Raw genomic sequence first — 230,686 nt, forward strand, 5'->3', positions numbered from 1 at the left:
ATGAGATATCCCGTATCTTAAGATACCTCAAGGCTCGTTGGAGACTACAACGTTGATAGGTCGGGTGTGGAAGTGCAGTAATGCATGGAGCTAACCGATACTAATTAGCCGTGAGGCTTAACCATATCCTTTTTTAAACAAAGTATTTACCCTGCTACTTTAATTGTCACAGTTTTTTGATATATCGGTGACCATAGCGAAGAGGCTCCACCCGTTCCCATTCCGAACACGGAAGTTAAGCTCTTCAGCGCCGATGGTACTGCATGGGTGACTGTGTGGGAGAGTAGGTCGTTGCCGATTCTTTTATAGAAAAAGCTCCAATCATCATTGATGATTGGAGCTTTTTTTTTGGGGTTTTGAATCCGGTCCTTTTCCAGCTGCCGGGCAGACTCCCGGCCAAGGCCAAGCCCCACTGCCTATTTCACCGCAGTCACCGCAGTCACCGCAGGGTCAGCCGGATTCCCTATCCTGCCTATTCTGCCCTGCCCTGCCCGCCAGGCTCGCTACTCAGCTACAAGGTGGTCCACTTTAATGGTCCAACCTTGCCCAGCCTTTACCGTCCCCCTCTTTTTCCCCTTTTATCCCCGTGGCAGCAGCCAGCGGGCCACCCCTTCAGATCCGCCTAAAACAGCTGCTCCTGCCAGATCTCATCCGGAGGAAAGGTGAAGGTCAACTCTTCCTTGCTTGTGGGGTGGAGGCAGGAAAATGAGGCCGCATGGAGGGCAATCCCTCCCGGTGTAAACGACCGGCTGCCGCCATACCTGAAATCACCCAACAGGGGAAAGCCCCGGTCGGCAAACTGGAGACGAATCTGGTGGTGGCGGCCGGTGATCAGGGTAATGCGGACCAGGGAGGTTTGTGCCCCTGCAGCCTCTCTCTGAAAATGTAGCCTGGCCTCTTTGCCGGCCGGGTCCATCACGGCCTGGGGACCTCGACGTGACATCCGGTCCCGCCAGTCGCCCTGCTCCGGAACCACCCCTGCCACCAGGGCCAGATAATTCTTGGTCACCCGCCGTTCACGGATCTGGGCAGAGAGCCTGGCTGCAGCCTTGGAGGTCCTGGCCAACACGATCACCCCGGATACCGGGCGATCCAGCCGGTGGACCAGGCCGAGGAAGACCTTGCCCGGCTTACGGTAGCGCTCCTTGATATACTGTTTGCAGATGGTGAGGAGGTCCCGGTCCCCGGTCCGGTCGCCCTGGACCAGCATGCCCCTGGGTTTATTGACCACAAGAAGATGGTTGTCCTGGTAGAGAACTGGTATAGTGTTTTCGATGGTGTCGGTGATCAAGCAATTCCCTGTTGTCACTGTCTTCTCTCTCCCTCTGCCTCTACGCCTTGTCTCATCTTTGCTACCATGCGCCCACGACTCCTGATCATCAATGCAGCCAGCCCCTACTTCTTTTATATTCCCATGGGAGCCTTTGGGGTCTGCGACTTTCTGGAGCAACACCAGATCGCCAGTCAACTCTTCAACCCGGCCCTCTACCCCCAACCCCAGGTCGCAGAACGCCTCCTGGAGCGACTGTCCGCGTTTCAGCCCAGCCACGTGGCCCTGCTCTTTCACTGGCAGGAGACCGTCCATGGCATGGAGCAGGCCCTGGAGATCGTCCGTGGCTGGAGCCGGGAGACGGTCACCCTGGTGGGAGGTTTCAGCGCCAGCCACTTTGGCCACGAACTCCTCCTGGCCCGACCTGATATCGACTATCTGATCCATGGCGACCCGGAGCAACCGCTGCTCCAACTGCTTCAGGGGGCTGAACCTGCAACCATTGCCAACCTCAGCTATCGCCAAGGACCGGCTATCTGTCGCAGCAGCGGCCAGTGGCTGATCGACCGGGATACCCTGGACTCCATCTCCTTTGCCAGGCTCGATCTGCTCCACGACTGGCCGCTCTATCTGGAAAAGATCAACTCCAAGCTGGGATTTCCTCTCTTTATCGGTCGGGGCTGCGTCTTTAACTGCCGCTACTGCGGCGGCAGCCGCCAGGCCTTCCGTAACCACTCCAGCCGGCACCAGCCGGTTCAGCGTTCCCTGGGGGCCATCATCGCCGACCTGCAGCGCCTCAAGGAGTACACTGACAGTATCTACATCTGCTACGAAAATGACCTGGACTTCATCGTCCGCCTCTTTGAGCGGATCGCCGCAGAGGATGGGCTACGCCACCACTTTTGCCTGAACTACGGTGCCTGGCACCTGCTGGATGAGTCCTTCATGGCAGCCTATGGGGGGGCCTTCAAGTACAGTGCAAGCTCACGACCCGTTATCGAGTTCTCACCGGAGGTGATAGATGACAGCAACCGCAGCCTGATCAAGGGGCATGCCACCTACGGACTCGAGCCCCTGATCGCCAACTGCCGGCAGATCGCCAGGCAGCTCGATCAAGAGGTCAGAATCGAGTTGTTCTTCAGCCGCTATCACCCCACCGAAAAGAGCTATCCAGAGCTCCAGCAAGAGATCAGAGGGATCTACCGGCTCAAACATCGTCTCTTCCGAGAGGGAGAGCAGAGCATCAGAATCTGCTATGATCACCTCTCCACGGATGTGGGTTCTCTCTACTGGCAGGAACAGCTCCCCCATCCTTTTGGCTATGCAACCTTTCTGGAGCAGAAAACAGCCATCGATAACCAGACGCTCTATCCCTTTCCGGTGGATAACCTCTGTTTCTATATCCCGGAAGGGATCAGTGCCCAGCAACGGCTCTGCACCGAGGCCCTGCTCCAAAGCCTGGAGTTGATAGAGAGCCGTCACCACGAACTCTTCCAGCTGCTCTTTTTTAGCACCGACTGCCACTGGCTCACGGTATTGGAGCAGGTCATCAACGATCAGCTTGGAGGGACCAGCAATGAAGCCTTCGAGGCCCACTCCCCGGAACAGGCAGGGAGCCGGCAGGCTGCCTTCTTCAACCCCATCCCCCTCTCCTCCCTCCTGGAGGACGCGGTCCAGCGACTGCTCAAGGATCCTGCCTCCGCAGGGCTGACCTTCCTGCCGGACCTGCTGAGCTTCAGCCTGGCCAAGGAGCGGCTCCAGGCCCAGCCCTCTCCGCCGCCCGGCCGAGAGCCTGCCGGGAGTGCTCGCTACCAGCTTGCCCCCCAACGCTACCGTCTGCATCAGCATGACTACCTGGATATCCAGGGCCTCTTTCAGCGCCTGAACAGAGAGGGCGGCTGCCTCAAAGGCTACCAGAGAACGGTCTTCCTCTTCCTTGACCGGCAGATTATGGCCCTGCCCCATGCCAGCTATCGGGCCACACTCCGTTTTTTTGAGAGGGGCGGATCTGTGCACGACTACCTGGAGAGTCTCGGGCAGGAGGCTCCTCCGGAGGCACTCCGCCGACAACAGCAGCTGGTGGAACGCTTGATCTTTGCCCAGGTCCTGGTGCCCCTGAGCGCAGCCCAGGAAGAGGGCTGAGCTACTCTGCGCTCACACTGCCGGGAAAATCTGCCGCCACCTGGGCAAAGGGGATGGCAAAGCCGATCCCCTCGGTGTTGCTGATGATCATGGTATTGACTCCCAGGACCTGGCCCTGATCATTGATAAGGGGACCGCCCGAGTTTCCCGGGTTGATGGGAGCATCGATCTGGATCAGCGGCTGCTCTTTAAACCTACGAAAGCCGGAGATGATCCCGGAGGTGATGGTGTGGCGCAGCCCCGAGGGGCTACCGATGGTGTAGACGGTCTTGCCCTGCTCCAGGTACTCCCGGCTGGCTGCAGGCTGGAGAAAGGGAGAGTTATAGACGGAGATGGAGACCATGGCCAGATCCGAGCCCGGACTCAGCTGGACCGAGTCCACCTGGTAGGCACTGCCATCGATCAGTTCCACGCTTCCCTGCTGGAGGAAATCACCCTCCTGGATGGTGGCAATCTGCTCCTCCATTCCGGTGTAGCGCTGGAAGTACTCGGCATAGCGTTTTTCCCTCAGGCGCAGGTTGCGTTTGAGCTGGGCCCTGAACTCCTGCTCCCGAATCTGCCCCAACTGCCTCCGGACCAGGTCCAGGGAATGACGTTCGGTGTCCAGTTGCTGCTTCAGCTCCCTGGCCCTTGCTATCAACCGCTCCAGCGAGGCCGGATCATACTCCACCACATGGCGGTTGGTGATGATGGTCCCGTGGGGATCGATGAAAAAACCGGAACCACTGCCCCAGGGGGTGACGATGGAAACCGTTGCATTTCGAGCCGCCTCGATGGCGTTGCTCACCCCGAAGCTCGTGGCCAACTGTCCTGCCAGGCCATCGCCTGGCGCACTCTCCACCGGGCTCAGTTGCTCGCTGCTCCGGGTCGGCTGACCGCCAGGCCCCTGGTCTGCCCTCCCCCCTGCCTGGATCTTCTCCACCACAGCCAGCTCAGGGGCAACCTCCTGGGGCACGGGTGCAGTTCGGAGGCCGAGCAACCACCATCCGGCCGCAGCCACCACAGCAAGCAGACCGACCAGGCTCATGAGTGGAAAAGAACGGCCAACCGGCTGGTCAGCCGCTGCCTGACGCAGCTCTTCTTTCCTGGCCTGGGCCGCCAGATACTTATCGATGAAGATCCCGCACTGGCTGCACTCCGGGGATCTGGGCTGGACAAAACCGCATTTGGGACACTTCATAGCTTCCACCTTCTCGCCTGCGCGACTTCCCTGCGCGACTTCCCTGCCCGCCCCTGACCCTTCCTGCTAATCCAGGGGATCGAAGTCATCCCTGCTGGCATAACAGAGGGGACAGACCCAGGCCCGGGGCAGCTCCTCAAAGGAAATGCCCGGCGGGATCGAGTTCATCCCATCCCCCTGGCTCGGGTCATAGAGATAGCCGCAGTTGATGCAGATATACTGCTCCCTCACTTCACTGGATTTCATCATTATACCGCAAAATATTTGGCCTGGGGGTGGTGGACCACAATGGCCGAGGTGGTCTGCTCCGGCACCATCTGCATATTCTCGGTCAGGCTGACCCCGATCTTTTCCGGTTTAAGAAAGGAAAACAGAGGCTTATGTACCTCCATGTCCGGACAGGCCGGATAGCCGAAGCCATAGCGGGAGCCCTGATAATTCTGGCTGACCAGTGAGCCGCCGGCCGTGGGGTCGGCACCAGCGATCCCCAACTCGCTGCGCATCACCCCGTGCCAGTACTCGGCCAGGGCATCGGTCACCTCCACACTGAAGCCATGGAGCATCAGATAGTCATGGTAGCGGTCCGCCTCGTAGAGTCGGGCGGTTTCCTGGCCCATCCGCTCGCCAATGGTGACGATGAAGAAGCCGGCAATATCCCCCCCCTCCTCCCGGGTCTTGAAGTAATCGGCGATGCAGAGGTGGGGCTGTTCCTGCTGACGGGGGAAGGCAAAGGGATGGAGGCTCCCCTCCACCTCCACCATCACGGTCTCCTCCTGGGCATAGCAGGGAAAGTAGCCATAGGAGACCTTGGGCCGGATCAACCCCTCATCCAGACTGCGCCGGATCAGGCCCTGATAGATCGGCTCCACCTGCTCGCTGATCAGTTGGCGGTATTCCTCAGCCCCCATCTTGGCCCGGCGATAGCCCCAACGGCCCCGGAAGAGGGCCTGGGTGTTGACCAGGGGAAAGAGCAGCTCCGGATCCAGCTCCTCCACATAACGCTGTCCCAGGAAGGGGGGCTCCGGCACCGGGTTCGTCCGGCTGATGGAACGCTCTTTACGCCCGGGCTTAAGCGGTTCCCCCACCACGGCCGGATCAAAGACCGTGGACACGAGGGTGCCCTCCTCATGCTCCCGAACCGCCCTGAGCCCGGCAAAGGCGTCGCTGCAGTAGACCACCGGGCCGCCATAGTTGGGGACACAGGATTCGGCAACAAACTTCGGGGTCAGGGCCGCCCCCCCGAGGAGGATCGGAATATCCAGCCCTGCCTCACGGTACTGGGCCATGGATTCCTGCATGACAATGGCGGACTTGACCAGCAGGCCGCTTAGGCCGATCAGGTCCGGCTTAAGCTCCCTGGCCTTCTCGATGATGGTCTCTGCACCGACCTTGATGCCGATATTATAGACCGTATAGCCGTTGTTGGAAAGGATGATATCCACCAGGTTCTTACCGATATCATGGACATCCCCCTGGACCGTGGCCAAAAGGATCCTGGTGGTGTGCTCGTCCTCGATCCGCTCCATAAAGGGTTCAAGAAAGCTCACCGCCCTCTTCATGACCTCGGCGGACTGGAGGACAAAGGGGAGCAGGATCTCTCCCTTGCCAAAGAGCTCGCCCACGTGGCGCATGGCAGGGACCAGGATCTGATTGATGATATCCAGGGGGGCAAAGCGCTCCATCAGCACCGGCAGGACATCCCCCACCTCATCCTTGTTACCGTTGACCACCTGGAGAAAGAGCTGTTCTTCAGGGGTCCTCTTCACCGCCTCTGCCTCATCCTCTTCCCCGACATTTCGATCGGAGAAGTAGTCGATAAAACGCATCAGGGGCTTGCCCTCTCCCTCTCCATCCCGATCGTAGAGCAGATCCAGACAGACCTCCCGATCCTCCTGGGAGATTCGGGCCAGGGGCAGGATCTTGGCCGCATCCACGATGGCGGCATCCAGGCCCGCCTCCACTGCCTGATGGAGGAAGACCGAGTTCAGGATCCGCCGGGCCTTGGGCGCCAGGCCAAAGGAGATATTGCTCAGCCCCAGGACCGTCAGACAGCCGGGCAACTCCCTCTTGATCAGGCGGATGCCCTCCAGGGTCTGGATGGCGGCGTCTCGGAGCTTCTCGTCACCCGAACCCACGGTAAAGGTCAGGCAGTCGAAGAGCAGGTCTGAGGGACGCAGCTTAAACTCGTCCACGGCAATGGCATAGATGGCCTTGGCGATCCTCAGCTTGTCCTCGGCAGTCATGGCCATACCCTGCTCATCGATGGTCAGGGCAACCACCGCCGCCCCATAGCGCTTGGCCGCCTGACAGATCCGCCTGATGTTGTGGCCACCGTCCTCCAGGTTGATGGAGTTGATCACACAACGACCAGGGTAGAGCCTGAGGCAGGCCTCGATGCACTCGGGCGTGGTGGAGTCGATCATGATGGGCGCCTTGAGCGAACTGACGCACATCTTCACCAGCCTGGTCAGATCGGCCAGTTCATCCCGGCCGGCATAGGCGGTGCAAAGATCGATGATATGGGCCCCCTTGCTCTCCTGCTCCTGGGCGATCTTGAGGCAGGCCTCAAAATCATCGGCCAGAAGCAACTCCCGGAATTTTTTGGAACCGTTGGAGTTGGCCCGCTCGCCGATGAGCAGGGGCGGGATCTCCTGCTGCAGTTCCACGGCCTGATAGAGGCTGGATACCGATGGCTTCATGAGATCACCTCCCTGGCCCCGGGTGTGACCCCGTCAAGGGCCCGGACCAGCTCCCGGGTATGGGCCGGGGTGGTGCCGCAGCAACCCCCCACCACGCTGACCCCGAACTCGGTGACAAAGCGTTTCATATCCTGGCCATACTGCTCAGGCGTAAGGGGATAACAGGTCTTGCCGTCCACCACCTCGGGCAGCCCCTGGTTGGGCACACAGGAGATCCGTCCCGGCCAGTTGCGGCTGAGGTAGCGCAGATGCGACTCCATCTCCGCCGGTCCGGTGGCACAGTTGAGGCCAAAGGAGAAGAGGGGAAAGGGTTCAAAGGTCACGGCCGCAGCAGCAATGTCGGTCCCCACCAGCATGGTGCCGGTACGCTCTATGGTGACCGAGCCCATGACCGGGATATCGCGACCCAGCTCTTCCAGGATGGAGAAGCAGCTGGTCATGGCCACCTTGATCTGCAGCAGGTCCTGGCAGGTCTCGATGATGAGCAGATCCACCCCGGCCTCCACCAGGGAACGAATGTGCTGCTCCTGGGCCCGGGCCAGATCCTCTACCTCGATGTGGCCCAGGGAGGGCAGCTTGGTTCCCGGTCCCACCGAACCGCCGACATAGACATCGGCCTTGCCGTCAATGGCCGCGCGGGCACAGGCCACCCCGGCCTGGTTGAGTTCCTCTACCCGATCCTCCAGACCATACTCCTCCAGGACGATCCTGGAGGCCCCGAAGGTGTTGGTTTCGATCACCATGGCACCGGCCTCGACAAAGCCGCGATGCAACTGGATGATGGACTCGGGAGCGGTGCTGTTGAGCAGCTCGTTGCAGCCCTCGCTGCCCTCCCAGGCCTCCTCGGGGATCTCCATCTCCTGGAGGTTGGTGCCGCAGGCACCATCTAAAATAAGTAGGTCGTGATCCGTGGGTTTCATTACTTCCTTTCTCTACACTATGCTCTATGGTGATCACACCCGGCTGGGTGCGGCTAGTCTCCTCTTCCTGCCGGCTCTCCGGGGCGGGAAAAAACGATCCCTGCCCCAGGCCTGCCGAGCGGAACGCTGCCCAGGACAACAGCTGGCAACGCGAAAGCGCTGTTTATCATTTTTTCACCAAGAACACCAGCTCAACCCCGAAAAAACAGGCTGTTCGCAGCGATAAATCGCGCCCCTGGCCCTGGTGGCCGACAGTGGACCCTGGTCAAGGGAGAGCAAGCGGCCTGTTGGCGGCTTGCTGAGCGGGAGCCGGCGGAGTTCAGGAGCAGATCAACTCAGCCTCGCCCACCGCAGCCGGCGGCTCCATCTCCAGGGTATCGGCACCGAACCAGATGGGCAGGCTGCACCTGCTGCCCGGCAGATGGCCAAAGAATCGGGCAGCCGCGGCCAGACAGGTAAACTGGTCGGCAGAGACCCGGGCCACCGGCACCGAGCCGCTGAGAAAGAAATCCACGCTTCCCTGCTCCTTGACCAGAAGCACCGTGTTCTGCTCCTGCATCATGGTGTCACTGAGGAAGCGCACCGACTGCAACTGGGCCTTGCCATTGACGATACCTCCAAAGATAAACATTGCCCGCCTGATAATCACTTTAAACTGCATACCATACCTCCTGCTGGTCGTTTTTCTTGACTCTACCAGGGGAGGTTTGTCATATAGTGACTAACCCCTACTTTTTTTCAAAGGATCATGAGCCTGCTCGAACGCATTTACTTCTTTCACTCCCGGATACAGGAAGCCAGCTACCCCAATGCCAGCGACCTGGCTGCAGAGTTTGAGGTCTCGACCGCCACGGCCCACCGGGATATCAACTATCTCCGGGACCGGCTGCTCGCCCCCCTGGCCTACAGCCCGCAGCACACCGGCTACTATTATAGCCAGGAGAATTTCCGACTCCCCTTTGAGGAGAGCGCCGAGATCATGGTCTTTTTAGGTATCCTGAGCACCATTGCCGGCGAACTGGGCCTGGAACAGCTGCCGGAGCTTTCCCAGCTCCAGCAGAAACTGGGCGCCCTGGCCTTTCCGGGAAAAAAGAACCTGGAGCAGTATATCCACTGCGAGTGGATCGAGACCGAGCCTGTGGACAACACCGTCTTCCAGTCCGTGCTCACGGGCCTGCTGGACCGGCTGCAGCTGAGCATCAGCTATGCCGACGGCTCACCGGATACGCCCCAACGGACCCTGGACCCCTTGAAACTGCTCCACTATCAGGGCCGCTGGTATCTCTATGCCTGGTGTCATCTCCGGAGAGCAAGGCGGCTGTTTCAGCTCTCCCGGATCAACACGGCCCAGGCCCTCAAGGACCAGACCAGCCACGCCATGGCAGCAGACGACAGCTCCCTGACCGGCGTGTTCGGGATCTTCAAGGGCGCACCCATAGGAACCGTGACCCTGCGCTTCAGCGGCCATGCCGCCCGTACGGTCCGCCGCCAGCACTGGCACCCCGAGCAGGAGCTGATCGAGATCCCAGAAGGGGTGCAGCTCACCCTGCCGGTGGCCGATGAGCGGGAGGTGATGATGAAGGTCCTCCAGTTCGGCAGCCAGGCCGAGGTGATCCGGCCGGCCCGCTTCCGCCGAAAGATCAGTGCCGAGTTGGCCAAAATGAGCGAGCGCTATACCCTGGAGACCACACCCTGAAAAGATGGCCCCCACTGGGCCAAGACGCCCCCCTTACCCTAAAAAAATTTGAAGGAGAGAGTAATGCTCCCTGCGATTAGCGCCGTGGTCCTTGCCGCCGGCAAGGGCACCCGGATGAAATCCGACCGTGCCAAGGTACTCCATGAGGTCTTTTTCCAGCCCATGGTCCACCATGTACTCGATACCATCGACCAGCTGCCGGTCAGAGGCTGTGCCGTGATCATCGGCCATCAGGGGCAGCGGGTGCTCCACTCCCTGGAAGGCTATCAGATCACCCCGGTGATCCAGGAAGAGCAGCTGGGCACCGGCCATGCGGTCCTCTGTGCCGAGCAGGCCTGCCAGGGGGCGGAGCATGTCCTGATCCTCTGCGGAGATACCCCCCTGATCGGCCACCGGACGCTGGAGGCCATGATAGCGACCCATCTGCAGCAGAAGGCTGCCGTCACCCTGATGACCACCCGCCTGGCGGACCCCTTTGGCTACGGCCGAATCATCATGGATGGAGAGCAGCAGGTACTGCGTATCGTCGAACAGAAGGATGCCAGTCCGGCGGAACAGGAGATCCGGGACATCAATGCCGGCATCTACCTGGTGCGCAGGGAGTTTCTCTTCAGCGCCCTGCAACAGGTGGGCACGGAAAACAGCCAGGGCGAGGTCTACCTCACCGACATCATCGCCATTGCCGTCAACCAGGGGGCCCTGGTGCAGAACTTCAGCCACGACCGGGCCATCGATGTCCTGGGGGTGAACTCGCGGGTGGAACTTGCCCAGGCCCAAGAGGAGCTCCAGGCCCGTCATAACCGCAGGCTGATGCTCGATGGGATCACCATGCTCGATCCGGCAAGCACCCTGATTGCTCCCAGCTGCAGCTTTGCAGGCGAGGCCCTACTCCATGCCGGGGTCCAGCTCACGGGCTCCACCACCATCGGCCGCGGCTGCATCCTCTCCAGGGGAGCGGTGCTCCATGACTGTCACCTGGGAGACGACGCCGTTGTGGGGGCCTATGCGGTGCTGGAGAACTGTTCCCTGGGGGCCCGGGAACGGGTTCCTCCACTGATCCATCGGGTGAGCTGAACCAGCCAGCCCGCCAGGGGGGATCCGGGCCCACGCTTTTTCCTTTGTCAAAGGGCCCTGAACGGGTAGAGTCAGGCATCTTTTCAAGGGCCAGCCGCCATGGGCCGCCGCCAGGCCGCCACCGGCCAGGTCCTTTTCTTTTTCGGCAACATAAACGGAGTAGATCAACCATGAGTAACACCAAAAAAATATACTCTTCCATCCTGGGCGATTCGTTTCCCATGGAGATGACCATCAGCTTTGACGGCCAGACCCTGGTCTACCGCAAGAAGACCTGGGACATCCCCACCGCCGACGGCAGCAGTGAGGAGCGGGGCCTGCGCTACGGCGAAAACCCCAACCAGGAGGCAGCCATGTATGAGCTGACCAACGGCAACCTGGTCCTGGGGGAGTGTGCCTTCATCAACCCCGGCAACGGCCTGGTCAGCGGCATCACCGTGGAAGACATGGTCCAGGTGGGCAAGCACCCGGGCAAAATCAACCTCACCGATGTGGACAACGGCCTCAACATCATCAAGTATCTGGTGGATCAGCCGGCAGCGGTGATCCTCAAGCACACCAACCCCTGTGGCGCCGCCATCGGCGGTTCCCTGGCCGAGGCCTACACCAAGGCCAACCGGGCCGATCGCCTGGCTGCCTTTGGCGGGGCCGTGGTCACCAGCCGCCCCCTGGATCGGGAGACCGCCGCCCTGATGGCGGAGAACTACCTGGAGGTGGTCTGTGCCCCTGATTTTGAAGAGGGGGTCCTGGAGATCCTGGCTCGCCGGAAAAACCTGCGGGTCATTCGGATGGCCGGAATCGAGCGGCTGACGGATTTTGAGCAGTACCGCTTTCTGGACTTCAAGTCATTGATCGACGGCGGCATCATCGTCCAGCAGTCGGCCATCAACACCATCCGCAGCCGCGAAGATCTCCTCCCGGCCGAAACTGTACGCAAGGGTGTGAGCTATCGCTGTGAACGCCAGCCCAGCGAGGCGGAGATCGCAGACATGCTCTTTGGCTGGGCCATCGAACATGGGGTCACCTCCAACTCGGTTATCTATGTCAAGGACGGTTGTACGGTCAGCATCGGGACAGGAGAGCAGGACAGGGTAGGAGTGGCGGAGATCGCCGTGCACAAGGCCTACGCCAAGTATGGGGACATCACCTGTTTTGACCGACACGGGATTCCCTATCCCGAGCTGGCCCTGCAGGTGGCCCAGGGAAAACAGGCTCCACAGCTGCTTGAGGAGATTGATGCCAAGGTCGCGGCAGAGCGGGGCAACCTGCCGGGATCGGTGATGATCTCAGATGCCTTCTTCCCCTTCCGGGACGGGGTGGACGTGGGGATCAAGGAGGGGATCGGTGCCATCCTCCAGCCAGGAGGCTCCATGCGGGATTTTGAATCGATCGAGGCCTGCAACCAGGCCGATCCCCAGGTGGCGATGATGTTCACCGGTCAGCGCTCCTTCAAACACTGATGGGGCGGCCGGGGCGGCTTGAGAAGGCAGCCCCGGCCCACTTGCGGCAATAAGGGAGGCTCAGAGGGTGACCCAGGCGCCCTCCCGGGCGGATCTCAGGCAGGCGGTGCAGATCCGAACCGCTGCCAGCCCCTCGGGGCCGGGGACCGGATTGTTGCCGCCATGGCAGAGAAAGGCCTCCCAATCCCGAAGCAGCGGTACAATGGTGCTCACGGCCTGGGGAGGACTCAAGTCCGTGATCTCCTGGCCCTGGATCAGCTCACAGCTGTTGTAGATCTGCTCACCCCTGAGCTGGGCCTGCTCACCCACAAACTCAAACAGGCCGGAACGGGCCGCCCCCACCTTGGAGCAGTCCACGGTACCCACCACTCCGTACTCCATCTCCACCAGCACGGCCAGGAGATTCTCCAGCAGCGCCTCGCCATGGTTACGGCTCAGGGCCGAGACCCTGACCACCTCCAGACCGGTGATGGTACGCAGGGCATCGAAGACATGGACAGCGGTGTGAAAGCTGACCCCGGCCCCGGCCATGGCCGGATCTTCATGCCAGGCCAGGCTGGTGGGTTCCAGCCGCTGGTTGGCGGAAAAGCTGTAGAGACGACCGATCCGCCAGAGCTCTTCCTGGAGGGCCTGGATAACACTGTTGTAGCGCAGGGTCTGGCCCACGGTCAGCACCAGGTTCCGGTTGCTCAGGGCAACGATCTCCTGGGCATCGGCCAGGGAGCCGGCCAGGGGTTTTTCCACAAGCAGCGGTTTCCGCAACCCGGCACAGGCCCGGGCGATGGCAAGATTGAGGGTGGGCGGCACCACCGCAATCACCGCATCTATCCGGGGATCCGCCACCAGCTCCTGCCAGTTGGGGTAATAGCCGCACTGCCATTGCCTGGCCTGCTCGGCTCCGGACGGTGAGCGACGGCTGATGGCTGCCAGCTCCAGGCCGGGACAGTCCGCAAGGAGGTGACGTGCATAACGACTGCCGTGTTTGCCCGAACCGATGAGACCGACTCGTACCCTTTTTCCTGCTCTCCTTGCCATGATCTGCCCTCCCCTGCTGTGGCAGTAACTGCCCTGTTGGGATGATAGAGTTGTCCTGGTTTCAGCGATCCCGGCAGAGACGCCGCCAATCCGGCGGCAAGGCCTGCTCGCCAAGTCCCAGCTCCTCGATAAAGTGAAGCACCGCCTCCGGGTTACAGTTCATTCCCGGGGTGGTCTGGTCTATGCGACGCTCAGCCCACTCCTGCTCCACCAAGCCGACAAAGGCTTTGGCCACGGTGGGGATATGGGCCCTGGCATCTCCCTCCAGCCGCCTGGAAAAGAGCTGGAACCGATCCCAGTTGATGATGGCCCGCTCCACCCCCCGAAAGAGGGAGAGAGAGCGGTTGGCCGGAGTGAGATCACGCAGGATCATCTCCAGGTAGCGTTCCAGCACCGCCCCGTGCAAGGCATCCAGCTCTTCCCCGCTTAAGAGCATCTGCGGCCCTTCCGGATCCTGGCAGAGGTAGTGGAGGCTGGAGTGGAGGGCCACCTCCGGGATCTCCCCGGAGTGGCGAACGATGAGGTACTCCTCCTCCAGGATCAGGGGACGCTCATCGCTGAGCATCAGCGTTTCTCCGCCCTGTTGTCCAGCTCAAAGAGGGAACGCACCGTGGTGATCCGCTCGTTGCGGCTGAGGCAATGGTGGTCGGCCTTGAGGTACTGCATGGGATGGTGGAGAATCTTGTTGGCAATGGCGGCTCCCATCTTCTCGATGGCCTGGCACTCCTGTTCCGAGACCTCGGACAGCCGGCTGAGGGTCTTGTCGCACTCCATCCGCACCACCTGGTCCACCAGCTCGCGCAGCTCCCGGATGGTCGGGGTGGCCACCTGATTTGCCAGCCAGCGGTTAAACTTGAGCAGTTCCTCGTCAACGATCCGCTCGGCCTTGATCGCCTCCCGATCACGCTCGCTCTTGTTCATCTCCACCACATTCTTCAGATCATCGATGTCGTAGAGATAGACGTTGTCCAGCTCGTTGATGGCGCTGTCCAGGTCCCTGGGCACGGCGATATCGATGAAGAACAGGGGGCGGTTGCGTCGTTCCCGCATCACGGTGCGCACCTCCTCCTTATGGAGGATCAGATCGGCTGCTCCGGTGGAGCTGATCACGATATCCACCTGCTCCAGCTGCTCCAGCAGCTCCTCCAGGGCCACGGCATGACCGTTGAAGCAACGGGCCAGGGTGACCGCCCGGGACAGGGTCCGGTTGGCGACAATCACCTCGGCCACCTGGCCGACCAGATGTTCTGCAGCCAGCTCCGCCATCTCACCGGCACCGACCAGGAGCACCTTCTTGTCAGCCAGATCTCCAAAGATCTTCCTGGCCAGCTCCACGGCCGCATAGCTGATGGAGACCGCACTGGCACCGATCCTGGTCTCGGTTCGTACCCGTTTGGCCACGGAAAAGGCCTTGTGGAGCAGTTTGTTGAGGATAAAACCGCTGCAGCGGAGCTCGGCGGCATGACGATAGGCCTCCTTGAGCTGTCCAAGAATCTGGGCCTCGCCGACGATCATGGAGTCCAGGCTGGAGGCCACCAGAAAGAGATGCTCGATGGCGGCGTCATCCTGGTACTGGTAGATATACTGCTCCAGTTCCCGGGAGCCGACCGCACCGGCAAAGAGCAGTTCAAGTACCTGTTGGGCAGCCACTCCGGCATCCCTGCAGGTAAAGAGCACCTCCACCCGATTGCAGGTGGAGAGCAGATAAAACTCCTTCAGCGCCTCCAAACCTCCCAGGGCGGTCAAGGGTTCCTGATAGCCGCCGGAGAGGGCCATTTTTTCCCGTACAGCCAGCGGGGTGGTCTTATGATTGACCCCCAGAAGAACGATGGTATCACGAGGCATAGGTATGAACCCCTTTCATGAGAAAGGATACTCCCCAGAGGGTAAACATGGCAGAGACAAAGGCAATGATGCTGATCATGGCGGCCCGCCGACCACGCCAGCCGATGGTGAATCGTTGATGCATCACCCCGGCATAGAGAAACCAGGTCACCAGGGACCAGGTTTCCTTGGGATCCCAATGCCAGTAGGCCCCCCAGGCCTGCTTGGCCCAGAGGATACCGGTAACCAGCCCCAGAGTAAGCAGAGGAAAACCTGCACTGAGGCAGTGATGATTGAGTTTATCCAGGACCTCCAGCGAGGGCAGCCGCGAGTAGAACAGGCCGAAGCGTTTCTGTTTGATCTCCCGTTCCTGGAGCAGGTACATCAAGCCGCCGATACAGGAGAGGGCCAGGAAGGCGTAGGCCACCAGGGTTATGGAGGCATGCACCGGCAGCCACCAGGATTGGAGGACCGGGGAGAGGGGTATGATCTCCCGGGAGGAGAAGGCCGCGACCAGCATCAACAGCACCACCAGCATGCTGACAAAGGTACCGAGATTTTTTACGGTATAGCGCCAGCGGAAGGAGAGATAACTCCAGGCCGTTGCCCAGGCGAAAAAGGAGATGGTCTCGTGGTGGCTGGTGATGGGCGTGTGGCCGGCTTCCAGGTAGCGGAAGAGGATATTCAGGGTATGGAGGGCAGCAGCAACAAAAAAGACCTGCCTGGCCAGCTGCCGGATCTGTTTTTTCTCGGAAAAGAAATAGACCATGTAGGTGGCAGTGGACAGCAGGTAGACGATACAGCTGATCTGAAATAGTACAAAGCTCATGTTTTATCCTGCCTAAAGGTCGCCCAGTCAATCGCCGTCGTTTCTCCCAGGACCCTGGTAAAGTGGGCTTCCACCAGAGACCACCGGCCCTCTCTGATCCAGCTGATTATATCCCGATGAAGGAGTTTCTTAAATAAAATTCTTTTCTGCTGCTGCCGGGCATCGCCCTTGACCACCCCGGCGCGCACCAGGGCGACGAGTTCCAGGAGGATGCCATACTCCTCACCAACCACGCCTTCCAGTTCTTTTTTCAGCATGGCAGCCACTGCCGGGCTCTTGCCGTTGGTGGAGATGGCCAGGGTGAGATCACCGCGCCTGATGACGGCCGGGACGTGAAAGCCGCAGCCATTGGGGTCATCGGCGATGTTGAGCAGCAGGTTGTGCCGGACAGCGTCCCGCTGAACCGCCTCCTGGACCTCACGGCTTGCCGTGGCGGCAAAGACCAGCAGGGCCCCGGCAAGATCCTGAGCGGCATAGCCCCTCTTCAGCCACTGGATCCTGGCAAGGCCCGCCTGCTCCTGAAGATAGGGTGTGACCTGGGGGCTGACAAGCCGCACCCGGGCAGCGTGTTCAAGCAGACTGCGGACCTTGCGTTCGGCCACCGCACCACCGCCCACCACCACACAGAGCTTATCCTTGATATCGAGACAGAGGGGATACACGTGTCACCTGAGCTGAATATGGGGCCACCATGGAACGAAATCTACCCTGCCGAGGCAGGTCAGGAGAGCAGCCCGCCCCGCTGGCTAGTCTCGCCTCTTCAGGCGGGTCAGGAGGATGACCTTATCTTTGTCCAGACTCTTCAGCTTACGCCGGGTCATGCCGATGGAAAAGGTCTCTTCGGCCAGCCGAAGAAAGGGAGCCACATTCTGCCGCCCTTCATCATGGGCAAGAAAGATAACCCCGCCCGGCTTGAGGGCCTGTTGAAAGATCGCCAGCAGCGGCTCCAAAAAATCCTCCCGATAGAGGATCTCCGAACCGATGATCACATCATACTGCTCCAGGGCCGTGGGCTGCAACCAGTCCAAGAGCTTAAAACGGACCCCGGTGAGGCCGCTGGCGGCCGCATTGATCTGCTGGAACTCGAGGATGCGCTCCTCATAATCGCTCAGAGTCACCTCAAACCCTGCTGCAGCCGCCACCAGGCCGGTGGCCCCCAGGCCTGCGCCCAGTTCGAGCATGGTGGTCCCGGGCTTGGGCTGCTGGTCGGCCAGAAAATCGGCCAAGACGATCGCTGACTCCCAGAGACGAATCCAGACCGGAAACTCCGAAGGATTTTTAAACGGATCTTTACCGTCAAGGATCTCTTCCAGGTCGGTATACTTCAGCAGGTTTAAACGATGCTGTTGAACGGTGAGCGGCTCAAAGGCCACCTTGAACTGACTCTTGATCTTCTCGTATATGGCCAGCTCTTTAGCTGGCAGCGTTTGCGGATCCATAGCTTAGAACACGTTGTCTCTCAAAAAAAGAACAGGAAAAGAGTCCGGCCGATGACCGGACCAAAGGGCAGCTCAGGCGCCCCTGAAAAAATACCAGAGAAAGCCTGCTGCCGATAGGCAAAAACAGTAGTAACCGAACCAGTGCAGTCTGCCCCGGCGAACAACCTGCATTAATACAATAATGGCAAAATATCCAGAAATAACCGAGGCCGCAGTGCCCACCAGCAGCTGCCACGCCTGGCCCTGGCTGAGCGGCGAGGACAGGAGGTCACCCAGTTTCAACACCGCCGCTCCCAGAATGGCGGGGATGGACATGATAAAGGAAAAGCGGGCCGCGGTCTCCCGCTGCACCCCCAGGGCCATGCCGGTAAAGATGGTGGAACCGCTGCGCGACAGACCCGGCAGGATGGCCATGGCCTGGGCCGTGCCGATAAGCACGGCCCGTGAGCCGCTCAGACCACCTTTCCCCCTGGGCAGTTTGGTGGTAATGACCATGATCAGGCCGGTGAAGGCCAGCATGGTGAAGGTGACCAGGATATTATCAAAGATCCGTTCGATATGGTCCTTGAGAAAGAGGCCGACCACCACGGCGGGCAAGGTGGCCAGGATGATATAGCAGTTCCAGAGAAAGGCCCGGTTGAGTTCCGGATCCGCCTGCCGCTGGCGCCTGGAGGAAAAGAGGGCCGCGACCATGGCCTGCAGGTCGCTATGAAAGGCGATGACCACCGCAATCAGGGTACCCAGGTGAAGGAAGACCTCAAAGGAGATGCCCGGGTCATGAAAGTTCAACAACTCGGAGCCGATGACCAGGTGGCCGGAAGAGGAGATCGGCAGGAACTCGGTCAAGCCCTGAACAATACCCAGTACAATCGCTTTTATAAACTCCATGGGACCCTGTCACTCAAACTGGTGGACAAAAAAAGAGCGGGTCGATGAGACATCGGCCCGCTCGGAAAAGCAGCTGAACACGCAGGGGCTGTTAGCAACCTTCGATGGCTTTCTTCTTCTTGGCTTTTACAGATACCTTGTCGCCGGCTTTCAGCTTGTCGGCCTTCTTGCAGGTCATGGTGACCTTGTCGCCGTCTACAGCGTCTACAGTACAGGTAACTTTGGCAGCAAAAACAGCGCCGGCGCTCAGAACAAAGGCGGTAACCATCAGGGCAGATACAATTTTTTTCATCGAAACCTCCGTAGTAAATAAGATATATGTGGACTTCCCTACCTCTTGGCTGAGGAAAATACGGGAAAATGGCCGAACTGTCAACAAGAAAGCCACGGTCCAGGGCAAACAACAACGACTTAAAGGGCTGATTTAATATCTTTTTCCAAGAGAGATCGGGGCGCAAATTCTGAATATCTACGAATGATATGGCCGGCCCTGTTGACCAGAAAAGAGGTGGGAAAACCAACGACGCCGCCGAATGCCCTGGCAGTGGCCCGATCAGCCATCACCACGGGATAGCTCAGCTGTTCCGCTGCGATCAACTTGGCCACCAGCTGAGGCCCCCCTTCATCAAGGGAAAGACCGATCACGCTGAAGCCCTGCTCTTCATACTGTTGATGGAGCCGCTTCAGGATGGGAATCTCCCGCCGACAGGGAGCGCACCAGGTGGCAAAGAAGTTCACCAACAGGACCTTGCCTGCGTAGAGCTCACTGTTGAGCAGACGGCCATCAAGGGCCGAGGGCAGAGAGAAGGGTGGCATCGCATCTGCGGCAAACAGGGGTACGGCCGCGGAAGAACCGGTGGCCAGAAGCAGGATGGTCAGGAGGAGACAACGGAGGCGTTTCATAGCTTCTTCCTTGCAGGCTTGATGGGAGGAGAGGCTCACTTGAGGGGATTGTCAGGAGGGGGCGCATTCGCTCCAACTCGGGAAGGCCCGGTCTCCCAGCCAGCTGCGAGCCGGCCCCCAGACCTGCCAGCGCGGCCGACAGCAGGGCGACTGGGGGCCAACATGGGCCGAGGCTAGCCGATAATCCGCGATTCAGCCGGCTTTGGAGCCGGTTTCTTGCTTGACAGGGAGCAACAGTACCATATCAGGAGAGCAGGGCCAAGGGATTGCGTCGACAGGCGGAGAGCACTCCGGCAGGTCAAGCCCTTTGGGAAAGACCTTTCATGAAACTGCAATTACCAAGAGGTAATCACGACTACAATCACGATTACCATCACGATTACAAAGAGGGACCATCAGGCAAGGGGCTGGATTCAGCCCAGGGTATCGAGGAGATGGCCCGTCATTTCGTCGGCCGCCTGAAGGGTCTTCAGGTTGGCGCTATAGCTGTGGGTGTTGACCATCAGCTTGGGAATCTCCTCCACCAAATCAACGTTGGACTGTTCCACCAGCTCGACCCCGCGGGCCGTCTGCTCGGCCACAGCAGGCCCAGGGGTATCGACCCGCTGGCTGCTTGCCCGGACCCCGCCGGTCGGCTGTTCGCTGAAGAGGGTACGTCCTTTTTTAAAACCCGCGGTGTTGAGGTTGGCTGTATTATGAGCGTTCTGCTCCACTGCGGTGCTCACGGCCCGGAGCCCGGAAAGGGCACTGTGGGTGGCTGAAATCATCCGTTCTTCTCCCCAAAAAAATAGTTGGTTGCGATACCGGTAAACGAAGCAAATTTCATGCCGACATCGTGGCACCTCCCGGCTGAGTCGGCTCAGCCGACCATGATATGCTTTTCGCCAAAAAATATTGCGCCTTTACCCGGGAACGATTAGATAGTTATGGGGAGAATTGAGTCCTTTTACGATCTCAAGCAACCGCAACCACCCCTGTATTCAACTATCTGAACAACAGACAGCCACCCTCTGCCGATCCGCCAAAGGATCCCCCCTGTTCTGCTATGACTTTGCGTACTTTTTTTCTTTCCCTCTGCTGCCTGCTGCTCAGCCTGCCCCTGCTCTGCCGGGCAGAACTCGTTGATCGCAGTGTAGCCATTGTCAATCAAGATATCATCACCCTCTCCGAAGTCAATGAGATCGGTCAACAGCTGTTCCGCAAGGCGGCTGCAGAGGTGCCTCCTGAGCAGTTGGATCAAGTTCTGGCCCAAATCCGCTCATCGCTGATCAACAAGCTCGTCGACCAGAAGCTCCTTCTTCAGGAGGCGGAACGGTTAAAGATCACGGTCAGCGACCAGGAGGTGGACAGGGCCATAGAACGGATTCTTGCCAAGAACCGGATCTCCCGGGAGACCTTCCTGGGAGAGCTTGCGACCATCGGCATGGATGAAAAACAGTATCGCCAGGATCTTCACGGTCAGATTCTCCGCTCCAAACTGGTCAATTACGAGGTCCGTTTCAAGGTCATCATCCCGGAAGAAAAGATCATCGACTTCTACGACCAGAACTATACCCAGCAGGTCGGCAGCGGCGGCTACTATATCCTCCAGATCGGGACCTCCTGGAAACAGACGGCAGGTCCGGGTGCCAGGGAAGAGGCAGAGACCAGGATCCTGAAGGTCCGCAAGCTGGCGCTTGAAGGGGAGAATTTCAAAGAGTTGGCCCGCAACTATTCTGAACTGCCCTCTGCCGCCGACGGCGGTGACCTGGGAATCTTTCAGAAAAACGAGATGGCCCCCTTTATGCGCAACGCGGTGATCGAGCTGCAGCCCGGCGAGGTCAGCCAGGTGGTGGAGACCCCTTCCGGTTTTCAGATCTTCTCGCTCCTCTCCAGGCAGGAGGGGCAGATCATCACCAAGGTTCCCTACGAATCGGTTAAAGAAGAAATCCGGGAGACCCTCTATGAACAGGAGATGCAAAGCCGCTACCAGGAATGGATAAAAGGTATTAAGGACAAGGCCTACATCAAGATACTCTAAATCCAGATCAATCTGCAGAAACCATGCGCATCAACGAGAACAGCCCTCCAGCGGCGGAAGAGGAGAGTGTCGGCAGCCAACTCCGTAACCTTCGCCAGGCAAGGGGGATCTCCCTCCAAGAGGTCTCAGCGGCCACCAAGGTGTCGCTGAGCAACCTGACCGCCCTGGAAGAGCTTGATTACGAACAGCTTCCGGCCGACACCTTTATCCGGGGCCAGCTGAGCTTCTACGCAGAGTTCCTCGGACTTGACGCCCCCCAGGTGGTGGAACGTTTTTTCGCCGAACGCAACCGGCACCACAGGCCCGGCCGCTCCGCCAAAAAGATCTTCAGCGGCTACTCCCAGGCTCCAAAAAAATTTGCAGAACCGGCCCACATCCCCTCGGTGACCGCTGCAGCCCTCCTCTTTGCCGTCATCATCATCTCCCTGACCGGCTTCTGCATCTACACCTCCTGGAACCCCTTTGCCTATTTCACCGACAAGACCATCAGTCTCTCCTCGCAGGTGATGGAGGCCTTCAGCCAGGCCGGCCAGCCACGGATCCACAGGGTGGAGGCCGATCGGCTGCTGCTCCAGGCCCGCTTCAACGGAGATATCGAGGTGGAAATTACCGTCGATGGAGAAGAGAGCCGCCGCCGGGTCTTTCAGCGGGACCAACAGGCCCAGTGGCAGGCCAGCGAGCGGCTGCTGCTCAACCTCTCGCCGCCGGTCAATGCCGCGCTGACCCTCAACGGTCGCCCCCTCAACTACCCGGAGGACCTCAGGGACGGCCTGCTGCTGCAGTTGAACAAGGCTCAGCCCCCGGAATGAACAGCGCCTGGAGCAGCTGCCTGGTACTGACCACCACCGATCACGGCGAATCAGACCGACTGGTCACCCTCTACAGCGAGGAGTTGGGCAAGGTGACCGGGATAGCCAAGGGGGCCAAGCGCAGCCTGAAACGCTTTGTCAACAAGCTGGAACCCTTTTCCCGGATCCGGCTCCACTACAGACCATCACGAACCAGCAGCCTGCTCTTTATCTGCGGAGCTGAACTGGAACAGGCCTTCCTCTCTCTGCGCCACTCCTACCCGCGCTACCTCGGGGCCATCTACCTCTGCGAACTGGTCCTCCGTTTTAGCAAAGAAAAAGACCCTGAACAAAAACTCTATTGCCTGCTCCACTGGGCCCTGGCCGGCCTGGACAGCGGAGAACGACCGCTCAGGGTCTGCGCCCTGTTCCACCTCAGGCTGCTCCAGACCGTAGGCTATCAACCGGAACTGAGCCACTGCAGCCACTGCCTGCTGCCGGTGGGTCCGGGACACCGCTACAGCCTCCTGGCCGGTAACGGCACCCTGCTCTGCAACCGCTGTCACCAGGGGAGGGAGTCGTTCTTTGCCCGGCAGATATCCCTGCAGACCCTCAAGTTTTTGAACAAGGCCCAGCAGGACAGCCTGGAGCACCTCCACCGGCTCCAGTTACCCGACAATGCCGCCCGGGAGTCCCTGGCCGCGCTCTACCACTACAGCCGCTATCTGCTCCAGCAGGAGATCCACTCCTGGAAGCCCCTGCTGAACTCGACTGGCAGAACATCGGGACTCGTCCAGGGTTGAGCTAAATCCAGAGCCTGGCCAGAGCCTTGCCAGGGGAGTCGGGCCGGTTTTTCAAGGCATCCCCCTGCTCCAGCCCTCCGGAGACGGCTTGCCACGCCCCCCCTCCCCTGGCCGCTGGCTCTATTCGAGCCTGCCCTTCCCCCCTTCCCGGACTTGTGGTTGACATCGCTCACCTGCCTGACCTATCGTTAAACGAGAAGAGCAGACAGAGGCAGACCTGCTAGAAAGGCAGGAAGGAAAAGCCTCAGATCTCTCCGGGGATAGCCGTGCTCCCGTACGGGATAGCGGACTCCCGTTTTTTTTAGAGGCGGCTCGATTTTTTTTATGCAGATCCCACCGACTCTTAAGCCAAAAGGAGGCATAATCATGGCCAAGAAAGAAGAATCCACCGACTTGATCCGCAAGGAAGCAACCCACCCTGCCGGCCCCTTTGAGGAGATGGAACGCTATTTCGACCGTTTCTTTCGGCACCCCTTTGCCCTGTCCCCGGCCGTCTCCTGGCCTGGATTTGATCTGGCCGGGATGGACGGGATGTCACCTTCTGTGGATATCTTTGCAGAAAAAGATGAGCTGGTAATCAAGGCAGAGATGCCGGGCATCAAGAAGGAGGAGGTCCAGGTCTCCATCAGCGACAACACGGTGACCATCTCCGGAGAGAAGAAGCAGGAGGAGAAGGTGGAACGAAAGGATTATCACCGGCTGGAACGCCGCTACGGTTCCTTTTGCCGCAGATTTCGACTCCCGGAAGAAGTCAACAGTGAAAAGGCCAAGGCCTCGTTCAAGGACGGGGTCCTGGAAATTCGCCTTCCCAAGTCCAAGACAGGCAAACAGAAAAAGATCACCATCAGCTGAGGAGAAATCCCGGGGCCAGCCGCCCCCCTGACTGCGGCCAGGGGAGCAGCAGGGGAGTCATGCTGTCCCCGGCTCAGGAGGAGACGCTTTAAGCGCAGATCCGCCTGCATGGTCTGCGCTTAAAGAGCATCTCACCCCCCTTGCATCTCCCCCCCCCTAAGAGGTACGGATAAGCTCCAGTAACTCTTCGGCACTGATCCTGGCGCTGACATCAGAACCCTCCAAAAGGGAGTTGGCCAGGTCCCGTTTTTCCTGATGCAGGCGGACGATCTTCTCCTCGATGGTCTCGGCCGTGACCAGGCGATAGACCGTGACCGGTCGCTTCTGGCCGATACGATGGGCCCGGTCCGCGGCCTGATCCTCCACCGCCGGATTCCACCAGGGGTCCATGTGGATCACATAGTCGGCTGCGGTCAGGTTCAAGCCCAGACCGCCGGCCTTGAGACTGATCAGGAAGAGATCCCCATCGCCCTTCTGGAAGCTCTCCACCTGGCGCTGACGCTCCTTGGCAGGGGTGGTGCCGTCCAGATACTTGTAGGCGATCTTCTCCTCATCGAGAAAGGCACGAATCAGGGCCAGGTGGCCGGTGAACTGACTGAAGACCAGGGCCTTATGGCGGCCCCCCAGCAGTTCCTCCACCACCTCCTGGAAGACCTTGAGCTTGGTGGAGGCGATCTTGGTATTGGCATCGATCAGCTTGGGGTTACAGCAGGCCCTGCGCAAGCGCATGATCTCGGCCAGGATCCGGAGGTGACGGCCGTTCTTCTCGGCACTGCCCTCGATGTTCTCAATGGCCTGCTGGCGAAGCGCCTCGTAAAACTGCATCTCCTCGGGCTGCATCTCCACCCGCAGAGTGATCTCGGTACGGGGCGGCAGTTCATCCAGGACCTGGGACTTGATCCTGCGGAGCATGAAGGGACGGATCAACTTCTTCAGCGAACGGCGGGCATCCCGGTCATGGTACTTCTCGATGGGTATGCCGAAACGGCGATTGAACTGCTTATAGCTCCCCAAGAGGCCGGTGTTGATGAAGCTGAACAGGTTCCAGAGCTCACCCAGATGATTCTCGATGGGGGTACCGGTGGTGATCAACTTGAAACGGGCCTTGAGCTTCATCGCCGCCCGGGAGCGCTTGGTGGCCGCGTTCTTGATGGCCTGGGCCTCATCCAGGACCACCGACTGCCAGGGCACCTGCTCCAGGAGCTCGATCTCCTGCTGCAGGAGGGTATAACTGGTGATCAGCATATCAAACTTGCCCAGCCCTTCGATGATATCCTCCCGGTTCTGGCCGGAGAGCAGGTGCATCTTGAGGGTGGGGGCAAAACGGTTCACCTCGGTTTCCCAGTTCATGCAGACCGAGGTGGGCGCGACCACCAGGGTGGGCCCCCGATCGGCCAGGCTGAGGATCACGGCAATGGCCTGGAGGGTCTTGCCCAAGCCCATGTCATCGGCCAGGCAGGCGCCAACCCCCAGGTTGGCCAGGCGACTCATCCAGACAAAGCCGTCCTGCTGATAGTCGCGCAGCTCGGCCTTCAGGGTTGAGGGCACCTGGGGCACAAACTTCTGGGCATCAGCCACAGCCTGGAGCTGGCGCTGCCAGCCCTGATCAGCGGTGGTATTGGCCTGCTGGGTAAACTCGTCCAAGGCAATGGCAGCCAGGGGATGGATGGTCAGCTCCTCGCTTTCGCCGCCCTTGGGATTGCCGAAGAGAATCAACTCTTCCAGCCGATTGCGGAACTCCTGGGTAAGGGCGATGAACTGGCCGTCACCCATGGGGATGAAACGGCTCTTGGCCTCACTGACCTTGTCCAGCAGGGTCTTCAACTCGATGACCTGATCCTGATCCAGCTCCAACTGACCGGAGAGGGCGAACCAATCCTGCTGGCTGGTCCGGATATTCAGGTTGAGTTGATTGACCCCTATCTGGCGACGGACCGAAATCTTCTCCCCTTCCGGCCACTCCAGGACAATCTTCTCCCGAATCTCTTCCAGCTCCAGCAGGGCCTGAAGGCACTCTTCCGGATCAAAGAGGTGCCACTCCCGTTTATCTTCCTGCTCAAGATCGATGGCCAGGTCCAGGATCGGACAGCTCTCCTCCACCTCCCGGGCCCGCTGTTCCTCCAGCATCAGGTTGCGCCGGGTCTGCAGTCGCTTGCCCTGGATCTCGCTCATCAGGTTGGAGACCCCTACCCCGGGTTTGAGGTAGGGTCCGCCCTGGTGGAAGGGGCGGACAAACATCTCCAGCCGAAAGCCGCTGCCATAGGGGATAATATGGATGTGAACGGTGGAGTCACTCTCGACAAATTCCGCCTGTTCCCCCTCGCCCAGGACCTCTATGGAAGAATGCACCGTCATGAAGGAGGCAATGTTGCCGATGGCATCCAGCACCTGACGGCTGGCGGCGATCGGTACATAGAGGCCGTTCTTGCCGGTAATCTCGGCGACCTTACGGTGCTTCTCATTGATCTCAATCACCCGGTAACGGGTCGGGGTCTCGGGCCAGACCGCCAGCTTACCGTCGCCGATATCCTGGGCAAAATGAATAAAGAGATTTTCGTCCTTCTGCTCCACCACCAGTTCGGGCTCTCCGGCCACGATCTCCACCGGGGCATGGGGGGACTTCTCCTGAAAGACATGGGGATGCCCCACCAGAAGCGGCAGGGCGGCCTCATAGTCAAAATCACAGCCTCCGTTTTTGCCGGTGACCTCACCGACCTGCCGGATGGTGCCGCAGATCTGCCGATCCTGGCTGGTGAGGTAGTCAAAGTCCTTGGTCTGGAGCAGACGGTTCAAGGCCACGGATCGCCCCTTGGTCCAGCCGCCGCTGGCGGTTTTCTTCTGCTCCTTGGGCAGGATGCTCAACTGCTGTTCCCCATACGCCACAAACCAGGCCAAGCGGACATTGCTCTCGGCCGCTCCCACCTTGCGGGTCACCCGAATAAGCTCCTGGAGACTCTGCTTCCAGGCATCTTCCGGGGCTATGATATGGGTAAGGAACCGACACTGGAGCTGGTTTGCGAGCTCATCGGCCACGGCCTTCTTGTTGGCCTGATCGTTGCCCAGGGTGGCCAAAAGCTCGGCTGTTTCCATGGCCAGCCAGGAAAAGGAGTGGTTCTGGGCCTGATCATAGAGGGCGGTCAGGGCGGCTTGAAATTCAGGAGGAATCTCCACCCCGATCCAGTGAAGGGCCAGCACCGCCACCAGGGTGGTCAGGCTGCGTTCCTCGGCCTCCAGCCGCTCGGTCAGGGCCATCATATCCGGCAACTTGCCGTCAGGTGCCCGGACCACGGCATCCAGGAAGCGGAAGGGAACCTCTTCAGGACAGCCCTGGCAGCGAAGCAGCACCGTATTGACCGCCTGACGGATCTGCTGCCGGTCCCCCTCCTGATTACGGGCCAGGAGGGCAAAGATGCAGAACAGCCCGGTTATGCCGTAGAAGAAGATGGGATTGTCTCCGGCATACTCCTGCAAGCGTTGCTGGTCTTCTGCAAAGAGTTCCAGGGCCTCGTCGAGATCACCACAGAGAAAGGCGACGCTGCCGGCAAAGCCTGAACCCTGAAAGGAATCAGCGTGACGAGCCAACAGCTCACGCAGATCGCTGAAACGACCTTGGAGCAGATAATAGTTGGCCAGGAGCCGATGAAAGGGCACCAGTTCAATACTCGAAACCGAGAGGGCGACCTCATTTTCCAGGTAGGCCAGGACATCGGGAAAGTGCTGGAGGTTTTCCAGGGAATAGCGAACCACCTGCTCAAGCAGGTAAAACTGGAGCGAGCTGGGCAGGCTGCTCAACCACTCCTGATCAAAGGCCCGGGCCGTGACGGTCACCGCCGGGGGATCACAATCCAGGACCCCACTGCACTCCTCATCGAGAAAGGCCAGAGCCTGATCGATCCGCTCAAAATCCTGCAGATAGACCCCGATCCGAAACTGACGCAGGGCGCGCCAGCAGCGGGTCACCCGCTTGCCGTAAAGATAGGAGACCGGAGCCTCCCGCTCCACCAGGGCGGCATAGACCCCAAAGAGATTTTCCTCAACGCTCTGACGGGTCAGATACTCCGCCAGCACCGGTTCACACTGGTTCTTACCATTCAGGTACCCCTCTGCCCGCAGCCGTTTGATGGCCAGGTCGACCTCATCCTTAACCGGTCGCTTGCCCCCGGGAAACGAGAGCTCAACCCTGGCAACACATTTACAGAGAAAGGCCTTGGAAACCGGCTCATAGATAATGGAAACCAACTGCAGCAGCAGCTGTTCCAGAAATGGGAGATTATCCAGGACGTGAAGGGTGCTCTTTTCCTCTTTAACAGCAGACATGAATTCCGTAGTAGATAAAAGTTCAAGGGATGGTCAGGGCGCTGACCACGTGGAAGACGGGACCAGCGGAAAAGCAAAAAACCCCGGCACAGGATGGCCGGGGTTCAACGCTACAACAGATGGCCGCAGGCTGCGGCCGAAGCAGGCTGCCGCAAGCTACTGCAGCAACTGCTCATTGATCCAGATCTTGGCATCGCTGCGCAGGACCCCTATCCAGGCAGAGAGCAGCCGATTCTGCTGGTTGAGCAGGAGCTGTTTGGCCAGGCCCTGCTGCTGCTCCGCGCTCATCCCTGGACTGTTCTGCCGGCCATCGACCAGGGCAAAGACGTAAAAGCTGTCATTGGCGGCAATCACCTCTTCAGCCACGACCTGACTGTTGCTGAGAGCAAAGAGCGCCTGGACTAGCTCCCTGGGGATATCGGCCTGCACCGCGTCACGTTTGAGATAGTCCGACTCTTTGATCGCTGACCCGGCAGGCAGGCCGCCCTCTTCCCTGGCCTTGGCCAGTAACTGCTCGGCCGCCTCCCGGGCCAGATCAGCGGCCTGTTCGGCGCTATAATCGGACACAACCTGGGCACGGATATCAGCCAGGGGCGGTACCTGCGGCTCCTGGCGATCGGTGACAAAGGCGATGGCATAGCCCTGCCCGGTCTCCACCAGGGAACTCAGCTCCCCTGCCCGCAGACCAAAAACCGCCTCAAGCAGGGCCATGGCCTGCTCAAGATTTTTGGGCGGTTGGTTGCGGGAGAAAAAATCCGTCTCAAGGACATGGCTGCCGCCGGCGGCTACGTACTTATCCAGACTGCCGGCCCGGATGATCTCCTCATAGGCGGCAGAGGCCTTTTGGAAGGTGATCCCCCGGACCCGCTGTTGACGGAGGTCCTGCCTGACCTCTGCCTCCACTTCCGCCAGGGACCTGATCACGGCCGGCTTGACCTCCTCCACCATGATCAGGTGATAACCAAAGGGTGTTTCCACCGGCGCAGAGATCGCCCCCGGCTCCAGGGCAAAGACCGCCTGATCAAAGCTCGGTACCATCTGTCCCCGGCCGAAGAAACCGAGATCCCCGCCCTTGGACCGGGTCGGCCCCTCAGAGTATTGGCCGGCCAGGGTGGCAAAGTCCTTGCCCTGGCGGAGCTCTTCTTCAACCTGCTCGGCCCTCTTTTTGACCGCCTCTTTTTCTGCCGTGGTGGCGTCTTTGCCGACCTTAAAGAGGATATGACGGGCCCGCCGCTGTTCCGGCTGGCTAAAGGCCGCCAGATTATCCTGGTAATAGTGAGCAAGATCTTCCTCGGTCAGGGCAACCTGCTCCAGATCCTCGGCAAAGGGAAAGGAGAGATACTGCATCTTGACCCGGGGAGGGGTGACATACTGGGAGCCATGCTGTTCATACCAGGCTGCCAGGGCCTCATCGGCCACCTCAACCTGATCAAGGAAGTCTGCACCCTGAAAAGCCACATAGGCCAGCTTACGTTCAGCATCGGCAAACTCGACCCAGGCCTGCAGTTCCTGGGGCGGCACCTCGGCAAAGGCATTGATCTGCTCTATCATCCTGGTGGTGACCAGATCACTCTTCAACCCATCTTCAAAAGAGGTCGGGGTCAGACGGTTCTGGCTAAGGATCGCCTTGTACTGGTCCAGATCAAAGCTGCCGTTCTCCTGAAAGACCTGCATCTCCTGGATCATCCGCCGAGTCTCTTCGGCACTGATGACCACCCCGCTGGCCGCTGCCCCCTGGCGAAGCAGCTCAGCCTGGATCAGTTGATTAAGAACCTGGCTCTTCAGGCCCAGCCCCTCCAGGAAGCCGGCCGGCACCTGACCACCGAACTGCTGGCGATAGGTCTCCACCGAGCGATCATAACTCTGCTGGAACTCCTGAAAAGAAATTTCCTCATCATTCACCACTGCTGCCGCGTTTCTGTTATCATTGAGGTTGCTGCCCACTCCCCAAAATATAAAAACCACCGCAATCAACACGACCATGGCCTGAATAACGATAGACTGTGACCGCTTTCGCAAAATATTCAACATGATACAACCGCTCCTTCAACGATACCGACAAAAATAATCCCACCGGGAAAAGCCCCATTATGTTCAATTTTCCTACAACTTACCAGGGAAAAATGCATTCCTTTTCCTTCCCGGACTCTGATTGATCCGTCATTCAAAAAAATAGGGTGTATGCTTGACAAACCCATACCCCTATAGTAAGAATCTGGTGATTTTTTTCTAAACAGGACTGAAGTACGTACTCATATTAATACTAGGCCAAGGAGGAACACATGGCAACAATCGATCACAATGGTACAAGTTACGAGGTAGATGAAGACGGCTTCCTGTTGAAAGGTGCCGACGATTGGGATGAAAACTGGGTTGATTACGTAAAAGGCGTTGAGGGTATTGCGGAAATCACCGACGAACACCAGAAAGTCATCGATGCTCTTCAGGAATACTACAAGAAGAACGGCATCGCTCCCATGGTTCGGATCCTTTCCAAGACCACTGGTTTTCCCCTGAAGCGGATCTACGAACTGTTCCCCTCAGGACCAGGTAAAGGCGCCTGTAAGATGGCAGGTCTGCCCAAGCCCACCGGTTGTGTCTGATATAGCCGACTATATCAGCGTGTAGTTTTAGGGAAGGTTGCCTGCAACCTTCCCTTTTTTTATACCCACTGCCCTCCCCGCCCTCAGCAGCGGCCTAAAAGGACATCTCCAGGAAATGGGCATGATAACGGGTCAGGTCCTCACCGCATTGGCCGCAGATAAATTTCACCTCTCCGTAGACCTCGGTGTCATTCTCCTCTGGAGTGAATGAGCCGTCCACATTCTGCACATAGCGGGTCGTCACCAGAACATTCTCCGCGATCTCAACAAAGTCTGTTTTATTGCCGCAGCTGCTGCAGACCACTCGCCCTGCCGGTTCCCCTGCAGGTATCTGTACTGTATTTTTCATTATAAATGCATGCACTCCTTGGATTGGAGAAGATAATTAAGCTTTAGCGCAGCCCCCTCGGCTGGATTACCACGGCCGCCCCAGCAACCCCAGCGACCGAAAGCGCGCCTTCGCCCCCGCTCCCCAAAAGAGAGGGGAGGGATTCATTTGATAAAAAAGGTTGGCTCTCTGCCAGGCCCTGGGAGCTGACGAGTCACCACCCGGTCCACCCGTGCCAGCGGCGGCCCCCGGTGCAACCAGTTCACCATCCCGGCCAACTGCTGCTCATCCCCCTCAAGCAGGGCCTCCACCCTCCCATCCGGGCAGTTACGGACCCAGCCGCTCACCCCCAGCTGCAGAGCCTCCTGGCGACAGCTTTCCCGAAACCAGACGCCCTGAACCCGGCCCCAAACCTCGACCATCAGCCGTGTACGCCCCATCCCAGCCCTCCTGTTTTCAGCTTTGGAACAGCTCCAGGAACCCCTCCTCCGAGAGGATGGCGATCCCCTGGGCTGCTGCCTTTTCCCTCTTACTGCCGGCCTTGTCTCCGGCAACCAGATCGGTCACCCTCTTGCTTAATCCGGAAACCACCTGCCCCCCCTGGGCCTTGACCAGTTCCTTGGCCTCGTTACGGGAGAGCTGCTCCAACCTGCCGGTAAAGAGAAAGACCCTGCCGCTCAAGGCTTGTTGCTGCTGACGCACGGCCTGGATCGCCACTCCGGCCGCCTCCAGCCGGCTCAGGCTACGGGCAAACTCCGGGGAGTGGAGAAACTGCTCCAGGGAGGCGGCAGCCCGGAACCCGATCCCTTCTATGTCCAACAGCTGCTGCTGATCAGCCGCCAGCAGGGCGGAGAGATCGGCAAAACGTGCAGCCAGCAGGCTGGCGGTCACCTCACCCACATGGCGAATCCCCAGGGCGCGGATAAAAATATCCAGCCTGGGTTGGCGCGCCCGTTCCAGGGCCTCCAGGAGGGCCTGGGCCGATTTTTCTCCCCAACCCTCCAGCCCGGCCAGCTGTTTAGCCTCCAGATAAAAGAAATCAGCGATCTCCTCGACCAGGCCAACACCAACCAGCTGTTCCACGCTCTTCTTCCCCAGGCCATCGATATCCAGGCCGTTTTTGCCGGCAAAGTAGATCAATCGCTGGAGCTTCTGGGCCGGACAGAACACGTTCAGGCAACGGATGGCCACCTCCCCTTCCAGCTGCTCCAGAGGGGTCTCACAGGCCGGACAACGCTCGGGAAAGACGATGGCCTCTTCCCTGCCGTTCCGTTTCTCGACCACCACCTTGACCACCTCCGGGATCACATCACCGGCCCGCTGAATCAGGACCGTATCATGGATTCGGAGATCCTTGCGCCCGATTTCATCCTGATTGTGCAGGGTCGCCCGCCGAACCTGGGCCCCGTCCACCAGCACAGGCTCCAGCCAGGCAACCGGAGTGACCACCCCGGTCCGCCCGACCTGGAACTCGACCTGTTCGATGGTGGTGGTGGCCTGGATGGCCGGAAACTTCCAGGCAACGGCCCAACGCGGAGCCCGGGCGGTTGCCCCGAGCCGTTGCTGCAGTTCGAGCCGGTCCACCTTGATGACCATGCCGTCGATCTCATAGTCCAGACCGTGGCGAAGCTGCTCCAACCGCTCATACTGGGCCACCACCTGCTCCAGCCCGGCACATCCCCGGACCAGCGGATTAACCGGAAAGCCGAGCCTGGCCAGCGACTCCAGCAACTCCAGCTGACCGCCGCAGCCCAGGGGCTCGCTGACGCTCATGCTGTAGACAAAGAAATCCAGGGGCCTGGCCGCAGTGACCCGCGAGTCAAGCTGACGCAGCGAGCCGGCAGCGGCGTTGCGGGGGTTGGCAAAGAGGGGCAAGCCCTCTTCCAGGCGCTGCTCGTTGAGCTCCTTGAATCCCTGTTTGGGTAAAAAGACCTCGCCGCGGACAATCAACTGCTCCGGCCAGGCCGGCTCCGGACCGGACTGCAGCCTGAGCGGAATGGAGGCCACGGTCTTCAGCTGGAGGGTAATATCCTCTCCCACGATGCCGTCCCCTCGGGTTGAGCCCGTCACCAGGCGCCCCTGTTGGTAGACCAGCTCCACGGCCAGGCCATCCAGCTTGGGTTCAGTCACATAGCTGATTTCGCCCTCGAGTCGGAGGTAACGACGAACCTTGTCTTCAAACTCCCCCATGCCTTCAGCGGAAAAGACATTATCCAGGCTGAGCATGGGCACCAGGTGCTCCACGGTCTCAAAACCTGCCAGCGGAGCCCCGCCCACCCTGTGGGTTGGAGAGTCCTCGCTGATCAGCTCCGGATGACCGGCCTCCAGCTCCACCAGTTCCTGGAAGAGGAGGTCATATTCACCATCAGAGAGCAGAGGGGCATCGAGAACATAGTAGCGATGCCCATGATCATGGAGTTGACGACGCAACTCTTGAATACGTTGTTCTACCTGGCGGGACATCTGGCTTACATATCCTCAAGCAGGACACCGGCCTTGGCGATATTTTCCCGACTCTCCTCATCGATGAAGATCAGGATCGCCTCCTTGGGCTTATTGGCGATGTCGGAGATAACCTCGGTAACGCCCTTGGCGATCCCCTGCTTCTGCTCCTTGGTCAGGCTTCCTGCTACTCTGATGTTAACGTATGGCATGGTTGGCTGTACTCCTGTTCAAATTGAATAAAAAAATTCCATAGACTCCTCACCGCCTCTTACATATCAGAAATTTACTTTTTCGTCGATCAGGTTATGGTAAGCAGCGTAGACAAACAAGCACTGCGCAGGGTCGAAGCCGAGAGGAGTCGTCACTGCCTGCTGAACGGGATCAGCACAGGGGCGACTTCTCCCTGGCTGCTCTGTACAGGGAGGACAGCGCGCCCAGATCGTTGTCCCCCCATTTCACCTTGGCTGGGAGGACCCCATGCATATTATCGTTACCGGAGGGGCTGGCTATATCGGCAGCCACACCTGCGTTGAACTCTTGGAAAACGGCCATCAGGTCACCGTGATCGACAACCTCTCCAATGCCAGCCGGGTCTCGCTGAGCCGGGTTGAAGAACTCACCGCCAGGCAGCTGCGCTTTTTCCAGGTCGATCTCCTGGACCAGGCAGGACTGGGCGAGGTCTTTTCCCAGGTCACGCCGGTTGACGCGGTGATCCATTTTGCCGGACTCAAGGCGGTGGCTGAATCCGTTGAACAGCCCCTGCGCTACTACCACAACAACATCAGCGCCACCCTGAACCTCTGCCAGGTCATGGCCGAACACCAGGTCAAAAATATCGTCTTCAGCTCTTCGGCCACGGTCTACGGAGACCCGGCATCGGTGCCCATCAGGGAACACTTCCCGCTCTCCTGCACCAACCCCTACGGCCGGACCAAGTTGATGAGTGAAGAGATCCTCAGGGACCTCCATACGGCCGACAACAGCTGGAATGTCGCCCTGCTGCGGTACTTTAACCCCGTGGGCGCACACGAGTCGGGCCGTATCGGCGAAGACCCCAACGGCATCCCCAACAACCTGATGCCCTACATCGCCCAGGTCGCCGGCGGTAAACTGGAGCAACTCAGTGTCTTTGGCGATGATTATCCCACCGCGGACGGCACCGGGGTCCGGGACTTCATCCATGTGGTTGACCTGGCCCAGGGCCACCTCCTGGCCCTGGAAAAACTCAAACAACACCCTGGGGTGGTCACCTATAACCTGGGAACCGGCCAGGGCTATTCGGTGCTGGAGTTGGTCCGCGCCTTTGAACAGGCCTCCGGACGTGCGGTCAACTACCGGATCGCCCCCCGCCGCTCCGGTGACATTGCCCAGTGCTACGCCGATCCGGGCCTGGCCCTGAGCGAGCTTGGCTGGCAGGCCAAGCGTGATATCCAGCAGATGTGTGCCGATACCTGGCGCTGGCAGAGTGATAATCCCCAAGGCTACCCTGCCTCCGACGAACAGGACTAGATCCCTTAGGCATAGCCGTGACCCACATCACCGATAAGAAACGGATCACCATCCTCATTGGCCTGCTCCTCATCCTTGGCTTCATGACCACCAGCCTGGTCAGTTACACCACCACCACCCACGCGGTCCGGCGCGACCTCAGCGAAGACGTCCTGCCCCTCACCGGCGACAACATCTACTCTGAGATCCAAAAAGATCTCATCCGCCTGGTCTTCATCTCCTCGATGATGGCCACAGACACCTTTCTCAGGGACTGGATCCGGGACGGCGAACAGGACCCTGCAGCCATCACCAGATACCTGGCCGCCATCCAGGCGAAGTATGGTACGGTCACCTGCTTCCTGGTTTCAGAGGCCAGCCATACCTACTATCAATCAAAGGGGGTGCTCAAAACCGTGGACCGGGACGAGCCGCGCGACAACTGGTACTTCAGGGTACGTGAGCTGAACACCCCCTATGAGATCAATCTGGATGTCGACCTGGCCAACAGTGATGCCCTGACCATCTTCATCAACTACAGGGTCGAGGACGAGCAGGGGCGCTATCTGGGGGCCACGGGCTGCGGCCTCACGGTGACCAGTGTCAAGACCCTGCTGGAAGAGTATGCCCACCGCTATAACCGCCAGATCTACTTTGTCGACAGTGCAGGCCAGGTCGCCCTGGCCAGCAGCAGCAAACCTCCGCCCTTCGCCCGTCTGGCGGAGGTGCCCGGCCTGCGCGGCCTGGACCTCAGCCGCCAGGACCCCGCTTCAAGGTCCGTCTCCTACCAGCGAAACCAGCAGACCGTGCTCCTCAACAGCCGGTTCATCCCGGAGTTGGGCTGGCACCTCTTTGTCGAGCAGTCCATTGCCGACAAGATCCACCACAACCGGCTGACTCTTGGCAAAAACCTGCTCATCAGCCTGAGCATCGGCACCCTTATTCTGCTGGCAATCTACTCCACGGTCAGCTCCTACCAGCAGACCCTGGAGACCCTGGCCAGCACCGATACCCTGACCCAACTCAGCAACCGCAACGCCGGAGAGATCCTCTTTGCCCAGTCCATCCGGGAAGCAAGGAGGAGTGCCAAGCCCCTGACCGTGATTCTCCTTGACCTGGACCGGTTCAAACAGATCAATGACCGCTACGGCCATGCCGCCGGTGACGCTGCCCTGGTAAGCGTTGCAGCCACGGTGAAAGAGCGTATCCGCGAGGCAGACAGCTTCAGCCGCTGGGGGGGAGAGGAATTTTTACTGCTCCTCAAAGAGTGTTCTCTTGGTCATGGTCAGGAGATCGGCGAACAGATCAGGAAGGCGGTGGAGGAGACCACCATCTACTTTGAGGGCAAGCCCATCACGGTCCGGGTCAGCCTGGGGGTGGCGGAGCTCGCACCAGGGGAAGAGCAGGAGGCCTTTCTCAAGAGGGCGGATCAGGCCCTGTATCAGGCCAAAGATGAGGGCAGGAATCGGGTGGTGCTGGCTGGCTGAAACGGATCAACCAGCAAGCCGAGGCTGGAGCGGCTGGAATCGATCACGGCAGCACCCTCCCCTTTCGAGGTCGGGGAGGGTGCCGAACCGCACTCAAGCCGGCATCCCCCTGCAAGAGGGGGAGAGAGGGGGGAAATGCGCCTGGCTGCAGGCAGCCGGCGCAGGGACGGGCTGCTAGTAGCCGCTGGCAACGATCAGGTCGGTCTTGGTCTTCTTGGCATAGGTATGCTTTTCCTTGCCCTTCCACTGATAGTTAATCCAGACACCGTCAGCGGTGGCAGCCTGAAGTGCCTCATAGATGGGCATGGCCTTGGTCTTCAGATCCTGGCCGGCCAGAGAAGGATGAACGATGAGCAGCCCACCCTGCTCCATGATAAAGGCATAGGGAGTGTAGGCATCGGCAGCAAAAGCGGCTGCATCCTTACCGCCGTCGATGGCAAGCACAATCTCATCGACATGCTTGCTGATTGCAGCCTTATCTGGGGCATCGGCGGCATCGGTGGCCACAGCCTGACCTGCAAAAAGGGCGAGACTGACAACTGCGAGAACAACCATTACACGTTTCATCTTTTTCTCCATTCTGAATTTCAAGGAAACACCCTGCTCCGACAGGATACCATAGCTACTGACCAGGGGAGCCGAGGGCCTTGGCAAGGTACGGCCTCCCGTGTCACTGCGCCCTCTACAGCAGAGATCGTGCCAAACCTTGAGAAAAACAAACACTCCCCTGACACCCCCCTGTATTCACAGAATATTTACACCTCCACGCCCCCCCTGAAGACGGGGCTCAAGCCTCCACCCTCCCCGGACAGCTCAACCCATGGCCCCAGCTCCGGCCGGAGCCGTCTCTAAAAAGCAACACCAGCACGCCCTGTAAGCGCCTCTATTCAAGGTCTTAGCCCAGAGGAAGGGAAGAGCCAGCCCCCGCACCAGTGTCGCTTAAAAGTGACACTGGACCCTTCCGGCGAGAAGAGACGGCCAGAGTTCCCAGGCCGGCAACTGGAGACGAGCGGCCTGGTCGGCAAAGAGCGGTGCTCCACCGCCTGGCCCCCTAGCCCCCTGGTCATGGAACCGGTGTAGCCCTTGGCTGTGATCATTCCAAAAAGGGCCCCAGGACAGTTCCCCTCTGTTGCAGAGCTGTTGCTCACCCCGGCCATGGCCCCGAGTCGATGAGGCTTGCCAAGGGCAGGAAGCAGCCGGAAAACCAGGTTTGCTTTTTTTAATATCCATCTTACCCTCCGCTGTGGTAAGGAACAGATGCAGCGTCCTTGATTTGTCTCCAGCTCAAGGGTACCTTGAAAAACGTGATGGTTCAAAGTGGCCTCACATTCCAAACCCCTTACTGTAGCCCCCACAGCCCCGGCAGAGCCCCTCGACACACCCCATGGAACAGGACAGACTTTTTTCTTCCGGCACCATCCAGGAAGACTTCACCTTCAACGAACGGGTCGCCGATGTCTTTGACGACATGGTCAACCGCTCCATCCCCTACTATCAGACCGTGATCCAGGGGCTTGCCGCCCTCCTGAGGCAACGGCTGGAGCAGGGTACGACCATCTATGACCTCGGTTGCTCCACCGGTTCTACCCTGCTGGAACTCAGTCGCCAACTCCAGGACAGGGAGCTGCGCTACGTGGGCATAGACAATGCCCAACCCATGATCGACAAGGCCCGCCGCAAGAGCGAACTCTTTTCCAAGGAGGAGCTGCTTACGTTTTACCGGGATGATATCACCAGCTGTCCCCTGGATCATGCCGGTGCCGTGATCTGCAACTACACCCTCCAGTTCCTCCGGCCCATCACCCGTCAGCCCTTCCTCGACCGCATCTACCAGGCCCTTCCCCCGGGCGGGCTGCTCCTGATCAGCGAGAAAACCCTCTCCCATGCCCAGCGTCTGAACCGCGATTTTATCGCCCTCTACCACCAGTTCAAGAAGCGGCAGGGCTATTCGGAGTTGGAAATTGCCGCCAAGCGAGAGGCCCTGGAAAACGTCCTGATCCCCTTTTCAGTGGAAGAAAATCTGCAGCTGCTGCGGCGGGCCGGTTTCGAAGAGATCGAGATTTTTTTCAAATGGTTCAACTTTACCTCCTTCATTGCCCTGAAATAACCCTATGGATTACACCACCCTCTTTCCCCGGGCTGACCTGGCCGGACTCAACGCCCTGCTGGAGGAGAAATGCCAGTGGATCAGCCAGCCCAAAAAAGGATTCCAGCGCTACCGCGCTCCCCTGACCGCCCTTGACCATCTCCGCGCAGAGTGCTGCGACTTCAATCAGGATGTGGTCACCATCGGCCAGCGGGAGCAGCTCAGCAACAGGGAATATCGTCAGCTGAAGGGCTGCCTGGAAAACCTGATGCCCTGGCGCAAGGGTCCCTTTTCCGTGTTCGGCATCGAGATAGACGCAGAGTGGCGCAGCGAACGAAAGTGGAACCGGCTGGCTCCGCACCTGCCCGAGCTCAAGGACAAGGTCATCGCCGACATCGGCTGCAACAACGGCTACTACATGTTTCGGATGGCCGCGGCAGAGCCCCGCTTTGTCCTGGGCTTTGAACCCTATGTCCACCACTACTTCACCTTTCAGACCCTCAACACCTTTGCCGGCCAGGCCAACCTGGGAGTCGAGCTCCTGGGGATCGAACACCTGCCCCTCTTTGCCAACAGCTTTGACATCCTCTTCTGCCTGGGGATCCTCTATCACCGCCACTCTCCCATCATCTCCCTCCAGGATATGCATCAGGCCCTGGTCCCGGGGGGAAGCGTCTTGATCGAGTCCCAGGCGATTCCCGGGGCAGAATCCATGGCCCTGTTTCCGGAACGCACCTATGCCAAGGTTCCCGGGACCTGGTTTGTACCCACCGCCTCCTGCCTGGCCAACTGGCTCAAGCGAGTCGGCTTCCGGGAGATCAGCCTGTTTTGTCAACATCCCATGAGCAGCCTGGAGCAACGCCGGACCGAGTGGATGACTTTTGAATCCTATGAAGATTTTATTGACAAGCACAACCCTGAGTTTACTATAGAGGGGTATCCTGCACCGCACCGGGTATTTTTCAAGGCACAGAAATAATAAGATAATTCCCCTGCCACCAGTTGATGCCCAGGGAATTGTCACATCCCAGAATGACAGACATCAAGGTGATTACATGATCGCAAATGAATGCACATTGTACCATGGCGGCCTCAAAGGAGCTGAGACCGCATTTGGCGAACATGCCGAAAAGTACGGTATCAACGAGACCATCTTTACCTTTGACGGTCACCGCCTTAATCGGGAACGCAACGCGGTCGTCCTCACCGAAGCCGACCTCCAGCGTGGGGACATCAGCATGGAGATTGCCTCCAGGATGATGAACCGGACCTACTATGAGACCGAAAAGATCAGACGGGTCCTGCAGATCATCTTTCACATGGTCAACAAGGGGCACCAGGTCTTTGTTATCGGTACCATTCTTGAAGATGAATCTGTCAAGGGCGGCACCGGCTGGGCCGTTGAACTGGCCAAACTCTTCAACCGCCCCCTCCACGTCTATGACCAGGGCCGAAAGAGCTGGTTCAGCTGGCAGGATGGCGCCTGGCAGGAAGATAGCCCCACCATCTGCTATAACACCTTTGTCGGCTCCGGGACCAGATACCTCAGCGACGACGGCCACGCCGCCATAGCCAAGCTCTTTGCCGACAGTTACGAGAGCTGAGACCGTCAGACCAGGCCGCCAACCATTGCGCTGTGCTTTTCTGCCCGTTAGCCCGGCTGATCCCGGGGTATAATGCCCCGGGCAGAAAGGCCCTGCCGCCTCTCTCCCTCCTCAAAAAAAGCCGTTCCAGGCGCCTTTATCTTGCAAAACCCCTCGGCTCCGGGTATACGAGAGACACCTTAGCCCAGCTGTTGTGCATGGCTCCCTGCCCCCCACAACCTGGACCCAGGCGCCCCCTGTCAGCAGATGCTGCAAGCCAGGCAGGGGCGGAACCGAGTCAAAACAGCCTGTTTCACACCTCCGGCGGCAAGAGAGGCCTCGCCCGCCAGCCGCCCGGGATAACCCGGACAACGATCACCCCATGGCCAACACACAAGTCCACATCCTCATCACCGGAGAAACCGGCTCAGCGCGTTCCTATGTGATCGAACGGCTCACCATCCGCAGAACACTCCTCTGCGGCGGCATCGCCCTCCTGGTCTTTGCGGTGGGAGCAGTGGCCGCTTTCGGCCTGATCTCAGCCAATCAGAACCTGGAGGAGAAGATCTCCGGTTTGAACCATGAACTGCAAACCACCCTGGGGTTGAAATCGGCAGGGATCGTCAGTCAGCAGGAGCTGGCAAGCGTGCTCCAGGAAAAAGAGGCCCTGCTCAGCCGGTACCAGAAGGAGATAGCCGCCCTCAAGGGAGAGCAGCAGGAGAAGATCGAGCAGAGTGTCAGCCGCCTGGATCAACGGACCAAGATCATCGAATCCATGATGAACACCATCGGGGTGAAGATCAAGGTGGAGGAAGATTCCGGCCATAGCGGCGGCCCGTTTATCCCCAGCAGCGAAGGCGATGGGTCCGAAAAGCTGCTGGCCCGGGTTGATCACTACCTCAAGGTCCTGGAAGCCACCCCCTTTGGCAGACCGCTGCCCACCAGAATCAGCTCACGATTCGGCCGCCGCAAGGACCCCTTGAACAAGAAGAAGGCCTTTCACCAGGGCCTGGATTTCCGCGGAAGAACCGGGGACAAGATCATCGCCACCGCCGACGGCACGGTCAAGCGATCGACCTACGCCAAGGGCTGGGGCAACCTGATCGTCATCAGGCATGGCAAGGGCTACGAGACCCTCTTTGCCCACCTCAATAAACGCTTGGTCAAACGGGGCGAGCAGATCCGGCGCGGCCAGGTTATCGGCAGGGTGGGCAACACCGGACGGAGCACCGGCTCCCACCTCCACTACGAGATCCACCTCAACGGCAAACCCATCGACCCCTTCAACTACATCAAGATGGCTGGCTTGAAAAAAACCGTAACCCAATAACAACCTCAACCCTCTGACAACAAAGATCATGGCCCTTTTCAGCAGCAAGGACAGCGCGTCCAGCAAAAACGCCGCCCCCAGCCCTCAAAAAACTGGCAGCCGCAACGGAGCAATCTCGTCCATTATTTCCCAGGAAATGAAGATTAGCGGAGAGCTGGCCTTCAAAGGCAAGGCCAGAATCGACGGCACTCTGGAGGGGAACCTGAAGGGGGAGTATCTTATCCTCAGCGAAAGCGCAAAGATAGAGGGGGATATCCAGACAGATACCCTGATCTGTCATGGTCGGGTCAAGGGGAATATCAACGCTGCCACGGTCACGGTCCACTCCACGGCAGCGATCCAGGGAAAACTGGTGGCAGCCAGTTTGACCGTTGAGCCAGGCGCCCTGATCAGCGGCGAGATCAGCGCCGCCGACAAGCAGACAGCAGCCCCAGGGGACGCCCTGGCGGCAGCCAAGAACGGGACAGCGACCTCGGCGCAGCAGGATCATCCTGCCCAGGCCAAGCCTTCCACCGCTAAAAAGAAGTAATCCGGCCTCCCCTCTTCGCGGCCAGGAATCGGCCTACTTGCCGATGCAGAACTCGGCAAAGATGGCCTCAAGCACATCATCGGGCGTGGTCAGGCCGATGATGTCGCCCAGATAGTCCAGGGCGGCCTGGGCCTCCACGGCCAGCAGATCACAGGAGGCGCCGCTGTCCAGGGCGGCCTCCAGTCCCCTGCAGGCCACGGCCGTCTTCTCCAGGGCGACCAGATGGCGGAGATTGGGGGCACAGCGCCCTACCTCCTGCACCCCCTGCTCCCCACAGACCGCCTGATAGACGGCCTCCTTGAGCTCATCCACGCCCCTGTTCTCCTGGGCGGAGATGGCCAGAACCTGCCTGGGGCCGAAGTGTTGGCGGATCTGTGCCAGTTGCTCCGGATCGGCCCTGTCCTCCTTATTGATCACCACCAGGTGCTCCCTCTCGGCGATGAAGGCATAGAGTTCCTCGTCCCTGTCGGTGAGTTCCACCGAACCATCCACCAGAAAGAGGACCAGATCTGCAGCCTTCATCTTCCTGCGGGCCCGTTCCATGCCCAACTCTTCCACCAGATCACTGTGGGCCCGAATACCTGCGGTATCGACCAGGTGGACCGGGATTCCCCGGATGGAGATCAGCTCTTCGATGGTATCCCTGGTGGTTCCGGCCACCGGGGTCACCAGGGCCCGATCTTCCTGGAGCAGGGTGTTGAGCAGGCTCGATTTGCCCACATTGGGGCGGCCGGCAATCACCACGCTGATGCCTTCACGGATAATCTTCCCGCCTGAGGCCAAACGAATCAGCGCCTCCAGCGGGGCAAGAATATTCTGGGCCAACTGAGTGCTGATCTGATTGACGTCCAGGAGTTCCACCTCGTCATCGGGAAAATCGATGGCCACTTCCAGCACCGCCAGGATAGCGATGAGTTCCCGGCGTACCGCCTCCAGCTCCTGACTCAGCTGTCCCTGGAGTTGATGCACGGCCAGGCTGATCCCCCGATCGGTTTCGGCCTGGAGCAACTCGATCACCGCCTCTGCCTGGGTGAGATCCAAGCGACCGGCCAGAAAGGCCCGTTTGGTAAACTCGCCCGGATCAGCAGGACGGGCCCCTGAGGCAAAGACCAGTTGGAGTACGCGCCGGAGCAGCAAGGGGGAACCGTGACAGTGGAACTCCACCACATCTTCGCGGGTGTAAGTGGCCGGTCCCTTCATGTAGACGGCCAGGATCTCGTCGACGACCTCTCCCTCCTGGTTACAGAGGGTGCCATAGCTGAGTTTATGACTCTCAAAGGCCGCCTGGGGATGATGCGGCCTGAAAAGGCGCTTTAAAATCGCCAGGGAACCGTCACCGGAGATACGGATGATACCGATGCCGCCTGTCCCCGGGGGAGTGGCAATGGCGGCAATGGTATCGGTTTTCTGCAGAGCGGCCATGGCTGCTAGTTTCTCTTCTTCTTGGCGCCTGAACGACGGCCTTTGCCAGGTTTATAGATCAGGACCTTCTTAAAGAGCCCTTCTCCCACGGAGCGGCTCCGCACCCCCTTGTCTTCCTGGAGCACCATGTGGACGATTCTTCGTTCCGAGGGGTTCAGGGCCGGGATGGCCTGGGTTTTACCGTCCTCCTTGACCTGGGCAGCCAGATCCTGGGCCCGCTGCTTCAACTCCTCGGCCCTCCGTTCCCTGAAGTCCCCGGCATTGAGGGAGAGCAGGAAACGATCGGGCAGATTCTGGAGCACCATCTTGCGCAGCAGATACTGGAGGCTGTCCAGGGTACGGCCTTCGGCTCCGATGATCCCCTCTTCGTGCTCACTGCTGATGTCACAGCTCACGGTGTTGCCCTTGGAAGTCACCGTCACCTCTGCCGGAAAGCCCATCAAGGCGAGCAGTTCTTCACTGGTGGACTTGATCATCTCCAGGGCCTCGGCCGAGGGCGGCTCCGCAGGGGCGGGCTCGGCGAGTCTGTCGCCGTTGTCGCGCCCCTCCTTGCTGCCCTCCTCTTTCAGGGTCTCTCTGGGGCTCTCCTCCCTGCCGAGCTCTGCCTCTCCAGGGGCAGCCGGGACGGCAGCGGTTGCAGCCGCTGCAGCCGCTGCAACCTGAGGAGCAGCCGGTTCCTGCTCCTGCTCCTCGGCAGGGGTTACGCTGGCCTCTTCAGGCTGGGCAGCGGCAGCCTCCCTTTCCGGAGGCGCGTCCTGACCCGGCTGCTCTTCAGGCTGGGCCGGAGCAGCCTTACGCTGCACCCGGATATGCGCCTGTTTGCGGCAGAGGCCGAAGATCCCGGCAGAGCCGGTTTCCAGGATGTCGATATCCAACTCGTCCTGGCTTGCACCGAAGGCCTTGCAGGCCTGTTCGATCACATCTGTGATATCTTTACCAAAAAAATCCTTTTCTTTCGTCATGGGACTCATCCTTAGGCCCTTGATCAGGCCTTACTCTGGCGATTAATGAGTTGCTGCTGGAGGATGGAGAGGAGATTATTCACAAACCAGTAGAGCACCAGCCCAGAGGCAAAGTTAATAAACATGAAGGTGAAGACAATGGGCAGAAACTGCATGATCCTGGCCTGGGTGGGATCGGCCGTGGTCGGAGTCATCTTTTGCTGGAGGTACATGGAGGCCCCCATGAACAGGGTCAGGACCGGCAGACCGTGGAGATAGGGGATATCAAAACCCAACCAGAGTCGATCCGGGGCCGAGAGGTCATTGATCCAGAGCATGAACGGGGCATGGCGCAGCTCGATGGCCGCCATCAAGACCCGGTAGAGGGCGAAGAAGAAGGGGATCTGAATCACCATGGGCAGACAACCTCCCAGGGGGTTGACCTTGTACGTCTTGTACATGGCCATCATCTCCTGATTCATCTTGGCCGGATCATCCTTGAACTTCTCCCGCAGCTTGGCCACCTTGGGCTGCAGCTTCTGCATATTCTTCATGGACTTCATCCCCCGCTGGGTGATGGGCCAGAACACGGCCTTGATCAAGACCGTTACCAGGATGATGGCAATCCCGTAGTTTTTGGTAAAGTCGTAGAAGAAGTTCAACAGCCAGAGCATGGGTTTGGCCAGGACATCAAACCAGCCGAAGTTAACGGCCTTATCCAGCGCATTGCCGGTGGCCTGCAGGATCTTCAGCTTCTTGGGGCCGAAGTAGAGGGCATAGGCATAGCTCTTTTCCGCCTGGGGCGCGAGGCTGGTGATCCCTGCGGAGAGCACGCTGCGAACCCGCTCTTCTCCGCCCTGGAGGGTCACCAGGGTGGCCTGATCGCTACGGGGGATGACGGCGGTCATGAAGTAGTTATCCACAAAGCCGGTCCAGCTCACCTGGCCCTGGAGGACGATGGGCCCGTCGCTGAGCTTCTTGGGTTTGGTTTCCACCAACTCCTGATTCAGATAGGCTGCAGGCCCTGAAAAGAGAAAGCGACTGGTGGCACTGGCGTGGGAAAAGGGCTCATTGACCAGGGTCAGTGCCGGCGAGATCTGCACAGGGATGGTGCCGCTGTTGCGCACCTGATAGCTGTCATCGATCAGGTAGGTGTCAGCATGGAAGGTCAGGGTACGGACAATAACAGTCCCATCGGCCAGGGCGGCCTCCATCTCCAGTTGGGCCTGCTGTTCTCCTTGGGCCAGGGAGAGCCGCTCCCGGGAAGCCTTGAACAGGGGAAGGGTCTGAGTTGCACCGTTGTCCAGGCTGAAGAGGACCGGCAGGCTCGAGGCCTGCTGGGAACGGACCAACTCCATGGGTCCGGAGGCCTCGTCCAGGTCCTGGCGATACTTCTTGAGGACAAAACTCTTAAAGCCGCCGCCCTGCTCATTGATCACTGCAGTATAGAGCGGGGTTTCGATGGTGATCTGACGCGCCTCAGGATCAACCGCCACGCTGGGCACCAGGGCGGCCGGGGGAGCGGCCTGAACCTGGGGAAGCGGTCCCTGTTCCGCGCTCGTGACAGGTGCCTGTACCGTAGAGGGAGCGGCCGGCTGCTCGGCAGCGGGCTTCATAAAAAAATACTGATATCCGACAAGGATCAGAAACGAGAGAACAATAGCCAGAAAGGCTCTAAATAAATCCATTTTTTTTTATACCTCGTAAGGAGAGCACCACGTATTCCCGGCAGGCAACACGGGTCATGGTTTTATTTCACGGGATCGTAGCCGCCCCGGGAGAAAGGATGACAGCGTAACAGTCGCCAGAGGGTCATGCCGCCCCCGCGAATAAGGCCATATTTTTGGACGGCATCAATTGCATACTGAGAACAGGTGGGAATAAAGCGGCAGGAGGGGGGGAAGAGTGGAGACACCACCAGCTGGTAGCCTTTAAAGAGCAGGATAAGCGCCTGCCCCGGCAGTCGATGCAGACGGGGCAGCAGCCGCCTGAAGGCTGTCGGCAGTGCCCGCTGGAACAGAGCCACCTTATTCACCACGGACCGGGGCGGATACGCCCTGTGGAGCCGCCGCAGCGGCCATCAGCCGAGAAAATTCAGCAGCGCTGTCCACCGCGAATCCGGGACGAATGGTTATAACGACATCCGTGTTCGACGGGAACAGATCACGATTGTTCCGAAACACCTCACGGACAAGGCGCTTGATGCGGTTTCGTCGGACAGCGTTCCCCACTTTCCGTTGCACACTGATACCTAACCGCTGCTGTTGCAGCCCGTTGCTCAGGTAAATGACAGCAAAAGCGTCACCGCGCAGGCGGCGACCGGATCGGTATACCCGGTTGAACTCCCTGGTTTTTCGCAACCGACAGTTTCTAGGGAGTCCATTGGGCTTCATCTCTGCCTACACTGCCAGCTGCTTACGCCCCCTGGCTCTTCTTCGATTGATAACGGCTCTACCGGCATGGGTTTTCATCCGGGCACGAAAGCCGTGGGTGCGGTGGCGTTTGGTGTTGCTGGGCTGAAAAGTTCTTTTACTCATAACTCGTTTCCTTTCATGGTAGAATATGTTTAATAGGAGCAGACCTGAGTTCGTGAGTCTACTCCAGGTAACAGTTTGTTGACCTGACCTGAGTGGTGGCCTGCATGCCGCTGGCAGCCGAAGAACGCCCCAAAAAAAAGAAAGACGGGGCAGAGCGGCTGCAGTGGCTTCACGAAACTGCGTATTTTAATCACAGCACATACTATCTGTCAAACCATTTCAGAGCGACATGGAAAAAGTATGCCGCAATTAAAATATCCCGCCATCGACTGGAACCAACTTCGCAGGGAGGCCTTCCCCTCCAGCGGCAGCAGGAGAAGAGATCCAAGCAGTTGGGACCAGCGGGCCAGATCCTTTGCCAAACGCAACTCCGGCTCCCTCTATGCCCGAAAATTCATTGCCCTGCTCCGCCCCCAGCCCCACTGGACAATCCTTGATGTGGGCTCAGGCCCGGGCACCCTGGCCCTGCCCCTGGCCCGCCTGGTGAGCAGCATCACCTGCCTTGATTTTTCCGCAGAGATGCTCGCCATCGTCCGGGAGCGCTGCCAGGAGGAAGGGCTCGACAACATCCGGACCTGCAGGATCTCCTGGAGCGAAGACTGGTCCAAAGAGCAGCTGCCCCGCCATCGGGTGGCCCTGGCCTCCCGCTCCCTTGGGGTGGCAGACCTCAAGGGAGCCATCAGCCGGCTCTCTGCCCATGCCAGCGACAGGGTGGTGGTCACCGACACCGTCCGTCACGGCCCCGCCGACCCTGCGGCCTTCCAGGCCATCGGCCGCCCCCTGCAGAGCAAGCCCGACTATATCTACACCCTCAACCTGCTCTACCAGCTGGGCTACCTGGCCCGGGTGGAGTTCATCCGCCTGGATGAACCCCTCTGCTACGGCTCCCTTGCAGAGGCGCTTGCCGGCTACGCCTGGATGTTCCCCCAGCTGGATCACCGGGAAGAGGGCCTCTTGAAAAAATACCTCCGAAGCATTGCCAGCCGGGACCAGGATGGTACAATCACCCTCCACCGTGCCCAGGTCCCGACCTGGGCCTTTATCAGCTGGAATCCGCACGAGCGCTGACCAGGGATCGAGCATCCTCCAGGACACGAGGATTCAAGCCTCGGCCTGCACCCTCAAGCTGAGCCTGCAAGAACACACAGAGACCGTATCATGTTTGGAAAGAAAAAGATTGCCCATGAAAATATCCTGATCCTGGGCCTGGGCGGGATCGGCTCCTACCTGGCCAAGCGACTCCTTCACGAGGGCTACGCCATCACCGTGATCGAGCCCAACGCTGAGCTGATCCGTTACGCCGACGGCACCCTGGATGCCCGCCTGGTCCAGGGCAATGCCATGTCCCTGGACTGCTGGAAAGAGGCCCATGCAAAGAGCATGGACTACCTGATCGCGGTGACCGACAACGATGCCATCAACATGCTCTCCTCCATGATCGCTGACCGCTTCGGGATCCCCACCAAGATCGCCAGGGTACGCTCCCAGGATTTCGGCCATGACGACTCGATGCTCCAGGGCGAAGACCTGAAAATCGACCTCTTCATCCACCCCGAGGAGCTGGCGGCCCAGGAGATCGTCCGAATGATCAAGCGAACCGCCGGCGACGAAATCATCGACATCGCCCTGGGCCAGATGCAGGTCATGGCCACCCGGATCACCGGCAGCTCGCCCTTTGCCCACAAGAACCTCATCGATATCTCCCGCACCTACCATGCCTTCCCCTTTCGGGTGGTGGCCATTTCCCGGGGCATCACCACCATCATCCCCTCCGGAGAGCAGGAGATCCTGCCCCAGGACCAGGTCCTGATCATGGCGGACAAGGCAGACCTGCCCAAGCTGATGGAGCTCACCGGCGTCAAACAGCAGCGGCGGCACCGGGTGATGATCCTGGGCGGCGGCCTGGCCGGGGCCCGGATCGCCGAGTTGCTGGGCAGAAACTTCAAGGTCACTCTCCTGGAAAAGAATGCCCAACGGGCCGAGGAGCTCTCCTTCCTGCTCAAGGACAGCGAGGTCCTCCACGGTGACGGTTCCGACAAGGAAGTCCTGGAGGAATCCGGCCTCAAGGATATCGACACCTTCATCGCCTCCACCGGGGAGAACGAGACCAACATCATGAGCTGCATCCTGGCCAAACACCTGATGGCCGTCCATGACGGTGACGCCCAGGGGGTGCAGCGGAAGACCATCTGCCTGGTGACCAAGGAGGAGTACCTGGTGCTGGCCTCCACCAGCGGCCTGGACATCGTCCTCAACAAGAAGCTTTTGGCCGGCAACGAGATCCTCACCTTTATCCGGGGCAGCGAGTTGCTCTCCATCTCCCACATGCACGGCTTTGACGCCGAGGTGATCGACCTGATCGCCGCCCCGGGCGCCCCCATCACCCGTAAGCCCCTGGCCAAACTGACCAAGGCCCTGGCCGGTCACATCATCGTGGGCAGTGTCTTCAGGGACGGGGAGTGGAAGACCGCAGTGGGCGATACCCACATCCATGGCGGCGACCGGGCCATCGTGATCAGCAACTCCTCCTACCTCAAGGAGGTCCGCAGGCTGTTTTCCGCCTGAACCCCAGATCCTCCGGAGCAGGGCTGGGGAGTCGGGGAGGGGGACGGCCCTTATTTTTTCCAGAACGAGGGGTAGAGGATCACCAGGGCGGAAAACATCTCCAGCCGGCCGACCAGCATGTTCCAGGAGAGAAACCACTTGCCCGGGGCAGAGATAAAGGCAAAGTTCTTACTGGGCCCGATCTCACCAAAGCCGGGGCCGATATTCATCAGGGCCGCGATCACCGAACTCATGGCCGAGACATAGTCGAAGCCCTCCAGGAGGACCATCACACAGCCCCCGGCCAGAATCATCATGATATTGACGATGAAGTAGCAGATGGCCAGATCCACCACCGAAGCCTCCACGGCCCGCTGATTCAGGCGGATGGAGACCACGGCCCGGGGCTGGAAGAAGATCTTGCGGATGGAGGCATACATATACTTGCAGATGATGACGTAATGGACCACCTTGATCCCGCTGGTGGTGGAGCCGGCACAGGCACCGAGGAAGCAGACCAGAAAGAGAAACATCTGGGCAGCCTGGGGCCAGAGCTCATAATCTGCGGTGGTATAGCCGGTGGTGGTCAGGATCGAGACCACCTGAAAGGTGCCGAAGCGGAAGGCATCGGCCAGGCTGTCGTAGCTCTGGTTGCTCCAAAGGATCAGGGAGACGCTGCTGCAGAAGAAGAGCATCAGCACCAGGTACCACTTGAACTCGGTGTTGCGGTAGGCCGCCTGCCAGTTGCCCCGGAGCAGCTGAAAAAACAGCATAAAGGTCACCCCGCCCAGGAACATGAAGACGATGATCACCCAGTCAAAGTAGGCGGAATCATAAGAGCCGATGCTCAGGTTCTTCGGGGAATAGCCCGAGGTGGAGACCGTGCCAAAGGCGGTACAGAGGGCATCGAAGATCGACATCCCCCCAAAACAGAGCAGCAGGGCCTGGATAAAATTCAAAAACAGGTAGATCCACCAGAGGCTGATCATGGTATCCCGGTTGCGGGGCTTGAATTTTTCCTTGGTGATCACCTGGCCCGGACTCGACTCGGCCCGGAACAGGCGCACCCCGCCCATGCCCTGGGGCAGGAGAATAATGGTCAGGGTGAGAAAGCCCATCCCCCCCAGGAGGTGGGTCTCACTGCGCCAGAAGAGCAGGCCATGGGGCAGGGCCTCGATATCGGTGAGGATGGTCGCACCGGTGGTGGTGTAACCGGAGATCATCTCAAAAAAGGCGTCGGTGAAGCCGGGGATGGCCCCATGGATCATGAAGGGCAGTGCGGAGAAGGAGGAAACCACCAGCCAGCCAAAGACCGCCACCACGATGCCGTCCTTGATGTTGAGCTCATACTGTTTGCGAAAAAACCACCAGGTCGGCAGACCGAGGAGGTAGGTCACCCCGGCGGAGAGCAGCAGCGGCAGGAGATCCCCCTCCCCGTAGTAGGCGGCACAGAGGGCCGGAAAGAGCATGGCCGTGCCGGTCACCAGCAGGAGGAGGCCGAACACATGGGTAATAGATGCAAAATGCATAGTTGGACGCCTGATGAAGAGCTAAAGAGCTGCGGTGAGAACAAAGGCAAGGCCGGATGCCGGTCAACTTGGAGCGATGCGGGCTCGGCAGGGACAGACGCTGGAGCCGGCGCCCCGCTTTCCCGGAGATGAGGCCCCTGATCAGCTGATTCCTGTCGCTTCCCGTTGCAAAATTGGACCGTGCTATCTATAATAAATTTTTTATTGCAGAGTCAACAGTTGTTCACCTTTACCCGTGTCCCCTTTGCTCCTCTGTAGTCCACCCCCACCTCCACTATTACCACCTGGATATATGACGGATTTTGATATTGCTGTAATCGGTGCCGGCCATGCCGGCTGTGAAGCGGCCCTGGCCGCAGCCCGAATGGGATGTCGCACCCTGGTCTGCGTGATGAACGCAGATACCATCGGCGCCATGTCGTGCAACCCTGCCATCGGCGGCCTGGCCAAGGGTCACCTGGTCAAGGAGATCGACGCCCTGGGAGGCGAGATGGCCAAGAACATCGATGCCACCGGGATCCAGTTCCGCCGCCTCAACACCAGCAAGGGACCGGCGGTCCGTTCTTCCCGGGCCCAGGCGGATCGGCTCCTCTACCGCTTGCGGATGAAGAAGATCATGGAACATCAGGAGAACCTGGAGATCCGCCAGACCGTGGTGGACGAGATCCTGGTGGAGGATGGGCGGGTCAGCGGCATCCGCACCTCCCTGGACGAGGTGCTCCGGGTCAAGGCGGTGGTGGTGACCACCGGGACCTTTCTCAACGGCCTGATCCACGTGGGGCTGAAAAACTTCCCTGCAGGCCGGATGGGGGATGTCCCCTCGCGCTCCCTGGCAGAGTGGTTCAAGCAGGCCGGCTTCACCGTGGGCCGGATGAAGACCGGCACCGTGCCCAGGATCGACGGCACCACCATCGACTACTCCCAGCTGGAGGCCCAGTATTCCGATGAGCCGCCCAGCCTGTTCTCCTTCTCCTCCGGCGCTACGCCGCCCCAGCCACAGTTTCCCTGCTACATCACCTACACCAACGAGACCACCCACCAGATCATCAGGGATTCCATCGACCAGTCACCCCTCTATGCCGGGGTGATCGAGGGGGTCGGTGCCCGCTACTGTCCCTCCATCGAGGACAAGGTCATGCGCTTTCCGGAAAAGATCCGCCACCAGATCTTTCTGGAACCCGAGGGGGTCGAGACCGTGGAGGTCTACCCCAACGGCATCCCCACCAGCCTGCCCCTGGCCACCCAGATTGCCATGGTCCACTCCATCCCGGGCATGGAAAACGCCCGGATCATCCGCCCGGGTTACGCCATCGAGTATGACTATGTGGACCCACGGGAACTCAGGCCCAACCTGGAGACCAAAAAGATCCAGGGGCTCTTTCTGGCCGGTCAGATCAACGGTACCTCGGGCTACGAGGAGGCTGCAGGCCAGGGACTGATCGCGGCCATCAACGGGGTCAAGTACACCAGGGAAGAGCCGCCCCTGATCCTGGACCGTTCCCAGGCCTACCTGGGGGTACTGATCGATGATCTGGTCACCCTGGGGACCAAGGAACCCTACCGCCTGTTCACCTCCCGGGCCGAGTACCGGTTGCTGCTGCGTGAGGACAACGCGGACATCCGCCTGCGCGCAATCGGCTACGAGCTGGGTCTGGTGGACCAGGCGACCTGGGAGGGGTTTGTCGAAAAACGGGCCGCCATCGAAGAGGCCGAAACACTGCTCCAGCAGATCCGGATCAAGCCAACGGCTGCGGTCAACAAACTGGCCTCGTCGCTGGGCACCACCCCCCTGACCCAGGCCCTGACCATGGCAGACCTGCTCCGCCGCCCGGAAATCCACCTGGCACAACTCATCCAGCTGGCCCAGGCCGCCGAGATCGAGCTAGCGTCGACCTTTCTTGAGTCCAGCTATCAGCAGGAGATCGAACTCAAGGTCAAGTATGCCGGCTACATCAGGCGGCAGGAGGAACAGGTACAGCGCTTTAAGAAGTTGGAGCAGATGGCTATCCCGGAAGAGATGGTCTATGAGGGGCTTCCCGGCCTCTCCAACGAGGTGGTGGAAAAGCTGACCACGGTGCAGCCGCGCTCCCTGGGACAGGCCTCCAGGATCTCAGGGGTCACCCCGGCGGCCCTCTCCGTGCTCCAGATCCAGCTGAGAAGAGAGGGCCTGCTCTAGGGCTGCGGACCATGATCAGCTATCCTCAGATCGACCCGATCATCGTCTCCCTCGGCCCCCTGGCGATCCGCTGGTACGGACTGATGTATGTCATCGGCTTTTCAGCGGCCTACCTGCTGGTCGCCTACCAGGCCGGCCGCTTTCAGTGGCAGCAGCTGCGCAATCAGCTGGACAACCTCAACCTGACCCTGATTGTCGGGGTGATCCTGGGGGGACGCCTGGGCTATGTCCTCTTCTACAACCTGGACTACTACCTGGCTCACCCGGCTGAGATCATGGCCGTCTGGGAGGGCGGGATGTCCTTTCATGGCGGTTGCCTGGGGGCCCTGGGAGCAGGAGTGCTCTTCTGCTCCCTGCAGCGGCTGGACTTCTGGAAGGGTGCAGACCTCTATGTGGCCACCGTACCGGTGGGCTTATTTTTCGGCCGGCTGGGAAATTTCATCAACGGTGAGCTCTTCGGCCGACCCAGCGACCTCCCCTGGGCCATGGTCTTCCCCGGGGGCGGCCCCCTGCCACGCCATCCCTCCCAGCTCTATGAAGCCCTGCTGGAAGGGGTGGTCCTCTTTGTCATCCTCTGGAGCTGTAAAGACAAACCCTGGAAAACACGGCCTGCCCCTGGCTGGCCCCACGGCTCCATCCTGGCCCTGTTTTTGATCCTCTATGGCGGCTTTCGTTTTCTGGTGGAATATCTGCGGGAACCTGATCCTCAGCTGGGACTCATGCTCAACAGCTTTTCCATGGGTCAGGTCTTGAGCGGGGCCATGTTCGGCCTGGGGGGGATACTCTGGCTGTGGCGAGCCAGGTCCGGCGGCTAGCTGGAAGAGACGGCCTGGCTCGCTCTGGAGGGCGGGGTCTGCTTAGAGCAGACTCCTGCAGACAGCGCCCTCCTGGTGGCTACTGCATCTTACGGGAAAGATGTTTCCCTGGACGGAACTTGACCGCCTTACGGGGAGGGATGGGCACCACCTCTCCGGTTTTCGGATTCCGACCGACACGGGGCGCCCGATCCACCACGGAAAAACTGCCAAATCCGGCCAGGGTGACCCGGTCGCCGTCTTCCATGGCCGAAGACATCATGCTCAGCATTTCATTGAGCCCCCGCTCAGCAGCGGCCTTACTGATCATTGCTGAACCGGCAATCGTTTCGATAAGATCATTCTTGTTCATCTTGCCCTCTCCGTTGACATTTCATCATCTGCGACTCAGCCGCTGTTTCTGATTGAACTGGAAGAAGTAAAACGTAGAACAGCGGAAAAGACAATTGAGGGAACTACGGACGCCCCCATAGGTATATTTACCTATGACCAGCAAAAAACTCTTTGAAAGAGAAGGGTTAGCGGGGAGGGTATGACGCAAAAAAAAGAGCCAAACGCTCATTTTTTCAGCCCTCATCCAAAAAGAGGTTATTCCTGACCACGTAGTTGACCAGGTCGATGGTATTCTTCATGTTGAACTTTTTCAAAAGACTGGCCCGATGATGATCCACGGTGCGGGGGCTCAGGCGGAGATGAGCGGCTATCTTTTTACTGGTATTGCCCTGGACCACCAGACGCAGCACCTGCCGTTCCCGCTCCGAGAGGGAGACCACAGGCACACTGGCCTGCTCACGAAAGGCAGCGATCATATCATCGCTGATATCCTGGCTCAGCTGGGGCGAGACATAGGACCTGTTGTTCCTGACGGCCTCGATGGCCTTCAGCAGTTCCGCATCAGATTCCTCCTTGAGCAGGTAACCATCCACGCCGGCGTCAATGGCCTTGTAGAAGTAGTGGTTGTTGCCATACATGGTGACAATCAGGATCTTGACCTCGGGATGCGTCTCTTTCACCTGACCCACCGCCTCGATGCCGTTCATGTTGGGCATGCAGATATCCAGGATCACCAGATGCGGCTCCTGCTCTGCCAGGATATCGAGGAGTTCGAGACCGTTAGCCGCCTCGCCGACAACCCGCATGGCCCCATCTTCGGCGATGATGCTCTTTATACCCTGACGGATGAGGCTATGGTCATCGGCAACGACAATCCGGTACGGTTCCATACTGCAGCCTTCATTTCTTGAGGTTAGATCCATAAAAGCTCTGGGGGTCTCCCAATCCTCTGGTTTTCTTCGCCATGAAGAAGCTCTTGTTCTCGTCTAGACAAAGGAAAAAATCACATCGAGTGCATCTCTGACAGCGATGGGCTTGGCCAAAAAACCATCCATACCAGCCGCCAGACAGACACCCCGGGGGTCTGCCATGCCTCCCCCTGAAAAACCAATAATCGGGGTATGTCTTCTCTGTTCGGCCTGTTCGCGCTGCCGGATGATGCGGGTAGCTGCCAGTCCGTCCATGACCGGCATCTCGATATCCATCAAAATGATTTGGAAATCGGTCTGTTGCCAGCTGGTGACGGCTTCCTGGCCGTTGCACGCAAAGGCCGCCTCAAACTCGTAGCTCTCCAGGAGACTCTTTAAAAAGGAGCGTATCAGTCGGGTGTCATCAACGACCAAGACGGTATGGGGGAGATCGTTTTCCATCGTAAGCAGCCTATTGCAGTTTGCAGTTGCATGTCCAGTTACCCATGCTACCCATTGAAGGATCAGGGACAGTATCTGCAGAGATTCTATGAAAGAATCATGCCGTTACCGCAGCCCAGGCTCCCCCTGTGCAAAAGAGCCGCAGCAGCAGCAAAAAAAGAGGGGGGGACGATTCGGCCCTGCCCCGATGATCCGGATCCAAGGCGGGGGGTGGCGGGAAAAGATACCTCGGCCAACCGCTGCTCTTTCCTCAGGTTTCACCCTCCTCTGCCGCCGGCGGAGCCGCTGGGGATCGACGGTCCCCCTCGGGCAAGCACCGTTGGCCAAACCAGGCTGCGGTCAGCCGCCAGGCCTGACCAGGCCCCGGGGTGAGACGACAACAAATATTGCGGAGAAGCCGTTTTACTCCAGGAGCCAAGGGCCACCCCCCCCAAAGAAGAGGGGATGGCAGACCAGGCAATCTTTGTTGACAAGAAAACTTTTATTGCGGGGTACCCCCGGGGGAGATTCCATGCCTCTGCACAAACTGGCTCAGGGCCTGACGGCTCATGCCGATCATCTTTGCCGCCAGACTGATACTCCCATCAGCCCTGGCCAAGGCCTCAACCACCAGACTTCGCCGCACCTCTCTCATGGTCGGCAGGGCAGCGCCAAAGGAAAGGAGCGGAACAGCAGCCCCAGCCAGGGGCTCACCTCCGCCTGTGGCCCCCTTCTTCCCCTCGACCATGGCTGCAACCGTGTCAACCCCCAGGCAGGGGCCGACCTGCCTCGTCAGGGCCCCCTGCACCACAGCCTGCAGCTCCCTGATATTTCCTTCAAAAGGTACATTTTTCAGATAGAGATAGACCTGGGGAGAGATCCTTGGGACCTGCAGCCCCAGTTCTGCCGCCGCCTGGGCGGCAAAATGGTCCACCAGCAGCGGCAGGTCGTCGAAGCGCTCACGCAGGGGCGGAAGAGCGAGATGATGGGCATAGAGCCTGTAGTAGAGATCCTTCCTAAAGATCCCCTGGGCAACGAGTTGATCAAGATCTCTGTTGGTGGCGGCGACGATCCGGGCATCACTCTGCAGGACCGTATCAGCACCCAGGGGAAGAAAGGTTTTTTCCTGAAGCAGACGCAGCAGTTTCACTTGAGATTTTGGACTGAGATCTCCTATCTCATCGAGGAACAGGGTTCCCCCGGCCGCCATCTTTATCTGACCGGCCCGGTTGGCATGTGCCCCGGAAAAAGCCCCCTTCACATGACCGAACAAGGTATCGGCAAAGACCTCGTCATCCACCCCGGCAACATTTACGGCCACAAACCTGCCTCTTCTCCCGCTGGCCCGATGGATCGCCTGGGCAACCAGCTCTTTGCCCACCCCTGTCTCGCCGTTGACCACCACCACCTGACTGCTGGGAGCAATGACCTCGATATACCTGAACAGGGAGAGCATCGCCGGATTCTGGCTAATGATATCGCTGAACAGTTCTGGATGCTTGGGTCCGCCTTGCTGCTCCTTGTGCCGCAGGGCCTCATTTTCACGGCGGAGTTCCCGCAGTTCAAGGGCTCCATGGATTGCTGCCAGCAACCTGCCGGTCCCCAGGGGCTTGCTGACAAAATCATAGGCCCCCTTTCTCATGCAACGCACCACGATCTCGGTGGCGTCGCAGGCCGTGGCCATCACCACCGGCAGGGCGGGATATCGGCGGGCGATCTCCCCAAGCAGTTCCTCGCCGCCCAGGTGGGGCATGGAGATATCAAGCAGTACCAGGGAGGCACCACGCTGTTCAAGCTCTGTCAGGACATCCCGGCTGTCTCCAATGGAGACCAGGTTATTATAGCCGCCGATCTGCAGGGTTCGGTTGATGGCCTGGGCCACATCGGGATCATCGTCAACGATAAAGAGCGGTTCATCGGGTCGCAAGCTGCTGTTCAAACCAGATCCTCCCTTGCCACCGGCAGAGAGATCCGGAACAGGGAGCCCCCCCCCCTGGCTGCTGCTGATATCAAGGTGAGCGTTCAGCTCCTGAATAATGGTGTAGCTGACGGAAAGTCCCAGGCCGGTACCGTCTCCCACCTCCTTGGTCGTGAAAAAAGGTTCCAGGCAGCGTTGCCGGGTATCCTCATCCATCCCTATACCGTTATCCTCCACCTCAACCCGCACCACCTGGCTGGAGGTGTTCTCGTCCTTCTTAAAGGCCAAGGCCGCCAACTCAGCGGCTGTCAGCTCCTCGTGGGCGAGGAGAACGGTGACCTTTTTCTGAAAGCCCCTCTGCTCGAGCGCACGCGCCTCCACGGCATATCTGGCGTTGGTCAGAAAGTTCACCAGTACCTGCTCAAACTTCTGGGCATCGGCGAGAACCAGAGGAAGTCTCTCCGCGCAACTCACCTCAAGCTCAATACCATGGGTTCGAAACTGCTCCTCAAAGAAGAGAAGCACGTTTGCCAATGGCTCGGAGAGAGCAATCTTCGCCAAGCTGCCTGCAGGAAATCTGGAAAAACGACGCATATTATCAATAAGACGCGTTATCTTCTCAACCTGCTTTGTGATCTCGGTGAGGCTGTCGCTCAGCAGGGTATCGCTTGGAGGGGGCATATCGGCCGCCAGACAAGTCAGGCAGTTCTCTGTGTTCAGGTTAATAACCGAAAGCGGTTGATGAATCTCATGCCCTATCCCGGAGGCCATCTCTCCCAAGGCCGCGAGCCGGCCGGCATGGGCGATCTGCGCACGCTGGTTGTCGAGGGCAGCCTCCATCTTCCTGCGAAGGATGGCCGTGCCGATCATGGTTGCCGAGGTCTTCAAGGCATCGAGCTCCGGCTTGGCCCATCTCCTCTCGGACTGACAATCCTCAAAGCAGAGAAAACCCCAGCAATGCTCCCCGGCGTTGATCGGTATGCAGGCTATGGACTTGAGCTGAAGCTCCTGGAGCAGACGGATTTCGGCCCGGGGAAAATCGACGACATTGCCGTGGATGAGCTCGCTCTTTTCAAAGGCAGTGAACCAGCGCTCAAGCTGGGACCTTGCATAGGAAAATTCCGGAAGGATCGCTGCAGCCAGCGGGGCAGGCAGATGTTCAGCGCTCCAGCCAACCAGCTGCCTGGCCAGGGGCAGCCCATCGCCATCATGATGGTGGCGGAATATCTGGACCCTGCTGACGGCCATAACCACGCCCAGCCGGGCGACAAGCTCCTTGACGTAGGCCTTCCAGTCGCTACTCAGGAGCAGCCGCAGAGCCATCTCAGCCACCTCTGCAAGCACCAGGTCACGCCGCACCAGGGTCGCCTCCAGCTGGTTTCGCTTGCGGATGTCCTGTTCCAGTTTTTGCAGCAGTTGCCTGTTCTCTCGAACGAGCAGGTACTTCTCACCCGCCCTGTCAAGCAGCTGGAGCAGGTCGGCCTCGACCCAGGGCTTGAGGACAAACTGATAGATATTGCCCTTATTGATGGAGTCGATAATGTCTGAGACCTCGGTATAGGCCGTCAGGATAATCCGAACCACCTCCTCATTTCGCTGCTTGACGGCATGGAGGAGCTCGACACCGCTCATCCCGGGCATGCGCTGATCGGCAACGACTATGGCAAGATCATCGTGGTGGTCAAAGATCTCCAAGGCCTCTCTCCCGGAAAGCGCCGTAATCACATCAAAATTACGCCTGAAGGCGATCTGGAAGTTGGTTAGATTTACCACTTCGTCATCAACATACAACAGCTTTAGTTTGGTCAACGCTCTTCTCCCAATCCTTGAGGCCACCTTGAGCCTGGCTTGAATCTTAGCACAACACCCACCTCCTGCTCGGTCTCTTTTCCAAGGGCTCGGCCAGCCCCTCCCCTGCAAACAGCGGACTCCATGGCTGCCTCAATGGCTGACTCAACGGCTGACCAGGCCGACTGACTACGCCTTCTTGAGCTGGCCTCTTGCCCGGGGACCCACCGGGAGGATGATCTCGAAGACCGTTCCTCTTCCCGGTTCACTCTCCACCTTGATATCTCCGCCATGCTGCCGGATGATGGTATAGGAGATGCCGAGCCCCAGGCCGGTTCCCTGGCCGATCTCCTTGGTGGTAAAAAAGGGATCAAAAATCTTCTGCAGGTCCTGCTCTGCTATGCCGCAGCCGCTATCTCTAAAGAAGAGGTGGACCTTTTCCTGGCGGCACTCGGTTCTGATCGACAAGCGCCCCTCCCCGCCCATGGCCTGGATGCCGTTGTTCATGATGTTGAGAAAGACCTGGCTCATTCGCTCCGGCAGACAGGGAACCGGGGGCAGCACCCCATAGTCACGATCAACGGTTACCTTCTCCATGAGCTGCCGGTCAAGGAAGGGGATGGTGGAATCGATCACCGCGTGCAGATCCAGGGGCAGCGAGGCTTCCCTATTACTCCTGGAAAAGGTCCTGAGGTCATGGACGATACGGCTGGTCCTCCTGGCTCCTTCATCTATGTTCGCCAGCAGCTGGTCAACCAGGGGAAAGAGCTCATCAAAAAAGAGTTCTTCTTTTACCGCCCTGAGCTGCGCCCTCTTCTCGGCCAGGGCATCGCTGCAGACGGCCTGTTCCAGTTCAGCGTAGCAGCCCAGGATCCTCTTGATGTCCTCCACCAGCCGATGGAGCGAGGGCAGTGCGGCAGAGATAAAGTTAACCGTATTGTTGACTTCATGGGCAACCCCGGCCACCAGCTGGCCCATGGCGGCCAGCTTCTCCTGCTGGATAAGCTGCTCCTGGGTCTGCTGCAGCTCGCCCAGGGCCTGGCTCAGCTCCCTGTTGGTCTGTTCAAGCTTCTCCTGTTTGCCGGCCAGTTCCTGATTGGCCTGGCTCAGCTGCAGGGTCCGCAGGTGCACCTTCTTTTCCAGGTTTTCATTCAGGAGAGCAATGGTTTGAAAGGAGTGTTCAAGATCAGTGACCATGCCCTCATAGGTCTCTGTCAGGACCCTGATATCGCTGGGCCTGCCCGGATCCGCTCTTCTCTTTCTGATGGTCGACAACAGCTCCTGAAGCGGTCGGCTCACCCTGGCGACAATGAAAAAGATGAGAAAAATGCCGACCCCTAAAAAGAGAACCACCGAAACCCCGGTCTGGATGAGGATATTGCGCACCCCGGCCTGGAGGATATCCTTGGAAAAACGCACAGCCACATAGCCGACGATCTCTCCCTGCCGACTGGTACCATTCTCCTCAAGGTACCACGATTCTCCCTCCAGGGAAGCACTGGCAAAGGAGACCTGGCCTCCGTAGATAAAGCTGTCCCCGGTTTCCCGGCCCAAGCGCGCACGCTTGTCATCTCCCTGCCCGGTCAGTTGCAGTTCTGCCGGGGTCGTGATCCTGCTCTCGGAGGGGGCGGCACCCTTCCTGGTTCTCTGGAGCAGCCGTCTCTGCTCCTTATTCCAGATCACCACCTCCTTGATGTGCTCCTGGAGCATCAGCCCTTCCACCGGGAGGGCCAGCTCCTCTTCACTCTCGGTAAAGACGGCAACGCGAATGGTATGGGCAAACATCCTCACCAGGCCGGCGCTCTGTGCCTGGACCAGGGAACGATAGGTCTTTTCCTGGATGTTGATCAGAATCAGATCAAAGATCGCGGCCATACAGATCATGGAGATAACCAGGGCCACGATAATCTTGGCCTGAAAGCTCTTGCGCAGGGCAACAAGACGACTAATCACGATCCTCTTCCTCGCTGACTATTGAGATGCCAAGCTTCTCGGCCATCCGCTGATTGACCAGTGTCTGCGCCTGCGGGGCGACAACAGCCCTATGGCCGGAGGCTTCTCCCCGGGACAACAGCTCCACGGCCAGGGTTGCTGCCTGCAGGGCGATGCCCTCCAGATCAAAGGTGATGGCAAGGGTGGCCCCCCGCCTGAGCAGCTTTGCAGAGAAGGTCAGGAGGGGAATCTTATTTTTGATGGAGAAGAGAAGATAACTCTCCATGGTTTTTCGGTTGGAGACCGTCAGGTCGGGCAACATCCAGAGCAGATCGACCTTGCCCTGGAGCGATTGGATCAGCTCAGGGACCTCACTGCTCCTGGCGGTGGAACGGGTGATGAAGTGGAGATCAGGGGCTGCAGCCACCAGTTGCTCGACAAGGCCCGAGCTTCGCTCCGGATCGTAGACCAGACCGACCCTCCGGACCCCGGGCAGAGCGCGCCGCAAGGCTGCCAGCTGTACCCGGGGGGGAACCGCCAGGCCAACCCCGCTGACCGCGGCTCTCCCGCCGATCATCCCGGCGGGATCAGCGACCAGCAGATGAACGATGGGCAGCTCCGGGACAGTGAGGGCCGCCTGCAGGGCCCGGCTGCCGATGGCCAGGAGAAGATCGGGACGGCTCTGGGCCAGCTGGTCGGCAAGCCCTGGCCGGTCGGAACCGGAGAGGACGATTTCCCGGACCTGGTGGGGCTGGATGGCCGTTACCCCCTGGTCGGCAGGGACCAGCCTGGTGAGTTCCTGGGCAAAGAGTACCTGCAGCCGCTCGCTCAACCTGCTCCTGCTGCCCTTGACCACCACTATCTCATAGGCCATGACCAAGGGGGCCAGGCTGAAATAGGTGAGCAGGAGCAGCAAGAGGATCTTTTTCATAGACGAGAGGTTCCGAGGTTCCCAGGGTTCTAAAAGATGCTGCCGGCGCAGCAACTCCGCTTGAGCTGCCCGGATCCCAGCCCCCTGATCAGACCGGAACCACCACCGGGAAGCAGCGATGGCCACCAAGACCACACCAGCAGACAGCAAACCCAATGCATAAAACTTGCCCAAAAAAATACAAACCCAGGGGGGTGGAGGAGGGCCGCAACTCCGCCTGAAAAACTGTCAGGGCCACAATCAGTTCACTTTTATCGATAAGCTCTTAAAAATCAAAGTATTTTCCTCGGGACTCCCTCCCTGGCAGAGAGCTTGATTCAGGGCTGGCCTCAAACCGGGAGCTGCTCAGGGGAAAACAGGCCAGCCCCCCTGGCCTGCCGATTTTCTTTGCAGCAGAGGAGCTTCAAGACTTTTGGCTCCATTTCTGCTATCCTGGCGAATCAGCCTGCTCTACTCCCTGCTCTACTCTCTGCTGCAGGCCCAGGAAAGGCAAAGATGTTCATCTCGGGCTCGATCTGCTATCCTGCGGAGAAGCGCCCCAGGGAACCGGGAGAAGGCTCTCTTAAGGATACCTAAGGATACTTAAGGATACCTTCAAACATGGGATTTTTCGTTCGGACTCAAGCCAGGCTCAAGCCAAGGGAAAAAAGGCTCAAGGCCTTTAGCCACCCTCAGCCACCTTCAATCACCTTCAATCACAACCTGCCACTAAAACTATGAACAGACCCTTTCTGGCGATACCCCTGCTCCTGCTGACAAGCCTTCTTGCCTGCCAGCCGCTCCTGGCCGAGACCGCCGCGCCCCCGTCTTCCCAGGAAGAGGAGCTGCTGAGCATGTACTTTGAGGAGGAACAGCTGGTGGAGAGCAGCTCCCGTTCCCTCAAGCCGCTCAGCCAGGTTGCCGAGAACGTCACCGTGGTCACGGCCAAAGAGATCGAGCAAATGCGGGCCCATACCCTGGCAGAGGTGCTGAGCCGCCAGCCCGGGGTGTTTGTCACCTTCTGGGGACAGGATTTCCTGGGCACCGCCAGTGTCTCCCTGCAGGGCTCCCAGCGGCATCATGTGCTCCTCCTCCTGGACGGGGTCCGCCTCAACCATAACTCAAACGGCTTTGCCCTGACCAGCTTCATCCCCCTGGGGATCATCAAGCGCATCGAGATCATCAAGGGCGCCGCCTCCTCCACCTGGGGCTCGGCCCTGGGCGGGGTGATCAACATCATCACCAAGGATACGGGCAAGACCATCCGTCCCAGCGGAACCATCCATGCCAGTTACGGCGAGGCCGACAGTTACGAGCTTGCCGCCGATGCCGCCGGCCGGGTCAAGGCCCTGGGCTACTACCTCTACGCAGGCAGCATGGACTCCGACGGCCTCCGCCTTGACCGCTACGCTAAACGGGACACCCTCTACGGCAAGGTCCAGCTCCAGCTGCCAGGCAGCTCCCAGCTGAGCGTGACCGGCGGCTACAGCGATCCCTCGTACAAGGGGCTCAACTGGAGTGATGCCTGGGATATCGAGGGCCTGGACCTCTATGAAGAGCTGGATCAGCAGGATAGCTGGGCCACCATCTTCCTTGACACCAGGCTCGGCTCCAGGACCAGCCTCCATCTTGCGGCCCAGCACTTTCACAACAGCTTTACCATTAACCGTAAGACCCGGGGCAGCGGGAGCGGCGGAACCCGGGGCAGCCTCCTCTTTGGCGAGGAGTGGGAGGACAGCTCAACCAACCTCTCCGCCCGCCTGACCTGGGCCGGGACAGCGCTGACCGCCAACCTGGGGCTGGAGTCCAACCACAGCAAGCTCCACTACCAGAGCAGGATGGGGCCCTTTTTCGGCGGCCCGTCCACCACCACAGATCCGCCTGTCAGCGAGGACCGCAACGGCGTCTACGCCAACCTCAGCTATGTCCACGGCAAATGGACCCTCAGCCCGGGCCTGCGCTACGACGCCCATTCCAACTCCGAGGAGTCCATCAGCCCCTCCCTGGGAGCCACCTACCAGCTTTCCCCGGAGACCCTGTTCCGGGGCCTGGTCGCCAGGGGCTTTTCCGCCCCCTACCTGGCCGCATCGACCCATTCACCGGAGCTGAACCCGGAAAACATCTGGACCTTCCAGCTGGGCCTGGAGACCGCCCGCATCCCCATGCTCCACCTCAAGGGGACCATCTTCCATCACCAGATCGAGGATGCCTGGGAGCCGAACAGCGTCCCCTGGAGCAACAGCGGCTCCCAACGGCTCAAGGGCTTTGAGCTCGAGGCCCGGACCGAGAGCTTTCACGGCCTCAGCCTGAACGCCAACTTCACCCTGGTCAGCGGTGACGGCGAGGTGGCAACAGACGAGGGCTTTGGTGATGACGAGACCTACAGCGGCAACCTTACTGTCAGCTATGACCATGCCCCCGCAGGCCTCAGGGCCGAACTGGCGGGCCGCTACCTCTGGCTCAACGAGCAAAATCTCATAGAAGAGCCGCGGCACGGCACCTGGCTCTGGGACCTGCTCCTTGCCAAGGAGCTTGAACTCCCCCAGCTCAAGGGCGAGCTCTATCTCAAGGCACACAACCTCTTTAACACCAGCCAGTACTGTGACTATGAGTATCCCAACCCTGATCGCTGGCTGGAAGTTGGACTGAGCGTTCGCTATTAACAGTCCAGTTGCATCTGCCCGGAGCTGCCCCCGGTCAAGCAGTCAAGCACTCAATAACTCTTGACATCAGTCGTCCCCCCTCTATAATGACTGTTGGAATAGTTTCAACGACAAGCAACACTCTGTGGAGGAGAGGATGAAGAAGAAAATGATTATTTTACGCAAGGGCAAAACCGTGAAACAGGTCGCCGCAGACGCCGGCTGCTGCGCCGGTGGACCGACGGCATCGAAATAAGCTTTTTCCCTTACCCTGTTTGCAAGGAGAGCCTCGGCTCTCCTTTTTTTATAGCCGCGGAGCATCCCATGCAGTTGAGCCCCTATCTCACCAGCCACCGTCACCCCTCCATCCCGGGCCAGGTCCTGCTCTTCTCCACCAAGACCGGCGCCCTGGTGCTCCTGCCGGAAGAGGACTTCCAGGCCCTGAACAGGGGCGATCAGACAAACGCCTATGGAGCAGAGCTCACCAAGCTGGAGTTTCTGGTGGCTGATCGCGAGGCCGAATATCGGGCCATGCAGGGCTATATGGAGGCGATCAACCGCGACAACCCCAACCTGACCCTGGCCATCGTCCCGGGGATGGAGTGCAACTTTCGCTGCAGCTACTGCTTTGAGGGGCAACAGAAGGGGGCAAAGGCGATGGATGACCCCACTTCCGAGCAGCTGGTCGCCTTTATCAAGAAACGGTTCCGCCCGGGCAAGAAGAAACTGATCCTCCAGTTCTACGGCGGCGAGCCCCTGCTCTATACCAGGCAGATCCTCGCCCTGGCCAGGCGGCTGAAACCCTTTGTCGAGGAGCAGGGGGCAGCGCTGGTGCTTGACCTGATCTCCAACGGTTCCCTGCTCAGCCCGGAGCTGGTGGCGGAGTTGACCCCCTGGGGCCTGGACGGGGTCAAGGTGACCCTGGACGGACCGCCGGCCAACCATGATCGCCTCCGCCCCTTCAAGTCAGGGGCCGGCAGCTTTGCAGTGATTGTCGATCGCCTGGCCAGGATCTGCACCCAGACCAAGATCCGGTTGGGCGGCAACTACACCAGGGAGAGCTACCAGGACTTTGCCACGGTCCTGGATCTGCTGGCCGAGCGGGGGATCAGCCCGGAGAGGGTGGAAGGGGTGAGCTTTAATATGGTCATGCAGGTGAGCGACCCCATCAGCGCCAGCGACTACCGCGGAGGGTGCAGCTCCATCAACGAGCCCTGGCTGGGCCAGGCCGCGCTCCATGTGCGCAGGGAGGTGCTGAAGCGGGGCTATCCCGTGGCCGAACTCCAACCAGAGCCCTGCGGGGTGGAGATGGACGATGCCTACACCGTCCATTACGACGGCAGCCTCTACAAGTGCATCACCTGGGTGGGCCATGAACAGTACAGGATCGGCGATATCTGGCAGGGTCTCGACAGGGCCTACCAGCGCTCACACCATCTCTTCCACTGGCAGCGGGAAGAAGAGTGCCAACGCTGCCGCTACCTCCCGCTCTGCTTTGGCGGCTGCCGTTACATGGCCTATCAGCGCGACGGCCATATGGGCCGGGTGGATTGCCGCAGGCCCTTTTTCGAGGCCAACCTGGAGACCATGCTCCTCCAGGACCTCTGTTACCGCTACGGCCAGATAGAGGAGCAGGATCTGGAGGCGTGATCACTGCTGCAGCTTTTTTTTCAGGCAGGGACGAGGGGGATTCCGGCAGTTCCGACAGTTCCGACAGTTCCGGAAAGGATGGGGGCTAGCGGTAGTTGATGCTCACCGGGCAGTGGTCGGAGCCGTAGATATCCTCATGGATGGCGGCATGGAGCAGTCGCCCTCTGCTCCTGGCGTCCACCAGGAAGTAATCGATCCGCCAGCCGATATTCTTTTCCCGGGCACGGGAACGGTAACTCCACCAGCTGTAGCGGCCGGGTTGGCGGTCAAACTCCCGGAAGGTGTCCACATAGCCGGCTCCGATCAGCTGGTCCATCCAGCTCCGTTCCGCCCTGGAGTAGCCGGGGTTTTCCTCGTTGGCCTGGGGGCGGGCCAGATCTATGGGCCTGTGGGCCACGTTGAGGTCGCCGCAGAGCACCACCGACTTGTCCGCTGCCAGCCCCTGGATAAAGGTGAGCAGGGCCCGGTTGAACCGCTCCTTAAAGGGTAGTCTGCGCAACTCGGGCTGGGCATTGGGGAAGTAGGTGTTGACCAGAAAGAAGTCTTCATACTCCAGAGTCAGCACCCTGCCCTCACGGTCGATCTCCTCCTCCCCCAGGCCATAGAGGACCCGGAGCGGCTCGATCCTGGTAAAGACCGCTGTACCGGCATAGCCCTTCTTCTCGGCCGGATGCCAGTAGCTGTGGTAGCCGGGAATATCCAGGACCTCCGGGGGGAGCTGCTCGGGCAGGGCCTTGATCTCCTGGAGGGCAAAGATATCTGCGGCCAGCGTGTGGAAGATGGAGAGGAAATCTTTTTTCAGCACCGCCCGCAGGCCGTTGACGTTCCAGGAGACAAAGGTCTGCCCCCCGGCCGCCTGCCGGGGGGCTGGTCCTGAGCTACGGGGGCTGACCCCAAGCTGGGGGCAATCGGCTGCGATCACGCAGCGATCACAGTGGGGCGCCTGGGGCCGGCAGGTCCCCTGGCCAAAGGCAACCAGGATGGAGTTGACTTCGATCCAGAGGTGCGGGGGCAACTTTTCCCTGAGGGCCATCTCCGTCTGCAGGGGGGTCGCGGTCCGGACGTAGCCCCAGATATTCATGATCCGATGGACATGGGTATCCACGCAGATCGCAGGCTGATGAAAGGCCAGGGCCAGCACCAGGTTGGCCGTTTTCCTTCCCACTCCCGGCAGCCTGAGCAGCCCCTCCATGGTCTCGGGGATGAGCCCGGCAAACTCCTCCGCCAGCACTGCCGGCAGCTTATAAAGGTAGCCGGCCTTGTTGCGGTAAAAGCCGACCGGATAGATCAGCTGCTCCAGCTCCGAGCGCGAGAGCCTGGCAAGCGCGGCCGCGGTTTCGGCCCGGGAAAAGAGGCGCTGGGCAGCGGCGGCGGTGACCTCGTCCTTGGTCCGGGCCGAGAGGATCGTGGCCACCAATATCTTGAACGGGTCCCGGGACTGGACGGCAATCAGGTCCACCAGCGGCACCTGGTACCCCTCCACCTCCCGCTTGAGCCGGGAGAGTATCTCTTCGATCTCCATGATCACCAACTGGGTTCCTCTCTGAAATTCCTACCTGCTCTCCCTCTATTAGCGGAGGGATCAGCCTAAAAAAAACAAACCAACGAAAAACGGCCAGCTCCCCCGGCAGGAGCCCCCGGTGGGGGGCTATGAGCGGTAATAGTCGTGCTGATAATCGTAGTAGCCGAAGACCTTGCTGTCCAACGCACTGGTGGTATAGGCATTGAAGACCACCCCCAGGATCTTTTCCCGGCCAATGGTCTCCACCAGCTGCCTGACATGTTCCCGCCGGGAGATGCCGTGGCGGACCACCAGGACCACCCCGTCCACATGCTGGGCCAGGACCGCGGTCTCGGCGGCCGCATGGAGCGGCGGGCTGTCCACCAGGACAAATCGATCCTCATAGCGGGAGCGGAGCTCATCCACCAGGCTGATCATGGAACCGGAGCCGGAGAGCTCGGCCGGATTGACCGGGGGCGGACCGGCCGGCAGGATGGAGAGCTTATCCAGGCCTGACTTGAGGATCAGCTCTCCCACAGGCACCCCCTGCTGGAGATGATCGACGATCCCCTGCCGATTCTGGAGCCCAAAGAGCGCATGTTGGCTAGGGCGGCGCAGGTCGCTATCCACGATCACACAGTAATTATCCACCCCCTGGGCCAGGGAGATGCCCAGGTTGGCACAGATAAAACTCTTGCCCTCTCCGGGCGAGGCACTGGTCACCAGCAGGGTGCGGGGCGGTGTGCCCATGATCGGGTAAAGGATCCGGGTACGCAGGGTGCGGATACTCTCCGCCACCATCCCGGTGGTGGCGGCAGAGAGCAGCAAACGCTCATCCCAGCGACCGCTTCCCTGGCGCTCAACCCGCTCACCACGCTCACCACGCCCGGTACCCTCGGCCCCGGCCTGGACCTTCTCCGGCTCCCGATGTTCTTCCCGGCTTGAATCGAGGGCCCTCTCCTTCACGCCCTCGGTCGCTGTTCCACCCTCTGCTGCGGCCTTGCGCAGTGCATTTGCAACTTTCCCCACAACCCACTCCCTTATTGGTCAAAGATCATTCGAATTTTTTCAAGCCACGGACCCGGAATCATATTCTCTAGCAAATCCCCGACCCGGTCAAGGTCCAAGAGTTCCATGCTTACCAGCAGACCGCAGCCGATTGCCAGCAGCCCCAGGACAAGCAGCACCATCCGGCCCGGCTGCAGCCCGCGCCTGCCGCTCTCAGCGATGGGCAAGGGATTGGCTTCCCCGGGGAAATGGAGGTCCTGCACACACTCTTTGATCAGGGGACCGGTGATCACCGGTTGACTGTCGGCAAAGCCCATCAACAGGGCATGATCACAGACGATGTTGATCAGACGCGGCGTCCCCCTGCTGACCTTATGGATGGCAGCAATGGCCTCGTCGCTGAAGAGATTAAGGTGACGGGCCCCGGCGTGGCGCAGCCGAAAGAGGATATACTGTTTGGTCGCCTGGAGATCAAAGGGCTGGAGATCAAAGCGGATCCCCACCCGTTGGCGCAGGGGCAGGAAACGATCGGCGCTCATCAGCTCGTTGAGCTCAGGTTGACCGACCAGAAAGATGGAGAGCACATCCTGGCCCCTGACATCCAGATTGGAGAGCAGCCGGATCTCCTCCAACAGCTCCACCGGCAGGACATGGGCCTCGTCAATGATGAGCAGGACCCGCTCGCCCCTGGCATAGGCGGACTTGAGCAGGACCTCAAAATCGACCAGAAACCTGGCCTTGTTCCCGTCCCAGGGCAGGCCCAGCTTATCCCCCAGGTAGGAAAAAAATTCATCCCGATAGAGCAGCGGATTATTGAGCAGGCAGAGCCTGACATCCACCCCCAGAGAGTCCACCAGGGCCTGGAGCAGGGTGGTCTTGCCCAAGCCCACATTGGCGGTCAGCACCAGAAAACCTTTCTTGCTGAGGATCCCGTACTTGAGGATGGCCAGGGCCTCCTGATGGCCCTCGCTCCTGAAAACCACCCGGGAGTCCGGGGTCAGCTGAAAGGGCTTGCAGGTGAGGCCGTAATATTTCTCATACATGATCGTTGGCCATGAGAGGCTGCTGCAGCTCTGGAGCGTTCACCCGAACTCCCTTAGAGGATCAGGATGCCACGCTGCCAGAGCAGAAACACGGCCCCGCAGCAGACGCTTATTCCGGAGAGCAGAAAGAGGACAAAACCGATACTCTGCCAGCGGCTGCGCCGTTGTTCCCGGGGCAGCTGCAGGTAGGGTAGGGAACAGGTCACCGACACCCCGAGGTACTCTTCCAGATCCAGGGGGTCCTTGAACGAGGTGTCGACCATATCAAGGCTCAGGGCGATGCCGCCGCCCAGTCCCAGTCCCAGCCCCAGGGCCAGGAGCATGATCCTGGCAAAATCCGGGCGGATCGGTTTTTCCGGCAGACGGGCCGGATCCATGATCTTGAACTGGCTGCCCTTCTGTTTCCTTTCCAGATTCTGGACCGAGACGGCCTGGAGGTTCTGGGCCACCAGAAAATCATAGTGGCTCTTGAACTCATCATAGTCCCGGGTCAGGGCCGTCCACTCCGCCTCCCGCACCGGAGCCGACTCGACCCACTGTTCCAGCTGTTTGATCTGCAGCCGCAGTCGATCCTCGTCCTTGCGCAACTCGACCAGGTGGAGTTCGATCCCCTTGCGCTGGATCGCGCTCTGCAGCAGCATGGGATCCTCTCCCACAGGCCGCGCTTCGGGATCCTGGCCGCTTCCACTGCCCTCCAGCTGGGCTTCCAGGGCCGCGATGGCCTTACGGACCCGCTTGACCTCGGGATGAGTCTCTTTATAACGTGCCAACAGACTCCTCAGGTAATTTTTGGCCTGGATGAGACGCTGGTAGGGATCACCGCCCTGGACGACCCCGCCCTTCCCATCCGGGCCGGTCTGCTCGGAGAAGCTGCTGGCCAGCTGACGTGAGCGGGCACTGGCCTTCTCCTGGAGCAACATCTTGGTCCGCTCCAGTTCCTGGATATTACTCTGCAACCCCTGCAGCGAACTCTGCAGGGTGTTCAACCTGGCCACATTGACATCCACCTGATGGGGCATCTCATTGTAGTACTTCAAGCGGTAATCACGCATGGCCTGCTCTTTCCGGTCCAGCCGCTCCTTGGCCTGGCCGAGCTCATCGGCGATATAGCTGGAGGTCTCGCTGGCCCGCTCCTCCCGGTAGCGCAGGTTTTCCTCAATGAATTTTGAGGAGAGGGCATTGGTGACCCGCAGCACCTTTCTGGGATCATTCCCCTGGTAACTGACCGAGAAGACATCGCCCCGGGTGGTTGCGATCAAGATGTTGGCGCGCATGGCCTCGATCACATCCTCGAGGGGCAGGGTCGCCCGCATCCCGGGATAGAGATCATACTCCTTGATGATTTTTTCCAGGCTGGTCCTGGAGGTGACCTGCTGCTTGAGGGTATTGACCACCTCACGGATCTTGTCTTTCATATCCGGGGCCATCTTCGAGGGGTTGACCTTCTGCTCTTCGTAGATCAGCAGGGCCTCGGCCTTATAGGTCTTGGGAGTCCGGTAATAGTTGGCCAGCCCTCCCAGGACGGCGAGAAAAACACAGCAGGAGATCAACATCTTCCTCAGCAGGAGGACATCCACATATTTTTTCAGCAACTGCTTGGTTTTTTCATTCATAGGAGATATCTAATACTTAAGGTGAACCTTGATTATTGCGGGCCCTGACACATCTGCCCTAAAGGGTAGCTTGAATCATGAGATTTTTCAACCGGCCTCTGGACCTACCGTTGGCATCCCCTTCAGCCTGCACCCCGCTCACGGCACGAGAGGCAGCTCTGCAAACCAACCGAACCACTCTCCCCAACCTTGAGCCTGCCCATGGAACCTAGCATCAATCGCACCATCGTTATCGGCGACATTCACGGCTGCCTGGAGTCGCTCAACACCCTCCTGGAGCAGCTGTCGGACCGAGCCGACACCTTCATCTTTCTTGGCGACTATGTGGACCGCGGCCCCTGCTCAAGGGAGGTGGTGGAGCGGATTCTCCGCCTCCGCCGGGAGCATCCCCGGGTCATCACCCTCCAGGGCAACCATGACCTGATGTTTCTCCACTTCCTGGAAGGCCGTGACCCGTCCATGTTTCTCCGCTTCGGCGGCAGCCAGACCCTGGCCAGCTATCAGCTCCAGGCCAGGACAGCGGGGCCGGCAGAGGCGATCCCGCCGGATCATCTCCATTTTTTCCGTTCCCTGCCCCTCTACTACGAAGATCAGCATGCACTCTATGTCCATGCCGGCCTGCAACCGGGCTGTCATCTCAGCCTGCAGCGGGCGGAGTGGTGTCTCTGGGCCAGAGAGGAGTTCCTGGCTACCAGCTTTGACTTTGGCAAGCCGGTGATCTTCGGTCACACGCCCTTTGACCGGCCCCTGCTGGCAGCAAACAAGATCGGCATCGACACCGGCGCGGTCTACGGCGGTACACTCACGGCCCTGCTCCTTCCGGAGCGGCAGTTTATCTCGGTACCCGGCGAGCGCCGCGCGCCCTATGAGGAGAGGTGAAGGCGGCAATGAACATGGCTTATGATAGCTAACTCAAAGAGAAAAGACAACGAAGGCTTCACGAATAATCGCCAGCAAAGGGAATAACATCCTTCAACTGCTCGCGCCCCAGCAGAAGCATCAGCAAGCGATCCACCCCCAGGGCAATCCCGGCAGTCTCCCCAAGCTCCTCCAGGGACTCAAGAAATCCCTCAGGCATCTTTGCCGTTCTCCCCTGGGCCCGGATCGACTCCAGCTCCTGGAGAAAACGACGCCGCTGGAGCTGCGGCTCTACCAGCTCGGAAAAACCGTTGGCCAGCTCCAGGCCGCCGATGTAGAGTTCAAAACGCTCAGCCACCGCCGGATTCTCCGCCTTGGGCCGGGCCAGGGAGGCCAGCTCCAGGGGATAATCACAGAGAAAGACCGGTGTCTGCCAACCGAGTCGTGGCTCCACCGCCTCCACCAGCAGTTCCTCAAAACAGTCCTCTGCCAGGGCCTGCTCCAGGGAGAGCGGGGCATAACGGCCAAAGGCCTGGGCCACACTGAGCCGCTGCCAGGGGGGGGCCAGCAATATGCTCCTGCCCTGGTAGCTGAGCCGGTCACTGCCGACCACGCCGCTGAAGCCGCTCAGGCCGGCGGCAAGATAACGAAAGAGCTGTTCGCACTCGGCCATCAGGGAAGTGTAGTCCCAGCCCTGGTGGTACCACTCAAGCATGGTGAACTCGGTCTGATGATGCCGACCGCACTCCTCTTTGCGGAAGCAGTGGCAGAGCTGGAACAGCTGCCGGCAACCCTGGGCAAGCAGCATCTTCATGCACAGCTCCGGCGAGGTCTGCAGATACCAGGATTCACTTTCAAAAGGCTGGATATGGGCCTCGGGAATCAACACCGGCAGGCGGATGGGCGTGTCCACCTCCAGGTAGTCACGCCCGAGGAAAAACGAGCGAATGGCCTGCAGCAGGCGGCAACGCTGCCGCAGCCCCTCAGGGGAGAGCATGGTCTATTCTTTCACCCGGGTCATATAACTGCCGGTACGGGTGTCGATCTGGATCTTGTCGCCCTGCTCCACAAAGGGAGGGACCTGAAGTTGAAAGCCGGTCTCCACGGTCACCGGCTTGGTGTCGGTGCCTGAGGTATCCCCCTTGACCCAGGGGTCGGCCACGGTCACCTCCAGGTTGACAAAGGTGGGCAGGCTGATATCGATGGGGCGCTCACCAAAGAAGAGGACCTCGACCTCCATGTTGTCCACCAGATAGTTGAGGTTGTCCCCCAGCTGTTCGCGGCTGAGAAAGATCTGCTCGTAGGAGGAGGTGTCCATGAAATGGTATTCGTCGTCCTGACCATAGAGATACTGCATGGTCCGCTCTTCAAGGTCCGGCTTCTCAAATTTATCATTGGAGCGATAGGTCTGGGTAAACTGGTTTCCCGAGATCATGTTCCGCATTTTCGTCCGATAGAGTGCCTGCCCTTTTCCCGGCTTGGAAAACTCAAAATCAATGATGATATATGGGTCACCATCAATCTGAACCTTCAGTCCTTTACGCAGATCAGAGGCTGAATACATGTTTTTTTCCTTGTAGTTTATTGGTATGTTGGCATGAAAAAAAGAGAGAACAAAGCAGCTATCTTGACGCCGGCGGCGCCAGGCAAAAAGATCTTCCCTGCTTTCTTGGCTTGTCTTCGCCAGCTATCTTTAATACATTTACCCTCTCATCACAAATGAATATCGTAGAACTAAGACCATGACAATCCGTGCAGGTATTCTCTCCGACACCCACCTCAGCCGCCCTGACAGTCGATTTATACGCCAGACCAAGGCCTGTTTTCAAGACTGTGCAATCATTATCCACGCCGGAGACCTCACCGAATCGGCGGTTCTGGAGGTCTTCAGCGACAAGACCGTCTATGCGGTCCATGGCAACATGTGCAGCCCGGCCGTCCGCCAGGGCTTGCCCCGGAGCCGTACCTTTGCCCTGGGTGACTTTACCATCGGCCTTACCCACGGAGCCGGCCTGGGCCATGATATCGAATCCAGCCTCTGGGATCTCTTTCCCGAGGTCGACTGCATGATCTACGGTCACACCCACCGGCCGGTCTGTCACCGGATCGGAGGCAGCCTGATCATCAATCCGGGGAGTTTTCAGGCCACCGGCCGTTACGGGGCCCAGGGGACCTATGCCATCCTCAGCGCGGGCCCCACCCTGGAGGCTGCCATCCATACCCTGCCGGGCTCTCCATGAAGACCCTCTGGACCCCCTGGCGGATGGAGCATGTCCTGGGAAAAGCCGGAACCGTGTCAGGCTGTATCTTTGAGCCGCCCGGAGACGCAGCCCAGGATGGCGAGACGCTGCTGCTCTTTCGAGATCCCAGGGTGGTGGTCCTCTTAAACCGCTTTCCCTATGCCAACGGCCACCTACTGGTGGCCCCCAGCAGACACCTGGCTGAGCTGAGCGACCTCAGCCCCGGTGAACAGGCGGCCCTGATGGAGATGATCAGCCGCTGCTGCACCATCCTCCGCCGGGTACTCCAGCCCCAGGGCTTGAACGTGGGTCTGAACCTGGGCAAGGTTGCCGGGGCCGGGATCAGCGACCATCTCCACTTCCATATCGTCCCCCGCTGGGAGGGAGATCATAATTTCATGACCGTGTGTGCGGATATCCGCACCATCCCCCAGCACATTGTTGCCACCTTTGCGCTGCTCGCCCCCCACTTTTCAACCTGAGCCCTTACCAGTCGATGAGTACACCCTTGAAAATCACCCCCATGCTCCGCCAGTACCTTGAGATCAAAGAACAGCACCAGGACGCCATTCTCTTTTACCGAATGGGTGATTTTTATGAGATGTTCTTTGCAGACGCGGTGGCAGCCTCCAAGATTCTGGGCATCACCCTGACCTCTCGCAGCAGCAAGGAGGCGGAAAACAAGATTCCCATGTGCGGCATCCCCTTCCACGCCGCTGCCAACTACCTGGGCAAGCTGGTCAAGGCCGGCCACCGGGTGGCGATCTGTGAGCAGGTGGAAGATCCCAAACAGACCAAGGGCATCGTCAGGCGTGAGGTGGTCCGAATCGTCTCCCCTGGGGTGACCACCGACGAACAGATCCTGGACGCCAAAACCAACTGCTTTGTCTGCGCCCTGGTCTTCCCCCGGAAGAGCAAGGGGAGCAGCCCGGTGGGGCTCAGCTTTCTTGACGCCTCCACCGGTAACTTCCTGGTCAGCGAGGTCCCGGTCCGGGGCGATGACCACACCGCCCTGCTGGATATGATCAGCCGGATCAATCCGGCCGAGATCCTGCTCAGCGAAGAGCACTACCGGCAGCAACAGCCGCTGGTGGCTGACCTGAAGGGCCTCCAGGAGCAGCTCTGCTTCACCCTGCGCCCTGAGGAGCAGTTTCAGCAGGCCTCCGCCCGGATCACCCTGCTGGAGCATTTCCAAACCGTCAACCTCGACGGCTTCGGCTGTGCTGCCCTTTCCAGCGGGATCCGGGCAGCCGGCGGTCTGCTTGCCTATATCGAGGAGACCCAGAAGGCAGCCCTTGGACATGTCCGCAAACTCACCCCGATCAACCAGGAGGGGCACCTGGTCATCGATGAGTCCTCCCGCCGCAACCTGGAACTCACCGAGACCCTCATCGGCGGCAGGCGGGAGGGTTCCCTGCTCTCGGTCCTGGACCATACCATCACCCCCATGGGAGCGCGTCTGCTTCGTCAGCGGCTGCTCTTCCCGCTCCAGGAACAACAACGCATCGAACAGCGACTCGACGGGGTTGAGGAACTGGTCAACGACCCTGGGGGCCGGGAACAGCTACGCCGCCTCCTGGAAGAGGTCCATGATCTGGAACGCCTCTGCAGCCGGCTGGTCCTTGGCCAGGGGAATGCCCGTGATATGTGGGCCATGAAGGTTTCCCTGGCCCAGTTGCCGGCCATCCGCCAGGCCCTTGAACAGTGGCGTTGCCCGTTGCTCCGGGCCATCCACAGCCAACTCGACGAGCTGACAGACCTCCACCAGCTGATCGGAGAGGCCATTCGCGAAGACGCCCCCATCACCCTGCGGGAAGGCCGGCTGATCCGGGAAGGTTTTCACCAGGAACTCGACCGGCTGATTCACCTGCTGAGAAACGACCGGCAGCTGATCCTCAACCTGGAGGCCAAGGAGCGGGAGCGCACCAAGATTGCCAAGCTTAAGGTGGGCTACAACAAGGTCTTTGGCTACTTCTTTGAGGTCAGCCGCGCCCAGTCGGCCCAGATCCCGGAGGACTTCATCCGGAAGCAGACCCTGGTCAATGCCGAACGTTTTATCACCCCTGAACTCAAGGAGCTGGAACACTCCATCGCCACGGCCCAGGATAAACGACTGGAGCTGGAGTATGCCCTCTTCAGTGAGATCCGGGAGCGTATCGCCGCCCAGAGCAGCCGAATCCTGGATACGGCCCAGCAGATCGCCCGGATCGATGTCCTGGCCTGTCTGGCCGAACTTGCCTGCCAGTACCGCTACTGCAAACCCCGCTTAAACAGCAGGGCCGAGATCAGGATCAGCGAAGGCCGACACCCGGTGATCGAACGGACCATGGAGAGCGGCCGTTTTGTACCCAACGATGTCCGCCTGGACCAGGATTCCTGTCAGCTGATGATCATCACCGGCCCCAACATGGCCGGCAAGTCAACGGTCCTGCGCCAGACGGCCCTGATCGTCCTCCTCACCCATATCGGTTCCTTTGTGCCTGCAACCGAGGCCGACATCTGCACCGTGGACCGGATCTTTACCCGGGTGGGAGCCATGGACGACCTCCGCCGGGGTCAATCCACCTTCATGGTCGAGATGAACGAGACCGCCAATATCCTCAACAACGCCACCAGCCACAGCCTGGTTATCCTGGATGAGATCGGCCGGGGGACCTCCACCTATGACGGCTTGGCCATTGCCTGGGCCGTGGCCGAAGAACTGGTCACCAAGGACCAGACCGGGATCAAGACCATGTTTGCCACCCATTACCATGAACTCACCGAGCTGGCCGCCAGCCAGGAGCGGGTACTGAATGCCTCCATCGCGGTCCGGGAATGGAACGAGACCATTATCTTTCTCCACAAACTGATCCCAGAGGCCACCAATCGCAGCTATGGTATCCAGGTGGCAGCCCTGGCAGGGGTGCCGGAACATGTCACCAGACGTGCCTACGAGATCCTGGCCCAAGTCGAGCAGGGCGACTTCCATCACCACCCCTCCATTGCCCGGGAAAAGAGAGGTGCCAATCCCGGTCCCGAGCAGCCCTGCCAGCTCTCCCTCTTTCCCACCGGCAAACATCCGGTGATCGGCCTGCTTGAGGCCACGGATCCTGACGAGCTCACTCCCCGCCAGGCCCAGGAGATACTCTATGAAGCGCAGCGATTACTCCGGGCCGGGGACAGCTGAGGGGCAGGAGTACAAATTCTTTTACGACCGGGGTGGAATGTTGTATATTTAGTGCAGTATGTTCAGCTCTGCAGCAGAGTGCTGCAGCAAAGCCACCTCAACCCTAACCCCGCAAATCAGCCCAGAGATGCCCCTGTCATGTTGGTACCAAAACCCCTCTTCCCTACCCACACTATACCCAGCTCCGACACCCCCAGGGGGATCTGCTCCAGCCATGGCTGAGCAGTGCAGCCCAGGGAACCAGGGCCGTCGCCTGCTCGCTCTGCTGCTCCTGCTGGTGCTCTGGCTGTCCATTGGTGCCAGGGTCTCGGTGGCTGCTGTTGCTGCCCATGACCAGCAACAGCACGATGCAGCGTCCCTCTACGGTGCGGCCAAAGACTACTACTACCAGCTGGAGAGGGATCCCAGCCTGGGCCGGGAACGAAAAAACTGGCTCAACGGGGTGCGCAGGTTTCGCCGGATCTATCTGGCCCAGACCAAGGGCAGCCTGGCGCCCTCGGCCCTCTACATGATGGGACGGATGCAGTTCAAGATGTATCAGCAGTTCAAGCTGCCCATGGACCTGGATGAATCCATTGGCTATTACCAAGATGTTGCCGCCATCTTCCCCAACAACACCCTGGCAGACGATGCCCTCTTCACCACCGGGGAGATCTTTCTCAACATCAAGAATAATCGTCATCAGGCCGCAGAACTCTACCAGCGTATTGTCCGTCATTACGGCGAGGGTGACCGCTACACCCAGGCCCTCACCAGGCTCAACGAGCTGGAACGCAAACACCATATCCAGATCCCCCGCCCCCTGGCCGCCAAGCGGGATCTGAGCCAAAGGGTCAGCGTTCTGCCGGTGAAGTACTGGTCCTCAACAGACTATACCCGGGTGGTGATCCGAGCCTCGGCCGCGGTCCATTTCTCTTCCGGGCTACTGCCGGCCAGGCCAGGCCAGCCGCAACGGCTCTTTATCGATTTCAAACAGAGTTATATCCCCCCCCAATACCGTTCCCCTGTCCCCATTGAAGACGGGCTGCTCCAACAGATCCGCAGCGGTCAACATACCGACAACACGGTACGGGTGGTCCTGGACATGGCCTCCATCGCCGATTACAAGGTCTTCAGCCTCAACGATCCCTTCAGGGTGGTGGTGGATGTGCATGGCCGGCCGGATCAGAAAAAAATCCCGGCCAACCTCGCCTCAGCCAGCGCCTCCCGCAAGGCACGGTTGGCTGCAGCTGCTCGCAGGCAGGCTGTCCGGCCCCAGGCCGCTGCGGTGAAAAGACCAGCCAGCGCCCACCCCTTTATCAGCCTCCATGATCAGAAAAAGAGACGCCCTCTCCCCGGGAGCGGGCAGGGTAAAAACACCCTCTCCCTGGCCCAACAGCTCGGCCTGGGAGTGCGGAGAATAGTGATCGATCCCGGCCATGGCGGCAAGGACCCAGGGGCCATGGGCCATGGCCTGAAGGAAAAGAACCTGGTCCTGGCGATCTCCCGGAAAATCGGCGAGATCCTCCGCTCCAGCTACGGCTACGAGGTGATCCTTACCAGGGCCAGCGACATCTTTATCCCCCTGGAGGAGCGGACCGCCATCGCCAATACCCGCAATGGAGATCTCTTTATCTCGGTACACGTCAACGCCCACCCGGACAAGACCATCGGCGGGATTGAGACCTACTACCTTAACCTGGCCACCAATGCAGAGGCGATGCGGGTCGCGGCCCTGGAGAATGCCACCTCCACCCACAATATCAGCGAACTCCAGGATATCCTGGCCAGCCTGATGCAGAACTCCAAGATCAACGAGTCCTCCCGCCTGGCCCAGGCCGTACACGGCAAGGTTATTTCAGGGCTGGCGCCCCACTACCCGGTTCGTGATCTGGGGGTCAAACAGGCGCCCTTCTACGTACTCCTGGGAGCGGAGATGCCGGCTATCCTGGCAGAGATTTCCTTTATCAGCAACCCGGCCGAGGCCCGCCTGCTGCAAAGCAGCTCCTACCAGACCAGGGTTGCCCGGCAGATCGCCGCCGGAGTGGTCGCCTATATAGATCAGCACACCACCGCTGGCCTGCTCCCCTAAGAGGGGGCATAAGATTTAGGGGCTGGCTGCGGGCTCTACCAAGCCCGCAGCCAGGGTGCGCAGACCACACCATGCTCCCTTGGGCGGGTTGCCTTCCTCCTCCTGCCTGAACCGCGGAACGCTGCCCCAACCGCCCTTAGGCCCGATTCCCCACAGAGAGCCTCTCCCCAGGGCTACCACCTGAAAAACCCTGTTCTCCGGCACACTGTCAGCTGCAGTCCCATCAAGACCTGGATCGTGGCAGGATGGTGGCAAAAAAAAAGCCGCCTCAAAGAGGCGGCTTCTTCCGTACAGGTATTGAACTAACCTTCCATCAACTTCGTGCCATCTCTGCAGCCCTCAGTCGTGCCATGGCACGTTGGAGGGCCGCTTCGGCCCGGACGCGGTTGATCTTTTCAGTGGCCTGCTGGGCCTGGGCGAGTCGTTTTTCGGCCCGCTCCTTGGCGCGCATGGCCCGGTCGACATTGATGTCTTTGCCGTATTCGGCGCTCTCGACCAGGAAGGTGATCTTGTTGTTGGATACTTCGGAAAAGCCTCCACTGACCATGAGGTACTTGACCTGCTTATCCTTCCTAAAGCTTAGGGTACCGGTCTTAATGGTACTCAGAAAAGGTGCATGATTGGCGAGTACGCCAAACTCACCGCCTACACCCGGAGCCGTGACGATATCGACCTCGTCACTGACCACAGGCCCTGTGGGTGTAACAACTTCCAGATGAATCTGTGCCATCGGTATTACCTCTGTTCAGCTCTGCTACCCTAGGCTTCAGCTTTCTGGGCTGAAGCTTTTTCCACGGCCTCATCGATATCCCCGACCATGTAGAAGGCGGTCTCGGGCAGGTCATCGTGCTTGCCTTCGAGGATCTCTTTAAAGCTGCGTACGGTATCTTCAACCTTGACATACTTTCCAGGGAAGCCGGTGAAGACCTCGGCCACATGGAAGGGCTGGGACAGGAAGCGCTGTACCTTACGGGCCCGGGTGACGGTGAGCTGATCTTCCTCAGAGAGCTCGTCCATACCCAGAATGGCGATGATGTCCTGCAGTTCCTTGTACTTCTGGAGGGCAACCTGGACGCCGCGGGCAGTGGCATAGTGTTCTTCACCAACCACGTTGGGGTCAAGGATGCGGGAGGTGGAGTCCAGGGGATCCACCGCAGGGTAGATACCCAGCTCAGAGATCTGACGGGAGAGAACAACGGTACCGTCAAGGTGAGCAAAGGTGGTGGCCGGTGCAGGGTCGGTCAAGTCATCGGCAGGTACGTAAACGCACTGTACCGCGGTGATGGACCCCTTGGTGGTGGAGGTAATCCGCTCCTGGAGGGCACCGAGGTCGGTGGCCAGGGTGGGCTGATAACCAACCGCCGAGGGAATACGTCCCAAGAGGGCGGAAACCTCGGAACCGGCCTGGGTGAAGCGGAAGATGTTATCCACGAAGAAGAGAACGTCCTGGCCCTCTTCGTCACGGAAGTACTCGGCAGCGGTCAGACCGGTCAGGGCCACCCGTGAACGGGCTCCCGGAGGCTCGGTCATCTGACCGTATACCAGGGCGGCCTTGGGCAGTACGCCGGACTCTTTCATCTCGTGGTAGAGGTCGTTTCCTTCACGGGTACGCTCACCAACGCCGCAGAAGACGGAGATACCACCATGCTGCATGGCGATGTTGTTGACCATCTCCATCATGATAACGGTCTTACCGCAACCGGCACCACCGAACAGTCCCATCTTACCACCGCGGGGGAAGGGAACCAGCAGGTCGATAACCTTGATCCCGGTCTCCAGGACGTTTACCTCGGTATCCTGCTCGGTGAACTGGGGTGCAGGACGGTGAATGGACATGGTCTTTTCAGAGCTGATGTCACCCATCCCGTCCACCGGACGACCGACCACGTTCATGATCCGTCCCAGGGCCGGTGCGCCGACGGGAATGGTGATCGGCTCCCCACTGTCCACCGCGTCCATGCCGCGTACCAGACCATCGGTCTGATCCATGGCAACGGTACGCACCACGTTGTCTCCTAGGTGCTGGGCAACCTCACACACCAGGTTACCCTCCACATCACTGATGGCAGGGTTGCTGATGAACAAAGCGTTCATGATCTCGGGTAAATCACCCGGTTCAAACTCGACATCCACAACAGGTCCGATGACCTGAATAATTTTTCCTACTCGCGACTCACCCATTTGAAATGGCCTCCTCAATCTTAAAAAATACCCTACGGTATAGCGTTAGCCTTTAAGTGCCTCGGCACCACCGACAATATCCATTAACTCGCCGGTAACGGCAGCCTGACGAGCTTTGTTATACAGCTGTGTAAGTTCCTTGATCATGTCCTTACAGGCGTTGGTAGCGTTATCCATGGCGGTCATCCGGGCAGCGTGTTCACTGGCCCCGACCTCAAGCATGCTGTGGTAGACCTGGACATTGAGATACAGGGGCAAGAGTACTTCCATGATCTCATTCGGATCCGGCTCGTAGATGTAGGAACCGGAACCTCCGGCTGCCTCTTCCTGGGCCGCCTCGCTCTCCAGGGGCTTGATGGGCAGCAGTTCCCCACGTTCCGGTTTCTGCATGGCCACCGAGTAGAACTTACCGTAGACGATATCCACCTGATCGCTGTCGCCGTTTAAGAAGTTTTCGGTAATATCCTGGGAGATCTCCCTGGCATTGAACATCTGGAAACTACCCATGATGTCGTTATAGGAGACCCGGATCTTACCGGTCTTCTTAAAGGCCTGGCTGCCCTTCTTACCGACGGTGACAAGACTCACCGCCTTACCCTCACCACTGTACTGGGCAATCAGCTTTTCAACGGTCTTGACGATATGGGAGTTGAAACTTCCACAGAGACCACGATCAGAGGTGACCACCACGATCTCGACCGTCTTGACCTCCCGCACCTCCATCAGAGGCAGGTTGGCATCTTCCATCCCCTGGGAGAGTTCGCGCATGGTGTCGGCGAACTTCTCGGCATAGGGACGGAAGGACTCCATCTTATCCTGAGCACCTCTCAACTTTGCAGACGCGACCATGTTCATGGCCTTGGTGATCTGCGCCGTCTTCTTCACACCAACTATTTTATCTTTGACATCCTTTAATCCAGGCATGAGATAATATCCTTATGCTTAATTCAGGCCCTTTGTTGCCTTGAAGGTCTCGCCAAAGGACGTCAGTGTTTTCTTCATCTTCTCTTCGAGATCGCCGGAGATAGCTTCCTTCTCCTTCAGCTCCTGGAAGATGGAGGGTTCGTTGGCCTCGATGTAGTTGTACATCTCCTGCTCATAGTCAGCCAGGGTATTTACCGGGAACTGATCCAGGTAGCCCTTGGTACCGGCAAAGATGATGGTGACCTGCTTCTCCATGGGCAGCGGCTGATACTGGGGCTGCTTGAGGATCTCAACCAGACGCTCACCACGGGTCAACTGGGCCTGGGTAGCGGCATCCAGATCGGAGCCAAAACCGGCAAAGGCCGCCAGTTCGCGATACTGGGCCAGATCCAGACGCAGGGTACCTGCAACCTGCTTCATGGCCTTGACCTGGGCAGAACCACCAACCCGGGATACCGAGAGACCAACGTTAATGGCAGGACGGACACCGGCAAAGAAGAGGCTCGGCTCCAGGTAGACCTGACCATCGGTGATGGAGATAACGTTGGTGGGGATAAAGGCGGAAACGTCACCGGCCTGGGTCTCGATGATGGGCAGGGCTGTCAGGGAACCGGCACCCAGCTCGTCGCTCACCTTGGCGGCACGCTCCAGCAGACGGGAGTGGTTAAAGAAGATGTCCCCAGGGAAGGCCTCACGTCCAGGAGGACGACGAAGCAGCAGGGAGAGCTCACGATAGGAGACGGCCTGCTTGGAGAGATCATCATAGATGATCAGGGCATGCTGACCGTTATCACGGAAGTACTCGCCCATGGCACAACCGGCAAAGGCGGAGACATACTGCATCGGTGCAGGATCAGAGGCACAGGCGGCAACCACGGTGGTGTACTCCATGGCACCGTGCTTACGCAGGGCCTCCACCACCAGGGCCACGGTGGATTTCTTCTGACCGATGGCCACGTAGATGCAGTGAACGTCGGTCTCTTTCTGGGCGATGATGGCATCGACGCAGAGGGCGGTCTTGCCGATCTGACGGTCACCGATGACCAACTCTCGCTGTCCCTTGCCCACCGGGGTCATGGCGTCAACGGCCTTGGCACCGGTGTAGCAGGGCTCGTGCACACCCTTTCTGGCGATAACGCCAGGGGCCAGGACTTCCATCTTACTGAAGTTCTTGGCCTCGATGGGGCCCTTACCGTCGATGGGCTGGCCGATACCGTCGACCACCCGGCCTTCCATCTCAGGGCCTACCGGTACCTCGGCGATACGACCGGTACGCTTAACGATGTCGCCTTCCTTGATCTCGCGAACGTCACCCAGGACGGCACAACCGACATTATCTTCTTCAAGGTTCAGGGCAAGACCAAAAATGTTCCCCGGAAATTCAAGCAACTCCATGGCCTGGCAGTTTTCCACACCATAGACACGTGCAATACCGTCACCGACTGAAAGTACCGTTCCGGTTTCTTTTAAGTCGACCTCACTCTCATAGCCAGCTATTTGATCCTTGATAATCTGGCTGATTTCTTCGGCTTTGATCTGCATTTGACTAATCTCTCCCCTTGATAGATTCTTTTAATCCATTAAGTTGTGTCTTTATACTTCCGTCCAGTACCAAATCACCAACCTTTGCGATGATGCCGCCGATTATTGTCGGATCGACCTCGGTCTGAAGTATAACCTTATTTCCTGTAATTTTTTCCAATGAGGCCTGAATTTTTTTCTGGAGCCCACCATCCAGCTCCACTGCAGAGATCAGGGAGCCGTGACTGATGTTCTGGTCCAGATCGACCATCACCTGCATCTCCTGGGCGATATCAGGCAGGATGTCGGCCCGCTTCTTCTCCACCAGGAGGTTGAGGAAGCTGGTCATCACCTTATCCGCCTTGGCGGCCTTGGCGATCTGAGCCATCACCTTTTGCCGCGCTTCGAGGGGGTAGAGCGGATTGGTCAGGGCATCCCCTATTCCACCGGTACGCTCATCGTACAGTGCAGCCACCGCACCGAGCAGCTCACTGTAGGTCCCTGTCTTCTTCTGCTCTTTTCCCAGGGAAAAGAGGGCCTTTGCGTAACGACGTGCTAGAATAGTATTTCTCACTGGACTGCACCTACTCGTTCAAGGAACTGTTCTGTAATCGTAACCTGATCTGCCGGTGTGAGATTCTTGACGATTAACTCCTCTGCCATGGCTGCGGCCTGCTCTGCGACCTCATCGCGTAACTGCCGTTTCGCGTCCTCAAGTTCACCCTGGACAGCGGCCTGGGCCTGCAGCTTGATGTCGGCGGCAGCCTGTTCCGCCTCACTGAGGATCCGAGCCTTCTCGGTCTCGGCCTGGGCAATGGCTTTCTCCACCACCTTCTCCATCTCCTGCTCCATGCCGGCCAGCTTGGCCTCAAAGGCCGTGTACTCGCTCTGGGCCTGGTCGCGCTTGAAGGCAAGCTCATCGAGTTCTTCTCTGATCTCCTTCTGACGACCACCCAGTCCGGAGACGATGGGCTTACCTAAAAACTTGACCAGAAGGATGACCAGGGCAATGAAGTTGACGGTCCGCCAGAAGAGGTCCTTCAACTTCTCCGGCGAAAGGGATCCGGAAACCGCCCCATGACCAGCTGCCCCATGGGCATCTGCGGCAGCACCATGGGCCTCCGGGGCCGGGGCGCCGTGCGCGTCTTGGGGCTGAGCAGCCGTCTCGCCATGGCTTTCGGCAGCAGCCTCGACATGGGCAGCGGCTTGCTTGTGCCCTTCACTGCTCGCCGATGAGGCGACAACCGCGGTTGCACCTGCCAACAGCAGAAGCAGCAGAACTGGTCCAATTACTCCGATAATTCGAGACTTCATGCTTCCAGACTCCTCCCAAGTATCTTTCCGGCCATCTCTTTGGCAAAATCACCTGTTTTCGCCTGCAGTTCCTGACGTGCATCAGCGATCTGCGAGCGTATATCCGTCAGCTGCTTCTCTTTCTCTCCGTCGGATTCCTGACGGATGGCAGCAAGTTTCTCTGCTCCGGCAGCCTGAGCCCCGGCACGGGCCTGATCCAAGGCCTTCTTGGCCCGACCACTTGCCTCACGCATCTTTTTGTCCAGGTCTGCCTGTCGGTTTCTCGCCCGTTGCTCCAACTGCACCACCTCGTCGTGGAGGGCGTCGATCTTTTGTTTCCTTTTTTCAAGGATACCAAGTACCGGTTTGTAGAGAATTGCATTGAGGACCAACATCAACACGATCATGTTGACGATATGGATCACCATAGTAATATCAATCGAAATCATACCAACTACTCCTCATCACGAAAAAAAAGGCGAGTGACAACCATTCAAAGTGAATGGCGGTTCATATTACGACAGGATTTTTACTGAAAAATGGCCATACTGTCAAACCTTTTTAAATAAAACTTATATGTTTTTTCAGTTCGACTTCTCAATCGGCAGCCCCCCATAGCCCCTCTCCTCCATAGCCAGGAAGCCAACAGCCTGATCTATGGAGCTGATTCAGGGATTAGCCCTCCTGCTCCGAAAGCCAGGCCGTCAGGCGGCTGAGTCCCTCCTCGCTGGAAACCTGCTGCTCATATCCCAGGATGGCGCGGGCCTTGCCATGGTCAAACCAGTGGGAGTGGGCCAGCTGATGGGCCACAAATCGGGTCATTTTTGGTTCCCGACGCACCCTGCAGAGCCCATAGAGCAGCTCGCTTACGGCGCCGGCCAGGTAGGCCGCCTGAAAGGGCACCCTGGCAGTGACCGGCTCCACCCCGATCCGGGCAAAGAGGGAGTTGATCCACTCCCAGAGGAGCACCGGCTCATCCTGGCCGATAAAGAAGGCCTCTCCGCCTGCGCTGGCCTCGCCATGGAGGTTTTCCCCTGCCAGCAGGTGGGCGTGGACCACGTTATCAATATAGCTGATATCCACCCGATTGGTCCCCTGGCCCACGATCTTCAGCTGCCCCTTGCGGCCCCGTTCCACCAGCCTGGGAATCAGGTTGCGATCCCCCGGCCCCCAGACCAGGTGCGGCCGAATGGCGGTGGTCCGCAGCCGGGTTCCGTCTGCGGCCAGCAGCTCCTGCTCGGCAATAATCTTAGTGGCTGCATATGGGCAGAGGGGACGCCGGCTATAGGGCAGCTGCTCGTCTCCCCCCTCGATATCGGTCCGGTCAAAGACCACCGAGGGCGTGGAGGTGTAGACCAGGGCCCTGACCCCCTGGTCCAGGCAGGCGGCAAGGACGTTGCGGCTGCCCTGGACGTTGGTGGCGACATAGTCGCTGCGTTTTCCCCAGACCCCGGCCTTGGCAGCCACATGGAAGACCGTATCCTTACCGGCACAGACCTCTCTGAGAAAGGCGGCATCAGCGATGTCGCCCCGGCAACACTCCACCCCCAGGCTCTCCAGCTCTGGGTAGGGACGCCTCCCGACCACGGTGACCAGACAGCCCCTGGCCACCAGGGCCCTGACAATTCCCTGACCGATGAACCCGCCGCCGCCGGTTACCACTACCTGTTCCATCTGCTCTCTCCCTTGTCCTTCAACGGCCTGACCAGACCGAGAATGCTCATCAACAGCCGCTGCGCTGCAGCCTCCGCCGGGCCCAGACAGCCAGTTTTTCCCTAAAAATTTTGGCATTATGGCGGATGTCCACCGGAAAACTGCGATGGAGCAGAAAGGTCCGGATCTCGCAGGTCAGGGGATTGGCCCGGGCCAACTGCAAAAGCTCGGCAAAGAGTTGCTCCTGATCCCGGACCTTGCTCCTTGGCTCCACGATCAGCACCGGGGTCTGGCCGCTGTCCTCCCCCACCCCGACCAGGGCGGAACGATAGACCAGGGGATGCTGGTTGAAGATGGCCTCACAGGGGATGGTATACAGGACCCCCTGACGGGTAAAGACCCGGTGGGCCTTTCTGCCGCAGAACCAGAGCCGTCCCTGGGCGTCCAGGTAGCCCATATCACCCATGCGGTGCCAGTGGTCTGCACCGTCCCGGATCTTTGCGGCCCGGGTCTCCTCATCGTTGTGATCATAGGCCCGGGTGACCACCGGTCCCCTGACCACGATCTCACCGATCTCACCCGGATCCAACTCGCTCACCTGGTCCCAGGATGCCAGGGATCCGTCCACCGGGGCGATGATCCGGATGGAGATCCCGGGCAGTTCCCTTCCAACGCAGGTCCCCTTGCCCAGGCAGGTCTGCGCCCAGGTCTCCGCCACCACCTCGCGGCCCTCGATGGCGGCAATGGGCAGACTCTCGGTGGCCCCGTAGGGGGTATAGATCTCTCCCTCCCTGGGGATAACCTGTTGCAGCCGAGCGATCAGTTCGCCTGAGACCGGGGCACCGGCCATCAGGATCTTGCGTACAGGCAGGGTGATGTTCTGCTCCAGACAGTAGCGGCTGACCACGTTCCAGATGGCAGGAGAACCAAAGGAGTAGCTGACCCCAGACTCCAGGATCGAGTCGATAAATTTCCCGGGATCCACCCGGGCGGGCCTGGTCGGGTCCATATCCGGGATCACGGCGCTGGCGCCCAGGGCGATGGAAAAGAGGCCGAACAGGGGAAATCCCGGCTGATCGATGTCGCCCGGAGCAATACCGAAGTAGTCGCGAATCAGGGCCAGTTGGGCGTGGAAGATGCCGTGAGTGTACTGGACCCCCTTGGGCGGCCCGGTGGAACCGGTGGTAAAGATAATGGCAGCCAGGTCCTCCTGGGCAGCCTTATACGGGGGAAGGTCGGCCTGGCCACGGAGGATCTCCGGGGAGACCTCAAGCCAGGGGCCGCGCCAGCTCCAGGAACGGCCCAGGGAGATCCGCAGCCTCAGCGATCCAAAGGGTCTCCGAAACAGCCGGCTGAAGAGGATGGCCTTGGGAATACCGATCAGGATATCGGGACGAACCGAGCCGATACAGCGCAGCAGGTTGGCATAGCCCATGCCCGGATCGATGAGGATCACCACCGCACCCAGCTGAAACAGTCCAAAGCTCAAACAGATGAACTCCATGGAGGGACGGACCATCAGCATCACCCGGTCCCCCCGCCTGACCCCCAACTCGGAGAGGCGGGCGACCAGCCCCTGGGAGATCTGGCTCAACTCGCTGAAGCTCCAGCTCTGCCAGCCCCGATCGGTACGGGCCTTGAGGCCGAGTTTGTCCCCCCGTTCTGCAGCCACCGCAGCGAGGACGTTGCCGATATTATAATCTGTCATGATCCTGATTCCGCTGGCTGAGAAAGGTATCGATCAGGGGCACGATCTCCTCCAGGGCGTCCTCCAGGAGATAGTGACCGGCCCCTTTAAAGGAATGGGCCTCGGCCTGGGGAAAACGCAGCCGCCAGCCTTGAAAAAAATGGTCATTAAAACAAAAATCCTGGCCACCCCAGCAGAGCAGCATGGGCAGCTCCGCCAGCCTGGCCAGCGACTGCTCCACCTCGACCAGGGTAGACCAGGAGCGGTGACTGGCCCGCAGTGGGATATCCTGAACAAAACGCAGGATCGCCAGCCGGTTATGCCAGGAGTCGTAGGGCGCCAGGAACCCTGCAGCCACCTTAGGGGGCATGGGTTTGGCCACGGCCATGAAGACGGCGGCCCGGGCAAAGACATTCAGGCCGCGGACCAGCAGGGGCCCCAACAGCGGCCAACGACAGACACTGATCCGCAGGGGAATCCTGGTGGAACGGAAGGCGGCGGTGTTCATCACCACCATCCCCTGAACCCGCTCAGGGTGCCGTCCGGCCCAGCCCATGCCGATGGCCCCGCCCCAGTCATGGACCACCAGCACACAGCGCTCTATCTCCAGGCTGGCAAGCAGGGCTTCCAGGTTGTTGATATGCTGCTCCAGGGTATAGGGCTGGTCCTGGGGCTTGGCCGAGAAGCCGCAGCCGAGATGATCCGGAACGATGCAGCGATATCCCCCCTTAAGGTGGGACACCAGGTTGCGATAGAGGTAGGACCAGGAGGGGTTGCCATGGACCATGACCACCACCGGCCCCTGTCCCTCGTCCAGGTAGGCCATCTCCTGACCGTTGACCCGACAGCGCCTGGGGCTGAAGGGATACTCTGCCAGTTGGCTAGGTTCCATCACCAATCCACCCCCAACATCAGCGAGTTGATTCCTGAACCGATCCCCAGGAGGGCCGCCCGCTGACCATCCTCCAGGGCCCCCTGTTCAATCCCCATGGCCATGGTGATGGGGGCGGAGACCGAGCCGACGTTGCCCAGGATCGGCAGGGTTTCAAAGTTACGCCCAGGATCCAGTGCCAGTTGGCTGAAGAGCAGCTGGGCATGGGCCCGACCCACCTGGTGACAGAAGAAGCGGTCAACATCCTCTGCCTGCCAGCCCAGGTTCCGGCTAAATCCCTGCCAGCAGGCAGCCGCGGTTTCCACCCCGCGCTGGAGCAGCTCTTCGGAGGCCGTGGACATCAGGGTGCCCTGCTCGGCATTCTGGCCGCCCTGGCAGAGGTTGTTGTAGGCGGTGTTGGCCCGGCAGCTGCCGCCGACCAGGTAGTGGCCGCTGTCATGGAGCTCACGGTGGGACATCACCAGGGCCACGGCCCCGGAGCCGATGGTCAGGGAGGCAAAGAGCGGCTTGACCGTCTTTCTGGTCAGGCCCTGGTCTTCCTGGAGATGGCGGATGGTGGAGCTCACCAGATCCTCGGCAGTCTCACCGGCCACGATCAAGCCCGCCTGCACCTGGCCCAGCTCGATCATGTTGGCCAGGATGATCATCCCGTTGAGAAAGCCCAGGCAGGCGTTGGAGAGATCAAAGATCTGACACTCCGCAGCCAGGCCCAGCTGCTGGTGAACAAAGGAGGCCGTGGCCGGCTCCATCATGTCACGACTCACCGAGGTATGGATCAGGCAGCCCAGGTCGGCGGCGGCCAGACCCGAGCGCTTCAGCGCCTCCCTGCCCGCTGCCGCGGCACCCTGGCTGGGCAGGGTGCCCTCGTCCCAGAAGCGACGGCTGCTGATCCCGCTCATCAGCTCCAGCCGGCCCTTGGGGAGTTTCAGACGGCTGTAGAGCGGTTCGAGCTGATCCTCGATCGCCTCGGAGGTCAGTATATGGGGAGGGAGCACATAGCCGAAATCGTGCAAACAGACATGGGAAAAACGCATGGTATCGTGACCAAAGGTTGACCAGGGCGATCCGATCGCAGCACAACCGGCTGAGCCGTGGAAACAGGCTGAAATAACCCGGGAGGATGGCTCCCGGGCCTCAATCCAATAAGAAGGCAGCGGTCAACGCGGCCGCCACCCGATGTTTCGAACTTCCTGCATAGATCGTTTTTACGCTCCTGGCAAGCACGAACTCTGCCCGGAGAGAACAGAGGGCCGGTTTCCCCGGCCCATGCGGCTACTCCCTGGGCAGGGTAAAGCGGTTGGCCCAGGCGATCAGGAGGGCCACCAGGGCCAGATCATCCATGACCCCGAGCACTGGAATCCATTCCGGGATCAGATCATAGGGTGAGAGGGCGTAGAGGACGCCGGCAGCCAGGACCAACTTGACATAGAGGGGCGTCTCCGGGCTGGTAAAAACCGCAAGCGTATGGCGCAGGACCTCCCCCAGCCTGGCCCAGATGCCCCCCTCCTCTGCCATACCCGCCTCTAGCCCACGGTCCTGGCGACGATCTCGGCGTCAAAATAATTCAGGCCCATGCCCGCGTCCACCACCAGGCTCTGGCCGTTGATCCCGGAGGATCGGGGGGAGAGCAGAAAGGCCGCGGTATTGGCGGCCTCTTCGGTGAGCAGGGCCCGCTTGCGCAGGGTGGCCTTTTCGGCAAAGAGATAGGAGTCGATATAACCGGGAATCCCGGCCGAGGCCGAGGTCTTCAGCAGGCCGGGACAGACGGCGTTGAAGCGTACCTCGGAGAAGGCGGAAAAGCTCTTGGCCAGGAAACAGACCGATGACTCCAGGGCCGCCTTGACCGGGGCCATGTAGCCGTAGTTTTCGGCGGTCATCCGGGTGGTGGAGATGGAGATGGTCACCATGGAGCTCTGGGGGGCCAGCAGTTCCCGGAAGTGATTGGCAATGGAGATAAAGGAAAAGCAGCTGATATCCACGGCCTGGAGAAAGTCCTGTTTCAAGGTCCCGTGAAAGGGCTGGATGCCTTCGGAATAGTTGGCAAAGGCAATGGAGTGGACGATGCCGTGGATGGGCGTCCCCTCAAGCTGGCAGGCGATCTGGTCCCGGACCCGGATGATGTTGGCCTCTTCGGCCACATCGCAGATAAAGACCGGGCAGCGGGGAAAGAGTTTCCTGGCGGTCTCGGCCCGCTGCTCGCTGCGGACCACATGGATCACCTCGGCGCCGGCCTCCACCAGGACCCTGGCCACACTGCAGGCCACTGATTTCTTATTGGCCAGGCCAAAGACCACCACGCTCCGGCCTGCTACTCCCAGAAAATCCATCTACGCCCCCTTGTCTGCGCCGCTTTCTGCTCCCTTCAGGGCACAGGCGAACTCAACCTGCACCGCCACCTTGCCCTGAACCCGAACCGTGCCCTTCAAAAACCAGGCCGCTGCCAACCGCTCCTTGGGGCTGACCCTGATCTCGATCGCGTCACCGGGACGGACCTCACGCTTGAACCTGGCCCCCAGGATCCGGGTCAAGACCGGGACTGCGGTCGGGGCGGCTGGGCTGCCCTGCTCCTCGCCCTCCCGGGCCAGGAGCTCGCTGATATAGACGGCCCCGGCCTGAAAGACCGCCTCACAGAGCAGCACCCCCGGCATCAGGGGATAGTCCGGATAATGCCCCTGGAAGAGCTCCAGGTCTGCGGGAATGGTCTTGGCGGCCAGGATGCCCTGCTCGGACAACTCCAGGATCGTATCGATCCAGAGAAAGGGGGGCCGGTGGGGTATCCTGGAACAGATAAAGGCCTGGTCTGCGCTGCTCATCATAACCCTCCGGTGACCTCGAGCACGGCGCCGTTGATGTAGGCGGCCCGGTCACCGGCCAGAAAGAGGACCGCATCGGCCACCTCCTGGGGGGTGCCGAAGCGCCGCTGGGGCACCATCTTCCTGTAGCTCTTCACCTGGGCCTCGCTGAGGTCATCGATGAAGTCGGTGCTGATAAAGCCGGGAGAGACACAGTTGACCGTGATGTTGCGCTTGGCCACCTCCTGGGCAAGGGATTTCATCAGGCCGACCTGACCGGCCTTGGAGGCGGCATAGTTACTCTGGCCGCTAAAACCCATCCGGCCCATGGGCGAGGTGATAAAGATGATCCGCCCATAGCGCTGCTTGAGCATCAGGCCCACCCCGTGGCGACACATCCCATAGCCGCCGGTGAGATTGACATCGATCACCTGACGCCACTCCTCTTCCTTCATCAGGGCCAGGACCGCGTCGCGGCGGATACCGGCATTGTTGATCAGGATGTCGATGGTATCGTAGCGTTCCTCGACCCGCGCAAAGAACGCGGACACCGCAGCCAGATCGCTGACATCAAGCTGCTCCAGGACCAGCCGCTCTCCATATTCCGAGCAGCTCTCCTGAAAGCTGCGAGCCGCCTCCCGGTTACCGCCATAGACGCCGATCACCGTCGCCCCACCGGCGAGCAGCGCCTCGCTTATGGCCCTGCCGATCCCCCGGGTAGCACCGCTGACCACCGCCTTCTTTCCGCTAAATTCGCCCATCGCCTTATCGTGTTGTCGTATTGTCGAGTTAATGAGAAGAGTATCCCGCTGCCATGGTCATGCACCAGGCCTAGGAACTACTCCGCAGGTAGCCGTCCACATCGTTGGCCACAATCACCCCATAGTTAATCGCCCCCAACCAGCCGCTCATGATGATCCCCACGGAACCGACATGGAAGAGACCGGGCATCTGCCTGTGCAGGGCCCGTGAGACCTCCAGCCCTTCAAACTTGGTGCCGAACGAGCTCCCCCGGGTATGGAGGGTATAGCGGTTGAAGGTCACCGGGGTGGCGGACTCGATGGTGTCGATCTTGGCCCGAATCCCTGGCAGATAACGCTCCAGATCGAGCAGACAGCGTTCGACCATGGCCTCCTTTGCCTGCTGATAGGCGGCCTCGTCCAGGCCGGACCAATCCGCGTAGTTGGCGTTCATGGAGGCGACAATGGTATAGTCCTCGGGCTGGTCGGGCCTGGTCTTGGGATAGTAGACCGAAAAGGTACGACTGCCGGTCTCCATGGCCCGCATCTCTTCCGAGGAGAAGTCGCGGTTGGTGGAGGTAAAGAGCAGGTCACCGATGTCCGGGATGGACTCGCCCCGGCGGATCCCGAAGTAGACCTGACAGCTGGAGTTGTTGACCTCTACCTTATCAAAAGCGGCCAGAAAAGCAGCGGAGAAGTGCTCCCTGCCGGCGAGCTGATCGATGGTGTTGGTGATGCCGCTGTTGGAGACCACGGCTCCGGCAGCGATGAAGGTGCCGTTGACCACCACCCCCCTGGTTGCTCCCTCCTCCAGGAGGATCTGTTCCACCTTGGCCCGGGTACAGATGGTGACCCCGTTATTCTGCAGCTCCTCGGCCATCATGGCGATGAGCTTGTCGGTGCCCCCCTCAAAGGTGTAGACCCCGCGGTTCATGAAGTTGGAGAAGACGATCCCATAGGTGATGGCCGGTTCATCCAGGGTGGAGCCGTTGGCATAGGAGATGGGCTCCATCAAGAGACGATGGACATCGGTTCTGCCGGGGAAGAACTGTTCAAAGAGCTCCCTGGTGGTCATGGACTGATCGTCATAGAAGTTCATGGCGTCCACGCAGGCGAAGAAGCCGTGGACCGCCTCGCTAGCCACTCCGAACTCTTCCTGGAGCAGCCGGATGAAGTCCTCCTTACTGAAGGTGGTGGTCAGGGAGAACTGGGGGTTATCAAAGACGATCTTGGGCAGGGGGACGATACAGTCCCGGATGGCCTTGCCCCAGTACTTCTTGCAGGTTTTGACCATGCCATAGGGAAAACCATGGAGCGAGACATCAAAGATATGTCCCCCCCGCCTGAACCAGGTGGCCAGGCCACCCAGGCGGTGGTGATGCTCCAGGAGCAGGACCGAATGGCCCACCGAGGCCAGGCGATTGGCGCAGGTCAAACCGCCAAGTCCCGAGCCTACGACAACGACATCATACTGTTTCCTGAGACCATCGAGTGAGGAAAACTTCATAGCTGTGAACTGCTGCCCTGTGATAAGTGGTTACTGGAGGAGGTGTTGATTGACAACGGTTACCCCGCTGAGCATGGCGCCGACAATGCCCAGATAACCCTGGTCGGTACCGGCAATGAAAAGGTTGGGCCAGGGGGTGGTTCCGTCTTTGATTTTCAGGGGGCTGCCGTAGATGGCCCCCTCTGCCTTGCGGGTATAGCGCTCGATGGTCAGGGGGGTGAAGCTGTCCTGATAGACCACCTCCTGCCGGTACGCACCGATGACTGTCCCGGCATTGTCCACGGCTGCCCGGGTCCACGCTGCCTTCAACTCGCGATACTCCTCTGGGGCTGCGGCCTTCCAGAGGGCATAGTTGGCGGCATTGGTGTTCCTGATCTGGGCATAGGGCTCTGCCTCCACCCCGACAAAGTTGCTGGGAAAGCAGATCACCCCCCAGGAGAGATCCAGGAAGCTGTCGGTTCGCTGGTAGCAGAGGGTCGGCCTGGTATTATAAAAGAGGATGGTCCGCCTCGGTTCGATGGCAGCCGCCACCTCCCACGGGACCAGAGAGACCGTCTCCATGAAACTCATCTGACCGCCATAGGCCTTGGCCGGCAGGTCCCAGCCGGTGAGGGCGATGGTTCCCGGCATGCCCACGGTGGAGAGCACGGCATCGGCACTGATCAACTCACCACCGGCCAGACGCACCCCCTGGATCCGATCTCCGCTGCGGACGATCTCACTGACCAGGGCCCGGTAGCGCAACTCTCCGCCGAACTCCCGGTACTGGTTGGTGAGCAGGCTCAGAAACTCGCGGATGGTCCCGGCCGGCCGGAAGAAGCCCTCCATGAAGATGGAGCGGAACATGATCACAAACTGGCCCAGGTCCATGTCATGCTCTTCGGCATTGCCATAGACCATCAGGGGCAGGAGCAGCATCTCCTCCAGCAGGGGCTCGCCCAGGGTCTCTGCCAGGAAGTTCCGGGCCGAACGCCAGGGAGCCGGGGTAAAGGGATCGTAGGCCGCGACCAGTTCCTTGAGCCGGCTGAAGCGATCTACAGCAGCGGGAAAGCTGGTCCTGATCTCCTCTTCCAGCAGGAGCGGCTGGTTGGAGAAGCGCAGCGAGGCGTCAGGGAAACGGATCTCGGAGCAATACTGCTCATGGGTGGTAAACTGCTTGCGCGACAGCTTGAGTTGGCGGAAGAGTCGATTGAGCGGAGCCCGCTTATCACCGGGCTGGGCATAGTTGGTCATGGCATGCAAGCCGGTTTCCAACATCTGCCCCTGGCGATAGTAGTAGGAATTCAGGCCGCCGGGAATGGTGTGCTGCTCGAGAAGTAAGGTCTTCAGGCCAAAGCGGGCTGAACGGATACCGGCGGCAATTCCGGATAAACCACCGCCGATGATGATAAGCTGATAATCAGCCATAGAAAAGAATAGCGATGCATGGAGAGGGACAGGACTGGCAGACTACGGATATCGGCATATCGCTGCCCAGCTCGACTCAGGCGTCTTTGAGCTTGGGCTCCAGATAGTTGACGCAACTGGTCAGGCTTGCAAGCTCCGGGTACTCATCTTCGGGGATCTGCAGTTGATAGCGCTTGCGCAGTTCCATGACGATATCAAGAAAGTCCATGGAATCCAGGTCCAGCTGATCGCGCAGGGGTGCATCGGCATCCAGGTTGTCAAACTCAGCGTCCTCGTCGATATCTTCTATGATTTCAAGGATGACATCCTTGATTTCGTCCCTTGTCATACTCCTTCCCCTCTATATACAGACAGAGCCGACAGACTCCCGTCGTAAACGTTCATTATTTTCTTGATGGATCAGCCAAACAGGCGGGGCAAACACCCCTCTGCCACCAGGCCAGACTCCTTCAACGTGGTGGCTGGTGCCTGAGCTGGATGGCAAAAATCACAGACATACCACAGAAGGTCTCAGTTCGCCATAAAACTCTTGACAATGACCACTGAATTTATCCCCAGCATCCCAAAGGAGTTGTTGAGAATCGCCCCGACCCGATCCAACTGCCGCGGCTGACCGCTGACCAGCCCCTCCAGGGCGCAGTCAGGATCAAGTTGATCCAGGTTGATGGTGGGGTGGACCAGATGATCGCTGAACGAGGGCAGGTTAGCGGCCAGCTCCAACACCCCGGCCGCGCCCATGGCATGACCGATATGGGACTTGGTGTTGTTGACCCAGACCGGATGATCGCCAAAGGTCGCCCTGATCGCGGCACACTCTTCCACATCCCCCTGGCGGGTGCCGGTGGCATGGGTATTGATGATGGTGATCTCGGCAGGGGTCATACCCGCCCGCTTCAGGGCCAGCTCCATGCACTGCTGCTGACGGGGACCATGGGGCAGGACAAAGTCCTTGGCATCGGAATTCATGCCATAGCCTGCGATCTCGCCGTAGACCTTCGCCCCCCGAGCCAGGGCCCGATCCAGCCGCTCCAGGGTAAAGACGCAGCCCCCCTCGGAGATGACGATGCCGTTGCGCTCCATATCAAAGGGACGGCTGGCGCGGGTGGGATCCGGATGTTCCGCCAGGGCGCCCTGGGATTTGAAGCTGGCAAAGATGCCAAAGGAGCCGGTACACTCCGAGATCCCTCCACAGAGCGCCAGATCCACTTCTCCCAGACGGAGCATCTGCACCCCCTGAATCAGGGCGGCATTGCCGGCGGCGCAGGCCGCCCCGATGGAGTAGTGGGGTCCGGTGATGCCCAGATTCATGGTAATCTCACCGGCCGGATTGTTGAGCACGGTTCTGGGATTATGGTGATGGGTCCAGTAGTCGACATTATAGTCGAACTGACTGATATTATAGACCTCGTTTTCGGTTTCCACGGTGCCGTGTTCGGTCAGCCCCAGGTAGACCCCGGTGGCGGCACGATCATAGTCGTCTTCGCCGAGCCCTGCATCGGCCAGGGCCTCGTTGGCGCAGTATACGCCGATGCAGCCGGCCCTGGTTCCCCGTTTATTCTCGCGCTTCTTACGGTACTTGGTCTCATTAAAGCTGCAGAGTCCTGCGGGATGAACCCCCATGTAGCGAAGGTCCAGGGTGGAGACCCCGCTCTTCCCGGCTAGGAGGTTGGCCCGGAACTCTTGGAGGGAGGAGGCCCCGGGGGCGGCAAGCCCAACCCCGGTGATGACGATACGTTCTGAATCTGGTCGTTGCATGCTGAATCTATATCAAAGAAAAAGAGGGGAGGACACCAGCCAGGTGCACCCCCAGTTAGAGCTCATGGCAGACGTGAAAAAACGCAGCTACGATGAGGCCGCAACTGCGTCTTTCTGCTCCACAGGCTGCCGGCACCTGCGGCTGCCCTGGCTAGCTCAGGAGTTCCTCGATGATGGCGGGAACCCGGGCGATGGCCTCATCGAGCTTGTCCGGCATGGAGCCGCCGGCCTGGGCCATATCCGGTCGGCCGCCGCCCTTGCCGCCCACCAGGGCCGCCACCCTGTTCACCACCTCACCGGCCCTGATGGTCTTGGTCAGCTCCTTGCTGACCAGGGCCAGGAGAGCGGCCTTGCCGCCGAACTCGCCACCCAGGACCGCAACCCCTGCAGGCATCTTGTCACGGACCTTGTCCCCGATCTCCCGCAGGGTCTTGGCAGAGTCCAGCTGGACCCTGCGGGCCACCACCTGGATACCACGGATCTCCTGGGCATCGGCCAGGAGCTGATCCAGGTTGGCCAGACTCATGGAGGCGTTGAGGGCGCCGATCTCTTTTTCCAGCGCCTTCTGCCGCTTCTGGAGGACAAGCACCTTGTCGACTGCCCCCTCCAGGGGACAACCGATGGCCTGGGAGAGTTCTGCCGCCTGCTGCTCCAGGCTGTGAAGCCAGCTCATGGCCTGAACCCCGGTCACGGCCTCCAGCCGGCGGACCCCGGCGGCAATACCGGTTTCATGGACCACCTTGATCAACCCGATATCACCGGTGGCAGCCACATGGGTGCCGCCGCAGAGTTCCTTGCTGAAGTCGCCCATGGTGACCACCCGGACAGAGTCGCCGTACTTCTCGCCAAACAGGGCCGTGGCTCCGTCCTCTATGGCCTGCTCCCGGTCCAAGAGGGCGGTGGAGACGGCAATGTTCTGGCGCACCTTGGCGTTGACGATCTGTTCGACCCGACGGGTTTCCTCCGGGCTCAGGGGAGAGAAATGGGTAAAGTCAAAGCGCAGCCGCTGCTCATCGACCAGGGAACCTGCCTGTTTGACATGCTCTCCCAGCACCTCTTTCAGGGCCGCATGGAGCAGATGGGTGGCGCTGTGGTTGGCGGCAATATCGGCCCGCCGCGGGGCCACGGTCAGCCGCACCGCCTGACCCTGCTCCAGCACGCCCTCGACCACCTCCCCCTGATGGAGGATGATCCCCTCCACCGGGGCCATGGTCTGCTGCACCTGAAAGCGACCTCCGGGCCAACTCAGTTCACCCTGGTCTCCGACCTGGCCACCGGACTCGGCATAGAAGGGGGTCTGTTCACAGAAGATGCGCAGCTGCTCACCGACGGCTCCGCTGGTGACCAACTCTCCGGCCTGGTTCAGGAGGGCGGCCGCAATGGAGCTTTCCTCGGTTTGAAAGTAGCCACTGAAGGCAGCACTCCTGCCCTGATTGACCAACTCCAGGACGCCACCATCCAGGTGATCGACGTCACTCCCCTTCCACGACTTGCGTGACTGCTCGCGCTGCTCTTCCATGGCGGCATTGAAGCCGGCCTCATCAAAGGCTACCCCGCGCTCAATGGAGACATCGCGGACGATATCCACCGGAAAGCCGTAGGTATCGTAGAGTCTGAAGATAAAGGAGCCGGCAATGGTCGCCCCCTCCCCCTGTTCGGCCTGGAGGCGTTCGATCTCCTGATCCAGCTTGTGCAACCCCTTATCCAGGGTCTCCCCAAAACGACGTTCCTCATTGGTAACCACCTGGGCCAAGAGCTCTCTGGTCTCACAGATATGGGGATAGGCCTCACCCATGGTCTCGATCACCAGGGCACAGACCCCGGGAAAGAAGGACTCCAGGCCAAGGGTCCTGCCGTAACGGATGGCACGCCGCATGATCCGCCGGAGCACATAGCCGCGGCCCTCGTTGGAGGGCAACACCCCGTCGCCCACCAGGAAGGTGGTGGCCCGGGCATGGTCGGCAATGACCCGCAGACAGACATCGTCACCGTCATTGTCATGATACCGTTTGCCCGCCAGCTCGGCGATATGGTCGATCAGGGGGGTAAAGAGATCACAGTCAAAGTTGTTCTGCTTGCCCTGGAGCACGGCCGCCACCCGCTCCAGGCCCATGCCGGTATCGATGGAGGGCTTGGGCAGCGGGGTCATCTCACCGGACTCATCCCGATAGTACTGCATGAAGACCAGGTTCCAGAGCTCAAGGTAGCGGTCGCAGTCGCAGCCGAGCACACAGTCCTGGCCGCAGCCCACCTCAGGGCCCTGGTCGATATGGATCTCGGAGCAGGGACCGCAGGGACCGGTATCACCCATGGCCCAGAAGTTATCGGCCTCGCCCATGCGGATGATCCTGCCCGGCGGCAGATCTTCGATCTGCTCCCACAGCTCCTGGGCCTCATCATCGTCATCATAGATGGAGACCCAGAGCTTGTTGGGATCTATCCCCAGTTCAACGGTAAGGAACTCCCAGGCAAAGGCGATGGCCTCCTTCTTGAAGTAATCGCCAAAGGAGAAGTTGCCCAGCATCTCGAAGAAGGTGTGATGACGGGCGGTATAGCCGACATTTTCCAGGTCGTTATGCTTACCGCCTGCCCGCACACTGGCCTGGGCCGTGGTGGCCCGGACATAGGGTCGTTGGTCTTCCCCCATAAACACCTTTTTAAACTGCACCATCCCGGAGTTGACAAACAACAGGGTCGGATCGTCATGGGGGACCAAGGAGGCGGACTTCACCCGGGTGTGGCCATGACGCTCAAAATATTCCAAAAAACGCTTTCGAATTTCTTTACCGGTCATTGTGAGCATCAAAAGTTAGAGTAGAGGGGACAAAATTACCAACCAGCCTGTGGAACAAAGGCCCGGCTCCGGGTAATCTCTCGATAGTCAGAGCAGCATGATATACCTGAAACACGACAATGCCAATAAAAAAATCAGGCTCTCCCGGGGCTGCGACCTCCCCCTGGAGCCGCCTGAGGCTCTGCCTGCGGGCCGGCTCAGAGGAAGGGATCCTCGGTCGTGGAGCGCACCAGCCGTTCCAGCTCCTGGAGGGTGCGCACCCCCAGGCCCTGGAGTTTCTTGGCCAGAAAGATAAAGAGGTAGGCCGTCTGCAGGGCATCCTCCAGGGCATCATGGGGTTTAAAGCGGGGCAGCCGGAACTCCCTGGTCAGGTCATCGAGCACCAGCGAGCCCGCCTGATCGACAAAGCCGGACCGCTGCCTGCCGGCAAACTCCCGGTAGCCCCGGACCATCTGCATGGTATCAACGCTGGGGCTTGCCAGGGACCCGCCTAAGAGCCCCTTGGCAGCCTGGTTGAGGAAATGGAGATCAAGGCCCACAAAATGGCCCACCAGCACCCCCTGACCGCAAAATTCGATGAATCCGGGCAGCACCTCTGCCATCAGCGGCGCCTGCTTCAGCTGCTCCGGGGTGATCCGATGGACCAGAGTGGCCTGGTTGGCATCGATGTTGACCGGACGCACCAGGGAGTGGAAGGTGCGACTCAACTCGATCTGGAGGCTGCTGATCCGGACCGCGCCGATGGAGATGATTTCATCCCTGCGTTTATGCAGGCCGGTGAGCTCGGTGTCACAGACCACAAAATCGTAGGCAGCCAGGGGCTGACGTCGATCGAAGTTGCTGAAATACTCCCGATTTCTCACCAGGACCTGATCGGGTCTCCGCAACCAGGGAAAGATGCGTTCCAGCTTCATCCTCCCCCCTTTACCCTGCCAGCAGTTGCTGGAGCAGCCCCTTGAGGCGGCCCACCAGGGCAAAGCCGTCACGGAGCATCTTCTTCTCCACCTCGGAGAGTTCGCCCGGGGAAAGGGAGCTGTCGGGCAGGATCCCCTCCTCCATCTGGTGCAGCTGATGGATCAGGCGAAGATGCATCTGAATCTCGCAGGCCTCCTGGGCCTTGACCAGGAGCTCTTCTTCCAGGTACCCCTCTTTGGCCAGCACCGAAAACCGGGCCAGGGTATTGGTCTCTCTGATACCATGGCGCAGGGCCAGAATCCGGGCAAAATTGACAAAGGGGGCCAGGCCCTGATGCTTGATATCCAGGAGAGTGCCCTGCCGGCCATCCTCTTCCACCACCATGTCGCGAAAGACCGCCGGCGGTGTCTTAGCAGCGAGGCAATCCGCGACCAGGGGCGCCAGGTAGGCCTGGTGATTCCGGGTCAGGCGAACCACACTGTCCCGCAACTCCTCTGCCAGGGCGGCGTGGCCATGGCCGCTGCGAAAATCAAACAGGACCAGAGCCTTCACCAGCTCCTGCCGATCCCCGGACTGGATCCAGCCGGCAAAGTAGCCCTGCCACACGGCCAGGGGTTGACACCAGCGGGGATTGGCAGCCATGATCCGGTCCGCACAGGGAGGGTAGCCACAGTTCACCAGGTGATCCACCACCCGGGCTGCAAGGCGGCCGAAGTATTCCGCTGCCTGCTCCCGCTGTTCCGCCCCCTGGGGGTCGGCATAGAGCAGGCCGTTATCCTGATCCGTCTTAAAGGCCTGCTCCCGCCGGCCTTCGCTGCCAAAGAGCAGCCAGCAGTAGGGCAGCGGCGGCGGACCCAGCTCCCGCTCCACCAGTTGGAGTACCCGGGCCAGCATCTGATCGTTGAGCAGGGCGATCATCCGGACGATGTTGCCGGCCTTGGCCCCCTCGTTGATCAGGTTGCGGATGACCGCAGGAATCTTCTGGGCAAGGGCGTAGAGCGGGGGGAAATACTGCTGCCTGCCGATCTCCTTGAACAGGCTGTAGGGGGAGCTCCCCTGGAGGAGCATGATGTCGTGGGAGGTGATCACCCCGACAATCCGGCCATTCTCCTCCACCCCAAGGTGGTGGATCCCGGAGGACATCATGGTGATCAGGGCGTCGAAACAGACGGCCCGGGCATTGAGGGTGACCACCGGTGCGGTCATGATGGTCCCCACCGGGAGGGCGTAGGAGCCGCCGGCGGCAACCACCTTGTTGCGCAGGTCCTTGTCGGTAACAATGCCGACAATCTCCTCCGGGTTCCCTCCATGGAGCAGCAGGGATCCGACGCTGTACCGCATCATCACGGTGGCCGCCTCCTGGACCGAGGCAGTGACCGGCAGCGAACGCAGCCGGCGGCCGATGATATCCCCGACCGTGAGTGAAAAGAGGAAGAGGTCCTCGTCACTGCGCCGGGCTACCCGATGCTTCCGCAGCTCGGTGTAGGCCGTGGAGACGATCTTCTCGGAAAAACTCTTCAGGTAGTACTGGGCAAAGCCGGGCTGGGAGTTGATCAATTCCAGGAAGTAGTCCCTGGGCAGGAGAAAGCAGAAGGTATCTTCCACGGTCTCCACATTCATGTTGGCCACCGTGCCCCGGATGATTCCCAGGGCGCCGACGTATTCACCGTCCCCGCGATAGTCCTTGAGGGTGGTCTTGCCCTCCTCGTCGGTGAGAAAGGATTTCACCCCGCCCTGCTGGATGAGGTAGAGGTAGCGGACCTCGGACTCCCCCATGGTCAACAGCCAGGTTCCCTTGGGAAAAAAATCCACCCGTATCCGGCGGGCCACCTCATGGAGGAGCTCGTCATCCAGCTCCCTGAAGGGCATGATCCTGCTCAAAAACTCTACCACCACTTCCGGAGCCGGAGTGATCGCTCCCTGTTCGCGTGCCATGGGTTCCCTGGAAACAAAAACAGGCAGAACACCGGAGCGTCCTGCCTGGAAAGGTGCCGCCCGGGGCAAGACCACGGGCGGCTTAAAAAACGACTCGTATCTGGATATTTAGCCCAGTTTCTTCTTACCGTCAACGAGATGATCGACCACCGAAGGATCGGCCAGGGTGGAAGTATCGCCGAAGTCTTTAAAATCATTGGCAGCGATTTTCCTCAGGATCCGACGCATAATTTTACCGGAGCGGGTCTTGGGCAGGCCCGGCGCCCACTGGATGGCCTCGGGCGTGGCAATGGGACCGATCTCGGCCCGGACATGCTTGCGCAGCTCGGCCAGCAGTTCGTCACTCTCCTCGGCCCAGGACATCAGGGTGACATAGGCAAAGATGGCCTGTCCCTTGACCGGATGGGGCATGCCCACGGCAGCTGCCTCGGCCACGGCCTCGTGGGAGACCAGGGCAGACTCGATCTCTGCCGTGCCCAGGCGGTGACCGCTGACATTGATGACGTCGTCCAGACGGCCCATGATCCAGAAGTACCCATCTTCATCACAGCGGGCGCCATCCTCGGGATCATAGGTGTTCTCGTAGCGGCTGAAGTAGGTCTTCTTATAGCGGGCCGGATCACCGAAGACGCCACGGAGCATCCCTGGCCAGGGTTTCCGGATCACCAGATGGCCGCCCTCGTTGGCAGCGGCCTCTTCCCCCTCCTCGTTGTAGATGGCGGCATCGATGCCGGGCAGGGGATAACTGGCAGAGCCGGGTTTCAGCGGGGTGGCATAGGGCAGGGGCGAGATCATGATCCCACCGGTCTCGGTCTGCCACCAGGTATCTACGATGGGCAGCTTCTCCTTGCCGATATTGACATGGTACCACATCCAGGCCTCGGGATTGATGGGCTCGCCCACGGAACCAAGCACACGCAGGCTGGAGAGATCATAGCGCTGGGTATGGGCCTCACCTTCACGCATCAGGGCACGGATGGCGGTGGGCGCGGTATAGAAGATGTTCACCTTGAACTTGTCGACGATCTTCCAGAATCGATCCGCAGCCGGATAACTGGGTACCCCTTCAAACATCAGGGAGGTGGCGCCCAACCCCAGGGGACCGTAGAGGATATAGCTGTGGCCGGTTATCCAGCCGATATCGGCGGTACACCAGTAGACATCGTCATCCTTCATGTCAAAGACCCACTGGCAGGTATGCATGGCATAGGTCAGATAGCCGCCGGTGGTATGGACCACGCCCTTGGGCTTACCGGTGGAGCCGGAGGTGTAGAGGATGAAGAGCAGGTCTTCGGCATCCATGGGTTCGGGCGCACACTCGCTGGAGATGTCCGGGGCTGCCACCTCTTCATGCCACCAGCTGTCCCGTCCCGCCTCCATGGGAATCTCCACCCCGGCCCGCTGGACCACGATGCAACTCCCCACAGAATCGCACTCCTCCAGGGCCTGGTCGGCGTTGGTCTTCAGGGGGATGGCCTTGCCCCCGCGGAGAACGGCATCGGCGGTGACCAGTACCTTGGCCTCACAGTCCTGGATCCGGCTCTGGAGGGCGATGGCGGAAAAACCGGCAAAGACCACCGAATGGACGGCACCCAGACGGGTACAGGCGAGCAGGGCAATGGCCAGCTCCGGGATCATCGGCATATAGATGGCGACCCGATCACCCTTTTTCACGCCCTTCTTTTTCAAGACATTGGCAAAGCGACAGACCTCGGTATGGAGCATCTGGTAGGTATAGACCCGGACATCCTCTTCCGGCTCACCCTGCCAGATGATGGCGGCCTTGTTGCGACGGCCATTTTCCAGGTGACGGTCCAGGCAGTTATAAGAGACGTTGAGCTTGCCGCCCTGAAACCACTTGACCTCTGGTACACTCAGATCATACTCCAGGACTGAGTCCCACTTTTTCTCCCAGCTGACCAGCTCCTCGGCACGCTCGGCCCAGAAGCCCTCCATGTCATCGATGGATCGTTTGTAGAGTTCCCGGTACTGGTCCATATCCTTGATCCAGGCTTGATCCCGGCCGGCTTGGGGCGGCTCAAACACCTTACCTACACTCAACAAACTCGTAATCTTATCTTCCTGCTCCTTCGCACCCATGGGACCCCCCTTTGAATAGAATGAAATAGCATATCGAGCCAGCTCTTCCGGAACCCGGAAAAACCAGTTAAATCAGCCCTCAGCCTGCAGGGCTGCTGTATTTCATCGTTGAAAAAAAAGAAAAAAACAGAGCGTTATCAAACACCTTTCCATTATGACAACGTGCTATTACGATTAATAATCCCTCTTTCCTTTGTCAAGCGATAACACCAAGCCCCCGGGATAGGGTCAGCATCATCCGGTTTTTCAGCTACCAGACCCCTCTGTCCACTGGCTGAGACCCAAAACAATATGCCTTTTACAAACAACATATTACAGTAAAGATACAAAAAATTCTAAAAAAAAAGAACACAATATTGGTTCAATAAAAATACCAATCAACCAAGCTTTGCTTTTTCCTGATCCAACCCTTCACTAACACTGATACATCACCTCCCCTGGGCTCCATCAATGAGAGTTCCCAGGGCCTCTTCCCTGCCCTGGGGATAAACAGCTTGACAAGAGCGGGTCAATATTGAACACTTTTCTTAAAATAACAAGCCGTTCATTCTTTTCCCGGTCTGAAAAGCGCTCCCCTTGAGACCGGCATCCCCGACCAGGGGCAACCACCTGGCCAGGCGAACCAACCACTGCTGCTCAGCAAAGAGGTCTTCCGTGTCCACCATCAGCTCATCCTTCCAGCCAGCCCTGATGGCCCCCCCCTCCTATCTGCCCGCCGCAAACAGGCAGAGACGATCACGGCGCTGACCATGAAGACCACCGACTCCCCCCTCCTGCGCCCCAAGGCCATCCTGGGATTGACGACCCTCGCAAGCCTGCTCTGCACCCTCCTCTTCTGCCTCACTGCAGAGCAGGGGATAAACCGCTACCTGAGCCGAGGCTTCCCCTGGCAGCCCCAGGAGCAGCGGGGCAGGCCCCAGGCTCCCCAGAACCAGGAGTGGATGGTCGCAGCCCTGGTCAACAACAGCGATCCCCAGGGGATATTCTCTTCGGCCTCCCTGCGCAGGATGAGCCAGATCAGCGGCCAGGTACCGGCTGGTGGCAGGGCAGAGGGGGAGGAGGAGTTCCCTGTTGACGAAGATTTTCTGGGTCCGGAGACCAGGACCCCCCAGGGCGACGACCTGGGGAGCGTCCAGGCCGCAGCCTTCATGGCCGAGGTCCCGGATACCCCTGAGGCCGGACAACAACTCCACCAACAGGGCCTGAAAAAGCCGCTCTTGAACAGCACCCTGGTTGCCGTCGACGGTAAGGCCATGGCCCTGCGCCTGCCGCTCCGCCTGCCGGGCCGGACAGCTTGGATCAGGCGGCAACTCGAAGAGGCCCCTCCCGCCGCCGAGAAGGATAGAGACCGACTCCACTTTGGCGGGTTCACCCTGGCCTGGGAGAGTTTTTTCAGGGAGATGCAATGGCGCCCCCTGCTGCTGGCGGGCTGCTCCACCATGGCCATGCTGCTGGCCGGGCTCCTCTTCCTGCCCGCTCCGCGTTGCTGCTGGCTTCCCCTGGTTCCCGCGCTCAGCGCCGGGATGGTGATGCTGCCCCTGCTCTCCATCAGCGGTTTCCCTGCAGGGAGCTTCAGCTTACTGATCCCCTGGCTGAGCGGCGCTACGGCCCTGCTCTACTCCCTGGCGGCACTGACGACCTATCAGGGAGCTGCCGGCGCCGGCCAGGAGCTGCCGGCCAGGATCGCGCTGTTAAGATCAGCACTGCTGCCCCGCCTTCGCCCCCTCTCCCTGGCCCTGACAGCAGGCTTTCTGGTGATGCTCTGCTCCCCCCTCCCGGAGATCCGTTTTTTCGGCGGTTTCAGTGCAGTGGCAGTTCTGGCAGCCTGGGCGGCAAGCACTCTTCTCCTGCCGCCACTCCTCTCCATCCTGCCGCCGGCCTGGTTAGCCGCCCCCCCCCTCTGTTCGACCCTGAGCCCCCCCAGCTGGCTCCGCCTTGGCTGGTCGCCCGCCCCCCTGCTCGTCAGGATCTCTGCTCTGCATCGGAGTTTTCCCAAACTGGTTGTGGCGGGGCACCTGCTCCTCCTGCTGCTCTCCCTGGTGGGCCTCTCCCTGCTCAGCATCAACGACAATCCCCTGCACCGCTTCAGCCAGGATCACTCCCTGCGCCGTGATCAAGCCGTGATCAACCAGCATCTTGCCGGTCCCTACCAGCTCCGACTCGAACTCAGGGGCGCAGCCCCGGCCCCGGGTGCCGACGAAGCCGGCCGCTGGCTGGAGCGCCGCTTCCAGACCCTGCTCAGCGCCGACCCCTGGATCCGGAGAACGGCAACTGCAGATATTCGGGAATACCTCGCCGACGCGGTTACCAGTACGGAGCTCAGCACGGCCCTGGATCGTCGCTGGCAACGTCGGATCGCCGAGTTGAGCCTTGACCAGGACCTGGCCATTGATCTCTGGTCCAGGGCCCTGGAGAGCCTCTCCCAATTCCTGGACCATCAACAGCTCTTTCTTCGCCCCGAGCTCCTTGCCTGGATCCAGGAGCTCCAGGATTTTGTGGTCAAAGAGAGCAGTGCAGACAAAGGTCTCTCTGTCTGCGAGATCGTCAAGAGCACCCATCAGGCCCTGTTTGAGGGGGACCCCGGCCGCTACCGCTTGCCAGAGACCTCCGCAGGAGTGCGCCAGCTCCTGGCCGCATATGGCCAGAGCCAACCCCCGGACGCACTTGGCCGTTACCTCAACCAGGAGGCCACCAGGGCCACCATCTACTGGTATCTCCCCTCTGCAGACAAGGCCCAACGCCGAGAGCTCATCAGAGAGGCCACCACCTTTATGACCGCAAACCACCCGCCGCTCAGCCTGGAACTCCGTTGGCGCGGAGCCCTCCATGAACATGGTCTCTGGCAGGAGCGACTTCTTGGCCAGATGCTGCTCTGGACCGGCGCCGCCCTGCTCATAGGCTGCACCATCCTCGCCCTGATCAGCCGCTGCTGGCTCTGCGGACTCATTTCAGCAGGCCTGTTTCTCTCCTCCTCCCTGCTCTGCTACGGCTTACTCCCCCTTCCGGGCCAGGGCCTGAGCACCCTGGAGACGACCCTCCTGGCCCTGATCCTGATCATGAGCAGCGCAGGTATCTGGCTGTTCTTTGCCGCACTCCGTGCAGACGCGGAGAACCACGGCCACTGGCAGCATCCCGAGCAGGAGAGCCGCGGCCAGGAGCAAATCTTTCTGCTCCGTTTCGCCCTCTTGCTCGGCGCAGGCAGCGTACCGCTCTATTTTTCTTCACACCCCCCTCTGCAAAGGTTGGGAATCATGGTCAGCGGATTAGTTGCCATCTTCTGCTTGACCTTCCGGGCCATGATGCCAATTGTCCTGAATTGGCTGGGAAATACAATTTTCCAGCCAGAACTGAGCAGGATTGCAGACAAAGCGAGCCCAACAGCGGACAGCCCGCCTCAGACCCCGTCCAAAGAGGAGCAGGAGGAAACGACAAGCGTCGACCAGTCCGACGGCGAAGCAGCCGTGTCTGAGGGGAGTGAGAGCACGGAACCAGCCGATCTCTTGACAGAGAGCAGCCAGAGACCCGAATAACAGCGGCGCAGCAAAGGGAATCCCAAGCTGTTCAAACCAGGAGGCAAAGCACCCTCCTGGAATCCCGGCCTCCAGCCCGCCGGGACAGACCGCACCCCAGGGCTGATCACTCAACTCAGCAAACAAGGAGCACCCCCATGATTATCACCGACTGGATCCATGTGATTGCCGGTTGTATCATTCTACTCAGCCTGGCACTGGCTACCTGGGTCAGTGGCTACTGGCTCCTCCTGACCGCCCTTGTCGGTGCCAACCTCTTGCAGTTCGGCTTCAGCGGATTCTGCCCCATGGCCATGATCTTGAAAAAACTCGGTGTGCCTGAACATTAATAACCAGTGAGAAGAGAAGGAACCAAGATGAGACAACACGAAATGCATGATGTAGTTATTGTCGGCGGCGGCCCCGGGGGACTGACCGCAGGCATCTATGCCCAGAGGGCAGCCCTGAAAACCATCTTGATTGAAAAGGGTTTTCCCGGAGGCCAGATGGCAGCCACCGACATCGTGGAAAACTGGCCAGGCCACGAGAACATCACAGGTTCGGAACTGGCTGACAACTTCCTCAACCATGCCAAGGCCTACGACCTGCCCATTCTCCAAGAAGAGGTAAGCGCTGTGGAACCCGGCCTGGATCATCACCTGGTTCACCTGGCCAACGGAGAGATCTACCCTGCGCACACCGTCATCATTGCCGTGGGCGGCAGTCCTAAGAAGTTGGGCATCCCCGGGGAAGAGGAGTACTATGGCAAGGGGGTTTCCTACTGTGCGGTCTGTGATGGTTTTTTCTTCCGCAACAAGACCGTGGTGGTGGTAGGTGGAGGGGATTCGGCCACAGAAGAGGCCCTCTACCTGGCCAAAATCGCCAAGCAGGTCTACCTGGTCCACCGGCGGGACAGCTTCAGGGCCGGGATGATCCTCCAGAAACGGGTCATGAACGAGACCAAGATCAAGATCCTCTGGAACTCGGTGCTCACCTCCATTGAGGCGGATGACAGCGGGGTGAGCGGGGTAAACATCCAGGATGTTCAGAGTAAAGAGCAGCAGCGCCTGGCCACTGACGGGGTCTTTGTCTTTATCGGCTTTAAGCCCAACAATCAGCTGATCCCTGCCGGCACCCCCATGGACGCCGACGGCTTTGTGATGACCGACTGCAAGGGCGAGACCACCATGCCCGGCATCTATGTCATCGGTGATCTCCGCCAGAAGTATGCCAAACAGATCGTGGTTGCCGCCGGAGAGGGGGCCACCGCCGCCCTGGCTGCGGCCCACTTTGTCCATGCCAAGAAGGGCAGTTCCTGAACGAGTTCCTCAACCATCGGCTGCGCCGGATACCACTCCCGACGCAGCCGATCCTGCAGAGAGGGTACAGCCCTGGCCCGAGCTGCTGCCCCCAGCTCGGGGGCGTCGCCCTTAACCGTCGCCCCTAACCGGCAAGCTCTTTTTGCTGCAGTTCCGCAATCTTTTCCCCGATCCTCCGGGTCAGGCCACCAAAGGATTCCTTTCTCATAATCCCTTGAAATTGCTCCATATAATTGCGAACCAGACTCACACCTTCCACCACGATATCATAGACCATCCACTGCCCCTGTTTCAAGAGCATGATATAAGAGACCGGGATGGTGGTGTCGCCTCCAACCAACAGCGTCTCGACCTGGGCCCGCTTGCCCCGGATCCGTTCCTTGCCAAAGGTCACCTCTTGTTCACTATACTGATTCATCTTGGCGACATAGGCATACTGCAACAGCTCGGTAAACATAGCGACAAACTCATCCTGCTGGGCCGGGGAGAGTCGACGCCACTGCTTACCCAGGACCCGCCTGGACATCTCTCTAAAATCAAAGCCCTGCCTGGCGACCGCCATGATTCGCTCGATCCGCTCCTCGCCCTGAACCGTGGTTGTTTCCTCATCCAGGATAGTCAGGATCTCCTGGATAAAGGGCCGCAGTTGAGCTGTAGGCGCGGGTACGGTTCCCGCCTGGGCCCCCCCCCCCCCCCAGATCATCATCAATCCCAGCAACACCACTTTCCATCCTTGTATCTTCATAGACCCTCCTCGTAGATTATCCATGTACGATTCTCCGTGTACTCCGGCTGCTCAACTGCAGCCGGACTATCCTCGCCCACCCGGCCCGGAGGCTGTCACGGCCTCCACCGGCGCAGGAAACTTTGCAAATTTTGATCCAGTTCTAGCACAGTTATCCGGAGAAGAGCTTGCCTCCGGCCTGGCCACTGCCGCCACAACAGAGCTTCAGCAGCCAGCCTGACAACATCCGAGCCCGGCAACAGCGCCTGCAGAGTACGCTCCCGGGAAAAAAATGGACCTCTTCGGCAGCCAGTTTTTTCTGACAGCGCTCACAGCAGAGGCCCCCCTCGCTGCGCCCGTTCATCGCCCCTGCTCGACTGGTACAGCGGCGGGCCTGGCCAGAGGATCCACCTCCATGGCCGCCAGAAAGGGGGACCGGCACAGCGTCCCGCAGATCAGGAGCAGGGGGATCAGGGCAACAACATATCTTCGTCTCTTCATCATGGTTGCTCTCTTGGAGTTGTTATTGCAGATCCTTGGGCAGGGGCAGATCCAGGAAGGTGATCATGGCCCTGGAAACGGTCCGGGCGGCCTCGCGATAAAAGGCGACATCGCTGATTTCCTCCCCCCGAACCAGGTCAAGGACCTCTTCGATGGCGGAATAGAAAAAAATCTGGCCATGGAGGATGTCCATCCAGGTATTGATTTCCTTATCCCCTGCCCCGGGCTTGATCTTACGATAAAACTGACGGGTTGCCTCCATGTCCGGCTTAAAAAAACGTTCAACAATCAAGGGAATGGCCGATGAGGGGGTGACGAGTTCACGCACCAGGATCTGTCGTTCCCAGCGAGGTTTCTCTGCTCTGAAGTACTCATGGAAGTTGCGATAGACGGCGGTGCGGATAAGCTCGGCCTGGCCCGTCGGCTGCTCCACCAGCCTGGGGTTCTCCTCCAGGACCTCCAGGAAACCGTTGCACCGTTTCTCCTCCAGGGCATAACTGAAGGCCTCCAGGTAGAGGTTCTTCTTGCTGCCGAAATGATAGTGGATACTTCCCAGGGTGATGCCTGCCTTTTCAGCGATCATCCGGGTACTCACGCCGTCAAAGCCCAGCTCGGCAAAGAGTTCCCCTGCTGCATAGACCAGCTGCTCTCTGGTTGTCCGTGTTGTTTTTGCCATCTGTCCCACCTTAAGATATCATCTGACCCAGCCGTTGATCCTGGTGACCATTAATTTAGGTCAGTTGACCAAATGTGTCAACAGAAAAACCTTGCCCAGAGTAATCCCGGTCCGCCTCCCCCCAAAAAAAAAGCAGCCCCCCTCACAGGGAGGGAGAAGCCGTTCATTCAGCACACCGACAGGAGCGCCACCGCCACAACCGGCCGGAAGCCCTGCCCAGTGGTTATTTTTTCGGAATCTTCCTGGGATCGGTCATGTTTTCCGGCCGGAGCATTTCGTCGAGCTCTGCCTTGGTCAACAGCTCCTTCTCCAGAACCAGGTTATAGACACTGCCGCCGGTCTTCAGGGCCTCCTTGGCAATGGCTGCTGACTCTTCATAGCCGATCACCGGTACCAGGGCCGTAACCAGGCCGATACTGGTCTCCACATAGTTTCGGCAGACCTCACGGTTGGCCTCGATCCCGGTAACACAGCGGGCAGTCAGGGTGACACAGCCGTTCTTGAGGATCATCATCCCGTGGAGCAGGTCATAGGCAATGACCGGTTCCGCCATACAGAGTTCCAGTTCGCTGGCCTCGGCAGCCATGGAGACCACGGCATCATAGCCCATGACCTGGTAGCAGATCTGATTGACCACCTCGGGTATAACCGGATTGACCTTACCCGGCATGATGGAAGAGCCCGGTTGCATGGGGGGCAGGTTGATCTCATTGAGCCCGCAGCGGGGCCCGGAAGACATCCACCTGAGGTCATTGCATATCTTGGAAATCTGCACCGCCGCCCGCTTCAAGGTTGCCGACATCTGGACAAAGGTCCCCGCATTTTGAGTGGCCTCGACCAGGTTTCTGGCCCTGCGCAGGCCAAAGCCGCTGACCTCGGCCAGCTTCTCGGTCACCAGGTCGGCATAGCCCGGGGGACTGTTGATTCCGGTACCTATGGCCGTGGCCCCCATGTTCACATCCAGAAACTCATCATCTGCCCCTTCGATGGCCCGGATAGCGGTATCAATCATCACCCCATAGGCCTTGAACTCCTGGCCCAGGGTCATGGGCACGGCATCCTGATTTTCGGTCCGCCCCATCTTGAGGACATCGGCAAACTCGGCACCCTTTTCCTCCAGGGCCTGACGCAGTCCCTTCATGGCCCGAATCAGGTTGCGGCTGGAGAGCAGGACCGCGAGCTTGATGGCTGAGGGGTAGGCATCGTTGGTGGACTGGGAGCAATTGACATGGTCGTTGGGGTGGAGATGTTCATAGTCGCCCCGGGCCAGCCCCATCAACTCGAGGCCCCGGTTGGCAATGACCTCATTGGCATTCATGTTGGTCGAGGTCCCGGCCCCGCCCTGGAACATATCCACCGGAAAGTGTTGTTGATGCCTGCCGGCCAGCAACTCGTCGCAGGCAGCACAGATCGCCTTGGTCTTGACCTCGTCCAGTCGCCCCAACTCCATGTTGGTGAGGGCGGCAGCCTTCTTGACCATGGCCAGCCCTTCGATCAGGTGCTCGAAGTTACTGACCGAGACACCTGAGATCGGAAAGTTCTCCATGGCACGCTGGGTCTGGACCCCGTAGTAAACATGGTCCGAGAGCTCACGCTGGCCCAGGGAATCGTGCTCCAGGCGGAAACCGCTCACCACCTGCACCCCCTGTTTCTGGCGATAGAGCTGGCTGGAGAGCACCCGCAGACGACGATTGACCCCCACCGCCACCCTGGAGACGATCCGGTAAAACTGCTCGGGCTTTTCCTCCCGGAACTGCTCGATCTTCTCTTTGGAGATCTGCCAGATCACCGCCCCATTGCGGCTAAAGGCCCCGTTACTGTGGCTATCACCATCTAAAAAGGCCCCCTCACTGATCAGGGCCCCGGCGATCATGGTGGCAACGTGGCGCGAGCTGCCATGCAAGCCACGAACCAACTCCACATCGCCTTCCAGGATAATCCCGGCCCAGCGGCGGGGGGTCGACTCCTGAAAGAGCCACTCGTTGGCCTGGTAGTCCCGCTGCTTGCCCTCGGCAAAAAACAGGGCCAGATCCTCCTCATGGATACCAGAGGCCTTGGCAGCCTGCCTGATGACGCTTTCCTCAATAATCATATACACTTCCTTTGCTCGGTTTGATTGAATCAGAGAACCATCCCTGCGATGACAAAACCCAGGACAACGGCAAAAATAATCGTCAGGGTCCCGGGGACAATAAAGGGATGGTCAAAGACATACCTGCCGATTCTGGTGGAGCCGGTATCGTCAAACTCCACCGCGGCCAGCAGGGTGGGATAGGTGGGGAGAATAAAGAGTGCACTGACCGCACTGAAGGAGGCAATGGCGGCAACAGGACTTACCCCCAGGGCCAGGGCCGCCGGCATCAGCGCCTTGGTGGTGGCGGCCTGCGAATAGAGCAGCATGGCCGCAAAGAAGAGCACCACCGCCAGCAACCAGGGTCTGGATTCCAGCAGGTTACCAGCCAGGACATTGATCTGCTCCAGGTGAGCCGCCACAAAGGTGGTCCCCAGCCAGGCCACCCCCAGCACACAGATACAGGCACTCATCCCGGATTTAAAGGTCGAGGCATTGGGGATGTTTTTGGCATCGATCTTACAGGCCAGGGTAATCAGGGTGGCGGCCGCCAACATGAAGGTGATGATGGCCTGTTCCCGGTCCAGAACAGGATGCGTGATCAGGCCCACGGTGGGACTGATCACGGTGGCATAGAGGATGACACAGCCAATGGCCAGGGCAAAGATCAGCACCGAGCGTCCGGCGCCAGGGGGCAGGTCCTGGCGCTCTTCCTCTGCAGACGACTCCCTGACCAGGCCCTTGGCCAGCCGCTCCTGATAGACCGGATCATCCTTGAGTTCTTTGCCCAGAAAGTTGGTGACCACTGCAGCCAGCATCACCGCCAGAAAGGTACTGGGAATGACGATCAGCAGCAGCTGCAGATAGTCGATCCCCTTTTTTTCCAGTTCATTGGAGAAAAAAACCACTGCAGCGGAGATGGGCGAGGCGGTGATGGCAATCTGCGAGGCCACGGTGGCAATGGAGAGCGGCCGGGACGGCCTGATCCCTTCGCGCTTGGCAACCTCGGCAATCACAGGCAGGGTTGAGAAGGCGGTGTGGCCAGTGCCGGCAAACAGGGTCATGCCATAGGTGACCATGGGGGCCAGAAAGGTGATATATTTTGGATTCTTCTTTAACACCTTCTCAGCAAGCCGGACCAGATAATCCAGGCCGCCCGCCTCCTGCATGGCAGCGATTGCGGCAATAACCCCCATGATAATCAGGATGACATCCGTGGGGATACTTCCCGGCTTCAGGCCAAAAACCAAGCCAAGGAACAACACCCCGAAACCGCCGGCAAAACCGATGCCAATACTGCCCAATCGCGCTCCCAACCAGATAAAGACCAAAACCACCAACAGCTCAACAATCCACATGGATCCTCCTCGCCCTTAAAGGCTCCCAGCATCTGACCGCATCATCGGCCTCAAAATTCGGCTCATAACCCAGCTCGCAGCAGCACCACACCTTCTGCGGCCGGGACAACGGCCCGGGCCGGCAGGACTGTGCATCCAGTCCCTGCTGTTCACGCCTGCTCCGGGTCACCGTTGCGACACCAGCCCACCCTTTTCCCGCCGAGCAGCTCTCTCCGGGGATTCAGGGCAACTGATACGATCCGCTCAACTCCCTGGCATAACCGCCCACCGAAATTTTGTCGCCACGCCGTTGGATCATCAGGGTTGACCACTGAAACTCAAGGGTGCCGCTGATACCTGCAGCAGCCCCGCTCCCCCCGACCAACTCCCCATGCACCTGCACCTCCCGGGAGAGTTGCTCGGCCTGGAGGATCAAAAAAATCTCCTGGCCGTTGAGGCCCCGCCAGAGACAGCGAAACTCTCCACCCGTGGCCGTGTCCACCAGACCGATACAACGTGCCCAGTAATCGCTCTGGCCGGCGATGGATTCAGCCAGGTTGACATGGCCTGAGAGGTGCCAGATGGCGGCCTCCCGCGCATCTCCCATGGCCAGGATCTCCTTGTCGCCATTGGCACTCCAGCTGCCGCTAAAGGATCGTTCGGCAGCCATGGCCGTAGCATCACCCGAACCAGCTGGCGGACCAAAATTCAGCAGCCAACTACAGCCCATCACCATCATCACCATCACCAGCCGGCACCTCGTCCTGCCGACACCTCGCCCTCTCTGCCTCACAATGGACCTCCCTTCTTCAAGATACCCTCTACTCTATGGCGCTTAGACAAACGACCCTGTCCACAGCCGTCACAACCGGCCTTTCCTCTCCACCCCAGACACGGCTCACCCCGCCATGGAGAGCGCGGCGCGATCCAGCTGATAGGCGGAAAAAAAGGAAAAGACCGGCCACCATTCCAGGGGGCAGGAAAAACGCAGGGCAAGCCCATCCTGATCGACTCGGATCACCAAGGCGGTCGCCTGAATGGACAGCCGGCTCCCCCGGCCATAGAGATTGATGGTGGCTGCCACCTCCTCCTCGGGCTCAAAAAACGGCTCCACATAGGCATACATACTCTCCTGGCCGATATCCCGGACCGTACCGACAACCGCCCCCTTAAGGGCAGAACGAATGGTGACCTCTGCCAGATACTCGATCCTGGCTCGACTTCTCCTTTGCTCGTCCATAACCTCCAACGCCCTCCTCAACCCACAGTCCGGGGAAACAGTTGGCCGACAATGGTCAGATCCTTGATCTTGGTCAGGCAATCGTTGAGGGCCTCTTCCCGGCTCCCCCCTCTCCCCTGGTACTGCTCGTCGGCTTCAGCATGGCCCAGCAAAGGGACGGCCATATACTTACAGACACTCTCGCTCAGGGCCTCCAAAACCTTGATGGTCAGCGTTCCGTCGGAACGATAGAGTTCATAGAAACTCAGCTGGTACAACACATCCTCACTGTTCAGCTCCCACATAAAACCTCCCTTAACCTATAACAGTTTGATTTAAAAGAACAATTAAAAAAACAACCAGCACAAAAAAACCGACCGGGACAGATCCGACCCTGGTCGGGGTCGAATCCGTCTCCTGCCGGCAAAGGTTGCCCCGGAAACGGGGCATGACCGTGCTCACCCCGGGGCCGCTCAATCCTGGTTAAAGACCCTGGTCAGGTTATTATCGATGACATAACTGCAGATCCCCTTGGCCCCCTGGCGGGAATAGCCATACTTGCGTTGGAGATTATCAATCATAAAGGTCACATCGTTTTGAATCTTCCGATCATAGGTCTTGAAATCCTCCAGATCAAAATCCTTGACCGCCCGCCGGAAGTTCTCATTGTCGATAAAGGGTTCCAACACCTTGGTCTTGAGGGTGTGGATGTAACGGTCATGGAGCTGCTGAAAGAGGCTGGTCTCATCGATGGCCCGATTGTCGCGAATGATCTCCTGGGGCAGGGCCACGGTGGTATAGGATTTCTGGATGCTGTTCCTGAAATCCGCTGCCTCCGACTCACTCACCAGCAGACGCGACTCCACCTGCTGATAAAAGGCCTCGCCCACCTCCAGGCGATCACCGGTGTAGGTACAGACCGCAGAGCTGCCCGGCTCGAAGTTCACCGCAAAGATGTAGTTGCTGATATCTCTGGTGATCTGCTCCTTATTATAATAGTACAACGACTCTTTCACCTCCTGGAGCACCGTATAGTTGTACATCCGCAGCAGGGAATCGAGAAAGCCCTTGGGGAGAAAGTCTGGATCCTCCTTACAGTATTTGCGAAAAAAGACCCCGAGCATGGTCATATCGATCAGCTTGTCCTCCCGACCATAGAGGGTATAGAATTCATTAAACATCTTGATGGAATCGCGGCCGGAAAGTCCATCCCAGCCGTCTTTTTCAGAGTCCAGGATAATCTTTCGCCGTCGCTTGGCAGTAAAACGCTCCACATCCTTGCCATCCAGCCAGGGCGGGATATAGCCGGTGAAGATCTCCATCTTCAGGAGAAGCAGATCCTTGTCACAGTAGAGCTGATAGTGTTCCGGCTCCTTGATCCATTCCCGCATGGCCTCGGAATGCGGCGTCAGCCGGGTGGCGATGATTACCCGGGCAAAGTTATGGAGCACCCGGGGCAGGAAGCTCTCCTCGATATGGCGCCCAAAGACAGCCCGATAGATATCCACCTCGGTTTTCAAATCCAACACATAGGGTATGTTGATATACTCGATCCGATCGCTGAGGGCCTGCAGGTCGGTGAGCACCTTCTTATCCTCGGGGTTCATCAGGGCAAAGAGCAGCGAGTTGACCCGCTCTTCGATATCCCCGACCTTATGCACTCCGTCGCTGATGATGTTATGGAGTTCCATCAGCCTGCCGGTATTATGGGATTTGATATCCATCAGGGCGTGAATCCCGTTGTTGGTCTTGGCGTAGCGGGAATAGACATAATGTACCGGCCTGGAGCCGGTGAACAGGGCATCCAGACAGGGCTGAATATAGTCGTTGCGAATAACATTATCCCTGGCCGGCTTATCCCCGGGATTAAAGACCGACACCCCCTCTCCCTGACGGCGGTTGAAGATATAGGGACGGGCAAAGACACACTCCATCACCTTTTCCGGATCCTTATACTGACGGAGCAGGGCCTCGTAGAGCGAGGTGCAGATGGTACAGGGCTCGTCGCGGAAGAGCCACTCAAACTGCTTCTCCGCATGGAGCCGCCACTTGAAGGCATCGTTGCCAAAGAGCTCGTCAAAGAATTGAGGTCGCACATCCTTGGGGATCATCAGGATGGGATTATCATGACTGGGACAGGGAATATTGAGCCACCGCTCCTGGTCTGGTTCCACTATCCCCGGATTCATCCCCCCCTTGAGCACTGAGCGTTCTTCATCCTGGAGCAGCTGCATCACCTTTTCCACAAAGGAGGTCGGCAGGGGCAGGGTGCCCAGGGCGATATCCGGTTGAGGCAAACGCCAGATCACCTCATAGCGGGCCCCCTCCAGGGTATTGGCATAGGCCTCAAACTTCTGGAGCAGATTGTTGAGAAAGGTGGATTTACCGCTGCCATGGGGACCGTCAAAGATATAGATCTTATTCTGCTGGGCCCCCACCGCCAGAGACTCGACGTGGCGCATGAAACGGTTGGCAAAGAGACGATCAGCGAAAAAGGGGCGGTCAGATCCCTCGGCAAAGAGTCGGTTACAGTCGTAGCTCAGATAGTTGATCGACTCGGGGTCACCGTTGTACTCATCCACCCCCTCACAGATATGGGCCTGGACCATATCGGTATAGACCTGGTAGACATCCCTGATCACCCGTTCCGGATTCTGGACCACCTCCTGTAAAAACTCGCCAAAGGAGAGCAGCGGCCGCTGCTGCCAGCTGCTCTCATGCCTTTGGAGATGGGCCATGGCTTTGCTTAAATCTCGCATATCGTTACCCCTGGACAGCTCACCAGATAGTCAGGACTTCATTCATCGACTTACGGTTTAACCGCTTCTTGTTCATGGTGTAGAGTATCCGTTCCCACTCCACCTGCTCAGCCGCCTCATCGCTCTTTTTCTTGGCCTCCCCCTTCTTGATCACCACCTCCGAGGTGAACAACTCCACCGGGCCACCCCAGAGATACTCAATCCCCATCATGGTGGGGCCGATGAAATCCGTGACCAGGGGCTTCCCCTCAAAGAGGTGATCCAGGCGCAGGGTATTATCCTCTGTGGTTGAGATGGTGATCGAGGGCGGATGGTAGAGGGAGGAGAGCACCATATTCTTATAGTGTTCTGCCTTGCGGCTCTTGACGTAATACTGCCAGGTCATCCGCTCCTTGTTGAGCCGTTTGCCGGAGACAAAGAGCTTATGCAGATCCACAAAGTCCTGATCAATGAACTGGCTGATGAACATGGAGTCGGCATAGTTCTCCCGCACCGAGAAGATGAACTGTTTGCCCCTGGCCAGGTTGCTGTCAAAGCGACGCCGCTCTTCCCGGTCGGTGAGACGGAGGTAGTCAAAACTGAGTTTGCCCCTGTCAGCCATCTCCTCCAGGTAATAGAAGAGCCGCATCCCCAGGGCATAGGGATTGAGCCCCACCCTGGGCAGGGAGGTGACCTTGGCGTTGACCCGGGCGAAATCGACCTCGTGGCCGGAAATCCGATCATCACTCAGGAACAGGGTCTCGTGCCAGTAGCTGGCCCAGCCCTCGTTGAGGATCTTGGTCCGGATCTGGGGCTGAAAGTAGAGGGAGGTGGAGCGAATGACCTCCATGACGGTCAACATCCAGCGATTCTCGTTGCGGCGGAGAAACTCGGACTGTTCCATCAGAAACTGGAGCAGATCCAGACGCTGCGGCCCTCCCTCCTGCTCCTGGGATTTCTGGTGCAGGGTCTCCAGCTCCGGATACCTGACCTTGACCTCCTCCAGAAACAAGCGCCCCCCCCTTGCACGATCATCGCGGACATGCTGGTTATAGCGTTCAATCTCCTTGACATAGCTGACCACGGTAAACGAGCTCCTCTCCTGGAGGAAAACATCAAAGTAGTAATCGAGGAGGGACTGTTTTTGGGACCTGGAGTTACGCTCCAGCTCGCCCAGGGTGTTGAAGTAGCCCACCAGGTTATCGATGGCCAGAGAGAATTCGATCACATAGTCGACCCAGTGCCCCTTTTCAGAACGGAGCTTGGCGATCAGACGCTTATCCGAGAGGGCCTTGCTGGTGAAATCATAGTTCCAGGTATCCCGAAAAAAGAGGTTGTTCTGAAAAAAATCCATATGCCCCAGGACATGATAGAAGATCATCACGTTGAGCCAGTCGGGATTGTTATCGTTGTAGTAGGAGATGGGCGGACGGGTATTGATCACCGTCTCATAGGGATTGCTGGGGTAGAGCTCATAGCGCCCCTTTTCCTTGAGGATCTCCACATCCTGAACCCAGTAATCATAGAGGGTGGGAATCATCACCTTGGGCGAGAGCTCGACCAGGTCGCGGTTGGTGACGATATACTCCAGACTCTCATCCTGAAACGAGAGACCGGCCTCCCGGGCCCGCTCCTTGCACCCTTCCATGATTCTTTTTGCATGCTGGCTGATCAGTTCCATGACACTCCGGAGTCAAGAGATTACACGTCAAGAGATTAACTCTCTGATACCTTCAATCAATCGCGCCTCATTACTCTCCTGTCCTAAGACATCCAGACGGAGCAGATCCTTCTTCTCCTCCAGGAGACCGGACCTGCGCAGGTAGCGCTCCACCTCACTCTTGCCCGTGGCAATCAGGGTGTTTTCGGCGATGGTGATCCCGACCCGGCTGGCATACTTCAACATCTTTTCCAGCTCAGGCAGGGTCTTTTCTCCCCTGGTATCCCAATCATCGCCATCGGTGCCGTGGAAGATATAGATGTTGTAGTCCCTGGCCAGCTCTTCCTGCTCCACGATCTCGTTGACCATGGCATAGGCCGCAGCCACCTGGGTGCCGCCTGCGACCCGGAGGTTGTAGTAGGTGTAGAAGTTGTCCACCTCCCGGGCCTCGGTGTCATGGAGGATGAACCTGGTCTCAATCTGGTTCTCATACTGGTAGGTGAGCCAGGAGTAGAGCAGGATATGCTGGTTGACCACCAGTTCGGTGGGCAACCCGCCCATGGAGCCGGAATAATCCCGGACAAAGAAGATCACGGCCTGGGACTCAAAGTCCTTCTCCCTGGAGAGGATGCGGTAGACCCGGTCACGGGGGGAGATGAGCAGTTCTGCGGGATCAATGGTGCGGTCCACCTGAATCCGCCCCAGGGCCACATTGGACTGGACGATCCGCCGCAGGGTAGACTTCTTGTCCAGAAACTGACCAAAGCCCCGGTTCTTATCGGTGAGGTCATAGACATACTTGGTCAGGGAACGTTTCTTGCCCTTGTCCTTGAGGTTGGGCAGTTTGAACTGCTCGGTGAGGATCCGTCCCAGATCATAGGCATTGGAATCCACCTCATGACTGGCGCCCTCTCCCTGGCCGGGCCCGCTGCCGCTTCCCTGCTCTTCCCGAACCGGCTGTTCTCCGATGACCTCGCCCTCTTCCCCGTCACCGGCACCGCCCTCTCCCTGCTCCCCTCCCTCTCCTTCACCATCCTCCTGGCCCGGGGTCCGGACCCGATCATGGAGAAACTTTTCCTCCACCGTGGTCGGCACGATCACGATCTTATCACTGCCGTCCCTACTGGGCTTGACGATCTTACCCAGACGGATCTTACGGGGAAAACCATCCTTCTCCCGCAGGGCATCACGTTCCAGGAGATAATCAAGGGAGTGGAGCGAGGCAAAGGAGGGAACCATGGGCTCATTCTGGTCCTGGAGGGAGAGCAGATCCTGCTGGTCATAGATTCCGGGCAGACGGTTGGGGGCGAAGAGGTGCTCATGATGCCGAGCCTCGCCCCCATGAGCGGCAGCTGCCAACTCCTGATTGATCCGTTCTTCCTCTTGGGGGCTGACCCCCTCCTGCTTCAGCGCTGCATAGCGTTTCTGGAGGCTGTTCATTGGAGCTGCTCCTCTACGGCTGACTGGGTGTTCACAGGCGGGCTAGTTCTCGTCCACCTGGGTACAGAAGTACTCTATGGTCTTCTGGGCACAGGTGGTGCAGTAGCCCAGTTTATTGAGCATGGTCTCAATCATCCGGTCATAGAGTTTCTGGTTCTCCTCGTTGGTCCGGTTGGCCAGGGCCCCGATGAGACTGCCGGCCCCGGCGATATCCGACTTCAGCCGGACATCGGTCACCGCCTTGACCAGTTCCAGATTGTCCATGAAATCGTAATCCGGATTAACCGAGATCTTCTGACCATAGATCTTGCGGATCGAGGTCCGGAAGGACTCCTTCTGCTCCTTGGTCTTCAGGCCCAGATAATCTTCCACCGAATCGATGTAGCGCTCATCTATCTTCAGGGCCATGAGCTCGTCGGTCTGGGGATTCTTATACTTCCACATCTTATCGGCCCCCAGGTTCTCCGCATCGATGCCGATGATCATGTTGACGTAGTTGAGCACATCCTTGCGTACGGCCAGGGGTTCATCCATATAGGCATTGAACATCTCGGTCATGATCCGCTCCCGGTACATCCCCTTGGCGATCTTGAGATCGTCGAGGAACTTGGCGCGATCACTGGCCTCGCTCACATAGTCCAGGATGATCCGCTCGATGGCGGTGAAGACATCGTAGGCAAACATGCAGCGCCCCTCGTTGGTCTCCGAGCTCTCCAAAAGCAGCTGCATCGAACGCCCCAGGTTACGCTGGCCCAGACCCTTCTGGCCGAAACGTTTGGTGATGTCATGCTCCTGGTTGAGGGTATCAATCACCTCGGAGAGGGTCTTGATACTCTTCTCGCCAGCCACCTCGCCGGCAGCCAGCTTCATGGTCTCGATGGGAGTCAGTTTCTCCGAGCGCGGCAGACGGGTCAGGACCACGGCCACCGAGGCGCTGTAGTTGAGGTTGGGGTCCTGGTGCATGATATCACCGGTCAGGGTGGTTTTCGACTCGTTGCCGATGGCATAGTTGGTCAGGTCCCGCTGCAGGGTGTAGTTGGTGTTATGGGAGACATAACAGATTCGACAGCGATCGATGATCGGGGCCTCTTCCTTCTCGGAAAGGAAGCGGTTGAACTCCGAGTTGTTGCTGGTGGCGATGATCAGGGTATCGATGGGCCACTTGTAGCCATCGATCTCGATGGAACGGTTCTGGATGATTCCCAGGTAGACCTGAACCAGGTCCTTCTTATTCTTAAAGATCTCGTCGCTGAAGTGGATACCGCCGCCGGCCACCCTGGCCAGGGCCCCTCGACGGAGATCAAAACGATAGGGGTTGTTGGTGTCCGAGATATGGAGCAGGCGCTGGATCGACTCCTCACCCAAGAGGTCCACGGCCGAGGAGGTGATCTTATCCTTGGCCGGATACTTGCCGGTCACCGTGCCCAGGCTCTCCATCAGGGGCACCGGAACCACCTCGATAAACTTCAACATCTCATCGACATCACCGTTGGTATGTTCCCGGATATCATTCCAGATATAGGCGGAACAGGCACCCAGGGGACGATAATTCTCGCTCCACTCTTCCAGCTGCTTGCCCGAGGCTCGAAACTTCCTGGCTATAAACGCCATGGAGTCTTCCCGGCTCTCCTGGAGGTTCATGGCCAGGACCATGGGATCCTCATAGATCTGGGACTCGATGGTCCGGATATGACCGTAGTGGGCCAACTGGTCGAGATTGATGAAGCGAAAGGTATACTTCCGGTTCTGGGGCACACTCAAAAACTGCCGGTAGAGGGTGCAGAGGTACTCCACCAGAAAGGTCTTGCCGTTGCCGGGTTCCCCCACCAGGACAAAGGCCATCTCCTTGGAAGAGCCGCCCTCGGAGGCATCTTTGACAAAGGAGACAAAGGAGTTGATCTCATCGTACATGCCAACGATATGCTTCACGTCCTGACGAAATATTGTGAAGTCAAAGGTGTTCTTCCCGTTGACCAGAACCTTCTCAATGGGACTCTCAAGGATCATGCGGCTGACGGCCTGAAATGCATTTTCAAAAACGCGTTCACCCTTCTTTACAGCTGAAACATGGGTGCTGAGCGAAGAATTTCGTCGGGTTGCCATCTCATACCCCCCTATGGCGGAAAAAGTGAGAGATCAATCTTGAAATATAATTATATTATGGGCCCAACATCATTCAATGCCAAGGGATTAATTGAAAAAAAAGAAAGAGGCGACCCGAGAAGGCCTGGAAAAAAAGAGGGGGACCGACCGCTTATCCCCCGGGAGAACCCTGGGGATAAGCGGCCGTGAGGGCTAACGGCCGGGCTGCAGTTCAAGCCTCCAGGCAGAGCAGAGAGGGTTCAAAGTGAGCCGGTGGGGTCAGGCCCAGCAGGGTGCAGAGGGTGGCAGCCACGTTGGCCAGTCCCGGCTGCTCCACCGGAGCCAGGGCAAAGCCATTGGCCTGGTTATAATCCTGGATCACGCAGGGCACCGGATTCCTGGTATGGGCCACCATGGGCAGCCGCTGGCCGTTCTTCTCGGTCCACATGCAGTCGGCATTGCCATGGTCTGCGGTTACCAGCACGATTCCGCCGGCCTTTTTCACCGCCTCCAGCAGGCGTCCCAGACAGAGGTCCACGGTCTCCACCGCAATCCGGACGCTGGACTCCACCCCGGTATGCCCGACCATGTCGCCGTTGGCGTAGTTGAGACGGATGAACTTATGACGGCCCTCTGCAATGGCCTGGATCACGGCAACGGTGATCTCTTCGGCCTTCATCCAGGGCCGCTGATCAAAGGGGACCCGATCCGAGGGGATCTCCACATACCGCTCCAGCTGCTCATCGATATAACCGGAGCGGTTGCCGTTCCAGAAGTAGGTGACATGGCCGAACTTCTGGGTTTCTGAGATGGCATAGGAGCTGACCCCCTGTTCGCAGAGGTACTCGCCGAGGGTACCGCTGATGGCGGGCGGCTCCACCAGGTAATGGTTGGGGATCCGGGCATCACCATCATACTGCATCATCCCGGCATAGAAGACCCGGGGATAGCGGCGGCGGTCAAACTCCCTGAACTCGACCTCGTCAAAGGCCCGGGAAATCTCCACGGCCCGATCCCCCCGATAGTTGAAGAGGATCACCGCATCCCCGTCCTCGATGGTCCCCACGGGCTGCCCCTCTTCCGCGATCACAAAGCTGTCCATATACTGGTCGGTCTGCTCCGGATCTTCATCATAGTAGGTCTGGATGGCCGCAGTGGCAGAGGGGAAGAAACGGCCCTCTCCCAGGACATGGGCCTGCCAGCCCCGCTCGACGATGCGCCAGTCGGCGTTATAGCGGTCCATGGTGGTCACCATCCGGCCGCCGCCCGAGGCAATCCGGTAATCCCTGCCCTCCACCGAGGCCGCAGCGAGCTTCTCCTCCAGGGCCCGGAAGTAGTGGAGGCCGCTCTTGGCAGCCACATCCCTGCCGTCCAGCAGGCCATGGACCCTGACGGTCGTGATCCCCTCCAAGACGCAGCGATCGATCAGCTTAAAGAGCTGATCGATATGGCTATGGACATTGCCGTCGGAGACCATACCGATGAAGTGGACCACCCCGCCCTGCCTGGCCTGTTCCAGGACCCTGGCCCAGGTGGCCCCTTCAAAGATCCGACCACTGTCCAGGGCCTCGTTGACCAGCTTGGCGCCCTGGGAAAAGATCCGCCCGGCCCCCAGGGCGTTATGGCCCACCTCCGAGTTGCCCATGTCCCCGTCACTGGGCAGCCCCACGGCCAGGCCATGGGCCTTTAAGGGCGTAAACAATCCGGTTCCCAACAGGGAATCCAGGACCGGGGTATGGGCCACATGGACTCCGTCGCTGCCGTCTTTGGGTCCCATTCCCATCCCGTCGAGGATAACGGCTACCACCGGCCCGGGAAAGGGCACATAGCCGCTCGCGCGGTTGGTCTGCTCTGCTTTCATATCACTACTCCTCTTCTCAAGATCATGGCTCTTCACCTTCACAGGAACACTACTTCATCATCAGACTGGCCGCTGCCCTGGGGGAGTATTCCCGCAAAAGACATTGCTCACCACAGCACCGGCAGCTCCGCCCTCCCGGAGCGAGCAGCGCCCCCCAAAAAAAAACACCTCTCTGCAGCCTCCTGCTTGTCCGGGGGACTATTGGCTGCTAAGATACGGCTAGATATCGATAACTCGATCACCCTGGGGCACCCACTTGCCCGAGGGTCTCTCCCCATAAACAGCGGCGAGTTCCCCATGGAGAACATCGAAATTTGTTATCAGTTCATCCTTCCAGATACCACCATCACCCTGCCGGTTCAACTCAATCCAAAGACCCTGGCCCTGGTCACCCCCCGACCAAGAAACCTGCCCTCCTGGACCGGGCTTGAGTTCCACCGCTGCCCCAACTGCCCTGGAAGCTTTCAGGAGGAGCACTGCCCGGTGGCCACCAGTCTCTCCACCATGGTTCCCCACTTCGAGAGACTCCTCTCCCATGACCAGATAGAGATCTTGGTCTCTTCTGCGGAACGGGAGATCCGCCAGCAGACCACCGTCCAACGGGCCGTCGCCTCCTACATGGGGCTGGTCATGGCCAGCTGCGGCTGCCCGAACACCGTCTTTCTCCGGCCCATGGCCCGGTTTCACCTGCCCCTGGCCAGCGAGACAGAGACCATCTACCGTGCCTTTTCCATGTATGCCCTGGCCCAGTACTTTGTTCGCCAACACCAGGGCTGGGCCGATGACAGCTTCCAGCAGCTGGAAAAAAAATACCGTGAACTGCTGCTGGTGAACGGTTCTCTGGTCACCCGGCTGCGGGCGGCCTCCCAATCCGACTCCTCGGTCAACGCGCTGCTCAACCTGGATGTCTATGCCCGGGCCATGCCCTATGTGATCGACGATTCCCTGGAGGAGCTCAGCCACCTCTTTGCAGCCTATACCTGGCCCCAGGCTGCTTCCGAAAACGATCACCCCCAAGAAGCTGTTCCCCTCACAGAGAGACAAAGATGGCCAGGTAACTGATCAGGATCGCTGTGTAGAGCAGGGTGATCCCGGCCCCGGAGCGCATGTAGTCCCAGGTTCGATAACCGCCGGGCCGCATGATCAGGGCATTGACCTGGTGCGTGGGCAGAATAAAGGTGTTGGAGGCCGAAATCCCCACCACCATGGCCGCCACCACCGGATCGCCCCCCACCCCTGCGGCCATGTTCATGCCCAAAGGCACCATCAGCACGGCAGCCCCCACGTTGGAGGCCACCAGGGAGAAGAAGGCGGTGAGCAGCGAGACCACGGTCAAGAGCAGCAGCGGTCCCGGGCTGCCGATGGCCGTAAGGATGGTCTGGGCCAGGTAGGCGGCGGCCCCGCTGTTTTCAAAGGCCGTTCCCAGGGGGATCAGACCGGACAGGAGAAAGACCGTCCGCCAGTCCACCGCCTCATAGGCCCGGTCCGCCCGGATGACCCGACTGACAATCATCCCCAGGGCACCGGTGAGCAGGGCGATGGAGAGCTTCACCCCGAAAAAGAGGGCCATGACCAGGGAGAGCAGCAGAAAAAAGAGGGCAGAGCGAATCCGCTCGGGCCGGAGTTCCTCCCCTCGGATATCTTCGATAAAGGCGATGTCCATCTTCTCTTTCAAGAGCCGAAACTGCTGCCACCTGCCCTGGAGGAGGATGGTGTCGCCCTGGCGCAAGCTGGTGAGGTTGATCTCATCCATGATGATGGAGTCCCGCCGGACAATGGCCAGGGGATTGACCTGGTAGAGCCGTCTGAACTGAAGCTCCTCCATGGTGTGGTTGCTCAGGTTGGAGTGGGGAATGACCACCCCCTCAATCACCCCTGACTCCTCTGGTGAGTTCTCCGCCAGAAAGAGATCGTGCCCCTCCTTGACCTCCCAGGCCAGATCCTTGGCCGCCTGCTCGATGTTGTCCCGGGAGCCGATGATCCAGAGGCTATTGTCCGCCTCAACCCGGGAATCCCGCATGGGCGCCAGATTCTTCCGGCGCCCGCCATCTGCGGCGATCCCCACCACGGTCAGGTGATAGCGGGGGCGCAGTTCCAGATCTCCCAGGGAATGGCTGGTAAAATCGGCAGGGACCTGGACCTCATGACTCTGGCCCACCTCAGCACCGTAGATCTCCTCCAGCCGCTTATCCATGCACTCTTCATCAAGGCCGCAGATTTCCGCAGGCAGCAGCCGGTCGGCAAAGAGCAAAAAGTAGACCAACACCCCCAAGAGCAGGGCCAGGCCGATGGGGGTAATGGAGAGCAGGCCCAGAGGCTCAAAGGGTCTGTGATCCACCGCAGCCCCGTTGTTCTGCCACCAACCGGCCATCAGGTCGTTGAGCATGATCAGCGGGCTTGAGCCGAGCAGGGTCAGACAGCCCCCGGTAATGGCGGCAAAGCCCATGGGCATGAGGATCCGGCCCGGGGAGATATGGAGCTGACGGCTGATCCGCATGGTGGCCGGGAGAAACAGGGCAGCAGCCCCGATATTCTGCATGAAGCTGGAGATAACCGCCACCGTGGCGGAGACGAGCACCATGATCCGGGTCTCACTCTGCCCGGCCAGCTTGATAATCTGGGCAGCGAGACTGTTCATCACCCCGGTCTTGTTCAGGCCGGCCCCGATGATCATCACCGCTATGATGGAGACCACGGCATTGGAACTCAGACCGGCCACGGCCTGCTCAGGGCTGACCGCACCACTCAGGGGCAAGAGCACCATCATCAACAGGCCCACCAGGTCGACCCGAAGCAGCTCAAAGACAAAGAGTACTATGGCCAGTCCCAGCAGGCCAAAGACGACGATCATCTCAGGGGTAAGAACAGCCGCTGCCATTCTGTTTCCTCCTTGGCTCGAGTTGCACAGCTTGCCTGTTTTATTCTCTGCTCCCGGTCTCAGGGGGAGCGGAAAGGACTCCTGCCGGCACCAGGCCGACCTCGCCCCGACCGCACAAATCCAGACACCAGCCGCTGTACCAGACGCTGCCCGGAGCCAGAGGAGGAGAGCGATCGTAGCTGGGGGCCTCTTGCACACCGTTACATTTGGCATTCCCCCAGGAAGAGCATGGATGTCAAGCAGATATCACCTTGGCTGGAGCGCAGGGCTTGGCTGAAAGAGCACAGTTGGAGGTACAACTGGAGGTACGCCTGTCTTGATCAGCCGCTCGCCTCTTATCATAGACGCCTCCAGGAGATTTGTCATCCGGGTTCCTCTTTTTTTTGCTCCCAGCCAGCCGGGCAGTCTCCCCGCAGACAGGGACCACCCGGTTCATCGGAAGGGTAAAGATCTATTTATGGTTTGCATAATTCCCTGCTTGGTATATTTTTAATAGTATAGAGTCAACGTTCCAAAATACCTTCAACAGGCACCAGCGTGAGAGAAGCAGCAGTTGCAACCATCATAACCATTGACCCGATTCCCGAGGTCCTGGTCCTTAAACGGAGCAACAACCCCAGGGACCCCTGGTCCGGACAGTACGCCTTCCCTGGCGGTCGCCGGGATCATCAGGACCACAACCTGCTGGACACCTGTGTCAGGGAGACCTACGAGGAGTGCGGAATCGAGTTGCCGAGCACCACCCTGATCAAAGAGTACCCTGTCCGCAAGGCAGGCAGCCATATCGGCACCCCCACCCCGGTAACCACCTACCTGTTTGAACTCCCCCATCGGCCGCAGATCACCCTCCAGGAAAAGGAGATCAGCGCCCATGAGTGGCTTCGACTCGACTATGTTGCCGACGATGCCAACATCGTCCGGCGTCCGATGAGTCCCCGTTGCCCCCAGACCCTGTTCCCCTGTATCCCTGCATCCTTGGGATTTGTCTGGGGCTTCACCTTTGAAGCCCTGATGATGGTCATCAGTGATCGTTACGCCTTGAACACCGCCGCCGCAACCCAACCGCCCCACTAGGACAGATGCGCATCTCCTGCCGGCAGCACCACCTCTGTCTGCCCAGGATAGCGGCTGCTCTGCCGCTCTGGCTCTGCATCCTGGTGAGCTGCCTCTGGCTGGCCTTCCCCCTGGCTCCTGTAGAGGCCGGAAGCGGGCACCCCCTGCTGAAACTGGAGACCGGGAGCAACCGCCTCAGCCTTCATGCCGCCCAGGTCCCCCTGCAACGGCTCCTCCGCGAGCTGGCTGCTGCAGGCGTCACCGTCCAGGCAGACCCGGCGATCAATCCGCTGATCTCCCTGCAGCTGGAGAACGCTCCCCTGACAGAGGGGATAGAGGCATTGCTGCGACCGGTGAATGCGGCCGTCAGCTGGGAAAAATCCCCCCAGGGCTGGTTTTACCCCCATACGATCCGGATCTTTGCCCCTGGGCAGGAGCAGAGGATGGAGGCGGTGCAACCGGGCCGAACCTTTCGCACCAGCCGCAATCCTCAAACAGGTGCCCTCCAGATCGCTGGAGAGCTGCTCCTCCGCCGCTCGCCGACAAGCTCTCCACAGCGCTTTGTCCAGCTTATCCGGGAACAGGGGGGCACCATCCTGGATTACCACCAAGCCACCGGAATCTACCGGATCACCTTTGCCAGCGAAACCGACAGCCAGACCAGCCTGCAACTGCTCCGGCAGCACCCCCTGGTGGCTGCGGCAGAACCTCATTTCGCCTTTCCCCTGGCCGCCCCTCCGGCCTCTCGCCTGATCAGCCTTCCTTCGCCTGCAGCAACAGCAGAGACGGGCTCGGCTCGGGTGGCTGTGCTGGATTCAGGGCTCAGCGCCGAGGCCGCCAGCCGCCCCTGGCTGGTGGCGAGCTACGATGCGGTATCCCCGGAAAACCCCAGCCCGGACCGGTTGGGTCACGGCACCCAGATGGCCCTGATCGCCTCGGGCACGGTCCCTCCGCTGGGCTCGCCGCCTGGCCAACGGCGGAGCACCCCGATCATCGCCATCCGGGTCTTTGACGACAACGGGATCACCTCCAGCTACAGCCTGCTCCGCGCCCTGGACTTTGCCCTGGAAAACCAGGCCAGGGTGATCAGTATGAGTTGGGGCACCGAGACCCCCAGTCCGCTCCTTGAACACAGCCTGGAGTGGGCTGCAGCCAGGCAACTCATCCTGGTGGCAGCCGCCGGCAACCGACCCACGGGCAAGCCGGTCTTCCCGGCCGCCTTTGCCCAGGTCATCGGCACCGGCGCCCTCCAGCCGGATCAGACTCCGTGGGCCTCCTCAAACTACGGCCCCTTTGTGGAAACCATGGCTCCCGGTTTTGCCGCCTTTGCCCTCGACAGACAGTCCGGACCGGCCCTCTTTGCCGGCACCTCCATAGCCGCGGCCCATACCGCCGGGGTGATCGCCAACTACCTGGCCAGCCACCCCGGAGCCACCCTGGAGCAGGTCCGCGCCATGCTCAGGCAGAGACCTTGAGGCCACCCTGGCTGGCAAAGTGTTGCCCGTGAGCGGCAGAGCCGGAAAAACATCCCCTCGAAAAACATCAGAACTTCAAGACGTTACCGCAGGCAACAAAGAGCGCTTGACTTTTTAACCGTTGACCTGTATCAATAACACCGGGTTATTATAGGGAGAAGTGGTAGGGAGTTTTCAGCTGTTGTGCTCCGATCGTTCGCGACCTGGAGCCGAGCTGTTGTCCGCCTGACGTGGTCAGCGTTTCCTGCAAGCGCCCCTCTTTCTTCACCGGTTCAACCATCCCCCTGTATTCCCTTGATCCAGGATGAGATCACTCCTCCTCAGGAGTTTTTTTCGTTGACTTCACAGTAGTTTCCATTTTTTGGTCTACTAATTGTTAAGATTAAAATGTAAGGAGAACCACATGAAAGCACCAGTACGTGTCGCCGTTACCGGCGCCGCCGGCCAGATCAGCTACTCCATCATCTTCCGGATCGCCAGCGGCAGCATGCTTGGCCCTGATCAGCCTGTTATTCTGCAGCTGCTGGAGATTCCACCTGCAATGGACGCCCTCAAGGGAGTGGTCATGGAGCTCAACGACTGCGCCTTCCCTCTGGTAGCCGGCGTTGTGGCCAGTGATGATGCCAATGTCGCCTTCAAGGATACCGATTACGCCATCCTGGTTGGCGCCCGTCCCCGTGGACCGGGAATGGAGCGTGCCGACCTGCTGGAAGCCAATGCCCAGATCTTCTCCGCCCAGGGTAAGGCGCTCAACGATAACGCCAGCCGCGACGTCAAGGTCCTGGTGGTAGGCAACCCTGCCAACACCAACGCCCTGATCACCCTGAAGAACGCCCCGGATCTCAACCCACGCAACATCACCGCCATGATGCGTCTGGACCACAACCGTGCCATGTCTCAGCTGGCTGAGAAGACCGAGGCCCACTCCACCGACATCGAGAAGATGGTTGTCTGGGGTAACCACTCCGCCACCCAGTACCCGGACATCAGCTATGCCACCGTTAAGGGTGCAGCTGCCAAGGGCCTGGTGGATGACGAGTGGAACGTCGATAACTTCATCCCCACCGTCCAGCAGCGTGGTGCCGCCATCATCAAGGCCCGTGGCGCCTCCTCTGCCGCCTCTGCCGCCTCTGCCGCAGTTGACCACATGAGAAGCTGGGCCCAGGGCAGCAACGGCCAGTGGGTAAGCATGGGTGTCTACAGCGCCGGTAACCCCTACGGTATCGACGAAGACATCATCTACTCCTTTGCCATCACCACCGAGAACGGCGAGTGGAAGATCGTTGAAGGTCTGGAGATCAGCGATTTCAGCCGTGAGCGGATGAAGGAAACCGAAGCCGAGCTGACCGGTGAGCGGGAAGCCATCAAGCACCTGCTGTAGGCCGCCGGCCGGACAGCGCTTCAGCCCGGCTTAGGGAGTGCTCAAAGAGCAGATTCCCAGCCGGACTGAACGCAAGATCGCTTGACCAGGGGATGCCTTTAAGGCATCCCCTTTTTTTATGCCCCCTCCTGTCGCGGCGACCGATCTAGCGGCAGGAGAGGCCGGCTGTCAGAGGCAATCCACCCTGAAGGGAGGTGGGGAAAAAAAACAGAGCGGCTCTTCACTCTCTGGATGAAGAAACTGGAGCCCGGCCGCGTGGAGCAGCAGCCGGTCGCCCTCCCTGCCGGTCCCGTAAAGCGGATCGCCGACAATGGGAGCGGCGAGCCCCAGGGGATGACTGGTATGGAGCCGGAGTTGATGGGTCCGACCGGTCTGGGGAAAGAGTTCCAGCACGGCCCGCTCTCCCTGAAGACCCAATAGCCGCCAGTGGCTGACCCCCAGCTTCCCCTGCTCCGGATCGTAGACCTGATGGGGTCGATTCTCCGGATCGAGCCGGAAACGAAGCCGAATAACACCTGCCTCGGTCCCAGGCTGTCCCTCGATCACCGCCAGATAGCGCTTGACCACCGAGCGGGCGGCAAACTGCATGGAGAGATGGCGGTGAACCGACTTGCTCAGCCCCAGCACCATCAGGCCGGAGGTGGCCATGTCCAGCCGATGAACCGAAGGCTGGGCAATGGCATGGGGAAAGAGGGTGCGCACCCGGCTGACCACGCAATCCTGCTTATCCGCTCCCCGACCGGGGACGGCCAGCAGCCCCCCTGGTTTACTCACCACCACAAAGCCCGGTTCCCGGTAGAGGATCTCCAACTCCCCCACAGCGCTCATGGCCCCTCTACCCCGCAGAGGAGAAAGCCCAGGATCGGTGCACACTTCTCCGGGCAGGGCGGATAAAAGATGCCCTGGCTGCGGGTCTGGGCCCGATTTTCCCGGCCCCAGTAGAATTCGGCCAGGCCGGTGGGCCGAATCTTGCGGATCGCGGCATGGTGGAGCAGCTTGGGGGCACAGCAGTCAGCGGTTCCTGCCGGAGGGGCGCCGGAGGAGCTGAAGACCTCGGTGAGCTGGGCGCTTACCCCGCGCAGGTTGGTCAGGCGATAGAGCTGGTGGATCTGGCTCATCAGCCGTTGGGAGTGTCTTTTTCGCCGGGCCCTGAGCCGACGATACGGGAGGCTGTCTGGCGCCAACTGGGCCAGTTCCCGGCCCATGGCCTTGATCTCCTGCTCCTGCACCCGGGTCAATGCCTGGAAGGCCTGGGGAGCAAAGACCGGCTCCACCCAGCCCTCCACGGACCAGAGGCCGTTGTACTGTCCGGAAAAGGCAGAGAGGCAGACCTCCCGGTCCTCACCATCCAGGCCAACCAGCACCCCGAACATCTTGCCCCGGGCAGGGCCAAGGAGATAGTCGGTACGGCACTGGGGCCGGCGCCGGGCCAGCGGCAGCTGCCAGTCCAGGCAACCGTGCTCCTCCAGCCGGGTCATCAGGAGCTGGGCCGCTGTTCGGGCCGGTCCCTGGGGCAGGCTGTGCACCTGGCCGCAGCGCGCGCAGTAGCCCCGGGTGGACAGCTTCGACCCCAGAGGACTCAACAGCCCTGCCCCCTGCCCTGCCGATGATGAGGGAGCAGAGGCGCTCCGGACTCTGCCCTTCATTACCTGTTCAGCAACCAGAGGATCAGACTCACCACCCCGCTGACCAGGATCGAGCTGGTCAGGGGCAGATAGAAACGCAGGTTTCCACGAACCACGGTGATGTCGCCGGGCAGGCGTCCCAGGGGAAACTCTTTGAGCCAGGGCCAGCCCATGCCGAGGACCAGGCAGAGCAGGCCCAGGCCTATCAACCATCTCTTCATTGTTATCCACCCCTTTTCGCGTTCAACCGGCTGCAGCCTGCGGCTGCCGATCCTGACTGAGGATAACCCCGCAGAAGACCAGAACCGAGGCCAGCAGCTGCCAGAAGCTCAAGCGCTCGCCCAGACAGAGGAAGCCGAGCACCACCGAGAAAACCGGTATCAGATTGATGAAGGAAGAGGCCTGGCTGGCCGGAATCCGACTGATCCCGAAGTTATAGAGCCCGTAGGCGCCCACACTGACAAAGGTACCCAGATAGAGGATGATCGTCAAGCCGCTCAGGGGCAGGGTGGAGGGCAGCTCCACCTGGGGGAGCAGCAACACGGGCAGGAAAAAGAGGGCCCCGACAAAACACTGGACTGCAGTCAGAAAAAAAGGAGGCAGATCTCTGCTTAAATATTTCATCAGAATAATGTATCCTGTGGCACAGACCATGGCCATAAACTCTAAGAAGTTGCCCAGCACCGGATTGGGCGCCTGCTCGGTGCTGGTGCCGGCAAAGGTGAGCCAGAGGGCACCCAAGGCGGCCAGGAAAAAGCCGAGGATGGTTTTCCCGGAAACATGTTCCCCCAGGAAGAGGCCGGCGGTCAGCGCCACCAAGAGGGGCAGCATGGTGGTGATCATCGAGGCCTGGGAGGCCGAGGTCTGCTGCAGGGCTGCGGCCTCAAAAAGAAAATAGAGGCAGGGCTCACACAGGGCCATCCCCAACATGGGCAAAAGATGGTGCCGCCTGAGCGGTACCTTGACAAATGCCCCCAGAAAGGGAAGAAAACAGAGTGAAGCAACCAGCAGACGCCCCAGGACCACCACCAGGGGATTGAGTTCAAAAAAGGAATATTTCATGGCCACAAAGGAACTCCCCCAGAGGGCCATGGCCGTCAACATGGCCAGGGTCGGGAGATATCGCCCCTGAGCAGAGATCATCGATTGTTCACTCCCTCTATGCCGCACCTTCATCGCAGATCCTATCTTGGTCGTTGTCTCTACCGGCACTGCCTGGCCGTGCTGGCCATCCTGATGCTGTGCAGTGCCTCTCCCGGGGCAGCAGCGGCTGCCCCCCTGAACCTGGAGCAGACCAGTCTGCACCAGACCGTCAGTCTATACCAGAGAAACAGCTGCCTGACCAGTGAGCAGATCGCCTATGGACAAGAAATATTAAAGGGGCTGAATTATACCAGCCAACGCGCTTTCCGCAGCCTCTGCCGCCTGCCTGCGCTCAGCTTCGCGCACTGTCAACGGGCCTGGTCCCTGCTGATCAACCACCCTCTCAGCTATGAACAGCTGCTCTCTTTTGAACAGTGGACCGCCCTGGAAGGCGTCGAGGTTGAGCAGGCCCTGGAGGGGTTGCCACGGATCCAGAGCCTCACCCCGGAAGCTGCCCAGGCCTTTCGCGCCACCCTCGGCTTGGCCGGGATCACCCCGGGGTATGCCCTGCACCTGGTCGACCTGCTCAACACCCTGGAGCCGGCGGTCAACCAGGCCGTCCAAGAGCTGGTCCTGCTTGAGGGGATGAGCGCCCGCAGCTTCACCGCCTCCCTGCTCACCATCAGCCGACTCCGTCCCGACCAGGCCCTCTGCGCCAAGGCCTTTGCCCGGATCCCGGCCATGGAAGCGGCAACCATGCTGGAGGCCCTGCCCCTGTTGGTCCGGCTGCGCCATGAGGATGCCTGGAACGGAGCCGCGCTCTTTGCCGCAGCCTCGAGCTCGCCTCAACAGGCCTGGGACTGGCTGGTCGCCTTCCTGACCCTGCCTCCGACGATCCAGGAAGAACAGCTCTCCCGCTTTGACCGATCCCAGAAGGGTGTACTGCTCCAGGCCTTCTCCGCCGCAGCCCCTGCCCTTATCCGCAAGATCAACGATCTCCATACGGTCACCGACCGCTTTGGCAGGGAACTCTCCAGCCGCAGTCTGCACAGCGCCTCGCCCCAGTCCCTGGGCCGGCGTTTAGAACGGCTCTCCCCCCAGACCAGGGACCGCTTCGCTCCGGCCTGGAGCGAGGCACTCCGGGCCGGGTCGTCCAGGGAGTTGGTTCGCCTGCTCCGCCAGGCCACGGCGGCTGAGCGCCACCAGCTGGCCGCGACCCTCAGCTCAGCCAACCTCTATGCCCTCCTGGCCCGGGGCAGTGAGCTCTATGACTCCTCGTTTCGTGATGTCCTGGTGCCGGTGCTGCTGGAGCGGATCAGCCAGCGCTTCGCCGGCGACCTGCTCTACTTTCTGCGTAGCGTGGACCCTGCTGAACTCCTGGTGGCCGACTTTATCACCAGCTGCGCCCAAAAGGGCAAGCTCCACAGCTTTTTCCCCAAGGAGCACCAGCGCCAGCAACAGGTCCTGGAGCTGGTGGCCTGTTCGGCCTTTCGCGACCAGGACGCCCTGCTGCTCTTCTCCGCGACCATGCTTCCCCTCTGGCAGGTGCTGGAGCCCCAGGCCCGCTCCTTTATGCTGGACAAGATGCTCGCTGCCGGCCGCCGGGCTCCGGCGGAAATCGGCCGGCTCATCGCGGTGATCGTCCAGTACTATCAACAGTATCACCCCGAACTGCTCAGCGCCAGCGACAGCCAGGCCATCAGGGGCCTGACAGCGACCACAAGGTTCTCAGGGATCACAGCCCTGGCCCCCTACTTCCGGACCCCCTTTGGCCAATGGAAGGTTGATGGCCGACTCTGCTCCCTGTCACTCTTCTACCCCGATGACGACGGCCGCCGCTCCTTTACCTCCTTTGTCAAGCTCCTCAGAGCCAATGGCTACAGCCTGCACACCGGGGAAGGTCCCCGACCAACAACCAAGGCCTACCGTTCAGCCCTGGACCTCGCCGCCTCGGACCGGCCTGGCGGGATCGGCGCCCTCTTTGAGCAGCTGCAGCGCCACCAGGGAACCCTTGTCTGCAGCCGCACCATCAACCAGGTCACTATCCACCATCTCCTCTCGGTCTACACCTCCCCCCAGGCCCAGCAGGCCCTGCTCCTGGACTACTTCCGCCAGGGCTATGAGATGCTGATCCAGCGTGGCCACAGCTACTGGCGCCAGGAACAGCTGATCGCTCCGATCACCGCCCTGAGGGAAGAGGGCAGGCTTCCCCAAGAGCTGATCCAGGCCAAGCAACGCTTCCTCAGCCTTGGTTCCTGCGGCGGGGTCCGGGCCTATACGGCCCTCAACCACCTCTTTGCCGGTTCGGTGGACATTCTGGCCACCATGGGCACCGGCCTGGCCGCCATCAACAACCCCTACAACATCTTCCTCCTGGAACTGGTCGCCCGGAGCAGTGAGGAGCTCTCCTGGGTGGAGGTGGCCCGACAGTCTGCACTCATCTTCCGGTCAGGCCGAGGCCGGGACTACCTCCAACCAGGCTCCCTGACCTCCCTGCTCCATAAAATCGTCAACCAGCAGAACCGGGAGGCCGCTCAGACGGCCCGACACCGGTCCCCGCACTCTCAGCAAGGATAAGCACCATGCCGGTCCATACCCGCGACTCCCTCGCCGCCCTCCTGGAAGGGACAGAGCCACTCCAGTCCCAGGTCTTTCTCGTCTTTGGCGAACGCTTTCTCTGTCAGGATGCGGTCAAGAAGCTGGAACAACGGCTGATCCAGCCCAGCGGAACCGTCCATCCCATCGATGGCGAGCAGGAGGAGATCACCACCCTGGTCAGTAAGTTGCAGAGCTACAGCCTGCTGCCCGGCAGACAGGTCTACCGGGTCAGCGACACCCGGATCTTTCACTCCAAGGCCATCGCCGAAAACATCTGGAACCGGGCAGTCAAGGCCCATGCCGCCAACAAGGCCAAACAGCTGAGCCAGGCCCTGCGCAACTTCCTGCAGATCGGCCAGTTGGAACAACCCGATCCCCCGAACCTGCTGGTGGAGCTCTCCGCCGCTGAATGGCAGCGTCTCTTCGCTTTTACCAAGCCCGGCGAGGATCTCTCCTGGACCACCCCGGTGCTGGCCGCCATGGGCAGCTTTGCCGCCAAGCCGCCCCAACAGGATCCGGTGGCCCTGCTGAGCGACTGCCTCCAGCACAAGCTGCCGGCCGCCACCACCCTGATCCTGGTGTGCGAAGAGGTGGATAAGCGCAAGAAATTCTACAAGTTCCTCAAAGAGCACCATACCATCATCGATCTCAGTGTGGAGGGCGGTGCCTCGGCCAAGGCCCAGAAAAGTCAGAAGGCGGTGCTCCTGGGGCTGATCAGAGAGACCTTGCAGACCCATGGCAAGAGCATGGCGCCCCAGGTTGGCGAGCGCTTGATGGAACGAGTCGGATTCCACCCGGTTGCCGTGGTCATGGAACTGGAGAAGGTGATCCTCTCCCTGGGTGAGCGTCGCCAGGTCGAAGCAGAAGACCTGGATGCCCTGGTGGGCAGGACCCGTCAGGAGGCCATCTTTGAGCTCACCACGGCCCTGACCCAGCAGAATCCAGGCCAACTCCTGGCCATTGCCGAACGGCTCCAGGCAGGCGGCATCCACCCCCTGGCCCTGATCGCCACCCTGCGCAACCTGACCCGCTCGCTGCTGCTCTTCCGGGCACTCCAGGATCAACCGCGCTACGGCTACAGCCCGTCCATGTCGGCCCAGGTCTTTCAACAGCAGTGTCTGCCCCTGCTCAAAGAGGAGGAAACCTGGAAAAAAGAGCTGGCCGGTCATCCCTATGCCCTCTACATGCAGTTCAAGACCGCGGCCCGCTACTCCTCCAGACAGCTCCAACAGTGGATGCGCCTCCTGCTCCAGGCGGAATTACGCCTCAAAGGTTCCCCGGTTAGCGCTCAGACAGTGCTCCAACACCTTCTGATCTCCATGCTTTCCCGACAGGAGTGAAGGAGCCAGCACCCCCAATGGCACCTTGAAAATTTACCAGGGAGCATTACAATACAGATAATAGTCAAGGGGGCCAAGACCACAGTAGCAGGGGGGTAGAGGGAGAGCACCTCCTGTGCCCATCCGCCAGCCACGCCCTTGAACGCGCCATCACCTTTCAACCCAATCCATAGAACACAGGCCTGACAGCAACCGATGACCAAGGAAGACAGCAACCTGCAGGAAGAGCTCCTCACCAGGGACAGGGACGCCTTAGAGGAACCACCTCTCTACAAGGTGCTCTTACACAACGACGACTATACCACCATGGATTTTGTGGTAATGATCCTGGAAACCATTTTTAACAAAGACAGCACCGAAGCCACCCAAATCATGCTCGATGTGCACCATCAGGGGATGGGCATTGCCGGCGTCTATACCCGCGAAATCGGAGAAACAAAGATCGCCCAGGTGCATCGCCTGGCCAAGAGTAATCAATACCCGCTGAAATGTTCTCTGGAAAAGAATTGCTAACACTCCAGGGAGGCCCGGGGAGCCTGGTCCGAGGCCACGCACCCCTTCCCCCTTGATAAGGATAGATATCATGTTAAGTAAAGAGTTGGAACAGGCCCTGATCAAGGCTATTAAAGAGGCCAAGAGCCACAGGCATGAATATGTCACTGTGGAACACATGCTCTACGGGCTGCTGCACGATGACCTTACCCGTCATATCATCGACAAGTGCGGCGGAAATAATGACAACATCAAAGACCGACTGGAACGTTTCTTCGAAACCGGCATGCCGGTGATCAAGGATAACGACGGCGATCCAGCCCAGACGGTGGCCTTTAACCGGGTGCTGCAACGGGCCGTCAGCCATGTCCAGAGTTGCGGCAAAAAGCAGGTGGATACCGGTGATGTCCTGGTTTCAATCCTGACCGAACCCGACTCCCACGCGGTCTACTTCCTCGGCTCCGAGGGTGTGGGACGGCTTGAGGTGGTGGAGTACATCTCCCATGAACTCCCGGAAAAGCTCCAGAACGAGCCGCGCAAGCAATCCGCCCCCCCCCATGGCGCCCCCAAGAAGAAAGCAGCCAACAGCAGCAGCGATGCCCTGGAAGAGTTCACCGTCAACTTTGCCAAACGGGCGGCTGAAGGCTCCATCGATCCCCTGATCGGCAGGGACGGGGAACTCCAACGGATGATGCAGGTCCTCTGCCGTCGCAAGAAAAACAACCCCCTGCTGGTGGGTGAGCCAGGGGTGGGCAAGACCGCCATGGCCGAAGGCTTGGCCCTGCGGATCCACGAAGATGCCCTCACCCGCCAAGAGGAGCAACCGGACCCGGCCAAGATGGTCCCGGATCTGCTCCGGGACCACGAGATCTATATGCTGGATCTGGGGACCCTGGTGGCAGGAACCAAGTACCGTGGTGACTTTGAAAAACGGCTCAAGGATGTGATCGCGGCCATCGAGAACAAGGAAAACTCCATCCTCTTCATCGACGAGATGCACACCATCATCGGTGCCGGCGCCACCAGCGGCGGCTCCATGGATGCCTCCAACCTGCTCAAACCGGCCCTCCAGGCGGGAACCATTCGCTGTATCGGTTCCACCACCTACGAGGAGTACAGGAACCATATCGAAAAGGACCGGGCCCTGTCACGCCGCTTCCAAAAGATCGACATCGAGGAACCATCGGTGGAAGACACCTGCAACATCCTCAAGGGTTTGCAGTCGCGCTACGAACAGCATCACAGCATCCGCTACTCCAAGAATGCCATTGGTGCCACCGCCGAGTTGGCCAACCGCTACCTCAACGATCGCTTCCTCCCGGACAAGGCCATCGATGTCATGGATGAGGTGGGCGCCTTCTTCCGGCTCCAGGGCAAGGTGGGCAAGACCGTAGGCGTCCGGGACATTGAACGGATCGTGGCCAAGATCGCCCGGGTTCCGGTGACCAGCAAGACCAGTGACGACACCAGGGAACTCCGCAGCCTGGACAAGAAACTCAAATCCACCATCTTTGGCCAGGACGAGGCCCTCCAGGCCGTGGTCCGGGCCGTCAAACGCTCCAGGGCCGGCCTGGGCAATCCCCAGTCGCCCACAGGCTCGTTCCTCTTTGCAGGCCCCACCGGGGTCGGTAAGACCGAGGTAGCCCGCCAACTGGCCCTGTCCCTCTCGGTCCACTTTGAGCGCTTTGACATGAGTGAATACATGGAGAAACACGCGGTGGCCCGTCTGATCGGCGCCCCTCCCGGCTATGTCGGCTTTGACCAGGGCGGCCTGCTCACCGATGCCATCCGCAAGCACCCCTACTCGGTGCTGCTCCTGGATGAGATCGAGAAGGCCCATCCCGACGTGTTTTCGATCCTGCTCCAGGTGATGGATCACTCCACCCTGACCGACAATTCGGGTCGCAGGGCCGACTTCCGCAACGTGATCCTGATCATGACCACCAATGCCGGGGCCCGGGAGATGAGTGAACAGCCCATCGGCTTCCTCGGTGACTCCAAGGGTAAGGAACAGAAGGCCATCAAGAACCTCTTTGCCCCGGAGTTTCGCAACCGGTTGGATGCCATGATCAGCTTTGCCCCTCTGGAGATGGAGACCGTGGAGCGGATCGTGGACAAGATGATCGTCGAACTCCAGGCCCAGCTCTCCCAGAAGAGCATCGGGATCTCCCTGACCCCCAGTGCCCGGCGCTGGCTGGCCGCCGAGGGCTATGAACCTGCCTATGGGGCCCGCCCCCTGCGGCGCCTGATCCTCAAGGAGATCGGTGACCCCCTGACCGAGGAGATCCTCTTTGGCGCCCTCAAGAAGGGCGGCAAGGTCAAGGTCGGGCGCAAAAACAAGGCCATGACCTTCAACTACAGCTAGCCTCCTCTTACCGCCGGCTGCGCAGGTCCTGGGACCTGGGCAACCGGCGGTCCCCCTTGTGCCTCTCCGTTCCTGAAGTACAATTTTTTAAACCCACCCCTCCTAGCTCGTTGACTTTCTAGCGGTTTAACGATACTATTCTCCTAAGAAGATAATCGTCCCCCGAGCTCTCAAAGCCTGTAAGCAGCTGCTTTGTAAGTATATAATGAGTTCGAGCTCACCTTGAAAACCCAGTGGAAGGAGAACAGAACCATGGTTAAAAAATTTTCAATGCTTGCTCTGGCCGGGCTGATGGCCTTGCCGGCCAGCGGCATTGCCGGTGCCGGCGCAGCGCCCCAGGACCTGGAACGAAAGATCGACGAACTGGCCCGCCAGCTCGATGCTCTCAAGGCCCAACTGGCGCAGCAGAATGAAGCCATGGTTCAATACGGCGATACGGTCGACGATATGGATGAACTGCTCTCTGAAAAATCTGAAGCCTGGGACCTGGCTGCCCGCTTCAAGTTTTACGGTGATTTCCGTGCCCGGGCCGATTACTACAGCGCCAGCAACCTCTTTGCCGCAGGCACCCCCCTGCAGATGACCGGGATGAACCCGGCCACCGGCCAGCCCATCTATGCCACCCAGTCCATGGGCAACCAGGAAAACGACACCATCCTGACCAACCGGCTGCGGCTCAACATGCGGGTCAAGGCCACGGAAAACCTGGAGTTCAAGGGACGGTTGGCCATGTACAAGGCCTGGGGCATGCAGTCCACCCCGGCCAACCTGGCCGGCGGCTACCCCATCTTTGACGGCAACACCACCCGCACCCCCAATGACTCGGCCCTCTATGTGGACCGGGCCTTTGTCAACTGGAACAACATCGGCGGCATGCCCATCTGGTTCTCCATCGGTCGCCGCCCCACCACCGACGGACCGCCGGCACATATCCGAATGGGCAACGACTCCAGGATGGCCACCCCTCCAGGCTACTTTGACTATCCCTTTGACGGTATTGCCCTGGGCTATGGTTGGGACTGGAACGTGGAGTCCATGGGGACCAGTCGGATCCGTTTCTGCTATGGCCGCGGCTTTGAAAACGGCCTCCAGTGGGACAAGGACACCAACCCCTATCCCCTGGATGACACCGACTTTGCCGGCCTCAGCTGGGATATACTCAAGAAGGGCTCCCGCTTCCTCAACCTGCAGGTCTTCGGGGTATACAACCTCTTCAACTACCCTGCCTTCAGCGATGACTTTGTCCGCTTCGGCGCCTCCTTTCCCCAGGAGGACGGCGGCTTCGGTCCGCAGATGGACCTGGGGCAGATGTACCATACCGCAGGGGTGTTCATGGACAAGGTCAGCAACCTGAACTACTTCATCGCCGGCGGCTGGAGTCACACCGACCCCAACGGCAACGGGATGTTCAACGACGTCTACGGTATGGCCATGGGCCAGGCCGGAGCCAACACCGGTTCAGAAGACGGGTACTCGGTCTACGCAGGTGTCCGCTACGACATGGACGATCTCGGTCTGAAGATCGGGGCCGAGTATAACTACGGTTCCCAATACTGGATCGCCTTTACTCCGGGGCACGACGACCTCTACATGTCCAAGCTGGCCACCCGCGGTAATGCCTACGAGCTCTACATGCTCTATGACCTGCCCACCGGCGAGGCGATCTCCAAGTATGCCCAGACCTTTATCCGCCTGGGCTGGCAGTACTATGACTACAACTATGCCGGCGGCTCCGACTACAACCTCAAGCCCTATGACCTGGACGACGAAAAGAGCGCGCTCCAGGCCCTGGGCCTCAACCCTGTGGAAAGCGCCCATCAGGTCTACCTGACCTTCGAGGCCTACTTCTAGCACAAAGCGATCTGTTTCCATTTTCTCCCGGAAAACGCCCGACAGGCGTTTTCCGGGAGACTGCCCAAGGTGCCCCGGTGCCCACTTCCAACCCCTCGATCCCCCTCCTGCAGAGCCCACTCCTGCCGACGCCCCATGGGATGTTCTGCCGCCACGGCGGGGTCAGTCCATCCCCCCATGCCAGCCTCAACCTCAGCTACCATGTCGCTGATCAGCCGGAACGGGTCCGCAGGAACCGGGCCCTGGTCAAGGCGCAACTGGACCTCCAGCTCCTGATCTCGGCCCAGCAGGTCCACGGCGATCAGATCCTGCGGATCTCTTCTCCCTTGGAACCTGCTGACAGGGTCGAACCCTACGGCTACGACGCCCTGATCACCGATCAGCCGGGGATCGGTCTGCTCATTCAACAGGCCGACTGTCAGGCGGTGCTGCTCTATGACCCCCACCACCAGGTGATCGGGGCCATCCACTGCGGCTGGAAGGGCAGCGTCTCTGGTATCATCGGCAAGACCGTGGAACGCTTGGCAAGAGAGTATCGGAGTGTCCCCCGGGAACTGAGGGCAGTGATCAGCCCCTCCCTGGGGCCATGCTGCGGGGAGTTCATCCACTACCGCGAGGAACTCCCCCGGTGGATGCACCGTTATCAGCCGACAGCCGACCATTTCGACTTCTGGGCCATCAGCCGGCACCAGCTTGCGCAGGCCGGCCTGCCGGCTGAGCAGATTCAAACCAGCGGCATCTGTACCCGCTGCAACCTGGACTACTTCTCCCACCGTCGCAGTGTGGCAGCAGGTCAGGCCTGTACCGGCCGCAACGGCTCGGTGATTGCCCTGGCGGCCAGGCAGACGCGACCCTAAACCGACAAACAGGGACGTCACTCGTCAGCTCGACCAGCAGGCCGCAGCCCGCGGGCTACCACTCAAAGTCGCAGATCAACGGCGCATGGTCGGAATAGGTGATGGTGGGGATTTGAAAGTTGACCACCTTCAACTCCGGGCTGTGCAGGATGAAGTCCAGTTCCCGTTTCGGGCTTCTGGAGGGATAGGAGGGTTTCTTCTCAGGATTGGCGCTCACCAGACCGGTGGCTCCCAGGAACAGTTCCAATTCACGTTTTCCCCAGAGGACATTGAAATCACCGGCCAGAATCACCGGTCGATCCACCTCCCGGATGAGCCGATAGAGGCGCTCCAGCTGGTACTGCCGATTCTTGTAGGTCAGGGAGAGGTGGACCAGGAAGACCGTGACCCGCTCCATGCAGGCCTGGATAATCAAACGCTTGACCCCTTCCTCGAAATAGTGAAAACGATGGCTGACGATCTCCATCTTGGAGAGGATGGCATTGCCCTGGGATTTGAACAGCGGCATCCGGGTGGCCATGGAGTCAAAGGCATACTTGGTCTCGATCACATGGTCAAAAGCAAGTTGCCTGGCAATGTTCTCGGCCTGACACTGTTGGGAGGTCCGAAACGAGCCGCCATCCACCTCGACCAGGCCGATGATGTCCGGTTGCACCGACTCCATGAAGGAGACGATCTTCTTGAGCTGACTGCCTGAGCGTTTCAGGTAGCCGGCAAAGGGAAAGGGCAGGTGAAAGCGGGTGCCGTGGCCGGTGGCATAACGAATATTATAGAGTAGGAATCGCAAATTCTGGTCCTTGCGGCTATCTTATTTTCAGGATGTTTCGATCACCCGCAGAGAGGTGCTGGCCCCGAGCATCTGCCCAGCCCACCGTTGTTGGAGCGCCGGGGGCAAGCTTGGACTATCGCCAAGAACGGCAGCGCAGGTCAGAGAAGAGGGCCTCTTGCAAGAGGTGGCTGCTCTCGCTTCGCGAAAAAACTCAAGGCGGACTCAAGAACTGCGCAGACCGAAGACCCCCTCTTTACTGCTGCTGAACGCCGGATTCATCCCCCCCCTGCGGCCGGAGCCGTTGCCCTTGGACTTGACACTCTTCTCTGGAAGGAGTTCTGGAGCCGGCCCGCCTGCCTGCTCCTGCTGAAACGACTCGGCCTTGACCTCAAAGCTGCCCAGGGACTCCCGATAGAGCCCGTAAAAGCGTGAGCAGTCGCGGAAGTAGCTTTTCCGGCGTAACCACTTGGGAAGATTCTGCTCTTTACCCAGGGCATGAAAGGTGGGCAGGTTGATCAGCAGGGTGGCCAGGGAATCCTTGGCCATGCGTTTGATATTGAACTGTTCACCGATATGAAGATCAAGCTCAGCCCGGATCTTCTTGGCTAGCTGCTGATAGGCCTGACCGCGCACCTGGGTCTCAAAGAGCTTGAAGTGCCGCAGGGCCCAGGGCAGAAGGAGCACGGCCAAAAGCATGAACTCCGGAATCTGCACCGCCTTGCCCTCTTTCCTGGCGCCCTGCAGCCGATCCAGAACCTGCAACAGGCGCTGCAATTCTCCCCAGACCTGCTCCCTGGAGGAGGGGTCCTGGAGATAGGGGAGATACATGGGAAAGAGGGTCTCCCAGAGGGTGGTCTGGAGACAGAGCTCGGCCCAGGGCAGACTGGCTCCGGACTGGAGGTCTTTGAGGATCTCATCGCGGAGGCGAGAGGGTGGGCAGAGGCTTAATTTCTCAGCATGTTTCTTGATGGCCTCCAGGGTCTGCGGATCAAGGAGAAAGCCGGTTCTGGCGGCATGGCGCACCGCCCGCATCATCCGTACCGGATCTCGGGTGAAACGCCGGTCAGGGTCACCCACCACCCGGACGATCCCCTGGTTGAGATCGTTGACCCCGCCGGTATAGTCTATGATGGTGTTGCTCTCGATCTCATAGAACAGGGAGTTGATGGTAAGATCACGGCGGAAGGCGTCCTCTTCCAGGGTACCAAAGGTGTTGTTATGGGGCAGGACCTGCTCCGGACCATTGAGATCAAACTCACTCTGGGAACGGAGGGTAGAGACCTCGATGATCTTGTTGCCGCGGAAAAAGACCTGGACCAGGCGGAAGCGCCTGCCGATGGTCCGCGAGTTGCGAAACAGTTTGCGCAGCTGTCCTGGTCGGGCATCGGTGGAGATATCAAAATCCTTGGGCTGCTTCCCCAGGTAGAGGTCACGCACCCCTCCCCCCACCAGGTAGCCCTTGAAACCGGCATCTCTGAGCCGGTAAAGGACCTTAAGGGCCTCCAGGTCAAGTTGAGCCTCGCGAATCGGGTGTTCCGACTCTGAGATGACCAACCGCTCTCCCTGCCCTTCTCCCGGGCCGGCTATGCCGGCTATACTACCTGGTGTTTCGTCCACGTCCATCCACTCATACTGATAATTCCCTCTATTGCCCCTGCCATCATCTCCACCGACTCAGGCCTGGACCCGTTTCTCTTTATAGACCGCTTCCGCAGCCTTGACAAAACGATCAAAGATCTCCCGCACCGGCAGGATTTCATTCATCTTATAGGTATTGGCTCCGGAAAAGAACAGGCCATTTTCCAGATCGCCCTCAAGGGCCGCAGTGAGCCGGTCATTGATACAGTACTTATAGCTGCACTTCTTCAGACACTTGAACTCGCACTTCTTGGCCGAGACATCTTCTCCCTGTTCCATCTTTTGGATAAAGGGGGTTTTCACGGCCCGACCGGGAAGCCCCACCGGGGAGGGCACCAGGACGATGTCTTCTTCCTGGGCCCCGAGATAGGCCTGTTTGAACTCGTCTGCAACCGCACACTCCTCACTGAGGACAAAACGGGAGGCTATCTGGACACCGTCGGCACCGTAGTTGTCCATCATCTCGGCCATCTCCACCCCATTGGTGATCCCGCCGGCGGCGATGAGGGGAACCTTGGAGACCACCTTGCGGATGGCAGGGAACATGTCGCGCAGACTCTTGTCCGTACCCAGGTGCCCCCCGGCCTCGGTGGCCTCGGCAATGATCGCGGCAGCGCCCAGCTTTTCCGCCAACTTGGCAAAGTTGGGGGAAGAGACGATGGAGACTATGGGAATATTATGCTTTTTCCCGATCTTGAAGATATCCCGGGAAAAACCGGCGCCGGTGATGATCATATCCGCACCCGCCTCGATGGAGCCCATGACCAACTCATAAAAGTCCTTCATGGCGTACATGATGTTCACGGCAATAACGCCATCGGTGGCATTCTTGGCCTTGCGGATATCCTCCTTCAACTCATCCACCGGAATCCCGGAGCCACCGATGGTGCCGATACCACCACATTCGGCCACAGGAATGGCCAGGGCCGAGGTGGACACCCGCACGGACATCCCCCCCTGGATAATAGGGATCTTGGCTATAAATGAGCCTATTTTCAGTTCTGGCAATTTCATGCAACACTCTTTGGTTTAAAATAATAAAATGCAACAATTTCCGGAGCCATGGCCATGGAGAACACTCCTCGACACGACCTGTTCCCCCCTTGGCCGGGTGGTTGCCCACCCTCCACCTTTGCCATCTCCGCCAGGAGCGGCCCTCTCTTTCCAGTCACAGGGTGGCACCGGTACAGCCGTACTATATCCTTTTTAGCAGAAATGCGCCACACCGGCTTGACTTTTCGCCCGTTTTGCAGTTAAATTTTTCGTTTTTCCCACAAGATTATCCTGCAATCCAAAACATACTACGGTATGTTTATTTGTATCCCACAACGGAGTACCCCTTTGAAAATTCAGGCTATTAATGGCTTTAAAGATATTCTGCCGGATCAGATGCTGCTCTGGCGACGGATTGAGCACACAGCGGCCGAGGTCTTCCAGCGATTCGGCATGCGGGAGATCCGAGTACCGCTGATGGAAAAAACCGAGCTCTTTGTCCGCTCCATCGGTGAGGCCACGGATGTGGTCGAAAAAGAGATGTACACCTTCAGCGAGAAGAAGACCACCATGCGTCCCGAGGCCACGGCCTCGATCATGCGGGCCTTTATCGAGCATGGTATGCATGTCCAGCAACCGGTGCAACGACTCTTCACCATCGGCCCCATGTTTCGCCACGAACGGCCGCAAAAGGGACGACTCCGCCAGTTCCACCAGCTGGATGCCGAGATCGTCGGCGCCACCGAACCCCAGGTCGACGCCGAGCTCATCGCCATGGGCCAGCTGATTTTAGACGAACTGGGTCTCTCCACCAGCCTGGAGATCAACTCCCTGGGCTGCCAGGAATGTCGCCCCCCCTACCGCCGGAAGCTGATCAGTTTCCTCGAGGAACAGCGCGAAGAGCTCTGTGAGGACTGCAGACGACGGACCCATAAAAATCCCCTGCGGGTGCTGGATTGCAAGAAGACTGCCTGCAAAACAATCGCCCACCAGGCGCCCTCCCTCCTGGAGGACCTCTGTGAGGGCTGCAGCAGCCACTTTGCCCAGGTACAAGAGGGCCTTGACGCCCTGGAGATCCCCTTTACCCTCAATCGCTTCATGGTCCGCGGCCTGGACTACTACACCCAGACCACCTTCGAGTTCCTCACCGCTGATCTGGGCGCCCAGGCAGCCGTGGGTGCCGGCGGCCGCTACGACGGCCTGATCGAACAGCTGGGTGGGCCTGCACTCCCCGGGATCGGCTTTGCCATGGGCATTGAACGGCTGGCCCTGTTGATGGAACAGAACGCAGAGGAGCCCCTGGAGCAGCAGACCGATATCTTCCTGGCTGCCCTGGGTGAGCAGGCGCCCCAGCCCTGCAGCCGCCTGATCCACCAGCTCCGCAAGGATGGCCTGAAGGCTGCCATGGACTACAGCGGCCGCAGTCTCAAGGCCCAGATGAAACAGGCCAACCGCTGCCATGCCCGCTTTGTCCTGATCATCGGGGACAGCGAACTGGAACAGCAGCAGGGCGTACTGCGCAACATGCAGAGCCAGGAGCAGCAATCCTTTCCCCTGACCGGGTCCCCCCAGGAGCAGAGCCAGTCTCTGCTCCGGCTGCTGCAACTATAACATCCGAACATTCCCCGCCCCTGCCCCGGATGCACAGCCGGGCCGGTGGGTTGATCACTTATCGAGCCCGCCTCTGGCGGGCAGTATACTTCTGGAGAGATAGAGCTATGGAACCAATGGGCGCGCTACAGCGTACACATAACTGCAACGAGCTGGACCAGAACTTTCTGGGCCAGGAGGTCACCCTCATGGGCTGGGTGCTCCGCCGTCGCGATCACGGTGGGGTCATCTTCATCGACCTGCGGGATCGCTGGGGCATCACCCAGGTGGTCTTCAACCCGGAGATCAACCCGGAGATCCACGCCAAGGCGCACCAGCTCCGCAGCGAGTGGGTCCTGGCTGTACGCGGCAGGGTGGAACGGCGGCCCGGTGAGATGGAAAATCCCAAGCTGAAGACCGGTGCCATCGAGATCCTGGTGGATCAACTGACCATCCTCAACACCAGCCAGACCCCCCCATTTCCCCTGGATGAGGACAGCGAGGTCTCCGACAATCTCCGCCTCCAGTACCGCTACCTGGACCTGCGACGGCCCGAGGTGGCAGCCAAGCTGGTCATGCGCCACAAGGCCCTGCAGACCGTACGCAACTATCTCAACGACCAGGAGTTCCTCGAGATCGAGACCCCCATGCTGACCCGCTCCACCCCGGAGGGCGCCCGCGACTACCTGGTGCCCAGCCGGGTGCATGCCGGCAAGTTCTTTGCCCTGCCCCAGTCACCCCAGCTCTTCAAGCAGATCCTGATGATCTCCGGCATGGACCGCTACTACCAGGTGGTCAAGTGTTTCCGGGATGAGGACCTGCGCGCCGATCGCCAGCCCGAGTTCACCCAGATCGATATGGAACTGAGCTTCGTCGATGAGCATCGGATCATCTCCATCATGGAGGGCATGGTCAAGACCCTCTTTGCCGCCACCATCGGGGTGGAGCTCAGCCTGCCCTTTGCCCAGATGCGCTACGAGGAGGCCATCCGCCGCTTTGGTACGGACCGGCCGGACACCCGCTTCGGCTTTGAACTGGTTGACCTGACCCAGGCCCTGACCGGCTGCGGCTTCAAGGTCTTCAACTCCATCATCGACAAGGGCGGAGTGGTCAAGGCCATCAATGCCAAGGGCTGTGGACACTTCTCCAGAAAAGACTTGGACGACCTCACCGAGTATGCCTCCCGCTTCGGGGCCCGGGGCATGGCCTGGATCAAGATCAAGGAAGAGGAGTGGCAGTCACCGATCACCAAGTTCTTCAACGATGAGGAGATCGCGGCCATGGGCCAGGCTCTGGATGCCCAACCCGGTGACCTGATCCTCTTTGGCGCCGACATGCCCTCCACGGTGCACCAGGTCCTGGCCGAGCTGCGGCTGGAGCTGGCCCGTCGCCTGGACTGCATCGACCAGGATCGCCACGACTTCCTCTGGATCACCGACTTCCCCATGTTTGAATATGATGAGGAGGAGAAGCGCTATACCGCCATCCACCACCCCTTTACCGCGCCCCACGAAGACCAGCTGGAGCTGCTGGACTCGGATCCGGCCGCCATGACCAGCCGGGCCTATGACCTGGTGCTCAACGGCAACGAGATCGGCGGCGGCTCCATCCGTATCCATGATCCCGAAATCCAGGAAAAGGTCTTCAAGGCCCTGGGGATCGAGGCCGAAGAGGCCCAGGAGAAGTTCGGCTTCCTGCTCAAGGCCCTCGCCTTTGGGGCCCCGCCCCATGGCGGCATCGCCTTTGGGGTGGACCGGCTGCTGATGCTCCTCACCGGCTCCAGCTCCATCCGCGAGGTGATCGCCTTTCCCAAGACCCAGAAGGCCACCTGCCTGCTGACCGAGGCCCCGGCCCCGGTGGCCAGGAAACAGCTCACCGAGCTCCACCTCCGCCCTGACTGGAAAGAGGAGTAGCATCGCCGGCTGCCTGCAGCCGCAGTGCCATTAAAAGCCCATCCACGACAGCACTGTCGGGATGGGCTTTTTTCTTGGCCGGGGCGATACAGCCTCTAACGGCAAGCGCCCCAGCAGGAAAGGCAGCTCAGGCGAGAAGACAGAGAGGCGATCCTGTTTACCCCTCCATGCCTGCCTTCTGTTCCCTGGTCGAGGCGGTTAAGGGCAGGGTAAGGGTAAAGGTCGTGCCAACCCCTGGTTCGGTTGTAACCTCCAGGCTGCCCCCATGTTTTTGGGTGATCACATCATGGCAGATTGCCAGCCCCTGACCGGTTCCCTGGCCGACATCCTTGGTGGTGAAGAAGGGATCAAAGATACGGGAACGAAGCTCTTCCGGGATGCCGCTGCCGTTGTCCTGGACAGAGAGGCTCACCGTCTCTGCAGTCGCCCTGGTGCTGATCCTGATCTCCCCCTTTTGCCCCTCTGGATTATCACCCAGTTTTTCTTTAATGGCATGCGCAGCATTCACCAGGAGGTTGAGGATCACCTGGCCCATCTCATCGGCGAGCACAGGTACCAGGGGCAGAGCAGGGTCAAATTTTCTATTGATCTCGGCCAGGTACTTCCATTCGCTGCTGGCAACGGTTATGGTCGTTTCAATGAGCTTGTTAAGGTTGCACTCTTGCTTTTCCCTTGTCCCTGGATGAGAAAAATTTTTCATGGCGCGGACGATATTCGTTACCCTGTCAACACCTTCCCGGGACTGATTGATGGCAGCCGGTACCTCCTCACTCAGATAGTCCCAGTCAGCTTCCTCAAGGACGGCAGCAATCTTCGCGGCGATCGCTGCAGGTGCAGCAGCCTTGATCTCTTCCAGGGACTGGATAATACCTTTGATGTCTTTATAGGCATCGTCGAGAAACTCCACATTGGTTCCGATAAACTGGGTCGGGGTATTGATTTCATGGGCGATTCCGGCTGCAAGCTGACCGACTGATTCCAATTTTTGAGCGTGGAGCAGCTGTGCCTGGATACGTTCTTTTTCCCGTTTTGCCTCCTGGCGTTCGCTGATATCACGGACAATGGCGATATACCTGGGATCGTTTCCAGGAGGGATGACGTACTTGAGGAGGACCTCAACAGGAACCTGCTCTCCGCTCTTTGCCTGATGGACCGTTGTAAAGAGCCGGGATTCAAGCTCCCTGTTTTTCAGAGAGTCAAGCAGTTCCCGAAACCCCTGGGGAGTGAAGTCGGGTTTCAGGTCCAGAGGCGTCATGGTCAGGAGCTCTTCCCTGCTATACCCTACCTGCAGACTGGCGCCCTGGTTGACATAGATGAAGCGCAGGCTCTCCGGTTCAAACACAAAGACACAGTCGATCACCTGGTCAAGGGTCTGGTTAAAGCTGTTCAGGGTCGCCTCCTGGAGTTTCACCAACTCGTCGGCCATGACATTGAGGGCAAGCCCCATCTCTCCCACCTCGTCATGTCCTTCGGGAAGCCGCTCGGAGAGGTCTCCCTTTGACATCTTCTCTGCAAAGGTGAGCACATTGGAGATGGGATCAGTGATGGTGCGGACAATGTAAAAACTGAGGGCAACGGCAAGGACGGTACTCAATGCCGTGATCAGGAGACTGAACAAGATGGTCTTACGGGAGGAACGTTGCAGGACCTCTTCAATCACCCCATTGGAGGCAGCGATGGTCTCATCTATCTTCCAGAGGGCCTCATCGGTCGTATGGTGAATCTCCCGGGCGACCTTGTTCCTGGTCTGCTCTGCAGCAGCCTTGGTCTCCAGGGATTGACTGGAGATATTCTTCCGGGCAATCTGCCCCTGCTCCTGAAGTATTGCCAAGAGACGCGCCTCCAGATTATTGATCGTCTCTCTCACCCGGGCAGAGGACTCACTGATGCTGTCGCTGATCTTCATCTTCTCCACCAGCAGATCCGTAATAACCTGTTCAATGTTTTCGTCCTGGATAATGGTGCTGCTCTCTATCTCCTGATTAATGGCAAAGTTGACCTTATTGGTCAGTAAACGCATCTCTTCGCCTATAACCTCTGACTGGAGCCGAAAATCCCTGATCACCGTGGTAAACAGGTTGCGTTGGCCGCTTTCAATCGCCGCACGCAGGGTAGCAAATTTGCTCTCAAGCTCCCTGGCCAGCTGTTTCTTCCTGGGGCTATCAAAGGGCCTGAGCCCCTGAAAGACCACTCCCCAGAGCTCATCAAGCTCATCCAGCAACTCTTCCTGCAGCTGCCAGAGCAAGGCATCCACCCGCTTCATGGTGCTTGCCAGTCTTTCCAGGCCATCCACACTGATTGTCTTGAAATTGTTGACATTGAAGATTGCCATACTGGCGAGGATCCCCAGGGAGGCGTTATCAAATTCCAGGATCCTGTTCATGGAATCTGTAGAAACCGCCAGGAGATTGTTCAGGGTCTCGTTGGTGGTGTGATGCTGTCTGTTCAGGGTGGTGCTCACGTTATCGGCAACCCCGCCGACTTCATCCCGAACAACCTGGTAATACCGCTCCTGGTGCTGCTGGGTTGTTGCCATCACATTTTCAATGGCTGTAATCCCACTGGCTTCCATGACCCCATCCGAGGCTATACCCATAACCTTCTGCATTTCCTCGCCAGTCAGCTGCTGAAGCTCCTCCAGATTTTTGGTAACGCCCCGTGAAGCCGTCTCCTTGCCCCGGTCTGAAAACAGAAAGGTGGTGGTCATGATCGATATGCCGATAAAGAGACTCATGAAGATGATATAGATGAGCAACTTGTGCTTAAACTTCAGATGGATCTTATTCACGTGCGTCTGCCTCGCTGATGATTTCCTGAAACAGATGGGGGGCGAGCAAAGATTCCAGGGCAATGGACCTATAGAGTATCTTGAGCTGAATGACCTGCTCCAGATAGGTATCGAGACGATCAATATCGGCCGGCAGCGGCAGGAAACGGATCCCCCCCATCTCCTCCTGCAGAGAATAGTTGACGATCTCCTGGTCAAAACCCAGAGAAGGCAGGGGGCCCGGCTCTGCCCGCTGTCCATGGTCCTGGAGAAAAACACAGGCGCTGACCAGGCTTGACAACCACTCCTTGAGCGCTGCTCTCCAGCCTGATTCAAGCAGATGGGATTTCACCACCAGAACGGAGAGCAAGTTGCCGGCCAAGTGCTCATCCTGGTAGAGAACGGCGGAGGCAATACCTCGACTGAAGGCCAGGGTGGCAAAGGGTTCGGGATAGTAGAGGGCATCGATTCTGCCGGATCTCAAATCATCAAGCGCCGAGTTGAAGGGGATATTGATCGTCTTGTAATCCAGGCCATAGCGGAAATTCCGCTCTCCAAGGGCCTCCTTCAAGAGAAGATTTTCCGTAGAATCAAGGCCTGGCAGACCGATCACCTTGCCTTTGAGAGAGGAGTAGTCGCCCGCTTGACGGGAGAAGAGGAGCGAACCGCCAAGGGTGAGCGAGCCAAGGATCTTGACCTCAACCTCATCGGCAGCCATGCTCAGGACAATCGGTACAGGGAGGAGCGCGGCATCAATGGCGCCGACCCGAATTGCCGCCTCAAGGGAGGTAAATGAGTTATACCTGAAGAGTGAGAGCTCGATGTTTTTAAATCGTAATCGGTCCTTGTGGTGGGAGACGATGAGGGGCAGTTGAGCGACGATAGGGAGATAGCCGACATTCAGCCTCCGAGGCGGCGACTGGCCGAAGCTGGAACTGAGCGGAACAAAGAGTATCGGCAGGCACACGGTTAACACCAGTCTGAGCAGCATAGTATGCATCCATCCTCCTTATCCTGTAGAAGTACGCAGCCTGACAGCCCCCTGATCTTGCCGGCCAAATCCATTGAAACACCTTTCAGCAGCAGTGGTACTCCCTAGGGCTCCCCCTGGGGGCGCTCATCAAAAGGCTCCAGGGCAACCGGGTTCTCTTCCCGGCTGCGGGCAAGTTCCTCACCCTGTTTGCTGCTTATAATCTCAAAGAGATCCCACTCATCCCTGCTTGCCGCAGGAGACTTCCCCACAGCTATATAGGTTGGATGAATTCCCTGATGATCCCAGGAACGCCAATACTCTTCTTCTCCCAGGAGTTGAAAACGGTGCCCTTCAAGGGCCTCTATAACCTTTTGAGCATCAAAAGAGCGGGCCCGCTCCACGGCAGCGGCATACTGAAAGATGTTGACCCAGGCGGTGGCGGCTGAACTGCCAGGCTTTTTCTGATAACGGGCCTCAAAGAGATCAACAAAGCGTCTGGAGCCCTCATACCTTTGCGCCATGCCGTGGTACCAGGGCATGGAGGTTATCACCCCCTGCATGACTTCCGCGCCAAGGGAGTGGGCCATGTTCAGTTCCATGAGAGGCACCACCACGGCCATCTCAGAGCGTAGATTGAGCAGGGTTACCTGCTTGAGACAGTTGATCATATCCTGGCCAAAGAGGACCAGGACCAGGACGTCGGGTCGGGCTTTTTGGGCACGCAGGAGCAGGGAGATGAAGCTCTTGGTCCCCAGCTTGGTGGGCATCTTGAGTATCGTCCTGGCACCGGCTCCTTCCACGACCTGCTGCAGGGATTGCTGGACCGTCTGACCCCAGGTGTAATCTGCATAGAGAAAGACATATCCGGCGCCGTCCCCGAACTTGTCAGCCAGGAGTCCTGCCATGGCCTTGGCCGTCTGGTGACCATTATTGAACCAGCGGAAGCTGTGCCTGTGGCCGTCTCTGCCGGTGGTGGCGTTGGAGTGGCTGAGCCCTGCCATGAAGACCACCCCCTCTTGCTGACAGACCTCAGCTTGGGCAATAGCCGAGGCAGAGCTGGAACCACCGGTTATCATCACCGCCTCATCCCGTATCAGATCAAGGGCGTTATTTCTCGCCACCCCTGCCTTGGTTTTGGTATCTCGTACGGAATAGACAACCTCTCTGCCAAGGATCCCTCCCTGGCTGTTGAGTATCTTGATGGCGAGCCTGTAGGCCCGTAACTGATCTTCTCCCTGCCTTGAGTAGGCGCCGCTCAGGGGCACATTGAGACCAATGAGAACGGGCTCCGAGGCCAAGGCGACCAGAGCAAGATGGGATGACGTGATCAGGAAAACTACAACAGAGCAGACAAGATATCGGACAAGCACCATTACCGCCTCCCTCCGGAAGATGGGTGAAGAAGCAGGAGACCACGGCTTTTCCAGATCGCCGCGACTCCGCTACTGCATATTATCGGTTGTTTTTGCGGTCAAGTCAACGCTGACAGGATCTTCCCGATGGCGTCGGCCTGGCCCCGCCCTCTGTGCCGACAGCTCTCGCCTCCCTGCCAGGGGCGGCGGGCGACTTGGCCCCTTTCCACCAAGACCATCTTGTTGCCAAAGAACAAAAATTCTGTATACTGCCGGCTACAGCTGCATCCATGGGATGGCAAGAGGGAAGACGGGACAAAGCCGTCACCCACCGGGCTGGCTTGAAAGATGATTCTTTTCGATCAGGCTCAAGGCGCACGATCCATTATTCCGCAGGCATATAACGGCTATTCCGCGGATAAGATCTTGAGCGTAAGGCCGAGCTCGGCAGAAAAAACAACTTTTCAAGCTGGCCACCGCCCATTGCAGTATCCGAAGCCTGCAGCGACTGTTGCCCGTGGACTACAGGTATGCATCCCCTACAGGGAGTCACTGGGTACTCTCCCGGGAAGGCCGTCGCTGTCAGGAAACTTCATACCTCAAAAGACCTGCCTGGAGACGCCGCTCAAGACGATCGGCCTCAAGGGCCAGGCGCTGCTCTCAACATACATCCAAACTATCCGCTCCACCGGCATCAGGCGTGATCCCGAGGGGGCATGCCACCCTGTTGCCGTCAAGCCTGAACGGCGCTGCGGCAAACAGAGGCGTATCCCAGGCCCCTTGTGCCTGCTGGAGCTATCCAAGGAGAGAAACAGGAATGGACCATAGCATCAACAGACAATTCGGACAGCTCATCAGCCGACTCATCGCCGGGGAGCACCTCTCTGCCGAGGAATCGTACCAGGCATTCTGCATGGTTGTGAACAACGAGGTGACCGAGATGCAGCAGGGCGCCTTTCTTGCGGCCTTGACCGGGAAAGGGGAAACCGCAGAGGAAGTAGCCGGTGGCTGGAAGGCCATCTATGAGCTGGACACGGCCAAGGTTGCCCTGAACAGGGACCTTGGGCTCGTCGACAACTGCGGCACAGGCATGGATAGCTTCAAGACCTTTAATATCAGCACCGCCGCCTCCATCCTGGCGGCAGCAGGTGGGGTCAGGGTCGCCCGTCATGGCGCCAGGGCGATCAGCTCGGTCTGCGGCACCGTGGATATGGCCGAGGCCCTGGGGGTGGACGTGGAGTGCGATGTCTCCTGTGTGGCCCGCTCCATTGAAGAGGCAGGGCTTGGCCTGTTCAACGGGATGAGCCCCAAGGTCCACCCCGTGGCCCTGGGCAGGATCCTCTCCCAGATCCACTTTGGCTCGCCGCTCAACATCGCCGCCTCCCTGGCCAATCCCGCTCTGCCCAGGATGGGTGTCCGAGGGGTCTATGCCAAGGAGTTGATCATGCCGGTTGCCCGGGTAATGCAGACCATCGGCTATACCGACGCCACGGTGATCTACGGCACCATCACAGACAGTGACCAGGGAATGGACGAGGCCTCGGTCTGCGGACCGACCTATGGGGCCAGGTTGAGAGGGGGAGAGATCCATGAATTTACCCTAAGGCCCGAGGCGTGCGGCCTGGTGAGCCATGCTCCCGATCCCCTTGCGGCTGACCCTGACCGCGAGCAGGCCGCACTACGGATGGTGGCCCTGCTCCATGGCCGGGATGATGCCGTCCGCAGGGATGCACTGCTGCTCAACACGGCCCTCCTGTTTGAACTGACCGGCAAGACGGCAAGCATTGAACAGGGAGTGGCCCTGGCAGAAGCCTGCCTTAACCAGGGAAAAGCGATCACCACCCTGAGCAGATGGGTCAGGCACCAGAACCGCGATCCAGAGCAGGGACTGGCCAGGCTGCAGGGACTGATCGGCCAGGTGCAGTGATGGAGCAGCTGCTTATCATCAAGGCAGGAGCCGATTATTTCCGTTTCCAGGGGTCGGGCCACAGCCGCTGCAGCCTGCAACAGGCGAGTGTCTATCCCCTGGCCGCGGCACAACAGGTGCGCACCCTCCTGGCCGGTTTGCATGACCAGGGTCTGACAGAGGCCGCGATCCATCTCCTGACCATTACAGAAGAGCCCTTTGCAGGGTTCAGGGAGTAAGGAATGCGACAACTTTCGCTCCTCGGCCCCGGCGAGTTACGGCTGGATCCTGCTGCCCCTGAGCCCCTTGCCGCAGGCGAGCATATCCGTCTGAAGGTACACTACTGTGCCATCTGTCGAACCGATGCCAAGATGTGGCAACAGGGACACCGTGATCTCGCCCTGCCCCGGGTGCCGGGGCACGAACTGGTCGGCATGGATGAGGCCGGCAGCAACTGGTATGCCCTCTGGCCGGGCCAGGTCTGCGGAGAGTGCTGGTACTGCCGTAATCAGCGGGAAAACCTCTGCGACCGGATGCGGATTACCGGATTTCACCGTGATGGCGGTTTTGCTGACTATCTGGTCGTTCCCCGCTCCAGCCTGCTGCCCCTGCCGCCCACAGAGCGGCCCTATCTCTTTTGCTTTGCCGAACCTCTGGGTTGTGTCTTCAACGCCTTTTCTGCCCTTTCCCTGGGCCAGGGCAGGAAGATCATCATCTACGGCGGTGGCGTTCTCGGGCTTCTGGCCGCCCTGGTTGCCGCCGCAGAGGGAGCAGAGGCGGTGGTGGTTGAGCAGAGTGCTGAAAAAATCGCCAAGGCAGAGCCGCTGCTGGCCGACACCCCCATCTCCATCTGTAAAGAGACGGTGGAGAGTGATTTTGATTGCGCCATCAACTGCTGCGACAGTGTTGCCGCCTTCAGCCTCTGCCTCAGCAAGCTGCGCAAGGGCGGACAGCTGGCCTATTTTTCAGGTGTCCGTAAAGACGATGAGCTCAACTTCAACCTCCTGAACCTGATCCACTACAGGGAACTGGAGGTCTTTGGTTCCTACGGGCCCAAGAGAGCAGACCTTGCCAGGGCCGTCGATTTCTGCGCCGCCCATCAGGGGCAACTCAGCCAGCTGGTTGAGGCCCTGGTCCCCCCTGAGCAGGCGCCCGAGCTGATGGCTGGGGTGCTGAGCAGCACACCTTTCAAGTATATTATTGATTTCAGCCAGGCAGCATCCCCGGACAGGGGGGTTGGACCAGTCGCCGTCAAGGGCGCGCCTGCCCGTGCAGGGAGCAAGACCCTGCCTCCCCTGCTGCAGGACCTGGTCAAAGAGATCCACCCTGTTGACCAAGAGCTGCGAACCGCGGCCCAGAGAAAGATCGATCTCAAGACCAAGCCACTCGGCGCCCTGGGAAAAATCGAAGACTTGGCAGTCTCCCTCAGTGTGATCCAGGGCTCCCTGCAGCCAGTGGTCAGCGCTAAAAAGATATTGGTCTTTGCCGGGGATCACGGTGTGGCAGAGGAGGGGGTCTCTGCCTATCCTGCCAAGGTGACCCTGCAGATGGTGGAGAACTTCCTTGCCGGGGGTGCCGCCATCAATGTCTTCTGTGGTCATTACGGGATCGAGCTGGCAGTGGTGGACATGGGGGTGAAGGGTGAACTCGCTCCCCACCCGCTGCTGGTGGAAAAGAAGGTGGCCAGGGGGACAAAAAACTTTGCCCTGGAGCGGGCGATGAGCCCTGAAGAGGCCCTGCGCTCCATCGAGTATGGCGCCCAGGTGGTGGGCCGGAGTGGGGATGGGGCCCGGAGCGAACTGCTCGGCCTGGGTGAAATGGGAATCGCTAACTCCTCTGCGGCCACGGCGGTGATCAGCGCAGTTACCGGCATCGATCCGGCTGAACTCACCGGCAGGGGGACCGGAATCGACAACCAGGGCTTGAAACGCAAGGTTGAGGCCGTACGCAAGGGGCTGGCCTATCACCGGCCAGACCCCTCCGATGGCCTGGATATCCTCTCCAAGGTAGGCGGATACGAACTTGGCGGTATCTGTGGGGCGGTGCTGGCAGCGGCAGGCAACGGCTCCTGCCTGGTCCTGGATGGCCTCATCTCAACGGCAGCCGGCCTGCTTGCCTACCTGCTCTGTCCGGAGATTGCAGGCTACCTGGTTTCCGCTCACAGATCCGTTGAACCAGGCCAGCAGGCAGCCCTTGAGTTCATGGGGCTGGAGCCGGTGGTGGACCTGGAGATGCGCCTGGGAGAAGGAACCGGGGCCGCCATCACCATCCATCTGCTCGAACTTGCCGCAGGGGTCATGTGCGAGATGGCCTCGTTTTCCGAGGCAGGGATCGCGGAGCCCTGCCAATCATCGCCCTCGTCTCGGCTCCAATCACCCTTATCAAAAAGATAAACTGCTGGTAAACGGAGTACACCTGGCCAGCGGTCAAGGGCTGCAGGATCGGGCTCGAGGCCCTGGACAGGATAATCCTCTTTAATAACAAGGGGAAACCGTTTCTCTCCACAGACTGATCTGGTCAAATCAAGTCGGCTTTTTTTCCAAGCCGCTTTTCCCACAACACACTGTGCATACAGAGCAGTCTCTCCGACCCCATAGAATCCCCAGGCCCCATACCGAACACAACTTCCCGGAAACAGGGCATCAAGATTACCAGGGCGGCACTGAAGAGGAGCCACCTCTCAGTACCCTTGCGCCTCTCCCCTCTCCCCTCTCCCCTCTCCCCCTGTCGCAAAACAGGAACGACAATTGCACAACCCACGGTATACATTAACTCTATTCAGGGTCGTAATAGGGTAATCCGGAATCGAACCTGCAATGCAGGTCGCTCAACATTAACTGCACAAAAGGAAGAGTGGCATGAGAAAAGCACTACGAACCATTCTGGTAAGTTCTACGGCTGTAGTTCTGGCGACATCGGCAGCTCAGGCCTTACCTGTTGAGCTCGTCACCAACGGCGAGTTCGAATCTTTTGACTTTTCAAGTAGTTGGACAGCTTCTGCCGACAGCCTCGTCCCTGGATGGTCAACCACGTCCGACAGGGTTGAACTCTGGAATCAAGGAAAAATAGCATCCCCGGCCATTGGTAGCGACGGTGCTGGTACAGGCAGGCATCATGAGATAGCATACAACAGCGACACCGAGATAACTATCCAGAAATTCGACATCTTAAGTCATGGAACCATTGATTTCAGCTTTGATACCTGGAAGCGAAGCGCCCAAGGAATCAGCTATTCTTTAACCGGCAGCCTCTCCGGTATGCTTGCCGGAGGCAACCACTACTATAGCACCAATGCATGGGAAGCAATTGTCCATAACGACCTTTCAGTATTGGCGGGTGAAACCATAACCATCAGTTTCAAGAGTATCGGCGGCGGGAGCTGCGGTGCTCATATCGATGATGTTTCAGCACGTTACAACTCAACACCAGTTCCTGAACCAAGCACAACGCTCCTCTTCGGTCTGGGAATTATCGGCTTGACAGGTGTAGTCAGAAAAAAGAAATTTTAAATCCAGCGAGTGCTGTTCAAACGGCGTCCGGCATCCCTGCCGGTCGCCGCTCACCTCCGCTCAAGACAGGTATCGGCAAGCTCATGTTCCGTTCCTCATTTTCGGACCTGAAAAGCGGCAACCGGCGAGCCATTATATCTACAGGGTAGCTTGAAAAATTAGATTTTTCGATCAAGGTCAAGGCGCGCGATAAATTTTACCGCAGGCATATATCTAATATTCCGAGGATAAAATTTTGAGCGCAACGCCGAGATTGGAAGAAGAAGCAATTTTTCAAGGTGGCCTACAATTATTCCCGACCATTCCCCGTAGGTCAGCACTTTCCGGCAGAGAACTTCTTACCAATTACCAATTACCAATTACCAATTTGAACAGAGGGATGAAAGGCTTATCCTGATGAAAAAACAGGTAGAGATGGAAAAGGCGATCGCCATCAACCATCAACATATATTACCGACAAGGTCTAGTACCTTAACAGCTTGGGAGGGGAGCGACTCCTTGACAAACGCCTTTTAAGGGATGCCCTTTTTCTGCTTGGATTTCGACTAGCATTACAAGCGCAGCAAGGGCAAGAATACAGCTGCCGGAGCCGATAAGAGTGTTTTCAGCATACCCACTATTCTTCCCTCGAATGGTGGGACCAGATCGCCCCGGATGGCAGGAGGCATGGAACGCTCTCCCTGAGTATGTGCCTGTTGCACCACCTTCAGCACCACCTTCAGCACCACCTTCAGCACCACCGGATCGGGATAGTTCATGACCTGCATCGCTCATTTTCCCGCCATATAATGGCTGCCTGAAACGAGACAGGGACGAACAGCTACTCCATGCGCCAGGTACTACTGTACTCTCCAACATCTGGAACCTCGGCAAGGAAGGTGAGGGACAGCTCGTTTCCTGAACAGGTTCCATCCCCCTCTTTCCAAGATCTGCCCCCCTCCGGATCTTTGGATCAGCTCTGTCAGGCGACATCAGCCCAATCGCCATCAAGACGGCTCCCCTGAGCCTCCCCGCCGTGCCACCGCCGACTCTCCACATTTCTTCCATACTCCTTGCACACCTGGATGCTATGCTGCTTTTCAACAGAGGCGACGATCCTGCTGTTGCACACCAGGGGGTGGCCCCTACTGGTCCTAGAGAAGGGGGCAAAAAACCTTGAATCGTATGGAGGGGAAGTTCAATGAGAGGACAACAATGGATCAAGACAGCAGTACTCACCATATTCTTACCGATAGCTATGGTGCCCAGGGCGAGTCAGGCCATACCTCTGCAACCATGGTCCCAAAGAAACCTCAGCCCCCCTCCCCTGCAGCAGCTCATGGCTGATGTCAGCCCAGAGGGGCGCAGGAAAATCGAAGCCATTTATCATGACTATGAACATCGAATTGCGGCATTCCAGAAATACCTCACCAAGGTGCAAAAGGACTTCAAAAAACATCTCAGAGAAGACTCTGATGAAGAGATCATCCGTAAGGCTTTTAACCCCATCGCCGCGGCCATGGAGGATTTAGCTGTTCACCAAATCATGATGATCCAGGAAATCAAACGGGTAATATCCAGCCAGCTGAAAGCAGGCAGAGAAGAGCAACAAGCACTGCTCTCCAGGAATGGTACGGACGATCCTCATCGCCCACCGCTACGCTCTGCAACACAGAGCCAAGAGAGGGGGAGATAAGTTACCATCTCGCAGCGCTGTCTCTGTCGCTCTGGACCTCTGCCCACCATGCTGTTCATCGTTACCTGCAAAGACGACAACCTCCCTGGGCTGCCGCAGGGCCCGGCTCACAACCGGCTGGAATAGATCCTCCCGCCCATCTCGAAGGTGGAGCGTATCTCCCTATGAAAGATAGTGTTCAGCGGACCAGAGGTAGCCTGCTCCTGCTCCAGCCATGCACCCCTCCCTGCAGGTTATAGATGCGCTTAAAGCCCCTATCGATCAATATCTTGGCAGCAACAGTGCTTCTGTTTCCGCTGGCACAGTAGATCAGGATGTTATCCCCCTGAAAGGCGGATAGTTCCCGGTACCGCTGTTGAAGCTGCTGTAGCGGTATATGGATGGAATTTTCCAGATGCCCCCCGAGATACTCCTTGCGGCTGCGAACATCCAGGATGAGCGGGTCAAGATTGGCAATAAGCTGCCCAGCCTCTTCAGCGCTCAGGACCTGGTACTGCGGCCGGTCATACTCGATGACCCTGAGCTGACCGCTCAGCAGACCTAAGGTAAAGGGGTAGATGCCGACCTTTTTCATCTTAAAAAACGGTGCCGACCGGTAATCGGACGGCACCTTCTGTTCAATGGCAAGGGCAGGAACGGAGAGCAGGGCCGCCTGCCCGTTCTGTTCAAGCTGAAACTTGATATAGTCGCCACGGTAAACGGTGAAGGTAAGCTGATCTGCCCTCCCGGGAATGGTGAGGACTCGGTAGCCTTGGCGAACCGCTCCCGAGACCTCGCCTAGCTTCGGCTCGGCAGCAGAGCTGCTCAGGGCAGCCGGCAAAGAGAGCATGAGCAACAGGAGCGGCAGGGCCAGGTGTAAGAATTTTTTTTTCATCTTTTTACTCCCTGTGTAAGGTTGGGATCAGCACGCTCCGGCTGACTATTATCGATCCGAGCCCTGTGCTTCAGGAGCTGCACTCTTTTCCCGGAACAAGCAGTCGCGCATCCTGCACAAATGAAAACAACAGCCAGAACTACGCCTTGAACTAAATACTGTTAATGAGTATGAATAGAAAATTACAATTCCTACACCCACCGCTCCTCCACCCTCAATGAGGATGAAGCCATGCACTATGTGATCAACAGAGAGCTCAAACCGGGCTGTGCCGTCATCACCCTGGAACTTCAAGGATTCGGTACGGTCAAGGTGGGCAACCTGGTCATCTCTGACCACCAACTTGCCCAGGCCTACCAGCAAGCCCTGGAAGGCTATGCCAGCCCGTCCCAGGGATACCCCCAGTACTATGCTGCCGAAAAACTCGTCAAGAAGTTCGGTGGGGAGATCGTCAGGATGGAGATCGGCGATGAGGCCTGGGCCTAGAGTCGCGAGCCGAGCAGCTGCTCGGCTTTGCACAAAACCGCCGCTCTTGATCCGAAGGTGAGCAGCTGCGGGAAGCAGTGAAGGCTCAGCTAAACGGCTGGGCATTTAGGCTCCTCGACGCTTCATGTGAATTTCAGCAAACTGTTCACCGCCGAGGCCAGCAGATATATCATAACTTCTCGTCTTGCCAAGAGCCCCGAGCTCGCCTTGTTTTCCTGAAAAATACCATTGAGTACTTCTATCCGGCGGCCACTCCATGGGACGCCACAGTAACCATATTCTATTGTGGAGGGGGGACGCTTGTCAAGTGTGCTCAGGAGAGAGGGTGCGATGAGCGGCCTGGTTCTCTGGGCAGAGCAGAGCTTGTCTGCAGGGGAAAATAGGAGTGCGCTGGCTGCAACAGCACGCTTACCAGCGGTCCCTGAGGGCGCGGAGGGCGGCAAAGACCAGCTCTGCTCCATGTTCCCCTGGTTCCAGGGCGCCTGCGGCGATGAGCAGAGGGCTCAGGTCCTGGCCATGGGCGCAGCGGAGGAATAAATTGAGTTCCAGTTCCTGGGCCAGGGTGGTGGGCTGCCAGCCTCTGCCCAGATCACGGGCCGTGCGCAGCTGGCTCAGTTGCCGGCCAATGGCCTGGTTGTCCGGCTCCAGGGCCAGGCCAAACTCCAGGTTGGTCTGAGCATAGTCGTGGCCGGGATAGAGGCGGGTGGATGCGCTGAAGCTCCGGCTGATCCGCTGGAGGGAGTGATACATCTCGCTGGCCGTGCCCTCGAAGAGACGGCCGCAGCCGGCTGTAAAGAGGGTGTCGCCGGTAAAGAGGGCCCCTGCAAAGCGGTAGAGACAGCTGCCCCTGGTGTGGCCGGGGCTGTGATGGATCTGCCCCCTGAGCCTGCCCACCCGGAGCGTATCCCCATCGGCCAGGGGCGTGGTCATCCCCGGGATCCGGTTTCGATCTGCCGGATGACCATAGACCAAAAGTCCCGGAAAATCGGCCAGCAGTTCCTCCAGGCCGTCGATGTGATCCCGGTGGTGATGGCTGCAGCAGACCCCGCGCAGCTTGAGTCCCTGCTCTCCCACCGCCCGGATGAGCGGATAGTATTCCCCGGGATCCACCAGCAGACACTCCCGGCTCTCCGGACAGATGATCAGGTAGGCCAGGTTATCAAAAAGACAGCCGACGGTGCACACCAGAGGCTCCGGAAAACGGCCCTGGTCGGTGCTGTTGCTATGGGATAGCACAACTCTCCTCCTGGAGATCAAATCGGCAGGCCTGGCCTACTCCTGAGAACGGCTCAGGAACTCTGGGGAAACCGGCCTTGGTAGGCAATGGCAGAGGAGCCGATCTCCTCACGGGACTTTCCCAGGGCGGCAAAGGTTCCCATCTCCTCGATCATCTTCAAGGAGGCCTCGATGATGTTAAAGGCCAGGGCACAGCCGGTACCCTCACCCAAGCGCATGTTCATATCCAGCATGGGCTCCAGGCCGGTGATCTCCTTCAACAACTTGGCCCCGGGCTCAAAGGAGATGTGGGAGGGGATCATATAGTCGATCACCTCGGGCTTAAGCTGGAGGGCGGCCAGGGCAGCCACATTGGAGATCAGGCCATCGGTGACCACCGGCACCCGTCGGGCCGCACAGGCCAGGTAGGTACCCACCATCCCGGCGATATCCAGGCTGCCCACCTTGGAGAGCACATCCAGGGGATCGTCCCGGTCCGGCTTATGGAGATGGACTGCGTCCTGGACCACCTGCTTCTTCTGGGCAAAGGCCTGGTCGGTCAGGCCGGCCCCGCGCCCCACCACCCGATCGAGGTTGGCGCCGGTAAAGGCGTAGAGCACCGCGCTGGATGCGGTGGTGTTGCCGATGCCGATCTCGCCGGTGCCGATCAGGTCATAGCCCTGGTCAATGGTCTGGTTGGTGACCTCGATGCCGGTTTCAATGGCCTGGATGGCCTGGTCGCGTTCCATGGCCGGTTCCTTGAGGAAGTTGGCCGTACCGTAGCGGATCTTGCGGTTGATCACCCGGGGCAGATCCACATCCACCTGGATGCCGATATCCACGGCCACGATCTCGGCACCCGCATGGTTGGCCAGGAAATTGATCCCCATCCTGCCGGAGGTGACAAAGTCGGCGCCTATCTTGGTCACATCCTGGGGATACATTGCGATCCCCTCGGCATAGACCCCGTTATCGGCCATCATGACGATGATCGCCTTCTTGTTGATACGATTATGAACCTGACCGGTGATCCCAGCGACCTGGCGGGCGATATCCTCCAGCTTGCCCAGGCTGCCCGGCGGCTTGAGGCAGTAGTCGATCTCCTTCTGGGCCCGGGCCATGACCTCCCGGTCAGTGGCCTGGATCCGGCCGATGGTTTCCTCTAAGAGCTGCATATCTTCCCCTTCCCTATCTATAGTTGAATCGGACCAGGATCGGCATCCCAGCCAGGAACTCGATCTCGGTCAGGGTGGCGTTATCCACCTTGAACTTCCAGTAGCCTGCTGAGACCGACTCGGAAAAGTAGTGGGCCAGCAGAGAACGGATACAGCCACCATGGGAGACCACGGCCAGCTGCTTGCCCGGGTTGGCAGCAACCAGTTCGTTGGTAAAGGAGACCACCCGCTGGGTAAAGCCGGCAAAGGTCTCTGCCCCGGGGATCTTGGTCTGATCCCAGTTGGTCAGCCACATCTGCCAGGCCTCGGGATAGTTCTGTTCGATCTCGGTGAAGTGGAGCCCCTCCCACTCACCAAAGTGGTACTCCTGGAGGCAGGAGTCGGTGATGATGGGCTGCTCCCGGCCAAATACCAGGGTGGCCGTCTCGGTGGCGCGCTGCAGGGGGCTGGAAAAGATGGTGTCCACCTCCAGGGCATTGACCCGTTCGCTGAGATAGCGGGCCTGCTGCCGGCCATGATCGTTAAGGGGGGTATCGGTACTGCCCATCAGCACCCCGGTCCGGTTCTGCTCGGTCTGGCCGTGACGGATGAGGTAGAGTCTGGTTGCGCTCATATCAGATGTTTCCATGCGAAGAGAAAGAGGAGAAAGGTTATCATTTCGGTGAGTTCAATGGTGGCCCCGATGGTGTCGCCGGTGATTCCGCCGATGCGGTGGTGGAGATAACGGCCAAAGCCCACGGCCACGATGATGGTGGCACCGTGACCCAACAGGGTCAGGAGGAGGACGAGCTGCCAGCCGAGCCCCGCTGCCAGGAGCAGCATCAGGACCAGAACCAGAGACATCAGGGTGGCTGGCAGGGCCTGGGAGAGGCCGACACGGCTGACAAAGGCGCCCATCCCTGACTGCTCACGGGCATAGCCGACAAAGGCCGCATGCCAGGTGGTGGAGGTCCGCCCCAGCACCGGTGCTGCCAACAGGGCTGCCAGGGCACCGCCCAGGGGCAGGCTGTTCAGGGCCACCAGCTTGATCAGGATGGTCATGACCACGGCCACCACCCCGTTGGTCCCCAGAGTGGAATCGCGCATGATCTCCAGGACCCGCTCCCTGGGACGATAGCAGAACAGACCATCGGCCGTGTCGCCGATCCCGTCCAGATGGAGACCACCGGTGACCGTGATCAGCACCACCAGGGCCAGAAGGGTCGCAAGCCCGTGACCAAAGAGGGGCTCGGCCAGTGAGAGCATCAAGGCCGCCGGCAGGCCCACCAGCAAGCCGACCAGCGGCATCCAGCGCATCCCGGCCACAAAATGCTCCGCCGTGAACTCGATCTCCAGCGGGATGGGGTAGCGGGTCAGAAACTGAATCATCAGCACCAGGCTAGACATGACCGCCAGCCCCCTTGATCTGGACCGGGATACCGGAAACCACCAGAAAGACCTGCTCTGCAGCGGCTGCCATCCGTTGATTGACCCGGCCGGCACAGTCTCTGAAACAGCGGGAAAGGGGCGACTCCGGAACAATGCCCAGGCCGACCTCATTGCTCACAACGATCAGGCGACCGGGAAAGGAGGAGAGCGCGGCAAGCAGGGCCTCAATCTCTGCCAGTACCTGGGCCTCGGCCCGGGCCATCTGTTCAGGGCCTGGATCGCTCCAGTCCACAGCCGGAGTGGCCAGGAGAATATTGGTGGTCAAGACCGTAAGGCAGTCCAGGAGCAGACCATCGTAGCCCTGACCATGATCAGCCACCACCCGAGAGGGCGCAAGGGGCTCCTCAAAGGTGTGCCAGCTGTCCGGACGCTGACGCCGGTGCCTGGCGATCCGGTCCTCCATCTCGGCGTCAAAGGGCTTGGCCGTGGCAAGATAGGCGATCCGCTCACAGTGCAGCGCCAGGTGTTGTTCGGCAAAACCGGACTTGCCGCTGCGGGCTCCGCCGGTGATCAAGGTTAATCTCCCCATAGCTCTTTCCACCTGTCCATCTCCCTGAAACAGGGAGCAGAGGTTTACACTCTTGCAGTATCGGCCGCGAACCTGTCCAGGCCGCCCTGCAGGGGAGACCCAGACAGCAATTTTCCGCCTGGACTATAGCAAATAGGGGGCAAAAAAAAAGGAGCAATATCAGGACAGAGCAAAAAAATGCTGTCACTACAATGATATTACTCCTAAAAACAATCAGCCGACCAGGGTAAAGCCCTTGGCCGTGATGGCTGCCTTGACCGTTTCCGGATCCACCTCACCGCTGTAGCGGACCTCTCCCTGGGCAAGATCCACCTCGACCTGCTCCACGCCGGCCAGGGCCTCCAGGGCCTTGGTCACCGTGGCCACGCAGTGCTGACAGTTCATTCCCTGTACCTTAAGCCTTGTCATTTCAACCTCCCTGATAATAGCATCTATTCGCGCATCTGATGGTGTACTGTTTACTCGCCCCCTGCCTGGATCAGGAACAGAGCTGCTGCTGAATCTTTTCGATCACCCCGGTGGTGGAGCGATCATAGCTAAAGGCGATCCGCTCGATCCTGCCGCCGGCGGCCTTGACCTCCGGCCCACCCACGATCTGATCCTCGGCCCAGTCCGCGCCCTTGACCAGGATATCGGGCAGCAGGGTGGTGATCAACTGGAGCGGGGTAGGCTCTGCAAAGAGCACCACATAGTCCACGCAACCCAGGGCCGCCAAGACCCTGGCCCGGTCCTCCTCCCGGTTCACCGGGCGGGAGGGCCCCTTGATCTCCCGGATGGAGCGGTCACTGTTGAGCCCCACCACCAGACAGTCTCCACAGGCACGGGCCTGCTCCAGGTAATGGACATGCCCGGCATGGAGGATATCAAAGCAGCCGTTGGTAAAGGCCACCCGGCTGCCCTGACGACGCAGGGCCTTCAAGTCCTGCTCCACCTGGGCAAGGGAACGGACCTTGGCCTGGTCCTGCCGCTGCCAGGGGCGCTCTCCGGGGGGACAGAAACGACGGCGCACGCGCTGCTGCCGCTCCCTGCTCAGCGCTGCCGCAACGAGCTGGGGCCCGCTGCCCCCCTCATCGAGGATGGTGCCGTCCGGGGCCACGATCATCGAATGGCCGGCCAGCTCCAGCTCACCGCTGGGGCCGCAGCCATTGGCGGCGATCACATAGAGCTGATTTTCCACCGCCCTGGCCTGGACCAGGATACGCCAGTGATCCAGCCTGAAGCCGGGCCACTGGGCAGAGACGATCAGGATCTCTGCCCCGGCCGCGGCCTGCTCCCGGGCCTGTTCAGGGAAGCGGAGGTCATGACAGACCAGCCCCCCCAACCGCCCCAGAGGAGTCTCCAGGGGGGTCGCCTGGAGACCTGGCTGATAATGGCGGTCCTCCTGCCAGGCGGCAAAGAGGTGCTGCTTGGCAAACCTGCCCACCAGCCCCTCCGGTCCCACCACCACCAGGTTGTTGTGGGGACGGCCGCCCGGTTCCATGACCTCACCCAGGGAGCCGGCCAGGTAGAGCTGCCGCTCCCGGGCGATCCGCTCAAGCGCGGCCAGGATGCGCGGAGCCTGCCGGGCAGCGGCCAGGGTCTGGGGATAGTCAAAACCGGTGGCCCAGAGCTCAGGAAGGACCAGCAGGGTATGGGGGGCCGGGGCAGCGGCCTCGAGCTGCCGCTCCAGGCTGCGGAGATTCTCTTCCAGCTGACCGGGACGGATGGCAAGCTGGACACAGGCAGCGGCCGGAAAGAGTTGAGCAGCCATCAGCACGCCTCCCCGGCAAGGGCTGCTTCGGCCAACCGGGCCACGCTCACCTCTTCCAGCTGCTGGTGATGATAGCGGTTAAAGCGAAACCGATCCTCCTGCAGGGCCTCCAGCTGGGAGCGGCAGCCTTCCAGGCCGAGAATGCCCACAGCCCAGGCGGCCAGGCCGCGGACCTCGCCGTCTTCGGAGTCGAGGAAGGACAGAAAGTCCTGCCCCTCTACCTGTCCTGCCAGCAGCCGGGGGTATGCTTCGGCCAGACGGGCGATCCCCCAGAGCAGGCCGCGCTGGAGCATGCTGTGCTCCAGAAAGTTGCCGTCCTGCCAGGGCTCGTCCCCGTCTTCCCGCATATAGGAAAGCAGCATATGGGCATACTCCCCGGCCAACTCAGGCTGACAACACATCACCTCGGCCATGGCCTCGGGCGCGCCCCAGCCGATACCGCCGGACTCGTCGTTGAGGCTCCAGAGCAGGCGCCGCATCACCACCCGGGCCTCCTCCATATCGCCTGCCGCCAGCCGGGCCACGCTGATCCCCATGGCAGTGATCGCCTGCCAGCGCAGCCGGGGCGATTCACGGCAGAGCAGGCCGAACAGGGCATTGATCACCTCCTTGGCAGGATAGGCTGCCAAGCGGGCCGTGATGGTCGCGAGATCCTCCTCTGCGCAGAGCCGAAGGACCTCCTCCTTGAGCCACCGACGGTTTGTTTTACCGCGCTCCATCGACCTGCCTCTACTCAGCGGCTGGGGTGAAGACCCGTTTCGCCAGCTCGGCATCCAGCATGAACAGACCCGAGGGGGTATCCTTGATCAGCTCCAGTCGATCGACAATGGCACCCACCGAAGCCTCCTCCTCGACCTGCTCGGAGACAAACCACTGGAGAAAGATATTGGTGGCATGGTCCCGCTCATCGATGGCCAGGTCAACCAGGTCATTGATCAGGGCCGTGACATGCTGCTCGTGCTTGAGGATGGCCTTAAAGGCGTCCAGGGGTGAGTCCCAGCTGGACTCGGGTCGGGCGATGGCATCCAGGGTCACCCGGCCGCCCCGCTCCACCACAAAGTCATAGAACTTCATGGAATGCATCAGCTCCTCCTGGACCTGACCCCGCATCCAGTTGGCAAACCCGGCCAGACTGATGGACTGAAAGTAGGACTCCATGGAAAGGTAGAGGTAGGATGAGTACATCTCTGCATTGATCTGTTGGTTCAGCGCCTTGAGCATTTTTTTCTTCACGATGGTGTCTCCCTGTGCAAGCTTTGCCCTGGATGCAGGGCGCAAAAAAAGAAACCCTGGCGGTATCCGGCCGCAAACGCAGCTGGAACAGCAGGATTTCACTGTTGTAATCGAGATATGTTTAACAGTAATGCCCGGGAGCGGATTTACAAGCGCAGCCAGGCGTTTTTCGAGGAGATTAGCGCGGAGGCCGCGGAGGCAAGGGTTGATAATCGGAAGGGATGGAGAAACCGTCGCCCTTCTCCGCCAGGGCAGGAGCAGGCTCCAGGAGATACTCGTTCACCCCTTTCTCTGCCTGCAGATGAAGGACCAGCGGTATCCCGGAGCAGTGCATGGCCAGGGCCAGGAGATCCAAACGCTGCAGCAGGGGGTGATCGACAAAGGCTGCCCTGCGTTCAAGGAGCAGACCGGCCACCCGGGCAAAGGCAGGATGCCCGTCGTCCACCCAGCAGCACAAGGACTGTTCCCCGAAGCGCTGACCATAGGCGATCAGCTCGGGTGCCTTGACCAGGCGATGGGGCAGCAGCTCGGCTCCGAAACGCAGCTCACAGCGCCGTCCCTCCCGACCTGCCCGCTCTTCAGGACTGGCTGCCAGACGAACGGCCACACTTCCCAGGGCCTGGAGCAGCCCCTGGGAGCTGTGGCTGCGATCATCTGAAAAGGGATAGGAGTGATAGCTTTTGGCCCGGTGGTCAAGCCGATGGACCAGCAGACGCCGATAATCGATCAGCAGGGAGTGCTCCCCCTGATCCACCCGGGTTGCTGTCGGACTCAAGCGATAGCGCAACCGGCACGTCTCGGTCCCTGTCCCGGCAACATAGACCAGGGTCAGGCCGGGCGGGCCGGCAGCCGACAGCGTTGCCCCACCCCCTGAGACTCCGACAACAAGGCAGGCGAGCAGGAGCATGCCGCCGCCCCAGCAGAGCGGTGACGACCAGAATCCCATGGCTGCGCCTTCACCCACCCCGGGTTAAAACGAGTAGGCCAGCGAGAGGGAGAGGAGCAGGGCCGTATTATCGGCTCCGGCAGCATCTCCATCGATGACCCAGCGCTGGCCGCTCACCAGATCCGTGATGGTGGTCGAGCCCTTGGCCTCCTGATAGTATTGATACTTGACCGCCCCGGTCAGCCCCCAGTTCTGGAGGAGATGATAGGTTGCGGCAAAATCCAGACTCCACATCGCACTGGAGTCAAAATCCTCCTCAAAACGAAGGTTGCGCTGATGATGGATATCCTCATCTTCCCCCTGGACAAAGGGCGAGGCAATCACCCGGCCGGAAAGATCCCAGTTGGTGAGCTTGGAGGTGAAGCCGACCCCGATATAGGGGACGGTCCACCACTGTTCATAGCTGATCCCCGGTTCCCCGGCCGGAAAGGTACCGCTCGCATCACGGTAGCCTGCCACAGAGTAGACATAGCTGCCCCCATAGGCGTCCCACTTCCAGTTGTCCCGCTTCACCCCGACAAAGCCACTGAAGGTGGTGCCCTGGTGACGATAAAAGGGGAGTTCAGCGTTGAGATCGAACATGATCCCCTTGTCCAGGGGCACATCTTCATGGTGCGACCAGTCGCTCCAGTCCGCTCCGCTGAAGCGCCAGTCATAGTCATCCATGGTGCCGTCGCCGTCGTTGAGCGCCACCCAGATGTCAGCGTTGAGTCGCAGCCAGGAGAGCGGCTGCACCGAGACGCCGCCGTTGAGCATATAGATATTGTCCAGCTTCCAGTTCAACTCACTGAGCTTTGCCCCTGTCTCGGTATAGACCAGCTCGTTGGACTCCCCGCTCAATCTCCCCAGCCCCAGGCGGCCACTGACTTCAACCTTGAGACTCTGGACCTCCACGCTGGTCGTTCCCTCGACACTCTTGCCCTCGGGCGCCACGCTGGCCGCCCCCAAGGCCGCCGAAGTAAAGCCCATCACCCCTGCCAGGGCGACAATCGCCACCTTTCCTCTACTCCCATTCACCACTCTCATATCTTCCCCTCTGCTTATTGATGGATTCTCGACTGATATTCTCTCACCCTCTCCCTGCCTGCCCTCCGGCAGGGCGATCTCGTTTACAATTAAATAAAAAAAAGCATTAAAAATCAAATAGATTCTTTCCTGACGGAAAAATGGTCCGCTCCCAGGGCCGCCAGCCGCCCCTGGGCTATACCACAGAAAAGGACATGGCATCCCGCCGAGTTTTTTGCTATAGTCGCAAAAAAAGAAGCAGCTCCCTAAAAAATCCAGGGTACCGGACAGGGGCGGCGGCCACCGGACCTGGCTCGTGGTCGACCCGGACAGGGCATGTTTTTTTTAAGCGACTGCCAGATATTTGAGCCGGCCGGATCCCCGTCCACCTGGGGCAGCCGACACTGCTCAGCCAATCCTCAGCCAATCCTCAGCCAATCATAAGGATGCTTTGAAAAATTTGATCTTTCAAGGTAGCCATAACAGAAGCACAGAAAGGTATGCGTAGAGTAGTTATTACAGGAATGGGTATCGTCTCTCCGCTGGGGGACACCCTGGCCGATGTCCTCTTCTCCCTGCAGGAGGGCAGATCCGGCATCCGCTTCCACCCAGCCTATCAGGAGATCGGTCTTCGCTCCCAGGTCGGCGGCTTCACCCAGGTGGACATCAAGAAGTGTATCGAGAAGAAGAAGCTGCGCTTCATGGGCAACGCCGCCGCCTATGCGGCCATTGCCATGGAACAGGCTGTCAACGATTCAGGCCTGGAGGAGGACGAGGTCTCCCATCCGCGCACCGGCCTGATCATCGGCTCCGGCGGGACCTCTGCCGAGAACGTGGTCGCGGCCGCCGACATCATGCGCCAAAAGGGGCTGAAGCGGCTGAGCCCCTTCATGGTCCCCCGGACCATGAGCAGCACGGTCTCGGCCTGCCTGACCAGCTCCTTCCGGATCAAGGGACTCTGCTACTCCATCTCCTCGGCCTGCGCCACCGGCTCCCACTGTATCGGTGCAGCCATGGAACAGATCCAGCTGGGAAAACAGGACATCGTCTTTGCCGGAGGCTCTGACGAGGAGCACTGGTCCCAGACCTCCATGTTCGACGCCATGGGAGCCCTGTCCACCAAGTTCAACCATACCCCTGGGCAGGCCTCCAGGCCCTACGATATCAACCGGGATGGTTTTGTGGTGGCCAACGGTGCCGGGGTGGTGGTCCTGGAAGAACTGGAACGAGCCAGACGGCGCGGCGCCACCATCTATGGAGAGATCATCGGCTACGGCGCCACTGCCGACGGCAGTGAGATGGTCACCCCTTCAGGCGAAGGGGCGGTACGCTGCATCAACCTGGCCCTGGAGTCGCAAGGCCCCACCATCGACTATATCAATGCCCACGGCACCTCCACTCCCATCGGCGACATGGTGGAGCTGCAGGCCATCACCCAGGTCTTTGGTGCAGACAGCCCCCTGATCAGCTCCACCAAGTCCCTTTCCGGCCACTCCCTGGGCGCGGCAGGGGTCCACGAGGCGATCTACTCACTGCTGATGCTGAACCACAACTTTCTCTGCGGTTCAGCCAACATCGAGAAGATGGAGCCGGAGGCGAAACAGATGAATATCCTCACCGAGTGTCGGCAGCAGGTGCTGCAGACCGTGATGAGTAACAGCTACGGCTTTGGCGGCACCAATGCCTGCCTGATCTTCACCAAGCCGTAGAAGATCCAGCTCATTGCCGGTCACGAGCAGGAGGACGCCCCTTTTAGCCCTCCTCCTGCTGCTCATCGATCCGGCGCATGCCCTCCATCACCAGCCCCATAAAGCCGCCTATCGCCGGTAACTCCTTGGCCTGCTCGCTGATCCCGGAGGTATAGGTGAACTCCCCCTCGCTCCTGGCCAATATCGCGAAAAAGGCCTCCTTGCCGGCATGGTTGTTATAGAGGGCCTGAACCAGCTCCCCCTCATGAAAGAGCACCTGCCCTCTGCCGTCGGCAAAGATCAGGTCAACCTGACCGGTCTTGGTGCTGGTATTAATCAGCTGGAACAGTTCCACCGCATGGATATCAGAGAGTTTGCCGCTCATTCCGGAACTGATGGTCCCTGAGCGCAGACTATTGGCCTGGGCCCGCTCCACCAGGAGACGGTAGAAGAAGACCTGGAGGACCGGATACTTATTGAGGACATGCTTGAAATCCTTGCTGGAGAGAGAGGCCAGCTTGGTGGGTTCACGGGAGTGAATCGAGGTGGTCACCGGTTCACCGGAGAGCAGGCTCATCTCGCCGAAGACATCTCCCACCCCCATCTCCGACAGGGTCTGGCCCTCAGTACCGACCACCGCAGCCCTCCCCTGAACCAGAATATAGAGGCTGGTCCCTGGTTCACCCTGCTTGAGGATGATCTTGTTAGCCCCATACTCTTTCAGCTCCAGCAGGGCCGAGAGGTCCCGGAGGCTGTCCTCATCAAGGGGTTCAAAGATATCCAGTCCCCTGAGCAGGTCATAGAACTTATCCACATGGCGCATCCGTTCCCGTTGCTCTGCGGCGGCCAAAAGCTTCATCTGGAGGGTGGCAAAGCCTTTTTCTTTTTTAAATTCAAAGTGGAGATCTCCGCTACAACCCCCGCAGTAAAAGCTGCTCTTCCGCACCCCCTGCTGGGTAAAGCGCTCAAAACTCTGGGTGGTCCCCACAGCCTTCATCAACTCGCGCACCATCTTCAGGCAGGCCGGCTTGGCCTCAGGCACGGTCAGGCCCATATCCTCGACCTTGAACTCCTCGCCCACATTATAGATGGGGCAGGATCGTTCCTCGGTGACCACAAAGATTGCGTCACGGAATTCTGTCTTCTTCTTCATATGCTTTTAGCTAACACCTCTGTGGGAAGCCCGGGGCTGCCGGTTCAACTGGAACGCCCGAACAGCAGGTAGATGATAATCCCCAGCACCGTAGCCCCGCCAAAGAGCACAGGCAGCACCTTATCCATCTGCAGCTCATCACCGACCACCAGGGACTGCATATAGGGAGTGCCCGAGGCATACCAGACGCCCAGGAGCAGGGCCATGATGGTCAGGTCGCGAAAGGCCTGCTTGTAGAGCATATAGCCGACCAGGGAGATAAAGGGCACCAGGAACCAGGGATTGGTTGCCAGGGCGCCAATATCGGTTGCAGCTATCTGCTCCGGAAGCTGGGTCTTTTCCAGCAAGACTCCAACCTTGTCCATGATCCCATCCACCTTGCCCGTAAAACTGTCCACCACGGTCCCAAACGCCACGATCCACCTCTCATTATCTGGATAATCTGCTCCCCCGATCCGGCCTGCCGAGCCCTGCTCGGCTCTTCGACCCTCACCTTGCATTATAGCAACCATCCTCCCTGAAGCAAAGCACCATATTTTTCTCCCAGGGGGAACACCCCTGCCGAAAACCGCCCCTGCTCCCTCTGCCTGACCGCCCGGGCTGGAAGTCTGCGCCTGACAACCCTGCTCCCCTGCCCCTGGGAGAGGTCCCCTCAATCCCCTCTGGCCACCTCCCTTTTTCTGGATCTGCCGGAAAACGGGTGAAACTTTGACCTTGACAGATGTCTGATGTATGATATATCATGGCCGTCCGATTCAGTATCCTCCAGAAGTGCACGCCAATTTCTAAACCACGAGGTTCACATGTCTTCTTCCAAGTTAGCTCTGAAGTTTCTCTCCCAAAAAGATATGATTGCTGCCGGTGTTACCGACATGAAACACTGCATCAACATGATGGACGAAGCCTTTACCCTCTTGGGTAAGGGAGACTATGTCATGGGCGGCTCCACCCGCAACTCCCATGGTCAGCGGGTCTGGTTCCCCAAGGAGCCGCAGTTTGCCGGCATGCCCAAGGGCGGGCCTGACCAGCGTTTCATGTCCCTGCCCGGCTACCTGGGTGGCCGTTTCCGGATCTGCGGCAACAAGTGGTATGGCTCAAACGTCAACAACCCCAAAAACCACGGTCTGCCCCGCTCCATCCTGATGATGACCCTGAACGACCCGGAAACCGCCCGGCCGCTGGCCATCATGGAGGCTAACATCCTCAGCGGCATGCGCACCGGGGCAACGGTCGGACTCAGCGCCCGCTACCTGGCCCGTGACGACTCCGAGAGCCTGGGAGTGATCGCCGCCGGCCCCATCTCCAAGTACTGCACCACCGCCATCGTCAACGAGCTGCCCTCCCTGAAAAAGGTGGTGGTCTTTGACATCAACGAAGAGGCTGCCAACAAGTTCTGCGCCGAAATGAGCGCCAAGCTCGACATCGAGGTGGTCCCGGTGAGCAGTTTTGCCGATGCGGTCAAGGGCCAGGATGTGATCACCTCGGCCATCTCCGGCGACCACACCCCCCTGTTTGAGGACAGCTGGCTCAAGGAAGGTTCCCTCCTGACCCTGCCGGGTCGTGCCAACGTGGAAGACGACTTCCTCCGCAAGGCCTATGTGGTCCCCGATGGCTGGGAGATGCAGAAGACCTACAAGATCGAAGGCTTGATGCTGCCTGAAGACGAGCGGACCATCCCCCATATCCAGCTCCACAACCTGGTGGACAGCGGAGAGATCAAGGAGAGCGACATCCACGATCTGGGCAAGGTTGCCGCCGGTCTGGCCAATATCGACAAGAATTCTGCACGCAAGAAGTACTTCATCTCCAACGGCATGATTCTCCAGGATATCGCCTGGGCAACGGCCATGTACGAGAGTGCCGTCGAAAAGGGACTTGGCCAGGATCTGGTCATGTGGGACGAACCCTATCTGGTCTGAGAGCGGCCAGCCAAAGGCCCCGGACCCAACAAAGAGTACGAGCAACGAGTGAGCTATGAACAGAGGGAACAGTACATTCACCAGGAGCGAGCCCCTCAGCGGGGACGACACCATTACCATCTTCTTTGAAGAGACCGCCTGTGAGGTTCCCGCCGGAGTTACCGTGGCAGCCGCCTTGCTGGGACATGACGACCACCACTTCTGCCGCTCTGCAGCAGATCAGGAAAAACGGGCCCCCCACTGTCTGATGGGGGTCTGTTTTGAATGCCTGGTGGAGATTGACGGTGTAAAAAATCGTCAGGCATGCCTTGAGCCTGTCCGGGAGGGGATGCAGGTTAAACGACAGCATGAACCGGTTGATGAGAGCAAATGAAAAACAGATATGATGCCATAATCATTGGCGCCGGACCCGCAGGTCTGGCCTGCAGCACCGAGCTGGCCGACAAGGGACTGGAGGTCGCCGTTCTCGATGAGCAGGCAGCCCCTGGCGGCCAGATCTACCGCAACATCAGCAAGACCTCTGCCCGGCAGCGCGCGATCCTGGGTCCGGATTATACCGCCGGCCTGGAGCTGATCAGGGCCTTTACAGAGGCAACAGTGGACTACCTGCCCCAGACCAGGGTCTGGCAGGCAGAGGCCGCAGGTGAGGTCTTTTTTTCCCACGACAACCGCTCCGGCCGGTTCCAGGCCCCCTTTCTGGCCCTGAACACCGGGGCCATGGAACGTCCGGTGCCCTTCCCCGGCTGGACCCTGCCCGGGGTCATGACCTGCGGCGGGATGTCCAACCTCTACAAGGATTCCACCCTGGTGCCCCGAGAACCGGTGGTCCTGGCAGGCAGCGGCCCCCTGCTCTGGCTGGTGGCTGAGCACCTCCTTGCCCTTGAGGCCCCCATAGCCGCTATTCTCGATACCACCCCGCTTAAGCAGATGCTCACCGCCATGCCCGAGCTGCCCGCCGCCCTCAGGCGCGCCGGCTACCTCTTCAAGGGGGTGAAGATGATCGCTGCTGTCCAACTGGCGGCCAGAAAGGCCAAGGTCCCCATGTATCGTCAGGTGAGCGGACTCCGGGCCGAAGGCGATGGCCGGGTGGAACGGGTCAAGGCCAGCTGCAGGGGCCGGGAGCTGAGCTTTGAGGCCTCCACCCTGCTGGTCCATGAGGGGATCATCCCCAACACCGCCCTGCTCCGCCAGGTCGGTTGTCGGCATAGCTGGAATCCGGTCCAGCGCTACTGGCACCCCCAGGTGGATGCCAGCGGCAAGACCAGTCTGGGTTCGGTCTATGTGGCCGGAGACGGCACCTTTGTCCATGGCGCCAAGGCTGCCGAGTTGAAGGGACGGCTCACCGGACTGACCATTGCCCGGGAGTTACGCCGGCTCACGGAGCCCGACTATCGGCGCCAGGCAGCTGAGGTCCAGGCCGAACTGCAGGAAGAGCTCCTGCCCCGCCCCTACATCGATGCCCTCTATGCCCCGAGAAAGGATCTGTTCACCATCTCCGATGAGACCACGGTCTGCCGCTGTGAGGGCGTCACAGCCGGTCGGATCCGCGAGTTGGTGGAACAGGGCTATACCGATCACAACGAAATCAAATCCATTATCCGCTGCGGCATGGGCCCCTGCCAGGGTCGGATGTGCGGCTCAGCCGTAATGGAGCTGGTTGCAGAGGGATCAGGCAGATCCCCTGAAGAGACGCGGCAGATGCGACTCAGGCCGCCGATCAAACCGGTGAGTCTGCAGGAACTGGCCAATGCTACCCTGGGAGAGCCCGATGAAAGCTGATGTATTGATCGTAGGCGGCGGCATTATGGGTTGCGCCACCGCCATTGAACTGGCACGGAAGAACAAGTCCGTCATTATCTTTGAAAAAGATGTGCCGGGCCGCCATGCCTCGGGCCACAACTCCGGCGGGGTACGCTGCCAGGGCCGTGATGTTCGGGAAATCCCCTTGGCCATCGAGGCACGCACCATGTGGGACCATCACCCCAACACGGTCAACTCGGACTGCGGCTTCTACGTCTCCCCCCGGCTGCGCCTGGCTGAGAGTGATGCGGACATGGAGGTGCTGGCCAAGCGTGAGGCCACCTTGAAGAGCCTGGGCTACGACCACGAGGTCCTGGTCGACCGGGCCGAGGTCCTTCGCCTCTCGCCCCATGTTGCCGATCACGTCGTCGGCGGCCTGGCCTGCTACACCGACGGCTTGGCCAATCCCCTGCTCACCTCCAAGGCCTACGCGGCCACGGCCAGGGCCGAGGGGGTCACCATCCTCTCCCATACCCGGGTGGTGGAGGCCGCGGCCACAGCCGGCGGCTTCCGGGTGAGGACCAGCTGCGGCAAGGTCTATGAGGGAGAGACCCTGGTCAACGGCACCGGGGCCTGGGCCGGACGATTTTCCGCCATGCTCGGCGACCCGCTGCCGGTCTATGCCGCCGCCCCCACCATGATGGTCACCGACCGCGTTCCCGGGATGATGAGCGGTACCTCCCTGGGACTCACCAGCCGTCTCTTGGGCCTGATGGCCGCCAGTAACGGCACCATCATCGTTGGCGGCGGCTATCGTTCGCCCCTGGACCTGGAGAAAGAGAAGATCTGGATCGACCCCATGCAGATGACCAAGGCTGCCCAGATCATGACCGAGATCCTTCCCGGCCTTGGCCAGGCCCAGATGATCCGCTGCTGGACCGCCTTTGAGGGATGCATCAAGGACAAGGTGCCGGTGGTGGGTGCCTCCACCAAGGTCCCCGGCCTGTTCCACGTCTGCGGCTTTTCCGCCCACGGCTTCCAGCTGGCTCCGATGATGGGGAGGGTGGTCTCCCAGTTGGTCCTCGGTCAACAGCCGGAGCTGCCCCTGGACGCATTTCGGCCGGACCGTTTTAGCGAGACCAAGGCCCAGGCCTAGGCCTAAAGGCACCCCAATACGGCACAACCATAAGCAAATCAGGGTCAGGGGAGCCAAAGCCTCCCTGAGCCCACAACAACAGATACAGCACAGGCACCATGCCCTGTGCAGGAGAACAACATGTCCCAAGGAAAGATCGTTACCCTGGAAAAATCAGATGTCATCAAGCACACCTCTGCCCCCAAGGTGAATCCCAAAACCGGCGAACCCCATGCCAACAACTGGACCTACTTTGAGCACAGCTCAGGAAACTTCAAGTCCGGCATCTGGGACTGCACCGCAGGCAGCTGGGAGCACAACCATCCCAAACTTGAGTTCTGCTACATCGTTGAGGGCAGTGTCAAGGTGGTTGAAAAGGACGGCCCTACCCATGTCTACAATGCCGGTGACTCCTTTGTGGTTCCCAAGGGAACCCCGGTAACCTGGATTGTGGAAGACTACGCCAAGAAGATCTTTGTTTCCGCAGCACATCTGGAAGGGCTCTAAGCTGACAGTACCTCCTTACACGGTGGTGTCATGGGACTGGAGGGCTTCGCGACCCTCTGGTCCCTTTTTTTTGCAAGGCCCCCTTCCTGCCCCTCTCAGCCGATGGACCCTCATGCCTTCCAGTAGGCCTTGCCTCCTCTGCATCTCCTGGATCCTGACCAAGCCCCAAACCGCGACGACTCTATCACTGCCTGCCAATCCCAAATCCCAACCTGCCGGCCAGCCGCCTCATTTTTCTGGTCAAGACCTCCTGGGTTGATTCCCCCTGCCTCCCCATCCCCCCTGGCGGTCCAGGCCACCAACCAGCAAAAACAGGAAATACCCCTCAGTACCCTGGAGAGCAGCGGCCATCACCTGCCTGCCTCCGACTCCAGCCGCCCCAATAATCAGACAGGCCGATCAGCCAGGCCGAAATCTGGAGGGAAAACCGCAGCCAAGCCGATGAATGGGCCTGTTTCAGCTCTCTTTCAGGCTCAAGCACCTCCGATTACTGCCAAAACATGCGAGGAACATCTTCCTGATAACTCGTAATTTATGCCAACTATCCCGAGAGGTGACCCCTGACTTTCAATAATAGTTACAGCAATCATCAAAAAAAGAACTTGTGCAGGAAAATTATCTTGACAGATATCTGATGTGTGATATATCAGAAGGCAGCAAGTAACAATTAACAGCCTGCTGCGTCAGGCAGGTATTTGCCCCTGAAAACACAGGGTACGATAAAATTTATGGAGGTTTACCATGGCTAAAATCAAAATGACCACCGAAGAGGCGTTCATCAAGGTACTGCAGATGCACGGTATCGAGCACGCCTTCGGCATCATCGGTTCTGCAATGATGCCTGTTTCCGACCTGTTCCCCAAGGCAGGGATCACCTTCTGGGACAACGCCCACGAGGGCAACGCCGGTATGATGGCTGACGGTTTCACCCGTGCTTCCGGTAAGATGTCCATGATGATCGCCCAGAACGGCCCCGGTATCACCAACTTTGTTACCCCGGTAAAGACCGCCTACTGGAACCACACCCCGCTGCTGCTGGTTACCCCCCAGGCTGCCAACATGGCCATGGGTCAGGGCGGTTTCCAGGAAGTACCGCAGATGGCTGCCTTCGAAGACATGGTTGCCTACCAGGAAGAGGTACTCCACCCTGCACGTATCGCCGAGGTTCTCAACCGGGTCATCATTCAGGCCAAGCGCGCCTCTGCTCCTGCCCAGATCAACGTACCCCGTGACTTCTGGACCCAGGAAATCGAAATCGAACTGCCGGTCATCGTTGACTTCGAACTGCCTGCCGGTGGTGCCGAAGCCATCGCCAAGGCAGCTGAGCTGCTCTCAAACGCCAAGTTCCCTGTCATCCTCAACGGTGGCGGTGTAGTTATCGGTGGTGCCATCGAAGACTCCAAGGCACTGGCTGAAAAGCTGGATGCTGCTGTCTGCTGCGGTTACCAGCACAACGATGCCTTCCCCGGAAGCCATCCCCTCCACACCGGTACCCTGGGCTACAACGGCTCCCGCGCTGCCATGGAACTGATCTCCAAGGCCGATGTTGTTCTGGCCCTGGGAACCCGCCTCAACCCCTTCTCCACCCTGCCCGGATACGGCATGGATTACTGGCCGGAAGATGCCGAGGTGATTCAGGTAGACATCAACGCCAACCGCATCGGCCTGACCAAGAAGCTGGCTGTGGGTATCGTTGGAGATGCCAAGAAGGTAGCCCAGTCTATCCTGGAGCAGCTTGCCGCCACCGCCGGTGATGCAAGCCGTGAAGAGCGTAAGGCAGTAATCGCTAAGGCCAAGGCTGACTGGGCTGCAGACCTGGCCACCATGGATCACGAGGCCGATGATGCAGGTACAGACTGGAACGCCCGTGCCCAGAAGGCTGATCCTGAGAAGATCACCGCTCGGATGGCCTGGCGTGCCATCGTTGAAGCACTGCCTGAAGATGCGATCATCTCCGGTGACATCGGTAACTCCTGTGCCCTGGGTGCCGCCTACCCCTCATTCGAGGAAGGCCGCAAGTACCTGGCTCCAGGTATGTTCGGACCCTGTGGTTACGGATTCCCCGCCATCTGCGGCGCCAAGGTTGCCAAGCCCGAAGTACCTGTTGTCGGCTTTGCCGGTGACGGTGCCTTTGGTATCTCCATGAACGAGATGGTTTCCTGTGGCCGTGATTCCTGGCCTGCAGTTACCATGGTTGTCTTCCGTAACTACCACTGGGGTGCAGAGAAGCGTAACACCACCCTCTGGTACGACGACAACTTCGTAGGCACCGAGCTGGACCGCAACGTTTCCTACGCCGGTATTGCCAAGGCCTGTGGAGTTGAAGGCGTCCAGGTTCGCAGCATGGAAGAGGTAACCGAGGCCCTCAAGGCCGCAGTCAAGGCCCAGATGGAAGAGGGTAAGACCACCTTCATCGAGATCCTGACCAACATGGAACTGGGCGAACCCTTCCGCCGTGACGCCATGAAGAAGCCTGTTGCCGTTGCCGGTATCGACAAGGCTGACATGTGCCCCCAGCAGGAAGCCTAAGGGGAAACCCACACCGTTAATGCGATCGTATTAGACGGAGAAGCAGTGGATACCCTGTTCCCCAAGGGGGGTATAGGGTATCCACCCTTTAACGCCAGATAAGATTCAACTGCATACCTTCTAGCAAACGATAACCTTCCGGAGCAGGACAGATAAAGCCTGTTGCGGGAATCGCACACAACGCATCCCTGAATCAGGGGGGAGAAACCCATGGAAACTACAAAAGATTGGTTGGAATACGATACCGAAGAGATGGTCAAGGCCGACAAAGATGCGCTCTGGCACCATCTCAAGCCGCACAAGGTCTTTGACAACGCAGAACAGATGATCATCGTCGAAGGCCAGGGCCTGATGGTCAAAGACATTCGCGGTAACGAGTACCTTGACGCCACCTCCGGCGGTGTCTGGAGTGTCATGGTCGGCTACGGCAGAGATTCCATTGCTGAGGCCGTCTGTGCCCAGCTCAAGAAGATGCCCTACTTTGCAGGGGTGTTCGGCAACGTTCCCTCCATCAAGTTCGCCCAGAAACTGCTGGAAAAACTGCCTCGGATGGACAAGGTTTACTTCTCCAACTCCGGCTCAGAAGCCAACGAGAAGGCCTTCAAGATCGTTCGCCAGGCCTCCCGGATCAGCCCGGAACGCAAGGGCAAGTACAAGATCATGTATCGTGACCGTGACTACCACGGTACCACCATCGGCGCCATGAGCGCCACCGGCCAGGCCCAGCGTAAGCAGGATTTCGGCCCCTTTGTTGAGGGTTTCGTCGAGTTCCCCCACTGCGCCTGCTACCGCTGTCCCCATGACAAGACCTACGGTGAGTGTAACATCGAGTGTGCCCGCAAGGTAGAAGACATCATCCTCAAGGAAGGTGCAGACACCATCGGCGCCATGATTGTCGAGCCCATCACCGCCGGCGGCGGTATCCTCAAGCCGGTTCCCGAATACTACCCCATCCTCCAGGAGATCTGTAAGAAGTATGACATCTGGATGATCATGGATGAGGTCGTCTGCGGCTTTGGTCGTACCGGTAAATTCTGGGGTCATGAGCACTTCGACGTTGATCCTGATATCGTGACCATGGCAAAAGGTCTGGCCAGCTCCTACGAGGCCCTGTCCGCCACCGTGGTTAAGCAGCATGTATACGATGTCTTCCTCAACGATCCGGCCAACGAAGATGATCGTTTGAACTACTTCCGCGACATCTCCACCTACGGTGGCTGTACCTCAGCCATGACCGCAGCGCTGGAGTCCACCCGGATCATCGAAGACGAAAACCTGGTCGAGAACAGCCGCGAGATCGGTGCCTACATGATCTCCAAGCTGGAAGAGCTCAAGAAGTTTGATTGCGTCGGCGACATTCGCGGCGAAGGCCTGTTCGGCGGCATCGAATTTGTCACCAACCGTGAAACCAAGGAGCCCATCACCGAAGGTCAGATGGCAGCCCTGATGGGCAATGTCATGGCCCAGGGCGTTATCGTCGGCCGGACCAACTCCAGTTTCCACGGACTGAACAACATCATGAACTTTGCTCCCTGTCTGATCATCACCAAGGAGCAGGTTGATACCGTAGTAGGCGCTGTTGCAGCTGCCATTGAAAAAACATTTAACTAAATAATATAATTGGAGATCGAACAATGATCGTCGGTATTTTAAAAGAAATCAAAGTTGCGGAGAAGCGGGTCAGCATGACCCCTGCAGGTGTCGTTACCATGGTCCGCAACGGTCACGAAGTACTGGTTGAAAAGGCTGCTGGTGAAGGCGCCGGTTACCCGGATGCCGAGTACGTTGCCGCCGGTGCCACCATCATCGAGACCCCGGCAGAGATCTATGCCAAGTCAGAGATGGTCATGCATGTCAAGGAGCCCCTGGCTTCTGAGTATGACATGATCCGTGAAGACCAGATCGTCTTCACCTACCTCCACCTGGCCGCCGATGAGCCGCAGACCAACGCCCTCGTCAAGTCCAAGTCCATTGCCATCGCCTACGAGACCATCGCCAAAGACAACGGTTCTCTGCCCCTGCTGGTACCCATGAGCGAGGTTGCCGGTCGTATGGCCACCCAGGAAGCTGCCAAGTACATCGAGATGCCCCAGGGCGGTCGTGGTATCCTCCTCGGCGGTGTAACCGGTGTTGAGCCTGCAACCGTGGTCGTCATCGGTGGTGGTGTGGTTGGTGTCAACGCTGCCAAGATGGCCTGTGGTCTGGGCGCCAAGGTCTACATCCTGGACATGAACCTGGAGCGTCTGGCCTACCTGGATGACATCATGCCTGCCAACTGTTTCCCGGTCATGTCCGATGCAGTAACCCTGCGCAAGCTGGTCAAGGAAGCTGACGTGGTTATCGGTGCCGTACTGGTAGCCGGTGCCAAGGCTCCCAAGCTGCTGACCCGCGACATGCTCAAGGAGATGAAAGACGGTTCTGTAATCGTCGACGTTGCCATCGATCAGGGCGGCTGTTTCGAGACCTCCAAGGCCACCACCCACGATGAGCCCACCTTTGAGGTGGACGGCGTCATCCACTACTGTGTTGCCAACATGCCAGGTGCCGTTGCCCGGACCTCCACCCGTGCACTGACCAACGCGACCCTCCCCTATGCAGTCGAGATTGCCAACAAGGGCTGGAAGCAGGCCATGCAGGACAACAAGGAGATCAAGCTGGGTGCCAACGTGGTCAAGGGTAACATTACCTTTAAGGCCGTTGCAGAGGCCTTTAACCTGGACTACACCCCGGTTGACAAGTTCCTCTAGGAAGGTATGCCAATGCTTTATACTTTCCTGTTTCTTGACAATTGCCCTCAGTTTTGTAGAGTGACAGATCTTGTTCACAGGGAAGTATAAAGCTTGAAGAACCTATCGAGGAATGTAGACATGGATGGCGCACTCAAATTTTCGTCGCTCAGCGAACAGGTGTACAGCTACCTCCGCAAGGAGATGCTCCAGGGAAAACTCACCCCTGGATCCACCATCAACATCGGCGAGATCGCTAAACACCTGGGCATCAGCAAGACGCCGCTTCGGGATGCGCTCATTCATTTGGAACTGGAGGGATTTGTCACCATCATCCCCAGACGGGGGGTGCTGGTCAATGAACTCCAGCTCCACGAGGTCAAGGATGCCTACGAGGCCATCGGTCTGATCGAGGCTTCCATGGTGGAGACCAATATCGAGCGGATCACCCCGGCCCACATCCGCACCCTGGAACAGCTCAACCAGACCATGATCCAGGATATCCAGGCCAACGATTTTTCCCGGCTCTTTGTCACCAACCTCAAGTTCCACAGTGTCTATGTGGATGTCTCGGAAAATGAGTTCCTCAAACAGTTCATCCTGCCGCTCAAACATCGGCTCTACGACTTTCCCCGCAAGAATTATATTGCCGAGTGGGAGTTGAGTAACTGCGAGGAACACCGTCAGTTCATCGAATTTCTCAGGCAGGGCAACGGCAAGGAGGCGGCCAGTGTACTCCGCGATAAACACTGGTCCTACGAGTATCAGAAGCAGTTCATCGATACCTTCTACGAGGCCAACAGGGACCAGGGGTAGTCCGACTCCCCGTTCCGTTCTCTCCCCTCTCTCCCCCCCTCAGCATCACCTGCCAGGCTCTTTTTTTCTTGGGCCCCCTCTTTTTCCGCCTTACCGTCTTACCGTCTTCCTGCCTGGTTACCCTATCTCGCCCTTTTCTGGCTGCTCCTCTGCTTTCACCCTGTAGTCACAAATTTATTGACAGGGTTACTGATGTCTGATATATGAAACATCAGATCAAAAAAACTGATCGACCGGACGCACTCGGTTGATGACGTCTTATCGAGCTTTCTATGGAAACGTATACTAGCCCACTCCTCTCTCCGCCGTATGACCTTCCCCCGCCGAATCATCCTCCGGCGAAGACCTCTTTGCTTTTTCCCGGCTGTACCTCTTCCTCCTCCTGTTCCATCCCTCCCCTGTTTGTTTCCATTTCCACCTATCCGCCATCAATGCAGCCCTTGCATTGTTTTGATGTAACCTACAACCCAATAAGGAGCAACTCATGAAAAAAACAGGTCTTATCTCAGCCCTGATGGCCGCAGCAGCACTGATGCTGATCACCACCGCCGGCCACGCCAAAACCTTTAAGATGGCCATCGGCGACGCCCAGGGCGGTACCCAGTGGGCACTGGCCCAGGAATTCACCAAACTGTTCACCGAGAAGGCAGGCAGTAAGTACAAGATTTCCCTCTTTCCCAACGGCCAGTTGGGCAGCGAGCAGGACACCATCAACGACGCCTCCATGGGCACCCTGGATTTCTCTCTGCTGGCAGTAAACAACATCACCCCCTTCTCCCCCACTGTGGGTGTTCTGACCATGCCCTACGTTATCCAGAGCCTGGATGATGCGGTGAAGCTGACCCACGGCGCCGTAGGTAAAGAGCTGGTAGAAAACACCATCCGTGACGCAGGAGTGCGGATCGTTGGCTGGGCCTACTCCGGATTCCGGGTCCTGACCAACTCCAAGCGTCCTGTGGAGACCCTGGAAGACCTGAAAGGTCTGGTTATCCGGGTGCCCAAGAATGAAATCATGATCGCCACCTACCAGGCCTGGGGCATCAACCCCTCTCCCATGGCATGGTCTGAGACCTTCACTGCCCTCCAGCAGAAGGTTGTAGACGGACAGGACAACCCCTTTATCACCGTCAGCGCCATGAAATTCTATGAGGTGCAGAAGTACATCACCACCATCCGTTACATCTTCTCCCTGGAGCCCCTGATCATCAGTGAGTCTGTCTTCCAGAGCCAGAAGCCTGAAATCAAGAAGGCCATCCTTGACGCCGGTATGGAGGCCACCCTCCACTCCGAGCAGTACCTGAGAAACACCGAAGACAGCATCAAGAAAGACCTGGTTGCCAAGGGTATGGTAATCTCCGCCCCTGCCGATGGTGAAAAAGAGTGGATCGAAAAGGCCACCTCAGCAGTTTGGCCCAAGTACTACGACAAGGTTGGCGGCAAGGCCAAAGTCGATGAAATCCTGAAAGTCCTTGGTCGTTAAGTAGTCCCCCGACACAGCCAACGGCTCCACAGGTAAAGGTGAATATCCCCCCTGCAGTACCACCGGGGATATTCACCTTGTCTCTTATGAGCCCTCCTGTCTCTCCTTCGCATCGTCCCCAGGAAGCAGGAACATGAAACTAAAACTCGCATCGCTTCAACCAGATACCTCCTTCACCCGGCTACGGCCCCTCTCTGCTACCTTCCACGGCTTCCTGGATAGATCTGTACTTGAGCCAATGCGAACACGGCCTAACCCAACCTGGAGATGGGAATGAACATCAAATCATTCTTCACCACACTACTCGACAACATAGAAAGCTATATCTGCCGCCTGCTCCTGATCGTCTTTGTGACCATGCTGTTGACGCAGATCATCTCACGCGAAATATTCGGCTACTCCTTTTCCTGGATCGAGGAACTCGCCACCTACCTGTTTGTCTGGTTTGCCTATTTCGGCGCCAGCCATGCCGCCAAGATGGCCGCCCACAACCGGGTAACCTTTCAATTTAAACCCTTTCCCAAGATCGTGGCCACCATCAGCGAGTTCATCGCCGATATGATCTGGCTGGCCTTTAACGCCTACTTTGTCTACCTGAGCTACGACTTTGTCTTCCACAAGATGAACCTGTTCTGGAAATCCCAAACCCTTGGGGTGCCCATGAAGTACTTTTACATCGTCCTGCCGATCTCCTTTGTCCTGATGTCCATCCGGGTCATCCAGGTCAACTACCTCAAGCTGGTCAAGGGAGTGGATATCCGCGATCCAGACTCCTCTGAACTGGAAGGTCTGGTTGATACGATGCAGCATGATAACGATAATAACGGCGATGCGCCGGAAACAATTAAATAATGATCCGGAGATAAATCATGGATACCGCAGTAGTTTGGGTATTATTTGGGTCCTTTCTGGGGCTTCTCTTGATAGGAGCGCCCATCACCGTGTCGCTGGGAGTGTCGGCCATGGCGGCCTTCATGTACCTCGATGAAAATCCGATTAAACTCGTTCAGATCGCCTTCCGCTCGGTTGGCTCCTTTCCATTAATGGCTCTGCCCTCCTTTATTCTTGCCGGGGCGCTGATGGAGGCAGCCGGCGTTTCCAGGCGACTAGTCAACGTAGCCGAGTCCTTTGCCGGGCCGATCACCGGCGGCTTGGGCGCGGCTACCGTGCTTGCATGTATCTTCTTTGGCGCCATCTCCGGCTCAGGGCCTGCCACCACCGCGGCCGTTGGCATGCTGATGATCCCTGCCATGGTCAATCGTGGCTATGATCGCGGCTATGCCTCTGCCATCACCGCCTCTTCCGGCGGCCTGGGGGTTATTGTTCCCCCCTCCATTCCCATGGTTATCTTCGGGATCTCAGGCATGGGCATGCAGGCTCCGGCCGAGGCGGTGGCCAGGTTCGGCGAGTTCCAGTCCCTCTCCATCCCCAAGCTCTTCATTGCCGGTTTTCTGCCGGCCCTGTTGATCGCCACCGGGGTCCTGATTGCCAACTATTTCCGCAGCAGGAAGCGCGGCTACACCGGGATCAGTGACAACTGGTCGGTTGGCGAGATGATCAAGACCATCAAGAGCGGGATTTGGTCCATTCTGGCGCCGCTGATTATCCTGGGCGGCATCTACTCCGGCTTCTTCACCCCCACCGAGTCGGCGGTGGTTGCGATCTTCTACACCCTCTTTGTCGGAATCTTCCTCCACAAGGAGCTCAAGCTCAAGGATTTCTTCCACTCCCTGGAAACCACCACCTGGATCACCGGCCGGGTACTGCTGATCCTCTTTACAGCCACGGTCTTTGGCCGCCTGCTGGTGGAAAACCAGATTCCTGCCATCGTTGCCGAGGCCCTGTTGGACTTTACCAGCAACATGTACCTGATCTGGGCCCTGATCATCGCCTTCCTGGTCTTTGTGGGGATGTTCATGGAGACCTTGGCCACCATCATGATCCTCACACCGGTGCTCTTGCCGATCATGTATTCCCTGGGTGTTGATCCGGTTCACTTCGGAGTCGTCATGGTCGCCACCCTGGCCATCGGCTTCCAGACCCCGCCCCTTGGTGAGAACCTCTTTGTGGCCTCCGGTATCGGCGGCTCCACCATCGAGGACATCTCGGTCAAGGCCATGCCCTTTTCCATCCTGGCGATCATTGCCATCTTTATCATCGCCTATGTGCCCCAGCTCTCCCTCTTTCTGCCGGGACTGTTGGGCTACTAGCACCAGCGCGCCATACGCACCTCACCCTAGAGGCGAGGACGGCGTCTTTACAAGAGCTGTTTGCGGATATCCTCCGCAAACAGCTCTTTTCCATTTTCAGCCCATCTCCACGGCCTGGTCATTCAAAACGACCCGGGTCGTTCAACCAAATCAACAAGGATCGCCCCCATGGAACTCAGCTGGACCTATGGTTATGCCATGGTGGTCATCTTCATTGCCAGTCTGGTTCGCGGCTACTCCGGTTTTGGCTTTGCCATGATCTCCACCCTTACCCTGGCCCTGGTCTTTCCCCCTGCCCAGGTGGTACCGGTGATCCTGATCCTGGATGTGGTGGCAAGCTTCTGGCTGATCTCTAAGGTCTGGCAATCGGTGGACTGGAAGAGTCTTGCCCTGATCATCAGCGGAGCGATCCTCACCCTGCCCCTGGGTTCCCTGGCCCTGACCCTGACCCCGATCAGGCCCATGCGCATCTTTCTCTCCCTCACCATTCTGCTCCTCTGCCTGGGTCTGCTTGCCAACCGCCGTCCCTGCAGGGAAACGCCGCGTCCCCTCACCCTGGTGGTGGGTATGGTCTCCGGATTTCTCACCGGGGTTGCCGCCATCGGCGGTCCACCGGTCATCCTCTTCTATTTTTCCTCGGGCCGGGCGGTCAGCGTCTCCAGGGCCTCGATGATCGTCTTCTTTTTCCTGGTGGATAGCCTGGCCGTGCTCTCCAGCCTCTGGTACGGACTCCTCAACCAGCAGACGCTCTCCCTTTCCCTGGGCCTCTTCATCCCGCTGGGTCTGGGCATCTGGAGCGGTAATTACCTCTTCAACCGACTGACCAACGAGGCCAGTTTCCGCCGACAGGTGCTGATCCTCTTGGCCACCATTGCCTGCCTCTCCCTGCTCAAGGCCCTGATCAACTGAGTCAGCCTGATCAGGAGTAAATGACAGCCACCCCTTTGCCAAAAAATTACTTTTACGTAAACAAATCTACCCAACAACTTACATTATTGTAAACTTTTAAACCATTCGCCAGCCCCGACCTACACAGACAAACAACTCTAACTACAACACAAATTAAAACAATCACAATCAGGCACACCTCTTGATACTCCCCTGGTATCGATGCGCACCACCTTACCCCCAAGGACCTTTGTTGGACCACAACCAGGAGGAACACAAGTGAAACCAAAAACAACCACCCACCGAAGCGCCATCCACCGAGGGGCCATCCTCTGCGCAGGCCTGCTCTTCTCCCCCCTGCCCGCCCTGGCTGCTGAGCCCACCACCGTGGCCAGTGTGGCCGACAACCTGACCCAGCTGGCCTACTCGGTGGACACCTTTTATTTTCTGATGTCAGGAGCCCTGGTCATGTGGATGGCCGCCGGCTTTGCCATGCTGGAGGCCGGCCTGGTCCGCTCCAAAAACACCGTTGAAATCCTGACCAAAAACGTGGCCCTCTATTCCATCGCCTGCATCATGTACCTGCTCTGCGGCTACAACATCATGTACGGAGACGGGATCAACAGTTTCATTCCCGGGCTCAGCTTCCTCCTGGGAGCAGACCACGAGGTGGCCGCAGTCCTGGCCTCTGGAGGGGAAACCTACTACTCCAAGATGAGCGACTTCTTCTTTCAGGTGGTCTTTGTGGCCACGGCCATGAGTATCGTCTCCGGGGCTGTGGCTGAACGAATGAAGCTCTGGGCCTTCCTCCTCTTTGCCGTGGTCATGACCGGCTTCATCTATCCGGTGGAAGGCTACTGGAAGTGGGGCGGCGGTTTCCTGGACGGTCTCGGCTTCCTCGACTTTGCCGGTTCCGGTATCGTTCACCTCAGCGGCGCCTCGGCAGCCCTGGCAGGAGTCCTGCTGCTGGGCGCCAGAAAAGGCAAGTACAGCAACAGTCGGATCAACCCGATCCCCGGCTCCAACCTGCCCCTGGCCACCCTGGGCACCTTTATCCTCTGGCTGGGCTGGTTCGGCTTCAACGGCGGCTCTGAACTGAAAATCTCCAACATCACCGAGGCAAACGCGGTAGCCATGATCTTTGTCAACACCAACACCGCGGCTGCCGGTGGCCTGGTGGCCGCCCTGCTGCTCTCCCGACTCTGGTTCGGCAAGGCTGATCTCACCATGAGCTTAAACGGCGCCCTGGCCGGCCTGGTGGCCATCACCGCCGAACCCCTCACCCCCAGCCCTGGGATCGCAACCCTGGTTGGGATCGTCGGCGGCCTGCTGGTGGTCCCGGCCATCGTCACCATCGACAAACTCAAGATCGATGATCCGGTTGGCGCCATCTCGGTCCATGGCGTAGTCGGCACCTGGGGTCTGCTGGCCGTGGCCTTTACCAACCCGGAAGGATCTCTCCTTGCCCAGCTCATCGGGATCGCAACTATCTTTTCCTGGGTTTTCGGGACCTCCCTGGTGGTCTGGTTGATCATCAAGTTCACCATGGGTATCCGGGTGGATGAAGAGGAAGAACTGGAAGGCGTGGACATCGCCGAGTGCGGCCTGGAGGCCTACCCGGAGTTCACCAGCAAATAAAGAAGAGGGGAAACCAGCACCAAAACCACGCCCGGAAAATCAAACAGAATAAACAATCCAGGAAAGAGAGGAGGACGTTACTGTGAAAAAGATAGAAGCCATCATCAAGCCCTTTAAACTCGATGAAGTCAAAGAGGCCCTCACCCATATCGGCATCACCGGGATGACGGTCAGCGAAGTCAAGGGCTACGGCCGCCAAAAGGGCCACAAGGAGATCTATCGGGGGGCAGAGTATCAGGTGGACTTCAACCCCAAGACCAAGATCGAGCTGGTCGTTGCCGACGACCTGGTCGAACCGGTGACCAGCGCCATCCGCGAGGCCGCCCTGACCGGCAAGATCGGAGACGGCAAGATCTTTATCCTGCCCGTGGAGGACATCCTCCGGGTCCGCACCGGCGAACGGGGGCCCGAGGCGATCTAAGAACAACACCACCAGCCAGCCCGGGACCAAAAGGTCCCGGGCTAGCGACCATACAGATCCTTTCTCGCCTCCACCCGTCGGCGTAACTGATCGCACTCCTCCTGGGCCTGGGCCAGCTCGCGGCGCAGGCGATCTGCCTCCAGCCCTTCGGCCTGATCCAGCTCATCGCGCAGGCGATGCACCTGCTGCTGGGCCCTATACAACTCCACTGCCAATAATCTGATCACCTCTGTTCTCCTCTCTCTGCTTGTGCCGCTACCAGCCGCAGCCGGCCCTCACCTCTGACAACTCGGCTATCCGGATGCCCATCCGACACAGATAGCACACCTTTCCCGCCAATGCTGCTCTTTGCCCAAAAAAATAAACGCCCGCTCCTGTCGCCCCTAAGACGGCTGAAACAGCCGGAGCAGAGCTGCCCCTGTTTTTCAGGCCGGCTTATCCATGGATTGCCCCTCCATGAGTACGGATCTCCCCTTGCTTCACCCCGGGAAAAAAGGTAGCCTGAAACAGGAATGACCCCACCCTCAAGCTACCCCAACGGAGGAGGCAAGGCATGAGCGGCTATTACCAAGATCCGGATCCAGCGGAAACCAGAGACTGGCTCCTCTCTCTCGACGGCCTCATTGCAGCAGAAGGCCCCAAAAAGGCAGATTACCTGCTGGCTGCCCTGACCGCCAGGGCCAGGGAGCAGGGGGTCGCCACCTCTCCCGGGCTGCTCACCCCCTACTGTAACACCATTCCCCCTGAAGAGGAGGAACCCATCCCCGGTAACTCCCTCACGGCCCGCAACCTGGCCGCCTACGTGCGCTGGAATGCCATGGCCATGGTGGCCAGAGCCAACAGGGACGGCCTGGCCCTGGGCGGCCACATCGCCACCTTCAGCTCCATCTCCGCCATCTTTGAAGTGGGCTTTAACTGGTTCTTCCGCGGTCCCGAGGCCTCCTCGGGTGCTGACCTGATCTACTTCCAGGGCCACGCCTCCCCCGGTATCTATGCCCGGGCCTTTGTGGAGGGACGGCTGAGCGAAGAGCAGCTGACCAACTTTCGCCGAGAGGTGGAAGGTCGCGGCCTCTCCTCCTACCCCCACCCCTGGCTGATGCCCGACTTCTGGCAGTTCCCCACGGTCTCCATGGGTCTGGGCCCCATGGCGGCCATCCACCAGGCCCGGTTCATGCGCTACCTGGACCAGCGTGGCCTCCATCCTGCCGGAGACCGCAAGGTCTGGGTCTTCATGGGCGACGGCGAATCCGACGAACCCGAGTCCCTGGCCGCCCTCTCCCTGGCCAGTCGCGAACAACTCGATAACCTGATCTTTGTGGTCAACTGCAACCTCCAGCGGTTGGACGGCCCGGTCCGCGGCAATGGCAAGATCATCCAGGAACTGGAGGGCAAGTTTCGGGGCGCGGGCTGGAACGTGATCAAGGTGCTCTGGGGCACGGAGTGGGACGAGATCCTCCGACGTGATCACCAGGGGCAGCTCCAGCAGAAGCTGGAGGCCATGGTGGATGGTGACTTCCAGACCATCGCGGCCCGGGGCCCGGCCTACCTTCGGGAGAAGATCTTTGGCGATGATCCCGGGCTCAGGGAGCTGATCCAGGGGATGAGCGATAGCCAACTCTGGCAGATGAGCCGGGGTGGCCATGACCCCCGCAAGATCTACGCCGCCTTTGCCGCTGCCCGCAAACACCGCGCTCAACCCACGGTGATCCTGGTGAAGACCATCAAGGGCTTCGGCATGGGCCAGGCCGGGGAATCGGTGATGGTGGCCCACAATGTCAAGAAGATGGATCCCGGCTCCCTCCAGGAGTTTCGTGACCGTTTCCACGTGCCCCTGGCAGACGAGCAGTTGCAAGGACTGCCCTTTATCCGTCCCCCCCAGGGCAGTGCCGAGGAGCAGTTCCTCCGGGAACAGCGCCGCATCCTGGGCGGCCCGGTGCCCCAGAGGTCGGCCAGCCACGCCCCCCTGGAAATCCCGGCCCTGGAGCAGTTCAAGGGCCTGCTGGAGGACTCGGGCAGGCGCAGCCTCTCCACCACCATGGCCTTTGTCCGCCTGCTGGGCACCCTGGTCAGGGACCCCAAGCTGGGCAAACAGATCGTGCCCATCATCCCGGACGAGGCCCGCACCTTTGGCATGGAAGGCTTATTCCGCCAGCTGGGAATCTATGCCCCCAGCGGTCAGCTCTACGAACCCCAGGACGCCGAGAGCGTGGCCTGGTACCGGGAAGATCCCCAGGGCCAGATCTTTGAAGAGGGCATCAGCGAGGCAGGGGCGATCTCCACCTGGACGGCTGCAGCCACGGCCCATGCCAACTATGGGCTGGCCATGATCCCCTTTTACACCTTCTACTCCATGTTTGGTTTCCAGCGTATCGGCGACCAGCTCTGGGCCGCGGCAGACGCCCGGGCCAGAGGCTTCCTGATGGGGGCCACCTCGGGCCGAACCACCTTAAACGGTGAAGGCTTGCAACACCAGGATGGCCAGGGCCTGCTCTACGCCTCCACCATCCCCAGCTGCCAGGCCTATGACCCCAGCTTTGCCTATGAGCTGGCAGTGCTGGTCCACCGAGGCCTGCAGCGGATGTACCAGCAGGGCGAAGATGTCTTCTACTACCTGACCCTGCTCAACGAGAACTATCCGCAACCAGCCATGCCGCCCGGGGTGGCGGAGGGGATCTGCCAGGGGATGTACCTCTATCAGCAGGGCAGCCCCGCTAAGCTGCGGGTCCAGCTCATGGGCAGCGGCGCCATCTTCCGGGAGGTGATCGCTGCAGCAGAGCTGCTGGAACAGGACTTTGGAGTCCAGGCAGACCTCTGGTCCGTCCTGGGGGTCAATCAACTCCACCGTGAGGGCCAGGAATGCGAACGCTGGAACCTGCTCCACCCGGATCAGCCCCCCAGAATCCCCCTGGTCAGCCGGCTGCTCCGGGACCATCCTGGGCCGGCGGTGATCAGCACCGACTACCTCCAGGCCTACCCCGAACAGCTCCGCAGGCTGATCCCCAACCCCCTGACCATCCTGGGCACCGACGGTTTCGGCCGCAGCGATACCAGGGAGGTCCTGCGCGCCTTCTTCCAGGTGGATCGCTTCCATATCTGCGTGGCCGCCCTCAAGGGGCTGGCCGACCAGGGGGCGCTGCCGCGGGAGACGGTCTCCCAGGCCCTGGCCGGCTACGGCATCGACCCTGATACGGACCACCCCTTAGGTCGCTAAAGGAGCAGCCCATGAACAGCATCCCCATTACCATCCCGGACTTCGGCGATGTCCAGGAGATCACCGTGATTGAGATCTTTATCCGCCCAGGTCAACGGGTCGAGCAGGAGGAAGCCCTGATCTCCCTGGAGAGCGAAAAGGCGGTCATGGATATCCCCGCGCCCCTGAGCGGCACCATCGAGGAGGTCCTGCTGCGGGAGGGGCAGCAGGTGAAGAGCGGCCAGCTCATTGCCCTGCTCACAGCCGAGCGGCAGGAGGACCGGCCCGATACGCCCCCAGAACAGACGGCTGCTCCAGCTGAAGCGCCTGAACCAACGGAGCCCGCTGCCCCCGGAGGAGCAGCGCCCCGACCGGGGCCGCCCCCCAAGGCCCAGGAGCCCGGCGCTCCGGTCCATGCCACCCCCTCGGTGCGGGCCTATGCCCGAAAACTGGGGATCGATCTCAGCCTGGTCCAGGCCAGCGGCCCCAAGGGACGGCTGCTCAAAGAGGACCTTGAGCTGCTGCTCCGCCAGGCAATCCGCCGCCACCAGGAAGACGGGAACAGGGCGGCACCCGCCGGGGCGGCCCTGGCCGCGATGGATGGAAAAGAATACGGAGAAGAAGAGTACGCCCTCTACGGAGAGATCAGCCAACTCCCCCTGGGCCGCATCCAGAAGATTTCAGGTGAACGCCTCCATACCAGCTGGCTGAACATCCCCCATGTCACCCACTTTGAGCAGGCCGATATCAGTGAGCTGGAGGAGTTCCGCCAGCAACTCAACCGGGAAAACGAGGGCAAAGAGCCCCGCCTGAGCCTGCTGGTCTTTGTGCTCAAGGCCGTGGCCGCAACCCTGGCGCACTTTCCCCTGGTAAACAGCTCCCTGGCTGCCGGGGACAGGGTGATCCTCAAGCACCACTATCACCTCGGTGTTGCCGTGGACACGCCCCAGGGACTGCTGGTCCCGGTGATCCGGGATGTGGAACGCAAGGGTGTGCTGGAGATCAACCGGGAACTGAGGGAGTTGAGCCAGGCCGCCCGGGAGGGGCGACTCCAGCCCGGCGAGATGGAGGGCGGCTCATTCACCATCTCCAGTCTGGGCAAGCTGGGCGGCACCAACTTCACCCCCATCATCAACGCTCCCCAGGCCGCTATCCTGGGCCTGGCGAAAAGCAGCATCCAGCCGGTATGGGACGGCAGCGCCTTCACACCCCGGCTGATCCTGCCCTTCAGCCTCTCCTATGACCATAGAATCATCGACGGCGCCGAGGCAGCCCGCTTCTGCGCTGCCCTGGCAGCAGCCGTCATGGACCTGAAACGAACCCTGCTATAAACAGAGAGCTATACGGAGTACCACATGCAACACACCCATAGATACGATCTGGTCGTGGTCGGCGGCGGCCCCGGCGGCTATACCGCGGCCTTCCGGGCGGCAGACCTTGGCCTCTCGGTCTGCCTGGTGGAACAGCACGCCCGCCTGGGCGGAGTCTGCCTCAATGTCGGCTGCATCCCCTCAAAGACCCTGCTCCACGGGGCAACCATCATCGAAGAGGCAGAGGAGGCGGCTGCCATGGGGATCGGCTTTGCTGCTCCCAGGATCGACCTGGCCGCCCTGCGCGCCCACAAGGAGGGAGTGGTTGCCAAGCTCACCTCGGGGCTAGACAGCCTGGCCAAGGCCCGCAAGGTCAGCCGGCTCCAGGGCAGGGCCTCCTTCGGCGATGCCCATACCCTGCGGGTCCGGAGCGATGCCGGGGAAGAGGCGGTCTCCTTTGAGCACTGCATCCTGGCCACCGGCTCCCGGACCAGCCGCCTGCCCGGCTGTCCCGACGACCCCCGAATCTGGAGCTCCAGCGATGCCCTGGCCCTGAAGACGGTACCCAAGCGGCTGTTGATCATCGGCGGCGGCATCATCGGCCTGGAGATGGCCCAGGTCTACCACGCCCTGGGGGCCGAGATCACCATAGTGGAGATGCTGGAGCAGATTATCCCGCCGGCCGACAAGGACCTGGTCCAGCCCCTGTTTCTCAAGCTCAAGAAACGTTATCAGATCCTGACCAGGACCCGGGTGGAGGAGATCACTGCCCAGGCCCAGGGGATCAGGGTGCGCTTCGCCGGCCCCAAGGCTCCGGAAGAGGGCGAGTATGATGCGGTCCTGACCGCGGTGGGCCGACGGGCCAACAGTCAGGAGCTGGGCCTGGAGAGCATCGGCCTGGAGGTCGACGGCCAGGGCTGCATCCCGGTGGACCGATATCAACGGAGCGCCATTCCCCATATCTATGCCATCGGCGATCTGGTGGGTGAGCCCATGCTGGCCCACAAGGCCACCCACCAGGGCAAGGTGGCGGCCGAGGTGATAGCCGGCCTGGGTTCCGCCTTCAGCCCAATGACCATCCCCTCGGTGGCCTACACCCACCCGGAGGTGGCCTGGATGGGGCTCAACGAAAAGGAGGCCAAGGAGCAAGGGATCGACTACAGCAAGGGCAAGTTTCCCTGGGGTGCCAGCGGCAGGGCCCTCAGCTCCGGCGCCTCCGCCGGGGTGAGCAAGGTGCTCTTTGCCAAGGAGAGCGGCCGGATCATCGGGGCCGGCATCTGCGGCCTCAACGCCGGCGAGCTGATCCATGAGGCGGTCCTGGCCCTGGAGATGGGGGCAGATGCCGAGGATATCAGCAGGACCGTCCATGCCCACCCCACCCTGGCCGAGACCTTTGCCCTGGCCGCAGAGATGGTGGAGGGGTCCATCACCGACCTGATGCCGCCCAAAAAACGCTAATCCCAGACCAGAACAGGAAGAACCATGCAGCTGACCCTTGACGCCCCCCTGGACATGCACCTCCACCTCCGGGAGGGCGAGATGCTCACCCAGGTGGCTCCCCACAGCGCAGCCCACTTCAGCGGCGCGGTGATCATGCCTAACCTCAGGACCCCGGTGACCTCGCTCCAGGAGGTGCTGGACTATCAGGCAGCCATCCTCGAGGCCTGCGGGAGCGAAGCCTTCAGGCCCTACATGACCCTCTTCTTTCGTCAATACAGCCGGGCAGAGCTGCTCGCTGCCCGGGAGCATATCATCGGGATCAAACTCTACCCCGCAGGAATCACCACCCAGAGTGAGGCCGGAGTCATGGACTTCCATGGCATCGACCAGACCCTGGCCCTGATGGAGGAGCTGGAGATTCCACTCCTGATCCACGGGGAAAGCAACGGCTTTGTGATGGACCGTGAACAGGAGTTCATGGCCACCTATCAACGATTGGCCGAATCCTTCCCATCACTCTCCATTGTCATGGAGCACATCACCACGGCCGCGGCCCTCAGCGTGCTGGAACAGTACGAGAATGTCGCGGCCACCGTTACCCTCCATCATCTGATGCTCACCCTGGATGACGTCATCGGCGGTCTGATGCAGCCCCACCTCTTCTGCAAACCCATCGCCAAGACGCCCCGCGACCGAGAGGCCCTGCGGCAGGCCGTGTTCAGCGGACACCCCAGGCTGATGTTCGGCTCAGACTCCGCCCCCCACCCCAGGCATGCCAAGGAGTGCTGCGGCTGTGCTGCCGGAATCTTTTCCGCGCCTGTGGCCCTGCCCATGCTGGTCCAGCTCTTTGCCGCAGCCGACTGCCTGGAGCAGCTGCCCGCCTTTGTCTCCACCAATGCCCGCCGCTTCTACCGGCTGGAACCTGTCCCCAGGACCGTCCGCTTCCATGATCAGCCCTGGCAGGTGCCCGAGCACTACGGCACTGTCCGCCCCTTCCTGGCCGGTGAGACCCTGGAGTGGTCGCTGACCGACCACCGCAACAGCTGAGCCCCGGAAGGGAGAGCAGGGCTCCCTCCCCGGCTCAGCAGCGCCAGCTTGCCGGGGCCAGGATCATCAGGCTGCCGCCCAGAGGGGTGAGGGAAGCGGGATCCCTGAGGCCAAAGGCCAGCAGGTAGAGGGATGCACTGCAGTGGAAAAGAACACCCTCATTGTCCCTTGCTGCTCTGCCTCGGCCAGCGGCTGGAGTCATAAACCAAACTGATCTTTCTTATCAACACTTTAGTACACCGTCGCTGCCACAGACTCTGCCGATCCCGGGAATCACCTCCCAGCGACAATGCCTCATATTCCTAAAAGGGGACCATCCCGTCAAGACACTAATTTACTTAATATTTTCATAACAAAAAATGATAGCTCCCGTTTTCCGGAGAGAAGCGTCAGTTGGCAGTCCGGCCCCCCGGCAGGCAGTGGCTGTTCCTGTTCAGCTACAGGCAGAAGGAGAAACCAGTGGAGGCCCTTGACACCCCTAAAACAGAAATGGTAGGTAGAGATGTTTTAGATCTGATCGGCTACTCCCGGCTCCTCAGCAACTCACCCTGTTGCGTTTTTGCAAGGAGATAGGGTGTACCTGCCACAACCAGTTCTGTCACAAGGTTAGCACCATTCCAGGGTCGGCCTCAGCTCGCTATCTCAGCGGTGCCTCCCCGGGCTGGCTGCTTTACAGCTACTACGGTTAGGAGATTTTACATGCCCAAATCAATGCCCCAGGCGTTTGTCCGTAACTTTCTCGGCAACGCCCCCACCTGGTACAAGTTTGCCATCTTGCTCTTCTTGGTGATAAACCCCATCGTCCTCTACACCTCGGGTCCCTTCATTGCCGGCTGGGTCCTGATCGGAGAGTTCATCTTCACCCTGGCCATGGCCCTCAAGTGCTACCCCCTGCCCGCAGGCGGCCTCCTGGCCATAGAGGCGGTCTTCATCGGTCTGACCCACCCGGAGACTGTCTACCACGAGGCCCTCAACAACTTCGAGGTGATCCTGCTCCTGATCTTCATGGTGGCCGGTATCTACTTCATGAAGGACTTTCTCCAGTTTACCTTCACCCGTATCCTGGTCAGAGTCCAGTCCAAGGTAATCATCTCCCTGCTGTTCTGCTTTGCCGGCGCCTTCCTCAGCGCCTTCCTGGACGCCCTGACCGTTACCGCGGTCATCATTGCCGTGGCCTACGGCTTCTACAACATCTACCACCGCTACGTCTCGGGCAAGGACCCCCATACCTCCCATGATCTGACCAGCGACCTGGCGGTCAAAGAGACCGAGCGTGAGGAGCTCAAGCAGTTCCGGGCCTTTCTCCGCAACCTGATGATGCACGGTGCCGTGGGAACCGCCCTGGGCGGGGTCTGCACCCTGGTGGGTGAGCCCCAGAACCTGCTGATTGCCGGTGAGATGGGTTGGCACTTCCTGCCCTTTTTCCTCAAGATGGCCCCGGTTTCCATGCCGGTGTTCGTGGTGGGCATGCTGACCTGCTACGGCCTGGAAAAGAAGCACTGGTTTGGCTACGGCATCGAGATGCCCGGCAACATCCGCTCCCACCTGCTGGAAACCGAGATCAAGCTGGAAGCCAAGCGGGGACGTCAGGGGCGGGCCAAACTGATCATCCAGGCCCTGACCGGCATCTGGCTGATCGTGGCCCTGGCCATGCACCTGGGCGCGGTGGGTATCATCGGCCTCTCCGTCATCGTTATTTTGACCTCGCTCAACGGCGTGATCGAAGAACACCAACTTGGTAAGGCCTTTGAAGAGGCCCTGCCCTTTACCGCCCTGCTGGTGGTCTTCTTTGCCATCGTGGCCGTGATCCACGACCAGCACCTCTTTACCCCGGTCATCGACTATGTACTCAGCATGAAGGGACAGGCCCAGCTGGCTGCCTACTATGTTGCCAACGGGGTCCTCTCCATGATCTCAGACAACGTCTTTGTGGCCACGGTCTACATCTCGGAGACCAAGAGCCACTTTGTCCAGATGCTGGGCGGCCTGCCTGACCTCACCATCAGCGGTGCCGAGTTGATGGACAAGCTCACCGATCCGCACACCGCCCGCAGCGAAGTGCTCGCCACCCTGCCTCCGGCAACGGCAGAACAGGCCGGTACCCTGATGCACCAGTTCGACAGACTGGCCGTGGCCATCAACACCGGGACCAATATCCCCAGTGTGGCCACCCCCAACGGCCAGGCCGCCTTCCTGTTCCTGCTCACCTCGGCCCTGGCCCCGGTGATCAGGCTCTCCTACGGTCGGATGGTCTTCCTGGCCCTGCCCTACACCATCACCATGTCCCTGACCGGCCTGGCTGCGACCTACCTCTTCCTCTAGCCACCCGGCCCGCCCCTGCCATCCACCGGGAGTATCATTGCCTCAGCTGATACTCCCGGTCTCTTTTCCCCTCCCCTTTTCCTGCTCAGAAAGCACCCGCACACCCCTCGTTCCTGCCGCCCCCTGTGGGCAACACCCTCCGGGCCGCACGCTCAGCGCAGCTCTTCGTTGATCTCCTTCAGGGCTGCACTGCCGGGACAGAGCTCCGCCTGCTCCAGGCTGTTCAAGGGCCGTTCGCTGGTGTTGAGGATGGTATGGGTGTCTTCACTTTCCGGATCCACATAGAGCACCCCGGTGAGGATCAGCCCCTCTTCCTTATGCTCCTCCAGGGCATCCACGGCCTGGCGCCGATCGGTCACCGCCACCTCGGGATCCTTCTTGTGGAGATAGATCACCGAGTGGTCATGGAGGGTGACCGCCTCGGTGGACCCATTTTCATAGTCCGTGGTAATCTCCTGGCGAAAGGGGACAAAGTCAAAGGTGCTGGTGGCCTCGCTATGTTCCCGCACCCAGTGGTAACTCTTGGTGGAGGTGGGGGTATTGTTGAAGGTCACGCAGGGCGAGATCACGTCGATAAAGGCCATGCCGATGTGGGACATGGCCGCCTTGAGCAGGGGCACCAGCTGCTGTTTATCCCCGGAAAAACTGCGCCCCACAAATCCGGCCCCCAGCTGGATGGCGATCTCGCAGAGATCGATGGACTCCAGCAGGTTGGGCTCTCCCTTCTTACCCACCGAACCCTTGTCCGCGGTGGCCGAGTACTGCCCCTTGGTCAGACCGTAACAGCCGTTGTTCATCACGATATAGACCATGTTCAGGTTACGGCGGACGGCATGGACAAACTGGCCCATGCCGATGGAGGCGGTGTCCCCGTCCCCGGAGATCCCCAGGTAGAGCAGCTCCCGGTTGGCCATGTTGGCCCCGGTGACGATGGAGGGCATCCGGCCGTGCACCGAGTTGAAACCATGGGCCGCGCTGAGCAGATAGGCAGGACTCTTGGAGGAACAGCCGATCCCGGAGAGCTTGACGATCCTGTGGGGTTCCAGGGAGAGTTCGTAGCAGGCCTGGATGATGGCGCCGTTGATGGAGTCATGGCCGCAACCGGCGCAGAGGGTGGAGATGCCGCCCTCATAGTCCCTGAGGTAGTAGCCCGCCTGGTTGGCCGGCAGCTGGGGATGACGAAAACTGGGTCGAAAAAAGGTCATGCTGCACCTCCCTGCGTGACTGTGGTTGTGGTGGATTGTCCGGACGCCAGCAGAGTGCGCAGTTGCTCGACCAGCGCCCTGGCCGCGATGGGCAGGCCGTCATAGCTGGTCACAGGGGTCAACTGCTCAGGCGCGAGCCCGCACTCCACCAGGAGCAGGGTACGCAGCTGACTGTCGCGGTTCTGCTCCACCACCAGCACCTCTTCATGGCCCTGGATGAAGTCGACCACCGCCTGCTGAAAGGGAAAGGCCTTGATCACCAGGACATCGATGGCAAGCCCCTCCCGGGCCAGGGTCTCCACCGCCTCCTGGGCGCTGAAGATGGTGGTGCCGTAGCAGACCAGCCCGATGGCGGCCTTCTCCTCGGCGGGCCGCTCCTCGGGCAGGGGGAGCAGTCCCTTGGCAGTCTCCCACTTCTGCACCAGCCGCTCCATGTTCTGAAGATAGGTGTCACTCTCCTCCGAGTACTTGGAGTACTCGTCATGGGAGGTGCCCCGGGTGAAGTAGGCCCCCTTGCTGGGATGGGTGCCGGGAAAGGTGCGGTAGCCGACCCCGTCGCCGTCCACATCCCGGTAGCGGCCCCACTGCTCTTCCAGGGCCTCCAGCTGATCATGGTCCAGGACCTTGCCCCGATCATAGCGACCGTCATCATCCCAGTTCAGGGGCGGGCTCAGCTGATCGTTCATCCCCAGATCCAGGTCACTCATCACGATCACCGGGGCCTGCAGCCGCTCGGCCAGGTCAAAGGCCCGGGCGGTCATGGTGAAACACTCCGCCGGGGTGGAGGGAAAGAGCAGCAGGTGCTTGGTATCACCATGGGAGGCGTAGCCGCAGGCCAGGATATCGCCCTGCTGGGTCCTGGTGGGCATGCCGGTGGAGGGACCGGCGCGCTGGACATTGACCAGCACCACCGGGATCTCGGCAAAGTAGGCCAGGCCCAGAAATTCGCTCATCAGGGAGATGCCCGGGCCGCTGGTGGCGGTAAAGGCCCGGGCCCCGTTCCAGGCCGCACCGATGACGATCCCCAGGGCGGCCAGTTCATCCTCGGCCTGGACAATGGCGGCCATCAGCCGACCTCCCCCCTCTTCCCGACGGAAACGCTCGGCATAGCGGCCGAAGTGCTCGATCACCGAGGTGGAGGGGGTGATGGGGTACCAGCCCACCACGGTGGCCCCGCCGTAGATGGCTCCCAGGGCGGTGGCCGCGTTGCCGTCCATCAGGATCTGATCGCCGATCAGGTCGTCCCGGCGACGGGTGGTCAACAGGCATCGCCCCTGATGATGGCGGCGGGCATGGTCGTAGCCCAGCTCCAGGGCCTTGAGGTTGGGCGGGATGAGCTGGGATTTCTTGCGGTACTGGAGCTCCACCGCTGCGGTGAGCACCTCAAGCTCCATATCCAACAGGTAGGCCAGCCCCCCGACATAGATGATGTTCTTCAGCAACCCCCGCATCCTGGGATTGTCAAAGGCCTCGTTGCAGAGGTTGGTCAGGGGCAGGCCGATCAGGACCAGGTCCTGCCGCTCATACTCCTCGGGCAGCTGCCTGGAGGAGTCATAGACAAAGTAGCCGCCCGGCTGGAGTTCGGCATAGTCCCGGTGCATGGTCTGGCCGTTCATGGCCACCACCATGTCCACCCCGCCGCGGCGCCCCAGGTAGCCCTGTTCACTGATCCGCACCTCGTACCAGGTGGGCAGGCCCTGGATATTGGAGGGGAAAATATTTTTCGGACTCACCGGCAAGCCCAGACGAAAGACGGCCCGGGCAAAGAGGTTGTTGGCACTGGCCGAGCCGGAGCCATTCACGTTGGCAAAACGAATCACAAGGTCATTGCAGCTCTGGATCGGCTTCATTTTTCCCCCGCCTGTGGTGATTGATAGCTGAATTTCTGCATCTCCCAGGCCGAGGTGGGACAGCGCTCGGCACAGATACCGCAGTGGAGACAGAGGTTCTCATCCTTGACCATGACCCTGCCGGTGGGCAACTCGGCCGAGACGTAGAGGGCCTGACTCAGTTCCCGGGCCGGGGCCAGCAGTCGCCTGCGGAGATCCTCTTCCGTACCGTTGGCGGTAAAATTGATGCAGCGCTCGGGACAGGCATCCACGCAGGCGTCACACTCGATGCACTCCTCCACCCGAAACACGGTCTGGATATCACAGTTGAGACAACGCAGGGCCTCGGTATGACCCAGCCTCCGGTCAAAGCCCAGTTCCACCTCCATGAGCCGGTCCCTGAGGGTCTTGGTCCTGTCGGCCGTGGGTACGGCCTGGCGGAGGTCATCGGCAATCTGGTTATGGTAGAGCCAGTCATGGACCCCCATCTTCTGGCTGAGCAGGGAGACCTTGGGACCGGGACGCTCGGTGAGAGGGCGGCCCGAGCAGAAGAGATCGATGGAGATGGCCGCCCCATGGCCATGGGCCACGGCGGTGATGATATTTCGGGGACCAAAGGCGGCATCACCGCCAAAGAAGACCCGCTCCAGGCTGGATTGAAAGGTCCCCTCCCCCAGCACGGGGAGGCCCCACTGATCAAACTCGATACCGAGATCCTCCTCGATCCAGGGAAAGGCATTGAGCTGGCCCACGGCCAGAATCACCTCATCACACTCCATCAAGACCAGGGGCTCGCCGCTGGGCACCAGAGTGCGTTTGCCCTGGTCATCGTAACGGGGTTCCACCTTCTCAAAACGCATCCCCTTGAGTTGGCCCTGCTCGACCACAAACTCCACAGGCAGATGGTTCTCGTAAAAGGGGATGTCCTCCTCCCGGGCATCCTCGATCTCCCAGGGCGAGGCCTTCATCTCGGCCAGGGGACTGCGCACCACCACCCGGACATCCTCGCCGCCCAGACGACGGGCAGTACGGCAGCAGTCCATGGCGGTATTGCCGCCGCCCAGGACCAGCACCTTCCTGCCGATGGAACGGACATGGCCGAAGACCACCCCTGCCAGCCAGTCGATGCCGATATGAATCCCGGCCGCACCCTCCCGGCGGCCGGGCAGATCAGGCAGGTCCCGCCCCCGGGGGGCACCGGTACCGACGAAGAGGGCATCATAGTCCCTGGCCAGTAAGGATCTCATGCTGGAGATGTAGTGATTAAAAAAGGTCCGTACCCCCATGTCCAGGATGTAGCCCACCTCCTGATTGAGCACCTTTTCAGGCAGGCGAAAGGAGGGCACCTGGGTGCGCATGAAGCCGCCGCCGGCGGACTGGTCATCGTAGAGGTCCACCGTATAGCCCAAGGGGAGGAGATCACGGGCCACGGTCAGGGATGCCGGACCGGCACCGATCAGGGCGACCTTTTTTCCATTCTTCTCTTCAGGGATCTTGGGAAAGCGTGACTCGATGCCCGCTTCCCGGTTGTCCGCCGCCACCCGCTTCAGCCGACAGATGGCCACCGCCTCCCGCTCGACCCGGCCCCGTCTGCAGGCCGGTTCACAGGGGCGGTCACAGACCCGGCCGAGGATACCGGGGAAGACGTTGGAAATCCAGTTGATCATATAGGCGTCATCGTAGCGCTTCTCACTGATCAAGCGGATATATTCAGGAACCGGCGTATGGGAGGGACAGGCATACTGACAGTCTATAACTCTATGAAAATATTCAGGATTGTTAATATCTGTTGGTTTCAAAAGCGTACTCCTGTGCAGAGCATGGGGTTGATTGCAGTAGGGCTTGCGGCGGCCGAGCAGCTCTCGGCCCGCCGGGTACCGCGGAAAGCGGCGACACCCGGCTGCCATCCCAGGGCCACCCTTGGGGCAGGATGGATATCGTTGGAGCTCGCTCAGACCACCCTTCGAGATCACAGCAGAGAGCAGCCCCTCAAGGTGCCGCTCTCTGGTCGGCAAGACAACAGGAATTCTTATCATTACCTCTCTAACTATATAAAGACTCATCGCATAAAATAAAGTCTTTTCTACCTCTGGAGAGGAAAGAACGGCCCAAAGGCGAGGCACCCGGGTCCGGGCAATACACGCTTCAGCCCAGACCGAGCTCAGAGAGCGCCTGGAGGAGCGTCTGGCGACCGGATCCTGCTCAGCATCCCCAGCCAGCCTCTTCTCCCGCCTTCCGCAAGGCTGTTCATAAGCCGCTATCTATGCTACACTTGGCTCTTGCCTCTTACCTCTAGGCTCCTGATCACCCTCAGCCAGCCTTTTTTGAATACCAGGTCCCCTGGTCGGCCGGCCCGAGCGGCCCCCTGACCGACTGCAACCTCCATCTCAACCCAAGCCCCCTGCAAAGGATTTGCCATGTGCCAGCCCCCCTCTCTCTTTCAAGAGCGAATCGAACAACTCGAAACCGCCATGCACACCATGGAGCTCGATGCCATTATCCTCAACCCCGGACCAGGTTTCAGCTACCTCAGCGGTCTCAGCTTTCACCTCTCCGAGCGGCCGGTACTCCTGCTGCTTGTCCCGGGCCGTGGTGTCGCCCTTATCCTGCCCGAGCTGGAACTCGCCCAGCTGGAGGCACTCCCCTTCCCGGCCGAGGTCTTCAGCTATGGAGAACGCCCCGAACAGTGGCCCCAGCTGTTCAAGGAGGCCTTTGCCCGAATGGGGCTGGACAAGAAGAGGATCGGGCTCGAACCGGAGCAGTTGCGGCTGTTGGAGTATCAACTCTGCAGGCAGGCTGCGACCACGGCCCTGTTTCAGGACGCCGCGCCCCTCCTTTCCAGGCTCCGCTCCATCAAATCAGAACAGGAACAACAGCTGATCCAGCGGGCGGTGACCATTGCAGAACAGGCCCTGGAGACGACCCTGGAGACGCTCTGCCTGGGCATGAGCGAACGGGAGCTGGCTGCAGAGCTCTTCATCCAGCTGCTGCGGGAGGGCTCAGAGCCGAGCCTGCCCTTCATGCCCATCGTGGCCAGCGGCCCCAACAGCGCCAACCCCCATGCCGTTCCGGGTGAACGCCGGCTCCAGCCAGGGGACGCCCTGATCATCGACTGGGGCGCCTCGCACCAGGGCTATGTCTCGGACCTTACCCGCACCTTTGCCGTGGGAGAGGAAAACGAGGAGCTACAGCGGGTCCACGCCATCGTCCAGGAGGCCAATGGCCGGGGTCGGGAGGCCGGAAAACCCGGCCTCGCCTGTGCCCAGCTGGACAGGCTGACCCGGGAGGTGATCGAAACAGCAGGCTATGGCCCTTTCTTCACCCATCGGACCGGCCACGGTCTGGGGCTGGAATGCCACGAATCCCCCTATATCCGCCAGGGATACAACCATCCCCTGCAGCCAGGCATGACCTACACCGTAGAGCCTGGTATCTATCTGAAAAATCAGTTTGGCGTTCGCATAGAAGATGATATAGTGGTGACTGCAACCGGATCTGTTAGCCTGAGTTCTATGAATCGCAACCTGACCATCGTGGGCTAGCGTCTGTCCCCCTGTAAAGTGGTGCCACCCAAGCTCAGCAGAGAACATTGCACGCCTGCACGCCAGCCATGAGCTAACCTTTTCCTCCAGCTGAGTACCCGACCCAGCCATGCAGCTCTTCTCGGAAAGCAACATCAAAAAAACGATCTTCATCAGCTCCGTCAGCCTGGTCGCCCTGCTCAGCCTGGCCTTTGGGGTGTTGTACATCAGTGAAAAGTACCTGGAACTGGAAGAGGAACTGCCCAGGATTGAAGAAGAATTCATCCAGCAGCAGCAACAGCTGCTCAAGCACACCGTCCTGCTCCAGATCCAGCAGATCGACTTCCGCCGCTCCCATAGCCGCAGGCAGCTGGAACACACCCTGCGCACCAGGGTCCGCGAGGCAAAATCCATTGCCGAGAACCTCTATCAGGCCAACCAGGCCATTCACAGCGACCAGGAGATCGGGGTGATGATCCGTGAGGCCCTGCGCCCCATCCGCTTCGATGATCAACGGGGTTACTTCTTTGCCAGCAGCATGAACGGCCGGCTCCAGCTCTATCCCCCCAGGGAGGAGTATGAGGGCAGGGAAATGGTGGTGGCCTTCGGCGAGCCCGGACTGGCCCTCCATGAACGCTTGAGCAGGGTTGCCCGGGAACAGGGCGAGGGCTTTAGCGAATACTGCTGGCCAAGCCCGGACAAGCCGAGCCATGATCATTTTGAAAAGCTCTCCTATGTCACCGCCTTCCCCCCCCTGGACTGGTACATCGGCTCCGGAGAGTATTACTCGGATTTCAGCGCCATGACCAGGAACAGGGTGCTCGAAAACATCGGGCAGACCATGGGCGAAAATCCCGAGGACTACTTCTTTATCTACCAACTCCACGATATCGCAGGGGGCAGGAATTTTGCGACGATGCTGGTCAACCCCAACCGGCCCGACCTGGTCGGCCGATCCCTCTCCGATGACTATACCGGGGCCCATGGCAAGCCCTTTCGCAAGGAGTTCCTCCAAGGGCTCCGGGAGGAGGGGGAGGCCTTTGTCACCTACTGGTACAAGAAGAGCGGCACTGACGAGCCCCAGAAAAAGCTGAGCTACTTCCGCCTCTATCCCGAGTGGCACTGGGTCGTGGCCAAGGGGGTCTACCTGGACGGGCTGGATCAGCTCATCGCTGCCAAGAAACAACACCTGGCCCGCCAGGTCAGGCACAAGATCACCCTCTTTACCCTCTTCTTCTTTACCGCCATTGGGGTGGTCATCGTGATTGCCCGGCTGTTCACCCGCTCCATCAACGCCATCCTGGATGCCTACAAGCAGGACCAGCAACAGCAGCGCCAGGAACTGGAAGAGATCAACCGCCAACTGCATAAACAGGCCACCACCGACAACCTCACCGCTATCTTCAACCGCCAGCACTTCAACCAGCACCTGGCCCAGGAGGTCTCCCGGGCCAAGCGCTACCACAGCCCCCTCTCCCTGATCCTCTTTGACATCGACGACTTCAAACAGGTCAACGACACCCTGGGCCACCTCTGCGGAGACGAGGTGCTCAAGGAGCTCTCCCAGCTGGTCTCCGGGCGTATTCGCCAGTCCGATACCCTGGCCCGCTGGGGAGGCGAAGAGTTTGCCCTACTCTCCCCCGGAAGCGACAGTCAACAGGCCCGGGCCACGGCCGAAAAGCTCTGCATCCTGATCAACTCCCACACCTTCTCCATCCGTCGCCGGATCAGCTGCAGTTTCGGGGTCACAGAGCTCGTCTGCACGGAGAACAGCGGCGACCTGATCAACCGGGCCGACCAGGCCCTCTACAGTGCCAAGGACCAGGGCAAGAACAGGGTCTGTGTACGCTGATGCTGCTTGAAGAGTTATCCTTTGCTGAGGTCGAGGCCTACCTGGAGCAGAAAGACAGCCTGCTGATTCCCGTCGGGGCGGTGGAGCAGCACAGCCCCTACGGTCTGATCGGGACCGACTTCATCGCCGCTGAGGCGGTGGCCAGAGGGGCGGCCAGGGAGTTGGCCATCATGGTAGCCCCCACCCTCTGCTACGGTATCTCCCCCCAGCACCTCGACTTTGCCGGCAGCGCCAGCCTCCAGCCAACGACCCTGATTGCGCTGGGCTGCGATCTGCTCCGCTCCTTTGTGAGGCACGGTTTTCGGCGGATCTTCTTTGTCAACGGCCACGGCGGCAACCGCCATGCCCTGGGCGTCGTTCTCCAGCAGGTCAAGATGGAAGGCCTTCCCGGTATCTTTGAGATATTCTCCTGGTACGAGTGTAGCGGGGTGAAACGATTCAACCTGCGCGACTTTGCAGGCAAGGAGGGGCGCCATGCCACCCCTTCGGAGGTCTCGCTGACCATGCATCTCAGGCCGACGGCCTTTGCGGGCAAGGCAAGAGAGCCGCTGGAGGTGGAACACCCCGAGCGGTCCTGGCCCATGAGCGCCGCCGAGATGCGGCGCAGCTATCCCGATGGTCGGATGGAGTCGGCCCCCTGGCTGGCACACCCTGAGATCGGCGAACAAATCCTGGCCGAGGCAGTGACCGATCTGGTCAGGAAGGTGGAGCGTTTCCTGGAGATGCCCCTGATCTCCCCAGGCTAGCCAGCACGGCTCCCCGGCCACACCAGGGGCTCAACGGCAGGACGGGGCGGCGGGTAGAGTGGTCTAAAAGTTGAAGACCTTGGCCTCGGCTGCCATCTCGATCAGGTGGGGGCCGCCGTCCAGGAGCATATTGGAATGGAAGTCTGCCTCGTCCAGATTTCGATTCTTGGCACAGGGGGTGCAGACCCCGACTTCCACCTCCTGTTCAACCAAGTAGGGCAGGTAGTCCCCGGGACAGTCACCGGTATCGGTGCGAATGGTGGGATTCCTGTCCTTGATGGCCCAGTCTACCCCAGAGTCGATTAAAAAGATGTTGACCTTATACCCCTTCTCTTGGGCGATCTTGGCAAACTGGAAGCAGCGGGTGGCCTTTTCGTTGTCGTTGTGACTCAGAACAAATAAAAAGTTGGGCATGGTGCTCTCCTCCTGGTAACGGGATTGATGGATTGGCGACAGATTCGCGAACAGAAAATAACGATCTGTACCGTGTTACCAACAGAAGAGCCACCCGACAACAGTTATTTAAACCCTACAGGAAAAATCTATTTCGGATTTACCCCCCATGGGCCGGGGTCTCAGCCCGGCCGCCTTGCACTGACTGCGATACCTGCAATCTTCTTCTCCGCAGGGCTCCACATGAATCATGATATCCGCCCCATGGATCACTCCCCGGATCTCCTGCTCCAACTCTTCGGTGAGCTGATGGGATTCGGCCACAGAGAGGTGCTTACAGACGGTGATATGAAAGTCGATCAGCTTATGGGAGCCTGCCTTCCTGGTACGGAGGTTATGAAAACAGAAGGTGTCTCCGCCATAGTGGTGGACGATCTCCTGGATCTGTTGCCGCTGGGCTGCGGGCAGCTGCTCGTCCAGGACCTCCCTGAGGCTGAGCCTGATCAGCTTGAAGGCCTCGGCAAAGATATAGGCGGCCACCACCATGGAGAGGACGGCATCGATCCAGAGCCAGTGGAGGAAGTACATCAGTACCATCCCGGCCAGCAGGGCCAGGTTGGTGTAGACATCCATGGAGAAGTGGAGGGCATCGGCCCGCAGGGCCGAGGAGTCGGTCTCCCTCCCGACCCTGCTGAGGTAGCGGCCAATCAACCAGGAGGCTGCAACGCTGGCCAGGAGTATGACCATGCCGCTCCCCAGCCGACTGGGGGTGGCCCCGGCCAGGAGGCGACGGATGGATTCAAAAAAGATCCAGACCCCGGAGCCACCGATGATCAGGGCCTGAATCAGGGCTGCCATGGTCTCGAACTTGCCGTGTCCATAGGCATGATTCTCATCGGCAGGCTGGTCTGCCTGACGGATGGCCAGCAGGTTGAGCAGGGACATCAGGATGTCGAGCATGGAATCGATGGCCGAGGAGAGCACGGCCAGGGAACCACTGAACAGGCCCACTGCAAACTTACTCACCGCCAGGACCAGGGCCGTGGTCATGGAGAGCTTGGCTGCTCGCATTTTTTTCTCAGAATGTTCCATCAGATTTTCCCGGCAGACGCCCCTCAAGAGATTGACCAGGCCGTTTCACTCCGACCAGGCCGGCTATCTTGCTTCAGATTATAGGATTTTTCACTTGCCCACCACCAGAAAGATCATTAATTTTTCAGCGTCAGGCGCCTTGGCACAGGGAGGCTGCCTGGAACACTCAGCCCTCTTCCGAGCTTAAAGCGTACCCCATGGACATCTGGATAACCACCGCCATCCTCCTGCTCACCCTCTACCTGCTGGTCAGCGAAAAGATCACCATCGCCCTGACCGCCATCGGCATCATGGTCCTGCTGGTGGTGAGCGGAATCCTGGCCCCTAAGGAGGCGGTGGCCGGCTTTGCCAATCCGGCGGTGATCACCGTGGGTGCCATGTTCGTGGTCAGCAAGGGCATGATGCGCACCGGAGGAGTGGAGTTCCTCAGCCGCAGGGTCATCACCCTGGCCCGGGGCAGCTTCAAGGTCGCCCTGACCATCATTCTGCTCTCCGTGGCTGTTGCCTCGGCCTTCATCAACAACACCCCGGTGGTGATCCTCTTCATCCCGGTGGTGATGACCATGTGCTGCGAGTTCGGCCTGAGCCCTTCCAAGTTCCTGATCCCGGTCTCCTATGCCTCCATCCTGGCCGGGACCTGTACCCTGATCGGTACCTCCACCAACATCATCATCAGCGACCTCAGTGCTGAGTTCGGTTATGGCACCCTCTCCATGTTTGAACTTGCCATCCTTGGGGTTCCCATCGCCCTGATCGGGATCGTCTTTCTCCTCCTGGCCGCGCCCAGGGTCCTGCCAGCCCTGGCCAACCCGGTCTGCCAGCTCCAGGACAGCGAACATCGCAAGTACCTGGCCGAATTACAGGTACCTGCCGGGAGTTCCCTGATCGGTTGCTCCCCGAGCCGGCTCTTCCGCCGGAAGTACCCCTCCCTGAATGTCCTGGAACTGATCTCCCGCTCCCATATCTACCACCCGGAACGGGACGACAAGCTGATCGGACCTGAAGATATCCTCCTGGTCAAGGGCTCCCTCAACGACCTGGTCGACATTCTCCACCGGGAAGAGGTAGAGCTGCCCTCAACAGAGAAGGGCTTGACCCTGGGGGCCCAGAAGGATGCCCCCATCGTGGTGGAGCTGATCGTCCCGCCCCACTCCGCGGTCTCCCAGCAACCGCTCCACGCCACCGACCTGGCCAAGGATCCGGAGATCCATCTCATTGCGGTCAAACGCAGCAACCTCCACATCAGCGAACACCAGATCCAGGATGTCCGCCTGCAGCTGGGCGATGTCCTGCTCATCTGGTGCAAGGGCAGCAAGCTGGAGGATATCCGCACCAGCACCGACTTCATCGTCATCGAAGATGTCTACGAAGAGCTGATCCATAAACGCAAGGCCTGGTGGTCGATCATCAACTTTATAGGTATGGTGGGTACTGCCACCCTGGGCCTGGCCGATATCATGACCTGTGCCCTGACTGCGGCCTTCCTGATGATCATCACAGGCTGCCTGCAGATGCGCGATGCCTACCGGGCCCTCCAGGGTGAGGTGCTGCTCTTGATCGCCGGGACCATCGCCCTGGGCACGGCCATGGAAAAGACCGGGGCCAGTCAGCTCTACGCCGAAGGATTCCTCAGCCTCTTTGCCGGTTTTTCGCCGACCATCGTCCTGGGAGCGATCATTCTCCTGACCAGCATCAGCACCCAGATCCTGAGCAACAATGCCACGGCCGTGCTGCTCCTGCCCATCGCCATCTCCACGGCCCTGGGGATCGAGGTCGACCCCAGACCCTTTATCGTCGGAGTCTGCTTCGGGGCCAGCGCCTGCTTTGCCACCCCGGTGGGCTACCAGACCAACCTCCTGGTCTACGGGCCGGGTGGCTACAGTTTCCGGGATTACCTCAAGCTGGGCATCCCCCTCAACCTCTTTGTCGTCCTGGCCGGGATGGCGGGAATCCCTCTGTTCTGGCCCTTTCACTAAAGGGTAGCTTGAAACAGTGCCCCTTCCCCCAGCCTTCAGCCTCCACCACCGAGCTCTCCATGAAAAAAGCCACCGCCATCATCAGTCAACAGCAGCAGGGCCACACCGTGGGCGGCAAAGAGACCAACACCGTCCTGCCGCCCCTCTACACCGGCTCCACCGTTCTCCTTGACTCCTACCAGGAGCTGCTCCTGGCCGAGCGGGGCGAATACCCGGGAATCGTCTACGGCACCGACCGGATGCCGCCCCAACGCGCCTTTGAAGCCGCCATCTCGAGCCTGGAAGGCAGTGCACTCACCCGGGCCTTCCAATCCGGGATCAGCGCCATCAATCAGACCCTGCTGGCCTTTACCTCCAGCGGCGACCATATCCTGGTCTGCGACAACGTCTACGGCCCCACCGCCCGATTCTGCCGCCAGGTCCTGGCCAAATACCAGGTCGAGGTGGAATTCATCCCTCCTGATGCGGGAGCAGAGATCAGGGACTATCTCCGGGACAACACCCGGTTGATCTTTCTGGAATCTCCGGGTTCCAACACCTTTGAAATCCAGGACATTCCCGCCATCACCGCCATTGCCCGGCATAAAGGCGTTATTACCATCCTGGACAACACCTGGGCCACCCCGCTCTACTGTGATCCCTTTGCTCTGGGAGTGGATATCTCCATCCACTCGGCCACCAAATACATCGGCGGCCACTCCGACATCCTCCTGGGCACGGTGAGCGTCTCCGAGCCCTATGGAGAAGCCTTTGCAACCTTTTACCAGCTCATGGAGACCTTTGCCTCGCCCCAGGACTGCGCTCTGGCACTGCGCGGCCTCAAGACCCTGCCCCTGCGGCTCTCCCGCCACAGCCAATCCGCCCTGGAGGTCGGTCAATGGCTCTGCCGACACCCACTGGTGGAGAGGGTGCTCCATCCGGCCCTGGACAGTCACCCCCAACATCATCTCTGGCAAAGAGACTTCAGCGGAGCCTCTGGCCTCTTTGCCTTCCTCTGTACAGAGGAGTATGGAGAAGGCCTGACAGCCGACTTCATCAACAGCCTGGATCTTTTCGGCATAGGATACAGCTGGGGCGGGTTCAAGAGTCTGATTACCGCAGGCCGCTGTCAGCGCAGTCACAGCTCACCCTACCAGGGACGCACCCTGTTCAGGCTCAACATCGGCCTGGAAGATCCGGAAGATTTAATCGCTGATCTGAAAAAAGCGTTCAGGATTTTAGGCTGACTATGATATAGATATCAGTGAACAGATTGCTTTTACTGAATGTAGCCTTATATTTGTTGATTGTAAAAACTCTGTTTTTCAATTCTTAAAGGAGGACACCATGTCACAGCAAGCCAATACGTCTGTATGCCCCACCTGTCAGGGAAAGAAAGTCATTGATGGTGTATGTGAAACCAGTGGTGAATGGCAGGGTAATGACACTGACGATGGTCAGGTCTGCACCCCTGATCAGACCTGTCCCACCTGCAATGGCAGCGGAGTAGTGGAAGACTGATCATATCCTTCCAGCCATCCGGGATGGCGTTGGTACGACCCAGCGTTTCCCGATAAAAAAACCGGATTTCCTGTGAACCGAGTTCGCAGGATTATCCGGTTTTTTCTTGCTCTTTTTTCAGCCGGGGCTAGATAATCTTGGCCTGTTCCATGTGCAGCACCAGATCCAGCATCCGGTTGGAATAGCCCCACTCATTGTCGTACCAGCTCATGATCTTGACACTGCTTCCCTGAACCCGGGTACAGAGACCGTCAACAATGGAAGAGTGAGGATCGCCCTGAAAATCAATGGACACCAGAGGCTCTTCGGTATAGCGCAGATACCTGTTGGCCGCCGCCTCCAGAGCCTGATTGACCTCGGTCACCGAGACCTCCCGCTCCACCTCAATCACCACATCCACCAGGGAGACATCCGGAGTCGGCACCCTGACCGCCAGGCCGTCAAACTTGTTCTTCAACTCCGGAATGACCAGGGCCACCGCAGCGGCGGCACCGGTCTTGGTGGGCACCATGGACATCCCCGCAGCCCTGGCCCGGCGGAGGTCGCTGTGGGGAAAATCGAGCAGCCGCTGGTCACCGGTGTAGGCATGGACCGTGGTCATCAGACCGCGGGTGATGCCGAAGTTGTCGAGAATCACCTGGGCAACCGGGGCCAGACAGTTGGTGGTACAGGAGGCGTTGGAGACGACATGATGGAGGGTGGGATCATACTCCTCCTCGTTGACTCCCATGACGATGGTCTTGACCTCCCCCTTGGCCGGAGCCGAGATAATCACCTTGGAGGCACCGCCGTCGATATGGGCCTGGGCCGAAGGATAATCCCGAAACAGACCGGTGCACTCCAGAACATAGTCGGCGCCGTACTCACCCCAGCTGATCTCCTGGGGATTGCGCTGGTTGCTCACCGGAATCAGGGTATTATTCAGCATGATCCCGTTTTCCGCTGCCGCCACCTCCTGATCAAAGACCCCCATGATGGAGTCATATTTCAGAAGATGGGCCAGGGTCTTGACATCGGTCAAGTCATTGATCCCCACCACCTCGATACCACTAAAGGCACTGTCGCGGTAGAGTGCCCGGAAGATATTCCTGCCGATCCTGCCAAAACCGTTAATACCGATCTTTATACTCATACCCTTTCTCCTCATTGTGAGTAGTGTTGCAGGGCGCACTCCTCCGCAGAGGCATCCACCCTACAGCCTTTTTGTTCAAGCTCAGTTACGCCAAGAGTTCGAGGCCTGCGAAGAAAACAGCCCCCCTTTTCAGATCTCAGACCTCCCCGGCAACAGAGGGGCCCCATCGGCCCTGATCCCCAGGCAGAAAGCCTGCCTGCTCCGGGATCAGCCGCTGTCCCGGCCGAAAGAGCCTGCCCCGTCGCGGGTAATACGCTCCAACTGGGCCAACTTGATCACGGCCTCGCTGCAGTAACGGTCGATCTCCTTGGCCCGCTGATACATCTCCTTGGCCCGCTGGTACCACTGATCGTTGAAATAACTTCTACCGGCCACACAGTAGCCCTGGGCAGGCTGACCGGAAAACATCTCGCTAAAGACCGCCTCCAGGGGCTCGCCCCAGATATCGAGGATCATACCCTCATTTTCGCTCAGGCAACGCACCACCAGCTCATTGTCAGCCAGGGAAGGCATCATCAGGCGAAGCAGATAGCTGGCCTGGCCCAAGAGGAGTCCGACCTGCTCCATCTGGAGCAGCGAATCTGCCGCGATCCGCTGAAAAAGTCCCTGGGTATCAAGCAGCTGGGCCAGGGGAAACAGCGAGCCCTCTTCACGGACGCCGCCCCCCTCCCTGTTCACCGGAAAGTCCACAGGGCCGTAATGGTTGAGCAGATAGATATTTTCTTTCAGCTTCATGGCCTCATGGAAGAGGGAGCCGATCAGCCAGTCCACCAGGGAACCGGCGAGGTTATGCTCTCGCTCACTCTCAGGCCAGATCCGATGGCAGACATCCTTGAGCCGCCAGAGGACCCCTCTGTTATGTTCCGAACCCAGCAAGGCTGTCAACTCTGCCAGCAACTGCTGGCCCAGTTCAGAGCCAGGGGAAAGGAGGATATGGGGGGCTCGGCAGCCCGCGGAGGGGGCAGCACTGCTGGTCCGGTACTGGAGATAGAGCCGGTAATAGACTTGGTTCACTTGAAAAAAATCACTGATCACCTGGCGAATAAAATAGTTACGCCGCTGCTCCAGCCAGGGGGTCCTGAGCTGGGAGGCGGGTATTGCCGGGGTATACTGCAGACTCATCCTCCTGCTCCCGGCAGGATGGCCCGGGCCTGTTCGTAGAGCCGGATATAGTGGAGCATGACCTTGTCCCAGGTATGGTAGTCGCTAATCCTCTGTACGGCGGCCTGCTGCATCTCCAGCAGGATCTCCGGTTGCTGATAGACCTCCAGGGCCCGCCCCATGGCCTCCATCAGGGCCGTGGAGCTATTGTCCTGATAGGCAAAGCCGGTGAGGCCGTCGATGACCTTGACCAGACCGCCCACGTGGTGAACGATGGGCAGGTTGCCGAGGAGTTGGGCAATGTAGTCGGTCAGGCCGCAGGGCTCATAGCGTGAGGGTATCAGAAAAAAATCACCGGCCGCATAGACCTGGGTGGCCAGACCAGGGTCAAACCCCTTCAGGAAACAGAGTCGGCCAAGCAGCCCTGCACTGCGGCTCAGCTCCTGAAGGCGCTGCTCCAGACCGCTGTCACCGGAGCCAAGGACCAGAAAAGCAGTGCCCGGGTTGGCCTCAAGAACCTCCTCCAGAGCGGAGAGGAGGATGTCTACCCCCTTTTGTTCGGTCAACCGGCCGATAAAGGTAAACAGGGGTTGCTCGGCCGAGCCCTTGAGCCGACCGAACTGTTCCACCGCTTTCCACTGACGCAACTGAGCCAGTTGCCGAAGCAGGGCGGCTTTACACTCTTGTTTTCCGGCCAGGCGGCCGCCGGGGATGTCGAAGGCAGCCGCCAATCCCAGCGGCTCGGGCAAAAGCGGGTTAAAGGATTCAGGATCGATACCGTTGGTCACCCCCAGGAGGGCTTCCCCCCTCTGTTTCAGGCTATGCCCCAACCAGCCGGTCCGCGCATCCTCAGAGGTCTCCTGCAGTTCCAGGGCGTACTGCTCACTCACCGTGTTGAGCACCGCATAGCCTGCAGCCGCGACAAGGGGATCAAAGCTTAAGCCCAGCAGGCCGGCCTGAATCACCTGCCGGGATAACCCGGTCACTGCCCCGGCAAAATCCAGATCCGCCACTTCCTGATGGTATCCCAGGCCGGCGTTATGGATGGTAACCACGGCCCCGGTCTGCCGGAAGAAATGACGATAAGCGCTGTTCTCCCGCATCATGACCGGCAGGGTGGCGGCATGACCATCCTGACAGTGGATAACCCAGGGTGCCTGCCCCTGGAGCAGCATCAGATCCAGGGCCGCCTTCTGGAGGAGAATGTTCATCGCAAAGTAATCATAATGACCGCTGCCCTGAGCCTGCCAGGCTAGCCGCTCCTCTTCGGCCTGGGTATAGGTGTAGACCCCCATCTTTTCGCCGAAACGCTCTGCCTCCACCAGGTAGACCGTCACCTGATCGAGGCACTGCTCCCAGATGGCAACGGTTTCCCGCCGCGGCTGATCAACATAGTCCATGTCCACGGAAAAGCAGCAGGGAAAACTCCGCCCCCGGATTACAGCAGGAGCCAATCCATCCAGATGAAGGGGCTCAAAACCCAGGGCCTCGGGATCCATGAAACCGTAGCAGGGCAGAATAACACGCACCTGGTAGCCTGGAACAGAGGCCAGGGTCTGGCCAAGTTGCCGGCAGACATCTTTCACGCCGCCGGCGCCTGCCAGGCCGTCATACTCTCGACTGACCAGCCAGATAACCCGGGGCTCGGTGCTGCTCCGGTCGGCGGCGAGGTCTACTTTTTCCACGATAACCTCTCAATCACAATAACCTCTCAACAGATGAAAAAAGAAGCACAGGGGCCTCTCCTCAACAACCTAAATCTCTTCAAACTCAGTAACATCCCGGCTCAGACCGTCAGCTGCAGCCCCAGCCGGGCAATGATCTCCTCAACCAGCTGAGCCGGCCGGCTCTGGTCCGTATCCAGGGCCAGATCCGAGCCGTCCCGGTAAAGGGGAGTACGCCTGGTCAACAGGGCGGCGACCTCCTCTGCCCTCCCCAGACCGGTCAGGGAGGGCCGCTGGCCGGAACTGGCATGATCGTCGCCCATCCGCTGAACAATGGTGGCAACATCCGCCCGGAGCCAGACCACCCAGTAGCTCTGCCTGAGCTGTGGCCAGAGCTCCTGATGCTCGATGGCGCCTCCGCCCACGGCCAGCACCACCCGCTCGGCATCACAGAGCTCCAGCAGCAACTCCTGCTCGGCCCGACGAAATCCCTCCCAGCCCGACTGGGCCACGATCTCGGCCACCGTCATCCCCCGGCGCCGGCAGATCTCCTGGTCGCTGTCCACCAGCTGAAAGCCCAGCCGCTCTGCCAGGAGTGCGCCTACCACGGATTTACCGGTGGCCCGAAAGCCGGTCAGCAGTATACTTGTCTGTTTTTTTTCCATAATTACTCTCAGCATATAGGAAAGCGGCTTGCCTCCACAAGGAGAAAGTCGCTCCATTTTTTTCTTTTCTTTTCCTCTTGCTGCTCTTAAGGTATTGCCAAATATTTTTTTTTCAAGATTCAAACCAGATAGCTTATGGAATATCGAGATTATTACCAGATCCTGGGGGTGGAGCGCAACGCCAGCCAAGAGGCCATAAAGCAGGCCTATCGGAAGGCGGCCCGTAAATACCACCCGGATGTCAACAGGGATCCCGGTGCCGAAGAGACCTTTAAAGCCATCGGCGAGGCCTATGAGGTCTTGAAGGATCCTGAAAAGAGAGCGGCCTATGACAAGTTCGGCAGCAACTGGGAACACGGCCAGGACTTTGAACCGCCGCCCAACTGGGACGCCGGCTTCGAGTTCCGCGGCACCGGCTCTAGCGGCGCAGCCTCCAGCGGCTTCAGCGATTTTTTTGAGTCCCTCTTCGGCCACAGTTATATGGGAGGAGGTCGTGACCGCCATACCGCCTTCAGGGTAAAGGGCGAGGACCAGCATGCCAAGGTGGCCCTCAAGCTGGTCGATGCCTACCTGGGAAGCAGACAGACCATTACCCTCTCCCGATCCAGCGTCAACCAACGGGGCCAGGTGACCAGCCAACCACACACCCTTCACGTGGTCATCCCCAAGGGAATTATCCAGGGTCAACGCATCCGCCTGGAAGGCCAGGGCATGCCGGGCTACGGGGGCAGCCCCAACGGTGACCTCTACCTGGAGATCGCCTTCCAGGAAGACCCCCTGTTCCACGCCGAAAAACGAGACATCCACCTGACCCTGCCCATCACTCCCTGGGAAGCGGCCCTGGGAGCCAGGGTCACCGTCCCTACCCTGGGGGGCAAGGTTCAGCTAAAGATCCCTGCAGGTTCCCAGGGGGGCAACAGGCTCCGCCTGAAAGGCAAGGGACTCTGCAGCAGCCGCCACCAGGGCGACCAGATCATCACCCTCCGGATCGTGGTCCCAGAGGCCGCCACCGCCGAACAGCGCGCCCACTACCAAACCATGGCAAAACTGATGCCCTTCAACCCTCGCCAACAACTGGGAGTCTGACATGGCAGAAATTCATTATCTCCAGGGTACGGTCCTGGACGAAGAACTGCTCTGCAGCCTGACCGAGCTCTGCCGGCTCTGTGGAGTGACAGCTGAGGTGGTCCACGAGATGGTGGCCGAAGGGATCATCACCCCAAGCAGCAGCCCCGGGCAGCAGTGGCGGTTCACGGCCCTGGAGATCCGCCGGGTCCAGACCACCATCCGCCTCCAACAGGACCTCCAGGTCAACCTTCCCGGTTGCGCCCTGGCCCTGGACCTGCTGGAAGAGCTGGAAGAGTTACGGCTGCGCCGTGGCCGACAGCGCTAACGCTCCCCCCGGAAACCTGGCCAGTGCTCTCTCTCCAACACCTCCTCAGCCGAATCGATCTCTTCTCCGGACTCCTGGGCCTTCTGGCCGGTGGGCTCACCACCGCCCTGCTCCTGCTCGCCGGCAACGGCCGCCTGCGCAGGAAACAGCTGATGAACACCATGCGCCTGGAAGCCATGAGCAGCTCCCTCAGTGATCAGGCCGAGACCATTGACCGCCTCCGCAGGGAACGGGATGGTTTTCGCCGGGACTGGGGCCTGCTCAACCGGGAAAACGCCGGCCTCCAGGCAGGATATGAGGGCATGGAACAGCAGTTGGCCGAACGGGAGCTGATCCTTACGCAGGTCCAGCGTCAGCTGGAGCAACGCTTCGAACTCCTGGCCGGGGAGATCCTCACGGAGAAGAGTGCCCTGATCAACCAGCAGCACGAGTCCACCCTCAAGCTGATGCTTGACCCCTTCCACAGCCAACTCCACGCCTTCAAGCAACGGATCGATCAGATCCACGACCTGGAATCGCGCGACCGGGTCTCCGTGATCCAGGAGCTTCAGAACCTGCGTCAGCTCAACCAGCGCCTCAGCGCAGACGCGGTCAACCTCACCCAGGCCCTCCAGGGACGAACCAAGCTCCAGGGGCAGTGGGGAGAGATGATCCTGGAGAAGCTTCTGGAAGACTCGGGCCTGCGTAAGGGGGTGGAGTATCGGACCCAGGTCAACCTCCAGACCGCTGCCGGCAACAAACGCCAGCCTGACGCCATCGTCTATCTTCCTGAAGAGCGGGAGATCATCATCGACGCCAAGGTCTCGCTCAAGGCCTTCAGCCTGGCCCACGGCGAAGAGGAGGGGGAGCGGCGACAACGCTTCATCGGCCAACACCTGGATTCTGTCAAAAAGCACATCAGCCTACTCAGCGATAAGCAGTACCATCAACTGGCAGGGCTCAACAGTGTTGATTTTGTCCTGCTGTTCATCCCGGTGGAAGCCGCCTTTCAGCTGGCCATGGAGCGGGACCACAGCCTCCTGGCCACGGCCTCCCGTCGCCAGATCATCCTCTGCAGCCCCTCCACCCTGCTGGCCACCCTGCGCACCATCAACTATCTCTGGCGCCAGGAGGAACAGAGCCGCAACGGTTTAATGATTGCCAAACAAGCCGGGAATATTTATGATAAACTCGTAGGGTTTATTGCAACTTTTGAAGAGATCGGCAGCCGGATCAACCAATCCCAGCAGGCCTGGCAGCTGGCCAAAAAACGGCTGACCAGCGGCAAAGGCAACCTGATCAGGCGGGCTGAACAGTTAAAAGAACTCGGGGTGCAGACGGATAAGGACCTGGCCGCTGTACTCAAAGAATCCCCCACAGATACAGGAGACCTGAAATGAAAGGAGTCACCATTGCCGCCATCATCTCCCTCTTCCTCCTCAGCGCCTGCGCCAACATGAACAAGGCCCAGACCGGGGCCGCCGGCGGTGCTGCCGGGGGTGCCCTGATCGGCCAGATCATCGGCCACAACACCGAGGCCACCCTGATCGGTGCCGCGGTGGGCACCATGCTGGGCTATATCGTGGGCAACGAGATGGACAAGTATGACCGCCAGCAGCTCAACCATGTCTACGAACGCGGGGTCTCCAACCAGCGTTCTTCCTGGGTCAACCCCGACACCGGCAACCAGTACAGCGTGACCCCACAGCCGGCCTACCAGAACGCCCAGAGCCAGCGGGTCTGCCGCAGGGCAGAGGTGGATGCCGTCATCGACGGCAAACGTCAGACCACCTACACCACCGCCTGCCGCGACGCCAGCGGGCAGTGGCAGCTGCAGTAGAGCCTCCTGAGGTATGCCCATGCTCTTTGGAACGCTCCAGCTCTCGACCTCGGCCCCCATGGAACTCATTGACATCACCGCTCGTATCCAGGAGCTAGTCTCTGCCCAGGGGCTGGAGGCCGGGATCTGTACCCTCTTCAATCCCCATACCACCGCCGGGGTGACCATCAACGAGGGGGCTGACCCCGATGTCCAGGATGACCTGATCGGGGCCCTGCGCCGAATCGTGCCCAGGGACTACCCCTATAAGCATCGGGAGGGCAACTCCCCCTCCCATGTGATGGCAAGCCTCACCGGCTCTTCCCTGGCCGTGCCCTTTGTGGACGGCAGCCTCCGGCTGGGCACCTGGCAACGAATATTTTTCTGCGAGTATGACGGCCCCCGTCAACGCAGCCTCAACTGGTATATCCAGACCGGCTGAGCCGGGCACAACCTTTATCTGCAAGGACTGTTATGTTGTTTGGTTTAAACCGCGCCACCGATGAACAATCGCTCCAGGAGGTCCTGGAGCAGTTCAGCTCCAAAGAGCTCACCCAGGTACTGATCCCCCGCCTCAGCGACGGAGAGATCAACCAGCTGGCAGACCTGCTGATGGAGCTGATGCGTACCCACTTCTCGGACCAGGAGTACCACCAGCTCTTTCTCAACGACCCCCATCACCATCACTGAGCCTAACCGGAACCAAACCAAGCCTGCGGAGCAGCTATGCCCCCCATTTTAAATCTACGTGACTTCATCGATATCCTTCGCAGCAACCGGCAGCTGCTCACCATCGACCAGGAGGTCGATCCCTACTTGGAGATTGCGGAGATCCACCGTCGGGTGATCGCCCAAGGCGGGCCGGCCCTGCTCTTCACCCGGGTCAAGGGCTCATCCTTTCCGGTTATCACCAACCTCTTTGGCACCAAGCTCCGCCTTGAGCTGGCCTTTGGCCGCAGACCGATAAGCTTTGTCGAAGACCTGGTGCAACTGGTGGAACACGCCATGCCCCCGAACCTCTCCACCCTCTGGTCGGCCCGATCCCTCATCGGCCAGGGCATGAAGGTGGGGTTGAAGACCAGGAAGGAAGGCCCGATCCTGGAGCGCTGCATGGCCCCGGCCAGGCTCTCTGAACTGCCCATGCTGACCTCCTGGCACTCCGATGGCGGTCCCTTTGTCACCCTGCCCCTGGTCTACACCGAGCACCCCGACGGCCTGGGACATAACCTGGGGATGTACCGGATCCAGCGTTACGATGACACCACCACCGGGATCCACTGGCAGATCCACAAGGGCGGCGGTTTTCATTACTTTGAGGCGGAGAAGAAGAACCAGTCCCTGCCCATGACCCTGTTCATCGGCGGACCGCCGGCCCTGATGCTGGCCGCCATCGCCCCGCTGCCTGAGAACATCCCGGAGTTGCTTTTGGCTTCACTGCTCCAGGGGCGGAAGCTTTCGATGGTGGATGATCCCAGGGGCGGCCACCAGCTGGTGGCCGAGGCCGAGTTTGCCGTCAAGGGGATGGTTCCCCCGGGCCTGCGGAGGCCAGAGGGACCCTTTGGCGATCACTACGGCTACGACTCGCTGCAGCACGATTATCCGGTCTTCCAGACCAGCCACCTCTACCACCGCAAGGATGCCATCTATCCGGCCACCGTGGTAGGTCGTCCCCGCCAGGAAGACTTCTTTATCGGTGATTTCCTCCAAGACCTGCTCAGCCCCCTCTTTCCCCTGGTCATGAAGGGGGTGCAGCAGCTGAAGACCTTTGGCGAAACCGGCTTTCACTGTCTGGCCGCAGCCCGGGTCAGCGACCGCTATCCCAGGGAGGCCTTTGCCACCGGCCTGCGGATCCTGGGAGAGGGCCAGCTCAGCCTGACCAAGTTTCTCCTGGCCACCGACGGCAGCATCGATGTAGCCGACTTTCCGCGCCTCTGGACCCACATCCTGGAACGGATCAACTGGCAGCGGGACCTGTTTGTCTTTGCCAACGTCTCCCAGGACACCCTGGACTACACCGGCCCCTCGGTCAACCAGGGCTCCAAGGCCATGATGCTGGGCCTGGGACGGGAAAAATGCAGGGAGCTGCCCCGTGAGTTCAGCGGCGACCTGCCGGATCAGTGCAGCCGGCCCCAGGTCTTCCTGCCCGGCACCCTGGTCGTCCAGGGAGCCTCCTACGCAGACCAACCCGAGTTGGCCCAGCGCCTGGCCGGGCATCCCGGGGTAAGCGCCTGGCCGGTGATCATCCTGGTGGACTCCACCAGGGAGGCGACCTGTTCGCTTCAGGAGTTCCTCTGGACCGTCTTCACCCGCTTTGAACCGGCCGCCGACATCCATGGAGCCGCTCAACGACTCCAGCGTTTCCACCTTGGCCTGGAGCCGCCGGTGGTCTTTGACTGTCGGATGAAGCCCTGGTACACCGAGGTCCTGGAAGTGGATCCCGCCACCCGCAAGCGGGTGGACCAGCGGGCAGCCGAGCTGCTGCCGCCGCAGTTCAGCTAAAGAAAGGTCCAGAGGGCGCAGAGAAACGACAGCAGCCCGCCCACAGGAAACGGTACAGGTAGAGATGGAACGACTACAGAAGATACTCGCCCAGGCAGGGATCGCCTCCCGCCGGGGGGCGGAAGAGATGATCCGTCAGGGCAGGGTCAAGGTCAACGGCACCGTGGTGACCAACATGGGCTGTAAGATCGATCCGC

General features: G+C 59.6%; 198 protein-coding genes and 2 rRNA genes (1 of these 200 cut by a window edge). 84 read left to right on the forward strand and 116 right to left on the reverse strand.

The features are described from left to right. Both G494_RS0103115 and rrf read left to right on the forward strand, forming a co-directional pair. A 23S ribosomal RNA gene (locus tag G494_RS0103115) occupies positions 1-125 on the forward strand; the annotation flags it as partial. Between the two features lie 58 nt (positions 126-183). Continuing rightward, positions 184-300 (forward strand): 5S ribosomal RNA (gene rrf / locus G494_RS0103120). 322 nt (positions 301-622) lie between these two features. On the opposite strand, the gene G494_RS27115 is transcribed toward rrf, so the two are convergent. Beyond that, entirely contained in the window at positions 623-1,309 is a 687-nt protein-coding gene (locus tag G494_RS27115) for an RluA family pseudouridine synthase (protein ID WP_161629929.1), read from the reverse strand. 48 nt (positions 1,310-1,357) lie between these two features. On the opposite strand from G494_RS27115, the gene G494_RS0103130 reads away from it, so the two are divergent. Beyond that, on the forward strand, positions 1,358-3,412 hold the full coding sequence (locus G494_RS0103130) for a hypothetical protein (protein ID WP_028583360.1): 2,055 nt from the start codon (positions 1,358-1,360) through the stop codon (positions 3,410-3,412). A 1-nt stretch (position 3,413) separates the two neighbouring features. On the opposite strand, the gene G494_RS25040 is transcribed toward G494_RS0103130, so the two are convergent. The 5 genes from G494_RS25040 to G494_RS0103155 all read right to left on the reverse strand — a co-directional run bounded on the left by G494_RS25040 (position 3,414) and on the right by G494_RS0103155 (position 8,872). Beyond that, positions 3,414-4,592, reverse strand: a complete 1,179-nt coding sequence (locus tag G494_RS25040; protein WP_028583361.1) for a trypsin-like peptidase domain-containing protein — start codon at positions 4,590-4,592, stop codon at positions 3,414-3,416. Between the two features lie 66 nt (positions 4,593-4,658). Then, on the reverse strand, positions 4,659-4,838 hold the full coding sequence (locus tag G494_RS0103140; RefSeq protein ID WP_035245334.1) for a rubredoxin: 180 nt from the start codon (positions 4,836-4,838) through the stop codon (positions 4,659-4,661). Positions 4,839-4,840: 2 nt separating this feature from the next. Then, positions 4,841-7,291, reverse strand: coding sequence for a methionine synthase (locus G494_RS0103145; RefSeq protein ID WP_028583363.1), 2,451 nt, complete (start codon positions 7,289-7,291; stop codon positions 4,841-4,843). After that, positions 7,288-8,211, reverse strand: a complete 924-nt coding sequence (locus G494_RS0103150) for a homocysteine S-methyltransferase family protein (RefSeq protein ID WP_028583364.1) — start codon at positions 8,209-8,211, stop codon at positions 7,288-7,290. Before G494_RS0103150 ends, G494_RS0103145 begins: the two co-directional genes overlap by 4 nt. Before the next feature lie 319 nt (positions 8,212-8,530). Beyond that, positions 8,531-8,872, reverse strand: coding sequence for a hypothetical protein (locus G494_RS0103155; RefSeq protein ID WP_028583365.1), 342 nt, complete (start codon positions 8,870-8,872; stop codon positions 8,531-8,533). Between the two features lie 87 nt (positions 8,873-8,959). Between G494_RS0103155 and G494_RS0103160 the strand changes: the two genes are divergently transcribed. From G494_RS0103160 to G494_RS0103170, 3 genes are all read left to right on the forward strand, one after another. Beyond that, complete coding sequence (locus G494_RS0103160; protein ID WP_028583366.1) at positions 8,960-9,907, forward strand: helix-turn-helix transcriptional regulator; 948 nt, start codon at positions 8,960-8,962, stop codon at positions 9,905-9,907. Between the two features lie 63 nt (positions 9,908-9,970). Beyond that, the gene (locus tag G494_RS0103165; protein WP_028583367.1) at positions 9,971-10,981 is read left to right on the forward strand and encodes an NTP transferase domain-containing protein; all 1,011 of its coding nucleotides are present in this window, start codon (positions 9,971-9,973) and stop codon (positions 10,979-10,981) included. Positions 10,982-11,151: 170 nt separating this feature from the next. After that, on the forward strand, positions 11,152-12,441 hold the full coding sequence (locus G494_RS0103170) for an IMP cyclohydrolase (protein ID WP_028583368.1): 1,290 nt from the start codon (positions 11,152-11,154) through the stop codon (positions 12,439-12,441). 60 nt (positions 12,442-12,501) lie between these two features. Here the strand turns inward: G494_RS0103170 and G494_RS0103175 are convergent, their stop codons facing one another. From G494_RS0103175 to G494_RS0103220, 10 genes are all read right to left on the reverse strand, one after another. Next, on the reverse strand, positions 12,502-13,476 hold the full coding sequence (locus tag G494_RS0103175) for a Gfo/Idh/MocA family protein (protein ID WP_028583369.1): 975 nt from the start codon (positions 13,474-13,476) through the stop codon (positions 12,502-12,504). Between the two features lie 61 nt (positions 13,477-13,537). After that, a complete protein-coding gene (locus G494_RS21665; RefSeq protein WP_035245336.1) occupies positions 13,538-14,041 on the reverse strand; it encodes a hypothetical protein in 504 nt (167 codons plus the stop codon). After that, on the reverse strand, positions 14,041-15,321 hold the full coding sequence (gene hemA / locus G494_RS0103185; RefSeq protein ID WP_028583370.1) for a glutamyl-tRNA reductase: 1,281 nt from the start codon (positions 15,319-15,321) through the stop codon (positions 14,041-14,043). The genes G494_RS21665 and hemA overlap by 1 nt, the downstream gene beginning before the upstream one ends. Next, positions 15,311-16,129, reverse strand: coding sequence for a c-type cytochrome biogenesis protein CcsB (gene ccsB / locus G494_RS0103190; RefSeq protein WP_028583371.1), 819 nt, complete (start codon positions 16,127-16,129; stop codon positions 15,311-15,313). Before ccsB ends, hemA begins: the two co-directional genes overlap by 11 nt. Continuing rightward, on the reverse strand, positions 16,126-16,791 hold the full coding sequence (locus tag G494_RS21670) for a precorrin-2 dehydrogenase/sirohydrochlorin ferrochelatase family protein (RefSeq protein WP_051305333.1): 666 nt from the start codon (positions 16,789-16,791) through the stop codon (positions 16,126-16,128). Before G494_RS21670 ends, ccsB begins: the two co-directional genes overlap by 4 nt. 84 nt (positions 16,792-16,875) lie before the next feature. Beyond that, positions 16,876-17,568, reverse strand: a complete 693-nt coding sequence (locus G494_RS0103200; protein WP_035245337.1) for a class I SAM-dependent methyltransferase — start codon at positions 17,566-17,568, stop codon at positions 16,876-16,878. A gap of 72 nt (positions 17,569-17,640) precedes the next feature. After that, the gene (locus G494_RS0103205; RefSeq protein WP_028583373.1) at positions 17,641-18,456 is read right to left on the reverse strand and encodes an undecaprenyl-diphosphate phosphatase; all 816 of its coding nucleotides are present in this window, start codon (positions 18,454-18,456) and stop codon (positions 17,641-17,643) included. Between the two features lie 91 nt (positions 18,457-18,547). Next, positions 18,548-18,748: a selenite/tellurite reduction operon protein ExtJ gene (extJ, locus tag G494_RS0103210; RefSeq protein WP_028583374.1), complete on the reverse strand. Its 201-nt coding sequence runs from the start codon at positions 18,746-18,748 to the stop codon at positions 18,548-18,550. Positions 18,749-18,867: 119 nt separating this feature from the next. After that, positions 18,868-19,359, reverse strand: coding sequence for a TlpA disulfide reductase family protein (locus G494_RS0103215; protein ID WP_028583375.1), 492 nt, complete (start codon positions 19,357-19,359; stop codon positions 18,868-18,870). A 413-nt stretch (positions 19,360-19,772) separates the two neighbouring features. Continuing rightward, a complete protein-coding gene (locus tag G494_RS0103220; protein WP_028583376.1) occupies positions 19,773-20,126 on the reverse strand; it encodes a flagellar basal body rod C-terminal domain-containing protein in 354 nt (117 codons plus the stop codon). A gap of 278 nt (positions 20,127-20,404) precedes the next feature. Here G494_RS0103220 and G494_RS0103225 point away from each other — a divergent pair, with 278 nt between their 5' ends. From G494_RS0103225 to G494_RS0103240, 4 genes are all read left to right on the forward strand, one after another. Then, positions 20,405-21,379 carry a peptidylprolyl isomerase gene (locus G494_RS0103225; protein WP_084456334.1) on the forward strand — a complete coding sequence of 325 codons (975 nt, stop codon included), beginning with the start codon at positions 20,405-20,407 and terminating at the stop codon, positions 21,377-21,379. A gap of 23 nt (positions 21,380-21,402) precedes the next feature. Then, positions 21,403-22,188, forward strand: a complete 786-nt coding sequence (locus G494_RS25045; RefSeq protein ID WP_051305334.1) for a helix-turn-helix domain-containing protein — start codon at positions 21,403-21,405, stop codon at positions 22,186-22,188. Further along, positions 22,185-22,970, forward strand: coding sequence for a DNA repair protein RecO (gene recO, locus G494_RS0103235; protein WP_028583378.1), 786 nt, complete (start codon positions 22,185-22,187; stop codon positions 22,968-22,970). Before G494_RS25045 ends, recO begins: the two co-directional genes overlap by 4 nt. 366 nt (positions 22,971-23,336) lie before the next feature. Next, on the forward strand, positions 23,337-23,822 hold the full coding sequence (locus tag G494_RS0103240) for an Hsp20/alpha crystallin family protein (protein ID WP_035245340.1): 486 nt from the start codon (positions 23,337-23,339) through the stop codon (positions 23,820-23,822). 156 nt (positions 23,823-23,978) lie between these two features. Here the strand turns inward: G494_RS0103240 and G494_RS0103245 are convergent, their stop codons facing one another. Then, the gene (locus G494_RS0103245; protein WP_028583380.1) at positions 23,979-28,139 is read right to left on the reverse strand and encodes a DEAD/DEAH box helicase; all 4,161 of its coding nucleotides are present in this window, start codon (positions 28,137-28,139) and stop codon (positions 23,979-23,981) included. Between the two features lie 156 nt (positions 28,140-28,295). After that, positions 28,296-30,170 carry a SurA N-terminal domain-containing protein gene (locus G494_RS0103250; protein WP_028583381.1) on the reverse strand — a complete coding sequence of 625 codons (1,875 nt, stop codon included), beginning with the start codon at positions 30,168-30,170 and terminating at the stop codon, positions 28,296-28,298. Positions 30,171-30,421: 251 nt separating this feature from the next. Between G494_RS0103250 and G494_RS0103255 the strand changes: the two genes are divergently transcribed. Then, positions 30,422-30,742, forward strand: coding sequence for a TusE/DsrC/DsvC family sulfur relay protein (locus tag G494_RS0103255; protein WP_028583382.1), 321 nt, complete (start codon positions 30,422-30,424; stop codon positions 30,740-30,742). Positions 30,743-30,836: 94 nt separating this feature from the next. Here G494_RS0103255 and G494_RS0103260 read toward each other — a convergent pair whose 3' ends face one another. The 4 genes from G494_RS0103260 to G494_RS0103275 form a co-directional block, all read right to left on the reverse strand. Then, positions 30,837-31,091: a hypothetical protein gene (locus tag G494_RS0103260; RefSeq protein ID WP_028583383.1), complete on the reverse strand. Its 255-nt coding sequence runs from the start codon at positions 31,089-31,091 to the stop codon at positions 30,837-30,839. A gap of 143 nt (positions 31,092-31,234) precedes the next feature. Continuing rightward, positions 31,235-31,510, reverse strand: coding sequence for an acylphosphatase (locus G494_RS0103265; RefSeq protein ID WP_028583384.1), 276 nt, complete (start codon positions 31,508-31,510; stop codon positions 31,235-31,237). A 16-nt stretch (positions 31,511-31,526) separates the two neighbouring features. Next, the gene (gene ligA / locus G494_RS0103270) at positions 31,527-33,533 is read right to left on the reverse strand and encodes an NAD-dependent DNA ligase LigA (protein ID WP_028583385.1); all 2,007 of its coding nucleotides are present in this window, start codon (positions 33,531-33,533) and stop codon (positions 31,527-31,529) included. 5 nt (positions 33,534-33,538) lie between these two features. After that, positions 33,539-33,724 carry a tautomerase family protein gene (locus G494_RS0103275; protein ID WP_028583386.1) on the reverse strand — a complete coding sequence of 62 codons (186 nt, stop codon included), beginning with the start codon at positions 33,722-33,724 and terminating at the stop codon, positions 33,539-33,541. A gap of 268 nt (positions 33,725-33,992) precedes the next feature. Here G494_RS0103275 and galE point away from each other — a divergent pair, with 268 nt between their 5' ends. Then, complete coding sequence (gene galE / locus G494_RS0103280) at positions 33,993-35,024, forward strand: UDP-glucose 4-epimerase GalE (protein WP_028583387.1); 1,032 nt, start codon at positions 33,993-33,995, stop codon at positions 35,022-35,024. A 17-nt stretch (positions 35,025-35,041) separates the two neighbouring features. Beyond that, positions 35,042-36,490: a sensor domain-containing diguanylate cyclase gene (locus G494_RS0103285; RefSeq protein ID WP_028583388.1), complete on the forward strand. Its 1,449-nt coding sequence runs from the start codon at positions 35,042-35,044 to the stop codon at positions 36,488-36,490. Positions 36,491-36,664: 174 nt separating this feature from the next. Here G494_RS0103285 and G494_RS0103290 read toward each other — a convergent pair whose 3' ends face one another. Continuing rightward, the gene (locus G494_RS0103290; protein WP_028583389.1) at positions 36,665-37,057 is read right to left on the reverse strand and encodes a hypothetical protein; all 393 of its coding nucleotides are present in this window, start codon (positions 37,055-37,057) and stop codon (positions 36,665-36,667) included. Positions 37,058-37,874: 817 nt separating this feature from the next. Here G494_RS0103290 and cmoA point away from each other — a divergent pair. The 5 genes from cmoA to G494_RS25990 all read left to right on the forward strand — a co-directional run bounded on the left by cmoA (position 37,875) and on the right by G494_RS25990 (position 42,018). Next, positions 37,875-38,597, forward strand: coding sequence for a carboxy-S-adenosyl-L-methionine synthase CmoA (cmoA, locus tag G494_RS0103295; RefSeq protein ID WP_028583390.1), 723 nt, complete (start codon positions 37,875-37,877; stop codon positions 38,595-38,597). A 4-nt stretch (positions 38,598-38,601) separates the two neighbouring features. Continuing rightward, a complete protein-coding gene (gene cmoB, locus G494_RS0103300; RefSeq protein WP_028583391.1) occupies positions 38,602-39,555 on the forward strand; it encodes a tRNA 5-methoxyuridine(34)/uridine 5-oxyacetic acid(34) synthase CmoB in 954 nt (317 codons plus the stop codon). A 76-nt stretch (positions 39,556-39,631) separates the two neighbouring features. Continuing rightward, positions 39,632-40,180 carry a hypothetical protein gene (locus G494_RS0103305; protein WP_028583392.1) on the forward strand — a complete coding sequence of 183 codons (549 nt, stop codon included), beginning with the start codon at positions 39,632-39,634 and terminating at the stop codon, positions 40,178-40,180. 361 nt (positions 40,181-40,541) lie between these two features. Next, on the forward strand, positions 40,542-41,489 hold the full coding sequence (locus G494_RS25050) for a M23 family metallopeptidase (RefSeq protein ID WP_051305335.1): 948 nt from the start codon (positions 40,542-40,544) through the stop codon (positions 41,487-41,489). A 28-nt stretch (positions 41,490-41,517) separates the two neighbouring features. Beyond that, complete coding sequence (locus G494_RS25990; RefSeq protein WP_084456336.1) at positions 41,518-42,018, forward strand: bactofilin family protein; 501 nt, start codon at positions 41,518-41,520, stop codon at positions 42,016-42,018. Between the two features lie 33 nt (positions 42,019-42,051). On the opposite strand, the gene mnmE is transcribed toward G494_RS25990, so the two are convergent. From mnmE to rpmH, 6 genes are all read right to left on the reverse strand, one after another. Next, positions 42,052-43,440 carry a tRNA uridine-5-carboxymethylaminomethyl(34) synthesis GTPase MnmE gene (gene mnmE, locus G494_RS0103320; protein ID WP_028583393.1) on the reverse strand — a complete coding sequence of 463 codons (1,389 nt, stop codon included), beginning with the start codon at positions 43,438-43,440 and terminating at the stop codon, positions 42,052-42,054. 5 nt (positions 43,441-43,445) lie between these two features. After that, positions 43,446-44,402: a Jag family protein gene (locus G494_RS21690; RefSeq protein ID WP_051305336.1), complete on the reverse strand. Its 957-nt coding sequence runs from the start codon at positions 44,400-44,402 to the stop codon at positions 43,446-43,448. A gap of 23 nt (positions 44,403-44,425) precedes the next feature. Further along, the gene (gene yidC, locus G494_RS0103330; protein WP_028583394.1) at positions 44,426-46,069 is read right to left on the reverse strand and encodes a membrane protein insertase YidC; all 1,644 of its coding nucleotides are present in this window, start codon (positions 46,067-46,069) and stop codon (positions 44,426-44,428) included. Positions 46,070-46,131: 62 nt separating this feature from the next. Further along, the gene (gene yidD, locus G494_RS0103335) at positions 46,132-46,344 is read right to left on the reverse strand and encodes a membrane protein insertion efficiency factor YidD (protein ID WP_028583395.1); all 213 of its coding nucleotides are present in this window, start codon (positions 46,342-46,344) and stop codon (positions 46,132-46,134) included. 64 nt (positions 46,345-46,408) lie between these two features. Continuing rightward, positions 46,409-46,774 (reverse strand): ribonuclease P protein component, encoded by a 366-nt coding sequence (gene rnpA / locus G494_RS0103340; RefSeq protein ID WP_028583396.1) that lies wholly within the window; start codon positions 46,772-46,774, stop codon positions 46,409-46,411. A 6-nt stretch (positions 46,775-46,780) separates the two neighbouring features. Next, positions 46,781-46,918, reverse strand: a complete 138-nt coding sequence (gene rpmH, locus G494_RS25995; protein ID WP_084456340.1) for a 50S ribosomal protein L34 — start codon at positions 46,916-46,918, stop codon at positions 46,781-46,783. 240 nt (positions 46,919-47,158) lie between these two features. On the opposite strand from rpmH, the gene G494_RS21695 reads away from it, so the two are divergent. Then, the gene (locus G494_RS21695; RefSeq protein ID WP_051305337.1) at positions 47,159-47,986 is read left to right on the forward strand and encodes a class I SAM-dependent methyltransferase; all 828 of its coding nucleotides are present in this window, start codon (positions 47,159-47,161) and stop codon (positions 47,984-47,986) included. 90 nt (positions 47,987-48,076) lie between these two features. Then, complete coding sequence (gene trkA / locus G494_RS0103350) at positions 48,077-49,483, forward strand: Trk system potassium transporter TrkA (protein WP_028583397.1); 1,407 nt, start codon at positions 48,077-48,079, stop codon at positions 49,481-49,483. A 50-nt stretch (positions 49,484-49,533) separates the two neighbouring features. On the opposite strand, the gene G494_RS0103355 is transcribed toward trkA, so the two are convergent. Continuing rightward, on the reverse strand, positions 49,534-50,991 hold the full coding sequence (locus G494_RS0103355) for a TrkH family potassium uptake protein (protein WP_028583398.1): 1,458 nt from the start codon (positions 50,989-50,991) through the stop codon (positions 49,534-49,536). Between the two features lie 292 nt (positions 50,992-51,283). On the opposite strand from G494_RS0103355, the gene mnmG reads away from it, so the two are divergent. Together mnmG and lgt are read left to right on the forward strand one after the other, a co-directional pair. After that, positions 51,284-53,167, forward strand: a complete 1,884-nt coding sequence (gene mnmG / locus G494_RS0103360) for a tRNA uridine-5-carboxymethylaminomethyl(34) synthesis enzyme MnmG (RefSeq protein WP_028583399.1) — start codon at positions 51,284-51,286, stop codon at positions 53,165-53,167. A gap of 11 nt (positions 53,168-53,178) precedes the next feature. Continuing rightward, positions 53,179-53,982, forward strand: coding sequence for a prolipoprotein diacylglyceryl transferase (gene lgt, locus G494_RS0103365; RefSeq protein ID WP_028583400.1), 804 nt, complete (start codon positions 53,179-53,181; stop codon positions 53,980-53,982). A 79-nt stretch (positions 53,983-54,061) separates the two neighbouring features. Here the strand turns inward: lgt and G494_RS0103370 are convergent, their stop codons facing one another. From G494_RS0103370 to G494_RS0103395, 6 genes are all read right to left on the reverse strand, one after another. Next, positions 54,062-54,334, reverse strand: a complete 273-nt coding sequence (locus G494_RS0103370; protein WP_028583401.1) for an HU family DNA-binding protein — start codon at positions 54,332-54,334, stop codon at positions 54,062-54,064. 214 nt (positions 54,335-54,548) lie between these two features. Beyond that, a complete protein-coding gene (locus G494_RS0103375; RefSeq protein ID WP_028583402.1) occupies positions 54,549-55,205 on the reverse strand; it encodes a response regulator in 657 nt (218 codons plus the stop codon). A 96-nt stretch (positions 55,206-55,301) separates the two neighbouring features. After that, on the reverse strand, positions 55,302-55,685 hold the full coding sequence (locus G494_RS0103380; RefSeq protein ID WP_028583403.1) for a response regulator: 384 nt from the start codon (positions 55,683-55,685) through the stop codon (positions 55,302-55,304). A gap of 481 nt (positions 55,686-56,166) precedes the next feature. Further along, a complete protein-coding gene (locus tag G494_RS25055; RefSeq protein WP_161629930.1) occupies positions 56,167-59,391 on the reverse strand; it encodes a sigma 54-interacting transcriptional regulator in 3,225 nt (1,074 codons plus the stop codon). Between the two features lie 168 nt (positions 59,392-59,559). After that, complete coding sequence (locus G494_RS25060; protein WP_051305339.1) at positions 59,560-61,323, reverse strand: sensor histidine kinase; 1,764 nt, start codon at positions 61,321-61,323, stop codon at positions 59,560-59,562. Continuing rightward, complete coding sequence (locus G494_RS0103395) at positions 61,316-62,233, reverse strand: ABC transporter substrate-binding protein (RefSeq protein ID WP_028583405.1); 918 nt, start codon at positions 62,231-62,233, stop codon at positions 61,316-61,318. The genes G494_RS25060 and G494_RS0103395 overlap by 8 nt, the downstream gene beginning before the upstream one ends. Positions 62,234-62,949: 716 nt before the next feature. Here G494_RS0103395 and G494_RS0103410 point away from each other — a divergent pair. Together G494_RS0103410 and gptM are read left to right on the forward strand one after the other, a co-directional pair. Beyond that, complete coding sequence (locus G494_RS0103410) at positions 62,950-64,875, forward strand: TonB-dependent receptor plug domain-containing protein (RefSeq protein ID WP_028583406.1); 1,926 nt, start codon at positions 62,950-62,952, stop codon at positions 64,873-64,875. Positions 64,876-65,178: 303 nt separating this feature from the next. Next, positions 65,179-66,504, forward strand: a complete 1,326-nt coding sequence (gene gptM / locus G494_RS0103420) for a geopeptide radical SAM maturase (RefSeq protein WP_028583407.1) — start codon at positions 65,179-65,181, stop codon at positions 66,502-66,504. Between the two features lie 85 nt (positions 66,505-66,589). Here the strand turns inward: gptM and G494_RS26000 are convergent, their stop codons facing one another. The 4 genes from G494_RS26000 to G494_RS0103445 all read right to left on the reverse strand — a co-directional run bounded on the left by G494_RS26000 (position 66,590) and on the right by G494_RS0103445 (position 71,669). After that, positions 66,590-68,026 (reverse strand): exodeoxyribonuclease III, encoded by a 1,437-nt coding sequence (locus G494_RS26000; RefSeq protein ID WP_084456395.1) that lies wholly within the window; start codon positions 68,024-68,026, stop codon positions 66,590-66,592. Between the two features lie 126 nt (positions 68,027-68,152). After that, the gene (locus tag G494_RS21705; RefSeq protein ID WP_051305340.1) at positions 68,153-69,034 is read right to left on the reverse strand and encodes a polysaccharide biosynthesis tyrosine autokinase; all 882 of its coding nucleotides are present in this window, start codon (positions 69,032-69,034) and stop codon (positions 68,153-68,155) included. A gap of 11 nt (positions 69,035-69,045) precedes the next feature. Then, the gene (locus G494_RS21710) at positions 69,046-70,056 is read right to left on the reverse strand and encodes an ExeA family protein (protein WP_084456344.1); all 1,011 of its coding nucleotides are present in this window, start codon (positions 70,054-70,056) and stop codon (positions 69,046-69,048) included. A gap of 53 nt (positions 70,057-70,109) precedes the next feature. After that, a complete protein-coding gene (locus tag G494_RS0103445) occupies positions 70,110-71,669 on the reverse strand; it encodes a Wzz/FepE/Etk N-terminal domain-containing protein (protein WP_028583409.1) in 1,560 nt (519 codons plus the stop codon). 201 nt (positions 71,670-71,870) lie between these two features. Here G494_RS0103445 and G494_RS21715 point away from each other — a divergent pair, with 201 nt between their 5' ends. Further along, on the forward strand, positions 71,871-72,548 hold the full coding sequence (locus tag G494_RS21715; protein WP_035245341.1) for a metallophosphoesterase family protein: 678 nt from the start codon (positions 71,871-71,873) through the stop codon (positions 72,546-72,548). Between the two features lie 58 nt (positions 72,549-72,606). On the opposite strand, the gene epmA is transcribed toward G494_RS21715, so the two are convergent. Beyond that, positions 72,607-73,524, reverse strand: coding sequence for an EF-P lysine aminoacylase EpmA (gene epmA / locus G494_RS0103455; RefSeq protein ID WP_028583410.1), 918 nt, complete (start codon positions 73,522-73,524; stop codon positions 72,607-72,609). A 3-nt stretch (positions 73,525-73,527) separates the two neighbouring features. Beyond that, positions 73,528-74,091 (reverse strand): elongation factor P, encoded by a 564-nt coding sequence (gene efp / locus G494_RS0103460; RefSeq protein ID WP_028583411.1) that lies wholly within the window; start codon positions 74,089-74,091, stop codon positions 73,528-73,530. A gap of 178 nt (positions 74,092-74,269) precedes the next feature. On the opposite strand from efp, the gene G494_RS0103465 reads away from it, so the two are divergent. From G494_RS0103465 to G494_RS0103480, 4 genes are all read left to right on the forward strand, one after another. Then, positions 74,270-74,767 carry a metallophosphoesterase family protein gene (locus G494_RS0103465; protein WP_028583412.1) on the forward strand — a complete coding sequence of 166 codons (498 nt, stop codon included), beginning with the start codon at positions 74,270-74,272 and terminating at the stop codon, positions 74,765-74,767. Then, positions 74,764-75,249, forward strand: a complete 486-nt coding sequence (locus G494_RS0103470) for an HIT family protein (RefSeq protein WP_028583413.1) — start codon at positions 74,764-74,766, stop codon at positions 75,247-75,249. Before G494_RS0103465 ends, G494_RS0103470 begins: the two co-directional genes overlap by 4 nt. 26 nt (positions 75,250-75,275) lie before the next feature. After that, on the forward strand, positions 75,276-77,936 hold the full coding sequence (gene mutS / locus G494_RS0103475) for a DNA mismatch repair protein MutS (RefSeq protein ID WP_232362470.1): 2,661 nt from the start codon (positions 75,276-75,278) through the stop codon (positions 77,934-77,936). Between the two features lie 214 nt (positions 77,937-78,150). Continuing rightward, entirely contained in the window at positions 78,151-80,007 is a 1,857-nt protein-coding gene (locus G494_RS0103480) for an N-acetylmuramoyl-L-alanine amidase (RefSeq protein ID WP_028583415.1), read from the forward strand. Between the two features lie 313 nt (positions 80,008-80,320). Here G494_RS0103480 and G494_RS0103485 read toward each other — a convergent pair whose 3' ends face one another. From G494_RS0103485 to G494_RS26605, 24 genes are all read right to left on the reverse strand, one after another. Then, positions 80,321-80,737, reverse strand: coding sequence for a F0F1 ATP synthase subunit epsilon (locus G494_RS0103485; protein ID WP_028583416.1), 417 nt, complete (start codon positions 80,735-80,737; stop codon positions 80,321-80,323). A 29-nt stretch (positions 80,738-80,766) separates the two neighbouring features. Then, entirely contained in the window at positions 80,767-82,188 is a 1,422-nt protein-coding gene (atpD, locus tag G494_RS0103490; RefSeq protein WP_028583417.1) for a F0F1 ATP synthase subunit beta, read from the reverse strand. A gap of 45 nt (positions 82,189-82,233) precedes the next feature. Further along, on the reverse strand, positions 82,234-83,112 hold the full coding sequence (gene atpG / locus G494_RS0103495; protein ID WP_028583418.1) for an ATP synthase F1 subunit gamma: 879 nt from the start codon (positions 83,110-83,112) through the stop codon (positions 82,234-82,236). Between the two features lie 18 nt (positions 83,113-83,130). Then, complete coding sequence (atpA, locus tag G494_RS0103500; RefSeq protein ID WP_028583419.1) at positions 83,131-84,654, reverse strand: F0F1 ATP synthase subunit alpha; 1,524 nt, start codon at positions 84,652-84,654, stop codon at positions 83,131-83,133. Between the two features lie 4 nt (positions 84,655-84,658). Beyond that, positions 84,659-85,207 (reverse strand): F0F1 ATP synthase subunit delta, encoded by a 549-nt coding sequence (locus G494_RS0103505; protein ID WP_028583420.1) that lies wholly within the window; start codon positions 85,205-85,207, stop codon positions 84,659-84,661. After that, positions 85,204-85,947: a F0F1 ATP synthase subunit B family protein gene (locus G494_RS26005; protein ID WP_084456348.1), complete on the reverse strand. Its 744-nt coding sequence runs from the start codon at positions 85,945-85,947 to the stop codon at positions 85,204-85,206. The genes G494_RS0103505 and G494_RS26005 overlap by 4 nt, the downstream gene beginning before the upstream one ends. Next, on the reverse strand, positions 85,944-86,375 hold the full coding sequence (locus tag G494_RS0103515) for an ATP synthase F0 subunit B (RefSeq protein ID WP_028583421.1): 432 nt from the start codon (positions 86,373-86,375) through the stop codon (positions 85,944-85,946). Before G494_RS0103515 ends, G494_RS26005 begins: the two co-directional genes overlap by 4 nt. A gap of 226 nt (positions 86,376-86,601) precedes the next feature. Then, positions 86,602-87,600, reverse strand: a complete 999-nt coding sequence (locus G494_RS0103520) for an NAD-dependent epimerase/dehydratase family protein (protein WP_028583422.1) — start codon at positions 87,598-87,600, stop codon at positions 86,602-86,604. 49 nt (positions 87,601-87,649) lie between these two features. Further along, positions 87,650-89,287 carry a fatty acid CoA ligase family protein gene (locus G494_RS0103525; protein ID WP_028583423.1) on the reverse strand — a complete coding sequence of 546 codons (1,638 nt, stop codon included), beginning with the start codon at positions 89,285-89,287 and terminating at the stop codon, positions 87,650-87,652. After that, entirely contained in the window at positions 89,274-90,158 is an 885-nt protein-coding gene (locus G494_RS0103530) for an alpha/beta fold hydrolase (RefSeq protein WP_028583424.1), read from the reverse strand. The genes G494_RS0103525 and G494_RS0103530 overlap by 14 nt, the downstream gene beginning before the upstream one ends. Continuing rightward, positions 90,158-91,192, reverse strand: coding sequence for a 3-oxoacyl-ACP synthase III (locus G494_RS0103535; RefSeq protein WP_028583425.1), 1,035 nt, complete (start codon positions 91,190-91,192; stop codon positions 90,158-90,160). The genes G494_RS0103530 and G494_RS0103535 overlap by 1 nt, the downstream gene beginning before the upstream one ends. 238 nt (positions 91,193-91,430) lie before the next feature. Beyond that, positions 91,431-91,673 (reverse strand): YkvA family protein, encoded by a 243-nt coding sequence (locus G494_RS21725; protein ID WP_051305342.1) that lies wholly within the window; start codon positions 91,671-91,673, stop codon positions 91,431-91,433. Between the two features lie 8 nt (positions 91,674-91,681). After that, complete coding sequence (locus G494_RS0103545) at positions 91,682-92,485, reverse strand: enoyl-ACP reductase FabI (protein WP_028583426.1); 804 nt, start codon at positions 92,483-92,485, stop codon at positions 91,682-91,684. Continuing rightward, positions 92,486-92,974, reverse strand: a complete 489-nt coding sequence (locus G494_RS0103550; protein WP_232362471.1) for a 3-hydroxyacyl-ACP dehydratase FabZ family protein — start codon at positions 92,972-92,974, stop codon at positions 92,486-92,488. Then, entirely contained in the window at positions 92,971-93,711 is a 741-nt protein-coding gene (gene fabG / locus G494_RS0103555) for a 3-oxoacyl-ACP reductase FabG (RefSeq protein WP_028583428.1), read from the reverse strand. The genes G494_RS0103550 and fabG overlap by 4 nt, the downstream gene beginning before the upstream one ends. Positions 93,712-93,781: 70 nt before the next feature. Further along, positions 93,782-95,197, reverse strand: coding sequence for a phytoene desaturase family protein (locus tag G494_RS0103560; RefSeq protein ID WP_028583429.1), 1,416 nt, complete (start codon positions 95,195-95,197; stop codon positions 93,782-93,784). Positions 95,198-95,227: 30 nt separating this feature from the next. Then, positions 95,228-96,604, reverse strand: a complete 1,377-nt coding sequence (locus tag G494_RS0103565) for a phytoene desaturase family protein (RefSeq protein ID WP_028583430.1) — start codon at positions 96,602-96,604, stop codon at positions 95,228-95,230. Positions 96,605-96,680: 76 nt separating this feature from the next. Then, positions 96,681-96,932 (reverse strand): acyl carrier protein, encoded by a 252-nt coding sequence (locus G494_RS0103570; RefSeq protein WP_028583431.1) that lies wholly within the window; start codon positions 96,930-96,932, stop codon positions 96,681-96,683. 182 nt (positions 96,933-97,114) lie between these two features. Then, positions 97,115-98,359 (reverse strand): beta-ketoacyl-[acyl-carrier-protein] synthase family protein, encoded by a 1,245-nt coding sequence (locus G494_RS0103575; RefSeq protein WP_028583432.1) that lies wholly within the window; start codon positions 98,357-98,359, stop codon positions 97,115-97,117. A 151-nt stretch (positions 98,360-98,510) separates the two neighbouring features. Then, positions 98,511-101,153, reverse strand: a complete 2,643-nt coding sequence (alaS, locus tag G494_RS0103580) for an alanine--tRNA ligase (protein ID WP_028583433.1) — start codon at positions 101,151-101,153, stop codon at positions 98,511-98,513. Between the two features lie 197 nt (positions 101,154-101,350). Further along, positions 101,351-102,067 carry a 3'-5' exonuclease gene (locus G494_RS21730; protein ID WP_051305343.1) on the reverse strand — a complete coding sequence of 239 codons (717 nt, stop codon included), beginning with the start codon at positions 102,065-102,067 and terminating at the stop codon, positions 101,351-101,353. 10 nt (positions 102,068-102,077) lie between these two features. Further along, complete coding sequence (locus tag G494_RS0103590; protein WP_028583434.1) at positions 102,078-104,003, reverse strand: DUF294 nucleotidyltransferase-like domain-containing protein; 1,926 nt, start codon at positions 104,001-104,003, stop codon at positions 102,078-102,080. 108 nt (positions 104,004-104,111) lie between these two features. Continuing rightward, positions 104,112-106,103, reverse strand: coding sequence for an acetate--CoA ligase (gene acs, locus G494_RS0103595; protein WP_028583435.1), 1,992 nt, complete (start codon positions 106,101-106,103; stop codon positions 104,112-104,114). A gap of 527 nt (positions 106,104-106,630) precedes the next feature. Next, positions 106,631-106,768 carry a hypothetical protein gene (locus G494_RS26605; RefSeq protein WP_153305748.1) on the reverse strand — a complete coding sequence of 46 codons (138 nt, stop codon included), beginning with the start codon at positions 106,766-106,768 and terminating at the stop codon, positions 106,631-106,633. An 84-nt stretch (positions 106,769-106,852) separates the two neighbouring features. Between G494_RS26605 and G494_RS0103605 the strand changes: the two genes are divergently transcribed. The 3 genes from G494_RS0103605 to trxB all read left to right on the forward strand — a co-directional run bounded on the left by G494_RS0103605 (position 106,853) and on the right by trxB (position 110,931). Then, on the forward strand, positions 106,853-109,633 hold the full coding sequence (locus tag G494_RS0103605; RefSeq protein WP_028583436.1) for an RND transporter family protein: 2,781 nt from the start codon (positions 106,853-106,855) through the stop codon (positions 109,631-109,633). 137 nt (positions 109,634-109,770) lie between these two features. Beyond that, a complete protein-coding gene (locus tag G494_RS0103610) occupies positions 109,771-109,962 on the forward strand; it encodes a YgaP family membrane protein (protein ID WP_028583437.1) in 192 nt (63 codons plus the stop codon). A gap of 27 nt (positions 109,963-109,989) precedes the next feature. Beyond that, positions 109,990-110,931 carry a thioredoxin-disulfide reductase gene (gene trxB / locus G494_RS0103615; RefSeq protein ID WP_051305344.1) on the forward strand — a complete coding sequence of 314 codons (942 nt, stop codon included), beginning with the start codon at positions 109,990-109,992 and terminating at the stop codon, positions 110,929-110,931. A gap of 124 nt (positions 110,932-111,055) precedes the next feature. Here trxB and G494_RS21735 read toward each other — a convergent pair whose 3' ends face one another. The 14 genes from G494_RS21735 to gpmI form a co-directional block, all read right to left on the reverse strand. Then, positions 111,056-111,676, reverse strand: coding sequence for an MlaC/ttg2D family ABC transporter substrate-binding protein (locus G494_RS21735; protein WP_051305345.1), 621 nt, complete (start codon positions 111,674-111,676; stop codon positions 111,056-111,058). A 151-nt stretch (positions 111,677-111,827) separates the two neighbouring features. Continuing rightward, positions 111,828-112,019, reverse strand: a complete 192-nt coding sequence (locus G494_RS0103625) for a hypothetical protein (protein WP_028583439.1) — start codon at positions 112,017-112,019, stop codon at positions 111,828-111,830. Continuing rightward, the gene (locus tag G494_RS26610) at positions 112,016-112,159 is read right to left on the reverse strand and encodes a hypothetical protein (RefSeq protein ID WP_153305749.1); all 144 of its coding nucleotides are present in this window, start codon (positions 112,157-112,159) and stop codon (positions 112,016-112,018) included. The genes G494_RS0103625 and G494_RS26610 overlap by 4 nt, the downstream gene beginning before the upstream one ends. 19 nt (positions 112,160-112,178) lie before the next feature. Next, positions 112,179-112,832 (reverse strand): CerR family C-terminal domain-containing protein, encoded by a 654-nt coding sequence (locus G494_RS25065; protein WP_051305346.1) that lies wholly within the window; start codon positions 112,830-112,832, stop codon positions 112,179-112,181. A 223-nt stretch (positions 112,833-113,055) separates the two neighbouring features. Then, a complete protein-coding gene (gene aspA / locus G494_RS0103640) occupies positions 113,056-114,924 on the reverse strand; it encodes an aspartate ammonia-lyase (RefSeq protein ID WP_084456352.1) in 1,869 nt (622 codons plus the stop codon). Positions 114,925-114,953: 29 nt separating this feature from the next. Continuing rightward, on the reverse strand, positions 114,954-116,261 hold the full coding sequence (locus tag G494_RS0103645; protein ID WP_028583441.1) for an anaerobic C4-dicarboxylate transporter: 1,308 nt from the start codon (positions 116,259-116,261) through the stop codon (positions 114,954-114,956). 220 nt (positions 116,262-116,481) lie between these two features. Then, complete coding sequence (locus G494_RS0103650) at positions 116,482-117,033, reverse strand: hypothetical protein (RefSeq protein ID WP_161629931.1); 552 nt, start codon at positions 117,031-117,033, stop codon at positions 116,482-116,484. A gap of 105 nt (positions 117,034-117,138) precedes the next feature. Then, positions 117,139-117,480: a hypothetical protein gene (locus G494_RS0103655; RefSeq protein WP_028583443.1), complete on the reverse strand. Its 342-nt coding sequence runs from the start codon at positions 117,478-117,480 to the stop codon at positions 117,139-117,141. A gap of 17 nt (positions 117,481-117,497) precedes the next feature. Then, the gene (locus G494_RS0103660; protein ID WP_028583444.1) at positions 117,498-117,764 is read right to left on the reverse strand and encodes a hypothetical protein; all 267 of its coding nucleotides are present in this window, start codon (positions 117,762-117,764) and stop codon (positions 117,498-117,500) included. A gap of 168 nt (positions 117,765-117,932) precedes the next feature. Then, complete coding sequence (locus tag G494_RS0103665) at positions 117,933-120,218, reverse strand: serine protein kinase PrkA (protein WP_028583445.1); 2,286 nt, start codon at positions 120,216-120,218, stop codon at positions 117,933-117,935. A gap of 19 nt (positions 120,219-120,237) precedes the next feature. Continuing rightward, entirely contained in the window at positions 120,238-121,878 is a 1,641-nt protein-coding gene (locus G494_RS0103670) for a SpoVR family protein (protein ID WP_028583446.1), read from the reverse strand. 27 nt (positions 121,879-121,905) lie between these two features. Next, the gene (locus G494_RS0103675; RefSeq protein ID WP_028583447.1) at positions 121,906-123,297 is read right to left on the reverse strand and encodes a DUF444 family protein; all 1,392 of its coding nucleotides are present in this window, start codon (positions 123,295-123,297) and stop codon (positions 121,906-121,908) included. A 42-nt stretch (positions 123,298-123,339) separates the two neighbouring features. Beyond that, positions 123,340-125,400, reverse strand: coding sequence for a serine protein kinase (locus tag G494_RS0103680; RefSeq protein WP_028583448.1), 2,061 nt, complete (start codon positions 125,398-125,400; stop codon positions 123,340-123,342). Between the two features lie 211 nt (positions 125,401-125,611). After that, positions 125,612-127,240 carry a 2,3-bisphosphoglycerate-independent phosphoglycerate mutase gene (gene gpmI / locus G494_RS0103685; RefSeq protein WP_028583449.1) on the reverse strand — a complete coding sequence of 543 codons (1,629 nt, stop codon included), beginning with the start codon at positions 127,238-127,240 and terminating at the stop codon, positions 125,612-125,614. 297 nt (positions 127,241-127,537) lie between these two features. Between gpmI and G494_RS21745 the strand changes: the two genes are divergently transcribed. Beyond that, positions 127,538-128,302: a DUF6901 family protein gene (locus G494_RS21745; RefSeq protein WP_051305347.1), complete on the forward strand. Its 765-nt coding sequence runs from the start codon at positions 127,538-127,540 to the stop codon at positions 128,300-128,302. Here the strand turns inward: G494_RS21745 and G494_RS0103695 are convergent. Then, positions 128,271-130,118, reverse strand: a complete 1,848-nt coding sequence (locus G494_RS0103695; protein WP_028583450.1) for an SLC13 family permease — start codon at positions 130,116-130,118, stop codon at positions 128,271-128,273. The two genes, G494_RS21745 and G494_RS0103695, sit on opposite strands and share 32 nt — an antisense overlap. 537 nt (positions 130,119-130,655) lie before the next feature. Here G494_RS0103695 and G494_RS25070 point away from each other — a divergent pair. From G494_RS25070 to G494_RS0103715, 3 genes are all read left to right on the forward strand, one after another. Beyond that, complete coding sequence (locus G494_RS25070) at positions 130,656-131,192, forward strand: NUDIX hydrolase (RefSeq protein WP_028583451.1); 537 nt, start codon at positions 130,656-130,658, stop codon at positions 131,190-131,192. Positions 131,193-131,197: 5 nt separating this feature from the next. Continuing rightward, entirely contained in the window at positions 131,198-132,646 is a 1,449-nt protein-coding gene (locus G494_RS0103705) for a S8 family peptidase (protein ID WP_028583452.1), read from the forward strand. Positions 132,647-133,049: 403 nt separating this feature from the next. Continuing rightward, the gene (locus G494_RS0103715) at positions 133,050-134,027 is read left to right on the forward strand and encodes a malate dehydrogenase (protein WP_028583453.1); all 978 of its coding nucleotides are present in this window, start codon (positions 133,050-133,052) and stop codon (positions 134,025-134,027) included. Between the two features lie 168 nt (positions 134,028-134,195). Here G494_RS0103715 and G494_RS0103720 read toward each other — a convergent pair whose 3' ends face one another. From G494_RS0103720 to G494_RS0103735, 4 genes are read right to left on the reverse strand one after another with little or no spacing between them, the layout of a single operon-like run. Further along, entirely contained in the window at positions 134,196-134,855 is a 660-nt protein-coding gene (locus G494_RS0103720; protein WP_028583454.1) for an RluA family pseudouridine synthase, read from the reverse strand. Continuing rightward, positions 134,852-135,673, reverse strand: coding sequence for a hypothetical protein (locus G494_RS0103725; protein WP_051305348.1), 822 nt, complete (start codon positions 135,671-135,673; stop codon positions 134,852-134,854). The genes G494_RS0103720 and G494_RS0103725 overlap by 4 nt, the downstream gene beginning before the upstream one ends. Then, a complete protein-coding gene (locus G494_RS0103730) occupies positions 135,673-135,873 on the reverse strand; it encodes a DUF2905 domain-containing protein (protein WP_028583456.1) in 201 nt (66 codons plus the stop codon). The genes G494_RS0103725 and G494_RS0103730 overlap by 1 nt, the downstream gene beginning before the upstream one ends. Positions 135,874-135,895: 22 nt before the next feature. Beyond that, complete coding sequence (locus tag G494_RS0103735) at positions 135,896-136,828, reverse strand: DMT family transporter (RefSeq protein WP_232362472.1); 933 nt, start codon at positions 136,826-136,828, stop codon at positions 135,896-135,898. On the opposite strand from G494_RS0103735, the gene G494_RS21755 reads away from it, so the two are divergent. The 6 genes from G494_RS21755 to pgeF all read left to right on the forward strand — a co-directional run bounded on the left by G494_RS21755 (position 136,814) and on the right by pgeF (position 146,238). Further along, complete coding sequence (locus G494_RS21755; protein ID WP_051305350.1) at positions 136,814-139,312, forward strand: hypothetical protein; 2,499 nt, start codon at positions 136,814-136,816, stop codon at positions 139,310-139,312. The two genes, G494_RS0103735 and G494_RS21755, sit on opposite strands and share 15 nt — an antisense overlap. Before the next feature lie 5 nt (positions 139,313-139,317). Next, positions 139,318-140,673: a DNA polymerase III subunit delta gene (gene holA / locus G494_RS0103745; protein ID WP_028583458.1), complete on the forward strand. Its 1,356-nt coding sequence runs from the start codon at positions 139,318-139,320 to the stop codon at positions 140,671-140,673. Positions 140,674-140,868: 195 nt separating this feature from the next. After that, a complete protein-coding gene (gene clpS / locus G494_RS0103750) occupies positions 140,869-141,186 on the forward strand; it encodes an ATP-dependent Clp protease adapter ClpS (protein ID WP_028583459.1) in 318 nt (105 codons plus the stop codon). Positions 141,187-141,256: 70 nt separating this feature from the next. Continuing rightward, entirely contained in the window at positions 141,257-143,530 is a 2,274-nt protein-coding gene (gene clpA, locus G494_RS0103755; protein WP_028583460.1) for an ATP-dependent Clp protease ATP-binding subunit ClpA, read from the forward strand. 252 nt (positions 143,531-143,782) lie between these two features. Next, the gene (locus G494_RS0103760; protein WP_028583461.1) at positions 143,783-145,381 is read left to right on the forward strand and encodes a DUF3373 family protein; all 1,599 of its coding nucleotides are present in this window, start codon (positions 143,783-143,785) and stop codon (positions 145,379-145,381) included. Positions 145,382-145,458: 77 nt separating this feature from the next. Continuing rightward, a complete protein-coding gene (pgeF, locus tag G494_RS0103765; RefSeq protein ID WP_232362473.1) occupies positions 145,459-146,238 on the forward strand; it encodes a peptidoglycan editing factor PgeF in 780 nt (259 codons plus the stop codon). Between the two features lie 55 nt (positions 146,239-146,293). Here pgeF and G494_RS0103770 read toward each other — a convergent pair whose 3' ends face one another. The 3 genes from G494_RS0103770 to G494_RS0103780 form a co-directional block, all read right to left on the reverse strand. Continuing rightward, complete coding sequence (locus G494_RS0103770; RefSeq protein ID WP_028583463.1) at positions 146,294-147,025, reverse strand: endonuclease/exonuclease/phosphatase family protein; 732 nt, start codon at positions 147,023-147,025, stop codon at positions 146,294-146,296. A 204-nt stretch (positions 147,026-147,229) separates the two neighbouring features. Then, the gene (gene pcnB / locus G494_RS0103775) at positions 147,230-148,624 is read right to left on the reverse strand and encodes a polynucleotide adenylyltransferase PcnB (RefSeq protein ID WP_232362474.1); all 1,395 of its coding nucleotides are present in this window, start codon (positions 148,622-148,624) and stop codon (positions 147,230-147,232) included. A 57-nt stretch (positions 148,625-148,681) separates the two neighbouring features. Further along, entirely contained in the window at positions 148,682-149,659 is a 978-nt protein-coding gene (locus G494_RS0103780) for an NAD(P)H-dependent flavin oxidoreductase (RefSeq protein ID WP_028583465.1), read from the reverse strand. A 327-nt stretch (positions 149,660-149,986) separates the two neighbouring features. Here G494_RS0103780 and hisS point away from each other — a divergent pair, with 327 nt between their 5' ends. Both hisS and aspS read left to right on the forward strand, forming a co-directional pair. Further along, the gene (gene hisS, locus G494_RS0103785) at positions 149,987-151,249 is read left to right on the forward strand and encodes a histidine--tRNA ligase (RefSeq protein WP_028583466.1); all 1,263 of its coding nucleotides are present in this window, start codon (positions 149,987-149,989) and stop codon (positions 151,247-151,249) included. A 107-nt stretch (positions 151,250-151,356) separates the two neighbouring features. Then, a complete protein-coding gene (gene aspS, locus G494_RS0103790; RefSeq protein WP_028583467.1) occupies positions 151,357-153,141 on the forward strand; it encodes an aspartate--tRNA ligase in 1,785 nt (594 codons plus the stop codon). 157 nt (positions 153,142-153,298) lie between these two features. Here aspS and G494_RS25075 read toward each other — a convergent pair whose 3' ends face one another. The 3 genes from G494_RS25075 to G494_RS21765 form a co-directional block, all read right to left on the reverse strand. Continuing rightward, positions 153,299-155,929 (reverse strand): ATP-binding protein, encoded by a 2,631-nt coding sequence (locus tag G494_RS25075; protein ID WP_051305352.1) that lies wholly within the window; start codon positions 155,927-155,929, stop codon positions 153,299-153,301. After that, the gene (locus G494_RS0103800; RefSeq protein ID WP_084456361.1) at positions 155,922-156,908 is read right to left on the reverse strand and encodes an ABC transporter substrate-binding protein; all 987 of its coding nucleotides are present in this window, start codon (positions 156,906-156,908) and stop codon (positions 155,922-155,924) included. Before G494_RS0103800 ends, G494_RS25075 begins: the two co-directional genes overlap by 8 nt. 95 nt (positions 156,909-157,003) lie before the next feature. Next, the gene (locus G494_RS21765; protein WP_051305353.1) at positions 157,004-158,254 is read right to left on the reverse strand and encodes a substrate-binding protein; all 1,251 of its coding nucleotides are present in this window, start codon (positions 158,252-158,254) and stop codon (positions 157,004-157,006) included. 796 nt (positions 158,255-159,050) lie between these two features. On the opposite strand from G494_RS21765, the gene trpD reads away from it, so the two are divergent. The 4 genes from trpD (at position 159,051) to G494_RS0103830 (ending at position 163,648) form a co-directional block, all read left to right on the forward strand. Then, a complete protein-coding gene (gene trpD / locus G494_RS0103810) occupies positions 159,051-160,160 on the forward strand; it encodes an anthranilate phosphoribosyltransferase (RefSeq protein ID WP_028583469.1) in 1,110 nt (369 codons plus the stop codon). After that, positions 160,160-160,378, forward strand: coding sequence for a hypothetical protein (locus tag G494_RS0103815; protein WP_028583470.1), 219 nt, complete (start codon positions 160,160-160,162; stop codon positions 160,376-160,378). Before trpD ends, G494_RS0103815 begins: the two co-directional genes overlap by 1 nt. 3 nt (positions 160,379-160,381) lie before the next feature. Beyond that, the gene (cobT, locus tag G494_RS25080) at positions 160,382-162,532 is read left to right on the forward strand and encodes a nicotinate-nucleotide--dimethylbenzimidazole phosphoribosyltransferase (RefSeq protein ID WP_051305354.1); all 2,151 of its coding nucleotides are present in this window, start codon (positions 160,382-160,384) and stop codon (positions 162,530-162,532) included. Positions 162,533-162,997: 465 nt separating this feature from the next. Further along, a complete protein-coding gene (locus tag G494_RS0103830; RefSeq protein WP_028583472.1) occupies positions 162,998-163,648 on the forward strand; it encodes a PEP-CTERM sorting domain-containing protein in 651 nt (216 codons plus the stop codon). Positions 163,649-164,199: 551 nt separating this feature from the next. Here the strand turns inward: G494_RS0103830 and G494_RS0103835 are convergent. Beyond that, entirely contained in the window at positions 164,200-164,406 is a 207-nt protein-coding gene (locus G494_RS0103835) for a hypothetical protein (RefSeq protein ID WP_153305751.1), read from the reverse strand. A gap of 560 nt (positions 164,407-164,966) precedes the next feature. Between G494_RS0103835 and G494_RS0103840 the strand changes: the two genes are divergently transcribed. Next, entirely contained in the window at positions 164,967-165,323 is a 357-nt protein-coding gene (locus G494_RS0103840) for a hypothetical protein (protein ID WP_153305752.1), read from the forward strand. Positions 165,324-165,501: 178 nt separating this feature from the next. Here the strand turns inward: G494_RS0103840 and G494_RS25085 are convergent, their stop codons facing one another. Then, entirely contained in the window at positions 165,502-166,197 is a 696-nt protein-coding gene (locus G494_RS25085) for a rhodanese-like domain-containing protein (RefSeq protein WP_051305355.1), read from the reverse strand. A gap of 231 nt (positions 166,198-166,428) precedes the next feature. On the opposite strand from G494_RS25085, the gene G494_RS0103850 reads away from it, so the two are divergent. Continuing rightward, on the forward strand, positions 166,429-166,683 hold the full coding sequence (locus G494_RS0103850) for a hypothetical protein (RefSeq protein WP_028583476.1): 255 nt from the start codon (positions 166,429-166,431) through the stop codon (positions 166,681-166,683). 408 nt (positions 166,684-167,091) lie between these two features. On the opposite strand, the gene gloB is transcribed toward G494_RS0103850, so the two are convergent. From gloB to G494_RS0103910, 11 genes are all read right to left on the reverse strand, one after another. After that, positions 167,092-167,919, reverse strand: a complete 828-nt coding sequence (gloB, locus tag G494_RS0103855) for a hydroxyacylglutathione hydrolase (RefSeq protein WP_051305356.1) — start codon at positions 167,917-167,919, stop codon at positions 167,092-167,094. Positions 167,920-167,972: 53 nt separating this feature from the next. After that, the gene (cobT, locus tag G494_RS0103860) at positions 167,973-169,073 is read right to left on the reverse strand and encodes a nicotinate-nucleotide--dimethylbenzimidazole phosphoribosyltransferase (RefSeq protein ID WP_028583478.1); all 1,101 of its coding nucleotides are present in this window, start codon (positions 169,071-169,073) and stop codon (positions 167,973-167,975) included. A 13-nt stretch (positions 169,074-169,086) separates the two neighbouring features. Then, positions 169,087-169,686 carry an alpha-ribazole phosphatase gene (cobC, locus tag G494_RS21775; protein WP_051305357.1) on the reverse strand — a complete coding sequence of 200 codons (600 nt, stop codon included), beginning with the start codon at positions 169,684-169,686 and terminating at the stop codon, positions 169,087-169,089. Further along, positions 169,683-170,459: an adenosylcobinamide-GDP ribazoletransferase gene (gene cobS / locus G494_RS0103870; RefSeq protein WP_028583479.1), complete on the reverse strand. Its 777-nt coding sequence runs from the start codon at positions 170,457-170,459 to the stop codon at positions 169,683-169,685. The genes cobC and cobS overlap by 4 nt, the downstream gene beginning before the upstream one ends. Then, entirely contained in the window at positions 170,452-171,030 is a 579-nt protein-coding gene (cobU, locus tag G494_RS0103875; RefSeq protein WP_028583480.1) for a bifunctional adenosylcobinamide kinase/adenosylcobinamide-phosphate guanylyltransferase, read from the reverse strand. The genes cobS and cobU overlap by 8 nt, the downstream gene beginning before the upstream one ends. Positions 171,031-171,243: 213 nt before the next feature. Next, positions 171,244-171,438 carry a heavy-metal-associated domain-containing protein gene (locus G494_RS0103880; RefSeq protein WP_028583481.1) on the reverse strand — a complete coding sequence of 65 codons (195 nt, stop codon included), beginning with the start codon at positions 171,436-171,438 and terminating at the stop codon, positions 171,244-171,246. 70 nt (positions 171,439-171,508) lie between these two features. Continuing rightward, positions 171,509-172,780, reverse strand: coding sequence for a D-glycero-beta-D-manno-heptose 1-phosphate adenylyltransferase (gene rfaE2 / locus G494_RS27540; protein ID WP_232362475.1), 1,272 nt, complete (start codon positions 172,778-172,780; stop codon positions 171,509-171,511). Continuing rightward, positions 172,780-173,499, reverse strand: coding sequence for a DVU0298 family protein (locus tag G494_RS21790; RefSeq protein ID WP_051305358.1), 720 nt, complete (start codon positions 173,497-173,499; stop codon positions 172,780-172,782). The genes rfaE2 and G494_RS21790 overlap by 1 nt, the downstream gene beginning before the upstream one ends. Positions 173,500-173,509: 10 nt before the next feature. Then, on the reverse strand, positions 173,510-174,016 hold the full coding sequence (locus G494_RS0103900; RefSeq protein WP_028583482.1) for a ferritin: 507 nt from the start codon (positions 174,014-174,016) through the stop codon (positions 173,510-173,512). 175 nt (positions 174,017-174,191) lie between these two features. Then, on the reverse strand, positions 174,192-174,959 hold the full coding sequence (locus G494_RS0103905) for a hypothetical protein (RefSeq protein ID WP_153305753.1): 768 nt from the start codon (positions 174,957-174,959) through the stop codon (positions 174,192-174,194). 24 nt (positions 174,960-174,983) lie between these two features. Beyond that, on the reverse strand, positions 174,984-175,985 hold the full coding sequence (locus G494_RS0103910; RefSeq protein WP_161629932.1) for an omptin family outer membrane protease: 1,002 nt from the start codon (positions 175,983-175,985) through the stop codon (positions 174,984-174,986). A 479-nt stretch (positions 175,986-176,464) separates the two neighbouring features. On the opposite strand from G494_RS0103910, the gene fabB reads away from it, so the two are divergent. After that, complete coding sequence (gene fabB, locus G494_RS0103915) at positions 176,465-177,673, forward strand: beta-ketoacyl-ACP synthase I (protein WP_028583485.1); 1,209 nt, start codon at positions 176,465-176,467, stop codon at positions 177,671-177,673. A 43-nt stretch (positions 177,674-177,716) separates the two neighbouring features. On the opposite strand, the gene G494_RS0103920 is transcribed toward fabB, so the two are convergent. Further along, positions 177,717-178,805: a cyclic nucleotide-binding domain-containing protein gene (locus G494_RS0103920; RefSeq protein ID WP_028583486.1), complete on the reverse strand. Its 1,089-nt coding sequence runs from the start codon at positions 178,803-178,805 to the stop codon at positions 177,717-177,719. Positions 178,806-178,849: 44 nt separating this feature from the next. Continuing rightward, positions 178,850-179,221 (reverse strand): hypothetical protein, encoded by a 372-nt coding sequence (locus G494_RS0103925; protein ID WP_028583487.1) that lies wholly within the window; start codon positions 179,219-179,221, stop codon positions 178,850-178,852. Between the two features lie 387 nt (positions 179,222-179,608). Here G494_RS0103925 and G494_RS0103930 point away from each other — a divergent pair, with 387 nt between their 5' ends. From G494_RS0103930 to G494_RS0104005, 15 genes are all read left to right on the forward strand, one after another. Further along, positions 179,609-180,724 (forward strand): Rossmann-fold NAD(P)-binding domain-containing protein, encoded by a 1,116-nt coding sequence (locus tag G494_RS0103930; RefSeq protein WP_028583488.1) that lies wholly within the window; start codon positions 179,609-179,611, stop codon positions 180,722-180,724. A 55-nt stretch (positions 180,725-180,779) separates the two neighbouring features. Then, positions 180,780-181,097 carry a (2Fe-2S)-binding protein gene (locus tag G494_RS0103935; protein ID WP_028583489.1) on the forward strand — a complete coding sequence of 106 codons (318 nt, stop codon included), beginning with the start codon at positions 180,780-180,782 and terminating at the stop codon, positions 181,095-181,097. Further along, positions 181,094-182,503: an FAD-dependent oxidoreductase gene (locus tag G494_RS0103940; protein WP_028583490.1), complete on the forward strand. Its 1,410-nt coding sequence runs from the start codon at positions 181,094-181,096 to the stop codon at positions 182,501-182,503. Before G494_RS0103935 ends, G494_RS0103940 begins: the two co-directional genes overlap by 4 nt. Then, the gene (locus G494_RS21795; RefSeq protein ID WP_035245350.1) at positions 182,493-183,620 is read left to right on the forward strand and encodes an NAD(P)/FAD-dependent oxidoreductase; all 1,128 of its coding nucleotides are present in this window, start codon (positions 182,493-182,495) and stop codon (positions 183,618-183,620) included. The genes G494_RS0103940 and G494_RS21795 overlap by 11 nt, the downstream gene beginning before the upstream one ends. Before the next feature lie 120 nt (positions 183,621-183,740). Continuing rightward, positions 183,741-184,106, forward strand: a complete 366-nt coding sequence (locus G494_RS0103950) for a cupin domain-containing protein (RefSeq protein WP_051305360.1) — start codon at positions 183,741-183,743, stop codon at positions 184,104-184,106. Between the two features lie 750 nt (positions 184,107-184,856). Continuing rightward, the gene (gene xsc, locus G494_RS0103955; protein ID WP_028583492.1) at positions 184,857-186,635 is read left to right on the forward strand and encodes a sulfoacetaldehyde acetyltransferase; all 1,779 of its coding nucleotides are present in this window, start codon (positions 184,857-184,859) and stop codon (positions 186,633-186,635) included. Positions 186,636-186,845: 210 nt separating this feature from the next. Further along, positions 186,846-188,246, forward strand: coding sequence for an aminotransferase family protein (locus G494_RS0103960; protein ID WP_051305361.1), 1,401 nt, complete (start codon positions 186,846-186,848; stop codon positions 188,244-188,246). A 23-nt stretch (positions 188,247-188,269) separates the two neighbouring features. Further along, positions 188,270-189,382, forward strand: coding sequence for an alanine dehydrogenase (ald, locus tag G494_RS0103965; protein ID WP_028583494.1), 1,113 nt, complete (start codon positions 188,270-188,272; stop codon positions 189,380-189,382). 120 nt (positions 189,383-189,502) lie between these two features. Beyond that, positions 189,503-190,177, forward strand: a complete 675-nt coding sequence (locus tag G494_RS0103970) for a GntR family transcriptional regulator (protein WP_051305362.1) — start codon at positions 189,503-189,505, stop codon at positions 190,175-190,177. A gap of 484 nt (positions 190,178-190,661) precedes the next feature. After that, positions 190,662-191,657, forward strand: coding sequence for a TRAP transporter substrate-binding protein (locus G494_RS0103980; RefSeq protein WP_028583496.1), 996 nt, complete (start codon positions 190,662-190,664; stop codon positions 191,655-191,657). Between the two features lie 273 nt (positions 191,658-191,930). Then, positions 191,931-192,509 carry a TRAP transporter small permease gene (locus G494_RS0103985; RefSeq protein ID WP_028583497.1) on the forward strand — a complete coding sequence of 193 codons (579 nt, stop codon included), beginning with the start codon at positions 191,931-191,933 and terminating at the stop codon, positions 192,507-192,509. A 17-nt stretch (positions 192,510-192,526) separates the two neighbouring features. Then, complete coding sequence (locus G494_RS0103990; protein WP_028583498.1) at positions 192,527-193,867, forward strand: TRAP transporter large permease; 1,341 nt, start codon at positions 192,527-192,529, stop codon at positions 193,865-193,867. A 168-nt stretch (positions 193,868-194,035) separates the two neighbouring features. Further along, positions 194,036-194,776, forward strand: a complete 741-nt coding sequence (locus G494_RS21800; protein WP_051305363.1) for a sulfite exporter TauE/SafE family protein — start codon at positions 194,036-194,038, stop codon at positions 194,774-194,776. 366 nt (positions 194,777-195,142) lie between these two features. After that, a complete protein-coding gene (locus G494_RS0104000) occupies positions 195,143-196,393 on the forward strand; it encodes an ammonium transporter (protein ID WP_028583499.1) in 1,251 nt (416 codons plus the stop codon). Positions 196,394-196,475: 82 nt separating this feature from the next. Next, positions 196,476-196,814 carry a P-II family nitrogen regulator gene (locus G494_RS0104005; protein ID WP_028583500.1) on the forward strand — a complete coding sequence of 113 codons (339 nt, stop codon included), beginning with the start codon at positions 196,476-196,478 and terminating at the stop codon, positions 196,812-196,814. A gap of 41 nt (positions 196,815-196,855) precedes the next feature. On the opposite strand, the gene G494_RS26615 is transcribed toward G494_RS0104005, so the two are convergent. Further along, positions 196,856-197,041, reverse strand: coding sequence for a hypothetical protein (locus tag G494_RS26615; RefSeq protein ID WP_153305754.1), 186 nt, complete (start codon positions 197,039-197,041; stop codon positions 196,856-196,858). Positions 197,042-197,367: 326 nt separating this feature from the next. Here G494_RS26615 and aceE point away from each other — a divergent pair, with 326 nt between their 5' ends. The 5 genes from aceE (at position 197,368) to nhaB (ending at position 206,123) form a co-directional block, all read left to right on the forward strand. Then, positions 197,368-200,025: a pyruvate dehydrogenase (acetyl-transferring), homodimeric type gene (aceE, locus tag G494_RS0104015; RefSeq protein WP_028583501.1), complete on the forward strand. Its 2,658-nt coding sequence runs from the start codon at positions 197,368-197,370 to the stop codon at positions 200,023-200,025. Positions 200,026-200,036: 11 nt separating this feature from the next. Further along, positions 200,037-201,335 (forward strand): 2-oxo acid dehydrogenase subunit E2, encoded by a 1,299-nt coding sequence (locus G494_RS0104020; RefSeq protein WP_028583502.1) that lies wholly within the window; start codon positions 200,037-200,039, stop codon positions 201,333-201,335. A gap of 24 nt (positions 201,336-201,359) precedes the next feature. Then, complete coding sequence (gene lpdA, locus G494_RS0104025) at positions 201,360-202,772, forward strand: dihydrolipoyl dehydrogenase (protein WP_028583503.1); 1,413 nt, start codon at positions 201,360-201,362, stop codon at positions 202,770-202,772. A gap of 24 nt (positions 202,773-202,796) precedes the next feature. Beyond that, the gene (pyrC, locus tag G494_RS0104030) at positions 202,797-203,801 is read left to right on the forward strand and encodes a dihydroorotase (protein ID WP_028583504.1); all 1,005 of its coding nucleotides are present in this window, start codon (positions 202,797-202,799) and stop codon (positions 203,799-203,801) included. Positions 203,802-204,500: 699 nt separating this feature from the next. Beyond that, positions 204,501-206,123, forward strand: a complete 1,623-nt coding sequence (gene nhaB, locus G494_RS0104040; RefSeq protein WP_028583505.1) for a sodium/proton antiporter NhaB — start codon at positions 204,501-204,503, stop codon at positions 206,121-206,123. A gap of 152 nt (positions 206,124-206,275) precedes the next feature. On the opposite strand, the gene G494_RS0104045 is transcribed toward nhaB, so the two are convergent. The 3 genes from G494_RS0104045 to G494_RS0104055 are packed head-to-tail and all read right to left on the reverse strand — an operon-like array spanning position 206,276 to position 210,956. Next, complete coding sequence (locus G494_RS0104045) at positions 206,276-207,328, reverse strand: 2-oxoacid:ferredoxin oxidoreductase subunit beta (protein WP_028583506.1); 1,053 nt, start codon at positions 207,326-207,328, stop codon at positions 206,276-206,278. Next, positions 207,325-209,178 carry a 2-oxoacid:acceptor oxidoreductase subunit alpha gene (locus G494_RS21805; protein WP_051305364.1) on the reverse strand — a complete coding sequence of 618 codons (1,854 nt, stop codon included), beginning with the start codon at positions 209,176-209,178 and terminating at the stop codon, positions 207,325-207,327. The genes G494_RS0104045 and G494_RS21805 overlap by 4 nt, the downstream gene beginning before the upstream one ends. Next, complete coding sequence (locus tag G494_RS0104055) at positions 209,175-210,956, reverse strand: FAD-dependent oxidoreductase (protein ID WP_028583507.1); 1,782 nt, start codon at positions 210,954-210,956, stop codon at positions 209,175-209,177. The genes G494_RS21805 and G494_RS0104055 overlap by 4 nt, the downstream gene beginning before the upstream one ends. 618 nt (positions 210,957-211,574) lie before the next feature. Between G494_RS0104055 and G494_RS0104065 the strand changes: the two genes are divergently transcribed. From G494_RS0104065 to G494_RS0104075, 3 genes are all read left to right on the forward strand, one after another. Beyond that, on the forward strand, positions 211,575-212,699 hold the full coding sequence (locus G494_RS0104065) for a M24 family metallopeptidase (protein WP_028583508.1): 1,125 nt from the start codon (positions 211,575-211,577) through the stop codon (positions 212,697-212,699). 109 nt (positions 212,700-212,808) lie between these two features. Continuing rightward, positions 212,809-214,530 (forward strand): sensor domain-containing diguanylate cyclase, encoded by a 1,722-nt coding sequence (locus G494_RS0104070; protein WP_028583509.1) that lies wholly within the window; start codon positions 212,809-212,811, stop codon positions 214,528-214,530. Next, on the forward strand, positions 214,530-215,276 hold the full coding sequence (locus tag G494_RS0104075) for a creatininase family protein (protein WP_028583510.1): 747 nt from the start codon (positions 214,530-214,532) through the stop codon (positions 215,274-215,276). The genes G494_RS0104070 and G494_RS0104075 overlap by 1 nt, the downstream gene beginning before the upstream one ends. A gap of 63 nt (positions 215,277-215,339) precedes the next feature. On the opposite strand, the gene G494_RS0104080 is transcribed toward G494_RS0104075, so the two are convergent. Both G494_RS0104080 and G494_RS21810 read right to left on the reverse strand, forming a co-directional pair. Then, positions 215,340-215,690: a DsrE family protein gene (locus G494_RS0104080; RefSeq protein WP_028583511.1), complete on the reverse strand. Its 351-nt coding sequence runs from the start codon at positions 215,688-215,690 to the stop codon at positions 215,340-215,342. Positions 215,691-215,798: 108 nt separating this feature from the next. Then, complete coding sequence (locus tag G494_RS21810) at positions 215,799-216,761, reverse strand: cation diffusion facilitator family transporter (protein WP_084456372.1); 963 nt, start codon at positions 216,759-216,761, stop codon at positions 215,799-215,801. Positions 216,762-216,958: 197 nt separating this feature from the next. Here G494_RS21810 and G494_RS0104090 point away from each other — a divergent pair, with 197 nt between their 5' ends. Both G494_RS0104090 and metC read left to right on the forward strand, forming a co-directional pair. After that, positions 216,959-218,737: an SLC13 family permease gene (locus G494_RS0104090; protein ID WP_028583512.1), complete on the forward strand. Its 1,779-nt coding sequence runs from the start codon at positions 216,959-216,961 to the stop codon at positions 218,735-218,737. A gap of 59 nt (positions 218,738-218,796) precedes the next feature. Continuing rightward, positions 218,797-219,963, forward strand: coding sequence for a cystathionine beta-lyase (gene metC / locus G494_RS0104095; RefSeq protein ID WP_028583513.1), 1,167 nt, complete (start codon positions 218,797-218,799; stop codon positions 219,961-219,963). A gap of 401 nt (positions 219,964-220,364) precedes the next feature. Here the strand turns inward: metC and gap are convergent, their stop codons facing one another. The 4 genes from gap to G494_RS0104115 all read right to left on the reverse strand — a co-directional run bounded on the left by gap (position 220,365) and on the right by G494_RS0104115 (position 224,799). Next, complete coding sequence (gap, locus tag G494_RS0104100) at positions 220,365-221,369, reverse strand: type I glyceraldehyde-3-phosphate dehydrogenase (protein WP_028583514.1); 1,005 nt, start codon at positions 221,367-221,369, stop codon at positions 220,365-220,367. A 207-nt stretch (positions 221,370-221,576) separates the two neighbouring features. Next, the gene (locus G494_RS0104105) at positions 221,577-222,491 is read right to left on the reverse strand and encodes a hypothetical protein (RefSeq protein WP_028583515.1); all 915 of its coding nucleotides are present in this window, start codon (positions 222,489-222,491) and stop codon (positions 221,577-221,579) included. Then, on the reverse strand, positions 222,488-224,155 hold the full coding sequence (locus G494_RS21815; RefSeq protein ID WP_232362478.1) for a glycogen synthase: 1,668 nt from the start codon (positions 224,153-224,155) through the stop codon (positions 222,488-222,490). Before G494_RS21815 ends, G494_RS0104105 begins: the two co-directional genes overlap by 4 nt. A gap of 101 nt (positions 224,156-224,256) precedes the next feature. After that, on the reverse strand, positions 224,257-224,799 hold the full coding sequence (locus G494_RS0104115) for a shikimate kinase (protein ID WP_035245355.1): 543 nt from the start codon (positions 224,797-224,799) through the stop codon (positions 224,257-224,259). Between the two features lie 135 nt (positions 224,800-224,934). Between G494_RS0104115 and G494_RS0104120 the strand changes: the two genes are divergently transcribed. The 8 genes from G494_RS0104120 to G494_RS0104155 form a co-directional block, all read left to right on the forward strand. Beyond that, positions 224,935-225,885 (forward strand): DnaJ C-terminal domain-containing protein, encoded by a 951-nt coding sequence (locus tag G494_RS0104120; RefSeq protein ID WP_028583517.1) that lies wholly within the window; start codon positions 224,935-224,937, stop codon positions 225,883-225,885. 1 nt (position 225,886) lies between these two features. Further along, the gene (locus G494_RS0104125; protein WP_028583518.1) at positions 225,887-226,192 is read left to right on the forward strand and encodes a chaperone modulator CbpM; all 306 of its coding nucleotides are present in this window, start codon (positions 225,887-225,889) and stop codon (positions 226,190-226,192) included. Between the two features lie 23 nt (positions 226,193-226,215). Continuing rightward, complete coding sequence (locus G494_RS21820) at positions 226,216-227,571, forward strand: DNA recombination protein RmuC (protein WP_051305365.1); 1,356 nt, start codon at positions 226,216-226,218, stop codon at positions 227,569-227,571. Continuing rightward, positions 227,568-228,011 (forward strand): glycine zipper domain-containing protein, encoded by a 444-nt coding sequence (locus tag G494_RS0104135; RefSeq protein ID WP_028583519.1) that lies wholly within the window; start codon positions 227,568-227,570, stop codon positions 228,009-228,011. The genes G494_RS21820 and G494_RS0104135 overlap by 4 nt, the downstream gene beginning before the upstream one ends. Before the next feature lie 19 nt (positions 228,012-228,030). Continuing rightward, a complete protein-coding gene (locus G494_RS0104140; RefSeq protein WP_028583520.1) occupies positions 228,031-228,432 on the forward strand; it encodes a secondary thiamine-phosphate synthase enzyme YjbQ in 402 nt (133 codons plus the stop codon). A 32-nt stretch (positions 228,433-228,464) separates the two neighbouring features. After that, positions 228,465-228,680, forward strand: coding sequence for a hypothetical protein (locus G494_RS0104145; protein ID WP_051305366.1), 216 nt, complete (start codon positions 228,465-228,467; stop codon positions 228,678-228,680). Between the two features lie 36 nt (positions 228,681-228,716). After that, positions 228,717-230,489 (forward strand): UbiD family decarboxylase, encoded by a 1,773-nt coding sequence (locus G494_RS0104150; RefSeq protein ID WP_028583522.1) that lies wholly within the window; start codon positions 228,717-228,719, stop codon positions 230,487-230,489. A 64-nt stretch (positions 230,490-230,553) separates the two neighbouring features. Further along, positions 230,554-230,686, forward strand: partial view of a pseudouridine synthase gene (locus G494_RS0104155; RefSeq protein ID WP_028583523.1) — the beginning only. It continues 608 nt past the right edge of the window; 133 of the gene's 741 nt are visible here — the first part of the coding sequence; its start codon is at positions 230,554-230,556; the stop codon falls past the right edge of the window.

It is taken from the genome of Desulfogranum mediterraneum DSM 13871, assembly GCF_000429965.1.
GTDB lineage: Bacteria > Desulfobacterota > Desulfobulbia > Desulfobulbales > Desulfobulbaceae > Desulfogranum > Desulfogranum mediterraneum.

Bases quoted from the DNA above. Each gene is read 5' to 3' on its own strand.
- G494_RS0103130 (WP_028583360.1), top strand. From the start codon at position 1,358: ATGCGCCCACGACTCCTGATCATCAATGCAGCCAGCCCCTACTTCTTT.
- G494_RS25040 (WP_028583361.1), bottom strand. From the start codon at position 4,592: ATGAAGTGTCCCAAATGCGGTTTTGTCCAGCCCAGATCCCCGGAGTGC.
- G494_RS0103140 (WP_035245334.1), bottom strand. From the start codon at position 4,838: ATGAAATCCAGTGAAGTGAGGGAGCAGTATATCTGCATCAACTGCGGC.
- G494_RS0103145 (WP_028583363.1), bottom strand. From the start codon at position 7,291: ATGAAGCCATCGGTATCCAGCCTCTATCAGGCCGTGGAACTGCAGCAG.
- G494_RS0103150 (WP_028583364.1), bottom strand. From the start codon at position 8,211: ATGAAACCCACGGATCACGACCTACTTATTTTAGATGGTGCCTGCGGC.
- G494_RS0103155 (WP_028583365.1), bottom strand. From the start codon at position 8,872: ATGCAGTTTAAAGTGATTATCAGGCGGGCAATGTTTATCTTTGGAGGT.
- G494_RS0103160 (WP_028583366.1), top strand. From the start codon at position 8,960: ATGAGCCTGCTCGAACGCATTTACTTCTTTCACTCCCGGATACAGGAA.
- G494_RS0103165 (WP_028583367.1), top strand. From the start codon at position 9,971: ATGCTCCCTGCGATTAGCGCCGTGGTCCTTGCCGCCGGCAAGGGCACC.
- G494_RS0103170 (WP_028583368.1), top strand. From the start codon at position 11,152: ATGAGTAACACCAAAAAAATATACTCTTCCATCCTGGGCGATTCGTTT.
- G494_RS0103175 (WP_028583369.1), bottom strand. From the start codon at position 13,476: ATGGCAAGGAGAGCAGGAAAAAGGGTACGAGTCGGTCTCATCGGTTCG.
- G494_RS21665 (WP_035245336.1), bottom strand. From the start codon at position 14,041: ATGCTCAGCGATGAGCGTCCCCTGATCCTGGAGGAGGAGTACCTCATC.
- hemA (WP_028583370.1), bottom strand. From the start codon at position 15,321: ATGCCTCGTGATACCATCGTTCTTCTGGGGGTCAATCATAAGACCACC.
- ccsB (WP_028583371.1), bottom strand. From the start codon at position 16,129: ATGAGCTTTGTACTATTTCAGATCAGCTGTATCGTCTACCTGCTGTCC.
- G494_RS0103200 (WP_035245337.1), bottom strand. From the start codon at position 17,568: ATGGATCCGCAAACGCTGCCAGCTAAAGAGCTGGCCATATACGAGAAG.
- G494_RS0103205 (WP_028583373.1), bottom strand. From the start codon at position 18,456: ATGGAGTTTATAAAAGCGATTGTACTGGGTATTGTTCAGGGCTTGACC.
- extJ (WP_028583374.1), bottom strand. From the start codon at position 18,748: ATGAAAAAAATTGTATCTGCCCTGATGGTTACCGCCTTTGTTCTGAGC.
- G494_RS0103215 (WP_028583375.1), bottom strand. From the start codon at position 19,359: ATGAAACGCCTCCGTTGTCTCCTCCTGACCATCCTGCTTCTGGCCACC.
- G494_RS0103220 (WP_028583376.1), bottom strand. From the start codon at position 20,126: ATGATTTCAGCCACCCACAGTGCCCTTTCCGGGCTCCGGGCCGTGAGC.
- G494_RS0103225 (WP_084456334.1), top strand. From the start codon at position 20,405: ATGACTTTGCGTACTTTTTTTCTTTCCCTCTGCTGCCTGCTGCTCAGC.
- G494_RS25045 (WP_051305334.1), top strand. From the start codon at position 21,403: ATGCGCATCAACGAGAACAGCCCTCCAGCGGCGGAAGAGGAGAGTGTC.
- recO (WP_028583378.1), top strand. From the start codon at position 22,185: ATGAACAGCGCCTGGAGCAGCTGCCTGGTACTGACCACCACCGATCAC.
- G494_RS0103240 (WP_035245340.1), top strand. From the start codon at position 23,337: ATGGCCAAGAAAGAAGAATCCACCGACTTGATCCGCAAGGAAGCAACC.
- G494_RS0103245 (WP_028583380.1), bottom strand. From the start codon at position 28,139: ATGTCTGCTGTTAAAGAGGAAAAGAGCACCCTTCACGTCCTGGATAAT.
- G494_RS0103250 (WP_028583381.1), bottom strand. From the start codon at position 30,170: ATGTTGAATATTTTGCGAAAGCGGTCACAGTCTATCGTTATTCAGGCC.
- G494_RS0103255 (WP_028583382.1), top strand. From the start codon at position 30,422: ATGGCAACAATCGATCACAATGGTACAAGTTACGAGGTAGATGAAGAC.
- G494_RS0103260 (WP_028583383.1), bottom strand. From the start codon at position 31,091: ATGAAAAATACAGTACAGATACCTGCAGGGGAACCGGCAGGGCGAGTG.
- G494_RS0103265 (WP_028583384.1), bottom strand. From the start codon at position 31,510: ATGGGGCGTACACGGCTGATGGTCGAGGTTTGGGGCCGGGTTCAGGGC.
- ligA (WP_028583385.1), bottom strand. From the start codon at position 33,533: ATGTCCCGCCAGGTAGAACAACGTATTCAAGAGTTGCGTCGTCAACTC.
- G494_RS0103275 (WP_028583386.1), bottom strand. From the start codon at position 33,724: ATGCCATACGTTAACATCAGAGTAGCAGGAAGCCTGACCAAGGAGCAG.
- galE (WP_028583387.1), top strand. From the start codon at position 33,993: ATGCATATTATCGTTACCGGAGGGGCTGGCTATATCGGCAGCCACACC.
- G494_RS0103290 (WP_028583389.1), bottom strand. From the start codon at position 37,057: ATGAAACGTGTAATGGTTGTTCTCGCAGTTGTCAGTCTCGCCCTTTTT.
- cmoA (WP_028583390.1), top strand. From the start codon at position 37,875: ATGGAACAGGACAGACTTTTTTCTTCCGGCACCATCCAGGAAGACTTC.
- cmoB (WP_028583391.1), top strand. From the start codon at position 38,602: ATGGATTACACCACCCTCTTTCCCCGGGCTGACCTGGCCGGACTCAAC.
- G494_RS0103305 (WP_028583392.1), top strand. From the start codon at position 39,632: ATGATCGCAAATGAATGCACATTGTACCATGGCGGCCTCAAAGGAGCT.
- G494_RS25050 (WP_051305335.1), top strand. From the start codon at position 40,542: ATGGCCAACACACAAGTCCACATCCTCATCACCGGAGAAACCGGCTCA.
- G494_RS25990 (WP_084456336.1), top strand. From the start codon at position 41,518: ATGGCCCTTTTCAGCAGCAAGGACAGCGCGTCCAGCAAAAACGCCGCC.
- mnmE (WP_028583393.1), bottom strand. From the start codon at position 43,440: ATGGCCGCTCTGCAGAAAACCGATACCATTGCCGCCATTGCCACTCCC.
- G494_RS21690 (WP_051305336.1), bottom strand. From the start codon at position 44,402: ATGACGAAAGAAAAGGATTTTTTTGGTAAAGATATCACAGATGTGATC.
- yidC (WP_028583394.1), bottom strand. From the start codon at position 46,069: ATGGATTTATTTAGAGCCTTTCTGGCTATTGTTCTCTCGTTTCTGATC.
- rnpA (WP_028583396.1), bottom strand. From the start codon at position 46,774: ATGAAGCCCAATGGACTCCCTAGAAACTGTCGGTTGCGAAAAACCAGG.
- rpmH (WP_084456340.1), bottom strand. From the start codon at position 46,918: ATGAGTAAAAGAACTTTTCAGCCCAGCAACACCAAACGCCACCGCACC.
- G494_RS21695 (WP_051305337.1), top strand. From the start codon at position 47,159: ATGCCGCAATTAAAATATCCCGCCATCGACTGGAACCAACTTCGCAGG.
- trkA (WP_028583397.1), top strand. From the start codon at position 48,077: ATGTTTGGAAAGAAAAAGATTGCCCATGAAAATATCCTGATCCTGGGC.
- G494_RS0103355 (WP_028583398.1), bottom strand. From the start codon at position 50,991: ATGCATTTTGCATCTATTACCCATGTGTTCGGCCTCCTCCTGCTGGTG.
- mnmG (WP_028583399.1), top strand. From the start codon at position 51,284: ATGACGGATTTTGATATTGCTGTAATCGGTGCCGGCCATGCCGGCTGT.
- lgt (WP_028583400.1), top strand. From the start codon at position 53,179: ATGATCAGCTATCCTCAGATCGACCCGATCATCGTCTCCCTCGGCCCC.
- G494_RS0103370 (WP_028583401.1), bottom strand. From the start codon at position 54,334: ATGAACAAGAATGATCTTATCGAAACGATTGCCGGTTCAGCAATGATC.
- G494_RS0103375 (WP_028583402.1), bottom strand. From the start codon at position 55,205: ATGGAACCGTACCGGATTGTCGTTGCCGATGACCATAGCCTCATCCGT.
- G494_RS0103380 (WP_028583403.1), bottom strand. From the start codon at position 55,685: ATGGAAAACGATCTCCCCCATACCGTCTTGGTCGTTGATGACACCCGA.
- G494_RS0103395 (WP_028583405.1), bottom strand. From the start codon at position 62,233: ATGAAAAAGATCCTCTTGCTGCTCCTGCTCACCTATTTCAGCCTGGCC.
- G494_RS0103410 (WP_028583406.1), top strand. From the start codon at position 62,950: ATGAACAGACCCTTTCTGGCGATACCCCTGCTCCTGCTGACAAGCCTT.
- gptM (WP_028583407.1), top strand. From the start codon at position 65,179: ATGCAGTTGAGCCCCTATCTCACCAGCCACCGTCACCCCTCCATCCCG.
- G494_RS26000 (WP_084456395.1), bottom strand. From the start codon at position 68,026: ATGGAGATCGAAGAGATACTCTCCCGGCTCAAGCGGGAGGTGGAGGGG.
- G494_RS21710 (WP_084456344.1), bottom strand. From the start codon at position 70,056: ATGTATGAGAAATATTACGGCCTCACCTGCAAGCCCTTTCAGCTGACC.
- G494_RS0103445 (WP_028583409.1), bottom strand. From the start codon at position 71,669: ATGAATGAAAAAACCAAGCAGTTGCTGAAAAAATATGTGGATGTCCTC.
- G494_RS21715 (WP_035245341.1), top strand. From the start codon at position 71,871: ATGGAACCTAGCATCAATCGCACCATCGTTATCGGCGACATTCACGGC.
- epmA (WP_028583410.1), bottom strand. From the start codon at position 73,524: ATGCTCTCCCCTGAGGGGCTGCGGCAGCGTTGCCGCCTGCTGCAGGCC.
- efp (WP_028583411.1), bottom strand. From the start codon at position 74,091: ATGTATTCAGCCTCTGATCTGCGTAAAGGACTGAAGGTTCAGATTGAT.
- G494_RS0103465 (WP_028583412.1), top strand. From the start codon at position 74,270: ATGACAATCCGTGCAGGTATTCTCTCCGACACCCACCTCAGCCGCCCT.
- G494_RS0103470 (WP_028583413.1), top strand. From the start codon at position 74,764: ATGAAGACCCTCTGGACCCCCTGGCGGATGGAGCATGTCCTGGGAAAA.
- G494_RS0103480 (WP_028583415.1), top strand. From the start codon at position 78,151: ATGGCTGAGCAGTGCAGCCCAGGGAACCAGGGCCGTCGCCTGCTCGCT.
- G494_RS0103485 (WP_028583416.1), bottom strand. From the start codon at position 80,737: ATGGCACAGATTCATCTGGAAGTTGTTACACCCACAGGGCCTGTGGTC.
- atpD (WP_028583417.1), bottom strand. From the start codon at position 82,188: ATGGGTGAGTCGCGAGTAGGAAAAATTATTCAGGTCATCGGACCTGTT.
- atpG (WP_028583418.1), bottom strand. From the start codon at position 83,112: ATGCCTGGATTAAAGGATGTCAAAGATAAAATAGTTGGTGTGAAGAAG.
- atpA (WP_028583419.1), bottom strand. From the start codon at position 84,654: ATGCAGATCAAAGCCGAAGAAATCAGCCAGATTATCAAGGATCAAATA.
- G494_RS26005 (WP_084456348.1), bottom strand. From the start codon at position 85,947: ATGAAGTCTCGAATTATCGGAGTAATTGGACCAGTTCTGCTGCTTCTG.
- G494_RS0103515 (WP_028583421.1), bottom strand. From the start codon at position 86,375: ATGATTTCGATTGATATTACTATGGTGATCCATATCGTCAACATGATC.
- G494_RS0103520 (WP_028583422.1), bottom strand. From the start codon at position 87,600: ATGGAACAGGTAGTGGTAACCGGCGGCGGCGGGTTCATCGGTCAGGGA.
- G494_RS0103525 (WP_028583423.1), bottom strand. From the start codon at position 89,287: ATGACAGATTATAATATCGGCAACGTCCTCGCTGCGGTGGCTGCAGAA.
- G494_RS0103530 (WP_028583424.1), bottom strand. From the start codon at position 90,158: ATGGAACCTAGCCAACTGGCAGAGTATCCCTTCAGCCCCAGGCGCTGT.
- G494_RS0103535 (WP_028583425.1), bottom strand. From the start codon at position 91,192: ATGCGTTTTTCCCATGTCTGTTTGCACGATTTCGGCTATGTGCTCCCT.
- G494_RS21725 (WP_051305342.1), bottom strand. From the start codon at position 91,673: ATGGCAGAGGAGGGGGGCATCTGGGCCAGGCTGGGGGAGGTCCTGCGC.
- G494_RS0103545 (WP_028583426.1), bottom strand. From the start codon at position 92,485: ATGGATTTTCTGGGAGTAGCAGGCCGGAGCGTGGTGGTCTTTGGCCTG.
- G494_RS0103550 (WP_232362471.1), bottom strand. From the start codon at position 92,974: ATGATGAGCAGCGCAGACCAGGCCTTTATCTGTTCCAGGATACCCCAC.
- fabG (WP_028583428.1), bottom strand. From the start codon at position 93,711: ATGGGCGAATTTAGCGGAAAGAAGGCGGTGGTCAGCGGTGCTACCCGG.
- G494_RS0103560 (WP_028583429.1), bottom strand. From the start codon at position 95,197: ATGAAGTTTTCCTCACTCGATGGTCTCAGGAAACAGTATGATGTCGTT.
- G494_RS0103565 (WP_028583430.1), bottom strand. From the start codon at position 96,604: ATGGCTGATTATCAGCTTATCATCATCGGCGGTGGTTTATCCGGAATT.
- G494_RS0103570 (WP_028583431.1), bottom strand. From the start codon at position 96,932: ATGACAAGGGACGAAATCAAGGATGTCATCCTTGAAATCATAGAAGAT.
- G494_RS0103575 (WP_028583432.1), bottom strand. From the start codon at position 98,359: ATGCAACGACCAGATTCAGAACGTATCGTCATCACCGGGGTTGGGCTT.
- alaS (WP_028583433.1), bottom strand. From the start codon at position 101,153: ATGACCGGTAAAGAAATTCGAAAGCGTTTTTTGGAATATTTTGAGCGT.
- G494_RS21730 (WP_051305343.1), bottom strand. From the start codon at position 102,067: ATGAAGCTGGAACGCATCTTTCCCTGGTTGCGGAGACCCGATCAGGTC.
- G494_RS0103590 (WP_028583434.1), bottom strand. From the start codon at position 104,003: ATGGCACGCGAACAGGGAGCGATCACTCCGGCTCCGGAAGTGGTGGTA.
- acs (WP_028583435.1), bottom strand. From the start codon at position 106,103: ATGGGTGCGAAGGAGCAGGAAGATAAGATTACGAGTTTGTTGAGTGTA.
- G494_RS26605 (WP_153305748.1), bottom strand. From the start codon at position 106,768: ATGGTGGACACGGAAGACCTCTTTGCTGAGCAGCAGTGGTTGGTTCGC.
- G494_RS0103605 (WP_028583436.1), top strand. From the start codon at position 106,853: ATGAAGACCACCGACTCCCCCCTCCTGCGCCCCAAGGCCATCCTGGGA.
- G494_RS0103610 (WP_028583437.1), top strand. From the start codon at position 109,771: ATGATTATCACCGACTGGATCCATGTGATTGCCGGTTGTATCATTCTA.
- trxB (WP_051305344.1), top strand. From the start codon at position 109,990: ATGAGACAACACGAAATGCATGATGTAGTTATTGTCGGCGGCGGCCCC.
- G494_RS21735 (WP_051305345.1), bottom strand. From the start codon at position 111,676: ATGAAGATACAAGGATGGAAAGTGGTGTTGCTGGGATTGATGATGATC.
- G494_RS0103625 (WP_028583439.1), bottom strand. From the start codon at position 112,019: ATGAACGGGCGCAGCGAGGGGGGCCTCTGCTGTGAGCGCTGTCAGAAA.
- G494_RS26610 (WP_153305749.1), bottom strand. From the start codon at position 112,159: ATGATGAAGAGACGAAGATATGTTGTTGCCCTGATCCCCCTGCTCCTG.
- G494_RS25065 (WP_051305346.1), bottom strand. From the start codon at position 112,832: ATGGCAAAAACAACACGGACAACCAGAGAGCAGCTGGTCTATGCAGCA.
- aspA (WP_084456352.1), bottom strand. From the start codon at position 114,924: ATGATTATTGAGGAAAGCGTCATCAGGCAGGCTGCCAAGGCCTCTGGT.
- G494_RS0103645 (WP_028583441.1), bottom strand. From the start codon at position 116,261: ATGTGGATTGTTGAGCTGTTGGTGGTTTTGGTCTTTATCTGGTTGGGA.
- G494_RS0103655 (WP_028583443.1), bottom strand. From the start codon at position 117,480: ATGGACGAGCAAAGGAGAAGTCGAGCCAGGATCGAGTATCTGGCAGAG.
- G494_RS0103660 (WP_028583444.1), bottom strand. From the start codon at position 117,764: ATGTGGGAGCTGAACAGTGAGGATGTGTTGTACCAGCTGAGTTTCTAT.
- G494_RS0103665 (WP_028583445.1), bottom strand. From the start codon at position 120,218: ATGCGAGATTTAAGCAAAGCCATGGCCCATCTCCAAAGGCATGAGAGC.
- G494_RS0103670 (WP_028583446.1), bottom strand. From the start codon at position 121,878: ATGGAACTGATCAGCCAGCATGCAAAAAGAATCATGGAAGGGTGCAAG.
- G494_RS0103675 (WP_028583447.1), bottom strand. From the start codon at position 123,297: ATGAACAGCCTCCAGAAACGCTATGCAGCGCTGAAGCAGGAGGGGGTC.
- G494_RS0103680 (WP_028583448.1), bottom strand. From the start codon at position 125,400: ATGGCAACCCGACGAAATTCTTCGCTCAGCACCCATGTTTCAGCTGTA.
- gpmI (WP_028583449.1), bottom strand. From the start codon at position 127,240: ATGAAAGCAGAGCAGACCAACCGCGCGAGCGGCTATGTGCCCTTTCCC.
- G494_RS21745 (WP_051305347.1), top strand. From the start codon at position 127,538: ATGGAGAACATCGAAATTTGTTATCAGTTCATCCTTCCAGATACCACC.
- G494_RS0103695 (WP_028583450.1), bottom strand. From the start codon at position 130,118: ATGGCAGCGGCTGTTCTTACCCCTGAGATGATCGTCGTCTTTGGCCTG.
- G494_RS0103705 (WP_028583452.1), top strand. From the start codon at position 131,198: ATGCGCATCTCCTGCCGGCAGCACCACCTCTGTCTGCCCAGGATAGCG.
- G494_RS0103715 (WP_028583453.1), top strand. From the start codon at position 133,050: ATGAAAGCACCAGTACGTGTCGCCGTTACCGGCGCCGCCGGCCAGATC.
- G494_RS0103720 (WP_028583454.1), bottom strand. From the start codon at position 134,855: ATGAGCGCTGTGGGGGAGTTGGAGATCCTCTACCGGGAACCGGGCTTT.
- G494_RS0103725 (WP_051305348.1), bottom strand. From the start codon at position 135,673: ATGAAGGGCAGAGTCCGGAGCGCCTCTGCTCCCTCATCATCGGCAGGG.
- G494_RS0103730 (WP_028583456.1), bottom strand. From the start codon at position 135,873: ATGAAGAGATGGTTGATAGGCCTGGGCCTGCTCTGCCTGGTCCTCGGC.
- G494_RS21755 (WP_051305350.1), top strand. From the start codon at position 136,814: ATGCCGCACCTTCATCGCAGATCCTATCTTGGTCGTTGTCTCTACCGG.
- G494_RS0103735 (WP_232362472.1), bottom strand. From the start codon at position 136,828: ATGAAGGTGCGGCATAGAGGGAGTGAACAATCGATGATCTCTGCTCAG.
- holA (WP_028583458.1), top strand. From the start codon at position 139,318: ATGCCGGTCCATACCCGCGACTCCCTCGCCGCCCTCCTGGAAGGGACA.
- clpS (WP_028583459.1), top strand. From the start codon at position 140,869: ATGACCAAGGAAGACAGCAACCTGCAGGAAGAGCTCCTCACCAGGGAC.
- clpA (WP_028583460.1), top strand. From the start codon at position 141,257: ATGTTAAGTAAAGAGTTGGAACAGGCCCTGATCAAGGCTATTAAAGAG.
- G494_RS0103760 (WP_028583461.1), top strand. From the start codon at position 143,783: ATGGTTAAAAAATTTTCAATGCTTGCTCTGGCCGGGCTGATGGCCTTG.
- G494_RS0103780 (WP_028583465.1), bottom strand. From the start codon at position 149,659: ATGAAATTGCCAGAACTGAAAATAGGCTCATTTATAGCCAAGATCCCT.
- aspS (WP_028583467.1), top strand. From the start codon at position 151,357: ATGGAACCAATGGGCGCGCTACAGCGTACACATAACTGCAACGAGCTG.
- G494_RS0103800 (WP_084456361.1), bottom strand. From the start codon at position 156,908: ATGCATACTATGCTGCTCAGACTGGTGTTAACCGTGTGCCTGCCGATA.
- G494_RS21765 (WP_051305353.1), bottom strand. From the start codon at position 158,254: ATGGTGCTTGTCCGATATCTTGTCTGCTCTGTTGTAGTTTTCCTGATC.
- trpD (WP_028583469.1), top strand. From the start codon at position 159,051: ATGGACCATAGCATCAACAGACAATTCGGACAGCTCATCAGCCGACTC.
- G494_RS0103815 (WP_028583470.1), top strand. From the start codon at position 160,160: ATGGAGCAGCTGCTTATCATCAAGGCAGGAGCCGATTATTTCCGTTTC.
- cobT (WP_051305354.1), top strand. From the start codon at position 160,382: ATGCGACAACTTTCGCTCCTCGGCCCCGGCGAGTTACGGCTGGATCCT.
- G494_RS0103830 (WP_028583472.1), top strand. From the start codon at position 162,998: ATGAGAAAAGCACTACGAACCATTCTGGTAAGTTCTACGGCTGTAGTT.
- G494_RS0103835 (WP_153305751.1), bottom strand. From the start codon at position 164,406: ATGAACTATCCCGATCCGGTGGTGCTGAAGGTGGTGCTGAAGGTGGTG.
- G494_RS0103840 (WP_153305752.1), top strand. From the start codon at position 164,967: ATGGCTGATGTCAGCCCAGAGGGGCGCAGGAAAATCGAAGCCATTTAT.
- G494_RS25085 (WP_051305355.1), bottom strand. From the start codon at position 166,197: ATGAAAAAAAAATTCTTACACCTGGCCCTGCCGCTCCTGTTGCTCATG.
- G494_RS0103850 (WP_028583476.1), top strand. From the start codon at position 166,429: ATGCACTATGTGATCAACAGAGAGCTCAAACCGGGCTGTGCCGTCATC.
- cobT (WP_028583478.1), bottom strand. From the start codon at position 169,073: ATGCAGCTCTTAGAGGAAACCATCGGCCGGATCCAGGCCACTGACCGG.
- cobC (WP_051305357.1), bottom strand. From the start codon at position 169,686: ATGAGCGCAACCAGACTCTACCTCATCCGTCACGGCCAGACCGAGCAG.
- cobS (WP_028583479.1), bottom strand. From the start codon at position 170,459: ATGTCTAGCCTGGTGCTGATGATTCAGTTTCTGACCCGCTACCCCATC.
- cobU (WP_028583480.1), bottom strand. From the start codon at position 171,030: ATGGGGAGATTAACCTTGATCACCGGCGGAGCCCGCAGCGGCAAGTCC.
- G494_RS0103880 (WP_028583481.1), bottom strand. From the start codon at position 171,438: ATGACAAGGCTTAAGGTACAGGGAATGAACTGTCAGCACTGCGTGGCC.
- rfaE2 (WP_232362475.1), bottom strand. From the start codon at position 172,780: ATGGCTGCTCAACTCTTTCCGGCCGCTGCCTGTGTCCAGCTTGCCATC.
- G494_RS21790 (WP_051305358.1), bottom strand. From the start codon at position 173,499: ATGGAGCGCGGTAAAACAAACCGTCGGTGGCTCAAGGAGGAGGTCCTT.
- G494_RS0103905 (WP_153305753.1), bottom strand. From the start codon at position 174,959: ATGGGATTCTGGTCGTCACCGCTCTGCTGGGGCGGCGGCATGCTCCTG.
- G494_RS0103910 (WP_161629932.1), bottom strand. From the start codon at position 175,985: ATGAGAGTGGTGAATGGGAGTAGAGGAAAGGTGGCGATTGTCGCCCTG.
- fabB (WP_028583485.1), top strand. From the start codon at position 176,465: ATGCGTAGAGTAGTTATTACAGGAATGGGTATCGTCTCTCCGCTGGGG.
- G494_RS0103920 (WP_028583486.1), bottom strand. From the start codon at position 178,805: ATGAAGAAGAAGACAGAATTCCGTGACGCAATCTTTGTGGTCACCGAG.
- G494_RS0103930 (WP_028583488.1), top strand. From the start codon at position 179,609: ATGTCTTCTTCCAAGTTAGCTCTGAAGTTTCTCTCCCAAAAAGATATG.
- G494_RS0103935 (WP_028583489.1), top strand. From the start codon at position 180,780: ATGAACAGAGGGAACAGTACATTCACCAGGAGCGAGCCCCTCAGCGGG.
- G494_RS0103940 (WP_028583490.1), top strand. From the start codon at position 181,094: ATGAAAAACAGATATGATGCCATAATCATTGGCGCCGGACCCGCAGGT.
- G494_RS21795 (WP_035245350.1), top strand. From the start codon at position 182,493: ATGAAAGCTGATGTATTGATCGTAGGCGGCGGCATTATGGGTTGCGCC.
- G494_RS0103950 (WP_051305360.1), top strand. From the start codon at position 183,741: ATGTCCCAAGGAAAGATCGTTACCCTGGAAAAATCAGATGTCATCAAG.
- G494_RS0103960 (WP_051305361.1), top strand. From the start codon at position 186,846: ATGGAAACTACAAAAGATTGGTTGGAATACGATACCGAAGAGATGGTC.
- ald (WP_028583494.1), top strand. From the start codon at position 188,270: ATGATCGTCGGTATTTTAAAAGAAATCAAAGTTGCGGAGAAGCGGGTC.
- G494_RS0103970 (WP_051305362.1), top strand. From the start codon at position 189,503: ATGGATGGCGCACTCAAATTTTCGTCGCTCAGCGAACAGGTGTACAGC.
- G494_RS0103980 (WP_028583496.1), top strand. From the start codon at position 190,662: ATGAAAAAAACAGGTCTTATCTCAGCCCTGATGGCCGCAGCAGCACTG.
- G494_RS0103985 (WP_028583497.1), top strand. From the start codon at position 191,931: ATGAACATCAAATCATTCTTCACCACACTACTCGACAACATAGAAAGC.
- G494_RS0103990 (WP_028583498.1), top strand. From the start codon at position 192,527: ATGGATACCGCAGTAGTTTGGGTATTATTTGGGTCCTTTCTGGGGCTT.
- G494_RS21800 (WP_051305363.1), top strand. From the start codon at position 194,036: ATGGAACTCAGCTGGACCTATGGTTATGCCATGGTGGTCATCTTCATT.
- aceE (WP_028583501.1), top strand. From the start codon at position 197,368: ATGAGCGGCTATTACCAAGATCCGGATCCAGCGGAAACCAGAGACTGG.
- G494_RS0104020 (WP_028583502.1), top strand. From the start codon at position 200,037: ATGAACAGCATCCCCATTACCATCCCGGACTTCGGCGATGTCCAGGAG.
- lpdA (WP_028583503.1), top strand. From the start codon at position 201,360: ATGCAACACACCCATAGATACGATCTGGTCGTGGTCGGCGGCGGCCCC.
- pyrC (WP_028583504.1), top strand. From the start codon at position 202,797: ATGCAGCTGACCCTTGACGCCCCCCTGGACATGCACCTCCACCTCCGG.
- nhaB (WP_028583505.1), top strand. From the start codon at position 204,501: ATGCCCAAATCAATGCCCCAGGCGTTTGTCCGTAACTTTCTCGGCAAC.
- G494_RS0104045 (WP_028583506.1), bottom strand. From the start codon at position 207,328: ATGACCTTTTTTCGACCCAGTTTTCGTCATCCCCAGCTGCCGGCCAAC.
- G494_RS21805 (WP_051305364.1), bottom strand. From the start codon at position 209,178: ATGAAGCCGATCCAGAGCTGCAATGACCTTGTGATTCGTTTTGCCAAC.
- G494_RS0104065 (WP_028583508.1), top strand. From the start codon at position 211,575: ATGTGCCAGCCCCCCTCTCTCTTTCAAGAGCGAATCGAACAACTCGAA.
- G494_RS0104070 (WP_028583509.1), top strand. From the start codon at position 212,809: ATGCAGCTCTTCTCGGAAAGCAACATCAAAAAAACGATCTTCATCAGC.
- G494_RS0104075 (WP_028583510.1), top strand. From the start codon at position 214,530: ATGCTGCTTGAAGAGTTATCCTTTGCTGAGGTCGAGGCCTACCTGGAG.
- G494_RS0104080 (WP_028583511.1), bottom strand. From the start codon at position 215,690: ATGCCCAACTTTTTATTTGTTCTGAGTCACAACGACAACGAAAAGGCC.
- G494_RS21810 (WP_084456372.1), bottom strand. From the start codon at position 216,761: ATGGAACATTCTGAGAAAAAAATGCGAGCAGCCAAGCTCTCCATGACC.
- G494_RS0104090 (WP_028583512.1), top strand. From the start codon at position 216,959: ATGGACATCTGGATAACCACCGCCATCCTCCTGCTCACCCTCTACCTG.
- metC (WP_028583513.1), top strand. From the start codon at position 218,797: ATGAAAAAAGCCACCGCCATCATCAGTCAACAGCAGCAGGGCCACACC.
- gap (WP_028583514.1), bottom strand. From the start codon at position 221,369: ATGAGTATAAAGATCGGTATTAACGGTTTTGGCAGGATCGGCAGGAAT.
- G494_RS0104105 (WP_028583515.1), bottom strand. From the start codon at position 222,491: ATGAGTCTGCAGTATACCCCGGCAATACCCGCCTCCCAGCTCAGGACC.
- G494_RS0104115 (WP_035245355.1), bottom strand. From the start codon at position 224,799: ATGGAAAAAAAACAGACAAGTATACTGCTGACCGGCTTTCGGGCCACC.
- G494_RS0104120 (WP_028583517.1), top strand. From the start codon at position 224,935: ATGGAATATCGAGATTATTACCAGATCCTGGGGGTGGAGCGCAACGCC.
- G494_RS0104125 (WP_028583518.1), top strand. From the start codon at position 225,887: ATGGCAGAAATTCATTATCTCCAGGGTACGGTCCTGGACGAAGAACTG.
- G494_RS0104135 (WP_028583519.1), top strand. From the start codon at position 227,568: ATGAAAGGAGTCACCATTGCCGCCATCATCTCCCTCTTCCTCCTCAGC.
- G494_RS0104140 (WP_028583520.1), top strand. From the start codon at position 228,031: ATGCTCTTTGGAACGCTCCAGCTCTCGACCTCGGCCCCCATGGAACTC.
- G494_RS0104145 (WP_051305366.1), top strand. From the start codon at position 228,465: ATGTTGTTTGGTTTAAACCGCGCCACCGATGAACAATCGCTCCAGGAG.
- G494_RS0104150 (WP_028583522.1), top strand. From the start codon at position 228,717: ATGCCCCCCATTTTAAATCTACGTGACTTCATCGATATCCTTCGCAGC.